This window comes from Idiomarina sp. 29L (genome assembly GCF_004123135.1).
Taxonomy (GTDB): Bacteria; Pseudomonadota; Gammaproteobacteria; order Enterobacterales; family Alteromonadaceae; genus Idiomarina.
Genome location: NZ_SDJS01000001.1, coordinates 172,822 through 403,507, shown reverse-complemented (window position 1 = coordinate 403,507; position 230,686 = coordinate 172,822). Strand labels below are relative to the sequence as shown.

Annotated in this window: 223 protein-coding genes and 12 tRNA genes (2 of these 235 running past the window's edge); 85 read left to right on the top strand and 150 right to left on the bottom strand. The window is 46.9% G+C overall.

The annotated features are described in order from the left end of the window. From EST55_RS01980 to rpoE, 21 genes are all read right to left on the bottom strand, one after another. Positions 1 to 201 carry the 5' portion of a DUF2238 domain-containing protein gene (locus EST55_RS01980; RefSeq protein ID WP_129496322.1) on the bottom strand. It extends 381 nt beyond the left edge of the window, so the window shows 201 of its 582 coding nt (coding positions 1-201); its start codon is at positions 199 to 201; the stop codon falls past the left edge of the window. Between the two features lie 9 nt (positions 202 to 210). Further along, complete coding sequence (locus EST55_RS01975; RefSeq protein ID WP_129496321.1) at positions 211 to 576, bottom strand: DUF488 domain-containing protein; 366 nt, start codon at positions 574 to 576, stop codon at positions 211 to 213. A 7-nt stretch (positions 577 to 583) separates the two neighbouring features. Then, on the bottom strand, positions 584 to 826 hold the full coding sequence (locus EST55_RS01970) for a hypothetical protein (protein ID WP_129496320.1): 243 nt from the start codon (positions 824 to 826) through the stop codon (positions 584 to 586). After that, the gene (locus EST55_RS01965; protein ID WP_129496319.1) at positions 819 to 1,043 is read right to left on the bottom strand and encodes a hypothetical protein; all 225 of its coding nucleotides are present in this window, start codon (positions 1,041 to 1,043) and stop codon (positions 819 to 821) included. The genes EST55_RS01970 and EST55_RS01965 overlap by 8 nt, the downstream gene beginning before the upstream one ends. A gap of 57 nt (positions 1,044 to 1,100) precedes the next feature. Beyond that, positions 1,101 to 1,325 (bottom strand): hypothetical protein, encoded by a 225-nt coding sequence (locus tag EST55_RS01960; RefSeq protein ID WP_129496318.1) that lies wholly within the window; start codon positions 1,323 to 1,325, stop codon positions 1,101 to 1,103. 12 nt (positions 1,326 to 1,337) lie between these two features. Beyond that, positions 1,338 to 1,808 (bottom strand): TonB family protein, encoded by a 471-nt coding sequence (locus tag EST55_RS01955; protein ID WP_129496317.1) that lies wholly within the window; start codon positions 1,806 to 1,808, stop codon positions 1,338 to 1,340. A 121-nt stretch (positions 1,809 to 1,929) separates the two neighbouring features. Next, positions 1,930 to 2,535 (bottom strand): DUF5610 domain-containing protein, encoded by a 606-nt coding sequence (locus tag EST55_RS01950; RefSeq protein ID WP_129496316.1) that lies wholly within the window; start codon positions 2,533 to 2,535, stop codon positions 1,930 to 1,932. A gap of 80 nt (positions 2,536 to 2,615) precedes the next feature. Continuing rightward, entirely contained in the window at positions 2,616 to 3,401 is a 786-nt protein-coding gene (mazG, locus tag EST55_RS01945; protein ID WP_129496315.1) for a nucleoside triphosphate pyrophosphohydrolase, read from the bottom strand. A gap of 17 nt (positions 3,402 to 3,418) precedes the next feature. Next, on the bottom strand, positions 3,419 to 5,596 hold the full coding sequence (gene relA / locus EST55_RS01940; protein ID WP_129496314.1) for a GTP diphosphokinase: 2,178 nt from the start codon (positions 5,594 to 5,596) through the stop codon (positions 3,419 to 3,421). Positions 5,597 to 5,599: 3 nt separating this feature from the next. After that, positions 5,600 to 6,973, bottom strand: a complete 1,374-nt coding sequence (gene rlmD, locus EST55_RS01935; protein ID WP_129496313.1) for a 23S rRNA (uracil(1939)-C(5))-methyltransferase RlmD — start codon at positions 6,971 to 6,973, stop codon at positions 5,600 to 5,602. A 21-nt stretch (positions 6,974 to 6,994) separates the two neighbouring features. Next, on the bottom strand, positions 6,995 to 7,375 hold the full coding sequence (acpS, locus tag EST55_RS01930; protein ID WP_058579302.1) for a holo-ACP synthase: 381 nt from the start codon (positions 7,373 to 7,375) through the stop codon (positions 6,995 to 6,997). Beyond that, a complete protein-coding gene (pdxJ, locus tag EST55_RS01925; protein WP_129496312.1) occupies positions 7,375 to 8,103 on the bottom strand; it encodes a pyridoxine 5'-phosphate synthase in 729 nt (242 codons plus the stop codon). The genes acpS and pdxJ overlap by 1 nt, the downstream gene beginning before the upstream one ends. A 2-nt stretch (positions 8,104 to 8,105) precedes the next feature. Next, a complete protein-coding gene (gene recO / locus EST55_RS01920; RefSeq protein ID WP_129496311.1) occupies positions 8,106 to 8,807 on the bottom strand; it encodes a DNA repair protein RecO in 702 nt (233 codons plus the stop codon). A 3-nt stretch (positions 8,808 to 8,810) separates the two neighbouring features. Further along, complete coding sequence (gene era / locus EST55_RS01915) at positions 8,811 to 9,728, bottom strand: GTPase Era (protein ID WP_088768366.1); 918 nt, start codon at positions 9,726 to 9,728, stop codon at positions 8,811 to 8,813. Next, a complete protein-coding gene (gene rnc / locus EST55_RS01910) occupies positions 9,725 to 10,414 on the bottom strand; it encodes a ribonuclease III (RefSeq protein ID WP_129496310.1) in 690 nt (229 codons plus the stop codon). Before rnc ends, era begins: the two co-directional genes overlap by 4 nt. Next, positions 10,411 to 11,331: a signal peptidase I gene (gene lepB, locus EST55_RS01905; protein ID WP_129496309.1), complete on the bottom strand. Its 921-nt coding sequence runs from the start codon at positions 11,329 to 11,331 to the stop codon at positions 10,411 to 10,413. Before lepB ends, rnc begins: the two co-directional genes overlap by 4 nt. Before the next feature lie 3 nt (positions 11,332 to 11,334). After that, complete coding sequence (lepA, locus tag EST55_RS01900) at positions 11,335 to 13,146, bottom strand: translation elongation factor 4 (RefSeq protein WP_088768369.1); 1,812 nt, start codon at positions 13,144 to 13,146, stop codon at positions 11,335 to 11,337. 119 nt (positions 13,147 to 13,265) lie between these two features. Continuing rightward, a complete protein-coding gene (locus EST55_RS01895) occupies positions 13,266 to 13,691 on the bottom strand; it encodes a SoxR reducing system RseC family protein (protein ID WP_129496308.1) in 426 nt (141 codons plus the stop codon). Further along, on the bottom strand, positions 13,691 to 14,647 hold the full coding sequence (locus tag EST55_RS01890; RefSeq protein ID WP_129496307.1) for a MucB/RseB C-terminal domain-containing protein: 957 nt from the start codon (positions 14,645 to 14,647) through the stop codon (positions 13,691 to 13,693). Before EST55_RS01890 ends, EST55_RS01895 begins: the two co-directional genes overlap by 1 nt. Before the next feature lie 4 nt (positions 14,648 to 14,651). Next, complete coding sequence (locus tag EST55_RS01885; protein ID WP_088768372.1) at positions 14,652 to 15,227, bottom strand: sigma-E factor negative regulatory protein; 576 nt, start codon at positions 15,225 to 15,227, stop codon at positions 14,652 to 14,654. Between the two features lie 15 nt (positions 15,228 to 15,242). Beyond that, positions 15,243 to 15,821, bottom strand: coding sequence for an RNA polymerase sigma factor RpoE (rpoE, locus tag EST55_RS01880; protein WP_088768373.1), 579 nt, complete (start codon positions 15,819 to 15,821; stop codon positions 15,243 to 15,245). Between the two features lie 144 nt (positions 15,822 to 15,965). Here rpoE and nadB point away from each other — a divergent pair, with 144 nt between their 5' ends. After that, positions 15,966 to 17,579, top strand: coding sequence for an L-aspartate oxidase (nadB, locus tag EST55_RS01875; protein WP_129496306.1), 1,614 nt, complete (start codon positions 15,966 to 15,968; stop codon positions 17,577 to 17,579). Between the two features lie 254 nt (positions 17,580 to 17,833). On the opposite strand, the gene EST55_RS01865 is transcribed toward nadB, so the two are convergent. Beyond that, complete coding sequence (locus EST55_RS01865) at positions 17,834 to 18,103, bottom strand: succinate dehydrogenase assembly factor 2 (RefSeq protein WP_088768376.1); 270 nt, start codon at positions 18,101 to 18,103, stop codon at positions 17,834 to 17,836. Between the two features lie 80 nt (positions 18,104 to 18,183). Here EST55_RS01865 and EST55_RS01860 point away from each other — a divergent pair, with 80 nt between their 5' ends. Both EST55_RS01860 and EST55_RS01855 read left to right on the top strand, forming a co-directional pair. Continuing rightward, positions 18,184 to 19,074 carry a folate-binding protein gene (locus tag EST55_RS01860; protein WP_129496305.1) on the top strand — a complete coding sequence of 297 codons (891 nt, stop codon included), beginning with the start codon at positions 18,184 to 18,186 and terminating at the stop codon, positions 19,072 to 19,074. Positions 19,075 to 19,079: 5 nt separating this feature from the next. Beyond that, positions 19,080 to 19,562 carry a peptidylprolyl isomerase gene (locus EST55_RS01855; protein WP_088768378.1) on the top strand — a complete coding sequence of 161 codons (483 nt, stop codon included), beginning with the start codon at positions 19,080 to 19,082 and terminating at the stop codon, positions 19,560 to 19,562. Between the two features lie 52 nt (positions 19,563 to 19,614). Here EST55_RS01855 and EST55_RS01850 read toward each other — a convergent pair whose 3' ends face one another. From EST55_RS01850 to EST55_RS01820, 7 genes are all read right to left on the bottom strand, one after another. Then, positions 19,615 to 20,103, bottom strand: a complete 489-nt coding sequence (locus tag EST55_RS01850) for a methylated-DNA--[protein]-cysteine S-methyltransferase (RefSeq protein ID WP_129496304.1) — start codon at positions 20,101 to 20,103, stop codon at positions 19,615 to 19,617. 76 nt (positions 20,104 to 20,179) lie between these two features. Next, positions 20,180 to 21,691 carry a lysine--tRNA ligase gene (lysS, locus tag EST55_RS01845; protein ID WP_100690319.1) on the bottom strand — a complete coding sequence of 504 codons (1,512 nt, stop codon included), beginning with the start codon at positions 21,689 to 21,691 and terminating at the stop codon, positions 20,180 to 20,182. A gap of 36 nt (positions 21,692 to 21,727) precedes the next feature. Beyond that, positions 21,728 to 22,826 (bottom strand): peptide chain release factor 2 gene (gene prfB, locus EST55_RS01840; RefSeq protein ID WP_100690320.1). Its coding sequence is split into 2 segments (ribosomal slippage): positions 21,728 to 22,750 and positions 22,752 to 22,826, totalling 1,098 coding nucleotides; the frame shifts between segments, so codons are not numbered across the junction. 39 nt (positions 22,827 to 22,865) lie between these two features. After that, positions 22,866 to 24,572 carry a single-stranded-DNA-specific exonuclease RecJ gene (gene recJ / locus EST55_RS01835; RefSeq protein WP_129496303.1) on the bottom strand — a complete coding sequence of 569 codons (1,707 nt, stop codon included), beginning with the start codon at positions 24,570 to 24,572 and terminating at the stop codon, positions 22,866 to 22,868. 13 nt (positions 24,573 to 24,585) lie between these two features. Beyond that, positions 24,586 to 25,296, bottom strand: coding sequence for a thioredoxin fold domain-containing protein (locus EST55_RS01830; RefSeq protein WP_129496302.1), 711 nt, complete (start codon positions 25,294 to 25,296; stop codon positions 24,586 to 24,588). 55 nt (positions 25,297 to 25,351) lie between these two features. Beyond that, entirely contained in the window at positions 25,352 to 26,254 is a 903-nt protein-coding gene (xerD, locus tag EST55_RS01825) for a site-specific tyrosine recombinase XerD (protein WP_129496301.1), read from the bottom strand. Between the two features lie 69 nt (positions 26,255 to 26,323). Further along, positions 26,324 to 26,800, bottom strand: coding sequence for a VC2046/SO_2500 family protein (locus EST55_RS01820; RefSeq protein ID WP_129496300.1), 477 nt, complete (start codon positions 26,798 to 26,800; stop codon positions 26,324 to 26,326). 111 nt (positions 26,801 to 26,911) lie between these two features. Between EST55_RS01820 and EST55_RS01815 the strand changes: the two genes are divergently transcribed. Continuing rightward, positions 26,912 to 26,996: transfer RNA gene (locus tag EST55_RS01815), tRNA-Tyr, on the top strand. An 18-nt stretch (positions 26,997 to 27,014) separates the two neighbouring features. Here the strand turns inward: EST55_RS01815 and EST55_RS01810 are convergent. Then, positions 27,015 to 27,980 (bottom strand): NAD(P)H-quinone oxidoreductase, encoded by a 966-nt coding sequence (locus EST55_RS01810; RefSeq protein ID WP_129496299.1) that lies wholly within the window; start codon positions 27,978 to 27,980, stop codon positions 27,015 to 27,017. 84 nt (positions 27,981 to 28,064) lie between these two features. Between EST55_RS01810 and EST55_RS01805 the strand changes: the two genes are divergently transcribed. After that, the gene (locus tag EST55_RS01805; RefSeq protein ID WP_129496298.1) at positions 28,065 to 29,708 is read left to right on the top strand and encodes a tetratricopeptide repeat-containing response regulator; all 1,644 of its coding nucleotides are present in this window, start codon (positions 28,065 to 28,067) and stop codon (positions 29,706 to 29,708) included. Here EST55_RS01805 and EST55_RS01800 read toward each other — a convergent pair. From EST55_RS01800 to rpsB, 16 genes are all read right to left on the bottom strand, one after another. Continuing rightward, complete coding sequence (locus tag EST55_RS01800) at positions 29,705 to 30,535, bottom strand: pirin family protein (RefSeq protein ID WP_129496297.1); 831 nt, start codon at positions 30,533 to 30,535, stop codon at positions 29,705 to 29,707. The two genes, EST55_RS01805 and EST55_RS01800, sit on opposite strands and share 4 nt — an antisense overlap. Beyond that, positions 30,532 to 31,482, bottom strand: coding sequence for a glutathione S-transferase family protein (locus EST55_RS01795; RefSeq protein ID WP_129496296.1), 951 nt, complete (start codon positions 31,480 to 31,482; stop codon positions 30,532 to 30,534). Before EST55_RS01795 ends, EST55_RS01800 begins: the two co-directional genes overlap by 4 nt. A gap of 86 nt (positions 31,483 to 31,568) precedes the next feature. Then, a complete protein-coding gene (gene lpxB / locus EST55_RS01790; RefSeq protein WP_129496295.1) occupies positions 31,569 to 32,714 on the bottom strand; it encodes a lipid-A-disaccharide synthase in 1,146 nt (381 codons plus the stop codon). 39 nt (positions 32,715 to 32,753) lie between these two features. Then, the gene (lpxA, locus tag EST55_RS01785; RefSeq protein WP_129496294.1) at positions 32,754 to 33,521 is read right to left on the bottom strand and encodes an acyl-ACP--UDP-N-acetylglucosamine O-acyltransferase; all 768 of its coding nucleotides are present in this window, start codon (positions 33,519 to 33,521) and stop codon (positions 32,754 to 32,756) included. Continuing rightward, positions 33,521 to 33,976: a 3-hydroxyacyl-ACP dehydratase FabZ gene (fabZ, locus tag EST55_RS01780; protein WP_100692236.1), complete on the bottom strand. Its 456-nt coding sequence runs from the start codon at positions 33,974 to 33,976 to the stop codon at positions 33,521 to 33,523. The genes lpxA and fabZ overlap by 1 nt, the downstream gene beginning before the upstream one ends. Positions 33,977 to 33,993: 17 nt before the next feature. After that, positions 33,994 to 35,010 carry a UDP-3-O-(3-hydroxymyristoyl)glucosamine N-acyltransferase gene (lpxD, locus tag EST55_RS01775; RefSeq protein WP_129496293.1) on the bottom strand — a complete coding sequence of 339 codons (1,017 nt, stop codon included), beginning with the start codon at positions 35,008 to 35,010 and terminating at the stop codon, positions 33,994 to 33,996. Between the two features lies 1 nt (position 35,011). Further along, entirely contained in the window at positions 35,012 to 35,527 is a 516-nt protein-coding gene (locus tag EST55_RS01770) for an OmpH family outer membrane protein (protein ID WP_088768394.1), read from the bottom strand. Between the two features lie 37 nt (positions 35,528 to 35,564). Continuing rightward, entirely contained in the window at positions 35,565 to 38,051 is a 2,487-nt protein-coding gene (bamA, locus tag EST55_RS01765) for an outer membrane protein assembly factor BamA (protein WP_129496292.1), read from the bottom strand. A 32-nt stretch (positions 38,052 to 38,083) separates the two neighbouring features. Further along, on the bottom strand, positions 38,084 to 39,439 hold the full coding sequence (gene rseP / locus EST55_RS01760; protein WP_129496291.1) for a sigma E protease regulator RseP: 1,356 nt from the start codon (positions 39,437 to 39,439) through the stop codon (positions 38,084 to 38,086). Continuing rightward, on the bottom strand, positions 39,433 to 40,629 hold the full coding sequence (ispC, locus tag EST55_RS01755) for a 1-deoxy-D-xylulose-5-phosphate reductoisomerase (RefSeq protein ID WP_129496290.1): 1,197 nt from the start codon (positions 40,627 to 40,629) through the stop codon (positions 39,433 to 39,435). Before ispC ends, rseP begins: the two co-directional genes overlap by 7 nt. 4 nt (positions 40,630 to 40,633) lie before the next feature. Then, complete coding sequence (locus tag EST55_RS01750; RefSeq protein ID WP_129496289.1) at positions 40,634 to 41,500, bottom strand: phosphatidate cytidylyltransferase; 867 nt, start codon at positions 41,498 to 41,500, stop codon at positions 40,634 to 40,636. 3 nt (positions 41,501 to 41,503) lie between these two features. After that, on the bottom strand, positions 41,504 to 42,277 hold the full coding sequence (uppS, locus tag EST55_RS01745) for a polyprenyl diphosphate synthase (RefSeq protein ID WP_129496288.1): 774 nt from the start codon (positions 42,275 to 42,277) through the stop codon (positions 41,504 to 41,506). Between the two features lie 81 nt (positions 42,278 to 42,358). Beyond that, positions 42,359 to 42,916, bottom strand: coding sequence for a ribosome recycling factor (gene frr, locus EST55_RS01740; RefSeq protein ID WP_088768400.1), 558 nt, complete (start codon positions 42,914 to 42,916; stop codon positions 42,359 to 42,361). A gap of 30 nt (positions 42,917 to 42,946) precedes the next feature. After that, positions 42,947 to 43,681, bottom strand: coding sequence for a UMP kinase (pyrH, locus tag EST55_RS01735; RefSeq protein ID WP_088768401.1), 735 nt, complete (start codon positions 43,679 to 43,681; stop codon positions 42,947 to 42,949). A gap of 98 nt (positions 43,682 to 43,779) precedes the next feature. Beyond that, on the bottom strand, positions 43,780 to 44,658 hold the full coding sequence (tsf, locus tag EST55_RS01730) for a translation elongation factor Ts (RefSeq protein WP_053952692.1): 879 nt from the start codon (positions 44,656 to 44,658) through the stop codon (positions 43,780 to 43,782). A 15-nt stretch (positions 44,659 to 44,673) separates the two neighbouring features. Then, entirely contained in the window at positions 44,674 to 45,402 is a 729-nt protein-coding gene (gene rpsB, locus EST55_RS01725) for a 30S ribosomal protein S2 (RefSeq protein ID WP_053952693.1), read from the bottom strand. Between the two features lie 318 nt (positions 45,403 to 45,720). Between rpsB and map the strand changes: the two genes are divergently transcribed. Genes map through dapD form a run of 3 tightly spaced genes read left to right on the top strand, consistent with a single transcriptional unit; the run spans position 45,721 to position 49,994 of the window. Beyond that, a complete protein-coding gene (gene map / locus EST55_RS01720; RefSeq protein WP_088768402.1) occupies positions 45,721 to 46,512 on the top strand; it encodes a type I methionyl aminopeptidase in 792 nt (263 codons plus the stop codon). Between the two features lie 11 nt (positions 46,513 to 46,523). Further along, complete coding sequence (glnD, locus tag EST55_RS01715; RefSeq protein WP_129496287.1) at positions 46,524 to 49,160, top strand: [protein-PII] uridylyltransferase; 2,637 nt, start codon at positions 46,524 to 46,526, stop codon at positions 49,158 to 49,160. 9 nt (positions 49,161 to 49,169) lie between these two features. After that, positions 49,170 to 49,994: a 2,3,4,5-tetrahydropyridine-2,6-dicarboxylate N-succinyltransferase gene (gene dapD, locus EST55_RS01710; protein ID WP_100690339.1), complete on the top strand. Its 825-nt coding sequence runs from the start codon at positions 49,170 to 49,172 to the stop codon at positions 49,992 to 49,994. Positions 49,995 to 50,005: 11 nt separating this feature from the next. On the opposite strand, the gene truC is transcribed toward dapD, so the two are convergent. Both truC and EST55_RS01700 read right to left on the bottom strand, forming a co-directional pair. Continuing rightward, positions 50,006 to 50,731, bottom strand: a complete 726-nt coding sequence (gene truC, locus EST55_RS01705) for a tRNA pseudouridine(65) synthase TruC (RefSeq protein WP_129496286.1) — start codon at positions 50,729 to 50,731, stop codon at positions 50,006 to 50,008. Continuing rightward, the gene (locus EST55_RS01700; RefSeq protein ID WP_088768406.1) at positions 50,731 to 51,075 is read right to left on the bottom strand and encodes a YqcC family protein; all 345 of its coding nucleotides are present in this window, start codon (positions 51,073 to 51,075) and stop codon (positions 50,731 to 50,733) included. The genes truC and EST55_RS01700 overlap by 1 nt, the downstream gene beginning before the upstream one ends. A 92-nt stretch (positions 51,076 to 51,167) precedes the next feature. On the opposite strand from EST55_RS01700, the gene EST55_RS01695 reads away from it, so the two are divergent. Then, positions 51,168 to 52,193: a DUF3549 family protein gene (locus tag EST55_RS01695; RefSeq protein WP_129496285.1), complete on the top strand. Its 1,026-nt coding sequence runs from the start codon at positions 51,168 to 51,170 to the stop codon at positions 52,191 to 52,193. A 4-nt stretch (positions 52,194 to 52,197) separates the two neighbouring features. Then, positions 52,198 to 52,509 carry a DUF3301 domain-containing protein gene (locus EST55_RS01690; protein WP_129496284.1) on the top strand — a complete coding sequence of 104 codons (312 nt, stop codon included), beginning with the start codon at positions 52,198 to 52,200 and terminating at the stop codon, positions 52,507 to 52,509. On the opposite strand, the gene EST55_RS01685 is transcribed toward EST55_RS01690, so the two are convergent. The 3 genes from EST55_RS01685 to syd form a co-directional block, all read right to left on the bottom strand. Then, positions 52,480 to 52,794 (bottom strand): Mpo1-like protein, encoded by a 315-nt coding sequence (locus EST55_RS01685; protein WP_129496283.1) that lies wholly within the window; start codon positions 52,792 to 52,794, stop codon positions 52,480 to 52,482. The two genes, EST55_RS01690 and EST55_RS01685, sit on opposite strands and share 30 nt — an antisense overlap. Beyond that, a complete protein-coding gene (locus tag EST55_RS01680) occupies positions 52,794 to 53,477 on the bottom strand; it encodes a GNAT family N-acetyltransferase (protein ID WP_129496282.1) in 684 nt (227 codons plus the stop codon). Before EST55_RS01680 ends, EST55_RS01685 begins: the two co-directional genes overlap by 1 nt. Before the next feature lie 65 nt (positions 53,478 to 53,542). After that, positions 53,543 to 54,094, bottom strand: a complete 552-nt coding sequence (gene syd / locus EST55_RS01675) for a SecY-interacting protein (protein ID WP_129496281.1) — start codon at positions 54,092 to 54,094, stop codon at positions 53,543 to 53,545. A 59-nt stretch (positions 54,095 to 54,153) separates the two neighbouring features. On the opposite strand from syd, the gene queF reads away from it, so the two are divergent. Next, positions 54,154 to 54,984 (top strand): NADPH-dependent 7-cyano-7-deazaguanine reductase QueF, encoded by an 831-nt coding sequence (queF, locus tag EST55_RS01670; protein WP_129496280.1) that lies wholly within the window; start codon positions 54,154 to 54,156, stop codon positions 54,982 to 54,984. A 16-nt stretch (positions 54,985 to 55,000) separates the two neighbouring features. On the opposite strand, the gene EST55_RS01665 is transcribed toward queF, so the two are convergent. After that, positions 55,001 to 56,782 (bottom strand): PDZ domain-containing protein, encoded by a 1,782-nt coding sequence (locus EST55_RS01665; RefSeq protein ID WP_129496279.1) that lies wholly within the window; start codon positions 56,780 to 56,782, stop codon positions 55,001 to 55,003. 154 nt (positions 56,783 to 56,936) lie between these two features. Between EST55_RS01665 and EST55_RS01660 the strand changes: the two genes are divergently transcribed. The 5 genes from EST55_RS01660 (at position 56,937) to EST55_RS01640 (ending at position 62,938) form a co-directional block, all read left to right on the top strand. Continuing rightward, positions 56,937 to 58,481, top strand: a complete 1,545-nt coding sequence (locus tag EST55_RS01660; protein ID WP_129496278.1) for a GGDEF domain-containing protein — start codon at positions 56,937 to 56,939, stop codon at positions 58,479 to 58,481. Between the two features lie 62 nt (positions 58,482 to 58,543). Further along, on the top strand, positions 58,544 to 59,899 hold the full coding sequence (gene ppnN / locus EST55_RS01655; RefSeq protein WP_100690349.1) for a nucleotide 5'-monophosphate nucleosidase PpnN: 1,356 nt from the start codon (positions 58,544 to 58,546) through the stop codon (positions 59,897 to 59,899). A gap of 7 nt (positions 59,900 to 59,906) precedes the next feature. Then, on the top strand, positions 59,907 to 60,293 hold the full coding sequence (locus EST55_RS01650; RefSeq protein ID WP_088768416.1) for a DUF3192 domain-containing protein: 387 nt from the start codon (positions 59,907 to 59,909) through the stop codon (positions 60,291 to 60,293). Further along, positions 60,290 to 61,828 (top strand): hypothetical protein, encoded by a 1,539-nt coding sequence (locus tag EST55_RS01645; protein WP_129496277.1) that lies wholly within the window; start codon positions 60,290 to 60,292, stop codon positions 61,826 to 61,828. The genes EST55_RS01650 and EST55_RS01645 overlap by 4 nt, the downstream gene beginning before the upstream one ends. A gap of 105 nt (positions 61,829 to 61,933) precedes the next feature. Then, positions 61,934 to 62,938 (top strand): isocitrate dehydrogenase, encoded by a 1,005-nt coding sequence (locus EST55_RS01640; protein WP_088768418.1) that lies wholly within the window; start codon positions 61,934 to 61,936, stop codon positions 62,936 to 62,938. A gap of 48 nt (positions 62,939 to 62,986) precedes the next feature. On the opposite strand, the gene rlmM is transcribed toward EST55_RS01640, so the two are convergent. The 9 genes from rlmM to EST55_RS01595 all read right to left on the bottom strand — a co-directional run bounded on the left by rlmM (position 62,987) and on the right by EST55_RS01595 (position 71,573). Further along, positions 62,987 to 64,072: a 23S rRNA (cytidine(2498)-2'-O)-methyltransferase RlmM gene (gene rlmM, locus EST55_RS01635; RefSeq protein ID WP_129496276.1), complete on the bottom strand. Its 1,086-nt coding sequence runs from the start codon at positions 64,070 to 64,072 to the stop codon at positions 62,987 to 62,989. Beyond that, entirely contained in the window at positions 64,072 to 64,452 is a 381-nt protein-coding gene (locus EST55_RS01630) for a DUF423 domain-containing protein (protein WP_129496275.1), read from the bottom strand. Before EST55_RS01630 ends, rlmM begins: the two co-directional genes overlap by 1 nt. Further along, a complete protein-coding gene (locus EST55_RS01625) occupies positions 64,449 to 65,075 on the bottom strand; it encodes an alpha/beta fold hydrolase (RefSeq protein WP_240665222.1) in 627 nt (208 codons plus the stop codon). The genes EST55_RS01630 and EST55_RS01625 overlap by 4 nt, the downstream gene beginning before the upstream one ends. Beyond that, complete coding sequence (locus EST55_RS01620) at positions 65,072 to 65,971, bottom strand: transcriptional regulator GcvA (RefSeq protein WP_088768422.1); 900 nt, start codon at positions 65,969 to 65,971, stop codon at positions 65,072 to 65,074. Before EST55_RS01620 ends, EST55_RS01625 begins: the two co-directional genes overlap by 4 nt. A gap of 92 nt (positions 65,972 to 66,063) precedes the next feature. Then, positions 66,064 to 66,828 (bottom strand): SDR family oxidoreductase, encoded by a 765-nt coding sequence (locus tag EST55_RS01615; RefSeq protein ID WP_129496274.1) that lies wholly within the window; start codon positions 66,826 to 66,828, stop codon positions 66,064 to 66,066. A gap of 20 nt (positions 66,829 to 66,848) precedes the next feature. Further along, entirely contained in the window at positions 66,849 to 67,745 is an 897-nt protein-coding gene (gene mmsB, locus EST55_RS01610; RefSeq protein WP_129496273.1) for a 3-hydroxyisobutyrate dehydrogenase, read from the bottom strand. A gap of 27 nt (positions 67,746 to 67,772) precedes the next feature. Continuing rightward, on the bottom strand, positions 67,773 to 68,894 hold the full coding sequence (locus EST55_RS01605; protein WP_129496272.1) for an enoyl-CoA hydratase/isomerase family protein: 1,122 nt from the start codon (positions 68,892 to 68,894) through the stop codon (positions 67,773 to 67,775). A 9-nt stretch (positions 68,895 to 68,903) separates the two neighbouring features. Beyond that, positions 68,904 to 70,061 (bottom strand): acyl-CoA dehydrogenase family protein, encoded by a 1,158-nt coding sequence (locus EST55_RS01600; RefSeq protein WP_100690356.1) that lies wholly within the window; start codon positions 70,059 to 70,061, stop codon positions 68,904 to 68,906. Positions 70,062 to 70,073: 12 nt separating this feature from the next. Then, complete coding sequence (locus EST55_RS01595) at positions 70,074 to 71,573, bottom strand: CoA-acylating methylmalonate-semialdehyde dehydrogenase (protein WP_129496271.1); 1,500 nt, start codon at positions 71,571 to 71,573, stop codon at positions 70,074 to 70,076. Between the two features lie 69 nt (positions 71,574 to 71,642). Between EST55_RS01595 and EST55_RS01590 the strand changes: the two genes are divergently transcribed. After that, the gene (locus EST55_RS01590) at positions 71,643 to 72,521 is read left to right on the top strand and encodes an EamA family transporter (RefSeq protein WP_129496270.1); all 879 of its coding nucleotides are present in this window, start codon (positions 71,643 to 71,645) and stop codon (positions 72,519 to 72,521) included. 19 nt (positions 72,522 to 72,540) lie between these two features. Here EST55_RS01590 and EST55_RS01585 read toward each other — a convergent pair whose 3' ends face one another. Continuing rightward, positions 72,541 to 73,722: an acetyl-CoA C-acyltransferase gene (locus tag EST55_RS01585; protein ID WP_129496269.1), complete on the bottom strand. Its 1,182-nt coding sequence runs from the start codon at positions 73,720 to 73,722 to the stop codon at positions 72,541 to 72,543. A 78-nt stretch (positions 73,723 to 73,800) separates the two neighbouring features. Between EST55_RS01585 and EST55_RS01580 the strand changes: the two genes are divergently transcribed. From EST55_RS01580 to rcsF, 12 genes are all read left to right on the top strand, one after another. Further along, complete coding sequence (locus EST55_RS01580) at positions 73,801 to 74,220, top strand: MerR family DNA-binding transcriptional regulator (protein WP_088768430.1); 420 nt, start codon at positions 73,801 to 73,803, stop codon at positions 74,218 to 74,220. Continuing rightward, entirely contained in the window at positions 74,217 to 75,386 is a 1,170-nt protein-coding gene (locus tag EST55_RS01575) for an isovaleryl-CoA dehydrogenase (protein ID WP_129496268.1), read from the top strand. Before EST55_RS01580 ends, EST55_RS01575 begins: the two co-directional genes overlap by 4 nt. A 14-nt stretch (positions 75,387 to 75,400) precedes the next feature. Further along, a complete protein-coding gene (locus EST55_RS01570) occupies positions 75,401 to 77,008 on the top strand; it encodes a carboxyl transferase domain-containing protein (RefSeq protein WP_129496267.1) in 1,608 nt (535 codons plus the stop codon). 16 nt (positions 77,009 to 77,024) lie between these two features. After that, entirely contained in the window at positions 77,025 to 77,810 is a 786-nt protein-coding gene (locus tag EST55_RS01565; protein WP_129496266.1) for an enoyl-CoA hydratase-related protein, read from the top strand. A 14-nt stretch (positions 77,811 to 77,824) separates the two neighbouring features. Beyond that, positions 77,825 to 79,795, top strand: a complete 1,971-nt coding sequence (locus tag EST55_RS01560; protein WP_129496265.1) for an acetyl/propionyl/methylcrotonyl-CoA carboxylase subunit alpha — start codon at positions 77,825 to 77,827, stop codon at positions 79,793 to 79,795. 2 nt (positions 79,796 to 79,797) lie between these two features. Further along, positions 79,798 to 80,703 (top strand): hydroxymethylglutaryl-CoA lyase, encoded by a 906-nt coding sequence (locus EST55_RS01555; protein WP_129496264.1) that lies wholly within the window; start codon positions 79,798 to 79,800, stop codon positions 80,701 to 80,703. A gap of 1 nt (position 80,704) precedes the next feature. After that, positions 80,705 to 82,648 carry an acetoacetate--CoA ligase gene (locus tag EST55_RS01550; protein ID WP_129496263.1) on the top strand — a complete coding sequence of 648 codons (1,944 nt, stop codon included), beginning with the start codon at positions 80,705 to 80,707 and terminating at the stop codon, positions 82,646 to 82,648. Between the two features lie 3 nt (positions 82,649 to 82,651). After that, positions 82,652 to 84,868 carry an EAL domain-containing protein gene (locus EST55_RS01545; protein ID WP_129496262.1) on the top strand — a complete coding sequence of 739 codons (2,217 nt, stop codon included), beginning with the start codon at positions 82,652 to 82,654 and terminating at the stop codon, positions 84,866 to 84,868. A gap of 17 nt (positions 84,869 to 84,885) precedes the next feature. Next, on the top strand, positions 84,886 to 86,532 hold the full coding sequence (locus tag EST55_RS01540; RefSeq protein ID WP_129496261.1) for an electron transfer flavoprotein-ubiquinone oxidoreductase: 1,647 nt from the start codon (positions 84,886 to 84,888) through the stop codon (positions 86,530 to 86,532). Positions 86,533 to 86,661: 129 nt separating this feature from the next. After that, the gene (locus EST55_RS01535; protein WP_100690368.1) at positions 86,662 to 87,126 is read left to right on the top strand and encodes a hypothetical protein; all 465 of its coding nucleotides are present in this window, start codon (positions 86,662 to 86,664) and stop codon (positions 87,124 to 87,126) included. Between the two features lie 131 nt (positions 87,127 to 87,257). After that, the gene (locus EST55_RS01530) at positions 87,258 to 87,671 is read left to right on the top strand and encodes an H-NS family nucleoid-associated regulatory protein (protein WP_129496260.1); all 414 of its coding nucleotides are present in this window, start codon (positions 87,258 to 87,260) and stop codon (positions 87,669 to 87,671) included. A gap of 151 nt (positions 87,672 to 87,822) precedes the next feature. After that, complete coding sequence (gene rcsF / locus EST55_RS01525) at positions 87,823 to 88,104, top strand: Rcs stress response system protein RcsF (RefSeq protein ID WP_100690370.1); 282 nt, start codon at positions 87,823 to 87,825, stop codon at positions 88,102 to 88,104. A gap of 5 nt (positions 88,105 to 88,109) precedes the next feature. Here the strand turns inward: rcsF and EST55_RS01520 are convergent, their stop codons facing one another. Next, entirely contained in the window at positions 88,110 to 88,748 is a 639-nt protein-coding gene (locus EST55_RS01520; protein WP_088768442.1) for a hypothetical protein, read from the bottom strand. A 198-nt stretch (positions 88,749 to 88,946) separates the two neighbouring features. On the opposite strand from EST55_RS01520, the gene tsaA reads away from it, so the two are divergent. Both tsaA and EST55_RS01510 read left to right on the top strand, forming a co-directional pair. Then, positions 88,947 to 89,651 (top strand): tRNA (N6-threonylcarbamoyladenosine(37)-N6)-methyltransferase TrmO, encoded by a 705-nt coding sequence (gene tsaA / locus EST55_RS01515; protein ID WP_129496259.1) that lies wholly within the window; start codon positions 88,947 to 88,949, stop codon positions 89,649 to 89,651. A 79-nt stretch (positions 89,652 to 89,730) separates the two neighbouring features. Next, positions 89,731 to 91,437 (top strand): proline--tRNA ligase, encoded by a 1,707-nt coding sequence (locus EST55_RS01510; protein ID WP_129496258.1) that lies wholly within the window; start codon positions 89,731 to 89,733, stop codon positions 91,435 to 91,437. Between the two features lie 77 nt (positions 91,438 to 91,514). Here EST55_RS01510 and gpt read toward each other — a convergent pair whose 3' ends face one another. Together gpt and EST55_RS01500 are read right to left on the bottom strand one after the other, a co-directional pair. Beyond that, on the bottom strand, positions 91,515 to 92,000 hold the full coding sequence (gene gpt / locus EST55_RS01505; RefSeq protein ID WP_053952736.1) for a xanthine phosphoribosyltransferase: 486 nt from the start codon (positions 91,998 to 92,000) through the stop codon (positions 91,515 to 91,517). A gap of 7 nt (positions 92,001 to 92,007) precedes the next feature. Then, on the bottom strand, positions 92,008 to 93,300 hold the full coding sequence (locus EST55_RS01500; protein WP_129496257.1) for an NCS2 family permease: 1,293 nt from the start codon (positions 93,298 to 93,300) through the stop codon (positions 92,008 to 92,010). A gap of 108 nt (positions 93,301 to 93,408) precedes the next feature. On the opposite strand from EST55_RS01500, the gene EST55_RS01495 reads away from it, so the two are divergent. Continuing rightward, positions 93,409 to 93,729 (top strand): 2Fe-2S iron-sulfur cluster-binding protein, encoded by a 321-nt coding sequence (locus EST55_RS01495; protein ID WP_129496256.1) that lies wholly within the window; start codon positions 93,409 to 93,411, stop codon positions 93,727 to 93,729. Position 93,730: 1 nt separating this feature from the next. Here EST55_RS01495 and EST55_RS01490 read toward each other — a convergent pair whose 3' ends face one another. The 5 genes from EST55_RS01490 to prmB are packed head-to-tail and all read right to left on the bottom strand — an operon-like array spanning position 93,731 to position 97,613. Next, on the bottom strand, positions 93,731 to 94,882 hold the full coding sequence (locus EST55_RS01490; RefSeq protein ID WP_129496255.1) for an ATP-NAD kinase family protein: 1,152 nt from the start codon (positions 94,880 to 94,882) through the stop codon (positions 93,731 to 93,733). Positions 94,883 to 94,884: 2 nt separating this feature from the next. Continuing rightward, the gene (locus EST55_RS01485; protein WP_100690377.1) at positions 94,885 to 95,013 is read right to left on the bottom strand and encodes an entericidin A/B family lipoprotein; all 129 of its coding nucleotides are present in this window, start codon (positions 95,011 to 95,013) and stop codon (positions 94,885 to 94,887) included. 13 nt (positions 95,014 to 95,026) lie between these two features. Continuing rightward, on the bottom strand, positions 95,027 to 95,563 hold the full coding sequence (locus EST55_RS01480; RefSeq protein WP_129496254.1) for an elongation factor P hydroxylase: 537 nt from the start codon (positions 95,561 to 95,563) through the stop codon (positions 95,027 to 95,029). Positions 95,564 to 95,582: 19 nt separating this feature from the next. After that, positions 95,583 to 96,671, bottom strand: coding sequence for a chorismate synthase (gene aroC / locus EST55_RS01475; RefSeq protein WP_129496253.1), 1,089 nt, complete (start codon positions 96,669 to 96,671; stop codon positions 95,583 to 95,585). A gap of 3 nt (positions 96,672 to 96,674) precedes the next feature. Then, positions 96,675 to 97,613, bottom strand: a complete 939-nt coding sequence (gene prmB / locus EST55_RS01470) for a 50S ribosomal protein L3 N(5)-glutamine methyltransferase (RefSeq protein WP_129496252.1) — start codon at positions 97,611 to 97,613, stop codon at positions 96,675 to 96,677. A gap of 87 nt (positions 97,614 to 97,700) precedes the next feature. Between prmB and smrB the strand changes: the two genes are divergently transcribed. After that, the gene (gene smrB, locus EST55_RS01465) at positions 97,701 to 98,267 is read left to right on the top strand and encodes an endonuclease SmrB (RefSeq protein ID WP_129496251.1); all 567 of its coding nucleotides are present in this window, start codon (positions 97,701 to 97,703) and stop codon (positions 98,265 to 98,267) included. Here smrB and sixA read toward each other — a convergent pair. The 3 genes from sixA to EST55_RS01450 are packed head-to-tail and all read right to left on the bottom strand — an operon-like array spanning position 98,264 to position 99,538. Then, on the bottom strand, positions 98,264 to 98,746 hold the full coding sequence (gene sixA, locus EST55_RS01460) for a phosphohistidine phosphatase SixA (protein ID WP_129496250.1): 483 nt from the start codon (positions 98,744 to 98,746) through the stop codon (positions 98,264 to 98,266). The two genes, smrB and sixA, sit on opposite strands and share 4 nt — an antisense overlap. Then, positions 98,743 to 99,102, bottom strand: coding sequence for an RnfH family protein (locus tag EST55_RS01455; RefSeq protein ID WP_053952744.1), 360 nt, complete (start codon positions 99,100 to 99,102; stop codon positions 98,743 to 98,745). Before EST55_RS01455 ends, sixA begins: the two co-directional genes overlap by 4 nt. Before the next feature lies 1 nt (position 99,103). Continuing rightward, positions 99,104 to 99,538 (bottom strand): type II toxin-antitoxin system RatA family toxin, encoded by a 435-nt coding sequence (locus EST55_RS01450; RefSeq protein ID WP_129496249.1) that lies wholly within the window; start codon positions 99,536 to 99,538, stop codon positions 99,104 to 99,106. A gap of 108 nt (positions 99,539 to 99,646) precedes the next feature. Here EST55_RS01450 and smpB point away from each other — a divergent pair, with 108 nt between their 5' ends. Further along, positions 99,647 to 100,126 carry an SsrA-binding protein SmpB gene (smpB, locus tag EST55_RS01445; protein ID WP_053952746.1) on the top strand — a complete coding sequence of 160 codons (480 nt, stop codon included), beginning with the start codon at positions 99,647 to 99,649 and terminating at the stop codon, positions 100,124 to 100,126. Between the two features lie 16 nt (positions 100,127 to 100,142). Here smpB and EST55_RS01440 read toward each other — a convergent pair whose 3' ends face one another. The 15 genes from EST55_RS01440 to queE all read right to left on the bottom strand — a co-directional run bounded on the left by EST55_RS01440 (position 100,143) and on the right by queE (position 111,892). Further along, positions 100,143 to 101,408 (bottom strand): type II toxin-antitoxin system HipA family toxin, encoded by a 1,266-nt coding sequence (locus tag EST55_RS01440; protein ID WP_129496248.1) that lies wholly within the window; start codon positions 101,406 to 101,408, stop codon positions 100,143 to 100,145. Between the two features lie 6 nt (positions 101,409 to 101,414). Beyond that, entirely contained in the window at positions 101,415 to 101,696 is a 282-nt protein-coding gene (locus EST55_RS01435) for a helix-turn-helix transcriptional regulator (protein ID WP_129496247.1), read from the bottom strand. 86 nt (positions 101,697 to 101,782) lie between these two features. Further along, positions 101,783 to 102,235, bottom strand: a complete 453-nt coding sequence (locus EST55_RS01430; RefSeq protein ID WP_129496246.1) for a hypothetical protein — start codon at positions 102,233 to 102,235, stop codon at positions 101,783 to 101,785. Continuing rightward, positions 102,192 to 102,581, bottom strand: a complete 390-nt coding sequence (locus EST55_RS01425; protein ID WP_126751066.1) for a DUF192 domain-containing protein — start codon at positions 102,579 to 102,581, stop codon at positions 102,192 to 102,194. The genes EST55_RS01430 and EST55_RS01425 overlap by 44 nt, the downstream gene beginning before the upstream one ends. Next, positions 102,578 to 103,369: a type II secretion system F family protein gene (locus tag EST55_RS01420; RefSeq protein ID WP_058579368.1), complete on the bottom strand. Its 792-nt coding sequence runs from the start codon at positions 103,367 to 103,369 to the stop codon at positions 102,578 to 102,580. The genes EST55_RS01425 and EST55_RS01420 overlap by 4 nt, the downstream gene beginning before the upstream one ends. After that, on the bottom strand, positions 103,369 to 104,217 hold the full coding sequence (locus EST55_RS01415) for a type II secretion system F family protein (protein ID WP_053952750.1): 849 nt from the start codon (positions 104,215 to 104,217) through the stop codon (positions 103,369 to 103,371). Before EST55_RS01415 ends, EST55_RS01420 begins: the two co-directional genes overlap by 1 nt. Next, positions 104,199 to 105,422, bottom strand: a complete 1,224-nt coding sequence (locus EST55_RS01410; RefSeq protein ID WP_129496245.1) for a CpaF family protein — start codon at positions 105,420 to 105,422, stop codon at positions 104,199 to 104,201. The genes EST55_RS01415 and EST55_RS01410 overlap by 19 nt, the downstream gene beginning before the upstream one ends. Continuing rightward, complete coding sequence (locus EST55_RS01405; RefSeq protein ID WP_164976519.1) at positions 105,400 to 106,629, bottom strand: pilus assembly protein N-terminal domain-containing protein; 1,230 nt, start codon at positions 106,627 to 106,629, stop codon at positions 105,400 to 105,402. The genes EST55_RS01410 and EST55_RS01405 overlap by 23 nt, the downstream gene beginning before the upstream one ends. Next, positions 106,614 to 107,321 (bottom strand): Flp pilus assembly protein CpaB, encoded by a 708-nt coding sequence (gene cpaB, locus EST55_RS01400; RefSeq protein WP_129496243.1) that lies wholly within the window; start codon positions 107,319 to 107,321, stop codon positions 106,614 to 106,616. Before cpaB ends, EST55_RS01405 begins: the two co-directional genes overlap by 16 nt. 184 nt (positions 107,322 to 107,505) lie before the next feature. Beyond that, positions 107,506 to 108,012 carry a hypothetical protein gene (locus EST55_RS01395; RefSeq protein ID WP_129496242.1) on the bottom strand — a complete coding sequence of 169 codons (507 nt, stop codon included), beginning with the start codon at positions 108,010 to 108,012 and terminating at the stop codon, positions 107,506 to 107,508. Between the two features lie 34 nt (positions 108,013 to 108,046). Continuing rightward, the gene (locus tag EST55_RS01390; RefSeq protein WP_129496241.1) at positions 108,047 to 109,111 is read right to left on the bottom strand and encodes a hypothetical protein; all 1,065 of its coding nucleotides are present in this window, start codon (positions 109,109 to 109,111) and stop codon (positions 108,047 to 108,049) included. A 2-nt stretch (positions 109,112 to 109,113) separates the two neighbouring features. Continuing rightward, positions 109,114 to 109,650: a hypothetical protein gene (locus tag EST55_RS01385; protein WP_129496240.1), complete on the bottom strand. Its 537-nt coding sequence runs from the start codon at positions 109,648 to 109,650 to the stop codon at positions 109,114 to 109,116. Next, the gene (locus EST55_RS01380) at positions 109,637 to 110,851 is read right to left on the bottom strand and encodes a Tad domain-containing protein (protein WP_129496239.1); all 1,215 of its coding nucleotides are present in this window, start codon (positions 110,849 to 110,851) and stop codon (positions 109,637 to 109,639) included. The genes EST55_RS01385 and EST55_RS01380 overlap by 14 nt, the downstream gene beginning before the upstream one ends. 1 nt (position 110,852) lies before the next feature. Next, positions 110,853 to 111,128, bottom strand: a complete 276-nt coding sequence (locus tag EST55_RS01375; RefSeq protein WP_129496238.1) for a pilus assembly protein — start codon at positions 111,126 to 111,128, stop codon at positions 110,853 to 110,855. Positions 111,129 to 111,220: 92 nt separating this feature from the next. Beyond that, positions 111,221 to 111,892, bottom strand: a complete 672-nt coding sequence (gene queE / locus EST55_RS01370) for a 7-carboxy-7-deazaguanine synthase QueE (protein WP_129496237.1) — start codon at positions 111,890 to 111,892, stop codon at positions 111,221 to 111,223. A gap of 63 nt (positions 111,893 to 111,955) precedes the next feature. Here queE and queC point away from each other — a divergent pair, with 63 nt between their 5' ends. Then, positions 111,956 to 112,615: a 7-cyano-7-deazaguanine synthase QueC gene (queC, locus tag EST55_RS01365; RefSeq protein WP_129496236.1), complete on the top strand. Its 660-nt coding sequence runs from the start codon at positions 111,956 to 111,958 to the stop codon at positions 112,613 to 112,615. On the opposite strand, the gene nagZ is transcribed toward queC, so the two are convergent. Further along, positions 112,612 to 113,616 (bottom strand): beta-N-acetylhexosaminidase, encoded by a 1,005-nt coding sequence (nagZ, locus tag EST55_RS01360; RefSeq protein WP_129496235.1) that lies wholly within the window; start codon positions 113,614 to 113,616, stop codon positions 112,612 to 112,614. The genes queC and nagZ overlap by 4 nt on opposite strands. 150 nt (positions 113,617 to 113,766) lie before the next feature. Here nagZ and EST55_RS01355 point away from each other — a divergent pair, with 150 nt between their 5' ends. Next, the gene (locus EST55_RS01355) at positions 113,767 to 115,107 is read left to right on the top strand and encodes a S41 family peptidase (protein WP_129496234.1); all 1,341 of its coding nucleotides are present in this window, start codon (positions 113,767 to 113,769) and stop codon (positions 115,105 to 115,107) included. Positions 115,108 to 115,126: 19 nt separating this feature from the next. Here EST55_RS01355 and EST55_RS01350 read toward each other — a convergent pair whose 3' ends face one another. From EST55_RS01350 to hemA, 10 genes are all read right to left on the bottom strand, one after another. Further along, positions 115,127 to 117,466 carry an acyl-CoA dehydrogenase gene (locus EST55_RS01350; RefSeq protein WP_129496233.1) on the bottom strand — a complete coding sequence of 780 codons (2,340 nt, stop codon included), beginning with the start codon at positions 117,464 to 117,466 and terminating at the stop codon, positions 115,127 to 115,129. A 63-nt stretch (positions 117,467 to 117,529) separates the two neighbouring features. Further along, positions 117,530 to 118,156, bottom strand: coding sequence for a TetR/AcrR family transcriptional regulator (locus EST55_RS01345; RefSeq protein WP_100690403.1), 627 nt, complete (start codon positions 118,154 to 118,156; stop codon positions 117,530 to 117,532). Positions 118,157 to 118,238: 82 nt separating this feature from the next. After that, complete coding sequence (locus tag EST55_RS01340) at positions 118,239 to 119,732, bottom strand: TrkH family potassium uptake protein (protein ID WP_129496232.1); 1,494 nt, start codon at positions 119,730 to 119,732, stop codon at positions 118,239 to 118,241. A gap of 2 nt (positions 119,733 to 119,734) precedes the next feature. After that, positions 119,735 to 120,577: a 3-deoxy-8-phosphooctulonate synthase gene (gene kdsA / locus EST55_RS01335; RefSeq protein WP_088768470.1), complete on the bottom strand. Its 843-nt coding sequence runs from the start codon at positions 120,575 to 120,577 to the stop codon at positions 119,735 to 119,737. A 15-nt stretch (positions 120,578 to 120,592) separates the two neighbouring features. Beyond that, complete coding sequence (locus EST55_RS01330; RefSeq protein WP_088768471.1) at positions 120,593 to 121,864, bottom strand: DUF819 family protein; 1,272 nt, start codon at positions 121,862 to 121,864, stop codon at positions 120,593 to 120,595. A 19-nt stretch (positions 121,865 to 121,883) separates the two neighbouring features. Next, entirely contained in the window at positions 121,884 to 122,258 is a 375-nt protein-coding gene (locus EST55_RS01325) for a SirB2 family protein (RefSeq protein ID WP_129496231.1), read from the bottom strand. A gap of 22 nt (positions 122,259 to 122,280) precedes the next feature. Further along, entirely contained in the window at positions 122,281 to 123,753 is a 1,473-nt protein-coding gene (locus EST55_RS01320) for a DUF3369 domain-containing protein (RefSeq protein ID WP_129496230.1), read from the bottom strand. Next, positions 123,753 to 124,601 (bottom strand): peptide chain release factor N(5)-glutamine methyltransferase, encoded by an 849-nt coding sequence (gene prmC / locus EST55_RS01315; RefSeq protein WP_129496229.1) that lies wholly within the window; start codon positions 124,599 to 124,601, stop codon positions 123,753 to 123,755. Before prmC ends, EST55_RS01320 begins: the two co-directional genes overlap by 1 nt. Continuing rightward, entirely contained in the window at positions 124,598 to 125,689 is a 1,092-nt protein-coding gene (gene prfA / locus EST55_RS01310; RefSeq protein WP_100692238.1) for a peptide chain release factor 1, read from the bottom strand. Before prfA ends, prmC begins: the two co-directional genes overlap by 4 nt. A gap of 21 nt (positions 125,690 to 125,710) precedes the next feature. Beyond that, positions 125,711 to 126,970 (bottom strand): glutamyl-tRNA reductase, encoded by a 1,260-nt coding sequence (hemA, locus tag EST55_RS01305; RefSeq protein WP_129496228.1) that lies wholly within the window; start codon positions 126,968 to 126,970, stop codon positions 125,711 to 125,713. Positions 126,971 to 127,105: 135 nt separating this feature from the next. Here hemA and lolB point away from each other — a divergent pair, with 135 nt between their 5' ends. From lolB to ychF, 6 genes are all read left to right on the top strand, one after another. After that, positions 127,106 to 127,741, top strand: a complete 636-nt coding sequence (gene lolB / locus EST55_RS01300) for a lipoprotein insertase outer membrane protein LolB (protein WP_129496227.1) — start codon at positions 127,106 to 127,108, stop codon at positions 127,739 to 127,741. Further along, entirely contained in the window at positions 127,723 to 128,583 is an 861-nt protein-coding gene (gene ispE, locus EST55_RS01295) for a 4-(cytidine 5'-diphospho)-2-C-methyl-D-erythritol kinase (RefSeq protein ID WP_129496226.1), read from the top strand. The genes lolB and ispE overlap by 19 nt, the downstream gene beginning before the upstream one ends. 15 nt (positions 128,584 to 128,598) lie before the next feature. Then, positions 128,599 to 129,546 (top strand): ribose-phosphate pyrophosphokinase, encoded by a 948-nt coding sequence (locus EST55_RS01290; RefSeq protein WP_129496225.1) that lies wholly within the window; start codon positions 128,599 to 128,601, stop codon positions 129,544 to 129,546. Positions 129,547 to 129,688: 142 nt separating this feature from the next. Beyond that, positions 129,689 to 130,357, top strand: coding sequence for a 50S ribosomal protein L25/general stress protein Ctc (locus tag EST55_RS01285; RefSeq protein ID WP_088768479.1), 669 nt, complete (start codon positions 129,689 to 129,691; stop codon positions 130,355 to 130,357). 15 nt (positions 130,358 to 130,372) lie between these two features. Beyond that, positions 130,373 to 130,969 (top strand): aminoacyl-tRNA hydrolase, encoded by a 597-nt coding sequence (gene pth, locus EST55_RS01280; protein ID WP_088768480.1) that lies wholly within the window; start codon positions 130,373 to 130,375, stop codon positions 130,967 to 130,969. A 6-nt stretch (positions 130,970 to 130,975) separates the two neighbouring features. Then, positions 130,976 to 132,067, top strand: coding sequence for a redox-regulated ATPase YchF (ychF, locus tag EST55_RS01275; protein ID WP_053952779.1), 1,092 nt, complete (start codon positions 130,976 to 130,978; stop codon positions 132,065 to 132,067). Positions 132,068 to 132,113: 46 nt separating this feature from the next. On the opposite strand, the gene EST55_RS01270 is transcribed toward ychF, so the two are convergent. From EST55_RS01270 to EST55_RS01255, 4 genes are read right to left on the bottom strand one after another with little or no spacing between them, the layout of a single operon-like run. Beyond that, positions 132,114 to 132,521 (bottom strand): group 1 truncated hemoglobin, encoded by a 408-nt coding sequence (locus EST55_RS01270; protein WP_129496224.1) that lies wholly within the window; start codon positions 132,519 to 132,521, stop codon positions 132,114 to 132,116. Between the two features lie 11 nt (positions 132,522 to 132,532). Next, positions 132,533 to 133,381 (bottom strand): DUF3034 family protein, encoded by an 849-nt coding sequence (locus tag EST55_RS01265; RefSeq protein WP_346437533.1) that lies wholly within the window; start codon positions 133,379 to 133,381, stop codon positions 132,533 to 132,535. Next, positions 133,374 to 135,635 carry an EAL domain-containing protein gene (locus EST55_RS01260; protein WP_129496222.1) on the bottom strand — a complete coding sequence of 754 codons (2,262 nt, stop codon included), beginning with the start codon at positions 135,633 to 135,635 and terminating at the stop codon, positions 133,374 to 133,376. Before EST55_RS01260 ends, EST55_RS01265 begins: the two co-directional genes overlap by 8 nt. Then, the gene (locus EST55_RS01255) at positions 135,632 to 136,303 is read right to left on the bottom strand and encodes a methylamine utilization protein (protein WP_129496221.1); all 672 of its coding nucleotides are present in this window, start codon (positions 136,301 to 136,303) and stop codon (positions 135,632 to 135,634) included. Before EST55_RS01255 ends, EST55_RS01260 begins: the two co-directional genes overlap by 4 nt. A 162-nt stretch (positions 136,304 to 136,465) precedes the next feature. Between EST55_RS01255 and EST55_RS01250 the strand changes: the two genes are divergently transcribed. The 7 genes from EST55_RS01250 to EST55_RS01220 all read left to right on the top strand — a co-directional run bounded on the left by EST55_RS01250 (position 136,466) and on the right by EST55_RS01220 (position 139,178). After that, the gene (locus tag EST55_RS01250; protein WP_129496220.1) at positions 136,466 to 137,848 is read left to right on the top strand and encodes a class II fumarate hydratase; all 1,383 of its coding nucleotides are present in this window, start codon (positions 136,466 to 136,468) and stop codon (positions 137,846 to 137,848) included. Positions 137,849 to 137,868: 20 nt separating this feature from the next. After that, positions 137,869 to 138,537, top strand: a complete 669-nt coding sequence (locus tag EST55_RS01245; protein WP_129496219.1) for an SDR family oxidoreductase — start codon at positions 137,869 to 137,871, stop codon at positions 138,535 to 138,537. Between the two features lie 144 nt (positions 138,538 to 138,681). Next, positions 138,682 to 138,758 (top strand) — tRNA-Met (locus EST55_RS01240). A gap of 17 nt (positions 138,759 to 138,775) precedes the next feature. Further along, a tRNA-Leu gene (locus EST55_RS01235) sits at positions 138,776 to 138,860 on the top strand. A 24-nt stretch (positions 138,861 to 138,884) separates the two neighbouring features. Next, positions 138,885 to 138,959 (top strand) — tRNA-Gln (locus tag EST55_RS01230). Between the two features lie 43 nt (positions 138,960 to 139,002). Further along, positions 139,003 to 139,077 (top strand) — tRNA-Gln (locus EST55_RS01225). A gap of 14 nt (positions 139,078 to 139,091) precedes the next feature. Further along, positions 139,092 to 139,178 (top strand) — tRNA-Leu (locus EST55_RS01220). 57 nt (positions 139,179 to 139,235) lie between these two features. On the opposite strand, the gene EST55_RS01215 is transcribed toward EST55_RS01220, so the two are convergent. Further along, complete coding sequence (locus EST55_RS01215; protein WP_129496218.1) at positions 139,236 to 140,375, bottom strand: FAD-dependent monooxygenase; 1,140 nt, start codon at positions 140,373 to 140,375, stop codon at positions 139,236 to 139,238. Between the two features lie 116 nt (positions 140,376 to 140,491). Here EST55_RS01215 and EST55_RS01210 point away from each other — a divergent pair, with 116 nt between their 5' ends. The 22 genes from EST55_RS01210 to EST55_RS01105 all read left to right on the top strand — a co-directional run bounded on the left by EST55_RS01210 (position 140,492) and on the right by EST55_RS01105 (position 161,129). After that, positions 140,492 to 141,361 (top strand): DMT family transporter, encoded by an 870-nt coding sequence (locus tag EST55_RS01210; protein WP_088768487.1) that lies wholly within the window; start codon positions 140,492 to 140,494, stop codon positions 141,359 to 141,361. Positions 141,362 to 141,441: 80 nt separating this feature from the next. Next, positions 141,442 to 142,881, top strand: a complete 1,440-nt coding sequence (gene miaB, locus EST55_RS01205; protein WP_129496217.1) for a tRNA (N6-isopentenyl adenosine(37)-C2)-methylthiotransferase MiaB — start codon at positions 141,442 to 141,444, stop codon at positions 142,879 to 142,881. 11 nt (positions 142,882 to 142,892) lie between these two features. Continuing rightward, complete coding sequence (locus EST55_RS01200; RefSeq protein WP_088768489.1) at positions 142,893 to 143,885, top strand: PhoH family protein; 993 nt, start codon at positions 142,893 to 142,895, stop codon at positions 143,883 to 143,885. After that, positions 143,882 to 144,367, top strand: a complete 486-nt coding sequence (ybeY, locus tag EST55_RS01195) for an rRNA maturation RNase YbeY (RefSeq protein ID WP_129496216.1) — start codon at positions 143,882 to 143,884, stop codon at positions 144,365 to 144,367. Before EST55_RS01200 ends, ybeY begins: the two co-directional genes overlap by 4 nt. Continuing rightward, positions 144,367 to 145,248, top strand: a complete 882-nt coding sequence (corC, locus tag EST55_RS01190; RefSeq protein WP_088768491.1) for a CNNM family magnesium/cobalt transport protein CorC — start codon at positions 144,367 to 144,369, stop codon at positions 145,246 to 145,248. The genes ybeY and corC overlap by 1 nt, the downstream gene beginning before the upstream one ends. After that, a complete protein-coding gene (gene lnt, locus EST55_RS01185) occupies positions 145,248 to 146,759 on the top strand; it encodes an apolipoprotein N-acyltransferase (protein ID WP_129496215.1) in 1,512 nt (503 codons plus the stop codon). Before corC ends, lnt begins: the two co-directional genes overlap by 1 nt. Positions 146,760 to 146,861: 102 nt before the next feature. After that, positions 146,862 to 147,059 carry a hypothetical protein gene (locus tag EST55_RS01180; RefSeq protein ID WP_088768493.1) on the top strand — a complete coding sequence of 66 codons (198 nt, stop codon included), beginning with the start codon at positions 146,862 to 146,864 and terminating at the stop codon, positions 147,057 to 147,059. 35 nt (positions 147,060 to 147,094) lie between these two features. Next, complete coding sequence (gene leuS / locus EST55_RS01175) at positions 147,095 to 149,671, top strand: leucine--tRNA ligase (RefSeq protein WP_129496214.1); 2,577 nt, start codon at positions 147,095 to 147,097, stop codon at positions 149,669 to 149,671. Positions 149,672 to 149,676: 5 nt separating this feature from the next. Continuing rightward, a complete protein-coding gene (lptE, locus tag EST55_RS01170; protein ID WP_129496213.1) occupies positions 149,677 to 150,159 on the top strand; it encodes an LPS assembly lipoprotein LptE in 483 nt (160 codons plus the stop codon). Positions 150,160 to 150,170: 11 nt separating this feature from the next. Then, positions 150,171 to 151,250 carry a DNA polymerase III subunit delta gene (holA, locus tag EST55_RS01165; protein ID WP_129496212.1) on the top strand — a complete coding sequence of 360 codons (1,080 nt, stop codon included), beginning with the start codon at positions 150,171 to 150,173 and terminating at the stop codon, positions 151,248 to 151,250. Then, complete coding sequence (nadD, locus tag EST55_RS01160) at positions 151,247 to 151,876, top strand: nicotinate-nucleotide adenylyltransferase (RefSeq protein WP_129496211.1); 630 nt, start codon at positions 151,247 to 151,249, stop codon at positions 151,874 to 151,876. The genes holA and nadD overlap by 4 nt, the downstream gene beginning before the upstream one ends. A 75-nt stretch (positions 151,877 to 151,951) precedes the next feature. Next, the gene (gene rsfS / locus EST55_RS01155; protein ID WP_088768498.1) at positions 151,952 to 152,272 is read left to right on the top strand and encodes a ribosome silencing factor; all 321 of its coding nucleotides are present in this window, start codon (positions 151,952 to 151,954) and stop codon (positions 152,270 to 152,272) included. Then, entirely contained in the window at positions 152,273 to 152,743 is a 471-nt protein-coding gene (rlmH, locus tag EST55_RS01150; RefSeq protein ID WP_129496210.1) for a 23S rRNA (pseudouridine(1915)-N(3))-methyltransferase RlmH, read from the top strand. Positions 152,744 to 152,754: 11 nt separating this feature from the next. Next, the gene (gene mrdA, locus EST55_RS01145; protein ID WP_129496209.1) at positions 152,755 to 154,650 is read left to right on the top strand and encodes a penicillin-binding protein 2; all 1,896 of its coding nucleotides are present in this window, start codon (positions 152,755 to 152,757) and stop codon (positions 154,648 to 154,650) included. Continuing rightward, positions 154,637 to 155,752: a rod shape-determining protein RodA gene (rodA, locus tag EST55_RS01140; RefSeq protein WP_088768501.1), complete on the top strand. Its 1,116-nt coding sequence runs from the start codon at positions 154,637 to 154,639 to the stop codon at positions 155,750 to 155,752. Before mrdA ends, rodA begins: the two co-directional genes overlap by 14 nt. Positions 155,753 to 155,767: 15 nt before the next feature. Continuing rightward, a complete protein-coding gene (mltB, locus tag EST55_RS01135; protein WP_129496208.1) occupies positions 155,768 to 156,733 on the top strand; it encodes a lytic murein transglycosylase B in 966 nt (321 codons plus the stop codon). Beyond that, positions 156,720 to 157,541, top strand: coding sequence for a septal ring lytic transglycosylase RlpA family protein (locus tag EST55_RS01130; RefSeq protein ID WP_129496207.1), 822 nt, complete (start codon positions 156,720 to 156,722; stop codon positions 157,539 to 157,541). The genes mltB and EST55_RS01130 overlap by 14 nt, the downstream gene beginning before the upstream one ends. Before the next feature lie 68 nt (positions 157,542 to 157,609). Further along, positions 157,610 to 158,770, top strand: a complete 1,161-nt coding sequence (locus EST55_RS01125) for a D-alanyl-D-alanine carboxypeptidase family protein (RefSeq protein ID WP_088768504.1) — start codon at positions 157,610 to 157,612, stop codon at positions 158,768 to 158,770. An 11-nt stretch (positions 158,771 to 158,781) separates the two neighbouring features. Then, on the top strand, positions 158,782 to 159,048 hold the full coding sequence (gene ybeD / locus EST55_RS01120) for a DUF493 family protein YbeD (RefSeq protein WP_129496206.1): 267 nt from the start codon (positions 158,782 to 158,784) through the stop codon (positions 159,046 to 159,048). Between the two features lie 44 nt (positions 159,049 to 159,092). Further along, positions 159,093 to 159,758 (top strand): lipoyl(octanoyl) transferase LipB, encoded by a 666-nt coding sequence (lipB, locus tag EST55_RS01115; protein WP_129496205.1) that lies wholly within the window; start codon positions 159,093 to 159,095, stop codon positions 159,756 to 159,758. After that, entirely contained in the window at positions 159,742 to 160,710 is a 969-nt protein-coding gene (gene lipA, locus EST55_RS01110; protein WP_129496204.1) for a lipoyl synthase, read from the top strand. The genes lipB and lipA overlap by 17 nt, the downstream gene beginning before the upstream one ends. A 26-nt stretch (positions 160,711 to 160,736) precedes the next feature. Further along, on the top strand, positions 160,737 to 161,129 hold the full coding sequence (locus EST55_RS01105) for an MAPEG family protein (protein ID WP_129496203.1): 393 nt from the start codon (positions 160,737 to 160,739) through the stop codon (positions 161,127 to 161,129). On the opposite strand, the gene EST55_RS01100 is transcribed toward EST55_RS01105, so the two are convergent. The 17 genes from EST55_RS01100 to rlmE all read right to left on the bottom strand — a co-directional run bounded on the left by EST55_RS01100 (position 161,108) and on the right by rlmE (position 178,436). Further along, positions 161,108 to 162,238 carry a peptidase gene (locus EST55_RS01100; RefSeq protein ID WP_100690439.1) on the bottom strand — a complete coding sequence of 377 codons (1,131 nt, stop codon included), beginning with the start codon at positions 162,236 to 162,238 and terminating at the stop codon, positions 161,108 to 161,110. The two genes, EST55_RS01105 and EST55_RS01100, sit on opposite strands and share 22 nt — an antisense overlap. Then, positions 162,235 to 163,122 carry a lipoprotein NlpI gene (gene nlpI / locus EST55_RS01095; protein ID WP_129496202.1) on the bottom strand — a complete coding sequence of 296 codons (888 nt, stop codon included), beginning with the start codon at positions 163,120 to 163,122 and terminating at the stop codon, positions 162,235 to 162,237. The genes EST55_RS01100 and nlpI overlap by 4 nt, the downstream gene beginning before the upstream one ends. Positions 163,123 to 163,227: 105 nt before the next feature. After that, positions 163,228 to 165,378, bottom strand: a complete 2,151-nt coding sequence (gene pnp, locus EST55_RS01090) for a polyribonucleotide nucleotidyltransferase (protein WP_129496201.1) — start codon at positions 165,376 to 165,378, stop codon at positions 163,228 to 163,230. Between the two features lie 191 nt (positions 165,379 to 165,569). Further along, positions 165,570 to 165,839, bottom strand: a complete 270-nt coding sequence (gene rpsO / locus EST55_RS01085) for a 30S ribosomal protein S15 (protein ID WP_100690441.1) — start codon at positions 165,837 to 165,839, stop codon at positions 165,570 to 165,572. A gap of 95 nt (positions 165,840 to 165,934) precedes the next feature. Further along, positions 165,935 to 166,897 carry a tRNA pseudouridine(55) synthase TruB gene (truB, locus tag EST55_RS01080; protein WP_100690442.1) on the bottom strand — a complete coding sequence of 321 codons (963 nt, stop codon included), beginning with the start codon at positions 166,895 to 166,897 and terminating at the stop codon, positions 165,935 to 165,937. A 3-nt stretch (positions 166,898 to 166,900) separates the two neighbouring features. Next, entirely contained in the window at positions 166,901 to 167,284 is a 384-nt protein-coding gene (rbfA, locus tag EST55_RS01075) for a 30S ribosome-binding factor RbfA (RefSeq protein WP_100690443.1), read from the bottom strand. Positions 167,285 to 167,292: 8 nt separating this feature from the next. Next, on the bottom strand, positions 167,293 to 169,980 hold the full coding sequence (gene infB / locus EST55_RS01070) for a translation initiation factor IF-2 (protein WP_088768512.1): 2,688 nt from the start codon (positions 169,978 to 169,980) through the stop codon (positions 167,293 to 167,295). Between the two features lie 26 nt (positions 169,981 to 170,006). Then, on the bottom strand, positions 170,007 to 171,506 hold the full coding sequence (gene nusA / locus EST55_RS01065; RefSeq protein WP_100690444.1) for a transcription termination factor NusA: 1,500 nt from the start codon (positions 171,504 to 171,506) through the stop codon (positions 170,007 to 170,009). 23 nt (positions 171,507 to 171,529) lie between these two features. Further along, the gene (rimP, locus tag EST55_RS01060; protein ID WP_100690445.1) at positions 171,530 to 171,988 is read right to left on the bottom strand and encodes a ribosome maturation factor RimP; all 459 of its coding nucleotides are present in this window, start codon (positions 171,986 to 171,988) and stop codon (positions 171,530 to 171,532) included. Between the two features lie 171 nt (positions 171,989 to 172,159). Continuing rightward, positions 172,160 to 172,236, bottom strand: a tRNA-Met gene (locus EST55_RS01055). Between the two features lie 76 nt (positions 172,237 to 172,312). After that, positions 172,313 to 172,399, bottom strand: a tRNA-Leu gene (locus EST55_RS01050). 7 nt (positions 172,400 to 172,406) lie between these two features. Further along, complete coding sequence (gene secG, locus EST55_RS01045; RefSeq protein ID WP_129496200.1) at positions 172,407 to 172,748, bottom strand: preprotein translocase subunit SecG; 342 nt, start codon at positions 172,746 to 172,748, stop codon at positions 172,407 to 172,409. A gap of 7 nt (positions 172,749 to 172,755) precedes the next feature. Further along, positions 172,756 to 173,514 carry a triose-phosphate isomerase gene (tpiA, locus tag EST55_RS01040; protein ID WP_129496199.1) on the bottom strand — a complete coding sequence of 253 codons (759 nt, stop codon included), beginning with the start codon at positions 173,512 to 173,514 and terminating at the stop codon, positions 172,756 to 172,758. 86 nt (positions 173,515 to 173,600) lie between these two features. Further along, complete coding sequence (gene glmM, locus EST55_RS01035) at positions 173,601 to 174,941, bottom strand: phosphoglucosamine mutase (RefSeq protein ID WP_129496198.1); 1,341 nt, start codon at positions 174,939 to 174,941, stop codon at positions 173,601 to 173,603. Next, complete coding sequence (gene folP, locus EST55_RS01030) at positions 174,938 to 175,753, bottom strand: dihydropteroate synthase (protein WP_129496197.1); 816 nt, start codon at positions 175,751 to 175,753, stop codon at positions 174,938 to 174,940. Before folP ends, glmM begins: the two co-directional genes overlap by 4 nt. A 70-nt stretch (positions 175,754 to 175,823) precedes the next feature. Next, on the bottom strand, positions 175,824 to 177,770 hold the full coding sequence (ftsH, locus tag EST55_RS01025) for an ATP-dependent zinc metalloprotease FtsH (RefSeq protein ID WP_088768519.1): 1,947 nt from the start codon (positions 177,768 to 177,770) through the stop codon (positions 175,824 to 175,826). Positions 177,771 to 177,809: 39 nt separating this feature from the next. Beyond that, entirely contained in the window at positions 177,810 to 178,436 is a 627-nt protein-coding gene (gene rlmE, locus EST55_RS01020; RefSeq protein WP_088768520.1) for a 23S rRNA (uridine(2552)-2'-O)-methyltransferase RlmE, read from the bottom strand. Positions 178,437 to 178,528: 92 nt separating this feature from the next. On the opposite strand from rlmE, the gene yhbY reads away from it, so the two are divergent. Next, complete coding sequence (yhbY, locus tag EST55_RS01015; protein WP_088768521.1) at positions 178,529 to 178,825, top strand: ribosome assembly RNA-binding protein YhbY; 297 nt, start codon at positions 178,529 to 178,531, stop codon at positions 178,823 to 178,825. A gap of 10 nt (positions 178,826 to 178,835) precedes the next feature. Here yhbY and EST55_RS01010 read toward each other — a convergent pair whose 3' ends face one another. The 10 genes from EST55_RS01010 to grpE all read right to left on the bottom strand — a co-directional run bounded on the left by EST55_RS01010 (position 178,836) and on the right by grpE (position 191,595). Next, a complete protein-coding gene (locus EST55_RS01010) occupies positions 178,836 to 179,360 on the bottom strand; it encodes a hypothetical protein (protein ID WP_129496196.1) in 525 nt (174 codons plus the stop codon). A 157-nt stretch (positions 179,361 to 179,517) separates the two neighbouring features. Beyond that, complete coding sequence (gene greA / locus EST55_RS01005; protein WP_088768523.1) at positions 179,518 to 179,994, bottom strand: transcription elongation factor GreA; 477 nt, start codon at positions 179,992 to 179,994, stop codon at positions 179,518 to 179,520. Continuing rightward, positions 179,991 to 183,215, bottom strand: a complete 3,225-nt coding sequence (carB, locus tag EST55_RS01000) for a carbamoyl-phosphate synthase large subunit (RefSeq protein ID WP_129496195.1) — start codon at positions 183,213 to 183,215, stop codon at positions 179,991 to 179,993. The genes greA and carB overlap by 4 nt, the downstream gene beginning before the upstream one ends. A 52-nt stretch (positions 183,216 to 183,267) precedes the next feature. Then, a complete protein-coding gene (carA, locus tag EST55_RS00995; protein WP_100690454.1) occupies positions 183,268 to 184,413 on the bottom strand; it encodes a glutamine-hydrolyzing carbamoyl-phosphate synthase small subunit in 1,146 nt (381 codons plus the stop codon). A 185-nt stretch (positions 184,414 to 184,598) separates the two neighbouring features. Then, positions 184,599 to 185,399 carry a 4-hydroxy-tetrahydrodipicolinate reductase gene (gene dapB / locus EST55_RS00990; RefSeq protein ID WP_129496194.1) on the bottom strand — a complete coding sequence of 267 codons (801 nt, stop codon included), beginning with the start codon at positions 185,397 to 185,399 and terminating at the stop codon, positions 184,599 to 184,601. 2 nt (positions 185,400 to 185,401) lie between these two features. Beyond that, a complete protein-coding gene (locus EST55_RS00985) occupies positions 185,402 to 186,631 on the bottom strand; it encodes a dicarboxylate/amino acid:cation symporter (protein WP_129496193.1) in 1,230 nt (409 codons plus the stop codon). A gap of 147 nt (positions 186,632 to 186,778) precedes the next feature. Then, the gene (locus EST55_RS00980; protein ID WP_129496192.1) at positions 186,779 to 187,615 is read right to left on the bottom strand and encodes a M48 family metallopeptidase; all 837 of its coding nucleotides are present in this window, start codon (positions 187,613 to 187,615) and stop codon (positions 186,779 to 186,781) included. Between the two features lie 45 nt (positions 187,616 to 187,660). After that, positions 187,661 to 188,812: a molecular chaperone DnaJ gene (gene dnaJ / locus EST55_RS00975; RefSeq protein ID WP_088768529.1), complete on the bottom strand. Its 1,152-nt coding sequence runs from the start codon at positions 188,810 to 188,812 to the stop codon at positions 187,661 to 187,663. A 90-nt stretch (positions 188,813 to 188,902) separates the two neighbouring features. After that, positions 188,903 to 190,831, bottom strand: coding sequence for a molecular chaperone DnaK (dnaK, locus tag EST55_RS00970; protein WP_088768530.1), 1,929 nt, complete (start codon positions 190,829 to 190,831; stop codon positions 188,903 to 188,905). A 104-nt stretch (positions 190,832 to 190,935) separates the two neighbouring features. Further along, a complete protein-coding gene (grpE, locus tag EST55_RS00965; RefSeq protein ID WP_129496191.1) occupies positions 190,936 to 191,595 on the bottom strand; it encodes a nucleotide exchange factor GrpE in 660 nt (219 codons plus the stop codon). A 142-nt stretch (positions 191,596 to 191,737) separates the two neighbouring features. On the opposite strand from grpE, the gene nadK reads away from it, so the two are divergent. The 5 genes from nadK (at position 191,738) to EST55_RS00940 (ending at position 201,534) form a co-directional block, all read left to right on the top strand. Beyond that, positions 191,738 to 192,628 (top strand): NAD(+) kinase, encoded by an 891-nt coding sequence (gene nadK / locus EST55_RS00960; RefSeq protein ID WP_100690459.1) that lies wholly within the window; start codon positions 191,738 to 191,740, stop codon positions 192,626 to 192,628. Positions 192,629 to 192,736: 108 nt separating this feature from the next. After that, the gene (gene recN / locus EST55_RS00955; RefSeq protein ID WP_129496190.1) at positions 192,737 to 194,401 is read left to right on the top strand and encodes a DNA repair protein RecN; all 1,665 of its coding nucleotides are present in this window, start codon (positions 192,737 to 192,739) and stop codon (positions 194,399 to 194,401) included. A gap of 87 nt (positions 194,402 to 194,488) precedes the next feature. Next, positions 194,489 to 194,839 (top strand): outer membrane protein assembly factor BamE, encoded by a 351-nt coding sequence (gene bamE, locus EST55_RS00950; protein WP_100690461.1) that lies wholly within the window; start codon positions 194,489 to 194,491, stop codon positions 194,837 to 194,839. Between the two features lie 28 nt (positions 194,840 to 194,867). Further along, entirely contained in the window at positions 194,868 to 197,591 is a 2,724-nt protein-coding gene (locus tag EST55_RS00945; protein WP_129496189.1) for an insulinase family protein, read from the top strand. 91 nt (positions 197,592 to 197,682) lie between these two features. Beyond that, entirely contained in the window at positions 197,683 to 201,534 is a 3,852-nt protein-coding gene (locus tag EST55_RS00940) for an EAL domain-containing protein (RefSeq protein ID WP_129496188.1), read from the top strand. An 8-nt stretch (positions 201,535 to 201,542) separates the two neighbouring features. Here EST55_RS00940 and fadJ read toward each other — a convergent pair whose 3' ends face one another. Beyond that, positions 201,543 to 203,669, bottom strand: a complete 2,127-nt coding sequence (gene fadJ, locus EST55_RS00935) for a fatty acid oxidation complex subunit alpha FadJ (RefSeq protein WP_129496187.1) — start codon at positions 203,667 to 203,669, stop codon at positions 201,543 to 201,545. After that, entirely contained in the window at positions 203,669 to 204,979 is a 1,311-nt protein-coding gene (fadI, locus tag EST55_RS00930; protein WP_129496186.1) for an acetyl-CoA C-acyltransferase FadI, read from the bottom strand. Before fadI ends, fadJ begins: the two co-directional genes overlap by 1 nt. Before the next feature lie 212 nt (positions 204,980 to 205,191). On the opposite strand from fadI, the gene EST55_RS00925 reads away from it, so the two are divergent. Genes EST55_RS00925 through EST55_RS00900 form a run of 6 tightly spaced genes read left to right on the top strand, consistent with a single transcriptional unit; the run spans position 205,192 to position 212,115 of the window. After that, a complete protein-coding gene (locus EST55_RS00925; protein WP_129496185.1) occupies positions 205,192 to 206,148 on the top strand; it encodes a MoxR family ATPase in 957 nt (318 codons plus the stop codon). Beyond that, positions 206,148 to 207,107, top strand: a complete 960-nt coding sequence (locus EST55_RS00920; RefSeq protein WP_129496184.1) for a DUF58 domain-containing protein — start codon at positions 206,148 to 206,150, stop codon at positions 207,105 to 207,107. The genes EST55_RS00925 and EST55_RS00920 overlap by 1 nt, the downstream gene beginning before the upstream one ends. Beyond that, entirely contained in the window at positions 207,104 to 207,589 is a 486-nt protein-coding gene (locus tag EST55_RS00915; protein WP_129496183.1) for a DUF4381 domain-containing protein, read from the top strand. The genes EST55_RS00920 and EST55_RS00915 overlap by 4 nt, the downstream gene beginning before the upstream one ends. Beyond that, entirely contained in the window at positions 207,582 to 208,562 is a 981-nt protein-coding gene (locus EST55_RS00910) for a VWA domain-containing protein (RefSeq protein WP_129496182.1), read from the top strand. Before EST55_RS00915 ends, EST55_RS00910 begins: the two co-directional genes overlap by 8 nt. Beyond that, entirely contained in the window at positions 208,562 to 210,406 is a 1,845-nt protein-coding gene (locus tag EST55_RS00905; protein WP_129496181.1) for a tetratricopeptide repeat protein, read from the top strand. Before EST55_RS00910 ends, EST55_RS00905 begins: the two co-directional genes overlap by 1 nt. After that, positions 210,400 to 212,115 (top strand): BatD family protein, encoded by a 1,716-nt coding sequence (locus EST55_RS00900; RefSeq protein WP_129496180.1) that lies wholly within the window; start codon positions 210,400 to 210,402, stop codon positions 212,113 to 212,115. The genes EST55_RS00905 and EST55_RS00900 overlap by 7 nt, the downstream gene beginning before the upstream one ends. A gap of 56 nt (positions 212,116 to 212,171) precedes the next feature. Here EST55_RS00900 and EST55_RS00895 read toward each other — a convergent pair whose 3' ends face one another. The 11 genes from EST55_RS00895 to EST55_RS00845 all read right to left on the bottom strand — a co-directional run bounded on the left by EST55_RS00895 (position 212,172) and on the right by EST55_RS00845 (position 221,424). Continuing rightward, the gene (locus EST55_RS00895) at positions 212,172 to 214,040 is read right to left on the bottom strand and encodes a SurA N-terminal domain-containing protein (protein WP_129496179.1); all 1,869 of its coding nucleotides are present in this window, start codon (positions 214,038 to 214,040) and stop codon (positions 212,172 to 212,174) included. A gap of 146 nt (positions 214,041 to 214,186) precedes the next feature. Further along, on the bottom strand, positions 214,187 to 214,459 hold the full coding sequence (gene hupB / locus EST55_RS00890) for a nucleoid-associated protein HU-beta (protein ID WP_011234253.1): 273 nt from the start codon (positions 214,457 to 214,459) through the stop codon (positions 214,187 to 214,189). Positions 214,460 to 214,762: 303 nt separating this feature from the next. Continuing rightward, positions 214,763 to 217,087 carry an endopeptidase La gene (gene lon, locus EST55_RS00885; RefSeq protein ID WP_100690472.1) on the bottom strand — a complete coding sequence of 775 codons (2,325 nt, stop codon included), beginning with the start codon at positions 217,085 to 217,087 and terminating at the stop codon, positions 214,763 to 214,765. Positions 217,088 to 217,208: 121 nt separating this feature from the next. After that, entirely contained in the window at positions 217,209 to 218,486 is a 1,278-nt protein-coding gene (gene clpX / locus EST55_RS00880) for an ATP-dependent protease ATP-binding subunit ClpX (RefSeq protein ID WP_088768546.1), read from the bottom strand. 25 nt (positions 218,487 to 218,511) lie between these two features. Further along, positions 218,512 to 219,132 carry an ATP-dependent Clp endopeptidase proteolytic subunit ClpP gene (clpP, locus tag EST55_RS00875; RefSeq protein ID WP_088768547.1) on the bottom strand — a complete coding sequence of 207 codons (621 nt, stop codon included), beginning with the start codon at positions 219,130 to 219,132 and terminating at the stop codon, positions 218,512 to 218,514. A gap of 96 nt (positions 219,133 to 219,228) precedes the next feature. Beyond that, positions 219,229 to 220,530 carry a trigger factor gene (gene tig, locus EST55_RS00870; RefSeq protein WP_100690474.1) on the bottom strand — a complete coding sequence of 434 codons (1,302 nt, stop codon included), beginning with the start codon at positions 220,528 to 220,530 and terminating at the stop codon, positions 219,229 to 219,231. Positions 220,531 to 220,717: 187 nt separating this feature from the next. Beyond that, positions 220,718 to 220,942, bottom strand: a complete 225-nt coding sequence (locus EST55_RS00865) for a hypothetical protein (protein WP_100690475.1) — start codon at positions 220,940 to 220,942, stop codon at positions 220,718 to 220,720. Positions 220,943 to 221,036: 94 nt separating this feature from the next. After that, a tRNA-Pro gene (locus tag EST55_RS00860) sits at positions 221,037 to 221,113 on the bottom strand. A 24-nt stretch (positions 221,114 to 221,137) separates the two neighbouring features. Further along, positions 221,138 to 221,213 (bottom strand) — tRNA-His (locus EST55_RS00855). Between the two features lie 27 nt (positions 221,214 to 221,240). After that, a tRNA-Arg gene (locus EST55_RS00850) sits at positions 221,241 to 221,317 on the bottom strand. A gap of 30 nt (positions 221,318 to 221,347) precedes the next feature. Beyond that, positions 221,348 to 221,424 (bottom strand) — tRNA-Pro (locus EST55_RS00845). Between the two features lie 237 nt (positions 221,425 to 221,661). Between EST55_RS00845 and folD the strand changes: the two genes are divergently transcribed. Beyond that, positions 221,662 to 222,525, top strand: a complete 864-nt coding sequence (folD, locus tag EST55_RS00840) for a bifunctional methylenetetrahydrofolate dehydrogenase/methenyltetrahydrofolate cyclohydrolase FolD (protein ID WP_129496178.1) — start codon at positions 221,662 to 221,664, stop codon at positions 222,523 to 222,525. Positions 222,526 to 222,533: 8 nt separating this feature from the next. Here the strand turns inward: folD and EST55_RS00835 are convergent, their stop codons facing one another. Beyond that, positions 222,534 to 223,256: a TadE family protein gene (locus tag EST55_RS00835; protein ID WP_100690477.1), complete on the bottom strand. Its 723-nt coding sequence runs from the start codon at positions 223,254 to 223,256 to the stop codon at positions 222,534 to 222,536. 110 nt (positions 223,257 to 223,366) lie between these two features. Then, entirely contained in the window at positions 223,367 to 225,982 is a 2,616-nt protein-coding gene (gene topA / locus EST55_RS00830; protein WP_129496177.1) for a type I DNA topoisomerase, read from the bottom strand. Positions 225,983 to 226,275: 293 nt separating this feature from the next. Here topA and astB point away from each other — a divergent pair, with 293 nt between their 5' ends. After that, positions 226,276 to 227,619, top strand: coding sequence for an N-succinylarginine dihydrolase (gene astB, locus EST55_RS00825; protein WP_129496554.1), 1,344 nt, complete (start codon positions 226,276 to 226,278; stop codon positions 227,617 to 227,619). A 76-nt stretch (positions 227,620 to 227,695) separates the two neighbouring features. On the opposite strand, the gene purF is transcribed toward astB, so the two are convergent. From purF to folC, 4 genes are all read right to left on the bottom strand, one after another. Continuing rightward, a complete protein-coding gene (purF, locus tag EST55_RS00820) occupies positions 227,696 to 229,213 on the bottom strand; it encodes an amidophosphoribosyltransferase (RefSeq protein ID WP_129496176.1) in 1,518 nt (505 codons plus the stop codon). Between the two features lie 14 nt (positions 229,214 to 229,227). Then, on the bottom strand, positions 229,228 to 229,722 hold the full coding sequence (locus EST55_RS00815; protein ID WP_053952856.1) for a CvpA family protein: 495 nt from the start codon (positions 229,720 to 229,722) through the stop codon (positions 229,228 to 229,230). A gap of 90 nt (positions 229,723 to 229,812) precedes the next feature. Next, positions 229,813 to 230,364, bottom strand: a complete 552-nt coding sequence (locus EST55_RS00810) for an SPOR domain-containing protein (protein ID WP_240665221.1) — start codon at positions 230,362 to 230,364, stop codon at positions 229,813 to 229,815. Continuing rightward, a protein-coding gene (folC, locus tag EST55_RS00805; RefSeq protein ID WP_129496174.1) for a bifunctional tetrahydrofolate synthase/dihydrofolate synthase crosses the window boundary here: on the bottom strand, positions 230,361 to 230,686 show its final stretch. It continues 955 nt past the right edge of the window; the window shows 326 of its 1,281 coding nt (coding positions 956-1,281); the start codon falls outside the window, past its right edge; it ends in the stop codon at positions 230,361 to 230,363. The genes EST55_RS00810 and folC overlap by 4 nt, the downstream gene beginning before the upstream one ends.

Here is a 230,686-nt window from a genome sequence, read left to right as displayed (position 1 = left end):
GCCCACCATTAAAACCACACAATGCGCCAGAATGAATACGTACAGCAAAGGTGTTAAACGAAATGAATTATAGGTGAGTGCCAACAGCACAGCCCCAATTACCGCCGGAGCTACTTCAAGCAACCAGGTAAACGGGTCTTTAGGGTTAATACCCGACCAGACTAAAACTATGGTAAAAATCACTACCCAGAGGTATTTAATGGGAGTCTCCTAGTTACATTGCTCAGAGTGCAGCTTATTCAAATACTCTTTCAGCACTACGGCATTGTTGTGTTCAGTATCTTTAGAAGAATACAACAGTGTGACTTTTTCGCTACTAGCCCTGCTGACCAGGTCGCGTAAGCCCTCTTTGTGTTCTTTTAATTCATGCAAATACCGATTGCGAAACTCACCCCACTCCGAGCGGTTACTGTGAAACCATTGACGAAGCTCATCGGAAGGCGCTATGTCTTTTATCCATTCATCAAGTTTAGCTGCGTCTTTTGAAATACCGCGAGGCCAGAGCTTATCCACTAAGACTCGGTAACCGTCGTCAGATGATGCTTCGTCATAGATGCGTTTGAGCTGGATAGTCATATTCTAACTATTCCTTGTTCTTAGTTTTTCTTCGCAACAACTTAAATACTTGCTGATATAGCCATGAGACAGCCACTGCAATTGTCACAAACACGCCTAAATCAATTAGGAAGTTCGCGATATCAAAGTTATCGCTGAGTGGGTTGTATTTTGAACCTAAGCTATACATAAGTGCTTCAGTAAGAATCACAGCGATAATAATAGGTACAATAGTAGACCCAAATGGCCGTCGGGCAGTTGGTTCACCCATGGCTATGCTCCCGAATATCCGTTAGCACGTTCTTCACTAAATTTGCACATGCGCCAACAATAATTATCGGCATCAGAAAAATAAGCAGGTAATTCATATCTCCGGCAAACATCGAAATGATTTGAATAAAAGCGACAGGCACTACCGCTAGAAATACAGCAAACCCTGTGTGTTTTTTAATAATTGAGTTGAGCTCTTTCTGGGTTAAGTTAAACACGGTATTCCCCTGCCTTTATCACCAACAGATATAAACCTGACGTATTCATAATCTCCACTAAGAACTCTCCGCTTCAAGTGCTTTTCGTTTTCGATATGGCTGAATTAAGAGCCTCCAGACCCAATAGCCAGTTGCAATTGCATAAAGCACATTTTTACCTAAAAACATCCAGTCAAAACCGGTATCAGGCCAAAAGAACACGATATCAATTACTGCTACAGTAAAAACAAGCAAACAAATACCCGCAAATAGATTCAAGAGAGGTTGTTTTAACGACGTCATTACTTCCTCCCGTTACTGCACCATCATTCCGCGAGAATAAATAATATCTTCACCCGGGCAAGAGTATTCTGGCTCTATTGTTGAGCAGGACTGGTTAGCTTTATCAAAACAGAAATCGAAGCGCGTTTGTGTTTTTACTGGCTCAGAGGTAACGTTTTTGGGCAGCTCACCCCACTTCCAGTTAGTAACAACGTCTTTGGCTGCAGTAGAGAAGTGTTTGTTCGTCGACTTAACAACCACGATATCTCTGATATTATTCTCAGGCGTTATTACGTATTCAACAGTAGCGCAACCTTCTAGCGAATTAATAACGGCTTGCTGAGGATATCTTGCCGGGAACCGTTCTAATTGCGCCCACTTAGATTTGCCAAGTTCATTATCCACAACCGGTAAGTTGGGATACTCAATGTTAGAGCTAGTCGTTGCACAGCCACTAATTACTAAAATGCTGAATAAAGAAACAATGCTAAAATGTTTAGTCATACCACTTCCTCTGTGCTGTATAAAGTAGCCTCGCTCAGCACAAATAAAGCGCTAAGCGAGTCGTTATAAAAACGTTAACTACGATAATTTCTTTGACTCAGAAAAGCAAATAGGTGACTACCTATCCTTGGTCGTCAGTTTCCCCATCAGAATCGCCTTGTTTCTTCGCTTCTTCAAGTACCCGCTCACCGAAGCTTTCAAGACCTTGCTCTATTAGCTTATAGGTTTCATCAGCGTCGCTTTCCACTTTACCTTCGTAGACCTGTAAGCCTTGAAGAATAGTAACAGCATCTTTAAATCCCTTGTCGATGCCGCCTTTTATGAGCTCCAGAAAGTTATTCAGCGTTTCCTCTGTAGAGTCGCCTTCATTTAACTCTTTATAACGGCTATAAAAATTGGAAGCAAAGGAAACAATGCGATCAGCCGTGGCTTTAGGGGAAGTGTCGACGCCGGATTCGTAAATTTTCTTCGCTGCGTTCTTGCCCATGACAGGCTCAAGCTCGGCATTAATACCTTCGAGGGCGGTCTTGTAAAGTAAGCTTAATGACTCATTATTACTATTTAATGAGACCTTTTCATGCGCCGCTAATATCGCAGCGTTATAGGCTTTTTTCGATTCCGCTTTTGCGTCTTTAACATCGCGGTTATCGGCGTTAGCTTCTGCTCTTACGCTATTAGGATTAGGCTTGCCAGAGCCTGTTACGGAGTTGGTTGGATTAATAGGCATGATGGTGTTCCTGCAAAACCGGCTATCACTGACTTTCAGTATAGTCCGTAACCGTATTATCGGCAGGTTTTGATTAAAATTTACACCTTCTTAGCTTGTAGCCACAGGGCTTCTAACTCATCTAAATTGCAGTCAGTGGGGTGTTTGTGCTGCTCACTGAGACGTTGCTCTATGTTTTGGAAGCGGCTTTTGAACTTTTCGTTGGCGCGTTGTAATGCGGCTTCCGGGTTCACCTGCTTGTGCCGGGCGAGGTTAACAACAGCGAACAGTAAGTCGCCAATTTCTTCTTCAATGTGCTCTTGGTCTGTTGCTTCTTTTACTTCTTGTATTTCTTCTTCAATTTTGTCGTATACCGGTTCAGCTTCTGGCCAGTCGAAACCGACGGAGGCCGCACGCTTTTGCAGTTTGGCGGCTTTTAAAATGCTCGGCAACTGACTGGGTATGTCGTCAAATACAGAGCCACGGGCATTTTTTTCAGTACGCTCTTGCTGCTTTATCTGTTCCCACTGAGCTTTAATTTCGGCATCTGACAAGTTGCGTTCAGCATCACTGCCAAATACATGAGGGTGGCGACTAATCAACTTATTAGCGGTATGCGCGGCGATGTCATCAAACACAAAGTCGCCTTGCTCTTTAGCCAGCTGCGCATAAAACACCACCTGGAACAGCAAGTCACCCAGCTCGTCTTTAATCGCAGCCATGTCACCCGATTGAATCGCGTCAACCACTTCGTAGGTTTCTTCTATGGTGTACGGCAGCAGTGACTCAAAGTTTTGTTTTAAGTCCCAGGGGCAACCGCCCTCGGGGTCGCGCAACCGACGCATGACTTCTGTTAATTCGGCGACACCGTTAAATTCACTTGTCATTAAAAAACCTTTAGGGCTTACACCCGCTGTACCTGTTCAACACCATTAATTTGCCGCAAGCGCTGACTAATACGCTGCAGGCTCTCGTTATCTTTTACAGCCAAAGCCAATACTACTGTGGCGGTTTGAGACTGGCTGTCAGCATCACTGTCCATTTGCATAACAGCAGCTTTCTCATTCGCCAACACGCTGGTAATGTCGTGCAGCAGCCCGCTGCGGTCTAACGCTGAAATGCGGAGCTCCGCTCGATAATCCTGATGCGTTTGACGGGGCCAGCTGACTTCAATGCCCCGCTCCGGATGCTGATTCAGCAAATGCGCTAACTGCTCACAGTCTCGTCTGTGTACCGAAACGCCACGCCCTTGCGTAATAAAGCCTCTTATAGGTTCGCCCGGTAATGGCTCGCAACACTTCGCAAATTGCATCATGAGGTTACCAATACCTTCAATAACCACTTCCGACGTACTACCAACTTTGCGCTTGGTGACTTTTGTGCGCTTCTTGATTTGCTCAACTTTTTCAGCTTCGGTTGTTTCCGGCTTGAGCTGGTTAACAACCTGATGCAAGCGCACATCGCCGGCTCCAATAGCTGCTAATAAGTCGTCTAAGTTGCTGACATTAAAGCGCTCTAAAACGTCTGTGGCTTTATGCAGCGGAATGCCGTACTTCTGTAGCTCGTTTTCCAGCAGCTCTTTGCCCGCGTGTAGGTTTTTATCCCGGTCTTCTTTTTTAAAGTAGGTATGAACCTTGGCTCTTGCCCGTGAGGAATGTAAATACCCCAGCTGCGGGTTTAGCCAGTCGCGGCGTGGTTGTGCGTTTTGCTGAGTCAGAATTTCAACACGATCGCCGTTTTGCAACTGATAGGTAAAGGGCACAATGCGCCCATCAATTTTGGCGCCAATGCACTTATGTCCAACCTGGCTGTGAATGTAATACGCAAAGTCGAGCGGCGTTGAGCCCATAGGTAAGTCCATAACCTCACCTTTCGGCGTAAACACATACACCCGGTCTTCAAAGACTTGCGAGCGAATTTCGTCGACCAAGCCTTCGCTACCGGCCATGTCTTCGTGCCACGCCAGCAGCTTACGCAGCCAGGCAATTTTATCCTCAAAACCGTGACGTTTGCCGGTTGCCGGACCTTCTTTGTACATCCAGTGTGCGGCGACACCCAACTCAGCGTCATCGTGCATATCATGCGAGCGAATTTGAATTTCAACGCTTTTGTCTTCGGGCCCGACCACTACCGTATGAATAGACTGGTAGCCATTCGGTTTGGGCGTAGCTATATAGTCGTCGAACTCAGACGCAATATGCCGCCAACGCGAATGCACGACGCCCAGCGCGGCATAGCAGTCTTTTAAGTTGTGCGTGAGTATACGGACCGCACGTATGTCGAATAGCTGTTCAAATTGCAGATGTTTTTTCTGCATTTTGCGCCAAATAGAGTAAATATGTTTGGGGCGGCCATAAACTTCGGCCTGTATTTGCTGCTCGTCCAACGCGTTTTGCAAGTCAGCAACAAAGTTTTCTATGTATTGCTCTCGGTCTGTACGACGCTCATGCAAGCGCTTGGCAATGGTTTTGTAAGTATTCGGGTGCAAATACCGAAAGGCTATGTCTTCCAGCTCCCATTTAAGCTGACCTATACCCAAACGATTGGCTAAAGGGGCATATATTTCTGAACATTCTTTGGCAGCTAAGACTCGTGTCTCTTCGTCGGCGTTTTTCACTTCGCGCAGGTAGCAAATACGTTCTGCAAGCTTAATGAGCACCGCTCGCACGTCTTCCACCATAGACAGCAACATACGTCGTACGTTGTCTATTTGTGTGCCGTCTGGCTGACCATGCTGAAAATGCTGTAAGTCACCAATGCTTTGCATTTGCTGTACGTTACGCAACAGCACAATGAGCGTTTTCGATTGTTTGCCGGTGAGCTTATCGAGGTCGAGCTTACCGGACTCCAGCAATGGTACGTACAGCGCTGCCAGCAGCGATTCCGCGTCAAGCTTAAGCGGCGCCAGAATCTCGACCATTTCCTGACCTTTTAGCAGTGCGGCTTCTTCTTTTGGAAATTGTTGTTTTAACTGCTCTAAGGTACTTTCCAGTGGCTCAGGATCACTCACAGCGCTCAGCCAATGCTGATCACTGTCTTTGTACTTGGGATCATCCACGTGGGTACTGCGTACATGGACCATGACTTACGACGCTCGCTCCAGACAAACCATGGTTTCAATGTGATGCGTTTGCGGGAACATGTCAACTGTGCAGAGCTTGCTAATACGGTAGTCGGAGGTCTTTTTGTTGCTTTTTATACCAACAATAGCGGCAACGTCTCGCGCGAGTGTGTCCGGCGCGCAGGAAACATAAACAATGCGCTCGGGCCGTTGTTCGGGTTTTAATTTTTTCAACAACGCCATTACGCCTTCTGCGCCGGGCCTTGCCGGGTCTAAACACCATAAGTCAGCCGGTTCGGCTAAGTCAAGCGGCGTAATATCATTAAGATCTGCGGCTAAAGCATCTAAATTAGTAAGCTCGTTAACTTCGGCGTTACTGCGCGTTTGCTTCGCCATGCGATACACACCTTCCACAGCCAGCACTGACTGAGCGCGGCGCGCTAGAGGAACACTGAAATTACCAATACCTGCGAAAAAGTCGTACACGCGTTGCGTTTTTTCCGGCGCAAGCCAGTCTATAGCCTGCTGCACCATACGTTCATTAATACCGCCATTAACCTGTAAAAAATCTCCGGGTTGAAAGTAAAGCTTGTCACCGTCTATGGACGTATCAAAGGGTAAACTTGCGTTGTTCAGAGGTGTTAATTCATTGTCGCTTTGCAGCCAAATATCGATATTCTGCTCTGCCTGCCACTTCTTAAGTGACTGTATAGCGTCCTTTGGCAAGCTGTCCGTTATACGCAGTAAAATAACTGGCTTATTGGTGTGAATGGCTTCTAAATGCCCCAGCTTAGTCGCAATACTTGAGGTGTTTAGCACTGGATACAGCCTATTCACCGCTTGCAATAAGCTTTCCTTAGCCACTAAGCAGTCTTCAACCGCAACAATCTGATGGCTTTGCGCTTCCCGAAAACCAATAAGTAATTTTTGTTCTTTACCGAGCCAGCGGGTGGCCAGGCGGACACGCCGACGATATCGAGTCGGCTTGCTGACTAATGGTGCCTGCCAGGGTAGGCGTTCAGCCGCAGCGTCAAACACACCAAACTTCTGAAACAGCTCTTCCACCACTTGCTGTTTGTGGCGCTGTTGGTAGCTTTCATCGACATGCTGAAAGTCGCAACCACCGCATTGCTCATAATATTTGCAGGGCGCATCACGACGGTTTGCGCTTGGCTCCAGAATGCGTTCAAGCGTACCACTGTGTTTGCCGGTGGTTTTGTACTGAATGACCTCGCCGGGTAAAGCGCCCATAATAAAACGGGTTTGCGGTTTTTTGCCCGTTTCTTTCCCAGAGCCGCGAACCACCGCTCGCGCCTGATGATCAAGCCCAGAGACTTGAGCCTTAAGAGTTTTACTAACGGCTTTACCACGCTTTTGCGGCTTAAAAAATTGCGCCATTTCGGTTGTGTTTAACCTATTTTATTCAGACTCTAAAATAACCGTTGCCACGGCGTAATGTTTTTCATCACTGATGGACAAATGGCTGGCAACAACACCCATTTCCTTAATCCACTCGGCAGCGGTATCGGTAAAGTGCCAGCTGGGCTTTCCATAGTCGTCATGGACAACCTGCATATGCTGAAAAGACAGTCCCGCAGAAATACCGCGCCCAAAGGCTTTAGCACAAGCCTCTTTAGCGGCAAATCGTTTGGCCAAATACGCAGCCTCGTCAACCGATGCACTCATTTCTTCCTGCTCTTTGGGAGTCAGTACGCGCTTAGTTAAACTGTCGCCACGCGCTAACGACTTCTCGATACGGGACACTTCAATAATGTCTGTACCCAGCCCTACTATTGCCATTATCTTGCCTTATCAAGTATTTCCCGCATATCGCGGACAGCTTTATCCAGACCATCTAAAACTGCGCGGGCAATAATAGAGTGACCAATATTCAGTTCGACCATTTGCGGAATTTGGGCGACGTCGAATGTGTTGTGGTAGTGAAGGCCATGACCCGCATTAACCTGCAAACCAATAGAATACGCGTACTCTGCCGCATCCATTAAGCGAGCCAATTCTTCCTTCTGCTCTTCTTCCGTATCGGCTTCAGCGTATTGGCCTGTATGCAATTCAATTATAGGAGCCCCGGCTTCTTTTGCCGCATCAATTTGCGTGCGATCAGCATCAATAAACAAAGACACCTGAATGCCTGCATCCGTTAAACGCTTGGTCGCATTAGCGATATTTTCGACTTGACCAGCAACGTCTAAACCACCTTCTGTCGTTAGCTCTTCGCGCTTCTCAGGTACTAAGCAGCTATACGTTGGTTGTGTTTTTATGGCTATTTCCAGCATCTCATCGGTCACGGCCATTTCTAAGTTCATGGGGACATTTAACGTTTGCTTAAGCATCGCCACATCGCGATCCGTAATGTGACGGCGATCTTCACGCAAGTGAATAGTAATACCGTCAGCGCCGGCTCGCTCAGCTATACCGGCCGCAGCAATCGGGTCTGGATAGAGTACACCGCGTGCATTGCGTAACGTCGCAACGTGATCAATATTTACCCCTAAGCGTAGTGCTCTCATGATTACTTCCTTCTTTGCTGAAACAGTTCGCGGCTGCGCAGTGGCTTATCGCCCAGGTACACGTGAAGTGCTTCGCGCATTATCCACTTTAACTGTTTTAAGCGGTGTTCGTCATTAATATCCCAATTAGCGATACGCTCAATATCGCTGACAGCATAGGCTTTGTCACCTTTGTACCGAGGCGCCGACACTAATCCATGATCAGGCACAAAATAACAGTACTCAAGCTCTTTTAACGGTTGGCCGGTATCTGCGTCGTGATGCCAGTCAAACGCTGCGCCCAAATGTTCAAGTAGCTGCCACTCAAAACGTCGCAGCGCTGGCTCGACATAGCTTGACTCCGCCAATACTGCAATTGCAGACCAGTAGTGTTGAAACAACTCTTGAGCTTCGGCTTCGTTCGGCAGAAGACGCTGTAATAACTCGTTTAAATAGAAACCACTATAGAGCGCGTTACCATTGAGTCTTGTATTAACTAATTGAGTGTCTTGTTCAAGTAACGTTAGTGTTTTTAAGTCGCTACGACCTTTATATTCAATTTTTAAGGGAACAAAAGGCTGAGCCAAGCCTCGCCAGGGGCTTTTAGGGCGCTTTGCCCCTTTAGCAATAAGACGGACGCGCCCGTTTTGTTCTGTGAACACGTCCAGCAGCAGACTGGTTTCCTGAAAGTCCCAGCGATGCAACACTAAGGCTCGCTGAATCACGCCTTAGTCCTCGCGATACCCTAAGCTTTTTAAAGCACGTTCGTCATCAGACCAACCCGATTTCACTTTCACCCAAAGCTTGAGCAGCACTTTGTTGTCAAGCAAGCGCTCTAAGTCACGGCGCGCTTCAGTGCCAATGGTCTTAAGTCGCTCACCGCCTTTACCAATAATCATGCGTTTTTGCGCTTCACGCTCAACCAGAATAAGTGCATGAATATGTGTCGTGCCTTTTTCCGAGTGACCGAACTGTTCAATTTCCACCGTCGTTTCATAAGGCAACTCATCACCGGTAAACCGCATCAGTTTTTCACGCACAATTTCTGCGGTCATGAAGCGTACCGAGCGGTCCGTTACATAGTCTTCCGGGAAGTAATGAAAGCCAGGCTGCAAATGGCCGCGCACAATTTTTCGCAGCTCATCAAGATTGTCGCCGTGGGTGGCTGATATCGGCAATATTTCTGCAAACTTATGTTGTGTGCTTAACCACTGTAAATGCGGCAATAACTTCTCTTTGTTCTTAACCTGATCAACCTTATTGACCAACAATACGACCGGCGCTTTACTGCGCTGTACTTTTTCCAGCACCATTTTGTCGTCTTCCAGCCACTTCAGGCTGTCCACAACAAACAAGACTAAGTCTACGTCTTTCAACGCCGAGGACGCCGTTTGGTTCATGACCCGGTTAATAGCCCGTGGCTCTTCAATGTGCATGCCGGGAGTATCAACGTAGACCGCCTGGCAGTCACCGTCTGTATCAACGCCTAATATACGATGGCGCGTCGTTTGTGGCTTATTCGAGGTAATGCTGATTTTTTGACCGAGTATGCGGTTTATCAGCGTCGACTTACCCACATTCGGGCGTCCAACAATCGCGACAAAGCCGCTGTGTTTGTTGTCGTCGAGTTCTATATCAAGCGTCATTTACGCTCCTGTAAATGTTCTAGTGCTGAAGTCGCGGCGGCTTGTTCTGCCTTCCGACGGCTGGTTCCACTGCCTTTGAAGGGCTCTTCTAAGCCCTCAATAACACAGTGAACCGTAAATTGTTGATTATGTGCCTGTCCTTGCGTCGCGATAACGTCATACTCCGGCAAAGGCTTCTGTCTAGCCTGCAACCATTCCTGTAGACGTGTTTTCGGATCTTTCTGGCTGACGCCTGGCTTTATGTCATTTAACTGTGGCTCAAACCATTTAAGAATAACGGCTCGAATCGTATCCATATCACTGTCTAAATAGATAGCACCAATAATGGCTTCTACCGCATCGGCGAGTATCGATTCCCGACGATAGCCGCCACTTTTTAGTTCTCCCTGACCTAACGACAGGAAGTCCCCCAGACCCATCTTTTTGCCAAGCTTAGCCAAAGAGCGTCCACAAACAATAGCGGCGCGCATACGGCTTAAGTCACCTTCAGCGACTTTCGGAAATTTTTTGAATAAAGCTTCAGCTATTACCAGGCCTAAAATAGAATCGCCCAGAAATTCCAGGCGTTCGTTATGGTTTGATGAGGCACTGCGGTGCGTGAGAGCTTGTTTGAGCACATCTTGTTTTTGAAATTGATGCCCGACAATGCTTTCCAGTTCAGTTAACGGTGGTTTGGGTAAACTCACTCGATACTCCCTAGCCTTTCAAATCGAATACCGGTTGGCACCCACGAAGGCAACCAACTGTCTTGTCCGCGGTCCATTTCAAAACTCATCCAAATAAATACCGCTTTACCCACCAACAAGGTTTCGTCCACGAATCCCCAATAACGACTGTCACGTGAGTTGTCTCGATTATCACCCATGACAAAATACTGCCCTTCCGGCACAACCCATTCATCTCGTTGGGTACCTGGTTGGTCATAGAAAAAGGCTCGACGTGATGCGACTCTAGGATCGACTAAAATGTCATGCTTAACCTCACCTAAGCGTTCTTCGTAGGTTTTAAGTGGTGAAGAGCCGGAAAAGTAAGCACCATCGTCTTTTAATTGCGTTCGAATAACGGTCATTTCAGGACAATCTCGACGACCCTCTTCACACGCAGGTTGAATGTATAAGGTTTTACTCCGGTAAATAATGCGATCACCCGGCAAACCAACAACTCGTTTAATGTAGTCAATGCTTGGTTCTTCAGGATATTTAAATACAGCTATATCACCACGCTCAGGTTCAGTCGTCTCTATGACGGTGTTTTGAAATAGTGGCTCCTTGATACCGTAATCAAATTTTTGCACCAAAATAAAATCGCCACGCAGAAGCGTCGGCATCATGGAGCCTGAGGGAATTTGGAACGGTTCATACAACAGCGTTCTTACCACCAACACCAAGGCTATGACCGGAAATATCGACTGCCCCAGCTCCATTAATTTGGGTTGCGGTGCTAACTGCTCTACTTGCTCTTCTGTCAGCGGACTTGTGGTCTTCTTTTCAACCTCAGCAACTATTGCCTGACGTTTAGGTTTTAAAAACTTCGCATCGTATAGCCAAAGCAGCCCCGATACGATAGTGACTACCGTTAAAATTAATGAAAAATAATTGGCCATTTCCTATTTGCCTACTTTTAAAACCGCAAGGAAGGCTTCCTGAGGTACTTCAACATTACCCAGGTTCTTCATGCGTTTTTTACCTTCTTTTTGTTTTTGTAATAGTTTCTTCTTACGGCTTATGTCACCACCGTAACATTTCGCAGTTACGTTTTTACGCAGCTGTTTTACCGTAGAACGCGCAATAACATGGTTGCCAATGGTTGCCTGAATAGCAATATCAAACATTTGTCGTGGAATAAGCTCGCGCATTTTATCCACCAACAGACGTCCACGCCCCTCTGCGTGATCGCGGTGCGTTATCATTGCCAGTGCATCCACTCGGTCACCATTAATCAATATATCGACCCTAACCATGTCCGCAGGTTCAAATTTTTTGAACTGATAATCGAGAGATGCATAACCACGGCTGCAGGATTTCAAACGGTCGAAAAAGTCCATCACCACTTCCGCCATCGGAATTTCGTAGGTCACAGACACTTGTTTACCGTGATACGTCATGCCGGTTTGAACACCCCGTTTATCAACACAGAGTGTAATAACGTTACCTAAGAACTCCTGTGGTACCAGTATGCTGGCTTCCACAATCGGCTCGTAGATGGTTTCAATATCATTAACAGGAGGTAGGTTTACGGGGTTGTCGACTTTGACAATCGAGCCATCGGTTTTCTCAACTTCATACACAACGGTTGGCGCCGTCGTAATAAGATCGATGTTGTACTCTCGCTCCAGTCGCTCCTGGATAATTTCCATGTGCAACATACCGAGAAAGCCACAACGGAAGCCAAAACCAAGCGCGGCCGAGTTTTCAGGCTCATAGAATAACGATGCGTCATTCAACGCCAACTTACCCAACGCATCGCGGAATGCTTCATAGTCGTCAGAGCTAATTGGGAACATACCGGCGTAGACCTGTGGCTTCACTTTTTGGAAGCCTGGCACAGGCTCTTTGGCTGGCGCTCGAGTGTTCGTCAGAGTATCACCGACCGGTGCGCCTAAAATATCTTTAATACCCGCAATAACGTAGCCTACCTCACCGGTATGTAAAACGCCGGTTTCGTGAGGCTTGGGATCAAAATAACCGACTTTATCAATCTGGAACGACTGACCCGTGGACATCACGGTCATTTTTTCACCCGCTCGAAGTGTGCCGTTACGTACACGAACCAAGGAAACAACCCCTTGGTAATTATCGAACCAAGAATCAATGATAAGTGCCTGTAGCGGCTCTTCTTCACTGCCTTGCGGTGGTGGTATTTGACGCACAATGCGCTCTAAAACGTCATCAATGCCAATGCCGGTTTTCGCGGAACACTGAACCGCATCAACCGCTTCAATGCCGACAATTTCTTCAATTTCCTGCGCCACGGCCATTGGATCGGCCTGCGGCAAGTCAATTTTGTTCAGAACCGGAACCACTTCCAGATCCATCTCAATAGCGGTATAACAGTTCGCTAAGGTTTGTGCCTCAACGCCCTGCGCCGCATCAACGACCAACAGCGCCCCCTCGCAGCCAGCCAATGAGCGAGATACTTCGTAAGAGAAGTCAACGTGCCCGGGGGTATCGATGAAGTTTAACTGATAGGTTTCACCATCCTTTGCCGTGTAATAAAGCGTTACGCTTTGCGCCTTGATAGTAATACCGCGCTCACGCTCTAAGTCCATGGAATCGAGGACCTGCTCCGCCATTTCGCGGTCTGTCAGACCGCCACAATGCTGTATAAGCCGGTCAGATAGTGTGGACTTTCCGTGGTCGATATGAGCGATAATAGAAAAGTTGCGAATATTACTTTGCTTGAACGCCTTATCCGGCATTGATGATACCTCTGTAAAACTTAAATTCTGAGTTTCAAAAATTAGCCCCGATCATACTCATGTTAGGCGCAAGAACAAAGGTTTTTATGGTTTATTTGGTGAGAATTGAAAAAGCCACGTTATACGGTTTTTATTCGTACCAACTGGTTTATTTTAATGTCTCTGCGCCGAAACCAAGCCCGCAAGCCTAAAAACGTTAATGCGAAGCCCGCAAAGGACAATAAAATGGTAATGCCTTCATGAACAGCCCCAGCGCTTTGTAGCGCGATGGCAATAACCAATAAAGTGACAATAGGTAAACCATATAACATGAGTGCGAACTGAGTAACGGCTTGCTCCGGCACATCGAGTTCTACTCGATCACCAACAGCAACATGCTCGTCTGTCACCACATGGAATTGAGCATTTCGGTCAGCAAACACTTTACTAAGGATACCCGCACCGCAAGTCGATACTTGTGCGCAGCCTGAACAAGCGGTTTTTAATTGCGTAGTTACAGTCACCCGATTGCCGTCGATGACAACCACTTCTGCCAGTTCTTTCATTACTTCACTTCTTGCGCTATTCGCTGAGCGATGCTAAGCGGCACCTGCCCGACGACGGTAATTAAATAGTCATTATAACGCATTGTGAACAGAGTTTGTGAGGAAGACAGCGCCACATCCGTTTCCATATCTTCGGTCAGCCTCGCAATATACACAGAGTATTCAGTTAAGCCGTCCGAATACAAATAATGGTCAACCAATGTCGACTCCGAAACAAGATGATGACTTTGTTTATTCACCAGTTCAAAACCTTGCGGTTGCCAACTGGGTTTAACGGAAAAGCCAGGTTTGTTCAATATGCGAATGTCGCTTAGTAACGGCGGCATTTCCAAGTTAGTAATTTCTTTTAAAACGCCAGGCGAATCCTGACGAATAGACAAGCTGGTCAGCTGCATTTGTTCAACAATATCACCACGCTGATCATGCATGATCATTTTTAATAGCATGCCTGACGCTCTGTCGACCCAAAGTGAATAGCTGTAACGTTGGTTGTCCCGACTAATCACTCGCAGATGCTGAGCGTTTCGACCTAATACTCGAGCACCACCACCGATACTTACCTGATAGGTGTCTTTTAAATTCGCAAAAGGCTTAGTGAACGCTTCCGGAAGGATGACAGAAACTGAGTCAGCAATTAATGAGTAATTACTCGCCGAAGTATGAAAATGGGCAACACGATCACCTTGCCTTAAAATACGAAAATCAGGGCCATTCATGCGAATGAGCAGCTCCTGACTTTGCGGCGAATTAGCAGACTGGAACCACTGATAGGGTTCTATCTGATGACCATGAACATGCACTAAAGAGGCTTCAAAATTGAGGGTTGTCAGCGCTTGTGACATACGGTCAAACCAGCCCTCACCGTCAAGTTCCTTTTGCGTTTCCTGAGCACTTGCGACCGACATAAATACAATGGCAGTAGCGGCTATCAGTGACTGGTACAACCGAGTTATCATGGAATTAATTACCTTTGTTGAGCTCCTGCTCTTTTTTCTCATCGCTTTCTTTTTGCTGCAGCATTAATTGCTGCTGATGATCGATTAAATACGACTGCACCTGACGACGACGCTGCTGATCACTGACTTGTGACATTGGTTCAACGTGATTCAGACTAACCGGTTCACGACCACCAATAGGATTAGTCAACAATGCAGGCTCCGCACTGACACCGTCGGCAGTTACTGGCTGTTGATAAACTTGAACTGTCATTACCGCAACAACGGCAACACTAGCCGCAACAGCTACCTTTGCCAACGGCTGGAACCATTTTGATGCTGCTTTACTTTGACTTTTCGATTGACCAAAACCGGGTTTTATAACATTCGAACTTTCGTTTTCAATAGCTGCACTTACACGTTGGCTGATATCCAGCTCCACGCTTGAATCTAATTCATTTTTCAAAGCAGCTCGTGCAACACTATAACGATGCCACGTTTGAGTCGACTGCTCATCATTTAATACATCATCAAGCTCTTTTGCGTCGACGTCCTGACTGTCAAACAAAGCTGATGTAACTTCTGATAGTTTTCGAGACATAAGCCCCTCTTCAATTTACCGTTCCAGCAACGGTCTCAGTTGGTTATCTATGGCCTCTCGGGCACGAAAAATACGAGAACGAACCGTACCTATTGGGCAGTCCATTTCTAACGCGATTTCTTCGTAACCAAGCCCCTCAATTTCTCTTAACGTAATGGCCTGCCTCAAATCATCTGGCAGTCCCTCAATGGTTTTTATCACCACATTTCTGATTTCATCAGTCAGCATATGGCTTTCTGGTGATGCACCGTCTTTCAGCGCTCCGGCGCCTTCGTAGTATTCAGCGTCTTCGGCATCAATGTCTGATGCGGGCGGCTTCCGACCTTGTGAAACTAAATGGTTCTTCGCCGTATTAACCGCTATTCGATACAACCAAGTATAAAATGCGCTGTCCCCACGGAAGTTGGGCAGTGCGCGATACGCTTTAATAAACGCTTCTTGCGCGACATCTGCAACGTCTCCGGGTTGCTTTACGTACCTGGATATCAAACTCATGACTTTGTGCTGATACTTCTTTACCAACAGATCAAAAGCCCGATTATCACCTTGTTGTACTTTTTTGACCAGTTGTTGGTCATTCACCTGTTCGCTCATCCGAGCCTGTTCTCCCTTTACCCAGGAACTGCTGGAACTGGCGGCCCGTCCTGTTTGTACAGACTGTGACCAAGCCGCTTGTAAAAAGTTCGCAAATATTTCAGCAAATGCGTAAAATCATCCAAAATTCTTAATGAGTACTTTATGGAACCTGCAGCAAATTATCAATGCGATGTGCTGGTTGTTGGCTCAGGAGCCGCAGGCTTAACCTCCGCCCTGCTACTTGCCGACACGTTAAAAGTCACAGTATTAAGTAAAAGCGCCCTTACCGAGGGCTCAACATTTTATGCTCAAGGCGGTATTGCTGCTGTATTTGATAAAAACGACAGCGTTGAAAGCCATATTGAGGACACCCTTATAGCGGGTGCCGGTCTTTGTGACCCAGAAGCAGTTAAGTTTACCACAGAAAATGCACGCGCCAGTCTACAATGGCTGATTGATGCTGGCGTGGGCTTCGACAAGGTTAAAAGTAACGGTAAATCGCCGACGTACCACTTGAACCGCGAAGGCGGACACAGTCACCGGCGTATCTTACATGCGGCTGATGCGACCGGTCGCGCTGTGCAAACTACATTGCAAGAGCAGGTTCTTAAACACCCCAACATTACTGTATTAGAGCGCTATAACGCCGTCGATTTAATTACCGGACAGCGTATTGGTGCGGAGCCTGGCTGCTATGGCGCCTATATTTGGAACCGCATGGAAGAGCAGGTAGAAACGATTGCCGCAAATTTTGTGGTTTTAGCGACCGGCGGAGCCAGTAAAGTCTATCAGTACACCAGTAATCCGGATATCGCCAGTGGTGACGGCATTGCGATGGCTTGGCGCGCAGGCTGCAGTGTCGCTAATATGGAATTTAATCAGTTCCATCCTACCTGCTTGTTTCACCCAAATGCGCAAAGCTTTTTGTTAACAGAAGCACTCCGTGGTGAAGGTGCTGTCTTAAAGCGCCCTGACGGCTCCCGCTTTATGCCAGACTTTCATGAACTAGCCGAATTAGCGCCTCGTGACGTTGTTGCACGCGCTATTGACTATGAAATGAAGCGTTTGGGCGCGGACTGTATGTTTCTTGATATTTCGCACAAGCCCAAAGCGTTTATCGAGCAGCACTTTCCCACCATTATGGACAAATGCTTGTCACTAGGCATTGATATGAGTCGTGAGCCGATTCCTGTCGTGCCGGCGGCGCATTACACCTGCGGTGGTGTGCGTACGGACTTAAATGCCAAAACGGATGTGCCCAATTTATATGCCGTTGGAGAGGTGGCTTGTACAGGTTTACATGGCGCTAACCGAATGGCCAGTAACTCGTTGTTGGAGTGTCTTGTGTTTGCCCGAGCTGCAGCGAAGGATATTTTATCTCAGCAGTCGTCAGAGAAACCACAAACGCACCTGCCCAAGTGGGATGAAAGCCAGGTAAGCAACTCAGACGAAGAGGTTGTAATTCAACATAACTGGCACGAACTGCGTCTATTTATGTGGGACTATGTTGGTATTGTGCGTACTACAAAACGTTTGGAGCGTGCTCTGCATAGAATTGAGTTGCTGCAACGAGAAATTCACGAGTATTATGCGAACTTCCGAGTCAGTAATAATTTACTGGAACTGCGAAACTTAGTTCAAGTGGCCGAGCTAATTGTCCGGTGCGCTTTAGAGCGAAAAGAAAGCCGCGGCTTACATTACACGTTAGACTATCCAGACACTCTAGAAAAAGCAGAGCCTACAGTCTTAACACCTAACACGTTAAAAAATCACTAGGTTAGTTGTGACAGTTGCCGTCTGAGCTGTGCTTGTTGCTCAGGCGGCAGTCGAAACCACCAAATCCACACCCACGATTTCACATTAACGCCGGAGTCAGTTAATGACTCTAAGGGCAATAAAACCAATATATTTCCAACGACCAGTGGTTTGCCAAACAATTTGCAGGCAATGCCCTGCCACCACCAATGACGCCCACAGAACGTTCCGGACAGCGGTTCTTGAGGTCGGTTGAGTAAGTAAAAGTCCAGCGCTTAGACCTTTACGCGTGACAACATAAAGTCGACCATCCCTTTTAATTCTTCATCAGGGCATTCTTTGTGCCCCATAAACCAAGCGAATAAATCGGGATCATCACAGGTCACTAAACGGCGGAATACCGCTTTTTGTTCTTCACTGAGCTCGTCGTAAGCTTCTTTCACAAAAGGTTCAAAAAGCACGTCAAGCTCTAGCATGCCCCGGCGGCAGGCCCATATTAAACGACGCTTGTCCTTTAAAACTTCTTCAGACTGTTTCGGGAACATAAAATCTCCGCAGCAATTGCCCTTGTAATTTCAATCAGTGCCCTAATATTAGCATGTAAGCTATCCAATAAGGAGTCATTGTGGTCGAGTTAAAACAAGCTTTAATGGATTCGAATGAGGATTGCCTTTCCGTTGAACTAACGGACTATGGTATCCTGTCGGTTTCTGGCGAAGACACTGACAGCTTTTTACAAGGACAGCTGACATGTGATGTGCGCAAACTCGACCAGGAAGATTGGTTATATGGCGCACACTGCGACCCTACGGGGAAAGCATTCAGTAACTTTTGGTTGCTTCGACATGACGACACTGTATTTTTTGTCATGCACAAAAGCGCTCTTGAGGGCTCTTTAGCGCAATTCAAAAAGTACGGTGTGTTTAGTAAAGTCGACATTGAGGATGTTAGCAACGATTGGCACGTCGCCGGCTTTATAGGCAATAAGGCAAAAGACGCTTTGCCTGCTGACAGTCTGACATTGCAAGTTGGTCAACAACCTGATCAATTTATTGTGCTAAGTCGACAAGCAATATCTACGGACTATCCGCAGCCCTTTTGGGATGCGTTGGAAATTGAACGAGTCCGTCCACAATTGACAGTAGAGAACAGTCAAGCGTTTGTGCCGCAAATGTTGAACATACAAGCGTGGGACGGAGTCAGTTTCGACAAAGGATGTTATATCGGCCAGGAGACTATTGCCCGAATGAAATACTTGGGCAAACAGAAACGGGCACTCTTTCGATTGTCAGGCAAAGTGGCGCAAGCTGTGGAGCCGGGACAACAATTAGAGAAAGCCATTGGTGAAAACTGGCGTCGTGCAGGTACGGTCATTATGGCAGTGGACCGCACCGACACACAAACGGACTTACTAGCGGTTTTACCCAGCGATATTGACGCTGACACCGCTATTCGAGTTCAGGGTGACGACGCAAGTCTACTGGAAATACACTCACTGCCTTATCAATTAGGTTAATTTTTATGAGCGAAACCATTGCACAGAACAAAGTCGTGGCTATCCATTACACTGTGAAAACAGAAGATGGCCAGACCCTAGACCAGTCTAAAGAAGGCAACCCGCTTAGCTTTATTCACGGCCGCGGAATGCTAATTCCTGGTCTTGAAAATGCACTGGAAGGCAAAGCGACTGGCGATAGCTTCACTGCTGAAGTTAAACCAGAAGAAGCGTACGGCGAGCGTCACGACGGTTTAATCCAAACTGTTCCACGTAACTTATTCGGCGACAACGAAGTTCAACCTGGTATGCAGTTCCGCGCAAGCACCGACCAAGGCGAGCAGTCTGTTGTTATCGTTGACGTAAAAGACGACGAAGTGACTGTAGACGGTAACCATCCACTAGCAGGCGTTAACCTGAACTTTGACGTAGAAGTTGTTGAAGTACGCGACGCAACTGAGCAAGAACTTGAGCACGGTCACGTGCACACAGACGGCGAAGACCACTAAGTCGCTGAATCTGTTTTATGAAAGCCCGGCTGAGAAGTCGGGCTTTTTCGTTTTAGGCAGCAGCCCTACTACTACCTTTTTCTCGAACCAGCAATTGTCGCTTACGCTCCAGTCCCGCCGCAAAGCCTCTCAATGAGCCATCCTGTCCAATAATTCGATGACAGGGAATAACGATAATAACCGGGTTTTTTGCAATAGCACTGGCCACCGCTCGGGTTGCCGTAGGTTTACCAAGTCTGTTAGCCACTTGTTGGTAACTTAACGTTTCACCTGCGGGAATTTGTCGAAGCACCTCTAAGACGCTCTTTTGAAACGAGGTAACGTTGGGGTTTAGAGGAAGATCGAACTCGAAACAGGGGTCTGAAAAGTAACGTTGAATCTGCCTCGTTGCAGCTTCTAATAACCACTGCTCTGGTTCGTATTGATATTGACTCATATCCGGGCAGTATTTTTGCCCCTGATAATACAAACCAAGGATATGTTGACTATCGGCAACCGCATACATAGTGCCCAGCGGGGTAGAGAATTCAGAATAGTACATAAAAGCCGCCCATAAAAAAACGCATTAACTGACTATAGCAGCTAATGCGTTTTCTGAGCAATTTCTAAGCGATTGCTTAGTCTGCTTTGGGACGCATGTGTGGGAACAGCAGTACGTCACGAATAGACGCTGAGTCCGTCAACAACATAACTAAGCGATCAATACCGATACCTTCACCGGCCGTTGGCGGCATACCATGCTCTAACGCCGTCACGTAGTCTTCGTCGTAGAACATTGCTTCATCGTCACCTGCTTCTTTTTGCTCAACCTGTTCCCGAAAACGCTGAGCCTGATCTTCTGCGTCATTAAGCTCAGAGAAACCGTTCGCTAATTCACGGCCGCCAGCAAAGAACTCAAAGCGATCGGTCACAAACGGGTCTTCGTCATTTCGGCGCGCCAGTGGTGATACTTCTGCCGGGTAAGCTGTAATAAAGGTTGGCTGAATTAAACGGTGTTCAGCAACCGTTTCGAAAATTTCGATTTGTACCTTACCCAAACCCCATGAAGACTGGACATTCACACCGACTTGCTCAGCAATTTCTACCGCGCTATCCATGTGTTTCAGTTGCTCTTCCTTTACTTCCGGCATGTACTTCAAAATAGCTTCCAGTACGGTCATACGCTCAAACGGCTTACCAAAGTCGTAGTCTACGCCTTGACTGGTAAACTGAGCAGAACCAAGAACCGCTTCGGCTGCACCTCGAAGCATTTGTTCCGTTAAGTCCATAAGATCATGGTAGTCAGCATAACCCCAGTAGAACTCCAGCATTGTGAATTCTGGGTTATGGCGTGTCGACAGTCCTTCATTACGGAAGTTTCGGTTAATTTCAAACACCTTCTCAAAGCCACCAACGACCAAGCGCTTCAAGTAAAGCTCTGGCGCGATACGCAGGAACAGTTCCATATCCAACGCATTATGATGTGTACTGAATGGGCGTGCCGACGCACCACCTGGAATGGCCTGCATCATTGGCGTTTCCACTTCTAGGAACTGGCGTTCACTTAAGAAACGACGAATGTATTCAATCACCTGAGAGCGCACGACAAAAGTATTACGCGACTCATCGTTGGTAATCAGGTCCAAATAACGCTGGCGATAGCGCGTTTCCTGATCTGCCAAACCATGGAACTTATCAGGTAACGGGCGCAAGGCTTTGGTCAGCAAGCGAACGTCATCAACTTGAACACTCAACTCGCCGGTACCAGTAATAAACAGCGTACCTGACGCACCAATAATGTCGCCTAAGTCCCATTTCTTAAATTCGCTGTTATAAAAACCTTCCGCCAAGTTGTCACGCGCAACGTACAATTGAATTTTTCCACTCATGTCCTGAATGGTGGCAAAGCTCGCTTTACCCATGATACGGCGGGTCATCATACGGCCGGCAACCTTAACGCGAATACCCTTCTCTGCCAGTTCTTCTTTACTGACATTATCGTAGTCTGCGTGCAAATCAGCTGCCAGCGAGTCCCGACGGAAATCGTTCGGGAATGCGATGCCCTTATCGCGAAGCGCCGACAGTTTCGCCTTTCGTTGCGCGATCTGTTCGTTTACATCTACTTCGGGTGCTTGCGATTTATCAGTCATTATCGATTTTCCTCTGTCGGGATACTTAAATTAAACTTATAGCCCGCTTTTTAAGCTGGCTTCAATAAATGGGTCTAAAGCGCCGTCTAATACAGCTTGCGTATTGCGGTTTTCAACGCCAGTGCGTAAATCTTTAATACGCGCGTCATCTAATACGTACGAACGGATTTGGCTGCCCCAGCCGATGTCCGCTTTTGAGTCTTCCAGCGCTTGTTTTTCTTCATTCTGCTTCTGTAACTCAAACTCATAAAGCTTCGCTTTTAACTGCTTCATGGCTGAGTCACGGTTTTTGTGCTGCGAACGGTCACTTTGACACTGCACCACAATGCCGGTCGGCTCGTGAGTAATGCGAACCGCAGAATCTGTCCGGTTGACGTGCTGACCACCCGCGCCCGAAGCACGGTAAGTATCCACACGCAAGTCTGAAGGATCAATTTCAATATCGATGTCGTCATCTACTTCTGGATAAACGAATACCGATGCGAACGATGTATGGCGACGGTTCCCCGAGTCAAACGGAGACTTGCGAACTAAACGGTGCACACCGGTTTCGGTACGCAGCCAACCATAAGCATATTCACCCGCAACTCGCACTGTTGCTGATTTTATACCGGCTACATCACCTTCTGACAGCTCGGTAATTTCGGCTTTAAAGTCATGTGCTTCGGCCCAACGCAGATACATCCGCAATAACATATTGGCCCAATCCTGAGCCTCAGTGCCACCAGAGCCTGACTGTATATCCAGATAGCAGTCGGCACTGTCATTGTCTTTTGAGAACATCCGGCGGAATTCCAACGTTTCCAACTGCTTTAACAGGCCAGACAATTCATCCTGGGCTTCGTTGAAAGTGTCTTCGTCTTCGGCCTCTACCGCCAGGTCAACTAGACCTTCTACGTCATCTAGGCCTTGCTGTAACTTATCTAACGTTTCAACGACTTGTTCAAGACTGGCTCGCTCTTTTCCCAGAGCTTGCGCTTTTTGCGGATCATCCCAGACATCGGGCTGCTCCATTTCACGGGTAACTTCTTCCAGACGCTCTACTTTAGCATCATAGTCAAAGATACCCCCTAAGCGCATCACTACGCTCACGCATTTCTTTTATGTTGTTGTAGGTTGCGTTGGTCTCAAACATTCGACTACCTAATTCTTTGAATTTTGAAAGGGGCGTAGTTTAACGTATTGCGCGAATTTGCTCTACCAGCAACTGCACAGAAGTTTTACCACGAAAGTGATTTAATTGCGGCTTGTATAACAACTCAACGCGCTGGACACTATTATTCGGCCATTTGTTGGTATCGACATTAAATGCAATCGCATCTAACACATCGCCCTGGGGGTGCCTAAGCACACATTTTAAGTGCTTCTCACCAACAATACGCTGGTCAACTATTTCAAACTCTCCGTCGAACATAGGCTCCGGGAAATGCTGCCCCCAGGGACCAGCATTTTGCAACATATCAACATTGTTTATCGACAATTCTGATAAAGTGAGTTCTCCATCAGACCAATAAACACGCTGCTTTTGCTCTTCCGTCAGCCACTCCCCGGCAACTTGTTGAGCTAGCTCCGAAAACCGCTCTAAATTGCTTTTCTTTAAGGTTAAACCTGCTGCCATCGCGTGACCACCAAAGCGTTCCATAATATTAGGTTCAAGCGTATGTATGCGCTCAAGCAAATCTCGCATATGCAAACCACTGACAGAACGTGCAGAACCTTTCAATACTTCATCATCTTCATGCGCCAGCGCAATAACCGGACGATTTACCTGCTCTTTCACTCGGCCGGCAACAATACCGATAACGCCAGAATGCCAGTCGGGCTGGTACAAGGTCACTAAGTCAGGAACCTGGCCAGTATCGAACTGCAATTTTGCAACGACAGCCTCAGCGTGCTCCCGCATATCGGATTCAATATTTCTGCGCTGCAGATTAAGCTCGTTCAGCTGCTGCGCCAGCCGCTGTGCGTGCTCCTTTTCTGCCAAGAGACACTCAATCCCCAAGCTTATGTCATCCAGCCGCCCTGCCGCATTAATTCTAGGTGCCAACGCGAAACCCAAATCACTGGCATTAAGCTGCGCGGCATTGCGATTAGATACGTCCAGCAGTGCCTGAATGCCCGGACGGCAAAGACCCTGCTTTATTCGTGCAAGCCCCTGATGGACCAAAATCCGGTTGTTGTAGTCCAGAGGCACAACATCTGCCACGGTCCCTAGCGCCACCAAATCGAGCCAATCTGCTAAATTTGGCGTCGGCTGTTTCTCTCTTAAATGGGCGCGCAACGCCAGCAGTACATAAAAGGCAACGCCAACGCCGGCTAAGTTTTTGCTGGGAAACGAGCAGTCGGGCTGATTTGGATTCACAATAGCGTCTGCATTAGGCAGAGTCTGCGCGGGTAAATGGTGATCGGTAACAATCACTTTCATATTCAGTTCATTGGCCCGTTCAATGGCCTCGTGAGCCGCTATGCCATTATCAACGGTGACAATAACTTTAATGTCTTTAGCGGCGAGTTCTTCCACCATAGATACCGACAACCCATAGCCGTCAGTCATTCGATTGGGAACACGATACCCAACGTGCGCGAAACCAAAAGCAGTTAGGGCCGACACCATAAGCGCTGAACTGGTCGCACCGTCAGCATCAAAGTCGCCGCAAATACAAACAGGTGACTGTTTTTCAAGTGCATCTGCTAAGATATTAACCGCAGAATCAATACCTTTTAAACTTGAAAAGTGCGTGAGCCCGGCAGCTTTAAGAGAAAGTTCTTGTTCGTTACTGACACCGCGGCGTGCATAAATTTGCCGCAGCAATGGCGGCACATTGTGCGGCAGAAACTCGTCACTGACCGTTGAGTAACGGCGTATTGTGTAATCTGTCATTGTAACTGCTGAACTACTTTCTTAATTCAGACAACAGGCGACGGGCGGGCACGGCACCTGGAATTAAACGGCCATCGGGTAAAATAATTGCTGGCGTCCCGGTGACACCAAACGACTTACCCAAAGCATAATGCGCTTCAACCGGGTTATTACATGAGCTATTGCCACGGTAGCTTTCTTCGTCTTTAAAAGCACTTATTGCAGCCTTTTTGTCGTCTGCGCACCAAACCGCTTGCAGTTCCTGACCGCCTTTACTGTCCAAGCCCCCACGAGGAAACGCCAAATATCGAACCGTGATACCCGCGTTTAAGTAACTGTCGAGGTTTTCATGAAGCCTCTGACAGTAGCTACACGTTGTGTCGGTAAATACCGTCACTTTATATTTTTCGTCATCCGCTTCATAGACAATCATGTCGTCGATGAAGTCCTTCAGCCTTTCTTTTCGAATCGACGCCATGCCCTGCTCCGTCAGGTTCTCTGGCTCTGCCTGGGTGATATCGAACACATTACCGCTAAGAAGCCTTTTGCCGTCTTTAGAAATATAGAACATTCCCTGATTGGTTACCGCCCGAACATAACCGTCGATTTCACCCGGCTCGGTCGAAATCACTTCAATACCAATTCTATTTAAATAGCGAGTGTCCAGTTCGTCAGCGAACACTGGTGTTAAAAACAGCGAATAACTGATCGCAAATATTGCCAATAACGACGTCAAGTACTGCATAAATACCTCTTATTATGGATGACCGAACCCTACCCTGTTACCGCTCAAAATGCAATTACCCACGCGGGTGGTGCTGTGCGTGTAAGGCTTGCAGGCGCTCTCTTGCAACTTGCGTGTAGATTTGGGTCGTCGACAAGTCACTGTGTCCTAATAGCAACTGTAAGACCCTTAAGTCGGCGCCATGGTTCAGTAAGTGAGTGGCGAACGCATGACGTAACGTATGTGGCGATAAATGAGCGTATATGCCTGCGGTTTCTGCGTAATGTCGTAACCGATACCAAAACGCTTGACGAGTCAATAATGAGCCTCGCTTAGTCACAAACACCCAGGGGCTTTGCTTGTCTGTCAGTTCGGTGCGACCGTGTTTTAAATAGCGCTCCAGCCATTCCAACGCTTCTTCGCCTAACGGAACCAGTCGCTCTTTATCGCCTTTACCAACCACCCGCACCAAACCTTGCTGTCGGCTTACCTGATCATATTGTAAGCGAACCAATTCAGTGACACGCAAACCGGTTGCATACAACACTTCCAGCATCGTGCGATCGCGAAGACCTATAGCAGTATCAACTTCCGGTGCCTGCAATAAGTTTTCAACGTCTGCCTCGCTTAATGAATGCGGAATACTCTGTGGAAGCTTTGGGCGTTTTAACTTAGCGGTAGGGTTATGCGATACCCATTGCTGCTTTACTGCGAACTGAAAGAATTTCTTTGCCGAGCTTAGAAAACGAGAAGTACTGCGAGGCGATAGTCCCTGAGTGCGGCGCCACAGCAAGTAGTCTTGAAGGGTTAATTCATCAACATCAAGTAGCGTCGTTTTTTTGGGAAGCAGGTACTCACAGAATCGGCGTAAGTCACTACGGTAAGCCGCCTGGGTGTTTTCACTCGCGCCATGATGCAGCCATAAATGCTCAGTAAACGCATCAATACGCTCTTCGTCTTCTGGAGGTAGTTGCTTCATGTGGCTGCAAGACTATTGGTTGCGAAACATCAAAGTCATTATGCCCGAAGTAGAGAAACGATGAAATGCTTAGTGCGTAACGCCCAACTTTTGCAGAACATCGTACAGTCCAGCCGGCCCGCGCTTTCGATAATCGTTCAGCTCTGATTCTTCTTGCTTTGACTTTTTCTTTTCAATGCGCTGTCGCACACGCCAATCTAAATTATGAAGCAACTCAATAGGCAAGCGGTCAGGGCTTGCGTCCGGCACAAGCGGCTGAGGGTGTGTGGCATCCTGAAGCTTAAAGTCAGACAGTTGGCTGACTGACTTATAGATACCGCTGGCTAAAACCGTGTTTTCAGTCGGCTCTAAAGGACGAGCTCGGGCAGCACCAATGGTTCGTTGCCAGTTTGTTTGGTCGTATTGGCTATCCTCAATGACCGGGGCAGCACCCAACACCGACACCCAATAAGCAAACTCGCCGGCGAAGCCGTGATTAACGGCTTCACTCGCGTGTTGCTCAAAAATGTCCGATGCTCTGTGCTGAACCGACTGAACTTGGCTCATACTGACCTTAGAAAATAACCTGAGATATTCTTGTTATCGTCCAAAGTCAGGAAAGTTTAAGTTTTCTCTTTACAGCTCAGCTCTGGCTGTTATTATACGCGCCTCTTAAGTGGAGGGGTTCCCGAGTGGCCAAAGGGATCAGACTGTAAATCTGACGGCTCAGCCTTCGCAGGTTCGAATCCTGCCCCCTCCACCACTTTTCATCTCTCCCGACTTACCGGTCAATTTTCACGACAACTTTTCCTTGTGTTTTATTCGCAGCAACATAATCAAGTGCTTGCTGAATGTCCGTCTGCTCAAACGTTTTATCAATAACTGGCTGTATTGCACCACTCGTAAACTGAGGGCCAAACTGCTGCCACATTTGTGTCAGTATTTCACCTTTGCGCTCTGGCGCTAAGGAACGCAGCGTAGAGCCTATGATGCGTTGCCGCTTCATAAGCATACGCCCAAAATCAACCGTGCCTTCGCGCGCCCCCATCAAACCAATAAGAATGATACGACCGTCTTGGTTTAAATAGTGCTGATCTTTTCCGATGGAGTCGCCTGCTACTGGATTCAGCACCACATCGACACCGCCAATATCCTTCATGGTTTCAATAATGTCCTGCTGGTAACGATTAATAGTGTCCGTGGCGCCAAGTTCTTTACAAAAGATCTCTTTATCAGAACTGCCAACAACAGCTGTTATTGGATTGCCGCTTTCTCTGCATAATTGGATAAGCGACGACCCGACACCACTTGCCCCGGCGTGTGTCATAACCGACTCCTTCGGTTGCAGATTTGCCAGCATAAAGACATTTAAATAGGCCGTAGCGAAGGTTTCCAGCCAACCTGCGGCCATTTCATCCGTCCAGTTACCAGGTACCAAGAGCACTTGTTCAGCTGGCACATTAACGTATTCAGCAAAACCTCCGCCGGCCAACAAAGCAGCAACCCGTTGCCCTTTTTGCAGACTACTCACACTGCTGCCAACCTCTGCGACAATGCCTGAGACCTCTAAACCAGGTATGTCAGATGCCCCCGGAGGCGGTGGATATTTGCCTGCTATCTGCATTAAGTCCGCTCGGTTCACACCGACGCTCGACACTTTGACAGTAACCTCATTACCGGCAGGCTGTGGTAATGGCTGCACTTCAGACCAGTGCACTTTTCCTTCAGACAGTTGTAAAGCTTGCATATATCATCCTGTTGCTGCTTAACATTGTTGTATTTAGACAGTATGCTGTTGCTAAGTGATTAATTAAAGGTGCCTGCCACAAGAATGGATAAAACTCTGGAGCTCAATAACAAGCGTGTGCTACTGATTGATGATCAGAAGCCCTTTCAAGTCATGCTTAAAGGGTCACTGCTCAATTTGGGTGCAAAAGAGGTCCAGGTCAAAAGTACAGGGGAAGCGGGTATTGCCGCTTACGTAAAAAACCCACACGACATTCTGTTAGTCGATTACAACCTTGGCTCGGGTAAAAATGGCCGTCAGGTGTTAGAAGAGTTGCAAGTGCGTGGGCTGATGAAGCCACATACTCTGTTCTTTATCATTACCGGCGACAATTCAAGGCCTATGGTGCTGAGCGCCCTTGAGCTTCAGCCCGATGACTATTTGATGAAACCATTCTCACACCGGGTTCTGCGTTCCCGTCTTACTCGTGCTTATAAGCGTCGCATGTGGTTAAAAGACGTGTTTCAGGCCCTCACCTCTCATAATTACGAAGACTGTATTAAAGCCTGCGAAAAGCACATTGCGATGAACAGCCGCTACAGTAACTACTGCCGCAAACTGCAAATAGAGCTCTACAATAAAACCGGTCAGCTACGCGAAGCAGAAAAGGCCATAAAAGAGCTGTTGGAAGATAACTCTCATAGTTGGGTGTTTTTAAAACTTGCTGAAACTCGGTTGCTACAGAATTCGCCGGAAGAGGCACTGAATATTATTAACCATATTCTTAAACGGATGCCTCACGCGATAGAAGCACAGGATTTAAAAACCGAATGTTATTTACAGCAACAACAGCTTGAGGAAGCACTTAACAGTGCTCGCGATGCCATTACTATGGCGCCATTTTCAATCGACAGACAAACCCGACTGGCCCACATTGCTCGCGATAACGGCGACTTTGACTTAGCCAAACAGGCCATGAATAACGTGTTACAAATAGCGCGCAAATCGGTGTTTCGTAATGCTGAGCATTTATGTAACTACCTACGTAGTATTCTCGATGCGGCCGAAAACAGCGACACACCGCAACAAATCAGCAAGTATCAGACTGAGGCTACGATGGAGCTTCAGCGCGCGCGTTATGATGAACATTTACTGCACGCCGACATTTCCTTTGAAGACTTGGAAGCGATTCTCCTTTCCCGTATTGATTCCTTCAACGGGCGTTTGCGCGAGGCACAGCACCGCTTAAATGAAGTGGTCGGCGAGGATTTGGCTAACAACCGTGAGATTGACCGGAATTTGCTACCCGACGTTATTGCTGTATTACTTGACGTTGGCGAATACGAAAAAGCCAATATGCTAGCCGGCCAACAAGCAGAAAGAGTAAAACTCGATAGTTATACGCTGAAAATTCTCAAATCTCGCATGGCGGCGGCTCAAAAACAGCAAGACGAATTCTTCAAAATACATCGGCAAGGTGCTGAAGCGTATCAAGCCGGTATTTATCAACAAGCGCTGAACGACTTTCGCCAGTCGATGGAGCTGGCACCACTCAATAGCGGTGCTGCGCTGAACTTTATTCAGGCCGCAGTTCGCTTTACGGAAGAAAATCCCAGTGCCAATAAAACCACTCTGAAGAAAGAATGTGAGCACTGCTTTAAAGTTCTTGAAGGGTTGCAGCTCTCCGGCAGTCATACACAACGTTACGAACAGTTGCTTGAAGAAACCGAAGAGCTGGGTCTGCGCTAAAGCTTCTGATTAGCTGCAAACGTTCCGCTTTGATAGTCTTTTATTGCGGTGTCCAACTCGTCAGACGTATTCATAACAAATGGACCGTACTGTGCAATAGGCTCGTTAATAGGTTTTGCAGCCAGCACAATAAGCCCGGCTCCCGAACCACTTTTAAGAGCCAAATCGGTGGTGCTGTCAAGTTGCAATAGCTCACCACGAGACACGGCTTCGCCATTTAATTCCAGCTCACCTTCGTAAACATAGGCCAAGCGCTTTTCCTGCTGCTGGGACTTTAATTCAAATTCGCCATGCAACTTTACATCGGCCATGAAAAAGTCGCGTCCGGGTAAAGATACCGGTCCCACTTCCTGGGCATAGTTGCCTGCAATTAAGCGCAGTGTTGTGCCACCAGTTTGCACTTCCGGAATTTTTGCTGACGGAAAGTCAAACCACTCAGGGTCACTCATTTTCTCTGCCGAAGGCAAATTAACCCACAACTGAAAGCCCCACATAAGGCCTTCGACCTGTTTTGGCATTTCTGCATGAATAATACCTCTAGCCGCCTTCATCCATTGCACACCGCCGGCTTCAACTTCTCCTGAGTTACCCGCCGAGTCTTTGTGCTCCATAGTGCCTGCCAACATGTAGGTTAGCGTACAAAAACCCCGATGCGGATGCGGCGGAAAGCCCGCAATGTAATCGTCTGGGTTGTCTGACCGAAACTCATCCAGCATCAGAAACGGATCCTGATGCCTCAAACCCGGCTGATTAATGACCCGGGTCAGTTTAACGCCAGCACCATCTTGCGCTGGCATACCACGATGTCTGCTTTTAATGACACTCACTTTATTGCCTCCCGATTATGTGGCTGTTCAAAATCGATATCGGGTCCCTTCGGCACCACTTGCGTCGGGTTAATGGTTTTATGGCTGGCATAGTAATGCGTTTTAATATGATCCATGACCACCGTCTCTTTAACGCCCGGATACTGATAAAGTTCTCGCAGGTAATTCCACATTGCCGGGTAATCAACAATACGTTTTTTGTTGGTTTTAAAATGTCCAAAATACACCGCGTCAAAGCGTACTAACGTGGTAAACAATCGCCAGTCGGCTTCGGTAATTTGATTGCCGGCTAAATAGCGTTGTTTCGATAAGATACTTTCTACACGATCGAGCGCCGTGAAAAGCTCATCGAACGCTTCTTCATACGCTTCCTGCGTGGTTGCGAATCCGCTTTTATACACGCCATTATTGATACTGTGATAGACCCACTCGTTGACACTATCAATGTCGCTGCGTAACTGCTGTGGGTAAAAGTCTTCCGTGTTGCCTGTTAACTCGTTAAAGCTCGAGTTAAAGATACGAATGATTTCCGCCGATTCGTTATTTACAATGGTCTGCTTCTTTTTATCCCACAACACCGGCACGGTGACACGACCGCTGTAGTTGCTGTCCGCTTTCAAATACAACTCGTACATGAAGTCGAGACCATACAAAGGCTCATTCAGCGGTGCTTCGCCAAACTCCCAGCCATTTTCCAGCATCAGTGGCTTAACGACGGATACGTCAATATGTGATTCCAGGTCTTTTAGTTTTCTGAAAATGAGCGCTCGGTGCGCCCACGGGCATGCATAAGATACATAAAGGTGATAACGCCCTGATTCAGGCTCAAACTCGCCGCCCTTCTCTATGGTCGAACGAAACTGTGACTCACTACGAACAAAACGACCGCCATGTTTTTTGGTGTCGTACCACTTATCGTGCCACTGACCATCAACTAATAAACCCATAATAAACTCCTTTAAAAGCATTACGCTAATAATAGAAGTTATTACGGCAAAAGAAGAGTTTAGATTATCGGCGCTAAGATTCTAAATTATAGAAAGGACTCAACAACATCCGCCGCCTTTTCACTCGCGGTGACCTTAAGCTGCTGATGTATCTGAGTGAACTGCTCTAACAACTCGTGATTATCGGACTCAATAAGGCTCGATAGTTCTTTTTCAATGTTGTCTTCTGACGCTTGAGCCTGAGCCAGCTCAGGAACAATTTCGCGCCTCGCTAATAGATTAGGCAATGAGAAGAAAGGAGCATGAAAAAGTCGCTTAATAATTTGATAACTCAGCCAGTGAAAGCGATATGCAACAACCATTGGACGCTTTATTAACAACGCTTCCAGCGCAACCGTGCCCGAGGTTAACAGTAAATAATCAGATGCCGCCATGGTTAGACGACTATGACCAATTGGCGTATCTATTGCGAGTTCCGGGGTGTGTTGCTTGACCAGTTCAGTAAACTGCTCTGCACGTTGATTGCTTATCATTGGGGCGACAAACTTAAGCTCGGGATATCGTTGAGCAAGGCTTTTCGCTACATTTAAAAACACAGGAGCCATGCGCTCAATTTCACCAGAACGGCTACCCGGTAAAATAGCTAAGTACTTTCCGTGTGGCTCTATGTTCAGCTCATTTCTTGCGTCGTTTTTGCTCCATTCAAGAGGGATATCATCAGCCAAGGGGTGACCAACAAAGGTGGCCGATAATTGATGCTTATCGTAAAACTCTTTTTCGAATGGTAGCAAACACAATACATGGTTAACCGACTGCTTAATGCCTTTTATACGGTTTTCACGCCAGGCCCATACAGAGGGACTGACGTAATGTATGGTAGGAATACCGGCTTTCTTTAAACGCTTTTCGACCGTAAGGTTAAAGTCTGGTGCGTCTATTCCCACCATGACATCGGGCTGTTCATCAATAAGATACTGAACCAACTGCTTTCGGTGCTTAAGCAGCTTGGGAAGCTGCTTGAGTACTTCGGCAATGCCCATAACGGCAAGGTCATCCATCGGGAAAAACGACTCGAGGCCTTGTTCCTGCATTAACGGTCCGCCCACACCGATAAACTCGATGTTGGTGTGTCGTTGCTTTAACGCTTTGATAAGACCTGAACCAAGTAAGTCGCCGGAATGTTCACCGGCAACCAGCGCTATTTTCAAAGGGCGTGCAGTGCTATCTTTCATTGCAAGATCGCTAATTACCGGTGGATAAACTCGGCTACATTAGCCGCGAATAATGCCACGGCTGCTATGGCGAACAAAGTCAGTAAAGCCATCCAAAGCAGGTTCATTTAAGGCTTCAATGTGCTCTAGCGCTTCTTCGGTCGTGTGTCCAGCCCGATAAAGTAGCTTATAAGCTCGACGGATATTTTGGATTTGCTCTGGCGTATAGCCGCGACGCTTCAGTCCTTCTGCATTTATTGTACGGGGACGTGCATTATGTCCCTGCGCCATCACAAACGGAGGAATGTCTTGTACAACAATGGAGTTCACTGCTGCAAAGGCATGGGAACCAATATGACAAAACTGATGAACGCCTGTCATACCACCAAGAATAACCCAGTCACCAATATGCACATGTCCAGCTAAACTCACTTGGTTAGCAAAAATATTGTTATCGCCAATCATGCAATCGTGTGCCACATGCACATAGGCCATGAACAAATTATTGTCACCAATTTTAGTGATGCTGTTATCCTGAATCGTCCCACGGTGAATGGTGACCGATTCACGAATAACGTTATTATCGCCAATCACCAGTTCAGTAGGTTCACCGGCGTACTTTTTATCCTGACAGTCCTCTCCCACCGAGGCGAATTGGTAAATCGTATTACTCTGCCCGATAGTGGTTGGTCCCTTCAGAACAACATGAGAGCGAATGTCACAGTTATCACCAATAACAACGTCCGGCCCGATAACCGTCCATGGACCAACACTGACGTTCTCGCCAATACGTGCTTTAGGATCGATAATTGCTGTTTCGTGAATCACTACACTTCTCTTCTTGCACAGATAATGTCAGCCGTACACGCGACCTCACCATCGACTTCGGCACGACCACTAAATTTCCAGATACCGCGACGCTCTTTCTCAAACGTCACATAAAAGTCGATTGTATCGCCAGGCACAACCTGGCGTTTGAAACGTGCGTTATCGATACCCGCGAACAAATACAAGTCGTTCGCGTTTTTCTTGCTTTCGGTAATTTTGAATCCCAGTAGACCACAGGCTTGCGCTATTGCTTCTAACAACAAAACGCCCGGGAAAATAGGTTTTTCTGGGAAGTGTCCATTAAACATTGGCTCATTAAAGCTCACATTTTTTATAGCATGTAACGAATCTTTTGAGTTTGTTTCAATAACTCTGTCAATGAGCAAAAATGGATAGCGATGCGGGAGTAACTCAAGTACGCCCTGAATATCAAATCCTGAGTCCTTTATTTTCAAACCATTCACCTTGAAAGTTAATCTGCTTTTTTCTCGAGCTCTTTTACACGTTTGAATAAGTCATCCAGCTGTCTAAAGCGCGCACCGTTGCGCCGCCACTCACGGTGGTTGGCTGCCGGTATGCCCGATGCATAAACACCAGGCTCGGTAATTTCTTTTATCACCATGGCGAAGCCCATAATTTGGACGTCATCACAAATACTGATATGTCCGTTAATCGCTGACGCGCCACCAATCATGCAGCGTTTACCGATATGGCAGCTTCCGGCTAATACCGTACAACCTGCAATGGCGGTGTCTTCATCAATAAAGACATTATGAGCGATTTGGCACTGGTTATCGATAATACAGCCAGAGCTTATGACGGTATCGTCTAACGCTCCGCGATCAATGGTGGTACTTGCGCCAATATCCACGTTGTCTTTGATAACGACTCGACCTAACTGAGGTATTTTAACCCATTTACCATCTTCTGGCGCCCAGCCAAAACCATCAGCTCCGACAACCGCTCCGGAATGGAACAGACAGTTATTACCAATAACGCACTGATGATAAATTTTGACCCCTGACCATAACGTACAGTCAGAACCAATTGTTGTTTCACGCCCAACATAACAGTGTGGCCCAATACAGGTGTTATCACCAACATGAACGCCTTCTTCAATTACTGCATACTCACCAATACTGACATTTTTACCAATGTGCGCCGACTCGGCGATCACTGCGGTTTTTGCGATGCCCTCTGCCGGTTTTGGCGTGGTATCGAGTAATTGAGCTATGTGAGCAAATGCGGCATACGGATTATTAACGATAATCGCGTTATCCACTGTATCGTTATCATCCTTTGGGCTAACTAACACCGCCCCGGCCTGGGTTGTTTCTAACTGTTTTTTATAGCGACTGTTTGCCAAAAATGCGATGGCATCAGAACTCGCTGATTGCAAGGTTGCCACGCGCAAAATGGGGAGCTGCGAGTTCCCTCGCACCTCCCCACCCACATGGTCAGCCAACTGCTGCAATGTGTATTCAGACATATTAATTTCCTGAAGACATTTTCTCGACAACTTCGTCTGACAAGTCGTTGTCGCTTTTCATATACGCTACTGCGTTACTTTCTAAAACAATGTCATAGCCTTCTTCTTCGGCAACATCTGTTATCACGCCCTGAACCTTAGCAAGTAGCTTATTACGCTCCTCGTTCTGGCGACGACGAGTATCTTCTTGTAACGCTTTGCTTTTAAGCTGAGCTTGAGAGATTGTTTGCTCAAGTTCACGAGCCAGCTGAGTCTTTTCGGCTTCTGACATGATCGATGCGTCGCGCTCTTGCTTCTGGCGAAGTTCTTGAACTTTTTGCTCTAGTTGACGCATTTCTTCGAAGCGATCCTGAAATTCATTTTGCAGGCTTTCAGAAATTTGCTCTCGCTGTGGTAGCTGTTGAAAAACGTTCATCATGTCAACAACACCAATTTTCTGCTGCGCCTGAGCGGCACCAGCAAACAATGCGGTTGAAATAGCGACAGCTGCTGCTGTTGATTTCATTAACTTTTTCAAAATATTACTCCTTCAAATTGCCATTTTAGCTTTATTATTAGAATGTCGTGCCAATGTTAAATGAGAACACTTGGGTTTCATCGCCTTCTACTTCTTTAAGCGCTCGACCTAATGAGAAGGTTAACGGCCCCATTGGGGAGATCCACTGCACTGAAACACCAGCAGAAGCTCTAAAGTCTCCCGGTGAGCTATAATCACTTAATTCGTAGCGACTGTTTGGGCTCATCGGCAGGTCCTTATAGGTATCGTAATTGAATTCTGTATCCCAAACCATACCAAAGTCAACAAAGACGCTCGTTCTTACACTATTACGCATACCTTCGTCGATAAACGGTGTCGGTACAATCAATTCCAAACCACCAACAACTTTGGCGTTACCCCCTACTGCGTATCGACTAACGAAAACGCTTTGGTTTGTCGATGGTATTCCATCCGGACTACCATCAACTCCTGGAGGAGAGGTCATACTACCATCCAAACGAACGGCTCTCGGCCCCACGGTGTTCGATTCGAAGCCTCGCAAATCTCCTTGCCCGGCAACACGGAAGTTTTCCCAGAAAGGCAATAGAAACTCATTGCCATCATCGCTTTCTCCATACCCGTTACCATAACCTAAGTTTAGGCGAGTTAAGAAGGTCCATTGCTGATCCCGGGTAATAGGGAAGTAATGGTTATATTCATAATTAAAACGGAAGTATTGTACATCACTCAACGGTGTTGCAACTTCAACACCGAGACGTTGTGATGAACCACTAGTCGGAAAAGTACCTCGGTTAAGGGTTACTCGTGACCACCCTGCGTTCAGCTCATAAATATCGAAACCTACAGCTTCATCGGGTGCTTCAGGATTCAAAAATGGTTGAAAGAAATTACTGATTTGCTCATAGGAATCTGTATTGGCTGCAGCAACCTCTTGGTTTTTATAGCCGACCCCAAAGTTAAGGCGGTTAATTTCGTCGACTGGAAAGCTCAGCCCTGTCGATACGCCGTAAGTCTTTTGGTTATACTGCACTAAGTTCTCAGCACGGCCAGCATCAAATTCACTCATATACACTTGGCCAGAAAGACTCACACCATTAATGGTAAAGTACGGATCGGTGTAAGAAACATTGGCGTTTTTATTAAAGCGACTGGTACTGATATTAAAGCCAACCCGGTTACCCGTTCCTAAAAAGTTATTTTGTTGTATACCAGCGTTCAACTGAAGACCTGAATAGTCACCATAGCCGATACCGGCATTAAATGAGCCAGACGGCTGCTCTTTAACTTTATAAGTAATATCAACTTCGTCTTCACTGCCTTCCACACGCTCTGTTGAGGTTTCAACCGTTTCAAAGAAACCTAAACGTTCCAGACGAACTTTCCCCTGCTCTACGTTACTATCCGAAAGCCATGCCCCTTCCAGCTGACGCATTTCCCGGCGCAGAACGCGATCTTGGGTGGCGCTATTTCCTTCAAATTTAATACGGCGCACATAAACACGCTTACCCGGATTTATGGAAAACGTAATTTTTACCGTTTTCTCTTCTTCATTATGTTCCGGAATGGCTCGTACCTCTGGGTACGCATAGCCATAGCGCCCATAAAAACGGCTTATCATGTCTTCTATGTAAGTGATTTGGGCAGCGTTATAAAGCGTCCCCTCTTCAATCTGAGCGATACGCGTAATCATTTCCTCGTGACCTTTTAGATCACCAATGACATCCGTTTCACTGACATTGTATTTGTCACCTTCATTAACATTCAGAGTGATATACACGCCTTCGCGATTTGGGGTCATAGAAACCTGTACCGACTCAACCCGGAAGCGCAAGTAGCCACGGTCGCGATAAAAGGATTCCAGTGTCTCCAGGTCACCACTCAACTGCTGCTTCTGATAACGCTTTTCGCCGATAATGTTCCACCAAGGCAAATCATCTTTTAACTCAAAGGTGTCAAGAAGCTGAGCATCAGAAAACGCTTTGTTGCCGACAATATTAATTTGCGCAATTTCAGCCGCGTCACCCTCTTCAAAGGTCATTCGCAGTTCAACACGGTTTCGCGGTAAGTCTACGACCTGAACCTCAACTGACGCGTTGTATTTACCGACACTGTGGTAAAAATCCTCAAGGCCTTTTTCGATACCTGCAATTGTCGTTCTGTCGAGCGGCTCCCCGACAACGATGTTGTTGTCAGTTAAGCTTTCTTGTAGCTGCTCATCTTTAATATCGCTGTTACCATCAAAGGTAATGTCGGAAATCGTTGGGCGCTCACTAACGTTAAAAATAAGCGTATTATCATCCCGTCTTGCATCGATATAATCGAAATGAGTCGATGAATACAGAGATCGAATCGCGCTGCGAATTTGCAGTTCGCTGACTTCGTCGCCGACTCGCACTGGAATGTAAGTTAACGCAGCGCCCAAGGCGACACGTTGTAACCCTTTAACTTCGATATCTTCTACAACAAATTCTTCTTGTTGTGCATAAGCCGGAGCGACAGCGCTCGCTATCATTGCACTTACTAACAGCTTTTTAAACGTCATTATCACTAGCTACTTATAGTTTATTTCGTGATTTAGAATGCAAAACGGATGATATCATTTGATATTGCCAACGCCATTAACGCGAATACCAACATCCCGCCTATCCTATAGCAAATATCCTGCACTCTTTCGGATACCGGTTTCCCTTTCAACCACTCAATGCAATAAAACATCAGGTGACCGCCATCGAGAACCGGCAACGGTAATAAATTTATAATCCCCAAATTGACACTCAGCAGGGCTAAAAAGCTCAAGAAGTAAACAAAGCCGTTACTTGCACTAACACCGGCCCCTTCCGCAATGCTTAATGGTCCTGCCAAATTCTTAACTGACACATCACCGGTCAGCAGTTTACCTATCATTTTGACGCTAACAACCATTAACTCCCAAGTTTTTTCAGCGCCTTTTAAGAGCCCGCTAAATACCCCATATTGGTGGTTATACACGTATCCTTCCGGCAGTGCGTCCGTTTTCGGCGCAACGCCAAGATACCCTATGACACCATTTTCAGTATCGCGTTCCCCAATTTTAACTGGAACGGTTGTTTTTTCCCCATCTCGAAGGACTAACACGTCAAGCAAAGCCCCCGGGGATTCAGCAATACGCTGTTGAAGGGAGCGCCAGTCATCAATACTCTGACCATCAATAGCGAGGACATCGTCGCCCTCTTTTAAACCCGCTAAAGCTGCCGGAGAGTCAGCTTCAACACGAGCTAATACGGTATAAACTTCTGGCTGATACACCGAAATTCCTAAACTTCCAAACGTTGATTCAGTTTCCGGATTAAACTGCCAGTTTTCGATACTTAATACACGCGTAACTTCTTCTTGGTCAGTCGTTCGTAACGTTATGGTTGTCTGCTCATTGCCTATCGCTGACATAAGACCCAATTGGACTTGCTGCCAATCATAAGTTTCCACGTCGTCGATATAAAGTATTTCACTGCCTTTTTGAATACCGGCTTCTTCAGCAATAGAGTCCGGCTCAACTTCCCCTACCACGGGCTTAACGGTTGGAACACCAACACCAAACATCAGCCACAGAACAGCCACTGCTAACACAAAATTCGCGATGGGACCTGCCGCAACAATAGCGAAACGTTTATAGACAGACTGTGCATTGAAACTCACGCTCTTTAACGCATCTGGCACGTCGTCAACGCGTTCATCGAGCATGCGGACATACCCGCCAAGCGGTATTATACTGACTTGGTAAACTGTGCCGTCTTTCGCTTCTCTTTGCCAAATAGGACGCCCGAAACCAATAGAGAATGTCAGTACTTTAACCCCACAGCGACGTGCCACCCAGAAGTGACCAAACTCATGAAAAGCAACGAGAATGCCCAGAGTGACAACGAAAGATAAGGCGTACCATAAAATCTCTAACATACCCCGTACTCCTTGATCCACTTAGAGGCCTGCCGACGAGACTGGGCATCGAGTTGTGCCAATACATCAAGATTGTCAGCAACAACCGATTCTGTTTTTTGCAACGAGTAATCACACACTTTTGCGATATCAGTAAACAGGATATGGCCTTCCAAAAAAGCTTGCACCGCGACTTCGTTGGCCGCGTTTAACGTCGTTGTTGCCCATTGACCATCCCAACACGCCTGAATAGCAAGCTTCAAACACGGGTAGCGTGCGTAGTCCGGCTGTTTGAACGTCAGTTCATTCAGCGTACTGAAATCGAGACCTCCAACGCCACTTCGTAACCGCTCTGGGTATCCCAGAGTATGTGCAATTGGGGTGCGCATATCTGGTTGCCCCATTTGCGCTAAAACCGAACCGTCGGTAAATTGCACCATTGAGTGAATGACACTTTGTGGATGAATAACCACTTTCAACTCAGACTCTGAACAATTAAACAGCCAACGCGCTTCAATATACTCAAGCCCTTTATTCAGCATTGTCGCAGAATCCACCGAAATTTTTTGCCCCATTGACCAGTTAGGGTGATTACAGGCTGCTTTCGGGGTTTGTTTATCGAGTTCGTGAACAGGCAAGTCGCGAAACGGACCGCCAGAGCCAGTCAATAGTAAGTAGTCGACACCATGTTCACTCAACTGCATTGAACCAACTTGTTCCTGAGCTTCTTTAGGCAAACACTGAAAAATTGCGTTATGTTCGCTATCAACGGGTAAGATTTTCGCCCCTGAGCGATCGGCATGATCAATAAACAGCTGCCCACTCATGACCAGAGCTTCTTTATTGGCAAGTAGAACCGTTTTGCCCGCATCGATGGCTGCCAGTGTTGGCTTTAAGCCAGCGGAGCCAACAATAGCCGCCATTACTGTATCAACCTCGTTACTTTGACTCACGTCGATTAATGCTTTCTCGCCGTATAAAACCTGAGTTGAAACCTTGCCACTTAGCGCTGACTCTAATTCACCCGCTACTTTCTTAGAACCCATCACTGCGAATTGTGGTTTATAAGTTAGGCACAATTCAGCCATAGCACCTACCTGGCTATTGGCTGTCAGCGCGTACACCGAAAAATCACCAGGGTGTCGTGACACGACGTCCAGCGTATTCTGGCCAATAGAGCCCGTTGCTCCAAGTATGGTTATACTGCGCATAGAATTAATGCAAAAACTCCAGATAAGCCAAAGTAAATACAGGTACTGCCGCGGTAAGACTGTCTATTCGATCCAAAATTCCGCCGTGCCCGGGCAAAATTGAACCACTGTCTTTAACACCGGCACTGCGTTTGAACATACTTTCGTTTAAATCGCCAAACACCGAAGCGACTACAGTAAAGAGTCCTGTCAGGTAATAACCGGTAAATTGATCGGCAGGTACTTTTGTCCAATGCGCAACCACCATCATCACGACAAAAGCCAAGGTAACGCCGCCACAAAGCCCTTCCATGGTTTTACCAGGACTCACTGCGGGCATCATCTTATTGCGACCATAGCGCACGCCAGCAAAATAAGCGCCAACGTCAGCCGCCCACACCAGCAAGAGAATAAACAGAACGACCCAACCACCGAAATAAGGGTTGTCTTCAAAATTAATTGAGCGAACAGTCATTAGTGCTGCCCAAGTGGGGATAAAGATAAGTACCCCAAACACCCCAACGATTGCACGAGTTCGGGACCAGACACGACGACTTGATGGGTAGTTAACGATTAACGCCAACGCCACAACCCACCAAACACCGCCAAATACTATCGTGTAATAAGTCACGCTGTTTAATGCGCCGTCATCTCCCCATAAATCGCCTAAGGGAACCAGCCAAGATAACACACCAATTATGGCTCCTATAAAGGCAACATACGCAATTCTTGCCGATTTACGACGTACCCCCATTAGCGGAGACCATTCCCAGGCGCCCATCATAATGACGGCCTGAATAAACAATGAAAAGCCCCAAAGTGGGAGCAAAAAGACGCAGTAGAGCGCAATTGGAATGAGTAATAATGCCGTTAAAATTCGTTGTTTTAGCAAGTGTTATTCCTCTGTCCGAGTATCTATGTCTTGCATTAGCATAGTTAGCTGTTCGCTGGTCAGTCCAAACCGACGTTCACGCTGTGCAAAGTCGTTAATGGCTTCTGCAAAGGTGGTATCGTCAAAGTCAGGCCATAATACAGGCGTAAAAAACAGCTCTGCATACGCCAGTTGCCATAACAGAAAATTACTGATGCGGTGCTCACCACCAGTACGAATCAGTAAGTCCGGTGTGGCTTGGTCAGACAGCATCAAGTTGTCCGCAAGTGCTTCACCTGTTATCTCATCAGCCGTTAATTCACCACTTTCGACTTTTTGAGCCATGGCTCGACAGGCTTGTGTAATGTCCCACTGACCGCCATAGTTGGCAGCAATATTCAGCGTTAACTGATCGTTGCCTGCGGTTTTTTCTTCCGCCTGTGCAATTTGTTTTTGTAGACGCTTAGAAAAGCGGCTTTTATCACCAATAATTCGCAGCCGAATATTATTTTCGTCGAGTTTCACGACCTCTTTTTTGAGAACCGACATAAACAGCTCCATCAGCAACGAAACTTCTGTTGCTGGTCTGTTCCAATTCTCGCTGCTAAACGCAAAAAGCGTCAACGACTCTATGCCATTACGCCTTGCAAAAGCGACCGCACGACGCACAGCTTCAGCACCGGCCTTATGACCCGATGTCCTTGCTTTGCCTCGTTGCTTCGCCCAGCGTCCGTTACCGTCCATAATAATGGCAACGTGTTTGGGGACTAACTGTTTTATTGACGGTAGTTCTTTCATGTATCAGCCATGAACATTAAAAAACGCCGTGCGAGTATACCTGACACGGCGTCATACACCAATGAAGTCATTGCCTGATGCTTATATTTCCATCAAGTCTTCTTCTTTTGCTTTCAACGCTTCGTCGATTTGCTTGACGTATTTATCGGTCAGCTTTTGAACTTCATCTTCCGCTTGGCGTTCTTCATCTTCAGTGATTTCTTTTTCTTTTAACAACTCTTTAATGTCACCGTTTGCATCACGACGAATGTTACGCACGGCGACACGGCCTTGTTCAGCTTCCGCACGAACAATCTTCACTAAGTCCTTACGACGCTCTTCCGTTAGCGGTGGTAACGGAATACGAATAACAGCACCTGCAGACGCTGGATTCAAACCTAAGTCGGAATCCATAATCGCTTTTTCGACGGCTTGTGATGATGATTTATCAAATACAGTTAAAGCCAGAGTTCTAGAATCTTCAGTCGTGATATTAGCCAACTGCTTAAGCGGCGTATCTGTACCGTAGTAATTCACCATGACACCATCAAGAATGCTTGGGTGAGCACGACCCGTGCGTACTTTTGACATTTGACTGCGCAGTGATTCTACACTCTTTTCCATGCGCGACTTTGCATCTTCAATAATTTCTTTTATCACTGTTTGTACCCTTTAATCTTAGAATCTGTCTTATTCTGCATCGTGACTGATCAGTGTACCTTCTTCTTCACCAAGAATCACTGATCGCAGAGAGCCGGGCTTATTCATATTAAACACCCGAATCGGTAAACCATGATCTCTGGCAAGAGTGAATGCCGCTAGATCCATGACTTTAAGCTGTTTCTCAAGCACATCATTATAGTTTATGTGCTTATAAAGAGTCGCGTCCGGATTGTTAACCGGATCATCTGAATAGACACCATCAACCTTTGTACCTTTCAAAACGGCTTCAGCTTCAATTTCAATACCACGTAAACAAGCTGCAGAATCCGTTGTGAAGAACGGATTACCCGTACCGGCAGAGAAAATAACAACGCGACCAGACTTAAGCAAGCTAATAGCTTCTGCCCAGTTGTAACTGTCGCACACACCAGTCAATTCAATGGCCGACATAAGGCGAGCGTTAACAAAGGCACGGTGCAATGCGTCACGCATAGCCAATCCATTCATGACCGTCGCCAACATACCCATGTGGTCACCCACAACTCGATTCATGCCAGCTTTTGCAAGACCTTCACCGCGGAATAAGTTACCGCCACCAATGACCAAACCGACCTGAACCCCAAGTTCAACCAGTTCTTTAATTTCTTGCGCCATGCGATCTAACACTTTGGCATCGATACCAAATGGCTCATCGCCCATAAGCGCTTCACCACTGAGCTTTAACAATATGCGTCGATAACTGGGTTTAGGATGGGTAGTCATTATTGCCTCTACTCTTATTTAGGTTAAAAAAAACCGCGTCCTGAACGCTCAAGACGCGGTTGTATTTTTATGGTATCAAGTTGGTCGAAACCATTAGATTAACCTTTGTTCGCTGCTGCCACTTGAGCCTGAACTTCAGAAGCAAAATCTTCTTCTTTACGCTCAATGCCTTCGCCCACTTCAAAGCGTACGAAAGTAACAACGTCTGCGCCAGCTTTCTTCAATAATTCACCAACAGTCATTGATGGATCTTTAACGAAAGGCTGGCCAGTCAGGCTGATTTCGCCGGTAAACTTACGCATACGGCCTTCAACCATTTTCTCAGCAATTTCTTTAGGCTTACCGCTTTGCATAGCGATATCAACCTGAATAGAACGCTCTTTTTCAACAACTTCTGCGTCTACGTCTTCAGGCTTAACAAACTGAGGGCTGCTTGCTGCAACGTGCATGCACAGGTCACGAGCTAAATCTTCGTCACCGCCAGTTAATGCAACAGCAACACCGATGCGAGCACCGTGTGTGTAAGTTGCAACAACGTCACCAGCTTCAATCGTTTGAACGCGACGAACATTCATGTTCTCGCCAATTTTAGCGACTAAGTCTTCACGAGTTTTCTCAACTGTTTCGCCACCGATGTCAGTTGCTTTCAGTTTTTCAACGTCGTTTTCTTTGTTAGCGAACGCAGCGTTGATAACTTTCTCACCGAAGCCTAAGAAGTTTTCGTCACGAGCAACGAAGTCAGTTTCACAGTTCAGTTCAACTAATGTTGCCTGGCTGCCTTCAGACTTAACTAAGATAACACCTTCAGCGGCAACACGACCCGCTTTCTTAGCGGCTTTAGCCTGACCACTTTTACGCATCAGTTCAATTGCGGCTTCCATATCGCCGTCGACTTCCTGCAATGCCTTTTTGCAGTCCATCATGCCAGCGCCTGTGCGCTCGCGCAGTTCTTTAACTTGAGCTGCTGTAATTGCCATGATCTCTATCCTCGATTATTCACTTGCTTCGACGAAGTCGTCAGAGTCTTTCGCTTCAACCTGTGCTACGCGCGCTTCTTTAATCGCATCAGCAGCTGAGTTCAGGTATAACTGTACCGCACGGATTGCGTCATCGTTACCTGGAACAATGTAGTCAACGCCGTCTGGATCTGAGTTAGTATCAACAACAGAAACAACAGGAATACCCAGGTTGTTCGCTTCTTTAATTGCAATGTGCTCGTGGTCAGCATCGATAACGAAAAGAACGTCAGGCAAGCCGCCCATGTTCTTAATACCACCTAAACCTTTCTCAAGCTTTTCCATTTCGCGGGTGTTAACCAACGCTTCTTTTTTAGTCAGCTTGTCGAAAGTGCCGTCTTGGCTCATTGTTTCAAGGTCTTTCAAACGCTTGATAGACTGACGTACTGTTTTCCAGTTAGTCAGCATACCGCCTAACCAACGGTGGTTAACGTAGTACTGACCACAGTTGTTAGCTGCTTCTTTAACCGCTTCAGATGCTGCGCGCTTAGTACCAACAAACAGGATTTTACCTTTGTTTGAAGCAACGTGCTGCATGTAGCTCAACGCATCGTTGAACATTGGCACAGTCTTTTCGAGGTTAATGATATGAATCTTGTTACGAGCACCGAAAATGTAAGGTTTCATCTTCGGGTTCCAGAAACGAGTTTGGTGACCGAAGTGGACACCTGCTTTCAGCATGTCACGCATTGACACGTTAGCCATAATATTTTCCTTTTGTAAGGGGTTAAGCCTCCATACACCCCATAAGCCGACTTAGTCGAACTAAGCACCCCGCCTTATGTGCCGGTGTATGTGTGGATTATACAATTGTTTATTAAATTGCTCGTTGCGGTGATCATTTATTAAAGAGAATATCCGACCAACCGAAAAAGCGTGCGTTTTATACCATAAAGCCACTACAACAACAACTAAAAACCACTTAAATCGTGTTTTTAAAAGCCCTTGATGAGTGAACATAGCGAAGTTTTGCTGCGGCTGTTAAACTGTCGTTTTTTAAGAGCGGTATGGACGAATAACAAAATGAGCATCTCTATTAAGACTCCGGAAGAAATTGAAAAGATGCGCGCAGCGGGCAAGCTCGCCGCCAGTGTACTGGAAATGATAGGCGAGCATGTAAAGCCCGGCGTAACCACTGAAGAGCTTGATGATATTTGCCATAAATACATTACCGATCACGGCGCTTACCCTGCGCCGCTGAACTATCACGGTTTTCCTAAGTCGATTTGCACCTCAGTTAACCATTGTGTGTGCCATGGCATTCCGGGGCCAAAGAAACTCAAAGACGGCGATATCATGAATATCGATGTAACTGTAAAGCTTGATGGTTATCACGGTGATACATCAAAAATGTTTGTCGTTGGAAAGCCCTCCATTTTAGCTGAGCGCCTTATTCGCGTTACGCAAGAATCCTTATATAAAGCAATAGAAATGGTGAAGCCCGGTATTCGTCTTGGTGACTTTGCTGAAGTCATTCAAAAGCACGCAGAAGGCCACGGCTACTCAATCGTACGCGAATATTGTGGCCACGGCATTGGCGCGGTATTCCACGAAGATCCTCAAATTCTTCATTATGGCCAAGCAGGTACCGGTGAAGAACTCAAACCAGGCATGTGCTTTACCATTGAACCGATGGTAAATGCCGGCAAACGCCAAACCAAGTTAATGAAAGATGGTTGGACCGTACTAACAAAAGATCGCAGTTTAAGTGCTCAGTGGGAGCATACCTTGCTCGTCACAGAAAACGGCGTAGAAGTACTGACTTTGCGCAATGACGAGCCCGACTTACCGCGGGTTATTGAACACAACGATTAAAGGTCACGCTTATGGTCAATGCTGACAATGACAAAGATTTTCACGGCCATTGGCCAAGCCGCGACAGCACCCCGCAGACAAAGGATTATAAAGAGCTGCTGACCAGTTACCAAAACTGGTCAGCCACACGCTTTGTCACCGCCGACATTGACGAGTTGGTCCATCATCGAGCGACGTTTTTTGATCAGCTGCTCAATCAGTTGTGGGCTCAATTTAAGCTTACCGAAGAGCCCGCCACATTAATTGCCGTCGGTGGTTATGGCCGTGAGACCCTTCATCCGGGATCTGATATTGATTTATTAATACTCATTGATGACACCAGTAATCGGCTTCATACGATTGAAGACAAACTGAGTCGTTTGATTACCTTTCTCTGGGATTTACATCTCGATATCGGCCACTCTGTTCGCTCTATCGATGAATGCTTTCAGCAAGCGGCTGAGGATATTACGGTTGCGACCAACCTGATAGAAAGTCGCTTTCTGACCGGGTCAGACGAATTATTCAACGACTTCCAGCAGCACTTAATCAATGACTTTCCATGGAGCAGCCGGGACTTTTATCAAGCTAAGCTGGACGAGCAACAGCAGCGCCATCAACAATACCACAGCACCTCTTATAACCTCGAACCCAATATTAAGTCGAGTCCCGGTGGGCTACGCGATATCCAGACCATCGGTTGGATAGCTAAACGACACTTTCAGACTCACTCGGACGAAAACCTGGTTGAATACGGTTACATGACCGCTGACGAATTCGTCGAACTGCGAGACTGTATGAATTGGCTTTGGCGCATTCGCTTTGCTCTGCACATTGAAGCGGGAAAACGCGAAGACCGCTTACTGTTCGATTTCCAACCCGGCGTCGCCGTTCGTTTAGGGTACGGTAATGAAGGCAAATCGTCTGTCGAAACGATGATGAAAGACTATTTCAAAGTCGTACTGCGAGTCAGTGAACTTAACCAAATGCTACTGCAGTTTTTTCATCAGGCCATTCTGGGTACACAAGACCTTCAGGATGCCGAGCTCATTGATCGCGACTTTGCTATTTCAAATACGCTATTAACCGCTCGTCACGATGAGGTTTTCGATAACCCAGTTAATCTCATTCGCGCTTTCGTTTGTATTGCCGAGTACCCACAAATAACCGGGATTCATTCGAACACGATAAGACTGATTCGCAACGCCCGCGGGCAGCTTGGCGAGCCACTGAGCCATCACCCCGATTGTCGTGAAAAGTTTAATCAGTTGATTCAGCACGAGCGCGGTTGCGGATTGGCTTTTTCACTCATGCATCACCACAGTGTGCTAGCCAGTTACCTACCACAGTGGCAACAGATAGTCGGACAAATGCAATTCGACTTATTCCACGCATACACAGTAGATGAACACACGTTCCGCTTAGTCCGAAATTTATATCGTTACAGCGACGAAAAATACGCCGATCAATTCCCGCTATGCGAAAAAATCGTCGAGCAAATGGAACGTAAGTACTGTTTGTACCTGGCCGGCATATTCCATGATATCGCGAAAGGTCGTGGTGGCGATCATTCCGAGCTTGGTGAAATGGACGCCCGCAACTTCTGTCATCAGCACGGGTATTCCGAAGATGACGCCGAGTTGGTTGCCTGGTTAGTGCGTCACCACTTAACCATGTCTGTCACCGCCCAAAAGCGTGACATTCATGATCCGGAAGTGATTCAGGAGTTCGCTAACCAAGTACAAACCGTTGAACGGCTGGACTTTCTCTATTGCCTGACGGTTGCTGACATTCGTGCCACCAACCAGTCATTGTGGAATAACTGGAAAGCGACTCTTTTAGAGGAGCTCTACAACGCAACTGCGTATTTGCTGCAACAAGATAGCAGCCAACCCACACTGGATGTCCGTGAAAAAATAAAAGAAAACAAAGCCAGCGCTATGGCACTATTGCTCAGTGCCGGTTTTGATAAAGGTGACATTAACGCCCTTTGGGGGCGCTTTACTGCAGACTACTTTTTCCGTCACACCGCAGAACAAATTAGTTGGCACTCACAACACATTCTTAATTTACCGACGGATCAATTGCCGCTCATCCTCATTGGCGATGAAAACAACTACGGCACCACCGAGCTGTTCATTTATCACCACGAGGAAAGCCATTTATTTGCGTCTGTTGCCGGGGTTTTAGACAGCCAGCAACTGAGTATTTTAGACGCCCAGATACTGGCAACACGCGATGGTTTTGTCATGGACACCTTCATTGTTCTGCAGCGAGACGGCAAGCCGTTAACCGAACCGCAGCGCATTGAAGAGGTCAAACAACAACTGCTCGACGTATTGCACAAACGAGTGCCGGTTCCTAAAACCAATCGCCCGCTTTCACGCCGAATGAAAAACTTTTCAGTGAAAACTGAGGTATCCTTTATTCCCAGCAAACATCAGGGTCGTACCACTTTTGAGCTGGTAACACTAGACAGACCGGGACTTATTGCTAAACTGGCGGCTATTTTACAGCAACAAAACGTGACCCTGCTGGCGGCTAAAATCACCACGATTGGCGAACAGGCTGAAGATTTGTTCATTGTCACGTCAGAAGATAATACGTCACTGGGTGAACAACAAAAACAAGCGCTTAAACAACAGATTATCGAAGACTTGGAGTTTTAAATTAAAACAATGGAACACATTAAACAGTTAATTATTGATGCTTTTGACAAGCGTGACCAGATCAACTCGAATACCGATGACGATGAGCTACGAGAAGCCGTACGCTATGTGATCGATGAGATCGATCGTGGTGAGCTTCGGGTTGCCGAAAAGATATCGGGTGAATGGGTCGTTCATCAATGGCTGAAAAAAGCCGTTTTGTTGTCTTTTCGCCTGAACGACAATGACTTAATTGAAGGCGGTGAAACACGCTTTTGGGACAAGGTACCTGCTAAGTTTGCTGACTACGATAGCGCCCGTTTCCGTGCAGAAGGTATGCGTGTCGTACCGCCCGCCATGGTGCGTAAAGGCGCTTACATTGGGCGTAATGTTGTCGTCATGCCATCTTATGTCAACATTGGTGCCTATGTTAGTGAAGGTAGCATGGTCGATACCTGGGCAACCGTCGGTTCTTGCGCGCAAATCGGTAAAAATGTGCATTTATCCGGTGGTGTCGGTATTGGTGGTGTATTAGAGCCACTGCAGGCAAACCCAACCATCATTGAAGATAACTGCTTTATCGGTGCGCGTTCTGAGATTGTTGAAGGCGTTATTGTTGAAGAAGGTGCCGTTATTTCAATGGGCGTATACATTGGTCAAAGCACCCGTATTTATGACCGTGAAAATGACCGTATTCTGTACGGTCGCGTACCCGCGGGAGCGGTTGTTGTTCCTGGTTCACTACCAGCCGCTGACGGCACTCACAGCTTATATGCGGCTATTATTGTTAAACGCGTTGATGCGAAAACACGTGCCAAAGTGGGAATCAATGCTCTCCTCCGGGGCGCAGAGTAAACACCAGGAACTCAGCCGGCTTCGGCTGGCTGAAAGACTTTAAGAAACTCACCCGGAAGTGGCGCAGTCAGAGACATCATTTCGCCATTTACCGGGTGTTTAAATTCTACTGCCGTTGCCGCTAATAGTAAGCGATGACTGTCAAAATGCTCCCTAAAGAAGCGATTATGCCGACCGTCTCCATGGTTCGTGTCACCAATAATCGGGTGGCGAAGATGCGCCATATGTCGACGCAACTGATGCTTACGCCCGGTTTCAGGAGTTAACTCTACCAGAGAATAACGTGTGGTATCGTGCTTTTTACTGACTTTATACGGTAACTCTATTTTCTCCAGGCAGCGGAAATGCGTGACAGCGTCCTGAGCTTCTTTGTTCTGATCGGCCTGCGCGTCAGCAATTTTATCGAGCTCTTCTTTTAACGGGTAATCGACAGTACCTTCGTCAGGCAAGTAGCCACGAACAACCGCGTGGTATTGTTTACTCACTTGGTTAGTCGCAAAGCTCTCCGACATTTTCGTGGCTACTTCACTGCTTAGCGCAAAAATTAAAAGCCCTGACGTTGGTCTGTCCAGGCGATGAACCGGGTACACATGCTGACCAATTTGGTCGCGCAGCATTTGCATAGCAAACTCTCTGGCCTCGCTCGCTATGCGACTGCGGTGAACCAGTAAACCGCTGGGTTTGTTAATGACGGCTAAATCATTATCCTGATAAACAATATCCAGAGGTGGGCGCATTAGAGATCATCCTGCAAAGGGTCTGTGCCACTTAGCAGAACGTCAAACTCACGAATAAGGCCGATGAGTTGTTCGTATTGTTCCAGTTCATTACGGTAGGTATGAGCCGCCATTGGGCTGATAGAGGTACTTTCAGGGAGCGGCCGTTGCCCGTCTATTAATGACCACATTCTCGGTATCATAATAAATTGCAGCCACTGATGAAATTCCAGAGTGTCGACCGCAAAAGGCTGTTGACTCTCCAATGCCTGAACCGGCGGTTGATGTGACTGCCAAAGACCTAAACTGTTGAGCTCGCGTTCAATCCTGTCTAATAGCCGAGCCGCTTTCTGATACTGCTCCATATCAGACTCCGTTACCACATAAGGTTATAAATCGTTATAATGGCGCAATAGTGGTTTAATACGTTCCAAAATTCAAGTGAAATGGAGTTTTTGTGGCAGAGCAGAGCATTACAACCCTGGGTGATTTTCTAAAAGCCGGCCAAACCGATTACCAAGTCTTTGATATTGGTCGCCGCTTGACCGAGATCTCCCAAGAGCAGTTCGACGCTATAGAACATCAGCAGCAGCCTTACCCATACCCTATTGCTCGCCAGGCACAAATCGCCGTGTTGTTTCAGCATAAAAGCGCCGAACAACCGCCCTATTTATGGTTTCTCCAGTTTCCTTTAGATGAACGTGGACTACTTAACCTGGCAGCAAGAAATCAATACCTTGAGTATGTCATTAACGCTCTGGGCCACGAAATTACCGGCGAGCTTACCGAGGAGCAACAACAGCAGTTGCAGCAAAATCCGTATTTATTGACACCCTCAGAAACACAGAGAGCCGCATTGCACGCTCACGTTCAATGCCAACATAACTTATCGCCCTCCATTCATTTTGAAACAGCAGAAGCCTATCTGCTAAATCCTAACGATAGTCTGGATTGGCAAAATATTGGCCTGCAAGGCCTTCATGATGTTGCTGCACGTTTGATGCAACGCAACGATATCAGTACGGCTATTGCTGAGCATTTTGCGAGCTATCCCGGCGGTGTGCGTTCGCCTCTGGCCGCAGCACTCGAGCATCAGTCCATACCCGCGCACTTACGCAACGCGTTACTGGAGCTCATCAACACAGACGATTCAGAGCCCACAACAGACGCGTTAAGGGCACTGGCAAGCACATCAGATGAGCCAAGAGTGCAGAAACAAATTGCGTCACTGATTGAGAACGCCAGTGCCGACCAACTGGTCGTGATAGCGGCTCGTTTATGGACTGTTCTGGCAGAGCCAACCACCCTAAATAGCTACCTCAACGCTATTGCTAAACTGGATATGAGCTTATTTGATGCGCTTTTCCAGGACATCATCGCACTGCCAACTGTGCGACCTCAGTTACTTTCTCTGATTGCGCAGCAGCAATTATCGGAGCCAGTACAACAAGCGCTAAACCGTTTGAAGTCGCAGGTGCAGTAAGCGCATGAGTTTACTCGATGTCATAATATTTCTGGTTTTACTGCTTGCAGTATGGGTGTTTTGGCAACACCGACAGCAGTCTGAAAGCGCTCAAAAACACGCGGTATATTATTGCAAACAACAAGGCTTACAGTTCTTAGATATTCGGCGTGACAAAACTCGCTGGTCGTTTAAAGGCAGCCAGCCTGGTTGGCGCAGCACCTTTAAACTTGGTTTTTCCAGTGATGGTGAAACTCGCTATGAAGGCGACTTAACTCTGCATAACCAAAAGTTAGTCGGTGTGGAACTACCGCCCTTCCGAATGCCCGGTCAATAGCTTAACCCACGCGTCTTTATACATCACCCAGTCGCCCATCAGGCTGTATAAAGGGTATTTAAACGTGGCGGGCTTGTTTTTCTCGAATATAAAGTGACCCAGCCAGGCAAAGCCATAACCAATAACGGGTACCGCAAGCAACCACCAAAAGTTTTGAGAGAACAACGCATAGATGAGTACAATAAGTACCAGGGTACTACCGATATAATGTAAGGCTCGGCAACGCGTGTCGGAGTGCTCCTGTAAATAGTAAGGGTAAAACTCTTTAAAGCTCGAGTAGCTCATTACTCAGCCTCCCCCCGCGGGTAAAACAATAACTCTCCGGGCAGTGTTTCAAACGCGATTTGCGCTTGCAGGCGGTAGCCACGCTTTTTGAAAAATGCCTGGTAGTCGGCGCGGGTCACAAATACGGCAACACCTTGAGATTCAGGATCTTCCTGAAACGCTGATTTAGCGGCCTCAACCAGTAAATGACCAACGCCCTGTTGTTGATACTGTGGCGCTACGGCAATAAAGGCCAGCATATGATAAGGCACGTCCGGCATAGCCTCCTGAATACGGCGCTCTTTTTCCATGACTTGTTTGGTGCTTAGAAAACCAGCCGTCATCAGCATGCTAATGCGCCAGTGCCAAAAACGTCCAGGGCCAAAGCTTTTCCCGGGCCGGGTCAGACAAGCCACACCCAATAATGTACCACCGTCACGAATACCGATGATTGGCTGTCCACTCTCCCAAAACGACGTCAAATCTTCCCGAATGGCCGCTCTCAAGCGTTTATCGTAATCCGGTTTGTCGGCACGAAATATTTTCTGTAATAACGCATCATCGTAGTACGTTTGAAATAGCAGCGACGCTGCCATTTTCAAATCTTCAGCGACCAAATAGGTTAACTCCCCTTTTATGTCACTACTCGCGTTTTCGCTAGCATGTTGTATTTCCTGCTCTGTAGCCTCTGTCAGCCCCTGCATTACAGACAACCTCTTAATTATTCTTGATAAACGTCAAGCTAACCTTTTTTTAACAGGCTGTCGAGTCACTCAATATCAGAAAGTTCGCTCTTCGGTTGGCAAGTAGCCAGCCACTCCTCCAGTGAGTCTGCAAGACATTCATGCTGCTCTTTGCCGACCCACTCTAAACCAACTTGACCGGTCACGTTATCAATTGACACGAGTAAGTCATCATTTTCAACACCTAAACCAATAAACACCGTCTCCGGTTGCTTTAAGCGGCGCTTCATAAGGATATGACCGGTTAAATTTGCCAATAAGCGTTCACCGTCTTCCGTGCTTTGCACTTGCAGCAGAGTAACCGGATGCCCGTCGTATTCCAACGATAAGTCACCGGCAAACCAACGTCCAAAAATCGCTTTTATGCTGTCATGAAAGGTTATTTCAAGCGCTCTTTCTAATTCATTGAAGGACAATGGAGACGTCTGTTTTACCGGAGCCCACTCGACCGTATCTTCATCTATCACAGAGCCATAAATGGGGCTATCCCATTCGGCAACGTACTCGGTGTAACGAGTTGGCAGCTGCTCAACATAGCGTTCAATAAGGTCATCTAAAGCACTTTCTAAGTTCTGCATCTGGTACTACCTACTCAGACATTTTACAATAGCGTCATTGTACGTATGGAGTGACACAAATGCCAAAAAAGGATGCTCTCGGCCATTTAAACCTTGGTCAGCACACTGAATACCCCAATCAATATGATGCAAATCAGTTGCAGGCGGTTCCACGTTCATTGAATCGAGAACCTATCGGTATTACCGGAAAGCTGCCATTTGACGGTGTTGATCAATGGACCGGGTACGAGCTCTCATGGCTAAATACTAACGGCTTACCACAAGTGGCTATCGGCTACTTTGAAGTGCCCGCTTCAAGCCCTAATTTGGTTGAGTCAAAATCGTTCAAATTGTACTTGAACAGCTTTAATGATAGCCGCTTCGATACTTGGGAAAACGTTCAACATATCATGGAAAACGACTTATCCGCCTGTGCCGGTGCTCCAGTATCCGTTAGACTTACTCCGTTAAGTTACGTTACTAATGAATCAATTGCTGATTTCGAAGGCGAGTGTATCGATTCACAGGATATCCGAGTTGAGCACTACGATTACCGCCCTGAGCTACTGAAGCTTGAAAACAATGCGGAACAGGTTGAAGAGCAGCTTCACAGCCACCTGTTAAAATCCAATTGCCTTATTACAAATCAACCTGACTGGGGCTCAGTCTCTATTCATTATCAAGGGCCAAAAATCGATAGAGCGGCCTTATTAGCCTATTTGGTTTCTTTTCGGGGGCATAACGAGTTTCATGAACAATGCGTCGAGCGAATCTTTCAGGACTTACTCGCTCTGGGGGTTAGTCAACTGAGTGTGTACGCACGTTACACACGACGGGGCGGACTGGACATTAATCCGTTCCGCTCTAACTTTGAGCCAGCGCCGCAAATGCAGCGCATGGCTCGTCAGTAGTCGGTTGCTGGTGAAACTACGCGTTCGGGTGCGGAATTTGTAGCCATTGTAAGAAGCGCGCTTGCTGTTTTGCTGTTGGCCCTTCTAAGGGCTTAATAGACGCATCTGTTGCAGGCGCTTGTTCCAGCTTCAGCGTTTTCTCATGCAACTGATTGCGACGGAAGAACGTAACTTTAACTTCATCGCCTGCTTTATATTCCTGAAGCGCTTCATCAAAGCGGCCATGCATTACCGTATGTCCGTCATAGGCAATAATCACATCGTCCGGCCTAAAACCGGCTTCCCATGCCGGGCTACCACGACTGACCCGAGTCAATTCCATGCCACCATCCACTTTTGACGCACGCCACCCTGTCCAATTCTCAGGCTCTTCGCTTTCTTCATAAACCAATTCTAAGCCCGCATCGTTCAGCATTTTTTCAAATGGGATATCGGTTGCAGGACTTTCCACATTATCTTGCCACCATTGTTGCCAGGAGTTTCCGGTCAAGTCCTTGAGTATGGCTAGCACATCGCTGGCCTTAAAGCCCTGTACCTCAGCGTCGAAGCGCTGATACAGCTCGTCATGCACGTCACGATAACTGACTTCGCCATCCGTGGATTCAAGTAAGGCGCTGTCCAGCATCCAGGAAACTAAAGCACCTTCAGAGTAAATACTCACCGAGTCGTTATGACCTCGATCTCCATACTGATCAATCCAGGCTTCAAACGAAGCTTCTGCAACCGACATCACTTGACTACCGGGCTTGGCTTTGTGCCGATCAATGCTACCCGCTAACCGTTCAAAGAATTCGTCCGGCTCCATAATGCCTGCCTGCAGCAGCAAATGATTTTGGAAATAACTGGTGGAGCCTTCCGCTATCCAAAATAAATCAGTGTAGTTTTCTTTTTGATAATCATAAGGTACCAAGCCGTCGGGGCGATACGCTTTCACATTCCAGGTATGCACGAACTCATGTGATGCCGTTGACATAAACGACAAGTAATCGTCACGGCTCGCGAAGCTATATCGTGGGCGCTGAATAATTGTCGAGTTTTTATGCTCAGTAGCACCACCGGCACCAGAGGTTGCATGAATCATAAACACATAGCGCTCGTAAGGATAGCTGCTCCAAATAGAGTCGCCGGTAGCAACTAACTTTTCCAGATCGGCAACGGTTTGCTCAGTGTCATAGTTACCTTCGCCCCAGAACACCACTTCATAGTCACGGCCGTCCTGTTCAAAGGCAAAGTGCTTATTTATACCGGTTTCTATTGGCGAGTCGACCAGAACATCCCAATTGTCGGCGGAAAAGCGGTGTTCACCTTCTCGCTCCATACCAGAATAGCTGCGCCACTCTTTCGGCACATTCAAAGACACCGTTACTGGCTCGTTGCGCCACTTATCGGCGTACATAAACACTGCAGAAGCATCCAAATACGCGTGACTGTCATCGATGTGGCGACTTCTGCGCCCTAACTGATCCGCGTAAATTTCATAATTAACGGTCACTTCCCCAGCATCTTTTGGTAAATGGATACGCCAGGTACTTTTATCCACCTTTTCCCAGCGCAGGCTTTGCCCGTCGGTTTGAGCCGTGAACTCCCGGACGCCATTGGCTAAATCTAAAATCCGGTAATAGCCCGTGCGCCACGCCGGCATTTTAATATCCAGAAACGGTCCATCACTTTCGGGAAAAGTGATGCTAACGTCCCCTCGCTGGTGCTCCGGTTGAGTGAGATCAATTTTATATTCAGTATCTGCCCACGCCGCAGAAGATGTTAATAGAATCGATAATGCTAATACGCTTATACGCACAGTACGTCCCCGCTATTTTCGACTTTTTTGTTAGGAAATAAATGGCAAGACTACCACAATCTGTGAATAGTATTTAATGCAGAAAACGATAAACTTTGTCATCCTAAGGTTCGTATTAACCTAAGCCATCAGTGTGAACGTAAGAAGGTGAGTAGTGTCGATACCTGAAACACCGCAAGAGCAGGTGCAGCACCTAAGCAAAAAGTTGCAGCAAAGCATTCAGTCCAGAAAACAACTCGAGGACGATTACCGTCGCGACTCAGAACGCTATTCTGAGTTTGTTAATCAGTTGTGTCTGGCGCTTAATGGTGTAGATAGCGATCTCGACACTATTATTCATCAACTTCGCAGTCAAATTCAGCAAAACGCGTCGGCTGCCATACTGGACCCGCTAATTGAAAAACTCAGCGATGCGATTGCTGATTACAATATTCGGTTTCAACAACAAACCCGCCAAACAACAGATACCATTTCACAGACTCTGGCGAAGCTCACCCCCTCAACACGACAGGCCGAAAGAGAGTTTGCGAATATCGCCACGGCGTTTGAAAAGCCGACCACAGCACTGATGCATTACTTGCCATTGGTCAACCGCTTGCTGAACTTATCGCACCAGTGTGCAGTGAATAGCAGCACCGCTAAAGCAGAAACGGCTCCGGTTGAAAACTATCAAGCCCAACTATTTGACCTGTTAAGTGAAGTGGAATTTAGTGGTAACTCGGCAGAGGCGTTGCAGCAGGTTAAAACGGCTCTGCAGAAACCGCAAAGCCTCGACACGCTCATGGGCATTAGCCTTAAAGTCATGCGACTTATTTTTACCAGTATCAACGAAGAGCGTAAGTCGGCACAGAGCTTCTTACAGCAGTTAAACGCGTCGCTGGAGTCTGTTAATAATATTCTTGGCACGACCGTCAGTACATCGGGTTACTTTGCCGAGCAGCGCAGTAAGCTGAACAAACAACTCACGGTTGGGGTGTCCGATATTTCAGACTGCGTGCACGGTGCTTCGGAACTGTTCGAGTTAAAAGAAAATGTAGGCAGCAGACTGGAACAGTTAGGGGCAACTCTAGAACAGCATATTTTGTTGCAAAACCAAGAGCGCGAAAACTTCACGAAAAATAGCACCGAACTAGAAGCTAAGCTGAGAGAGACAGAAGCCGAAGTTGAACGCTACAAACGTGAGTTAGCTCAACAAAAATTCCGTAGCTTACAGGATTCGCTAACGAAACTTCCTAACCGTTCAGCATTTGAAGAGCGACTTAATATGGAGTTTTCTCGTTGGCAGAATGGTCAAACACCGCTAACAATTGCCATTGTCGATGTTGACTTTTTCAAAGACATAAATGACAACTTCGGACACATTGCAGGTGATAAAACGCTTCAGGTCATTGCGGGCACGCTGAACAAAGCATTGAAAAATGATGGCTTTGTATGTCGCTATGGTGGTGAAGAATTTGCTATTATCTTTTGTCTTGATGAGAATCAAGTAAAAGATAAGATGGAATTAGCACGAGAAAAAGTCGCTAATATCCCATTTAAGTTTAAAACTGACGATATTCGCATTACTGTATCGGCAGGTGTGGCGTCGTTTAACAATAATAGCGACACCACCGTTTCCGTTTTTGAACGCGCAGACAAGGCGCTGTATCAGGCAAAAGCAAACGGACGAAATAACGTTAAGTTGGCATCAGGCGGATAGGAACGATGAGGTGCCATATGAAGTGACAAGGGTCACTATTTGTAAAGGAGTATTAAATAATAATGAGAGCAAGTATTTCTCCCAGAGGCACGATGTCTCTGTTGTCACAGTTAGAAATAGAACGATTAAAAAAATCTTCAAACAGCCAACTCTATAAACTTTTCAGAAACTGTTGTCTTGCGGTCCTGAATGCCGGTAGCAACACCGACAGCAGTGCCGAAATTTACGACAAGTATCAAGATTTCTCCGTTAATATCATTCGCAAAGAGCGCGGCATCAAAATTGAACTGATAGAGCCACCAGAAGAAGCGTTTGTGGATGGTGAACTTATTGTCGGTATTCGCGAACTGCTGGAGTCAGTCCTTCGTGACATTCTGTTTACCGGCGAACGCTATTCAGAAGAAGAATTAAAAGGCGCTGACAGCGCCACCCTGACCCATGTGGTTTTCGATATTCTGCGTAACGCCCGTACCGTTCAGGCCATGCAGGAGCCCGACATGGTGGTTTGCTGGGGCGGCCACTCAATCAGCGAAGGCGAATACAAGTACACCAAAGAAGTGGGCTATCAGCTGGGGCTGCGTGGCTTAAATATTTGCACAGGCTGTGGCCCCGGCGCTATGAAAGGCCCAATGAAAGGAGCAACTATAGGCCATGCCAAGCAAAGAATTCGCAGTGGTCGCTACTTAGGTCTAACGGAGCCAGGTATTATCGCCGCAGAGCCACCGAACCCGATTGTCAATGAACTGGTCATTTTACCGGATATTGAAAAGCGACTGGAAGCCTTTATTCGCTGTGCCCACGGTATTGTTATTTTCCCAGGCGGCGCCGGTACGGCCGAAGAGTTACTCTACCTACTGGGTATTCTTATGCACCCTAAAAACCAGCAGCAAAGCCTGCCGGTTATCCTGACGGGTCCGGAAAGCTCGCGTGACTACTTTGAGGCATTGGATGAATTCATTGTTGCAACACTTGGTGAAGACGCGCGTCAGCTGTATCGCATTATTATTGCCGATCCAGCCAATGTTGCCCAACACATGAGCGCTGGTATGGCTTCAGTAAAACAATACCGCCGCGATTCAGGCGATGCTTATTACTTTAACTGGACGCTGTTCATTGACGATAATTTCCAACGTCCTTTTGTGCCCACGCACGATAATGTGGCAGCGCTGAACCTTCATCCTGACCAACCAAAAGAAGAATTAGCCGCCGACTTACGTCGCGCCTTCTCCGCTATTGTTGCCGGTAACGTGAAAGATGACGGTATTCGCCGTATTCGCGATAAAGGTGTGTTCACCATTCACGGCGAAACCCAGTTAATGAAACGACTGGACGTATTATTGCAAGCGTTCGTCGAACAGGGGCGTATGAAATTACCGGGTTCGGTGTATTATCCTTGCTATAAAGTCGTTACCGATTAAGCTCGTTATGAAGAACAAAGTTTTTGTCATTTTAGCCATTGGAGCTATAAGCTACCTGGCAATAGTCGGATTGGTCCTGATGCTTTATCAGGCTGATCCGGCCGATCTTAAATGGCAGGAACGCGAAACTTATAACGCACGTCAAATAGGTCAACTCGATTTAGGCATGTCAAAAGACAGTGTCATTCGCGTGCTTGGCTCCCCTGATATTAACGAAGCCAAGTCGTCTGAAGAAGGTGACATGCAGGTTCTGTTTTATCGAACCCATCATGTCACATCGGATGGCATTACCACCAAAGACGAATGCACACCTCTGGTTTTCAAAAATAATGAGTTAATTGCCTGGGGCAATGACTCATACAGAGACTTCCAAAATACACAGAGGCGGCAATGAACAAGCTTGCTAATTGTTGTGCTAAAGCTTACGGGCTAATGAACAAGCATGACATTCGCCAGCTTTATCAATTTGTGAAATCACTTGACGAAGAGTGTCAGGAGTATCGCTGGCCTGAACTACTGCCATGCTACGCGGAGTCTCGCTTTAACACTGATGCGGTAGATAATAGACCGTTGGTTGAGTTCTTATCGAATGCCGTTAATGCCTTGAAACTCGGTAAGACGTTAGCCCTGCACACGCATTACCGACGAGTATTAGCAGCTGCCTGTCTTAGCGGCTGCATTGAGGAAAGCGTTGACTACTGGCGCGCGAAACAATTGCGACAAGCGTTGTGGTTAGAGGCACTCAAACCGTTGCACTTTAACTCACATGATATTGCGTTCTACCGCCATTGGGTTGGCCTTATGTCGGCAGTACAACAACAGCGTTCAAAGCCCGAAGTTAAGTTCGCCCCCCACCTGAATAGCGTTTTTCGATACAAATTCTGGCCGTTAATGAAGCAAAGCTCCGATTTTTGCCGGTACTTTATTGGTCAACGATTTAAACACATTGAAAAATCACGCTCCGCCATTCTGATGGATTATCAAAAAGATCAGTTTTTGCTGGCATTTCCTCATAAACTCCACACGCCTTTTTATGTAGGAGCTGAGGAACTAGCACATTGGCAGCCAAGTGCCGAGGCGATTGATTCAGAGGTTCTGGAGTCCCTGGTTAAACACCGGGATTTTTTACTGACAGCAAAAGCCCCAGCCCCCGGCTTACAAACACCCAAGCCTTTACTTAAAGCCATCAACCAATATGCCAATGCGTCTGGTTCACTAAATGCGGTCATTCAACAAATTAGGAAAGTCCCCTACTTAAGTCAGTCGGTCCATCAATCCGTTATTGAGAATGAGCGAATTAACAACGATGAAGCGGCGAAAATGGGCGTCAAACAAGCTTATTTATGGCTAGGAGCGAAGCGTGCCTCGGTTATTCTTGCAACTGCGTTCCTGCAGCATCAATTTGCACAGAATAGTATTCCTTTGCACAAAGCACTGATGCAACGCACTAACTTATTGTGCTCTTTACTGGAAACAGTCAGCCAAAGCAGTGGCATTAAGCTGCCGACGCCAGCCCCGTTATTGGCGCTGTTGTCAGCGTCCGATTTATTTCGCCACCCCGAGTTGTTGAAGTCTTCTAAATGGCCAAGAGTCTCAGTCATAGAGCACTTTTACTCGACTAGCTGGGTTGGCTCCGCGTTAGACCCGGCAGACTTTAGACGTAGCCGTCAGCTGACAGCTCGTTGGCAGTTACCCAATAAAACACAAGCGCTGCTTGATCCAGAGCAAACAACCGATAAAAAACTGACGGCATTGTATTACGTTGCCCACTTTCTTACGCTTAAAGTGTATCACCCACAAGCAACGTTAAGTGAACCCGCTCATAAGCTGCTAGACTCTTGTTATGAAGCGTTAACGGCAACCACTAGTGACGCGCAGAAGTTTCAAAAAATAGCGGCGTTTGAGAGTCACTGTCACTCTCCGTTATAGCACCTATTCACTAAGTGAATAATGCTTTTCTAGTCACATAAACCGCAGGGGTGGTAGAATCACTACCTGTATTTAGTTGTAACACGGTTTGAAGGAACTCTTTAAATGAGCAAGACAATCACAGTTATTCCAGGCGACGGTATTGGTCCCGACATTGTAAAATCGGCGACAGCCATTCTTGATAAAGCAGGTTGCGATTTTGAATACGAATATGTAGATGCTGGCTTAACCGCTTTAGAAAAAACTGGTGAGCTTTTGCCTCAGAATACGCTTGATGCCATAGCTCGTAACGGTGTTACTTTAAAAGGTCCCCTTACAACGCCAGTAGGGGAAGGTTTTACCTCTATTAACGTTAGCTTGCGCAAACACTTCGGCCTTTATGCAAATATGCGCCCAGTTTTGTCATTTAAAGGCACCCAAGCTCGCTACGACAACATTGATATCATCACTATTCGTGAAAACACCGAAGGTATGTATTCAGGTCTGGGTCAAAAAGTCTCAGAAGACGGTAACGAAGCCGAAGCCGTCAGCAAAATTACTCGCGAAGGCGCTGAGCGTATCGTACGTTTTGCCTACGAAACCGCACGTCGCGAAGGTCGCAAAAAAGTAACGGCAGTACATAAAGCGAATATATTGAAGTCAACGTCGGGTTTATTCCTGAAAGTGGCTCGCGAAATTGCAGAAGAGTACCCGGATATTGAATCCGCCGAGATGATTGTCGATGCGGCATGTATGCGCCTAGTCATGAACCCGGAAGAGTTCGACGTTATTGTCACGACCAACCTGTTTGGCGACATACTATCCGACCTTTGCGCAGGCTTAGTCGGTGGTTTGGGGATGGCGCCAGGCGCTAACATCGGTAAAGACTGCGCTATTTTTGAAGCCGTACACGGCTCCGCGCCAGATATTGCAGGCAAAAACCTGGCCAACCCAAGCTCTGTTATTCTGGCTTCTATTCAAATGCTGGAGTATTTGGGGATGGCTGACAAAGCTGAGAAAATTACCAAGGCTTTGGCTGATGTTATTGAGTCTGGCGACCGCACCACGCGTGATCTCGGAGGCTCGCACGGTACGACGGACTTTACCCAAGCCGTTATTGATCGCCTTTAATAAGTACACAGCAGGCTTTCTTGGCGAAAGCCTGCTTCCTCTTTTCATTTACTGCTTTGGCAACCAACGTAAGTGTACCGTGACTTCTTCACGGTCGTGATACAGGTGTTTCGCCTGAATTTCGAAAGGCTTCGTGCCTTCTGTTTGTAGCTGATCTTTTATCTGATCCAAATACTCTTTTACGGCAGCGTAGCGCTGACGCATGGGTAGCTTCAGGTTAAAAATCGCTTCCTGACAGTCACCTTCTAACAACCACCTCGTCATCAATTCGCCGACTCTCGCAGGCTTTTCCACCATATCGCAGACAAGCCAGTGAATATTTTTGCGCTTAGGGCGAAACTTAAAGCCATCTTCTTTTATATGCTGAACCTGCCCGGTTTCCATTAACGAGTCAGCCATAGGACCATTATCAACCGCTTGTACCATCATGCCGCGACGCACCAGCTGATAGGTCCAGCCCCCCGGCGCGGCCCCTAAATCAACGGCTTTCATACCGGGCTGGATACGTTTTTCCTGCTCATTTTCGGGCACAAAAACCTGAAAGGCTTCATCAAGCTTCAACGTTGAACGGCTCGGTCCGTCCTTTGGCATTCTTAAACGTAAAATACCACCGTCATAAGGGGTCTGGTTATAGCTATAAGAATAACCAACCAAGGCATGCGCAGAATTAACAAAAAGCACGTGCAGTAAAGGGCGTTTTGCCAAAGGCTTATTGCTTAATAGCTCTTCTTTACGCAACGCCTGACGAAGCGGAACACTAAACTTACGACAAAACTTCGACAGCTGATTGGCTTCATTCGTATCAGGCGTTTCAACCCGCAGCTCACCAGCTAGACCAAAGGTCTCCCGGTGTGGCTCTAGCGCTTTTATGACCTCACTGGCGCGATCTTCAATACCTGCCAGTTTAACCGGACTTAACAACGCAAACATTTCGCGGGCAAACACCAAGTCCTTTAATGGCAGTTTGCGCGCAATGTGCTCCGCTTCTTCAGCCTGACAGTTATAAGTGACATAGGCTTGGTTCGGCTGTGTCTGGCAATAACCGTAAATACCAAGTTCTGTTGCTTTGTCTTGTATTTCTGCTGCACAGTCGCCTTCAAAACCAGCGCGACACAATAAAATAATTCCGCTCATTAACTCACTGCTCCTAACTTTATTGCGCCAATTAGCAGGCTTATCCAGCCCGCTATAAATAATAGACCACCGAGCGGCGTTATTGGCCCGAACCATTTAATACCGGTAATCGCTAACGCGTATAAACTGCCGGAAAACAAAATAACACCAGCAAGCCATAAATAGCCGCTGGCGACCAACCACCCTGACGAGGATTGTTTAAGCCACAAGGCTAATGCCATTAACGCCAACGCGTGATAAAACTGATACGTAACGCCGGTTTCAAACGCATTCAATAAGTTTTCAGTCAACTTGGACTTAAGGCCATGCGCTGCAAACGCGCCTAGTATGACTCCCGTTGCCCCTAGCAGAGCCGCTGCAATTAAAAATAACTGACTCATTGAATAAACTCCTTAATTGCTGTTGCCGCCTGCTGCCAAATTACAGGTGTGTCTGCCGATTTCGCTTTCGTTGCTTCAAAGCTGTGATCAGCCCCTTCCAGCCAATGCAGAGCCCAGTTGTCAGGCAAAGTGACACATTCACCTTGCTCTTTCTTCTTCATTAAAGGCTTGCTAAAGGGATCGCGCGTTCCCTGCAGAATGAGGCCAGGCGCTGTAGTCATTGCTAACTCTTCCAGACGCGAATTTTCAGGCTTTTGTGGCGGATGGAACGGAAAACCTAACGCAATAGCTGCCTTAGCGTTGAACGAATTAGCAACCCGCAACATGACTCGACTGCCCAGCGATTTGCCCATTAACACCAAAGGCTTATTGTCTTGCTGCAAGTCGTTTAATAGCGTTTCCACCGCATCAACTAATATCGGCATTCTGTTTGGCGGTCTGGGCTTTCCTGTTTCCCGCACTTTTTCCCAGTATGGAAAGTCAGGTCGAATAACCTCGGTACCAAGCGCTACACACTGATCCGCAAAGTAATTCATAAACGCTGTATCGGGACCACCGCCGGAGCCATGTAAAAATACAACCCGGATTGTGCCCTGTGGGTTTTGCCGCTGATAACGCATCATTCCTTAAACTCTCGCTCTTCCTGCTGCACAATATCGAGCAACCACTGTCGAAAGGTCGCGATTTTACCGATTTCGGCCTGGTTGTCACGGCAAACCAAATAAAAGGCTTTATTCCGCTGTAAGGCCTGCGGGAATATTCTCACCAAATGACCACTATCAATTTCAGGTTTCACTAATACGTTATTGGCTAATGCAACACCCTGCCCGTGCACCGCCGCTTGTAACGCCAAACTTGAATGACTGAATACTGGGCCGTTATCGCCCTTATACTGAGGCAAGCCAACCAACTGAAACCAATCTTTCCAGGCATTACGCGTTTCATCATGCAGTAGTGTCTGTTTGAATAAATCTGCAGGCTCTTTTATATCAGCTTTATTCAGCAATAACGGTGAACACACCGGCCATAAGTATTCTTCGTGCAGCTGATACGCTTTTACGCCTGGCCAACGTCCGTCCCCATAATAAATAGCAACATCAACGTCATCAGTGAGAGAGCCACTAATTTCATCCACCGCCTTAATACGAATATCCATATCCGGGTGAGCTTCCCGAAAACTGCTTAGCCGTGGAACAAACCATAAAATGGCAAAACTGGGAGGCACCGAGACTGTGAGCGCACCTCGCTCTGATACCAGACGTAGCTTATCCGTAGCTTGCGCCAATTGTTCAAAAATATCACGGAGTTCCAGATAGTACTCCTGCCCTTCTTCAGTCAATAACAACGACCGATTCCGGCGAATAAACAGCTTAAGCTCAAGAAAGTCTTCTAGTGCTTTAACCTGATGACTTACTGCCGCCTGGGTAACGAATAGTTCTTCTGCAGCCTTAGTAAAGCTAAGATGACGCGCGGCCACTTCAAAGGATTTCAGTGCATTTAAGGGAGGTAATTTGCGCATGCCAATAAAAAAGCGTCTCTGTTTTTAATTAATCGCTACTATAACAGAGACGCCCATCATTCGGCTATTTACATTACTTTATCTAATGCGATTTACAGTCGAACGCCGCCATCAATTTCAACGACACGGCCGCTGAAAAAGTCGTTTTCAATGATATAGCGTGCGCTGTGCGCGATTTCATTGGGCTGTCCCCAGCGCTTTAACGGCACCATAGACAACGCGCGTTCAACCGCTTCCGGCTTCATTTGAGCGGTCATTGGCGTTTCAATAAAGCCAGGAGCAATAGCACCACAACGAATACCATAGCGACCCAATTCACGCGCCCAGGTAACGGTCATAGCGACTACGCCCGCCTTCGTTGCAGAGTAATTGGTTTGCCCCATATTACCTGCGCGGGCAACACTAGAAATGTTAATAATGACGCCTTTTTTACCGGCTTTCACCATTTGCGCCGCTGCTTCACGACCGCATAAGAACGTACCTGTTAAGTTCACGTCTAACACGGACTGGAACTGTTGCAGTGGCATTTTCTGCTTGAGTTCGCCATCTTTGTATTTAATCAATAAACCATCACGCAGCAAGCCGGCGTTATTAACTAATACATCAATGCCATGAAACTCTTGCTGAATTTGTTCAAAAACGGTTTCTACCGATTCTTCGTCGGTAATATCAACCTCATAGCCGACAACCTTAGCCGCGCCTAACTTCTCGCAATGCTCCTGAGCATCACCCAGCACGTCGCCGTTAATATCGATAAGCGCTAATTGAGCGCCCTGCTTGGCAAAATCTTCAGCCATAGCAAGTCCCAGCCCCTGAGCGCCACCGGTAATTACAATCACACTGTCTTTAATTTGCATGTGTTTCCTCAATTCTTAAGTTACTTCTGTGACTTAGGTGCCACATAGTTAAAAATACTGGAAAAGTCCTGACGACCATGACCTTGTTCAGACCAGCTGTGGTAAAGGTTACGTGTCAATGATCCCATTGGCGTCGCCGCCCCACTTTCTAACGCGGTTTGCTGTGCTAAGCCTAAGTCTTTCGCCATTAGGTCGACCAGAAAGCCGCCCTGATAGTCATTACTTGACGGTACGTTTTCCATAACGCCCGGACATGGGTTGTACACCTCTAATGTCCAGTTACGACCCGAGCTCGCTAACATAATTTCAGACAGCACTTTCGGGTCAAGCCCGTTCGCCTTGCCTAGTTGCAGTGCTTCTGATGTGCCTACCATTAATACAGATAGCAGCATGTTGTTGCAGATTTTGGCAATTTGCCCTGCACCCACATCGCCCGCGCGAAACACGTTTTTACCCATGTCATTCAACACAGTTCGTGCGCGGTCAACATTTGTCTCTGTACCGCCACAAATAAAGGTTAACGTGCCTGCTTTTGCACCGCCAACGCCACCGGACACCGGCGCATCAATAAAAGCAATTCCCGCTTTTTCAAGCTCTTCACCGACGTACATCGCAGTATCTGAAGAAATAGTGCTGCAGTCGATAACTAACTGATCTTTCGACAGTTTGTTAATAAGTCCATTGTCACCTAAATAAACACCTTTAACGTGGCGGTCTGCCGGTAACATTGAAACCACAAACTCAACACCATCAATAGCTTCTTCAGCGGTTTTCGCTGCCGTTGCGCCATCAGCCACAACGGCTTTTAACGCTTCCTCTGACAAGTCAAACGCTTTAACCTTGTGGCCTGCTTTTGCCAAGTTGCTGGCCATTGGACCACCCATGTTACCCAGACCAATAAATCCTACGGTTGCCATGTTGGCACTCCTTCTTGTTTGTTCGTTTTATTTATCAAGATCAGCCAACGGATGCGCTCTGTCACCCCATGGAGGTAAGAAGAATGCATCAACCTCCTCTGCTGGGACTTCCGCTACCGAGCTATGCTGCCATTGTGGATTCTTATCTTTATCAATCAACAACGCTCGAATGCCCTCCGCAAAGTCCCCACGAACCGCGCAATTACAGGACAGAGTTAACTCTAAACGAAAGCAATCCGCTAATGACAAATCTGAGCCTTGTTGCAACTGATTCCAGACTAAGTGAGAGGTGAACGGACAGCCATTCGCTAAGTTCTTACGCGCTCTCGCTAACCATTTGTCGTCAGTTTCATCATTTACTATACGCTCAACTATATCGCCAATGTCATTGCCTGAGGTTAACTCTGAAATTAACGACTGGTGCGGCTCAACTTGAGGAGCAGGTAATGCGGTCGTGTCACTGCTTGCAATCGAGCTTAATAAGTCAGTCACTTTTTGTTTATTAAGGGCCGCAGTATCGCCCCATTCAGTCTCTTTTAATGCCGTCAAAATAGCTTCTTTGCTGTCGTGCCCAACAAAGTGGTCAGCCAGGTTTAAGTAAAGTGCATCATTAGCATTCATTGTGGCGCCTGTAATTCCTAGAAAGAGGCCGCATCCCTCAGGCATGCGATTCAAGAAATAGGTTGCGCCAACATCAGGGTATAAGCCAATCGTCACTTCCGGCATGGCGAGTAAAGAGCGTTCAGTCACAATGCGGTGGCTGGCACCATTCATTAAGCCCATACCACCACCCATAACAATACCGTCGCCCCAGCAAATGAAAGGCTTAGGGAATGTCTGGATAAAGTAATCTAGCTGATATTCCTGTGTGAAGAAGTTTTCCACTTCCTCCACCAGTTTGCCAGGCTCTGCCTGCATGGCTTTATACATAGCAACAATATCGCCGCCGGCACAAAACGCTTTTTCACCAGCGCCTTGCAGCCAGACACAGGCTACTTCGTCGTTCTCAGCCCATTCTTTCAGTTGCGGCAGTAGCTTTTCAGCCATTGCCAAACTCAGCGCATTGAGCGATTTCTCGGAATTTAATGTAGCAACGCCGATGACTTTGTCACCGGCGTTCAGTTCTTCAAAAAGTACTACGTCTTGCATGGAGTCTCCTTACAAGATTTCTCGGTCGTTATCCGCCAACATACGGCGACCAATGATCATACGCATCACTTCGTTCGTGCCTTCCAGAATCTGGTGAACACGAACATCGCGAACGTGACGCTCAAGCGGGTATTCTTTGATGTAACCATAACCACCGTGCAACTGCAGTGCGTCGTTACACACTTTAAAGCCAACATCGGTTGCAAATTGCTTAGCCATCGCGCAATACGTGGTTTTGTCCGCATCGTTATTGTCGACTTTGCTAGCAGCCAACCGCACCATTTGACGCGCGGCCACCAGTTCAGTAGCCATATCGGCTAACTTAAACTGCAATGCCTGGAATGCCGCCAGAGGCTTACCAAACTGAGTACGTTCCTGCATATAAGCTTTAGCTGTATTCAGCGCTGCTTGAGCGGTACCGACAGAGCAAACGGCAATGTTAATGCGACCACCGTCTAAGCCCATCATGGCAAATTTAAAGCCTTCGCCTTCTTTACCCAGCAGGTTTTCTGCCGGAATACGAACGTCTTCAAACGTCACTAAGCGAGTTGGTTGAGCGTTCCAACCCATTTTGTCTTCCGCTTTACCGTAGACAATGCCTTCAGCATCGGCAGGTACTGCAAACGCCGAGATACCTTTCGGACCGTCTTCACCCGTACGCGCCATAACGACTAATACGTCAGTCTCACCCGCTCCAGAAATGAACATTTTGGAGCCGTTCAAAACATACTCGTCACCATCTTTTTTCGCACTGGTACGTAAGCTCGCTGCATCTGACCCTGAACCTGGCTCCGTCAGGCAGTAAGAACCTAACTTCTCACCCGTCACCAATTCTGGCACCCATTCATCAATTACAGACTGCTTTCCGAATGAGCCAATCATCCAGGTGACCATGTTGTGAATGGTCATCATGGCCGTAGTGGCCGTACAACCACCCGCCAGTTGCTCAAAAATTAAAGCAGAGTCGAGTCGGCTCATACCAAAACCACCCGCATCTTCAGGCGTGTACATGCCCATAAAGCCCATTTCACCGGCTTTACGGAAAACCTCTATTGGGAAATGGTGTTCTTCGTCCCACTTCGCCGCATTAGGCGCCAGCTCTTTTTCAGCAAAGGCCTTTGCTGTATCGACAAAGGCTTGTTGATCTTCTGTCAGTTCAAAGTTCATCGTTATTCCCTACTACCTAAGGTTAATCGACATATTTGGACCGGCGACTTCATCAATGTCGCTCTCGAACCAGCGCGCCGTCACAGTCTTCGTTTCGCTGTAAAAACGCACCGCTTGCTTACCATAAGCGTGGAGATCACCGAAGAATGAACGTTTCCAGCCAGTAAACGAGAAGAATGGCAGAGGTACCGGAATTGGAATGTTAATACCGACCTGACCCACTTCAACTTCGTGTTGATATTTACGAGCAGCCGCACCGCTGGCAGTAAAAATAGACGTACCGTTACCGTATGGGTTGTTATTAACCAGCTCTAAAGCGTCTTCCAGGCTGTCGACTTCAGTCGCACATAACACCGGACCAAAAATTTCCGTTTTATAGACTTCCATATCTGGCGTGACATTAGAAAACACGGTCGGACCAACCCAGTTACCGTTCGGTAAGCCGTCAACTTTACAGTTACGTCCGTCGACTAAAAGCTTCGCGCCTTCCTTTTCACCCTGAGTAATTAAGGCTTCAACACGCTCTTTTGCTTGTGGGCTAATGACGGGGCCATAAGCGGCGTTTTCATCGTTCCAGGCACCCGGGCGAACTTTAGCAATAGCTTCAGCCACTTCCGGAATCCACTCTTTCGCTGCGCCAACAAACACAGCGACAGAAATTGCCATACACCGCTGGCCAGCGGCGCCAACCGACGAACCAACCAAGTTATTGATAACTTGCTGCTTGTTAGCGTCCGGCATAATAACGCAGTGGTTTTTCGCACCGGCAAACGCCTGAACACGTTTACCGTTTTCCGTACCACGGCGGTAAATGTACTCAGCTACCGGTACTGAGCCCACGAATGACAATGCACGAACGTCAGGGTGATCAAGTAAGAAGTCAACTTGCTCTTTATTACCATGTAAGACTTGCAGAACGCCCTTTGGAGCACCCGCTTCTTCAAACAGCTCGACCAAACGCGTTGGTGTTAAAGGATCTTGCTCAGACGGCTTAAGAATAAAGGTATTGCCACAGGCAATTGCCAACGGGAACATCCAAAGCGGAATCATTGCCGGGAAGTTAAACGGTGTAATACCAGCGCAGACACCTAGCGGCTGCGTATAGCTGTATGAGTCAATTTTGCGAGCAACGTTCTCAACCGTTTCGCCCATTAATAACGAAGGGATATTAGCTGCGTGTTCAACCACTTCAATACCGCGCCAGACATCGCCTTTTGCGTCTTCAAATGTCTTACCGGTTTCCTGAGCCAGAATTTCAGCAATTTCTTCCTTATGCTCTTTAAGCAGTGCCTGATAACGCATCATTACGCGAGCACGCTCTGATACAGGTACTTCTTTCCAGGTTTTAAACGCTTCGCGCGCGCTCTCAACCGCTGCCTCCATTTCACTTTGAGTGGCAACGGGCGCTTCGGCGATAACTTCCTGTGTCGCTGGATTGGTGACAGGAATCCACTGTTCCGACTTTGAGGCGACAAATTCGCCATCTATGTACAGAGGCACTTTCTTAGACATAATTCACCTTCTTGTTGTGTTATTTTGTTCACATCATAATGAACGAATTTAGTTAAGTGAGCCTTTAACGTGACCCTCTTAATTCTGATTACTTTGCTTTGGGCCGCCAGTTTTTCTCTCATTGGCGTTTATCTTGCCGGACAAGTTGACGGCTATATTGTCGTTTTTGTGCGCATGATTCTAGCACTGTTAACCGTTTTACCCTTATTCCGTTGGCGGCATTTATCGCCCAAAAGTGGGCAGCTACCTCAACTGGGCAAGCTTGCCATTATTGGAGCCATCCAAATTGGCGCCATGTATTTATTTTTGTACCACGCATTTTTGTATTTGAGCGTTGCTGAAGTACTTTTGTTCACTATTTTTACGCCGCTCTACATTACTCTAATTGACGAGCTGATACTCAACCGCAAACACTTGCCACTGCTATGGTGGTTGGCGGCAGCTGTCTCAGTCGGTGGTGCAGCCATTATTCGATATCAGCCATTGTCCGATGACTTCATCACTGGCTTCTTTTTAATTCAAGCAGCCAATGCGTGCTTTGCCTTAGGTCAAGTTGCTTACAAACGTTTGCCAACAGGTAAGACCCTTGCCCAAACTCAGCAGTTTGCCGCTTTTTTCTTTGGCGCCAGTGTCATTGCCGGCCTTGGCGTGCTGCTTTTTGCTGACTTCAGCCTACTACCCACCACAGAACTCCAGTGGGGTATTTTGCTCTGGTTGGGCATTGTTGCCTCCGGCCTCGGCTACCTTGGCTGGAACCTCGCCAGCAAATGGGTTAACACCGGGCAACTCGCCACCATGAACAATGCGCTCATTCCTGCAGGAATTCTGGTTAACGTCTTATTTTGGGAGCAGTCTTTCGACTATACCCGCTTAACCATTGGCGCTTCCGTTATCGTCCTGGCTGTTTGGTTAGCCGGGCGAGTACAAAACCTAAAACCCGCCCGCTAACCTCTATTACCAACGCCGATTAGAGCATTTCCACAGCCAGAGCAACGGCTTCACCGCCGCCAATACACAGCGAGGTGACGCCGCGTTTCTGGCCTTTTTGTTTCAATGCATGCAGCAACGTCACCAATAAGCGAGCGCCACTTGCGCCAATCGGATGTCCTAACGCACAAGCGCCACCATGCACATTGACTTTGCTCGCATCCAGTTTCATTTCCTGAATTGCCAGCATAGTAACCATCGCAAAGGCCTCGTTAATTTCCCACAAATCAACGTCGTCCTTCGTCCAGTCCAGTTTCTTCAACAACGAGTTCATTGCGCCAATTGGGGCAATTGTAAACTCAGAAGGTGCTTGCGAATGTGTCGCGTGACCCATCACCCGCGCTAACGGCGTAAGACCTTTCGCTTTTGCATCACTCTCACGCATTAAAATAAGTGCCGCTGCACCATCGGATATAGAGCTTGAGTTCGCTGCAGTAATGGTGCCGTCTTTCTTAAACGCAGGACGAAGTTCAGGAATTTTGTCTAAACGCGCTTTGCCTGGTTGCTCGTCGGTATCAACGGTCACGTCGCCTTTACGAGTCGAGTAAGTTACCGGCGTAATTTCCCCCTCAAACAAACCGTCTTTAATAGCCGTTTGAGCTTTAGTCAGTGAATGAATCGCAAATTCATCCATCGCCTCACGGTCAAGACCATAATCATCGGCCGTTCCCTGGGCATAAACACCCATCGCCTTATGCTCGTAGGCATCTTCCAGACCATCCAGCATCATGTGATCAAGCACCTGCCCGTGCCCCATACGGTAGCCGCTGCGGCCTTTTGGCAACATATACGGCGCGTTGGACATGCTTTCCATACCACCAGCAACCACAACATCAGCAGAGCCCGCCTTAATTAAGTCGTGCGCCATCATTGCGGCTTTCAAGCCAGAACCACACACCTTGTTAATGGTGGTCGCGCCTGTAGAGCGAGGTAAATCTGCGTATAGCATCGCCTGGCGAGCCGGCGCCTGACCTAAACCAGCCGGTAGCACATTACCCATAATAACTTCCGAAATATCATCGGCGCTTAAGCCGCTATTACTAAGGGCTGCTTTTATCGCTGCCGCGCCCAAATTGGGTGCAGCTACGTCGCTCAAACTGCCCTGAAAACCGCCCATTGGCGTGCGGTTGGCCGCTACAATCACGATCGAATCGCTTGACATCTTTCCTCCAAATGCACTTTACGTTAACGTAAACTTCCTCTAAGCTTAGATCCCAGAGCAACCAAAAAGCAAGTACCGATGAACAATAAAATTACCTACAGTATTGGTGAACTGGCAAAGCAATTTGACATTACCACTCGTAGCATCCGCTTCTATGAGGACGAAGGCCTGCTTTCACCAAAGCGACAGGGCCAACAGCGCATCTATACCAATAAAGACAGAGTCCGTTTAAAACTCATTTTGCGGGGCAAACGTTTAGGCTTTTCCTTGGCTGAAACGCGTCGCCTGTTTGAGCTTTACGACGCAGATAACAGCAGCGCTGCACAACTACAAAAGGTACTTGAGCTTATTAGTGAGAAAAAAGTCTCACTCAAACAACAAATGGAAGACATTAATGTATTGCTGACGGAACTCAGCGGTCTGGAACAACGGTGCCAGGACGAACTTGAAGTTATTCAGCAGTCAACATCCAAAGTTCACTCTCAGGAGTCGTTATGATTAGTCAATACACCACTTTTAATTTTGGCCTCGGCGAAACGGCCGACATGATCCGTGAGCAAGTTAATGCTTTCGCTCGTGATGAAATTGCACCACGCGCTGCAGACATTGACGAGAAAAATGAATTTCCAAGCGATTTATGGCGTAAGCTTGGCGACATGGGTCTACTTGGCTTAACCGTTGCTGAAGAATACGGTGGTTCGGGTATGGGCTATCTTGAGCACGTTATCGCTATGGAAGAAATTAGCCGTGCTTCAGCGTCAGTAGGTCTGAGTTACGGTGCACATTCAAACCTTTGTGTGAACCAAATTCACCGTAATGGTAACGAAGAGCAGAAGAAAAAATACTTACCAAAGCTGTGTACCGGTGAACATGTTGGTGCTCTTGCTATGAGCGAACCTAACGCCGGCTCGGATGTTGTCAGCATGAAGCTGCGTGCTGAGAAAAAAGGTGACAAATACGTTCTTAATGGCAACAAAATGTGGATCACTAACGGTCCGGATGCCGATGTTTTCGTCATTTACGCAAAAACGGAACCTGAGAAAAACTCTCGGGGTATTACTGCGTTTATCGTCGAAAAAGACACCCCTGGATTCAGCCAGGCGCAAAAGCTCGACAAGCTTGGTATGCGCGGTTCAAATACCTGTGAGCTGGTATTCGAAAACGCTGAAGTTCCTGAAGAGAACATTTTGGGTGAGCTTAACGAAGGTGTCGCTGTACTAATGAGCGGTCTGGACTACGAGCGCGCAGTTCTTTCAGCAGGGCCATTAGGCATTATGCAAGCATGCTTAGACGCTTGCGTCCCTTATATTCACGACCGTAAGCAGTTCGGCAAAAAAATTGGCGAGTTCCAATTAGTCCAGGGTAAAGTTGCTGATATGTACACTCGTACTAATGCAGCTCGCGCTTACGTTTACGCAGTAGCCCAGTCATGCGATCGTGGAGAGACGACTCGCAAAGACGCAGCTGGTGCTATTTTATACGCGGCTGAATTAGCCACTCAATTGGCGCTGGACGCCATTCAATTATTAGGCGGTAACGGCTACATTAATGAGTATCCAACGGGTCGCTTGTTACGTGACGCAAAACTGTACGAAATAGGTGCGGGTACATCAGAAATTCGCCGCATGCTGATAGGTCGTGAAATCTTCAGCGAATCCAAATAACGGGAGGCTGCGCTGTGGCAATTTTATCGAGTAAAGTAAACACTCGTGATGAGCAGTACACTGCAAATTACGAGTCGATGCAGGCTGTGGTTGACGACTTACAAGAAAAAGCAGCACAAATACACCAAGGTGGCGGTCCTAAGTATCAGGAGCGCCACTTATCTCGCGGTAAATTACTGCCTCGTGACCGTATTAATAAATTATTGGACGCTGGCTCGCCATTTTTAGAAGTGGGTCAGTTTGCGGCATGGGACTGCTACGAGGACTACGTACCTTCTGCAGGTGTCGTTGCTGGTATCGGTCAGGTAGAAGGCACTGAGTGCATGATCATCGCCAATGATGCCACCGTGAAAGGCGGCACCTATTACCCGTTGACCGTGAAAAAGCATTTGCGCGCTCAAGAAATTGCCGAGCGTTGTCACTTACCGTGTATTTATTTAGTCGACTCTGGCGGCGCTAACCTGCCCCGCCAGGATGAAGTCTTCCCGGACAAAGAACACTTTGGTCGAATCTTTTTTAACCAGGCCAACATGTCAGCCAAAGGAATTCCTCAAATTGCGGTGGTTATGGGTCTGTGTACTGCTGGCGGTGCGTACGTACCTGCTATGGCGGATGAAAGCGTTATTGTTAAAGAGCAAGGTACTATTTTCTTAGCCGGTCCCCCGCTAGTTAAAGCGGCAACGGGTGAAGAAGTTTCCGCCGAAGAGCTTGGCGGTGCCGATGTGCACACACGCATTTCCGGTGTTGCCGACCATTTTGCTCACAACGATGAACATGCTTTAGCTTTAGCACGTCGCTCGGTAGCACGCCTTAACCGCCGTGAACCAACTCAGTTGGACCGCCAACCATCAAAGCCACCTCGTTATGACGCCAAAGAGCTGTACGGCATTGTCGGTACCGACCTGCGTAAACCTTATGACGTCCACGAAGTCATTGCGCGCATTGTTGATGATTCTGACTTTGACGAATTTAAAGCCAACTACGGTAATACGCTGGTGACGGGTTTTGCCCGCATTGATGGCTACCCCGTTGGTATTGTGGCGAATAACGGCATTTTGTTTTCCGAGTCGGCACAAAAAGGAGCCCACTTTATTGAGCTTTGTGCCCAACGAAAAATTCCACTGGTGTTCCTACAAAACATTACCGGCTTTATGGTCGGTAAAAAGTACGAAGCCGAAGGCATTGCCAAACACGGCGCGAAAATGGTTATGGCCGTTTCCTGTGCGAAAGTGCCTAAGTTTACCGTCTTAATTGGTGGTAGCTATGGCGCCGGTAACTACGGCATGTGTGGTCGCGCTTATGATCCAACCATGATGTTCATGTGGCCAAATGCGCGTATCTCGGTCATGGGTGGTGAGCAAGCTGCAGGCGTTATGGCGCAGGTCACCAAAGATAATTTAGCGCGCAAAGGTGAAAGTTTAAGCGAAGAAAAAGAACAAGCGCTGAAAAAGCCGATTGTTGAGCAGTACGAGAAACAAGGTCACCCGTATTACGCGTCTGCCCGCTTATGGGACGACGGCATTATTGACCCGGCACAAACGCGCGAAGTTCTGGCATTAAGCCTTGCCGCTTCATTAAATGCACCGATTGAAGACAGCCGCTTTGGCGTCTTCCGCATGTAATCGGAGGTTATTTATTATGGCAAAATACACCAATCTTGATATCAGCGATAAGGGTGTTGCGACGCTGACATTAAATCGTCCCGAGGTTCATAACGCCTTTGACGACGTAATGATTTCAGAATTGCTTCAGGCGTTAAAAAACGTCGAAGATAGCGAGCAAGCTCGCGTTCTGGTATTACGCTCTGAGGGCAAAAACTTTTCTGCCGGTGCGGACCTGAACTGGATGCGCTCTATGGCGGATAAAAACTACCAACAAAACGTTGAAGACGCCGGTGAGCTTGGGCTGTTAATGGAGCGTTTAGATTTGCTCAGCAAGCCAAGCATTGCGTTAGTCCAGGGTGCCGCTTTCGGCGGTGCCGTCGGTTTAGCCGCTTGTTGTGACATTGTACTGGCGCAACCACACAGCAGCTTTTGCTTAAGTGAAGTCAAAATTGGACTCATACCAGCGGTTATTAGCCCTTATGTTGTCCGCACTATTGGTGAAAAACAGTCTCGTCGTTACATGCTCACAGCAGAGCGCTTTTTCGCTGACGAAGCACAGAAACTCGGCTTAGTGAATGACGTTGTCGACGACTTTGAAGAGCCACTAAATAATTTACTCGATGCGCTGTTAGCCAACAGTCCTCAAGCCGTAACGGCCTGCAAGGAACTTATTCGCAACGTTGGTTCGCGTCCTATTAATAAAGACGTACGCGATCACACAATAAAAGCCATTGCAGAAATTCGCGTATCGGATGAAGGTCAGGAAGGCTTAAGTGCGTTTTTAGAAAAACGTCCTGCTGCCTGGCTCAATAAGAATTAAAAACAGGTCCCATTATGATCAATACATTACTGATTGCGAACCGTGGTGAAATCGCTTGCCGTATTATTTCAACGGCAAAGAAAATGGGCATTCGCACTGTCGCCGTTTATTCCGATGCCGACCGTAACGCCCGCCACGTTAAGTTAGCTGACAATGCGGTTCACATTGGTCCTGCCGCTAGCACAGAGAGTTACCTGCGCAGCGACAAAATTATTGCTGCAGCCAAACAAACGGGTGCCGAGGCTATCCATCCCGGTTATGGCTTTCTATCAGAGAACGAGGACTTTGCTGACGCGTGTCAGGCCAATGACATCATCTTTGTTGGACCGCCAGTTGCTTCCATCGCAGCAATGGGTTCGAAGAGTGCTGCAAAGGCTATTATGCAGGACGCCGGAGTACCATTGGTTCCGGGCTATCATGGCAGCGAACAAGACACTGACACGTTAAAGGCAGAGGCCGAAAAAGTTGGCTTCCCACTGCTTTTAAAAGCCGCATACGGTGGCGGTGGTAAAGGCATGCGCGTGGTTGAAAATATGGGTGAGTTTGACGAAGCACTCAGCTCCGCCAAACGTGAAGCGAAGTCTTCTTTCGGTAACGACAAAGTGCTGTTGGAGCGATTTATTCGTAATCCTCGCCACGTGGAAATTCAGGTATTTACCGACGAACATGGCAATGCTGTCTATTTGGCCGAGCGTGACTGTTCAGTCCAACGGCGTCATCAAAAAGTACTGGAAGAAGCCCCTGCTCCGGCGCTGACTGAGAAAACCCGAAAAGACATGGGTGAAGCCGCTATTCGAGCAGCTCAAGCCATTGATTATGTTGGTGCTGGTACGGTTGAGTTCCTGTTTGATCAAAGCGGCGAATTCTACTTTATGGAAATGAATACTCGCTTGCAGGTTGAGCACCCGGTGACGGAAATGATCACTGGACAGGACTTAGTTGAATGGCAATTACTGGTTGCTTCAGGTCAACCATTACCGCTTGCTCAAAATGATATTCAAGTTAACGGTCATGCGTTCGAAGCACGTATTTACGCAGAAGATCCAGACAACGACTTCTTACCCTGCACCGGTACCATCAATCATTTACGCACACCAGCTGAAGTAAACGGCGTACGAATTGATACCGGCATTGAAGAAGGCGATGAAATTTCAGCTTTCTACGACCCCATGATCGCCAAGCTCATTGTCTGGGATACCGATCGACGTCGTGCCCTGCTTCGTCTGCAGAAAGCATTGCGTGAATACCGGTTAACGGGGCTGACAACCAATGTCGACTTTCTGCATCGTTTGGCATCGCACCCCGAGTTTGTAAATACCAGTTTAACCACCGAGTTCATTCAACAACACCAAAACGACTTAGCACCTGACAGCTCAGTGAACTATCAGCAAATTGCGACGGAAGCGGCGCTGTTCGATATTATTCAACGCCAACAGCAGCGTGGCAGCTCTCCATGGCAAAGCGGTAATGCCTTTAGAATGAACTCAGCAGCGACGCACAGCATCCCGCTCCAATTCAATGATGACAATTACACCATTTCACTGACAGAAGTTGGAAATGGTGAGTTTACCCAGCGTATCAGTGAAGAAACGATTCATTGGCAGGCTAGCCTAACCGATGACAAGCTGACACTGACCGCAGGTGATATGCGTTACTCTCGTTATGTCAGCGCAGATGACCAGCAAATTACCGTCTTTACCGACAATGGTCCTGTCACTTTCCATCGCCACCGCGTAGCTGATACCCTCTCCGATGATGCAGCGCACGGCGGGCACGTTGCGCCTATGAACGGCACGATTATGGAGGTGCTGGTGACGAAAGGCGATACCGTCGAAAAAGATCAGCCGCTTGTCATTATGGAGGCGATGAAAATGGAGTACACCATACGCGCTGGCCATGACGGCGAAATCACCGATATTTTCTTTGCCGCTGGCGACCTTGTCAGCGACGGCGATGAACTCATTGCGGTTAGCGAAACGGAGTAACTATGGCTATTGCAGAACAGATTAAAATTGTTGAAGTAGGCCCGCGTGACGGTTTGCAGAACGAAACAACTGTGTCTGTTGAAGCTAAGGTCGCTCTTATCGAGGCTTTAGCTGATGCTGGCGTATCTTACATTGAGAGCGCCAGCTTCGTCAGCCCGAAATGGGTGCCGCAAATGGCTGACAGCACGGCTGTCATGGAAAAGGTGAATCGCCGTTCAGATGTTACTTACGCCGGACTCACGCCGAATTTGAAAGGCTTTGAAGCGGCAGTTGCTGCCAATATGGACGAAGTTGCCGTGTTTGGAGCCGCCTCGGAAGCCTTTACACAAAAAAACATAAACTGCAGTATTGATGAGTCACTGGAGCGATTCGAGCCAGTGATTGCCGCCGCAAAAGAGAAAAACATACCCGTTCGGGGTTATGTTTCTTGCGTACTGGGCTGTCCCTACCAAGGTGAAGTGCCACTGGAAAATGTCGTTAAAGTCGCCAAAGCGCTTTATGAAATGGGCTGTTATGAAGTGTCTTTAGGTGACACTATCGGTATCGGCACACCACTTAAAGCTCAGGAAATGCTGGCTGCTGTTGCCGACCAAGTACCGATGGAGAAGCTTGCCTTACATTTCCACAATACCTATGGACAAGCATTGGCCAATATCATGGCGTGCCTACCGTTAGGTGTTGCAACCATTGACTCTGCCGTTGCTGGTCTTGGTGGCTGCCCTTATGCCAAAGGCGCAAGCGGTAATGTTGCTACTGAGGACGTCGTTTACATGCTGAATGGTATGGGTATAAAGACCGGCATCGATTTAAACAGGCTTATAGCCGCAGGTGCTGGTATTTGTAAACAGCTCAACCACGGACCTCGCTCGCAAGTCGCTATTGCAGAATTAGCAAAACAAGGGGAATAAAATGACTTCAGAAGCATTATGGCAACCGTCAGCGGATACCATTGCCGATGCCCGCATGACTGATTTCCTGCAGCAAGTTAATACGGCAAAAGGTCTCGCTTTGGCCAATTATCACGACCTTTACCAATGGTCGGTTGATAATGACGAAAGCTTCTGGTCAATGATATGGGACTACTTTGATGTCATTGGAGAAAAAGGCGCCACCGTTGTCACCGATAAAGATAAAATGCCTGGCGCAAGATGGTTTCCTGAAGCAAAACTGAATTTTGCAGAAAACTTGTTGCGACATAAAGATAATAAAATTGCGTTAATTTTCCGAGGTGAAAATGGCGCTCGACAGCAACTGACTTACGCCGAGCTATATAGCCGTGTTGCTGCGTTTGCCGCCGGGCTTCGTCAGCAAGGTATCACCGCTGGCGACCGTGTTGCTGCCATGATGCCGAACTGCATCGAAACCATTATTGGTATGCTGGCTACCACCAGCTTGGGCGCAATTTGGTCATCGTGCTCGCCTGACTTCGGCGTGCAGGGTGTATTGGATCGGTTTGGTCAAATTGAGCCAAAGGTGCTAATTACCGTAGATGGTTACTTCTACAACGGCAAAAACCTCAATATAAAAGACAAGACGGCCGATATCGTTGAAAAAATCCCGAGCATTGAAAGAACCGTCATTGTTAACTTCAGTGACCAACAAGAAACGTTAATCGGCGATAACGTCGTTTCATGGGACGAATTTTCCGACAGTAGCGCCACTCAAATTGAGTTTATCGAGCGTGACTTTAACGACCCGCTTTATATCATGTTCTCATCCGGTACAACCGGCGTTCCCAAATGCATCGTCCACGGCACGGGAGGAACATTACTACAACACCTGAAAGAACACGGTTTACACACTGATCTCGACACCGAAGACAACCTCTTCTATTTCACCACCTGCGGTTGGATGATGTGGAACTGGCTCGTCAGCGGCTTAGCGGTTGGTGCAACCCTGACCTTATTTGATGGCTCGCCGTTTGCACCAGAGCCGGAGTTCCTATGGGATGTAGCCGACGAAGAAGACATTACTGTTTTTGGAACCAGTGCTAAGTATCTTGCAGCACTTGAAAAAGCGGGTGTAAAACCCAGAGAAAGCCACCAACTGGAAAAACTAAGAAGCATACTGACAACAGGGTCAGTTTTGCCCCCGGAAAGCTTTGATTATGTGTACCGGGACATTAAAAAAGATCTCTGCTTGTCTTCTATTTCAGGGGGCACTGATATCATTTCATGCTTTGCACTGGGCTGCCCTATTCTGCCCGTTTACCGTGGCGAACTTCAGTGTCGTGGTCTCGGCCTGGCAGTTAATATCTATGATGATAATGGCAAGCCCATACGCGGTGAAAAAGGCGAGTTGGTTTGTGAAAAATCATTCCCTTGCATGCCTGTAGGCTTTTGGGGCGATGACAACGGGGAGCGTTACTTTAACGCCTACTTTGCTCGCTTTGACAATACATGGGCGCATGGTGACTTCGCTGAGTTAACGGAGCACAATGGCGTTATAATTCACGGCCGCTCAGACGCTGTACTTAACCCTGGAGGTGTTCGTATCGGCACCGCCGAAATTTATCGCCAAGTGGAAAAAGTAGACCAAGTCCTTGAAAGTATCGCTATCGGCCAACAATACGAAGGCGACGAGCGCGTTGTTCTTTTTGTTAAATTACGCGAAGGTATTGAGCTTACCGACGAGCTCAAGCAAACTATTGCCAAAACCATTCGTGCAAATGCAACGCCGCGGCATGTGCCAGCCGTTATTTTGCAGGTTGACGACATACCCCGTACTATAAGCGGTAAAATTGTCGAATTGGCTGTGCGTAACGTGGTTCATGGCGAGCCCGTTAAAAATACAGACGCATTAGCGAACCCTGAAGCACTCGAACACTTCAGGGACAGAGAGGAGCTACGCTAAGTAATGATGTTTATTCAGGGGTCGCGGCAAGCCGTTATCGCGGCAGTTGTGGGAGTGGCTGTCACTCTCACCGCATTTTTCTATCTGCGATACACTGAAAATGAGCAGGCTCATGAAGCACTTGAGACGGAAGCCTACAGTTTACAGCGAGATATTCGTCAGAGCCTTGTGTCACATCTATTCGTCGCTGAACTACTGGCTCGCGAGTGGGAACGAAGCGAAATAAACTTGAGCTCCCGACGCAGTGCTGACGCAGACATTGTTACGCTTTACTACCCCAACGTGCAGAATGTGGTTTGGCTTGATGACAGCCAGACAATCCAGTTTCTGTATCCAAGAAATGAACAAACCGCATTGGTGGGCTCCGTATTCTCCGGCAGCTCACTCAATGCTCAGCTCAGTCAATCACAAAATAACCGCCACGCGATGATGGGCTATGCCGGGAACTTGGGTCAGTTAAGCAGTGATATCGCCATTTTTGTTCGGGTTCAACGTTCCGACACCCCAGGTTTCTTAGGCTTCATAATAAGCTTGCAGAGCATGTTCAACAACGTCATTCGCACCAATATCAGCGAAGGATTTCAAGTCAGTATTAGTAACGATTCAGGTGTACTCTACGAATTTGCAGGCGATCCGTCGTTGAAAGATGACTGGACACACAGCCGTCGCTTGCAGGTTGTCGGCAATAGCTGGGAACTGTCGGTTTGGCCAACCACTGAACACATGAGCGATCTTCGTGGAGCCGTTTCTGTAGCGGTTTTACTTGCCGGATTGTTTATCACGGCAGCGCTGACCTTTGTACTGTATATCCTGGGGCAAAGTCGTTTTAAAGCACAACAACTAGCGGATGCTAATATTGAGCTTTACAGTGAAATTGATGAGCGTGAGCGTGTTGAAAAACAAATGGCCTACCTGGCGGAGCACGACCCTCTTACCGGTCTGATTAATAGAAATGCACTAAAACGTATTTTGGGCGAATGGTTAGAAAGAACCGACACCCGAACAAACTCGGCATTGTTGTTTATTGATCTCGACCGATTCAAAGAGGTGAATGATGCGCTGGGACATACCGTCGGCGATGAACTGTTAAGACGTGTCGCGCGTCGAATTAATAAGCTGGCTCCAACCGACAGCCAACTCGCCCGTGTTGGCGGTGACGAATTCCTGCTGGCAATTGAGAGCACAGAAAGTCGAGAACAAGTAGTCACATTGGCAGAGCGATTACTCCAGGCTTTGGATGCACACTTCTTTGTCGATGTTTATGAGCTTTTCATCAGCGCCTCTATTGGCATTACCTTTGCTGAAGACGCCGATTTTAATGCCGAGTACTTTATTCGTAATGCCGACACCGCGCTTTATCAAGCTAAAGAACAGGGACGTAATACCTACAAAATTTATGATAAAGCCATTCATAAAGATTTAACTAAAAAACTCGAACTGGTTAAACGCTTACGTCATGCGGTGAATAAACAGCAGTTGACTGTCTATTACCAGCCTAAAGTCGAGCTTAGTAGTCGACGTATTACCGGGTTTGAAGCGTTAGTTCGTTGGGTAGGTGAGGACGGCTCGATCATTCCGCCCGATAAGTTTATTCCGTTAGCCGAAGATACCGGTTTAATCATTCCTATTTCGGAATACGTTATGCGCGAATCGTTTTTACAGCTGAAGCAATGGCATGAGCTTGGCTTCACTGAGCTGAGTATCGCGATTAATATTTCAGGTAAGCAGCTCCACCTGCCAGACTTTGCCGACGATGTTATCGAAAAGGTTAACGAAGCCAAACTGCCCCCAAATAAAGTTGAACTCGAGCTTACCGAGCAAGTTTTTATTGAGAATATACAGTCGCACACCCGTTTTATGCACTCAGTGCGTGAATACGGCATGTCATTAGCCATTGATGATTTCGGTGTGGGTTATTCGTCACTTTCTTATTTGAAGAACTTCCCGGTAACGTCGCTGAAAATTGATCGTTCCTTCGTGAAAGACTTACCGGATAACGAAGATGATGCGACCATTACTCAAACAATTATTAGCTTAGCACGCAACTTAAATATCCAATTGGTTGCAGAAGGCATTGAAACGGAAGAACAAGTTGAGTTCCTGCTGCATAGAGAGTGCGCGACCGGTCAGGGTTACTTATTCAGCAAACCTATTCCCGCTCAACAAGTGACTCAATTATTACAGCAGTACAACGGGCTAATACCAATACAAATAGCCTGAATTAAGTGGAGGTTCACGTGGAACGCGAAAGCATGGAATTTGATGTCGTTATAGTTGGAGCTGGCCCTGCGGGTTTAGCGACGGCATGTCGACTCGGTCAGCTGGCTCAGGAAAACGAGCAAGAGCTGATGATTTGTGTTGTTGAGAAAGGTGCAGACATTGGCGCTCACATTTTATCGGGCGCGGTATTTGAGCCTCGCGCTTTAAACGAACTATTTCCAGACTGGAAAGATCGAGGGGCACCGCTTAACACCGAAGTGACCGGTGACGACATTCTGTTACTAAAAGACGAAGAAAGTTTCAGTCGTTTACCCAACTTTTCGGTGCCTAAAACCTTTCACAATAAAGGTAACTATATTGCCAGTATGGGAAACCTGTGCCGCTGGATGGCTGAACAAGCTGAACAGTTAGGCATTGAAATTTTCCCTGGTTTTTCAGCCGCGGAGCTACTCTACAACGATGACGGCTCTGTCGCCGGTATACAAACTGGTGATATGGGTGTCGCAAAAGACGGTTCTGAAAAAGACGGCTACATGCCGGGTATGGAGCTAAGAGCAAAATACACCGTCTTTGCAGAAGGCTGCCGTGGTCACTTGGGCAAGCAGCTTATTAATCAGTTTGAGCTGGACAAAGACGCCACTCCACAACACTACGGTCTTGGCTTTAAAGAAATATGGGACATTCCTGAAGAGCTGCACGAACCAGGTAAGGTGGTGCACACCGCCGGCTGGCCTTTAGAAGGTCATGCTAACGGTGGCGGCTACCTTTATCACGCTGAAGACGGTCAAGTGTACCTGGGTCTGATTGTCGATTTAAACTATGAAAACCCGTACGTGAACCCTTTTCAGGAATTCCAGCGCTTCAAGACGCATCCGGCTATTAAGCAGATTATCGAAAACGGTAAGCGTGTATCTTATGGCGCCCGGGCTATTGCCAAAGGTGGTTACTATTCATTACCTAAAATGACTTTCCCTGGTGGTTTAATTGTTGGCTGCAACGCAGGCACATTGAACTTCTCTAAAATTAAAGGGAATCATACGGCAATGAAGTCAGGCATGATTGCCGCTGAAACGCTGTTTGATGAATTAAAAGCTGGCAACGCGAATACCGAAGCGGCGCAATACACAGAACGTTTTGAATCATCATGGGTGTACGACGAGTTATATCGTTCACGCAACTTCGGTGGTGCTGTTCATAAACTCGGCACGATGCTAGGTGGCGCTTATAATATGGTCGACCAGAACTGGTTTGGCGGAAAACTTCCGTTTAAATTCAAAGAGTGGACACCCGATTATAAAGCGACCGGTAAGGCTCGCAATTTCAAGCCTATTGACTACCCTAAAGCGGATAATAAATTAACCTTTGATCGCCTGTCTTCTGTGTTTTTATCGAATACGAACCATGCTGAAGACCAACCATGTCATCTAAAACTAAAAGATGACGATATTCCATTAAAAGTTAATTTACCGGAATACGCTGAACCTGCACAACGCTACTGCCCTGCAGGAGTGTATGAAGTTGTGGAGGAAGACGGAAAAGAAGTTTTCCAAATAAACGCCCAAAACTGCATACATTGCAAAACCTGTGACATTAAAGATCCCAGTCAAAATATTACTTGGGTCGTTCCTGAAGGTGGCGGCGGACCAACTTACCCGAATATGTAATTGTTCTGTAAAGGTCACTTATAAAAACACCCAGGCATGCTATATGTCTGGGTGTTTTATTTTTTAGAGCTTGTAGAAATAAACGTTCTGGACTAAACCTAATTAAAACGAAGATATGAGGTGACTATTATGAAACATAGCAATTTAGGAATAACATCACTTTTCGCTGCTTTATTAGTTTTCAGCGGGTCTGCTTTAGCTCAGCAAAAAGCGGAAGAAACTAAAAAAACAGCTGAAATGAAGCAAGACAAACAGGAACTTAAAGCTGATATGGAAGCCATGCGTGAAGAACGCAAAGCGGAGATGGAAGCGATGCATGAAGAGCACAAGGCTGAGATGATGGAGCGTAAGGCGGAACACAAAGCCGAAATGCAAGCAGATAAGGAAGAGCGGAAGTATGAAAAAGAAGAGCGCAAATTAGAAAAAGAGAAAAGAAAGTACGCTAAAGAAGAGAAAAAAGAAAAATGGAAAGCTGAAAAAGAAAAACGCAAACATGAAATGAAAGAGAAGCGTCAGTCACTAAAGGATAAGAAAGACGACTCTGATAATGACTCAGATGACGACGATAATAACGGTGACAATAATATCTCTTAAGCACCACTAATATTAGATAGAAAAAGAGCGCTTATCGCTCTTTTTCTGTTTTAGACCTTATTTTATTGCTGCCTTTTTCATCAGGCGTTATTATTCTAAATAATTAAATAACTAAAACTAGGAAAGTCAGTATGAGTGAGTTTTTAAATATTATCCGTCACGAAAGACGTTTAAAGTCGGCGTTAAAGTCTCTTTCAATTGAAGAGTTAGAAGCAATAAAAGAAAAATTTGATTCCGTCGTCGCAAAACGCAGAGAGGAAGAAGCCCAAAAGCTTCGGGAACAGCAAGAAAAGTCAAAAAAAATAAAAGAATTTAAAGCCGCCATGGCCGATGCTGGTATTGAGCTTTCAGATATTCTTGAACAAGAGCTAGGTGGTGACCCCATTGTAAAAACCACCAAAAAACGCGCACCGAAGCCGCCTAAATATGAATACATTGACGATGAAGGAAACCGTCAAACCTGGACAGGCCAAGGCCGAATGCCAAAACCGATGAAAACGGCCTTAGATAATGGCAAGCCGCTGGCGTCTTTTTTAATTAAGTAGCGCTTTTTGTTGAACAAAGTCTAAAGCTTGATTAGGCTATGAAAAAACAAAAACGCAAGGATACAAGTTGCGCTTTCCATTACTGATAGTTTCAATACCACTAATAACATTAACAGGCTGCTCGATCTTACCGAGCAGCTCTGGTTCGCCTGTGAGTTGGTCACCACATTCCGCTGATATTTATCGGCTCGGAAGTTTGCCCAGTTCAAACTACAAAATGGTCAGTATTGTTAATGGGGAAAGTTGCCAGCGAGAGTATAAAGCTGATCCTGCGTCAGAAAGCGAAGCGCTAAAGGCATTACGAGCAGATGCCGCTCGCTTTAAAGCCGATGCCATTATTGAAACACAGTGTTTTCATTTAAAACCCGACGCGGACTCCATTTGTTATAGTGAAGTCAGTTGCGCCGGGCGTGCTATTCAGTGGGTCGATTAAACGTCTTAGTTATCTAGCTTACTAAGACGTACGTCGCCCACTCCCACTTCGACTTCAACCGTCACTGAGCCAGCGCCTTCATAACTTGATTCAGATGTCACGACCATGCGCTCCTCATTACTGTTAGCAAAGTTATCCAAGCGCGTATCACCGACACCGACCGATGCTTTCACTTCTTTGTAGTCACCAGCACTCAGATCTAAGTCGATATCGCCAACACCCAGCTCGATGTCACTGTTTACAAAAGGCAGAAGCCCGCTAATTTCGCCAACACCTAACTCTAAATCAAGTTGCTTAACGTTCGGTACTCGAACCACCCAATGCTGAACCATATCGTCCGCAGGCGTTGCCGACACCATCAACTTATTACCTTTTCTTTCGCTTTTTATTAATACTGCGTCGATGTCACCACCGCTGGTAAACCAACTGTCACCATCTGACTCAACGCGCAATTCAATTTCTACTGCTTCATTGTCTGACGGCTCAATTTCAACCGTTCCTACAGTAGCGTCTATGTGAAGCTCTGTCTCAGAGTCAACAATATAGCTCTCCGATAATTCTTTTTCCTTCGCAAAGGCTGCTGTACTTAAAGTCACTAAACCAATAAACGCCAGTGTTAACGGCCAAATTTTATGCTTCATCATTTTGCTTTTCCTTTTTTGGTAGCACGTATTCATGATTAGTCAGTAATAACCTCAAATGGTTACTGCTATTCTGCAATCGCTGTGCCAAAAAAATAAACTCATAAAATTCAATCACTTAAATAGCCAGCGATTCTTAAGTTAGGCAAAAGCGCAATAATATGGTCAAATCGACTATTATTGAACAGACAAAACAACTTGATGAAAAGCCAGCAAAAATTGACACCTATTGCGCATATCAGAACGCCCTACCCTGAAAAATTCAGCGTGCCCAGGCAAAGCCGTCTTACACCGAACATTTATTCCACCGTTGAGCTAACCGGCGACTACGATCATGCCCAAGCCGTAAAGGGTATCGAGCAGTTTTCACATTTATGGCTTGTTTTCGAGTTTCATCAACACAGCCATTGGCAAGAGAAGGTGCGACCGCCAAGATTAGGAGGCAACGAATCTGTCGGCGTTTTCGCATCGCGAGCACCTTTTCGTCCCAACCAGTTAGGGCTGTCTGTTGTTGAACTTATTAGCGTAGAAACGAGCCCAAATGTGAAGTTAGCCGTACGCGGAGCTGATATTGTGGACGGCACGCCTATTGTCGATATTAAGCCTTATATTCCATACGTCGACGCTGTACCCAATGCTAAAGGTGGTTTTGCTGACAACACGCCCAATGTCCTTAATGTCCAGCTATTAGATAACGCCAAACATCAATTAGAGCAAACCTCCAAAGCCCCTCAAGCTCTGGAGACGGCTATAATCGAAGTACTTCAACAAGACCCCCGTCCGGCGTATCATAAAGAGAAACGCACCGACAGGCGCTACGGAACGGCGCTTTTTGACTATAATATTCGTTGGTACGTGGAGGAAAATACGGTTTTTGTTGAAGAAATTATACAAAATACCCTGTAAAAGGCTTTTGACCTTCAACAGACACTGCTAAACTTCGCCCTAATTTTTGACCACCCAATTTGCAGAGAATTGCCAGACTATGCGCAGTAGCCAATATTTATTATCAACGCTAAAAGAAACTCCGTCTGACGCTGAAATTGCGAGCCACAAGTTGATGTTAAGAGCCGGTATGATACGAAAAGTCGCTGCCGGCCTTTATAATTGGACTCCAACGGGCTTGCGCGTTCTGCGCAAGGTGGAAGCGGTTGTCCGTGAGGAAATGGAAGCCATTAATGCATTGGAAATACTAATGCCGATGGTTCAGCCGGCTGACCTCTGGCAAGAATCTGGTCGCTGGGACGATTACGGCCCAGAGCTACTGCGCTTAAAGGATCGTAACCAGCGTGACTTTTTACTGGGTCCAACGCATGAAGAGATCATCAGTGAGTTAGTGCGCAAAGAAGTCAGCAGCTATAAACAGTTACCTTTAACTCTGTTCCAAATACAAACCAAATTCCGTGACGAAATTCGCCCTCGTTTTGGTGTGATGCGTGCACGCGAATTTATTATGAAAGACGCCTACTCTTTCCATTTGAGCCAAGAGTCGCTGCAGGAAACCTATGACGCCATGTACAAAGCGTACAGCCGTATATTCGAGCGCTTAGGTTTAGACTTCCGTCCGGTCATTGCCGATACCGGCTCTATTGGTGGTAACAGCTCTCACGAGTTTCATGTATTAGCAAGCTCAGGCGAAGACGCTATCGCCTTCTCTGATGCCTCTGATTACGCAGCAAATGTGGAAATGGCTGAAGCTCTGGCGCCTGCGGGCGAACGCCCTGAGGGCGTTCAAGACATGGCTAAACATGAAGTACACGGTGATGAATTAGCCGCTGTACTTCAACCTTTGTCAGTCGAGAGTCAGCAGGCGGTTAAGTCCGTCATTGTTAAAGCGTCAGACGAGATTGAAGCAGAATACGTTCAACTAGTCCTGCGTGCTGATCACGAACTCAACAGCGTGAAAGCAGAGAAGCTACCTCAAGTCGCTACACCAATAGAAGTACTGACACAAACCGAAAAAGCAACCGATGTTGAAGCTGCGTACATTGGTGTAGTGAACAGTAAACTGCCGTTATTGGTCGACAGAAGCGCTGCGCATTTAGCCGACTTTGCCTGTGGTGCCAACGAAAATGGTCAGTGGTTAACCGGCGTCAACTGGGAACGCGATGTTAACGATTTTGATGTCGTTGATATTCGTAATGTCGTTGAAGGCGACCCCAGCCCGTGTGGTAACGGTAAAGTGAAAATTGCACGCGGTATTGAAGTGGGTCATATTTTCCAGTTAGGCAAAAAATACAGCGACGCGATGAAAGTCGGTGTGCTCTCAGAAACCGGTAAACACGAAACGCTGACCATGGGCTGTTATGGTATTGGTGTCTCCCGAATTGTTGCGGCAGCTATTGAGCAACATAACGACGACCGAGGCATTCGCTGGCCGGACGCATTAGCACCATTCCAGGTCGCTATTGTGCCAATGAACATGCACAAGTCTGCACGCGTTCAAGCTGCTGCTGAGAAGCTGTACGAAGAATTAAAGTCTCAGGGCATTGATGTTCTGTTTGACGACCGTAAAGAACGTCCTGGCGTGATGTTCACCGACATGGAGCTTATTGGTGTCCCTCATCAAATAGTGGTTGGTGAGCGCAACCTTGATGAAAACCAAGTTGAATACCAGTCTAGAGCCGGTGGCGAGAAGCAGAAAGTCGATATTGATCAGTGTGTTGATTTCGTCCTTGGGCAATTTGCTTAATTCGCTCTTAGCCCCAAATTAAAAAGGCCTGATATCGTATCAGGCCTTTTTGTTTATGAAGCACTTAAAATCGTTTCTTACGACTCTTGCCCCGCTAATGGCTCGACATAGTGCAAGTGCATGTCCCACGGGAAGTGAATCCAAGTGTCTTGCTCTAAGTCAGCAACAAAGTCATCAACTAAGTCCATACCCGCCGGTTTTGCATAAACAGTCACAAACTTAGCTTTTGGCAGGCGGTCACGCAGAAATTTCAATGTGTTGCCCGTATCAACCAAATCATCGACGACTAAGAAACCTTCACCATCTCCAGTTGCAGTAACGTCTTTCAACAGCTGCAAGTCATCACGTTGTTCGTCATGGTCATAAGAGCTGACAGCGACACAGTCAACCACACGAATGTTCAATTCACGCGCTACAATAGCGGCAGGTACTAAACCGCCACGGCTTACCGCAATAATGCCTTTATACTGCTCAGCGGGTAACTGCCGACGCGCCAGCTCACGTGTAGCACGGTGTAATTCTTCCCAGGAAACGAAAAATTCGCGATTTGAATGCCATCCCATAATGTTACTACCCTAACCAAATGAATTTTGCGATAAATAAAGCACCTAACAGCACCACACTTGGCGTTAAGTCACTGTATTTGCCACCTAGAAGCTTCACGACCACATAACTAATGAAGCCCAAAGCGATACCGTCCGCTATCGAAAACGTCAACGGTGTCATTAATAAAACCACAGCGACGGGGGCTGCTTCAGTAATGTCGTCCCACTTCACATCTTTTAACGTGAAAAGCATGAGTACGGCGACATAAATAATAGCGCCCGCTGTTGCGTAGGCTGGAATCATTCCAGCCAGTGGCGCAAAGAACATCGCCAATAAGAACAAGATACCAACCACAACAGCCGCTAAGCCTGTTTTGCCGCCAGAGGCCACCCCCGCCGCAGATTCAATGTAGCTAGTGGTGGTCGACGTACCCAGCATTGAACCAGCTACTGTCGCGGTGCTGTCCGCCATCAGCGCTTTGTTCAAACGAGGCATATGGCCGTCGGCTTTCGCTAAACCGGCCTTTTGTGCAACGGCAAGTAAAGTACCCGATGTATCGAATAAATCAACGAACAGAAAGGCAAAAATAACCGACAGCATACCGAGATCGAAAGCAGCGGCTAAATCCATTTGAAGGAAGGTTGGCGCTAAGCTCGGTGGTGTAGATACAAGACCGTTATAGTCAACTAACCCTGTCAGCCAGGCAATGAAAGTTACCGCCAGAATACTAATAAGAGCAGCACCCTGAACTCCGCGTGCAACCAAACCAATAATTAAAAAGAAGCCCGCAGCAGCAAGTAATACCGACGGCTCACCCAGCTCACCTAACGTTACCATAGTCGCGTCATTAGCAACGATGATATTGGCGTTTTGCAAACCAATTAACGCCAAAAACGCGCCAATTCCGGCCGCTATCGCTAAACGAAGCGTTGGTGGAATGGACTTAATAATCCACTCTCTGACGCGAAATGCCGACAATAAAAAGAAAATACAGCCCGAAAAGAACACCGCACCTAACGCCGTCTGCCAGGTGTATCCCATACTGAAAACAACGGTATAGGTGAAAAAGGCATTCAAGCCCATACCAGGCGCCAACGCCACAGGATAGTTTGCCCAAAAACCCATGACTAAACAGCCAATAGCCGCTGCCAAACAAGTCGCAACGAACACCGCACCGTAGTCCATTCCGGTTTCACTTAAAATGGAGGGGTTCACAAAAATAATGTAAGCCATGGTCAGGAAGGTCGTGAAGCCACCAATGACTTCCGACTTTATGGAGCTGCCATTGGCTTTTATCGAAAACAGTTTTTCCAACATGAGAAACCTTGAAGTTTGGCGTTGTGGTTAAAAGGCAGGTATTTTATCCTAATTGGCACAAAATTTGTTGTTCACTTTTTAAATAATTTACAGGAAACCCAATTAACCATGCCTACAGTTTACTTTGTTGATGCCGACGGAAACCAATTTGAAGCCGACGTAGAAGCCGGAACCAACGTCATGGAAGCCGCTGTCGATAATTTTATTGACGGTATTGTTGGCGAGTGTGGTGGGGTTATGTCATGCGCCACCTGCCACTGCTACATTCCCAAAGAATGGCAGGGTAAAATTCCAGAACCATCTGAGCAAGAAGAAGACATGATTGATATGGTTATGGAGCCTCAGGATAACAGCCGCCTAAGTTGCCAAATTGAAGTCACTGACGAACTCGACGGCTTAGTCGTTCATTTACCTAAATCACAGTTTTAAATTAACTGACGGCTGCCACGGGCATAAGCACTTCATCGTGGTAGCCGGTAATAACCCGAATCGTTCCCGACAATTCGTTATCGAGCTCACTGTCGCCCGTATCCACTCGCAGAGGCTGGTTATTTAAGGACTGTAGCTTGGTCTTGGTAGCCACTACCCAAATATTGTCTTTGCCAATGGCACGAATCACCCGCGGGCTTATCTGCTGATTACCGCGCCCAAACAGGTGTCCTTGCCCGCCAATCAGCGTAATCACCAGTTTTACGGCGCCTGATGCACTCGGGCTGGCATTAGAAACAGCCTCAAACAACTCTTTCTCTGTGACGTCATTTTTTAGCAAGGTTTCATCTTGGACAAGATCAACACCCAGCAAGGTATTCTCAATACCCATTTCATTCATGATAGCGGCAACGGTCGAGCCTGAGCCCATGACCAGCAGCTCATCGTCAACACGCTCTATCACTTCCGCAGCAATGTCATCGAGCACCAGTTCGTCGCTTTCTTTGCCACCCATTTTTACTGCCTGAACATATTCAAGTTCAGCCGGTACTGACATCTCGCCAAAACGCCGCGCTTTCACAATGCCTTCTCTAAAAGCGTTCTCGTCAATATCCATCACGTCGGACTCGTGAATACTTGAAAGCTCCCCTTTGAGAATTTTTTCAATGACTCTACCCGCAGCGGTTGGGCTGATTGCATACACACCCGAGTGTATTTTCACGCCGGCGGGAATGCCTAACACTAACTGTTTTTCAGGGACCACAGAGTAAACATCGCGAGCAGTGCCATCACCACCAGCAAACAACAAGATATCGACGCCTTTATCAACAATCGCTTTTACCGCTTGCTTGGTGTCTTCCGGAGACGTTTCTTGAGCATTTGGGGTAAATACCGTTTGATAAGAAAAACCAAGCGACTTCAATACATTTGCGCCCATTTCGCCACCACAAGTGACAAAATTGAGCTGTTCTTGGTAATTTTGAAGAAGTTTCAAGGCCGTTTCAGCACGCTGCATCGCTTTACGCTCTGCTCCCGCGTTAAGTGCCTTTTCACGAACATCGGCGCCATCACTTCCTTTTAAAGCAATGGCGCCGCCTATACCTGCGTACGGATTAACCACCAGGCCAACCGTTAAACGGTTTACTGCTGTCATTGTTACTCTTCGTTTGCTTCGTCCTGAATAGCTTCACCGGCTTTTTCTAAGTCCTTACCTGCACCTTCAATGGTTTCACAAGCGCTCAGTCCTAAAACAGCAACAGTAACTAATAGTGCTCTTAAAAACATAAGTAACTCCTTGTTAATCCTTAATCATTTGGCAGCTTGGCCATTCACAATTAAACGCCCTACACAGCGCTTTTGCAAATGTCTTTGCTCTTGGTGGCAGCGAATCGGTTTCCAAATAACTCATTAATTGCTGAGCAACCTCTTTTCGAAAGGCATATCGGTCTACCTCAACACCGCTTAAGTTATCAACACTGACGTCAAACTTAAAACCGGCACATAGCGAAAACAGCCACTCCAGCGCCTGTGGTTTTCGCTCTACTTGCTCAAACTCACGCTGTTGCTGCTCATTACGTCCATCGGGCTCATACCAGTAGCCGTAATCGAACTGTTGCCGACGCTCTTCACCCGCAATACACCAGTGCGCGGTTTCGTGTAGCGCTGAGGCAAAAAAGCCGTGCGCAAACACCACTTTATGCGGCTCGCCGCCCTTCCCCGGTTCGTAATATGGCTCGTCATCACCCGCCACCAAGACCGTGTCATAACTATTACGAAAACAATCGCTAAATATATCAATTAAATAAGAATAATGATGTGTCGACTCGTTTGGCATACGTCTAAAATGCTATTGATTAACGACTAATATCGGGGGTTTCTGTTTTCACCTGCGCGTTCTGAGCCCGTTGCCGCAACCAGTGATCAACCAATACCAATGAGGTCATGGCTTCAACAATCGGCACCGCCCGAATGCCCACGCAAGGGTCATGACGCCCTTTTGTAACAACGGGTTGGTCATTGCCCCATTTGTCGATGGTTTGTCCGCTTATGGATATGCTGGAAGTCGGCTTCAGTGCAATGTCAGCAATAACTGGCTGACCGCTGGAAATACCGCCCAATACACCACCACTGTGGTTCGACAAAAAGCCCGTCTTGGTCATTTCATCTCTGTGCTCAGAGCCTTTTTGGGTCACCACATCAAAACCGGCACCAATACTGACTGCTTTCACGGCATTAATGCTCATGAGCGCTTTCGCTAAGTCAGCATCTAAGCGGTCAAATACCGGCTCTCCCCAGCCCGGCGGTACCCCAGTTGCCTGAACCCGAATACGCGCACCTATCGAGTCGCCCTCTTTAAGCAGCTGTTTAATAAGCGTTTGCATAGGCTCAATGGCATTAACGTCACCACAAAACAGTTCGTTATTTCTGACTTCCTGCCAGTCTATTTGCTCCGCTTTAATGCTACCCATTTGCGTTAACGCAGCCTGAGTTTTAATGCCCTGCTGCGCTAACAGTTTTTCTGCAATAGCACCGGCCGCCACACGCATTGCCGTTTCACGAGCTGACGAGCGCCCACCACCTCGGTAGTCCCGAATACCGTATTTATGCTCGTAGGTGTAGTCTGCATGCCCCGGACGAAAGATATCTTTAATTTTCGAGTAGTCCTGACTGCGTTGGTCGGTATTTTCAATAAGCAAGCCAATAGGCGTACCTGTGGTTTTGCCTTCAAACACACCGGAAAGAATGCGTACCTCATCGGCTTCGCGACGCGCCGTTGTATAACGACTTTGACCCGGGCGACGTCTGTCCAGCGCCTCCTGCAAGTCCGCTTCAGAGAGCTTAAGACCCGGCGGGCAGCCATCAACCACCGCACCTAATGACGGGCCATGGCTTTCACCAAAGGTGGTGACTTTAAACAGTTGTCCAAACGAATTTCCCGGCATGCGTTAGCCCTGCTTTGAATGGTTTAATTGATACTGCTTATGTTCTTCAAGCTGCTCTTTGGTCAACAAAAAGACGCCGTCGCCACCATTTTGAAATTCTAACCAGGTAAATGGCGTGCGCGGGTACTTTTGTGCCAGCGCCGGCATCGAGTTGCCTACTTCGCAGACAAAAAGTCCATTGTCATTCAGTCGGTCAGCCGCTTCCATGAGCATTTTATCAACCAGAATTAAGCCATCTTCGCCAGCAGCCAGACCCAGCTCAGGCTCATGATGATACTCCTCAGGCAAGTCAGCCATGTCTTCGGCATCCACATAAGGCGGGTTCGTCACAATGAGGTCGTACTTTTCATTTTGCACAGCGGAGAATAAGTCTGACTGAATAGGCGTGACCTGATTCAGTAACCCATGCTGCTCAATATTAAACTCAGCCACTTCCAGCGCTTCTGTCGACAAGTCCAACGCATCCACTTCGGCTTCAGGAAATGCATAAGCGCACGCAATCGCAATACAACCACCGCCCGTACACAAGTCCAGTACTCGCTTAGGTTGCTCAGTTAACCAAGGCTGGAAGCCGTTCTCAATAAGTTCGGCTATGGGTGAGCGTGGTACCAAAACGCGTTCGTCCACGTAAAAAGGTAAACCGGCAAAATACGCTTGATGGGTTAAATACGCAGCCGGCATTTTGTGTTCAATGCGTTGGTTCAACAGTTCAATAAACTCGTGTTTTTCGCTCGTCAGCACACGGCAGTGCCCCATCGCAGCCAACTGCTCTGTGGTCAGCTGTAACGCATAACTCAGAAGCGCCCGAGTCTCGTCAATAGGGTTGTCCGTGCCATGGCCGTAATACACATCGGACTGGTTAAGTTGGCTGACACTCCAGCGTATCAAATCATCGACACTATGAAGCTCTTCAATAGCTTGTTCCCGGTTTCGAACGTGCAAGGGCTGTCTCCTGAACAACGAATGTTTTATACTGACGGTCTTTATTGGTGTTAAAGATACCTTAATTTTACTCGGTTTTCATTATTCATGGTCGCAAAGAAAGGCTCTTCATCCTCGCTCTCAGAAGACGACATCGCGCTTTTTCGCGAGGCGGCTCAGGGCGCGGCTCCTATTGAGCAAGACAAGCGACCACCCGAGCCACCCAAAGTTTCTGAATTAAAGCGACGGAATACACAAAGGCAAGGTAACAGCCCTCAGGACATAGCTGCCGCCAGCCGCGAAGCCAGCCAGTATTTTTCAGACGGTTTTGAAGCACATTTTAGCGAAGGCGCTATGCAATTTACTGCCGACGGTGAGTCAACTTACTTAACCAAGCAGCTAAGGCGTGGCGACTATACACCAGAATTGCTGCTCGACTTACACGGAATGACCTTAGCAACCGCCCGACAGGAGCTCGCCGCGTTGCTTATTGCCTGTGAAAAAGAGCGTATTGGTTGTTGCTGCATTATGCATGGACACGGCAGCGGTAAGTTAAAACAACAGGTGCCACACTGGTTGGTGCAACACCCGCTAGTCAGAGCCTTTCATCAGGCGCCTCGTGAATGGGGTGGCGACGCGTCGTTACTGGTGTTACTTCGCGTTAATGACAATTAACCGGCGCATTTTTCAGCAATCATTAACTGCTGAAACTTACCCGTTAAGGTTTCTGGCGAAAATTCGATAACCGCAATGCCTGCCGTTGGGAAAATAGGTGGTTGTACACTGGCGTCCAGCTCATGCACCAAATAACTGACCAATGGCATGTGAGACACCAGCACCACGCTTTCGTAGCCATGCGTTTCAATTTCTGCCGCTAACCAGCTGACCACCGCTGCGGCGTGGCCGTCGGGTGTAATCGCGTCACAGTCTTCACGATGCTTAGTTTTCAGCTCTGTAAATAATACCGTTGCGGTTTGTTGCGCTCGTAAATACGGGCTCACAAAGACGCAGTCCACTTCACGATGAAGCTCTGTCAGCCATCGTGTGGTAGTGAGTACTTCACGCTCGCCCTCTGGTGTCAGGCGACGTTCTCTGTCTGAATAGCTTCCTTTCGGGTAGTGAGCCTCTCCATGACGCATTATGTACAGCTTCATTCGGGTTTCGACTCCTGCGCTTTGCGCTTAGCATCCGGTCTGCCACCGGTTACTTTGTCAGCTCGTCCAGACTGCTTTGCTTCCTCGGCGCGGCGCTTGCGTACCGCTTTCGGGTCAGCAATGAGCGGGCGATAAATTTCAATGCGATCGCCGTCTCGCGGCGTGGCATCTAATTTTGACGCTTTATTCCAGATACCCACTTTCTGAGTGCTAAGATCAATCTCCGGAAAGTGTTCTTTAATGCCCGACTGTAAAATACACTCTTCTACCGTTGCGCCCTCTTGCGGGTGCACCGTCAGAATGAGTTGCTTCTCGGGTGTGGCGTAGGCCACTTCAATGGTCAGCGTATTCGCCATGTTAGTTTCCGTATACCTGGTCTGCACGCTTCACAAAGGCATCGACCATTCTCGACGTCACTTCGCTAAAAATTTTGCCAAACGCCATGCCTAAAAGCCTGCTGGAAAACTCAAAGTCTAATTTCAACTCCACTTTGCAGGCGTCCTCTGACAACGGTTTGAACACCCAGCCGCCGGTCAGCTTTTTAAATGGCCCGTCAACAAGCTCCATGTCAATACGCTCTGGCTTTACCAACCTATTGCGCGTTGTGAAGGTTTTCTGAATGCCGGCTTTGCTTATTTGCAGTGACGCCACTTTATAGTCGTCATTTTGCTCAACCACGCGCGAGTCCGCGCACCCCGGAACAAACTCCGGGTACGAGTCAATATCGTTAACCAAGTTGAACATTTGCTCTGCACTGTATGAAACTAACGCACTTTTTTCGATACTGGGCATGTTTTTCTCTACCGCTAAAATTTGACTGCGCAATAATAACGCAACCAGATATGCTTTGAAGCCCTTAAAGCAATTTTCTTTTCAGTGTGCATAGGTATAATAGCGCTTATGAGCAAAAAGAAACTAAAACAATCGTCTAATACCATTGCGCTGAACAAAAAAGCCCGCCATGAATATTTCCTCGAAGACAAGTTCGAGGCAGGCATTAGTCTGCAAGGCTGGGAAATTAAAAGTATACGCGCCGGTAAAGCGAACATAAGCGACAGCTACGTCATTATTAAAGACGGCGAAGCCTATTTACTGGGGGCGGAAATACAACCGCTGAACCAGGCCTCTTCACACGTGTACTGCGAACCCGACCGTAGCCGTAAGCTGCTGCTAAAACGTCGAGAGCTCGACAAACTCATTGGCGCCGCCGAGCGCGAAGGCTACTCCATTGTGGCAACTGCCATGTATTGGAAAGGCCCTTGGGCCAAGCTGGAAATACACCTGGCCAAAGGTAAGAAGTCTCACGACAAACGTGACACCGTGAAAGAACGTGACTGGCAACGCCAGAAGTCACGGATACTGAAGCATTCGGTGCGTTAAGGCTTTAGCTAAGGCATCAGCCAATTCGAAAGTCTGAATGCAATTCGCGCCAATGCTCTTTGAGCACCTGTTTACTGGACTCCAGCATAGGTAACTCATTGAGCATTGTTGGCCACAACTCTCTTGCTTGCTCCATAGTTTCACTTAAGTGAACCGCTATAGGTTGCCATGGTACATCCGCTCGCTCAGCCCACTTTTTAAAGGTCTCCATATTGGTTTCATACCAATTTTTAACTTTCGCCATATTGAGCGCTGCCCCGTTTTCACCTTTCACATAAGGCAAGGTGGACACAATATCGTACGCCGGTGATAGCTGAGGCGTTATGCCATCTAGGTATATCAACGACCAGTTCTTAAGATGCGCATCACCATTTGCAAGTAAAATATTTCCCAACAAACGCTTCGCCATTTTCTGGGCATTCTTTAAGCCTTGCGGACTGTGCAGGTAAATAGCGTTAACGATTTGCTCGTAGTTTTTCTTCTCATATTTCTCATGAGAATACAGCTCAAACACCTGAGCAAAGTCTTCGGTATGTATTCGTTTGCCTTTACTGCGATCAAACCGTCGTATCGCATAGGCATATTCTTCATCAGGCAGCCGAATGTCGGGTAGGTTATGCAACTGAGTCAGTTTGACTAACTGTATTTCCGGTATGTCGATCCCCACTGACTCTGCTAACCGCATGGCTGTGTATTCGTTTGCCGGCACTTGCTTATAAACATTAGACGGTACTTTGATAATCCAGCTGTCAGAGTTATCTTCTTCATTGATATTAAAACGCTTGTCAGGGGCTCTTACTGACGAAAACTTCATTTGAATGCCTGCAAGCGACTGCCTGCTTGTCGCTTTGTCGATATTCACCTGTACCGCTTCTACCTTCTCCCTGTGAGCAAGCGCCCAAGCCGGTAGCTCTCCCGCAGCGATGGGAACCGCTTTAAGTGCGCCCGGAAGATTCGCACCTAAGTGAACCATAAGCGGAAACTCATTTTCCGAGTGGACTTTCAGTTCGCGACTTATAAAGTCTCGTAAAGCACCTTCGGGTAGCAAGTTTGAAAGCACTGGTGATAAGCGTTGGGTACTCACCTGAGGGAGCTCAAAATAGTTCTCACGTATTAGTTGAGTGAAACTAACTATTGGACGGTCACATTTATCGAGAACAGCAAAGTCAGGAGAAAAACTAAGAATATTTTTCCCTCCTGTGTAATGCGTCAACACTCCAACTTCTTGATCATTCAGTGTTATTTGAAGCCCTTCGACTTTTTCTACTCTCATGCTCGCCATTGGCGCCTAGTCCTCTAAATGCTTTTGATATTTTTCCCAAGAGTCATACTCGTTATAAACAGCTTCCGGCTCTCTAGCTTCTACTAAATTAGCGTCTTTAAATTCGAGCTCTAACTCTAACCCGGCCAATATGCGCAACAGAGTCGACAGTCGAATATCTTGTCCTGCCTCCACGCGTTGATACTGCTGCTGGGACATACCTATAAGCAGGCGCATGTCTTTTTGAGACAAGTTCCGTTTTTTTCGCTCTTCAACGAGTTTTTCTGAAATGACCTTTAACGTTTTCATTGAGCTGTACCTTTAGCATATTACTTAATCAAAGATACAACTCATTAATTGTTAAATCAATAAAATAAAACTTATATATTTATTAACTATTGAGCTCCTACCTCCTCAATGGGCACCTTTTGTAGAGCTAAAAGATCTTTCAGGAGTCCATCTAATTGCTCACCAGTTTCTTTGAGCTGAACCCGGGCATCCATTAGCGTGTTGGTTGTCTGCCTAAGCTGGTTCAATGCAAGGTTAAACCAGATATCGTTATTTGATGAATCGAACTCAAGTGATTGCAAATAAGCCTGCTCGCTGGCTTCAAAGCGATATTGCCTAAAGTAGATATTTCCTAGTAAAGCCCAACTCTGGGAGCTAGCTAGCCCTTTACTATGAAGCCACTGTAAATGATGCTCAGCTGAATCAAGATCACCAGATAAATACCAGTTTTTAGCGTTCTCAAAGCTTTTTAAACTTTGTTTTTGCTCTGCAACAGTTGCACTGCAACCACTGAGGCTAACAAGTAAGGTTAATACTGCAATCGAAGTGATAATTTTCACGAGGCGCTCCTTGCTTTTTATTGAATATGACAGGCTTTCCTAGCCATGACTCTAACGGCCAGTAACTACTGGCCACCGTTTCTATTAGACTGTGTGCTCCTTTAAACCAATGAACTTCATTAGGACAGATAAAGCGCCGTACCTCCATTATGCATTGCTGTTTATCTAATGCGATAACGTCTATAGGCTCTTTCATTCCCCAGGTATGAATCGATTTACAATAAGGGAACCAGTAAGCCATATCCGACGTTGGCTGGTCCTCTCCTAGCATCCCAATTAATCTCTGGTGAAATTTCGACATTTTTCGAACATCAGTCCATAAAATGACTGGTTGCTCTTTCGTCATGTGAACCCTCCCTGGCTCATTTGTAAAATAATAGGCCCTAAGATGACCAAAAAGTTAACCGGAAAGAAGCAGGTCACTAATGGAAACAAGAGCTTTACCGGTGCTTCCTGAGCCCTCTTTTCAGCGCTATTAAGCAGTTCCTGACGCAGCTGATGGGCAAAAAACCTTAAGGGTTTAGTAAGACTGGCTCCCTGCTGATGCCCTTTAACCAACATTGTTACCCATTCTTTAATCGGTTTAGCATCACAACCATCAGATAAAGCCTTCATTGAGGCATCAAACCCATTGCCGCGACGTAACCTCTGTACAACAGCGTTTATTTCAGAGGCTAAAAGTCTTTCATTGCATGAGTCTGCAACTTTTTCCAACGCAAGAATTAACGGAACTCCAGATGCCATCATCATAGAAATAAGGTCGCAAAAGTCCGGTAATTCCTTCACTAAGGTTTTATTTCGTTTTAGCCATAACGTTCGTCTTTTGTTGAAAACCATCAATAAAACGAGAGCAAAAAACATAAACACCAAAGGCTCTCTATTTATGATAGAAGTAGCTGCACTTATAGTAGCCAGGAGTAACCACACAAAAAATGATAAGTGTGCTTTATTACCTGCAAACTTAAGAACCAAATAACGTTCGACAACGACTTTCAGTTTATCCGGTGCTCTTTGCCATAAGTGGTTTATTTCTCTGTCCAGAACAGAACTTAACTGAAGATAACTCCATAATTTATAAGTACCGAAGAACACCACTGTACTGACAAAAAATATCAATATAAAAAGTAACAACATTAATCATCATCCGGGTTCATTATTTTCTTAACCATCCACCCGCCTAAAATCATCAATAACAAACTGGCAGCGAGCATTCCCATACCAATAAACGACTCAGTAAAAACAGCAGTGTGATTAGGCTTTATCCATCCTAATAAAAAATACAAACCAGCTGGCATTAACACGAGTATCTTCGCCTGCATTCTTGCTTGTGACGTTAATGTCAGTTGCCGCTCTTTTATATGTTGTTGCTGTTGAATATTTTCCGCCAGCCTCAGGAATATATCGGATTGCTGTCCGCCACTTTTCAGCCCCAGCTTTAATGCTTGAGCAACCAGTTTGACGGAAAAGATCGGGACCCGGCGTTGCCAGTCATCAAGACACTCTATGAAAGGCCGCCCAACTTTTTCCTGACGAAGCATTTCATCAACTTCTTGCCCAAGCGGAGGCTGCATACTGCCTTTAAAGCTTTTAAAAGCAGTACTGACACTGGCACCGCTGCGGATTTGGTTGCTCAAGCTAATGAGCATACCGGGTAATTGTTTCTCTAACTTCTCGAACCGTTTCTTTTTAAGAAAGCGATACATGAAAGGCGGTGCAATTAGCGTAAGAACAAAACTACAAATAGCCCACAAAACCGGGGAAGTAAGCCAAACAATAACTGGCAGAATAACTAACAATAGCAAGTAACCACGAACCAGCCAGCTAACCGGAAGATTAAGAAAAAAGTCTTCCAGAGAGCGAACGGTTGATAGCTTTAACTTGTTCTCGAACTCCTGATACTTGTCTGGTGTCGCATGTGAAAATAGCCAAAACCAACAAGATACAGTCAGAGTAATAAGCAGTACTAAAAAGACGATATACATGATTCATCACCCATCAGGGTTTTAAACAGGCTTTCTCGAATATCATCCGACTGCTGCTCTGCAAAGCGACACAACGTTTGATTACTGGTCAGGGAATGTTCTGCGCTTTCCCGACTAAACAACGGCGACATTTGTAAAACGTCGTCATCAATACCCGTGAGCTCATCAATGCTTACAACTAACCGTCGTCCATCGGGTGCTCGGGCAATTTGCACGATAATATCTACAGCACTTGATATTTGTTGCCTCAAAGCGCTGACTGGTAGCTCTATTCCACCCATTAAAACCATAACTTCCAGCCGTCTGAGCGCATCACGGGCACTATTTGCATGAACTGTGGAAAGAGAGCCAGCATGACCGGTATTCATTGCCTGTAACATATCCAAGGCTTCTGCACCTCGACACTCACCTACCACTAATCTATCTGGCCTCATTCGCAAAGCGTTGATCACCAATTCTCGAATACCCACATCGCCGGTGCCTTCCTGGTTCTTAGGGCGAGACTCCAGGCCAATTAAATTGTCATGATTTAACTGTAGCTCCGCAGCATCCTCAATGGTTAAGACGCGCTCCCCTTCAGGAATTTCGTGCGACAGAATATTGAGCAACGTTGTTTTGCCAGTTCCCGTGCCCCCAGACACTATAATGTTTTGCCTGCAACGTACCGCCAGTTTTAAGAAGTCAGCCGCTTGCTGAGTCAAAGAGCCACTGTTTACCAAGTCGTTAATTCCTAATGACTGTTTAGAAAACTTCCGAACAGTAAGACAAGCACCTTTTGTTGCCAGTGGTGATATAACAGCATTAACACGAGAACCATCAGGCAAACGGGCATCGACCATAGGAGAAGCGTCGTCAATATGTCGGCCTAACGGCAAAACGATACGATCAATTGCTCTTCTTAGTGCATCTTCTGAAGTAAATATTTCAGCCGCTTTTTGTAACTTACCGCTACGCTCAACAAAGATTTTATCGTAACGATTGACCATTATTTCACTGACGGAGCCATCGGCTAAAAGCCTTTCTATAGGCCCCAAGCCAATAACTTCAGCAATAGCGTCTTCAATAATGCTGGGCTCGAAGTCAGAGGCTTGTTGTAGAAAACGATGCGCATACTCACGCAGCCCTGTTTCATCCAAAGCTTCAATTTGACTGTCGCGAACATCAAGACGGTTTCGCAGAGTTTCAATGGCTTGTTCTATTTTCATAAACTAGTTCCCTTAGTTGTAACACTGACTCGTCCTTGAACCAGTTATTTCTTTCTTCCCGTTTTTTCTCTTTATCTAAACGTCGTTTGTCAGCCGATGACATTTTTTCAGCAGTAACCATAACCACAAGCTCAGTTGTTTGCTCCCGGTGTTGCTGACTGCCGAATACTCGATTCAACCCCGGTAGCTCTCCGAAGCCCGGCATTTCATCCGACTGGTTAGATTCATCCACGTTTAATAAGCCAGACAAAACCATAGTGTCGCCGTCTTCAGAGAGAAACACAGATTCAGTACGTCTGGTCAAAATACCGGGGACTCCCGCCACAGAAACCGCAGGATCAATATTACTCAGTTCGGCACTTAACTTGGTTTTAATGCGCCCATCCTTTAAAACAACAGGTTCAACTATGAGTCGAATGCCATACTCACGGAAAGTCACATCTTGCATACCCTGGGCAACGACTTGAGGAATGGGAAGCTCACCCCCGGCCAAAAAGCTGGCTTTCTCGCCACTCTGAGTAGAAAGCGTTGGGTTGGCCAAAAGTTTCGCTAGACCATGGCGTTTCATAAACATGAGCTGGGAGGCGATATCAAGCTCCCAGTCAAATAAACCAGAAACTGCGCTTGATACAGATGGCCCCTCTGATGCACCTTGCCAGCGAATACCAATATCTTCCAAAGCCTGTCGCTTTGTTTCGAGTATATTTACTCGCAACGTCAGCATTGGCTCTTCACTCTCTTGCATAGAGGTTAAATTCATTATATTCGAATCCCCCTGAGCTAACGCCTTAATGAGGTTATAGGCCTTGGAAGAAACCGAGCCTGAAAGTACCATAAGACCATTGCGCTCTTCCAAATGAAGCCCATCTTCAACCGCAGACAATGCTTTAATTCGCTCTTTCAGTACCCCTTTACTTGACGGCGCAACAGTTACTAAAACCTTTTTGCTTTTGTCGCTATGCTTAAGCCAGACATCTGTACTGCCTACACTCACCGCTTTAAGAATGATTTGCTCATTACTGAGGAGCTTCGCTTGTACGATATTTTCATCACTAACGAGCACGTTAGTCCCTGACGAAATATTAATTGAAGTCGAGCCACCTAACTCAATAACGTGGTTATCAATATTATTAGCTAGAACATTAAAAGCCGATAAAACTAAAAACAGACAAGTTAGCGCTCGTGTGTACTTTAATATGCCGTCCATGACATCACCTTTGAAGTTAAACTTTCCGTGTTCCAAACATCTTTTCTCGAGCTCGACGAACTTCTTGCCCATACCAGCATTCCACTGCCCATAGCCCGCGTAAATTCATCAACATCGTCTGGCTTGATAAGTAAAGTCAACGCGTAGCTCCCATAGCCATCGTTAAGTCCATGAATATCGAACACCTCAATATTCTCGAACGACTCAGTTGCGATACCGCTTTCAAAGTGTTCACCCACAAATGCAATATCAACAACATCTCCAGGCTTTAATAACGCATTGTGAAGCCCCAGGTTATCGGTGCTAACTGTAATTGCATAATGCCCATCAGGCAGCTGACGCGACAAACCGCTATTTTGCTGGTTTAATAAACCTCGCTTCGATACAGGCTCTCCTTTACCTCCATCTACTCTGAGTTCCTGACCAATAATAAGACCGGCTTCATTCTGTAAGAACCAATTATGATTAATTAGATGACTAGGGTATTGCCGCACCAACAAATCTTTTGCCGATACAATGGTTCCTGCAGTTAAATCGTTAGCGAAAACCACAACAGAGTGAGTATCAGCTGATGCTTGCTCCATCCGGCGCTGAGTTTCCGTGTTGAGGTATTCATTAATCATGAAAACAGTAATTAATGAAATGATTAAACTAAAAATGACTGCAAATATCCCTTTTGCTTTTTTACTCACGATCCCCCTCCTGGAATGAGCACTAAATGACGCCAGATAAAATCGTAAAACTCCCTGACTCTATTCCCTGTTTCTATTAAATAATCAATAACTGACCAGTTTTCTTCTACAACAACCAGCGCTAACATGACGAATATCGAAAGGAGCATCCATTCAACCGATGCCTGGCCGCGTTGGTAAGCCGTCATATCACATGAACCATAACGACATATTCGCCTTGCTGAGAAAATACCAACCGGCCTAAGCCGTCTTTAAACTCCCACAGATCATTTGGCATCTCTATGGAGCGAAACGAACGTATCTTCTGGCTGTACTTAAGCTTTAAAATCTTTTGCACATCACCCAGACTGTAGTGCGATACATAAACCCAAACTTCCTTGCCATTTTGTTCGGTTTGCGACAACACGAAAAATGGGCCAACTAATTTAGCCCCTTCGATATCCGTGGTAATAATTTTACTAAGAACCCATGTGTCATCTGTTCCTTTGAAAAAGGTCCAGTTTTTATTCTCAATTTGGCACAACCAAAAATCGAACTTATTGCGGTCGCAATATGGATAAAAGTCTTTTAAAAGTTCCCAGTCTGGTGTTTTTGGATTTTGTAAAAAATAGGCTTTCGCACCGGTATTATTTGCTACCGGCATTTGCGTCCACTGCCACTGATCAAATCCCGTTGGAATATCAGCAATCATAAGTTCCCTCTTAGTTTGCTCGTTAAGTCCCGCTCTAATTCGGACTTTTTGGAATCGTATGAACTATCACAATACTTTTTCCTTCCTGGGAAAAAGTCAGACGACCCAAGTCTCCTTTAAAGTGCCAAATATCATTATTTGTCTCGACTGACTCAAAGGACTGAATATCCTGATTATGAAAAAATAGAAGCATATCTTTAGTATGCTCAATATCACCCCATACTAGATATGCCCATACCTCCGTTTCAGCGGAATCACCGTAGTAAAGTTTTATTGGTTGCGTTTCCAAAATACCTTCGGGGGCTCCGCTTTCTAACTTGGTTAAAACCCACTGACCATCTTTGCCCTCATAAAACCGCCAGTCAGCCTTTCCAATGCCACAGGCCCAAACCATCGTTTTTCCTCCTGGGCAAAGTGGATACTGAAAGTCTATTCGCTCCCAATCTGGCTCATATGGATCTTCCAAGTAATAACCAACAACATAGTCATTTAATGAACTTATCGGTTTTATACTCCATGACCACTCATTAAAAAGTGGAGGAAGTTCACTTTCATTAGTATTCTCAGGTTTGCCTAGTGTTGAACTTGGTGTCTCGCCTTTTGAAACTTTGTGAGTAATAATCACGCTCTCACTCTGCTGGGAAAATGTAACCCGCCCCATTTCGTTATCCAGCGTCCACACATCATGCTCAGTTTCAATAGATTCCGTAGCTTTAACATTCTGAGCATGCTCAAGTTGCATAGCTGCTTTAGAAGCCCGCATGTTAAGTAGAGAGAAATAACCCCATACTTGCTCGTTATCATTTTCGACGAAGTGAAAGGGCATCATTGGTCCAGTAATTGAAGCTTCCTCTTGCTTTACAGGCACTGATGCTAACACCCATTGTCCATCGCCATTCTGATATAGTGTCAATTCTAACCCGTCGGCTATGCACAACCATACAGATGTGTTATTCCCGAGACATCCAGGATATTCATCATAAACGTCTTCCCACACGGGTTCTGCTGGTGCTTCAAGGTGGTAAGCAACTATATTTTCAAGCGAACTAATTGACTGCTGACTCCACGACCAATCATCAAATACATCTGGTAAATCCATTACTACCTCTCTGTTAATGCATTTTCAGGAACTACGTCAGAGTCAATATGACCAAAAATTAACGAGTCTGACTCTAGTTCTTCTGCTAGGAAAATCCTGCCAAGGCCATCCTGAATTATTTCAGTAACTTCACCTGACAACACACTATTTACGACTAGCGATGCTGGCCTCGAAATTAAATCGCTTTCACTTCTAGCTTCCCAACTATCAGTTAATCTAACCATGTTAAAAGTTGGAATCTTTGTTGGATCAGTTACTCTCAAATTGTCACTTTCCAGATTAACTGGAAGCAAACGATCTATTGGCCCAAACACTCGACCTAAATCATCATTCAAACGATAACTCCCGCTCAACTTAGTGTTCTCTATGTCTCTCAACTTTTCCCATGTAACTTGGCGTGACAACTTTAGATACTTTGTTTGAGTGTTCTCAGCAGGGAGTAAAACGTCTTTAAAAGAGACAGTAACAACAACTAACAAAGTTAAACCTAACAAAAACTCAGCAGCGCCTTGCCCTTTTTCTTTATTAAATAAACTCACGACCTAGTAGCACCAATTTTTCTTCCGAATTTAAAGGCTCCAAAAATGCCTCCCATAAAGCATTAAATAGGTTTTCATTTTCTATTAGCGAATCAGTTCTAGGGAATAGAGAACTTGGTCTAATAAATCGAGTTCTAGCCTTAGCGTAAGCAACTTGCTCGTCTCCCATTACTTTTACAATTACTGAGTCCATACTTAAGCTTAAGGTTCGCCCCAAGATCCGGTAGCTAAAACTATCCTGAGAGACCCTCAAAGATTCCATTTGACCAAGAGCAAGACTTGAAGACATTGAGTTATCTCGGAAGGCCCCACCATAGTTTGAGCGACGAGATCTACGTTCGTCTTGAGCCTTTGCTCCCCAACCAAGAGGGAGAACTTCGCGAAAACCTCCTATAAGCAACCGGCGTTTGTGAAGCGAAACAGAATCAAGAGCATGCCAATCCCAACTGCCATCATTATCACTAGCGAGTTCGGTTCCACCACGTTTCGGTACTTTGAAGCTGTATAAATCGACCCAGTCATAACTACGAGATTTACTAAATGGGTCTAAGCTTTTTACAGTCAAATCTTCAAAAAACTCGGACTCATTAGAGCGTTCTGTTGACTTAGAATGTGTTTTTCTAGCCCAAAGGGCAGGGAAAGGGGCTATTCCTCCTCCTTGATATGAACTCCAGCCTAGTTCCTCTGAATGCTTGGAAACTACGTCATTAATCAATAAAGGTAATTCAACAATAAACCCAGCGTTCAATAACCATTGAGCTTCAGAGATCCCCTGGACTACCAGAGCCTGAAACGCAACCAAAAGGCGCGCCACTTCCGCAAAACTCTCCTCAATGCGCTCGACAATCATCGATATCGCCCGAGTTATTTGAGCTACGTAAGGAATAAAAGAGGTAATGGTTTCAAGGTTTTCTGCGGTGCGATCCAGCATGGCCAAGTAACTTGCTAAGCCAACCCACTGGGCAATTGCAACTTGGTTGCCGATAAGCGCTCGGTTGGTAAGAGCCATGAAGTTCATCTGCCGCGACATGGCTACTGCGGCACTATATGCAGCGTTGTCAGCGACACTTTGCAGATAAAACTGCTGGCGTGCGTGTTTGCCCATGTCGGTCACAGCAAAGAGCAAACTTGTAACTAAGAGCAAAACGCCTGTCATCATGACCAACGTTTGCCCTGTTTGCTTTTTTCGAAAGCCAAACATTTTAGTTATCGCCCTGTTCGGTAGCCTCGTCATAATTACCGAGGGTGACGTCAGTATTGGCTACAGTTCCGGCACGTCGGGACGATTGTCTGGCTCTGTTGAGTTGTTGACTAGAGGACTGCCCTGTCATTTCCTGAGCCAGACCGGCAACTTGGTTTCGTATCGCTTTTCCAAACAGTGAGTAAACGCCAATTGCAGCAACGGCAATAAGCGCAACAATGATGATGTATTCGGTCATGCCCTGACCGCGACTGCGTGAAGTGAATTTCCGTTTCATAAAACCTCCTGTCAAAATTTGCCTGGCTTGGCGAGTTAGGACAGGAAGTATAGATCGACTTTCAGAGGGTCAGGGCACGAGTAGTCAATGTCTTACTCAATATTAAGATATTTATGCATCTGCACCGACAAGCGCCAGTTGCGCTCAATGCAGGTTTGCATGGCAAGCTCAGTGGCGCGTGGCCGCTGACTTATGGGCTGTAGGCAAATAATTGCGTCGGCTTTGGGTGGGCAACGTTTTAGCAGTGAATCTAAAGCGTCTATGTGTTTTTGCATGGCAACCGGGTGTTTTATTTCGTTAGCGCGCGCCATGCAGTCCGGGCGCACCAGGTAGCCGCCCGGCATATCTAACTTAGGCGACACTGTTACCCAGGTGTTGTCGGTCACTTTTAGCTCGAAGGTGCCGCTGGTTTCTATTTGCAGCTGGTAGCCTTTGGCCTCTAAGGCTTCGCCTAACGGCAACAAGTTGAACATAGCGGGCTCGCCGCCGGTTATCACCACGTGTTTGGCGGCGTAACCTTCTTGCTCAAAGCGTTTTACTATGTCTTCCGCGGTCATTTGTGCCCATTTCGATGAGGCTTCGGTTTTTGCCATCATCTTGTCGGTGCTGACTTTATCGCTGTCGTTGGTTTCCCAGGTGTGTTGGGTGTCGCACCACGGACAACCCACTGGGCAGCCTTGCAAGCGCACAAATATAGATGGCACACCGGTAAAGGTGCCCTCGCCCTGTAGGGTCTCGAAAATTTCGTTGATGCGGTAAGACATAGCTTTCGTTAAAATGGCTTCTATTAAGGTGGATAGACCGCAGATTATACGGAGAGTTACAGCATGTCGCAAAAGGTCGTTGTTATTTATTCAGGTGGAATGGACTCGTTTACGGTGTTGCACAAAGCATTGCAGGAAGGCAATGAGGTGTTGGCACTGTCGTTTAACTACGGTCAGCGCCATGTAAAAGAGTTGGAAGTTGCCGCTAACGTCTGCAAACAGCATGGAATTCCGCATAAAGTGGTCGACATTACTGCCATTAACCAGCTGCTGTCCGGCAGTTCATTAACCGACGACATTGATATTCCCGAGGGACACTACGAAGAAGAGTCAATGAAGTCGACGGTGGTGCCCAACCGCAATATGATTTTGCTGTCGTTAGCCATTGGTTATGCAGTGTCTCAGGAAGCCTCTGCGGTATATTACGGCGCTCACTCAGGCGACCACGCTATTTATCCGGACTGTCGCCCGGAGTTTGTGCGTCAAATGGATGTGGTCAGTAAAATGGCCAACTACGAACCGGTAGCTGTTCATGCGCCTTATTTAGACGTCGATAAAAACGCCATTTTAGCCGACGGCCTGAAAATGGGCTTAGACTACAGCCAAACCTGGACGTGCTATAACGGCCGGGACAAGGCCTGTGGTAAGTGCGGCGCTTGCGTAGAGCGGCTAGAGGCCTTCGCTGCTAACGGCGTTGAAGACCCCATTCCTTACGAAGCTTAATTAACCACCGAAAGCCAGCGCTGTGCTTGCTGCCAGCGCTCGGTGCGTTTTAACGCTTCCAAGCCTACCGCTGGTTCGCTCATTAGCATACGCTGCACCCGCTGAGCACTCTCAGGCTCGGTTGCCGGAAGCTCTGCGTCGAGGACCTGTAAGGCCCCTGCTCTGTCATTACACACCAGTATCATATCGCAGCCTGCGTTCAGTGCGGCGAATGCGCGTTGTTGCATGTCACCCGCGACGGTAGCACCTTGCATCGACAAGTCATCACTGAAAATGGTGCCGTTAAATTGTAGTTCGTTGCGCAGTATTTGTTGTAGCCAAAACTCACTAAAGCCAGCGGGCTGTGGGTCAATTTTCGGATAAATAACGTGTGCCGGCATGATGCCATCGAGCTTTTGGCTTAATGACAAAAATGGCTTTAAGTCGTGCGCACGAATTTGCTCTAGTGTGCGGTCGTCTTCTGGAATGGCAATGTGCGAGTCAGCCTGCACCGAGCCATGACCCGGGAAATGCTTGCCCGTAGAAGCCATACCGGCTTCATGCATGCCCTCTATAAACGCTGATGCCAGCTCGGAAATCTCTGACGGGACATCAGAAAAAGCGCGATCACCTATCACTTCGCTGCAGTCATCAACGTCTAATACTGGCGCAAAGCTAATATCGATGCCAACCGCCTGTACTTCTGCTGCCATGAGCCATCCTAAGTCTCGCGCAGCGCGGTGGCGTTCGTCCGCATTCTCAATGCGGCGTAACGATCCCATTGCAGGAATCGCACTAAAGCCCTCGCGAAATCGCTGTACACGCCCGCCCTCGTGGTCAACCGCAATAAGCAATGGTTTAGCGGCCGCCATACGTGCTTCCTGGGTTAACCGAGCCAACTGCTCAAGCGATGCGAAGTTACGTGTAAACAGTATCAACCCATTAACCGAGGGCTGCGCCAATAGCTTTTTGTCTTCTGGCGTTAGCTCTGTGCCCTCAATGTCTATCATGACTTGTGCCATAACGTCGTTGTTCTCCGTCTGTGTTTAACGGTAAATAGTCAGTGTCGGCAGTGTGCCACGATGCAGTAAAAAGCGCCACGCTGGGTGTTCATCTTTTCGTTCTCTGTGCTAAATTGTGAATTAACATTTTTACAACACGCGAGATGCAGTATGACCTTTAAGAAACCTTTGTTGCTACTGAGCATGGCAGCGGCATTATCAGCCTGTGGTGGCTCTGACAGCAGCTCTGACACCGGCGGTACGGGTGGAGGCTCCGGCTACGCCACGTGCTCGGTCGAAGACCAAAACCAGCGGTTTTTCAATTATATGAAAGAGGACTACTTTTGGGCAGACCAACTACAGGACAGTATTGACCCGGAAGCGTTTGACGATGTTTACGCGGTGCTTGAAGAGTTACGCGTGCCGGAAGACCGCTACAGCTACATTTTAACCGAGGAAGAGTACGAACAATTGTTTGTGAACGCCACCTACTTTGGCTTCGGTTTTTCAATGGAGCAGATAAGCGATACTCGCGTGAAAATTCGCTTTGTTTATAACGGTTCTCCAGCCGAGACTGCAGGTATAGAACGTGCTGACGAGCTGATTGCCATTGACGATGTGCCCGTTGCTGAACTGCTTGCCAACGGCGAATTTGATAATGCCTTAGGGCCAAATGAAGAAGGTCTGAGCAAGAAGCTGACCTGGGAAAAACCAGACGGCACCGAACAAACCGATGTGTTAAACAAAGTAGAAGTGGAAACCAACACGGTGATGGGTGCACAAACCACGGCGCTCAATAACGGAGAAACCGCCGGTTACTTTACCCTGGACTCTTTCATTAACCGTACTGGCAGCGACTTAAACGAAGCGTTTGATTTGTTCGCTAACGAAGGCGTTGATCATTTAATTATCGATGTGCGCTACAACGGTGGTGGTCTCATTCGTTACGCCAATCAAACCTCCAGTCAGGCAGCGGGCAATAACGTACTCGGCGAAACCTTTTTGACTTACCGCTTTAATGAGCAAAACAGCGATAAAAACGAAACCCTTCCGTTCCGCTTAGTCGACGGCACGCAGCAGCTCGACTTAGATACGGTCTATGTTCTAACGACTGGCAGCAGCTGCTCTTCTTCGGAAATTATCATTAACTCTTTAAAACCTTACGTGAATGTTGTCACTATTGGTGAGAACACTTGTGGTAAACCTGTCGGCCAACAGCCTGAACAGTTGTGCGACAAAGTGACGTTCGCTATTAACTTTGAAACGGTTAACGCTGAGGGTGAAGGCAAGTATTACAACGGCTTGGCCCCTACCTGTGAGGTTGAAGATGAAATTGTCGCTAAGTGGGGAAGCGAGCAAGATCCGCTAACTGGCGCAGCGTACAGCTATATTGAAACCGGCAGTTGCCCGGCTACAGCCAGTGCCAGCGCAGAAACGAAAAAGAGCGCTCAACAGCGCTCTTTTGTGGACCCAGTGTTCAACTTAAAAGACAAACGTCGAACACTTTATTAAGTTGAAATAAATGCGGTGGTCAGTCTCTGACCGCCGCTTTTCTCAAGTCACCTTTTGCCGTGTAAAACTGATTGTTTTCCAGAATGCCCGGCGCGAAGCTATCAACACCAATAGCAAGCAGTCGCAACTCTTCTGTCTCAGCCAGTTTATCGGCCGTTTCCTTATCCACTAAGCCTTTTTCTAAAGCCGCATCGGCAAGCTCTTGTCCGTTTAAATTAAATGACAATTCACCGCGTTTCTGAGCCTTACGGAGCGTTTTATAAACCGACTTCATTTCCAGCATGGATAAAAACGCTTTTTCCATGTGACCGGTTGGATCGTTCTTGTCGTCTTTCCAGTAACACAGGAACGTATGGCGATCACGCGTGACGCCTGGCTCCATCATGCTTAGGCTAATTTCCTGCAAGGTGTCGTCTTTTGGCTTCTTAAAGTGATTACCCAGCGGGAATATCACTAAACGCATCATCCAGGCGACGGCACGGTTGGGGAAGTTGTCGAAGAAACCATAGAAAGCTTCAGCAATACTATGCAGATGGTGCTGCAACGCGTAATGCACATACGGTAAGTCAGCAACCTGACGACCTTCGTCTTCAAAGCGCTTCAACACCGCAGAGCCCATGTATAAATGACTTAACACATCGCCGAGGCGCGCTGAAATCATTTCTTTACGCTTCAAGTCACCGCCCATCATCAGCATGGAAATGTCTGACGCTAACGCCAACCCACGGCTCATGCGACCCAATTTACGATAATACTGCGCGGTTTCGCCGCTAACCGGAGACTCGCCAAAACGCGCCCCTGTCAGACCCAGCCATAAGCTGCCAAATACGTTGCTGGCGGCAAAGCCAATGTGTTTCATCAGCAAGCCGTCAAACTCGCGCATACCCTCGTCTTCATTGGGGTTTGCGGCCGCTTGCATTTCTTTCAGTACGTACGGATGACAACGCGTCGCCCCCTGACCAAAAATCATCAGGTTACGGGTTAAGATGTTGGCACCTTCTACCGTAATGGAAACGGGGGTTGCCATATAATTGTGACCCAGGTAATTATGCGGCCCCAATTGAATGCCCTTACCAGCATGAATGTCCATTGCGTGTTCAATAACTTCACGCCCCATTTCCGTCATGTGATACTTCGTCATTGCCGTCACAACCGACGGGCTCATGCCCTGGCACAGTGATGAAATTGTTAAGCGACGCATGGATTCAAGAATATAGTTCGTGCCACCAATTTTACCCATTGATGACTGCACGCCCTCAAACATACCAATAGGCAGCCCGAATTGCTGACGCACGTAAGCATACGCACCCGTCATGCGCTGAGTCACGTGGCCCGATGCTGTCGCCAACGCGGGCAGTGAAATACCGCGACCGGCTGACAAGCATTCGACCAGCATACGCCAACCCTTACCGGCATACTCTTCGCCGCCGATAATCCACTTCAGGGGAATAAATACGTCTTTGCCGTACGTTGTACCGTTTAAAAACGCCTGATTTAACGGGAAGTGACGGTCACCAATTTCGACGCCTTTGTGGCTGGTCGGAATAAGTGCGCACGTAATACCAATATCGCGCTTGTCGCCCATTAAGTTTTCAGGGTCGTACAATTTAAACGCCAAACCAAGCACGGTCGCAGACGGCGCCAGAGTAATATAACGCTTTGACCAGTTAAGGCGAATACCAACCACTTCTTCACCTTCATGCTCACCTTTGCAGATAATGCCTTCATCAGGAATAGACCCCGCATCAGACCCAGCTTCAGGACCCGTTAGGGCAAAGCATGGAATATCGGTACCATCCGCTAAACGCGGCAACCAATATTCTTTTTGCTCTTTCGTACCATAGTGCGTCAGCAATTCACCCGGGCCTAATGAGTTAGGCACCATAACCGATACTGCGGCGCTAATTGAACGGCTGGCAATACGCGACACAATGTAAGAGTTTGCCGCCGGAGAGAAGTCGAGACCGCCGTGTTCTTTACCAATAATCATGGCAAAGAAACGTTCCTTTCTCAGAAAGTCCCACACTTGTTTTGGCAGGTCTCTGTCCTGTTGAACAATTTTGAAGTCATCGATCATATCCAGCAAGGTGTTCAGCTGGTTATCAATGAAGTCTTGTTCATCCTGAGTCAGTTTCGGCTGCGGCATGTCCAGCAGTTTTTGCCAGTCAGGACGACCTTTGAACAATTCACCGTCCCACCATACGTCCCCTGCTTCCATAGCTTCACGCTCAGTGTCAGACATAGGCGGCAGAATGCGCTTAAAAATACCAAAAACAGGTTTAGTAATAAGGCTGCGACGGATATCTCCGACTGCAAATACCAGTACCACTAAAACCAACAACAAAATGAGAATTTCCATGGTTATCTCCAGTGCACCATCACAATAAAAGTGTAGTCAAAACTCCGTCTTACGACAGTTTATTTACGAATTTTCGAGTCCGCCCGAAACAAACGGAATAAGTTGATCAATGACATCCTGTGCGCCAATTTGCTGATTAAACTCGGCTTGCGCTATTTCGATAAGTGCCTGACCGGACACCTGAGCGAAAACGACCGAGCCTAATACAAAGTGCAGACGCCAGAACATTTGCTGTTCATCTAAATGTGGGTTTGTGCGCTTAAGCAGCTGCAGCAAATGTTGCAATACGTTGCCGTACTCTTGTTGAGTGTACTTGCGCAAATGCCCCTGAATTTCAGAATAAGCAAAACCCAAGAGCCTTAAAAACGTATCGGGGCCACGCTTGTTGATTTGAGTCAATTTAGCCAGTGGCAGTTTGAAACGCTCAAATAATGCTTGAGTTTTGAGGTCTTTTTCGGCCTCTGCTTCTTTAAGCTGTTCTTCTAGAGCCGGCATAAAAACACTTAAATAGCGGGCAATAACCGCCTGTATCAGCGCTTTTTTTGAGCCAAAATGATAATTAACGGACGCCAGATTCACGCCTGCTTCGTGGGTGATCTGCCGTAAAGAGGTCTGTTCAAAACCATCTCGCGCAAACAGCGCTTCAGCGGCGTTGAGTATTTTCTGTTGAGTCGTAATGCGTGCTGCCATGATATAAATAAACGCATGATTTAAACATGCGTTTAATTTAATTCATGTCGTTTCAGCGTGCAAGTGTTCGCTGAAATTTATTTTAGTGCTTCCAGTAATGTCTATGAAATAAGATCAGTACCGTCATTATCTCCAAACGCCCTGCTAGCATGGCAAATATCAGCAGTAATTTGGCACCACCGTCCAGGCTGGAAAAGTTACCTGCGGGTCCAATAATTTCACCAAGACCAGGGCCAACGTTACCCACAGCGGATGCCGCTCCGGAAATAGCGGTTAGAAAATCGAGCTCAAACAATGACAAGCCAAGTGCAATAACCGCTATCAGTAAAAAATACATGAAGCAAAAGGCAACCATTGAACCCAGCAGTGAATCGTTAACTCGTCGTTCTTGGTACGTCTCAACCCGAACCAAATTTGGGTGAATGAGTTGGCTAAACTGTTTTTTAAGCAGTAACTGTGAAAGCTGGAAACGGAATATTTTCATACCACCGGCGGTTGACCCGGTACAGCCACCAATAAACATGAGATAGAAGAAAACCATCAGGGACCAGCTACCCCAGTTGCCGTAATCTTCCGTCGCATACCCTGTCGTGGTCACCACAGATACAACATTAAATGCGGTATGCATGAGAGCGTCACCGACCTCGCGCCCTTTCACCACTTGCACCAAAGTAATAAGCACAATGGCGATCATTAAAAAGGTGACAAAAGCACGTACCTGGGTGTCCTTCCAAAGTGGTTCATAATCTCCTTTTAGTACTCGAATGTAGAGTACAAAAGGTAGTGCCCCCGCCACCATGAACAGTGTACCGGTTATAACCAAAAACGGTGTATCGGAAAAGTGACCGAAAGAAGCGTCATAATTTGAGAAACCGGCGGTCCCTATGGTTGTCATACCATGAACCAAGGCATCAAAGCTTGTCATGCCACCCAAAAGATACAACGCAACAACAGCAACCGTTAGTATCAGGTAGACTCGACCAATGGCTAAAACCATGTGACTGGAGCGAGGCATAAATTTACCCGACATATCGGACGATTCAGCCTGGAACAGTCGCATACCGCCAACCTGCAAAAACGGTAATATCGCCATGGCCATAACGATGATCCCGATACCGCCTAACCACTGCAGCATCGCCCGCCATAGCAAAACACTGGATGGCAGATCATCAAGCCCGGAAATAACAGTGGCTCCGGTGGTGGTAATAGCCGACATAGCCTCAAACCACGCACTGGAAAAATCGAGATAAGGCTGAGCGAAAATAAACGGTAACGTCGCAAAAAGGCTAGCTGATACCCAACATAAGGTGGTTAACAAAAAGACCTGGCGTGCTCTCAGTTTGGCGTCACCCACAGGCTGTAGAAAAAGTGCAACACCAACGACAAAACCAATAATAGCCAATGTTAAATACGTCCACTGCTCCTTTTCCGCATTAATAACGGCCATAACAAATGGTGCTAATAACGCCAGAGAAAGCAGCGCCAGCAAACCACCGACCGCTTTTAATAAGAGCTTCACCGCCTGGCGTTTATCAAGCGGTGTTTGCTTAAGTGAGCTGCCGGCCTGAAGCGACATGGTTAATTAGACGTGTCCAATGCGCTGAATGACTTCACTAAGTCATCCACAGCTTTCATCTGCTCTAGATAGCCTTCTAATGCGCGTAACGGCAACGCGCACGGCCCGTCACACTTGGCTTCATCTGGGTTAGGGTGTGCCTCAATAAACAAACCGGCAATACCTAACGCCATACCAGAGCGAGCAAGTTGTGCAGCTTGTGCACGGCGACCATCGGCAGAGTCAGTGCGGCCCCCCGGACGCTGTAACGCATGAGTTGCATCGAAGATGACCGGCGCCATGGTCTTCATTTCATCCATGCCCAGCATATCAACCACTAAGTTGTTATAACCAAAGCAAGAACCGCGCTCGCACAACATTATGTTCTGGTTACCGGCTTCCGCGAACTTGCTAATAATGTGCTTCATTTCATGCGGTGCTAAAAACTGAGGCTTCTTGACATTAATCATGGCACCGGTTTCAGCCATAGCAACGACCAAGTCAGTTTGGCGAGCTAAAAACGCCGGAAGCTGGAGAATATCGACAACTTCCGATACCGGCTTAGCCTGATGGGGCTCGTGTACGTCGGTAATTAGCGGGACATTGAACTGCTGTTTCACGTCTTCGAAAATTCGCAGGCCTTCTTCGAGGCCCGGTCCACGAAATGAGTGCACCGACGAGCGATTGGCTTTGTCGAAAGACGCTTTAAAAACATAAGGAATGCCTAACTTATCCGTCACTTCAACGTAATGTTCGGCAATACGAAGCGCTAAATCACGCGACTCCAGTACGTTCATCCCGCCAAAAAGAACAAACGGACGGTCGTTAGCTATTTCAATATCGTTTAAATGTAACTTCGAAATCATGCTCATTCCTTTTGATCAACTGCCAACCACACGCAACACCTGGCCTGAGAAGTACGCCATATAAGTCCCCAGCGCATAACCCATAACAGCCAACAGAACACCCACTGGTGCCAGTGACGGGTGAAACGCCGATGCGACTACCGGAGCTGATGCGGCCCCGCCGACGTTGGCCTGACTGCCCACCGCCATGTAAAAAACAGGGGCACGTAAAATTTTAGCAACAAGCAGCATTAACGACGCATGAATAATCATCCAGATAGCGCCAATTAGGAAGTATTTTGGTGCTTCAACAATTTTTGTCACGTCCATGTGCAAGCCGATGCTTGCCACCAAAACATAGACAAAAACAGAGCCAATTTTAGAAGCGCCAGCCGCTTCCAGCGAGCGAGCGCGGGTAAAAGACAACGCAATACCGCCCGCAGTCGCAAGAACAATAACCCAGAAGAACAAACTGTCTAAGCTGAACTTACTCAGAGCCGGGTAGTTCGTGCCAATGGCCGGTGCTATCCAGTCAGCCAGTAAATGAGCTACGCCTGCCACACCGAAGCCAACGGCTAAAATAAGCATTAAGTCTCTCAAGCTTGGATTACGAACGTGCTCGGCTTCGTACTTTTCAACTTTATGACGAATGGCGTCAATAGCTGACGTATCTGCGCCAGTGCGTGCATCAATTTGCTTAGCGTTCGCTGCCATATAAAGCAACACAGCCATCCATAAGTTAGCGACAATAATATCGACCGTTACCATCGCTGAGAAAATATCACCACCGACTTCATACACTTCTTTCATAGCCGCCTGGTTAGCTCCACCACCGATCCAGCTACCGGCGATGGTCGTCATACCACGCCAAACCGCATCAGGGCCTGCTCCGCCGAGCATTTCAGGAAAGATGAAAGAAACCAGCAATAGTGCAATGGGACCACCGATAACAATACCGAAGGTACCAGTTAAAAACAGTATCAATGCTTTGGATCCCAGACCCAAAATTGCTTTTAAGTCCAAACTCAGCGTCAGTAACACCATACAGGCCGGTAGCAGATAATCCATAGTGATATCTGTTACGGCTGTCGCATTGCCATCGACAATACCGAAAGTGTTCAACAACGACGGCAGGAAATAGCAAAGCAATAACGCGGGTACGAAGCGATAAAATTTCTTAAACGCCGGATGGTCACTATTATTGGTATAGAAAACAAAACCCAAAATGGCCATTAATAAGCCAATGATAACGCCATCGTTAGTAATTAGCGCACTCGTTTCTGTTACGGCGGTTTCCGGTGCTAACATACAACAAAATCCTTTTTAACTAGCCAGCAATTAGTGCTGTTTTTGACATAGCCACGTGCAATAAGAAAGCTATCCAGCCGCACGCACCGAGAAAGCCTACCCAGCGAGTCACAGCAGACTGACCTTTCATGGCGAAAATACCAAAAATAATGTAACCAATAACACCGATAACTTTATCCGTCAGCCAAGGCACTTCTATCGGATACATACCAACCGTCACCATAATGCCAATGGCACTCGCCAATAAAAGCGTGTCATTGATATGTGGTACCACTTTCAGCCACTTCTTTTGTAACGCTGGAGAATCCAGCAACCGCAAAACGAAGCGGAATAGAAATAAAGTAATAGAAATAAAAACAAATAGAACATGCAGGTGTTTAAAAACAACGTACACAGTAAAACCCCTTTATAATAAATTAAATATTTCTTAGTTCGGGCAGTAGCTTCAATCCTTGCTCAAGGAAGTCAGGCGAATAATAGCGACCTTTTTCGTCATCAAGTCGTGTTTTGATATCCGCGTCACTTGTGTCTCCTTCAAACCAGTCCACTAGCTGTTCAGTTAACAACAATACTTGCGTACTCAGTGCAATATCACCGCCTTGTTTTCCTTCTGGAAGGCCTAAACCATCCCAGCGCTCCAAGCGTTCCATCAACGCACGATGCGCTTTTTGGGTGGCTTCGTGCTCACCATGCGTTAACGCTCTTAGTGAACGAGCAACACGTTGTTGGCAAGTTGTTTCGTTGGCGGCAACAGGTGTCGACGCACAGTCCAACAGCGGACGAGCTTGTGCAAACAGCGACCAGGCTAAAGCCGTCGCTTCCGCTTCGTCGGCATTAACGGCCTGAGCCAGGCGATAAGCAATACGCCCTTCTTTGCTGCCATCCAGCACGTTATTGAAATGATTGGCATGATGCAGCATCAGCTGATCCGCCAGGCGTGCCAGGAAGTGATCAGAGTCCTCCAGGCACACAACGTTGTCCTGAGCCAACTGCACATTTTCAGCAAATAATTGCAAGACATGGTGGTCATCAGCGGTTAACGTGCGGGAAAGCCCACCAATAAATAAAACCGAGCCATGCGCACGACAATGGCTGCGGCAATACAACAGCACAAAGTCTTCTCCGTAGAACGAACCATGATTTGCAATGACGTTCTCCAGCTCAGCTAATGCCTTTGAAGGAATGACCGAACGCAGCGTTTGACCGACACTAACCTGTGAATCTTCACCGTGCGCGGCTAATACTTTATAAGAGGTGCCGTCTTCATTTGCTGTTGCGTAAAGCGTTTGCTTAGCACCACCGATAACCCAGCTCAACTGCTGAACCAAACCATCAACAAAACTATTCATCGGTTGTAGCGCATACAAATTTGTCGACGCTGAAATGATTTTTTCCAAACCATGGCGGCTTTGGTCAATGGACATAATGTCGCGGTATGAACGCAATGACGACATAACAGCCGTAAATAGCTTCTGCGCGGTCAACTCGGTTTTCGATTTATAGTCGTTAATATCGTAATTGACGATAACGGTACGTTCAGGCGCCTGCCCCGGCTGTCCTGTTCGCAAAATGATACGAGTAAAGTGGTTGTCGGCTTTCTCTCGAATATAGCGAGCGACCTGGAGACCTGCGTCATCCGTTTCCATCACAACATCAAGTAAAAGAATGGCCGCATCGGGATGTTCATCAATGAGCTTTCTGGCTTCTTCACCAGAAAATGCACTATAAAACTTGAGACCGCGTCCCAGAAAGTTAAAGTCGTTCAATGCCAGTTTTGTGACCGCATGCACTTCTGGCTCGTCATCGACAATTAAAATTTTCCAGTATTCTGTTGGTAATTTTGTATTTTGCTGGCTGGCTTCATCAGCAAACATGAACTGGTTGCTCATTACTTGTCTCTCTCCGCCGTGACGTATTGTCCACCTGATACTCGTTCTACACTAGCATAATCCTGCCAACGGTTAACCTTTTTATAACCACTTTTTGTGAGTAGCTCAATGACACTGTCAGCCTGCTGCCACCCCTGTTCAAGTAGTAACCAACCACCGTCCGCCAAGTATGACGTTGATCGAGTAATTATGTTCTTTATATCGTCTAAACCGTCGCCCGTTGCCACCAAAGCAGTTAACGGCTCAAATCGAACATCCCCCTGGCGTAAATGGGGATCGGCTTCTTCGATGTATGGCGGATTAGAAACAATCAGGTCAAAAGGCTTGCCGACAGGCACATGAGAAAACCAGTCGCTTTGGAAAAACTCAACATCCAGGTTGTTACGTGTGGCATTACGGGCAGCCAAAGCAACCGCGTCACCGTTCTTATCGCACCCACTCACCTGCCAGTCCGGCTTCTCTGACTTTAACGCCAGCGCAATCGCACCGGTTCCGGTACCTAAATCCAGTACTCGAGCATTATCGGGCAAATCCAGACTCAATGCTGTCTCTATCAGGGTTTCTGTGTCCCCTCTGGGTATGAGAGTGCTTTCGTTCGTCTCCAACTCTAGCGACCAAAACTCTTTACGTCCGGTAATGTAAGCTATCGGCTTCCCGTTAACCCTCTCATGAACCACGACCTCAAAGCGTTCCAACTGTTCGTCGGTTAATGCTCTTTCCGGCCAGGTCATTAGGTAGGTTTTATTTTTGTCCAGCACAAAGCTCAGCAGCGCAAAAACATCGGCCCTAACATCTTCATTGTGCGCCAGCTGCTGCCGCGCCCACTGCAGAGCTTCTTCTATGGTCATTCTTGTCCTTCAGACAATGCCGCCAATTGATCCGCCTGATGTTCGGTAATAATTGGATCCATAATCAAGTCCAAATCCCCCTGCAAAACCTCATCCAGCCGATATAAAGTTAAATTAATACGGTGATCCGTGACACGACTTTGCGGATAATTATAGGTTCGAATACGCTCTGAGCGGTCACCGCTGCCGACCAAGTTGCGACGTGTACTGGCTTCTTCCTGTTGACGCTTTTCGTCTTCGATTTTCTGTAATCGTGCCTGTAATACTGACATCGCTTTTGCGCGGTTTTTGTGTTGTGAACGCTCTTCCTGACACTCAACGACCACACCCGAAGGCAAATGCGTAATACGAATGGCCGAGTCAGTCCGGTTAACGTGCTGACCACCGGCACCGGAAGCTCGAAAAGTATCGACTCGTAAATCAGCAGGGTTAATCTCTATCGCTTCCGCTTCCGGAATTTCCGGTAAAATAGCCACCGTACAAGCTGATGTATGAATTCGACCTTGTGACTCGGTTTCAGGTACGCGCTGCACGCGATGTCCGCCCGACTCAAACTTCATACGACCATAAGCGCCGTCACCATTCATCTGTGCAATCACTTCTTTATAACCACCATGATCACCTTCGTTGGCACTCACTACAGAGATATTCCACCCGTGCTTTTCCGCATAACGGCTGTACATCCGAAATAAGTCGCCAGCAAATATTGACGCTTCATCACCACCGGCTCCGGCCCGGATTTCCAAATAGCAGTTGCGGTCATCGTTTGGGTCTTTTGGCAATAATAAAATTTGCAATTGTTGCTCAAGCTCAGTTTCGTTTTCCTTGGCTTGTTTTAATTCTTCCTGAGCCATTTCCCGCATTTCAGGATCATCTTCCTCCGCCATATCTTTAGCGGCGATCTGGTCTTCCTGGTTCTGCTTATATTTTTCAAAGCAGTCGACCACTTCCTCAAGTTGCGAGTATTCCTTCGACAACGCACGAAAACGGTTCTGATCAGAAATAACGTCTGGTTCACCGAGCAGCGCCTGAACTTCCTGGTAACGCTCAAGCAGACCTTCAAGTTTTCGTTCAATGGATGGATTCAACATAGATTTTTATTTGCCTTCTTAGGAGTCAGAATTCTCGTCTGACCATAATTGCTGTAACACTGCCAGGGTGTACTGGTCGTTATTTTCACCGGCAGATTTTAACAAATTGGTGGGTTGATGGGTCAGTTGCTGCACCAACCTATGACTAAATTGTTTAAGCACCTCTTCCGCAGCTTTACCTTGCTGCAGCTGAGTCAACGCCCGCTCCAAATGCGTGTCAGCAACGGCCTTAGTGTGCTGTCTGTATGCTCGAACTAGCTCGACACTATTGAGCGACTGTAACCAGTCGGTAAATTCCTGCGCCTGCTGACGAATAATTACCTGCGCTTCCTTTGCTGCCTGTTCACGGTTTCTTATGTTTTCGCTAATAATGCTTTGTAAGTCGTCGACAGTATACAAATAAGCGTCATCCAGCTCATTGACTTGTTCTTCGATGTCTCTGGGAACGGCTAAATCGATAAGCAGCATTGGTTTATGACGACGTTTTTTAAGCGCCTTTTCAACCGTACCTTTACCAACTATCGGCAACGTACTTGCTGTTGAACTCACCACGATATCCGCATCAGGAAGTAGTTCTGCAAGCTCTGACAAGCTGTGTGCTGCACCGTCGACTTTTTCAGCCAATTCTCGGGCTCGTTGCAACGTTCGGTTCACTACGGTTATGTCGGTTACGCCCTGCTGCTTTAGATGCTGAGCAACTAATTCAGAGGTGTCCCCGGCGCCTATCAGCAAGACTTTTGACTTCGCTAAATTAGAAAAGATATGACGCGCCATAGACACAGCGGCATAGGCTACCGACACAGCGTTTTGTCCAACCGCCGTCTCATTGCGTACGGTTTTTGCGACACGAAATGTTTGCTGAAACAGGCGCTCTAAAATACCGCCAACAGCCGCTTGTCGCTTAGCAATTTGATAGGCCTGCTTTACTTGACCGAGTATCTGGGGTTCGCCCAGCACTAACGAATCTAAGCCACTGGCAACCGACATTAAGTGGCTAATTGCCTGGTCGTTCTTAAACAGGTAGTGATGATTTTGCAGAGCATCGGGCGGTAAACTATGAAAGCCTGTGAACCAACCTAACAATAGGTCATCGGATACATCACCGCGACAATACAGCTCAGTACGATTACACGTAGACACAATGACCGCTTCCTGTACACCTTGCAAACCACGAACCGCCTGCAACGCAGCATCCAGTTGCTCGGCGTTAAAAGCAACTTGCTCACGTAAATCAACGGGGGCTGTTTTGTGGTTTATTCCCAGAGCTGAAATGGTCATCGGATTGTGTAACTCGTTATCTCAACGCGGTCATCATATTTAAGTGGCAGTGATTGTACGTGAAAGCCCCAGTCATTGAAAGTCACAGCGCTTTCTGGTCAACTAACGACTCACCGATTACGCCAATAGAAAAATATGATTCAACACCTTACTAAATTAGCCGTTTTGCTGACTGTATTGCTTGTCACGGGCTGTTCAATACCAACGCCGTCACATCAGGACAGCAGCCGCCAGGTCAATATCGACTTAGTTAACAGCCACCAAAATAAATTAAGCGCCTTTAATAACTGGTCAATGTCCGGACGTATGGCATTAATACAAAAAGAGCTCGACGAACGCGACTCGTTTTATGTCAATTGGCGATACCAGCCGACGTATCAAGAGCTTCGTTTTTCGCATCCACTGAAAGGTCAGCTCGCGAAACTAACAGTGAGCAAGCGCCAGGCAACGCTAGTAGACTCTAATGGCGCCACTCGCTCTGCAGTGACTGCGCCGGTGTTGTTGGCAGATGTGTTACAGGTTTATATTCCATTTGAACAGCTGCGCCAATGGTTAATCGGCCAGAAAACCGCTCGACTGAACAACCTGACCTATTATAACAACGGTACATTAGCCAGCGCCTCGGTCGTTCAAAATAATGAGCAATGGCGCATTCGATGGTTTTATGATTCACAAACAAACGCTGAGCTTCCTCTTCCAGAACAAGTCCATATTGACAGCCCGACACTAAAAATAAAGGTACAAATGCAAGAATGGCAGACCCACAATTGAAACTACCTGCGCCAGCCAAACTGAATCTTTTTTTGCATATAATCGGACGTCGCCAAGACGGCTATCATGAGCTGCAAACCGTATTCCAGTTCCTCGACTTTGGCGACTGGTTACACTTCCATTCCGCGCCAGAAAACCAATTCGAACTGATCGATCATGGCTCTAATGTGGCGAAGCAAGACAACCTGATTTGGAAAGCGCTCCAACAACTCCAACGTGCTTACTTAAAAAAGGACATTAGCAACTTACCCGGGGTTACAATTGAGTTGAAAAAGTACCTTCCTCAAGGTGCGGGATTGGGTGGCGGCTCCTCAGACGCCGCCACGACTATAGTTGGTCTTAACTACTTGTGGGGGCAAAAGCTATCGAATGAAGAGCTCCAGGCGATAGGACTGGAGCTAGGTGCCGATGTACCCGTATTTATTCACGGCAGCACTTGCTTCGCAGAAGGTATTGGTGAGCAATTTACCGATGTTTCACCAGACACTCCCTGGTATTTAATCGTTAAACCGAACGTACATATATCCACTGCTGAACTGTTTAATCACCCTGACCTAAAGCGACACAGTAACCCCCTTGTACCTGCTTCCTGGGAACTAAGCCAGCACGAAAACGTGTTCGAACCAGTGGTCTGTGCTCTGCATCCTGAAGTTGCTAAATTACGTGATGCCTTGCTAGAATACGCACCGACTCGGCTCACTGGCAGTGGAGCATGTCTATTTTCGACATTCGAGAGCAGGCAAGCGGCAGAGGAAGCTCAAAAACACGTTCCCAGAGAACTGTTTTCATTTATCGCTCAAGGCCAGAACCGTTCACCACTTTTCCAAACATTAACCCAATAAAAGTCGAGGTATGTTGTGCCTGACATGAAACTTTTCGCTGGCAACGCTACCCCCGAGCTAGCTCAGAAAATCGCCGATCGTTTATACATTAAGCTGGGTGAAGCGTCTGTTGGACGTTTCAGTGATGGCGAAATCAGTGTCGCTATTAATGAGAATGTCCGCGGCTCCGATGTCTTTATTTTGCAGTCTACTTGCGCCCCGACAAACGATAATCTAATGGAGCTTATCGTTATGGTTGACGCCCTGCGTCGCGCCTCTGCAGGTCGTATTACTGCGGTAATGCCTTATTTCGGTTACGCCCGCCAGGATCGCCGTGTTCGCTCTGCTCGTGTACCTATTACGGCGAAAGTCGTTGCTGATTTCTTATCAAGTGTTGGTGTTGACCGCGTTCTCACCGTTGACTTACATGCCGAGCAAATTCAGGGCTTCTTCGATGTTCCGGTTGATAACGTATTCGGCACCCCAGTGTTACTTGAACACATGCGTCAACAACAATTCGACAACCCGGTGGTTGTTTCTCCGGATATCGGCGGTGTTGTTCGTGCTCGCGCATTTGCCAAATTAATGGATGACACTGACTTGGCGATTATCGATAAACGTCGCCCTTCTGCTAACGTTTCTCAGGTCATGCACATTATTGGGGATGTTAAAGGGCGTGACTGTATTATCGTCGATGACATGATTGATACTGGTGGTACGCTTTGTAAAGCCGCAGAAGCGCTTAAGAGCCATGGCGCGAAACGCGTTTTCGCCTATGCAACACACCCAGTATTTTCAGGCAAAGCAGTCCAGAATATTCAAGACTCTGCTATCGACGAGCTAATTGTCACTGACAGCATTCCATTAAGCGAAGAAATGAAAGCAACAGGTAAAGTCAGTCAGCTGACACTGTCCGGCATGTTGTCTGAAGCACTTCGTCGAGTCAGTAACGAAGAGTCTATCTCCGCAATGTTCGAGTACTGATACAGTTGTTTTTTTAAGACTTCAGTGCTAGTATTGCGCGCCCTTGGAAACCGGCCTCGTCGTCGGTTTCTGAGTATTTGGGTCAGCAGCTTGGTCGCGAGTGCTGACAAATTAAAACATTTAACAATGAGAGCCCAATATCATGGCTGAATTAGATTTCACAATTAAAGCAAGTGTCCGCGCGGACAAGGGGAAAGGTGCGAGCCGCCGCCTGCGTCATGCGGATAAAGTACCTGCCATCCTATACGGTGGTAAAGGTGAGCCAGTAGCGTTAGAAATGGATCACAACAAAGTGAATAACATGGCTGATTACGAAGCCTTCTATTCACACATTCTGACCTTAGACATCGACGGCAAGAAAGAGCAGTGCATTTTGAAAGACATGCAGCGTCACCCTTTCAAGCCTAAGCTGACTCACTTAGACTTCCAACGTGTTGAGAAAGGTCAGAAGCTGCACACTCACGTCCCTCTTCACTTCTTGAATGAAACGACGGCGAAAGGCGTTAAAGAAGAAGGCGGTGTTGTTGTTCACCACGTCAATGACGTTGAAATTTTAGTTCTTCCAAAAGACTTACCAGAGTATCTGGAAGTGGACATTGCAGAACTGAACGTTGGTGACACGATTCACCTGACTGACCTGAACCTTCCTAAAGGTGTTGAGCTGGTTGAGCTGACTAAAGGCGAAGACCACGACCAGGCAGTTGTTTCTATCTCTGCTCCACGTGTAGAGAAAGAAGAAGACGAAGAAGAAACAGTAGCTCCTGATGAAGTTCCTGCAGAGAAGAGCAAAGACGACGCTGACGAAGAGTAAGCATTAGTCCTAGCTATGGGAACAAGCATTAAGCTATTAGTGGGCCTGGGAAATCCAGGCCCCGAATACGAAAAAACCCGCCATAACGCGGGTTTTTGGTTAGTTGACGACTTTTGCAGGCGACACGGTGTTACATTATCGGTCGACGCTAAATCAAAAGCATTAATTGGCCGTTATCAACAAGGCGCTCACGATGTGCGCATTGTAATGCCTCAGAATTATATGAACCGCAGCGGCTTTTCTGTCGCACATATCGCCAACTTCTATAAAATTCCGCCTGAATCGATTCTCGTCGCGTACGACGAATTAGATTTACCGCCCGGTGTAGCGAAGTTTAAAAAAGGCGGTGGTGCTGGCGGTCATAACGGCATTAAAGATATTATCGCCCAAATTGGCAGTCAGGATTTCCTCAGATTGCGAATTGGCATTGGACACCCGGGTCACAAATCGAAAGTGACCGGTTTTGTGCTCGGCAAGGCGCCAGCAACTGAACAGCGACTCATTGATGATTGTATCGATGAAGCCAGTCGCAGTATTGACACATTAATGGAACAAGGCTGGACGGACGCGCTTCAACGCCTCCACAGCTACCGTCCTCAACAGAAAGGTTAACTCATCATGGGATTTCGGTGTGGTATTGTTGGTTTACCCAACGTCGGTAAATCCACGTTATTCAATGCCCTGACCAAAGCGGGTATTGAAGCAGCAAACTTTCCTTTTTGTACGATTGAGCCTAACACCGGCGTTGTTCCGGTTCCGGATACACGCCTGGACAAGCTTGCTTCAATTGTTAAACCAGAGAAGGTTCTGCCAACGACCATGGAGTTCGTTGACATCGCAGGCCTCGTAAAAGGTGCTTCAAAAGGCGAAGGTTTAGGTAACCAATTCCTGGCTAATATTCGCGAAACTGACGCGATTGGGCACGTTGTCCGCTGCTTCGAAGACGATAACATTGTACACGTCAGTGGCGGCATTAACCCTGCTGATGACATTGACACAATTAATACCGAATTGGCATTAGCCGATTTAGACTCTGTCGAAAAGGCGCTACACCGGTTAGGTAAGAAAGCCAAAGGTGGCGACGCGCAGGCCAAGGCTGAAATTGCCGTTTTGGAAAAGCTAAAGCCAGCTCTTGATGAGGGGCACATGGCTCGCTCAGTAGAGTTAACGAAAGAAGACCGGGCGACTATTCGCTCATACAACTTGCTGACTTTGAAGCCAACTATGTACATTGCCAACGTCAATGAAGATGGCTTTGAAAATAACCCGCACTTAGATACTGTTCGCGAAATTGCTGCGGCTGAAAATGCGGTAGTGGTTCCTGTTTGTGCCGCCATTGAGTCAGAAATCGCTGAACTGGATGATGCCGATAAAGAAGAGTTTCTATCGGAAATTGGTCAGGACGAACCGGGTCTTAACCGTGTCATTCGTTCTGGTTACGAGCTTTTGAACCTGCAAACTTATTTTACTGCAGGCCCTAAAGAAGTTCGCGCGTGGACGGTTAAAGTCGGTTCTACAGCACCACAAGCGGCGGGCCGTATTCACACGGACTTTGAAAAAGGCTTTATCCGTGCCGAAGTCGTTGGCTATGACGACTTCATCGAAAACAACGGCGAGCAAGGCGCAAAAGACGCCGGTAAGTGGCGCCTGGAAGGTAAGGAATACATCGTTAAAGACGGTGATGTCATTCACTTCCGCTTTAACGTCTGAGAATACATGAATTCTACTTCAAAGCCGCTCCCGTTGAGCGGCTTTTTTATTGTTCCACAATATCCCCGTACATAGGGGCGAGTTTTGCCAATAACTGGTTTTGAGTAGAGACAGGAATATTGTGCTTTTCCATTGCAATAATCAAATGCTCTACCAACGCATTAAAATCGGCGTGCATTACTCCCATCCCTTCATGAGATACTCTCATTGTCTCACCACTGTATTCACAGGGTCCACCGACCACATCGCAAACTTGCTCAGTAATAAGTTTATGAACACGCACAATATCTACTCCGTCGAAGTGATGCACAATGCGTTCATCACCACCGACGCGATACAACATCTCCTCAACTATTGAAGAAATTCCTTCTTTTTCTCCTAATTGCTGATAAAGGCTTTGTCCCATCACCATTGGCGATAACAGGAGCAAAAACACAATACTTAGTCGTCTCATAGTTATTTCCTTTAAAACGCCGCTTGCAACGATAGGTACCAACCGCTTTGATCATCTAAGCCCGCAATAGAGCCAAGCTCAGTATATGCACCGACAAGAGAGACATGCTTTGAGGGAAAGTAAGCAACAAAAATATCTTTCCAGGCCTCTTCCCTAGCGAAGCTTAAATTGTCAGGCTTATCACGAAATTCCACACCAACAGCCCAGTACCGGTTTAAAAAAGCAGCCACCGATGCCTCAGCAACCCATTTTGAGTCCGCCTCTTTATCGCCACCAAATCCTAATAAACCAAGTTGGTTTGAACGTGTTCGTCGCATCGTTACATTAGCCACCCAGGTTCGGTGAAATGGTCCATCTAGCCAAGCTTTGGCGGCACTGACATACCAATCCGTGTCACTGTCATCTAACGCCCCAACTGCACTAGGTAGAGTGAATGTTTTATTTTTCTTATGCTGAGCGCCGACACTCAGTTGAGGCCAGTCACCGTACACCAGATTTCCAAACAGGCGGACTTTGGCACCCACTATGTTTTGCTCCAGCTCTCCTCCAATCGTCGACAAATCAAACGTTTGCTGAGCATAAGACAATTCGACACGATTGTTCCAGGAAACACTGGCGCCCTGGACGCTGAGTCGAAAGTCATCAACGGCAACTTCGCTCACATTAACCGTTGCCCCCCACTCTCCAGTATCAGCGTAGGAGCTCAACGTCGCCCATGGAACAATGCCACCGCCACCGGATCCTTCAATCGTCGACGCGCCGCCGGTCGCCAGTAGCTTTGACCCAGCATCTGCAAACGTTGTTAGCGGTAATACTGCAAGTACAAAAACGGCACTTTTCAATAGTCGTAGGTTAGTCACGAGACTCTCCCTGTAACCTGTCATTAAAATCATCAAACGGAATCGGCTTGCTAAAATAGAACCCCTGTAACACATCGCAACTCTGATTTTTTAGCCAGTTCCAGCTTTCAACGTCTTCCACACCTTCAGCTACAACCCTCAAGCCCAGTTCGTGAGCCAGCTGAATCGTTGAACGAACGATGGATTGATCCGTTGCACTGCTTACCAAAGGCTGGACAAAAGCTCTGTCTATTTTTAATTCAGTGACCGGCAAGCGTCTCATTTGCTCTAGCGAAGAATAACCGGTACCGTAATCATCAATAGATACCTGATAACCTTTTTCTCTTAACCAGTTTAACCGTTCAATTGCAGCATCCGGATCACTCACAATCGCACTTTCCGTCACTTCAAGAATCAAATGTTTATTGAGTTCCGGCACTTCCCTCTCCAGCTCACCTATAACAGAGAGAATTTCATCACTTAACAAATCAATAGCAGAGAGGTTAATACTCAAACTAAAATGACCTGCAACATTGATACGCTTTAAGTAAGATACTGACTGTTTAAACACCCATTCTGTCAGCTTTTTTATCAAACCTGACTGTTCAGCCAATGGAATAAATTCATCAGGCCCCACAAAGCCAAGCTTTTCGTTGTGCCACCTTAATAAAGCTTCTGCACCTATCGTTTTTCCGGTTTGTGTCTCTATTTTTGGCTGAAGAAGCAAGGTCAGCTCCTTCTCGTCAGCGGCGTACTTCAAATGCTCCAGAATATTGAGCTTACGCAAGTACTGTTCATCAAGCCCCTCGCTGTATAAGAACACGAAATCTTGCCGGCGCTTGGCTTCTTGCGCACTCACCTGTGCCCGGCGCAACAAGGTATCAAAGGCTTTACCTTGTCGGGGAAATTCAACGGCTCCCGTATTAAACAGTATCGGGTAATCACTTTCTCCGACTTTTACCGGCTTCTCTATAAATGAGCGAAGGCTTTTAATAAGGTCGTGGTTAGCGGATAGCTTGTCCTCAACGACCAAGGCAAATTCATCCCCCCCAATACGGGCAGAGAGACTTTGTTCGCCAAAGTCCGTCAGTCGCTGCGCAATTTGTTTTAGCACAAAATCACCCACCTCCTGTCCGAGTGTGTCATTGAGTGTTCTGAATTTGCGGATATTGATGAGCAATAACGTTCCTGCACAACCTTTATTCAATAGTCGCTCTAAGTCCGCCGCAAACTGAGCCCTGTTCGGTAATCCGGTCAGTTGGTCATGCGTCGCTTGAAAAGATATGCGTCTCTCACGCTCAGACACCGCCCCTTTCATTGACTCAAAGGTTATAGCTAATTCACCAAATTCATCGGCTCGTTTTTCCAAATTCAGGTTGCCATAGTCACCCTTTTGCAATTGTTTAGCGGCTTTCGTTAGTCTCGATAGCGGTCTTGAAACACTGCGAGCCATTAGTAACGCAGCAGCGCCTGCAATCAGTACAGCCACCACGCCAATCAACAACATTTGCCACTGAACCCGGTGAACATCGGCCATTGCCTCTTCGAGTGACGAGGACAACAGCACATGTACCTGATCGCCTTGAGAGGCTTCAAGCAATGTTTCTTTGCCCACTAATGCTTGTTCGTCAAGCCAGTCAGCCAGCGAGCTTTTACGCGTAAGTGCGTTTTGCAAATTAGCCTGAAGCTCCGGCTCAAGACTGGACGCTATTACTTTTTTTGAGGACTCCTGCCAGAGGCTGATATCAGCATTCGCTAAATTTTGTAATTCAGTTGCTAAATTAGAGTCAATTTGAAAACCCAAAGTTGCCCAAGCGATTAGTTGTGGCGCCTTTACTGGCACCGTTATCAACTGAAACAGCTCACCATCAACAATAGCTAATTGCTGACCACGTGAATCTTTAGTTACTTCATTACCGATAGAGTGAGTTGCGGCTATCTCTTCACCTGCTGGCGTTTGAAGCACCATCAACTCAGTGTTAATTCGCTCCCCGTGATTCACCAATACTGAAACGATAGTGTCTTTATCGCCGGTAGCCACTGCCCGCTTAAAGCCAAAATCATCGGTTAATACTGCTGCTGCCTGCAGCAACAGTTCACTGCGGCTATTCAAAAGCTCACGGAAAACTCGTTCACTCACATTCAGCTCTTGAGCAATAGAGCGCTCGGCCTGTTGCTCTACACTGAAGTTCATTGCGGTCAGTGATATTGCTATAGAGCCTGACACGAGCAGTAGGAGAATAACTATCAGTCTGGTGCGAAAGCGCCGAATCATAAATTCCCCGTTCGGTTAAAGCGCTGCTCTAAGCGAGACTTAGGCTCCTTATCTGCTTGTTCCTTCACCACATCTAACATCAGCGGTTTGCCCTTTACGTTATCTAAAATGACGTCTTTCGCCGTCATTAAGTCAGCCCCCATCAATGGGTGCCACACACGAGCACTTGCCGAAGACTCAACGGTTGTATTTATGTTTAAAACCGTTTTGCCGTCTTCGCCAGTTATCCAGGCGGTTTCGTCCTCGGTAATAACAATGTGAGCAATCATTTGATCATGAATATTACAGCCCAGTGTGACTACGCCAGGCTTATTGAAACTCAGTGTCGGCTTTTCTTCATTTGCGTACAACTTGAGCTCAAAAGGCTTCGGCTTAGAAAAAGAGTAAACGTGGTGGCGAATATTATCACTATTTGGAAAAGTCACTTCACTTCCCGCTTTTATAACCGTCATGAATGGTGTGAACTGGCGATCAACCTGATCAATGATCTTTTTCTCGACCTTAAGCTTTGCTCTATCAGGAACATGAGCGTTATCAACAATGACCACAGCATTTGGTAAGGGGTTTCCCATTGCATCGACGATAGTCAGAGTCAATTCGTCAGCGTTAACCACCATAACCGGCAGCAAACACACTAAAGTGACCAACAGACGTTTAAGTGCTCTCAAATGACACTCCATTTTAGATTGATAGTTCTAGATTACCCCACATCACAAATTCCGCAACTTTCGCGTCTTCAACAACGTGATCTTCATCTCAGCCGATTCGTAATGTGTTATACCTATTAAAATTACATTAAACACAAATCTTTGCCGCAGGAGGTTTTCTTTATGAGTCAAGAATATCGCACCGAGAGCGACAGTATGGGTGAAGTTCAGGTTCCGGAAGAGGCACTTTACGCGGCACAGACACAGCGGGCCGTAGACAACTTCGCGATAAGCGGGCTGACAATGCCTGATGATATGATTCAAGCGATTGCCCGCGTAAAAGCCGCCGCCGCCAAAGCGAATGCAAAGGTCGGTAGTTTAGAGGAAAAGCAACGAGACGCTATTGTTCAGGCGGCCGAGCAAATTATTAACGGCGAGCATAAAGAGCACTTCCCTATTGATATTTTTCAGACCGGCTCTGGCACAAGCTCGAATATGAACGTCAATGAAGTTATCTCGAACTTGTGTAAACGAAACGGCGTTAACGTTCATCCAAATGACCACGTCAACCAAAGCCAGTCGAGTAACGACGTCATACCCACATCCATTCAAGTGGCCAGCGTATTAGCCATTGAGAAACGCTTACAGCCTGCCATTAAGCATTTAATGGAGGTTATTCGTAGTAAAGCTGTCGAGCTTCGGGACGTAGTAAAAACCGGGCGCACCCATTTGATGGATGCGATGCCTATGACGCTAGCACAGGAGTTAGAGACGTGGGCGGGCCAGCTCAGCCACACCGCTGAGCAACTGCCACAGCTGCTCCAGCACAGCCGTATTCTTCCTCAGGGTGGCACCGCAATAGGCACCGGCATTAATGCACCAGAGGGGTTCGCAGAAACCTTCGCAAAAGAACTCAGCGGCTTCACCGGCACTGAATTTAAAGCATCCCCAAACCCATTTACAGGCATTGCGGGACAAGAATTGAACCTGCAGTTGCACGGCCAATTGAACACCCTGGCAACGACGCTGTTAAAAATAAGCAATGACTTACGCTGGATGAATAGCGGTCCCCTAGCCGGCCTGGGTGAAATTCAGTTAACAGCACTTCAACCCGGCAGCAGCATCATGCCTGGTAAGGTGAATCCGGTAATACCAGAGGCAGTGGCGATGGTGGCCGCACAAGTTAACGGCAACCACACCACGATTACGACAGCAGCTCAGCAAGGAAACTTTCAGCTGAACGTTATGTTACCGATTGTAGCCTATAATTTACTGCAGTCGATAGAGCTTCTGACAAACAGCTGTCATGCTTTAGCTGATAAAGCCATTAAGGACTTTGAGGTCAACGAAGAGCGCCTTAATGAGGCCTTGGCTAAAAACCCTATTTTAGTGACCGCACTCAACCCTGTTATTGGTTACAGTAAAGCGGCTGAGATAGCGAAGAAGGCTTACCAAAACGGTCGCCCTATTATCGATGTTGCAGACGAAATGACCGATTTAAGCCGTGAGCGCTTAGAGCAATTATTAGATCCGAAAAAATTAACCGAGGGCGGTGTAAGCCAATAACTGTCTTAGAGGAGTAAATCATGAGTCAACCCCATGTCGTTATAACAGGCGCAAACAGAGGCATCGGCTTTGAGTTTGCTAAACAATATGCCGAAAAAGGTTACAAAGTCACAGCCGTTTGCCGCAATAACTCTAAGCAGCTGACCGAACTGGATGTCGACATCATAGAAGGTGTTGATGTAACTAAAGCCTCAGACTTATTGCGTTTAAAAGAAACATTGGGCAATGCGAAAGTAGATATTTTGGTTAATAACGCTGGTCTACTACACAAAGATGTCTTAGGTGAGCTGGACGCCGGCACCATTCGAGCACAATTTGAGGTCAATGCACTGGCTCCTTTGCGAGTAACCGAAGCATTACTCGATAATTTATCTAAAGGCAGTAAAATTGCGTTGATTACCAGCCGGATGGGTTCAATTGCCGACAACGGCTCTGGCAGCCGCTACGGTTATAGAATGTCAAAAGCCGCATTAAACGCGGCTGGCAAGTCCCTGTCTATAGATTTAAAAGACAAAGGCATTGCCGTTGCAGTACTGCATCCGGGATTTGTACAAACCGACATGGTTAACCATGCGGGTGATATTTCAGCTGCAACCGCTGCCGAGAGGCTCAGACAACGCATTGAGGAACTTTCAATGGAGTCGACGGGTGAGTTTTATCATAGCAACGGCGACCCTTTGCCATGGTAATTTGACGCCTTTTTAATCAAATGACTGTTTTTTTGCACAAACGCGCTGCTTTATCGTATTTTTTCTCAAAAATAGGTTGACGGGTTGCGGAGCGATTTGCATAATACGCGCCGCACTCACAGAGAGCGGAAAGTTAAAAAAGTTGGCTACGTAGCTCAGCTGGTTAGAGCACAGCACTCATAATGCTGGGGTCGCAAGTTCGAATCTCGCCGTAGCCACCAACTTAACTGAGAAATGTGCGGACGTGGTGGAATTGGTAGACACGCTGGATTTAGGTTCCAGTGCCTCACGGCGTGAGAGTTCAAGTCTCTCCGTCCGCACCAACTCTCTCTCAGGGTAGCTAAAATTGGGGCATAGCCAAGCGGTAAGGCAGCGGGTTTTGATCCCGCGATTCCCAGGTTCGATCCCTGGTGCCCCAGCCATTAGCTTCTTTAATTTATTTTGTGATTGCTGTCCTTAGTTGGATGGGGCATAGCCAAGCGGTAAGGCAGCGGGTTTTGATCCCGCGATTCCCAGGTTCGATCCCTGGTGCCCCAGCCATACTAACTACTGTTGCGGTGGTGGCGGAATTGGTAGACGCGCTAGCTTCAGGTGCTAGTGTCCGAAAGGACGTGAGGGTTCAAGTCCCTCCCTCCGCACCACAACAGACAATGGCCACCTTAGGGTGGTTTTTTTGTGCCTGTTTCCCCTTAATTACTCTATTCCCCAATAGCCTGCTTTATTAAGAAGTGCTTCAGTATCGGAGCTCTGGCGGCATTCAAAGAGACGTCAGCCAATAGACGAGCTATCGGATTACTGCTGCGCCAGCTTATTTGAAGTGCATCCATTAAACGCATCATTTTAGCGTTTTCAAATTTTCGTTGTTTTTCGTATCCGTTAAGCGCCTGAGTCACTGGCTTGTTAGATAATTCGTTGAGCAAGCACTGAATATCGGCGAACCCCAGGTTAACGCCCTGCCCCGCCATAGGATGAATACTATGAGCAGAGTCTCCGAGTAACGCAACGCAGCCGTATGAACAATAGTTTAATGCATGCTTACGCTGCAACGGAAAGCTCGCGGCTTTTATCAACTGAAATGCTCCTACATGTGGCTCAAACAATTGTACCAAATGGGTTTGCAGTGCGGTTTTATCATGCTGAAGCGAACGAATATCGGCTCTTTTATCATAGTCAATAAGGCAGGCTTTAGTGTCAGACAGTGGCAGTAATGCGTAAGGTCCCTGTGGTCTGAAAACCTCCCAAGTCTCGGAAGCGACAGGCTGTTCAAGCTCAACATTAGCCAGCAAACAACGTTGATCATAATCCCAGCCACGATACGCAGTGTGGATCAACTGAGCGATAATGGAGTTCGCACCGTCACATCCCAGCAATACGTCGAAGCTACTCCGCTCACCGTTAGTGAGCTCGACGGTTCTGTCATGAGGATTCAAGGAATTAATACGCTGCTCTGTCACGAGTTCGACACTTTCGTAGTCTCGCAAACACTGCCAAAGCGCTGCCTGCAAAGCGTTATTTTCTACCATCACTCCCAGTGACGCCTGGTCGACTTCATTGGCATCAAATGTCAGGCTTTTTCCTGACTGAGTAGTTACCGTTAACCGCTGGTAGTCTCTTACTTTGCTGTGAGCGATGACCTCATGAACCCCCAGTGAGCGTAACCACTGCCAGTTGGCTAAGTTTACGGACGAAATTCTGAGATCCCAATCATAGGTTTGCCCCTCGAGCTTTGGTGGATGACTTTCAAATAATTTGACGTAAGCCCCGGCTTTAGCAAGTGCCAGCGCCGACGCAGCACCGACCATTCCACCGCCATTTATGACAACCGTTAAATCTCGCATAGAACCTGAATTGTCTGTAAGTATAAGTTCTCTATAAATAACACATTTCCGGTCTCATTTCCGTTATCATAGTCATATTCATCAGTGTAAATGCCACATTTTTTAAGAGCACCTCAATGGCAACGACAGACACCTCACAAAAAGCCGTTATTCTCGCCTCATTTTTAATTTTAAGCGCAGAGGCGAGCTTTGCCGGTGTCAGTGCTTTGGTAAAATTCATCAGCCAAGACCAGCCTTTTGAACAACTGGTGTTTTTTAGAAACCTAACCGCATTTTTAGTATTGCTGCCCTGGCTATGGCGAAAAGGACCTGGGTCGCTAAAAACAACCCGTTTAGGTTTGCATCTCATTCGCGCCGCTGCCGGCATTACCGCCATGTACTTGTTTTTCTTTGCCATAGCCAGTATCCCGCTGGCTCAGGCAACACTGGTGCTGCTTTTATCGCCCTTTTTAATACCAATCATTGGCTGGCTTTGGTTAAAAGACTACGTCGCCCGCCAAACCTGGTTGGCTATTGCCCTTGGTTTTGTCGGCGTATTTATTTTCCTCGACCCGATGAACAGTGAACTCTCTCCGGTTATTGCCGTTGCGTTTTTGGCGGCTGCCTTGGCCGCTTTTACCAAAACAGTGATACGGCGTATGTCGAGCACCGAGTCTACCAGTAAAATTGTTTTCTACTTCAGTACGTTAGCAACTATTGCCTCTGGTGTGCCATTGCTTTGGTTATGGGAACCCATTCCCAGTCATCATTGGCTTGGCGTTTTCGCACTTGGCCTACTTGCCGTTTACGGTCAACTAGCGATGACAAAAGCGTTTTCTATAGCGCCCCCCGCAAAAGTCGGTGTTTTCACTTACAGTTCGGTTATTTTTGCCGCCTTGCTGGGCTTTTGGTTATTTGATGAAGCGCTTGCATGGCATATGCTCTGGGGCGCACTGATTATATTTGTGGCGGGCTATTTTGCGATACGCTCACGTCGTAAGAGCTAACAAATTCGTGTTTGGCAATTTGCCCCAATAAACGATAAAATATCCGGTCTTAATTAGAACCTATCAACCATCGAGTAGTCATGAGCAAGAAGTTATATATCAAAACATGGGGTTGTCAGATGAACGAGTACGATTCAGCGAAAATGGCTGATCTACTTAAATCGACACACGGGTACGACGTTGCAGAAGATGCTGAAGACGCTGATCTGATCCTGTTGAACACCTGCTCCATTCGCGAAAAGGCTCAGGAAAAGGTTTTCCACCAGTTAGGTCGCTGGAAAAATCTGAAGCAGAAAAAACCTGACTTGCTCATTGGCGTTGGCGGCTGTGTGGCCTCTCAGGAAGGCGACGAAATTCGCTCTCGCGCCCCCTTTGTCGATATTATATTTGGGCCGCAGACGTTGCACCGCCTACCAGAGATGGTCAACCAAGTCAGCGAAACCCATGCGCCAATGGTTGATGTGTCGTTCCCTGAAATTGAAAAGTTTGACCGTTTGCCAGAGCCTAAGGCTGACGGTGCCAGTGCTTTCGTTTCGATTATGGAAGGCTGCAGCAAGTACTGTTCTTTCTGCGTTGTCCCTTACACGCGCGGCGAAGAAGTCAGCCGCCCTGTTGACGATGTCATCTATGAAATTGCTCAGCTGGCAGATCAAGGCGTACGCGAAGTGAATTTGCTCGGTCAAAACGTAAATGCCTACTTAGGTGAACACTTTGATGGCACTCAGTGTCGCTTTGCCGAGTTACTTCACCTGGTTGCTGCCATTGATGGCATTGACCGTATTCGTTATACCACATCGCACCCAGTCGAGTTTACCGACGATATTATTGAAGCCTACACAACGATTCCAGAGTTGGTGAGTCATCTGCACTTACCGGTACAGAGCGGCTCTGATCGCGTACTGACAATGATGAAGCGCGGTCATACAGCGCTTGAATACAAGTCAAAAATGCGTGCTTTAAAGAAAGCACGTCCGGACATTGCTCTGTCATCTGACTTCATTATCGGCTTCCCGGGGGAGTCCGATGCTGATTTTCAAGCAACTATGGATTTGATCCAAAGCGTTGATTTTGACATGAGTTTCAGCTTTATTTATAGCGCACGTCCGGGAACTCCGGCCGCCGACTTGCCTGATGACGTTTCAGAGGAAACCAAAAAGCAACGCTTACAAATTTTACAGCAATGCTTAAATCAGCAATCTATGGCGCATGCGCGACGCATGCTGGATACTGAGCAAAGAATATTAGTGACAGGACCTTCGAAAAAGAACCCAATGGAACTGTCTGGAAGAACAGAAAATAACCGGGTTGTAAATTTTGTCGGACAACCCCATATGATAGGTCAGTTCGTTGATGTTCGTATTACAGAAGTGTTACCGAACAGTCTTCGCGGCGATCTTATCCGTGAAGAGAAAGACATGGGGCTACGTGTCGACACCGCCCCAGAAACGATTTTACAAAGAGGCAAAGTCAACGAACCTGACGAGTTGGGTGTTGTAAAAATGCCTCCACAAGCGAGTTAAAGAGGAATCGATTGAGTCCACAAACGCAAACGCTAGATTTTGAATTGGAGCCGACGGATTCTCGTCGGCTTTCTAACCTCTGCGGGCCTTTAGACGAGAACCTGCAGCATATTGAGCGCCGCCTTGGTGTTGAGATAACCCACCGCGGTCATCAGTTTCGTTTAATAGGCAACGCTAAAACGGTTTCGGCTGTGCAAAAGTTGCTGCTTGATTTATATGTCGATACGGCACCAATGAAAGGTCGTGACGGTCAAATTGAGCCAGAGCAGGTACATTTAGCCATTCAACAGGCCAAAGTCCTTGAACAGGACCGCGACAAAGGCGATCCAGCCGCAGAAAAAATGACACACATTAAGACCAAACGCGGTCTTATTAAGCCACGCAACCATAATCAGGCTGAGTACGTTCGGGCTATTTTGGCTCACGACGTGAATTTCGGCATTGGTCCTGCAGGTACGGGTAAAACCTACTTAGCCGTCGCTTGTGCCGTTGACGCATTAGAGCGCCAGGAAGTCCGCCGTATTTTACTGACCCGTCCGGCTGTGGAAGCAGGCGAAAAACTGGGTTTTTTACCCGGTGATTTGGCTCAAAAAGTCGATCCTTACTTAAGGCCTCTTTATGATGCGCTATTCGAGATGCTTGGCTTTGAAAAGGTCGAGAAGCTTATTGAAAGAAACGTCATTGAAGTTGCCCCACTGGCTTATATGCGTGGTCGTACTTTGAACGATGCCTTTATCATCCTGGATGAAAGTCAAAACACAACCTGTGAACAAATGAAAATGTTCCTGACACGTATCGGCTTTAACTCGCGTGCGGTCATTACCGGAGATATTACACAGGTCGACTTACCACGCGGCCAACGCTCGGGCTTACGTCACGCCATTGAGGTTTTAAATAAAGTATCAGATGTCAGCTTTACCTTTTTCCAGGCAGGAGATGTTGTAAGGCACCCAGTGGTTCAACGTATTGTCCAAGCATACGATGAGTTCGATAAGCGCTCATGAGTAAGATCACGCTTGATTACCAAACTGCCGAGGGTATTAAAGACGCACCGGAAGAAAGCACCATTGCTCTTGCGGCCAACGCTGTTATTAAGCACCTTGGTATCGATAAGCCTGTGGAGCTAACGGTTCGAGTTGTAAAAGATAACGAAGCCGCTGAACTCAACCACCAGTTCAGAAGCAAAAATTACCCAACAAACGTGCTGTCTTTTCCTTTTGAAAGTCCCGTTGAATTACCCATCCAGTTATTGGGTGATTTAGTCATCTGTCAAAGCGTCGTTGAGCGCGAAGCAAAAGAGCAAAATAAGTCCGTTATCGCCCACTGGACGCACATGGTGATACACGGTACTCTGCACCTTTTGGGTTACGACCATATACAAGAAGAAGATGCCGTCGAAATGGAGTCGATAGAAAAACGAATTATGGCTTCTCTTGATTATCCAGACCCATATGAAACAACAAGCAACACGGAGCATACACTTTAATGAGCGACGACAACCCCCACTCAGCCAACGGCTCGTCGGGTAAATCTTGGGCAGCCAAGTTATTACAAATATTCACCGGTGAGCCGAAAAGCAGAGAAGAACTCGTCGATTTAATTCAGGACGCTGAAGAGCGTGATCTGATTGATAACGATACCAAAGAAATGATTGAAGGCGTGCTCGATGTCGCGGAGCTTAAAGTTCGCGATATCATGATTCCGCGCTCGCAAATGGTCACTATTGATGTGCACCAAAGCGTCGAAGAGTTTTTACCTATCGTTATCGACTCTCAACACAGTCGCTATCCGGTAGTGACGGATAATAAAGATCAGGTTGAGGGTATTCTACTCGCGAAAGACTTGCTCAGTTATGGCTTTAACTCAAACGAAGAAGACTTTTCGTTAGAAAAGGTCATGCGACCGGCTGTCATTGTTCCCGAAAGCAAGCGGGTTGACGTGTTACTAAAAGACTTCCGCTCTAATCGTTATCACATGGCTATTGTGGTTGACGAGTACGGTGGTGTTTCAGGCCTCGTAACGATTGAAGATATTCTCGAAGAAATTGTTGGTGAAATTGAGGATGAAACCGATATCAATGAAAACGATGACAAGCAAAACATTCGTCGCTTAAGTCCGACCCGTTATTCAGTGAAAGCACTAACCACTATCGAAGACTTTAACGACTACTTTAAGTCTGAGTTCAGTGATGAAGAACACGACACTGTTGGTGGTTTAGTCGCTCACGGGTTTGGTCACCTTCCACAAGCCGGAGAAGAAATTACGTTGGGTAACTTCACTTTTCGCATCACCAACGCCGATAAGCGAAGGATTCAACAGCTTCAGGTCAGCATTCAGGAAGTCGAGACGTCGGAGAGTACTGAATAATGACAAAACGCTGGGGGAGTAAGTTAAGCTCTCTGCTACTATTATTGTCAGGAGCATCGCTCACGCTGGCATACTCCCCTTTCAACTGGCACTGGTTGCCGTTTATTGTCTTACCCGTTGTTATAAAAATCATTTGGCCAATGGCTCCGAAGCGAGCCTTTTATGCGGGCCTAACCTTTGGGCTGGGTTGGTTTTCAACAGGCCTTAGCTGGATTTACGTCAGTATCGACCAGTACGGTGGCTTGCCCGTCTACGCCACTATATTAATCCTGTTGCTGCTGTTTCTTTATCTGTCCTTATTCCCGGCAATGGCCTTTGGATTGTGGCAGAAACTCGCACACAGAAAACCTCAGTGGCGCTTTTCATTACCGCTCATTTGGCTGGGTTTCGAGCTTCTTCGCGGTTGGCTATTTACTGGCTTCCCGTGGTTAAGCCTTGGCTATACACAAACTGACGGCATTTATGCCAATTTAGCGCCACTTATCGGTGAATCAGGTATTACGGTCGCCCTTTGGATGACTGCACTGTGCATCTTTATGGCGATTAAGCACCACCGCCCACTACTATTCATTGTGCCGCTTATTTTAATGACGGTGTCGTCAGTCAGTCACAAATTACAACCAACCTGGAGAAGCACGGAGTCAACCAGCATCCTACTAGTACAGGGAAACATTCAGCAGTCACTAAAATGGCAAGCGGAACAGCAGTGGCCTAATATTTTACGATACCTCGACTTAACCCGACCTAAATTCAATCACGACATTGTGATTTGGCCAGAGTCCGCAGTCACCGCGCTAGAGCCGTATGCTCAAGACGTTTTAACGACTATGGAACAATCGGCATCGGTGAACGGCTCGGCTCTGATTACCGGTATCATCGATTACGACAGACTCAATGACGCCTTTTATAACAGTGTGATTGTGCTTGATGATGACACCTATGAATACAGTGGCAAGAATCGTTATCAGAAACACCATTTATTGCCTATTGGGGAGTTCGTCCCTTTTGAGGACATTCTCCGCCCAATAGCCCCGCTATTTAATTTGCCGATGTCTTCTTTTAGCCGCGGCCACTACCAACAGCCTAATTTAGAAGCGAATAACAGAAAGCTCTCGATGGCCATTTGCTACGAAATTGCGTTTCCGCAGCAAGTTCGGGACAACACCTTTGAAGACACAGACTTTCTGGTGACCATAAGCAATGATACCTGGTTTGGTGACTCTCACGGACCGTGGCAGCACATGCAAATTTCCCGAATGCGGGCTCTCGAATTACAACGTCCTCTTTTACGGGCAACGAATAACGGCGTCACCGCGATAGTGGATGAGTTCGGACAATTTATTGATAAAGCTCCGCAGTTTAAGGCGACCACCGTTTCTGCGGAGCTGTATCCGGTGAACGGCAATACCTGGTTTAAACAATTTGGTCTTTGGGGTGCGTTAATACTTGCACTTCTCGGCCTGGTGCCGGCCAGCTTAACGAAAGCCCGCAATAAGCGAACTCAAGCGTAGTCATAACGCGTTAAAATCAGTACACTATTAAGCTGTATATTCAGTGTGTCAGCAGAGCCTTTATCTGCCGTTATTATTTATACTTTCTACAGGAATATCATTATGGAAAATATCTTCGATGCTATTTTGTTTGCCGTTCTGGTTGCCGCTGGCGGTTTAGGTCTAAGCAGCTGGTTGATGTTATTAGGTATCGATAAGTCAGCCCCTGCAGAAGTCAAACAACGCTCTGTGTTTGAGTATGGCTTTTTTGGCTTAGCTGGCATCGTTGTCATGCTGGTCATGTGGTACGCCATTAGTTAATTCACTTTATTGCACCAACGGAAGTAAGCAGGACTATGCAAGAACAATATAACCCCAGCAAAATTGAAGCTGCCATGCAAAAGCGCTGGCAGGAACAAGACGTTTTTACCGCTAAAGAAGAGCCTGGCAAAGACAAATTCTATTGCCTATCAATGTTCCCTTACCCTAGCGGTAAGTTACATATGGGGCATGTTCGCAACTATACGTTAGGCGATGTTATCAGTCGTCATCAACGCATGTTGGGTAAAAATGTTTTACAGCCAATGGGCTGGGATGCGTTCGGTTTGCCTGCTGAAAACGCCGCAATACAGAATAAGACTGCGCCGGCGAAATGGACCTATCAAAATATCGACTACATGCGCGACCAGTTAAAAAGTTTAGGTTTTGGTTACGACTGGAATCGCGAGGTTGCGACCTGCTCTCCTGACTATTACCGCTGGGAACAATGGTTTTTCACTAAGCTTTATGAAAAGGGTCTGGTTTATAAAAAGAACGCAACAGTTAACTGGGACCCGGTCGACCAAACCGTTTTAGCCAACGAGCAAGTGATCGATGGTAAAGGATGGCGCTCGGGGGCAACCGTAGAACAAAAGGAAATTCCACAGTGGTTTATAAAAATCACTGACTATGCCGAAGAGCTTCTGGACGACCTTGACCAACTTGACGGCTGGCCGGAACAGGTTAAAGCCATGCAGCGCAACTGGATTGGCCGTTCTGAAGGGGTTGAAGTCGACTTTTCAGTCAATGGCTATGATCAGCCCCTAACAGTCTACACCACGCGCCCTGACACTATTTATGGCGTGACTTATATGGGGGTTGCAGCTGGCCACCCGCTGGCTAAAGAGGCGGCAAAAAACAATACTGCCCTGGCCGAATTCATCGAAGACTGCAAAAACAACAAGGTTGCAGAAGCCGATATCGCCACCATGGAAAAGCTGGGTATGGATACCGGCTTCAAGGCCGTTCACCCAATGACCGGTGAAGAAATTCCGGTATGGGTCGCCAACTTTGTGCTAATGGACTACGGCTCAGGCGCCGTTATGGCCGTACCGGCGCACGATCAGCGTGACTGGGAGTTTGCCACCAAATACAAACTTCCGATTCAGCCCGTTATTGAACCACTTTCAGGCGACAGTGACATTAGCCAGGCGGCGATTACGGAAAAAGGAACCGTTATCAATTCAGACCGTTTCAACGGGCTGAGCTCGGCAGACGCGTTTGATGCTATCGCCAAAGAATTAAGCGAAAAAGGCATCGGTGAGAAGAAAGTCAACTACCGTTTACGCGACTGGGGCGTTTCTCGTCAGCGTTATTGGGGCACCCCCATTCCGATGCTCAACCTCGAAAATGGCGAGTCCGTGCCGGTTCCAGAAGAACAACTGCCCGTTAAATTGCCGGAAGACGTCGTCATGGATGGTGTTAACTCACCTATCAAGTCCGATCCTCAATGGCGTAAAACGGAATACAACGGCATAGCGGCCGAGCACGAAACAGATACCTTTGACACCTTTATGGAATCGTCATGGTACTACGCTCGCTACTGCAGTGCTCAAACCCACGACGCAATGTTAGATCCTGAGAAAGCGAATTACTGGCTTCCTGTCGACCAGTACATTGGTGGCATTGAGCACGCGATACTGCACTTACTGTACGCACGCTTCTTTCACAAACTGCTTCGTGACACCGGCTTAGTAGAGTCTGACGAACCGTTTAAGCGCTTACTATGCCAAGGCATGGTGTTAGCAGACAGCTATTACCGCGACACCGAAAAAGGCGGTAAAGAATGGTTCTCTCCATTAGATGTCGATATTCAACGTGACGATAAAGGCGCCATTTCCGGCGCTACGTTAAAAGCCGACGGCAAACCGGTAGAAGTTGGTGGCATGAGTAAAATGTCAAAATCGAAAAATAACGGTATTGACCCGCAAACCATGGTCGAACGTTACGGTGCCGACACCGTTCGCCTGTTTATGATGTTTGCTGCGCCACCAGAAATGACGCTTGAGTGGTCTGACTCCGGAGTAGAAGGTGCTCAACGTTTTCTGCGTCGTTTATGGAAACTGACTTTCGACTTCATTAATGCCGGAGGCTATGCATCCGGTGAAACACTGAATTCACAGCAAAAGACTCTGCGCCGTGAGTTGCACAAAGCGATAGCCAAAGTCACCGACGACATGGGCAGACGCCAGCACTTTAATACGGCTATTGCCGCAATAATGGAGTTACTAAACCACCTCCAGAAAGCGCCAATGGAGACGAACGCTGATCGCCAGGTGTTGGGTGAAGCTATTGACGCAATGGTTCGAATGTTAGCGCCAATTACCCCTCATGTGTGCGAGCAGTTATGGGTAGAACTTGGCCACGAAGAACCATTGTCATTCGCAAAGTGGCCAAACGTTGACGAAAGCGCCCTAGTAGAAGACGAAAAGCTGATTGTTGTTCAAATCAACGGCAAGGTTCGGGCTAAGTTGACCGTGTCTGCTGATGCGTCAGCTGAGCAAGTTGAACAGCAAGCCTTTGACGACGAGTCGGTACAAAAACACGTTGAAGGAAAAGAGATTCGTAAGAAAATCTACGTTCCCGGAAAAATTCTCAACATTGTTGTTGGTTAACCTCGATGAGAACAGTCACACAGGTACTCTTGAGTTTTTCGTTGATAGCCATACTCTCCGGGTGTGGCTTTCAGCTCCGTGGCGATTATCAGTTACCGGAAAGTCTGGAGTCAATTCGATTACAGTCAAATGTATCAAAAGAGCTTGCTTATCAAATGGAGCAACGACTGGTTCACTCCGGTATTAACGTTTCCAAAAACAGTAGTTACCAATTAGCGCTGCTTTCTGACAAGCTAGAGAGACGCACCCTGTCACTTTTCGAGAGTGGTCAGGTTGCCGAATACGAGCTGTTGTATCAGGTCAGCTACCAACTGTTGAAAGACAATCAAGTCATCGTTGAGAGAACAGCAGAAGTAGCCAGAGACTATCAGGATGATCCAAACTTTGCGCTGGCAAAAACGCGTGAGCGAGAAATGCTGGTGAATGAAATGCGTGCTGAAGCATCACGAATTATCCTTCAGCAGATAGTTTCTGAACTCTCTCAATAACGGAGCGTTAAGTGCAGACATTGTTCCCAGAACAATTAAGTCAATACATTGAGCGTTCAGGCGTTCCCCCTGTGTTATTGCTGTTTGGCGATGACTTGTTATTGCGGATGGATGCCATAGACGTTATCCGGCAACATTTCGGCCACGACGCAGAAAAATATCATTGGATACAGTCAAAGGACTTTGAATGGAAGCAACTGAGTGAACTCGAACAATCAATGAGTTTATTCGGAAGCGACACACTTATTGAACTCGAGCTTCCGGAAAACAAACCCGGAAAAGAAGGTTCAAACGCTTTACACAGTTACGCAAATCAACTGCCTGAAAACCATACACTGGTTGTCATTGGAAGCTACTTAAAAAAGGAGCACCAGAATAGCCGTTGGTTTAAGTCGCTAGCTGAACACGGCCCTCTTATTCGAACCCAAAGTCCCGATAAGGCTCGTTTGCCGGTGTTTATTCATAAGCGTGCCCAAAAGTACCAACTGACGCTAGCCGAAGGCGTACCTGAATTACTGTCTGACTGGTTTGAAGGCAACTTGTTAGCGCTTGATCAAGAACTGCGTAAATGGCAATTACTCAGTGATTCCGGCGTCATTACACATGAGTTCCTAACCGATGCGAGCAGTGACTCAAGCCGCTTTAATGTATTCGCGCTGCAAGAAAGTATTCAGGCTGGTAACTATAAAGACGCTCTGCACAAACTGACTCGTTTACTCGATGAGGAAAACGATTTTCATCGCTTTGTCTGGATCTTACAACGGGAAGTTCAATTGCTGACAACGCTGAAAAGTCACGCTGGCAACACAGACGTTTCAGCTCTTTTTCGTCGTAATATGATTTGGTCAAATCAACAACCAGGTTATATTAAACGAGCTGAGTCTTTATCAGTAGAAGCACTGCACCAATTGCACTACCTCATTGAGCGTTTAGAAATGGCATTAAAACAGGACAGTGGTGAGTCGCCATTAGTGCTTACTGTTCACTTGCTTGGACTGCTGTGTCAGAAGGAAAGCAGCTTAACGGCTGCCCATAGTTTGCAGCCGTTCTCTCACCCGTTCCAGCTTGAAAATACTTTTATTTCATTATGATCAGAGCAGTCTTTGGCGGCACGTTTGACCCGATCCATCATGGTCATTTAGAGACATCCAACGCACTAATGAAAGAGCTCGGAATTGACCGCCTTGCGTTCATGCCAAGCGCCATTCCTCCGCATCGTGCACAACCGGAAGCTTCAGCTAAACAGCGTCTCGATATGGTCAGGCTTGCCTGCAAGGACTATCCGGGGTTTGAGGCTGAGGACTGGGAGCTGAAGCAAACACGTCCGTCTTACACAGCATCGACACTCGCTGAACTTTCTGAGCATTATCCAGGCGACACACTCATTTTTGTGATGGGTATGGACTCGCTAATGAGCTTAAATCAGTGGTATCAGTGGCAAGACATTATAAAGCATGCGCATATCGTCGTTATGCCAAGAAGCGGTGTTCCTTTTGAGCCGCAGGACAGTGAACTGAAGCGTTTCATTGAACAACACCGAGTTTATCAGCCCGGTATCCTCACAAATAGTCCTGACGGTAAACTTTATATAGCGCAAACACCACTTATTGATATTTCAGCAACAGAGCTTCGAAGTCAATTACACGAGCGCCCCGCTTCACCGCCTATCCCAACCTCGGTTTACGAGTATATTAAAACAAACAAACTGTATTTGTAGCTGAACAGCCCTGCGATATTCTGTTAAACTTACCGGTTGAAGCAAAACCTTTTTAAATCAAATGGAGACCCTCCTTTGCAGGCAGAAGAATTACGCGATTTTGTCATCGACAAAATTGAAGATATAAAAGCCCGTGACATTCAAGTTTTAGATGTTCACGATAAAACAGACGTTGCTGACTTTATGGTCATTTGTTCGGGCAGTTCAAAAACGCACGTTAAAAGCATTGCCGAGTATCTGGCAACTGAAGCGAAACACGCAGGCTTTCCGCCTATCGGTATTGAAGGCGGCGAGCAGTCAGAGTGGGTTTTAGTCGACTTGGGTGATGTGGTTTTGCATGTTATGCAAGAAGCTATCCGCGACTTTTATCAGCTTGAAAAGCTCTGGGGCCAGTAAGTGCAAATCCAGTTACTTGCGGTTGGCACTAAGATGCCAACCTGGGTAAAAGAAGGCTTTGAGCAATACCAAAAGCGTTTCCCTAACGACTGCAAATTTGTATTAACCGAAATTGCGGCTCAAAAGCGTACAAAGAAAGCCGATGTGAACCGAATCGTGCAGGAAGAAGGCAAGGCGCTCATTCAAGCTATCCCCAAAGGCAACAAAGTCATTACACTGGAAGTAAACGGTAAAGCGTGGGATACACCGAAGCTGGCCCAACAGCTTGCCGCCTGGCAAATGGATGGGCGCGATGTTACGTTGCTGGTTGGTGGCCCTGAAGGACTATCGAGTGAGTGTCTGGCGCTTGCGGAGCAACGTTGGTCGTTATCAAAGCTGACGCTGCCACACCCAATGGTTCGGTTAATTGTTGCTGAAAGTCTTTACCGAGCATGGAGTTTGAATAATAATCACCCTTATCACAGAGAATAATAACGATAATAATGCGTCAGCGCACAACCATACGTGATCACGAAGCCGAATCAGCTATTTTTGCCCGCCGTGCGATGGTCGCTATCGTTATTGTTGTGGCGGTATTCGTATTGCTGGCATCCAATATGTTCCACTTACAAGTAAGTGAACATAACGAACTGCAAACCCGTTCAAACGACAACCGAATTAAGCTTGTTCCTTTAGCCCCTAACCGAGGACTGATTTACGATCGTAACGGCGTTTTATTAGCTGAAAACAAGCCTATTTACAGTATTGACGTTACCCCGGAAGAAGTACCTGACTTAGACGCAACCCTGACATCCCTCCAGAGTTTGCTGGGGTTCCCCGATGAGACTCTTGAGCAATTTAAACAAAACTTAAAAAGCCAACGACGCTTTAACAATGTTCCATTACTCGACAATGTGAATGAAAAAGAACTTGCTACATTCGCAGCACATCAACATAAATTTCCTGGGGTGAGCCTTGAAGCACGCCTTATCCGCAGTTATCCCTATGCGGATTTACTAACCCACGCTGTCGGCTACGTTGCCAAAATTAACCAACAGGACGTCAATCGCCTTAAAGAACAAGGCGGACTTGCTAATTACGCAGCCAGTCGCACCATCGGTAAACTAGGCATTGAAAAGTATTACGAAAAGCAACTTCACGGCACTGTCGGTTATCAAAGTGTTGAGGTGAATAACCGGGGACGTGCCGTTCGCACGCTAAGTATTGAAGCGCCTGAACCTGGAGTGGACGTGATTCTCGAGCTTGATATTGAACTCCAGAAAAAGGCCGTTGAGCTGCTTGGAGAAAGCCGGGGATCAATTATTCTTATGGATAACGATACGGGTGCTATTCTTGCCATGGCAAGTACCCCAAGCTATAACCCGAACTGGTTTGTAAACGGTATCTCAGTCAAGCAGTATCGCTCCTTATTGAATTCTAAAGACAGCCCCCTGCTCAACCGGGCAACTCAGGGCGCTTACCCGCCCGCTTCAACCGTTAAGCCGCAGATTGCACTCCTCGGCCTTGAAGACGGCACCATTACTAAAGACACCCGCATTTGGGACCCTGGCTGGTTCGAAATTAAAGGCGTAGACAGACGTTACCGCGATTGGCTTGCCTGGGGGCATGGATGGGTCGATGTGACCAGTGCGATAACCGAAAGCTGTGACACATTTTACTACGACATGTCGCTCAAGCTCGGTATCGATAAAATATCTGACTTTATGACAAAGTTTGGGTTTGGTGAAATCACAGGCATCGATATACACGAAGAAGTCCCCGCACTCATGCCGTCCCGAGGTTGGAAACGGGCCCGATTTGGCCAACCTTGGTACGCTGGTGAGACGTTATCGGTAGGTATTGGACAAAGTTATTGGACAGCGACCCCCATTCAACTAACCGTGGCGACTTCCATTGTGGCGAATGAAGGAAAGCATGTTATTCCTCGGCTACTTCGGGGCACTTTAGATGGAGGGCAAGTGTCAGAAGCATTAATTACTCACAACCGTCCGGTAGAAGTAAAAAAAACAGCACACTGGGACGTTATTAAAGACGCACTGAAGAAAGTGAACATGAGTGACACCGGCACAGCACGTTCAGCATTTAGAGATGCCGAATACAGTTCAGCCGGTAAAACAGGTACGGCGCAAGTTCGAAGCCTGGGCGAGGACGAAGAGTACAATGCGGAAGAGATTGCAGAACGCTACCGCGACAATGCTATGTACGTTGGTTATGCACCGGCAACTGACCCTAAAGTCACTATCGTTGTTGCTATTGAGAACTCACTCGGCGGTGGTGGCAGCGTGGCAGCTCCTGTTGCTCGCAAAATGCTTGATGCATGGCATTCTCGTTACATGATTAAGGATAACCAGCAGGTGAAAGACGATGCTGACAACTGAAGAACGACAGCGAAACCCGCTACTAAAAAAAATTCATATTGACGGACCTTTATTTTTGGCCCTTATTACGCTTTCTGTTGTCAGTTTATTCGTGGTTTTTAGCGCATCGGGTCAAGATATAGCGATGATGCAGCGTCAGTCAGTTCGAATTTTAGCGTCCTTTGTCGTGCTGTTTATTCTTGCACAAGTTCCACCACGGGCATTGAGCCGACTTGCCGTTCCGCTATTTCTTATGGCAGTGCTACTGCTGGTGGCCGTTCTTGCTTTTGGCGAAATGGGTAAAGGCGCACAACGCTGGCTCGATATTGGTCCGATAACGATACAGCCATCTGAAATAATGAAGCTTGCTATGCCACTCATGTTGGCTTGGTATATGGACAGACGACAAATTCCTCCCACATTAACTCACCTTTTTGGCGGCCTGCTTCTTGTGTTGATACCCACATTACTAATAGCGAAGCAGCCCGATTTAGGAACTTCATTGATTGTTGCCAGTGCCGGATTGTTTGTTATTTTTCTGGCAGGTCTCAGTTGGCGACTGGTCATGACCGCCGCTGTAGCGGCCGCCGCCTTTGCCCCCGTACTTTGGTTTTATCTCATGCACGACTATCAACGAGAGCGTGTACTGACCTTTTTAAACCCAGAGAGAGACCCACTTGGTAGCGGCTACCACATTATTCAATCACAAATAGCCATAGGCTCGGGTGGTATTGATGGCAAAGGCTGGTTGCAGGGAACTCAGTCACAACTTGAGTTTCTGCCTGAACGGCACACCGATTTTATCTTTTCGGTATTTAGCGAGGAATTCGGTCTTACCGGTGTTGTGTTGCTTCTGGCTTTATACGGTTTTGTGATTTTGCGCGGCCTTATTCTTGCCATGCGAGCTCAGGACATTTTCAGTAAGTTGCTCGCCGGCTCTATAACGCTGACCTTCTTTGTGTATGTTTTTGTAAATATTGGTATGGTTTCAGGACTCTTACCTGTTGTTGGGGTACCATTACCCTTAATAAGTTACGGTGGCACCTCAATGGTGACGCTTATGGCGGGTTTTGGCATATTAATGTCGATAGCGACTCACCACAGGCTCATTATAAACAATTAAAACAAGAGGCTGGTTATGCGTTTATTAGCAGGCATTACACTATCTATTTTCAGTTTTGGTCTGGCGGCACAGGATAATGTACCAAGTGTTGATGAGTTTATTGAGCAGCAAGTTCAGCAACATAACCTTGACAGAGAACAACTGAATAAGTGGTTAAGCAAGGCCAAGGTTAACAACGAAGTACTTGAAGCGATACAGCGTCCTTGGGAAGCCAAACCCTGGTATCAGTACTATCCAATCTTTTTAACTGAGAAACGCCTAAAAGCCGGTTTAAAGTTTTGGGAAGAGCACGAAGCCACACTCGAAAAAGCAGAGCAAGAGTACGGTGTTCCGGCTCAGATCATTGTCGCAATTATTGGAGTAGAAACCTTTTATGGTAACTATATGGGAAAATATTCCATATTGGATTCACTTTATACTTTAGGTTTCCATTACCCCCCCCGCGCTAAATTCTTTCGTTCTGAGCTTTCAGAGTTCTTTCAGTTAGCTTCTGAAGAGGATTGGGATATTAATTCAGCGAAAGGCTCCTATGCAGGAGCTATGGGTTACGGACAGTTCATTTCATCCAGTTATCGTCATTATGCCGTCGATTTTGACGGTGACGGCGAGCGCAACCTGCTAACCAACCCTGTCGATGCTATTGGCAGTGTCGCCAATTACTTCGCAAAGCATAACTGGCAAGCAGGACAGCCTATAGCACAACCGCTAAACCATAGTGAGAACTGGTCAAAAGTGCTTAGCGACGGCATGAAACCCAATACCACGCGCAAGGCACTGAAAAAACAAGGATTTGATTTACCCAATAACGAAACCGTGACACCGGACACCAAGGTTCGGGTCTTTGAATTTGAAACTGAAAATGCCGCAGAATACTGGTTGGGCTACAATAACTTTTACGTGATTACGCGCTATAACCATAGTCCACTCTACGCCATGGCGGTTTACCAATTCAGTGAGCAATTGAAAAATGCGCGCCGCTAGCCTGCTCTATTACTCGTTAATCACTGTTCTGGTTGTTGGTTGCAGTTCTGATCCCTCAGGAAGGTACAGCCAACATCACGATAGCGCGCCGACTCGCTTACCAACTCAGGCAGAGTTAAGAAATGCGGTTCCGGTTCCCGAGCCGCATAGTCCTCAGGGCAACCGCGACTATGAAGTTTTTGGTAAACAATATGAGGTTATGGAGCAAGCCGACGGTTATGTCGAAGAGGGCTATGCCTCATGGTACGGCAATAAATTTCATGGCCATCTTACCTCGAATGGCGAGTACTATGACATGTACAGTATGACAGCTGCTCATACTCGACTGCCCTTACCCACTTATGTAAAAGTCACTAACCTAAGCAATGAACGAAGCGTTATCGTAAGAGTCAATGACCGCGGCCCCTTCCACCCCGAACGCATTATTGATCTTTCTTTTGCCGCCGCTTATAAGCTTGATATGCTGGATTCTGGAACCGCTCATGTCCGGGTCGAAGCGATAAACCTGAAAACACCGTTAGCCAGTGCCGGTGAGCAACCAGCAACGAGTTCTTACCATATTCAATTAGTGGCATCGTCCGATAAGCAACGTTTGTCGCAAATAAAAGACCAATTACCGACAACGCTTAAAGAAATTGCAACTACCGAGCAAAATGATGGTCTATACAAACTAGTATTAGGGCCTGTTCCGGAACACGAAAGTCACAACCTACTCGAACAAGTAAGAGCCAGTGGTTACCCTAAAGCCTTTCGTGTAAAAGCAACGCAAAACACTACGGCTGCGCCTGACGGGACAGCGCAGAACTGATATAATTCGGCGCTAAATTAAAACTCGCGTTTTACATGTTGTTTCACCTGACTAAAAAGATAATTCCAATGAAAAAAATCTGTCGTTTTTTTGCCATCGTTGCCATTACCTTTAGTACTGCAAGCGTAGCAGCAGCTCAATCTCTGGTGCCTAGCGCACCATCCGTTAATGCGAAAGCTTACATCTTGATTGACCACACAACCGGTAAAGTGCTGGCTCAAGAAAATGCAGACGAAAGCTTACCACCTGCAAGTCTGACTAAAATGATGACAAGTTACATTATTGGAAAAGAAATTCTTGCCGGCCGAATTTCACCAAGTGATCAAGTCACCATTAGTGAGAATGCCTGGGCTAAGAACTTTCCTGAGTCATCAAAGATGTTTATCGAAGTTGGCAAACAAGTGCCTGTCGAAAAGCTGAACAAAGGTATTATCATCTCCTCAGGTAACGACGCCTGTGTGGCCATGGCTGAACATATCGCCGGTAGTGAGGACGCCTTCGCTGACCTCATGAACAACTACGCGCAACAACTTGGGATGTCAAGCAGCCACTTTGCAAACAGCCATGGGCTGCCAGATCCAGAGCAGTACGTATCGGCACGTGATATGGCAACTTTGGCCAGCGCGTTGATTAATGAAACGCCAGAAGAGTACGAGTTATACGCGCAAAAATCCTTTACCTATAACAACATTAAGCAGTACAACCGCAACTCGTTGTTGTGGGACAGAAGTTTAAATGTCGACGGCATTAAAACTGGGCATACAAATGAAGCCGGTTACAGCCTGGTTTCTTCTGCTGTAGAAGACGGCACTCGTCTCATTGCGGTCGTTATGGGAACGAACAGCGAACAAGCGCGAAAAGTAGAAAGTAAAAAGCTACTTAACTACGGTTTCCGTTACTACGAAACAGTAAAAGCCTATGAAGCCGGTGAAAGTTTTGTGGCGCACCGCATTTGGGGTGGCGACATCGACGAAGTAGCGTTAGGTATCAGCGAGGATGTCGTTGTCACTTTGCCTCGCGGTCAAAAAGATGATTTAAACGCAAATTTCGAATTAGACCAGAAGCTACAAGCACCACTTAGTAAGGGCCAAAAGGTTGGAACTGTCTATTTGCAGCTAAATGGTGAAGATGTTGCATCTTTTCCACTAGTCACCTTACAAGCTGTTGAGGAAGGCGGCTTTTTCAAAAAAATTATGGACTATATTAAGCAACAATTTAGTGAAGAATAAAGGTTCAACTCATGCAAAAAACGCGCTTTGATAAATTGGTGGACTTCCCGACGCGTTTCACGTTTAAAGTGATGGGCGTCGCGACTGAAAGTTTACCTGATCAAGTAGTAGCCGTACTCCAAGAGCATGCTCCTGGGGATTATACACCGTCCGTTAAGCCCAGTAGCAAAGGAAACTATCATTCAGTGTCTGTATCCGTTCGAGTGGAAAGTCAGGAGCACATAGAAATATTGTACCGCTCGCTTTCCGATATTGATGACGTTCGTTACGTACTTTGATGTAACGACTAGCCGTAGGGCTTTACAAACGTTATAATTGCGGCATGAATGACACTCTTATCATACGCACACTTGGCAGGCAGCCATACGAACCTGTATGGCACGCCATGCAGGCGTTTACGGACCAACGTGACGAAGCCACCGCTGATGAACTCTGGGTGGTTGAGCACGATCCTGTCTTTACCCAAGGACAAGCCGGTAAAGAAGAACACCTTCTTGCCCCGGGAGACATTCCCGTAATACAAGTCGATCGCGGTGGTCAGGTCACGTATCACGGCCCTGGTCAGGTCGTTATATACTTTCTTCTGGATATTCGACGTTTAAAATATGGCGTCAGACAACTGGTCAATCGCATCGAGCAAACCATTGTCGATATGCTCGCTGACTATAATATAGAGGCAGCAGCGAGACGCGATGCACCTGGCGTTTATGTCAGCGGTGATAAGGTGTGTTCATTAGGACTACGCATTCGCAAAGGCTGTTCATTCCATGGTCTCGCACTCAACGTCAATATGGATATGGAACCTTTTGCCCGCATAAACCCATGTGGCTTAACCGGTATACAAATGGTCCAAACGAAAGATATGAATGGACCACAAAGTTTTGATGAAGCCGCAAATGCGGTTATCAAGCATTTCACAGATGCGCTGTCATACAGCAACATTCTTCAACAAACAGGACTCGCTCAAGATTATGTCAAAGCCAGTTAGAGTTGAACCTGGCGTCAAAATGCGCGACGCCGACAAAATGGCCCTCATACCCGTGCAGGTTATTCCAACCGAGCGCGACGAAATGCTGCGCAAACCATCATGGTTGAAAGTGAAGCTTCCCTCTTCAACCGAGCGAATTGACGAAATTAAGCAGGCAATGCGCAGTCACGGATTACATTCTGTTTGTGAGGAAGCGTCGTGCCCTAATCTCCCGGAATGCTTTAATCACGGCACGGCCAGCTTCATGATCCTAGGCGACATATGCACACGTCGATGCCCTTTCTGTGATGTTGCGCACGGCCGTCCATTACCTCCGGACTCCGAAGAGCCAGAAAAATTAGGTAAAACCATTCGCGACATGAAAGTGAAATACGTCGTTATCACTTCAGTTGACCGTGATGACTTACGCGATGGTGGAGCTCAACACTTCGCTGACTGCATTCGCGAAATTCGCCACCACTGTAATGGCGACATTCAGGTGGAAGTGTTGGTACCTGACTTTCGCGGTCGTATGCAGGTTGCCTTAGACATTTTAAAAGACGAAGCACCTGATGTGTTCAACCATAATCTGGAAACTGTGCCTCGCTTATATAAAGCAGCACGCCCGGGTGCGAATTATCAGTGGTCACTTGATTTACTGAAAAAGTATAAAGAAGCACGCCCTGACATTCGAACCAAATCAGGGCTCATGGTTGGTCTTGGAGAAACCAAAGAAGAAATTCTTGAAGTGATGCGAGACTTACGAGCGCACGATGTTGATATGCTGACGATTGGACAGTATCTTCAACCAAGCCGGCATCATCTTCCGGTAGCGCGTTACGTGCACCCTGACGAGTTTGAAGAACTGCGCATAGCTGGCGAAGAAATGGGCTTTTCACACATCGCCAGTGGCCCGTTGGTCCGCTCGTCTTACCATGCCGATCTGCAAGCGGCTGGTGAAACCGTTCGTTAAAACATTAAAAACAACAGGAGCGCTTTGTGAGCTTACTTATATGGTGTTTACTCATTGCCGGGCTGCTACCTATTTTAGCCAAGGCGCCTGTTGTTTACTTCCAAAACCGCGACAATGGTTACGACAATAAGCATCCAAGAGCTCAGCAACAACGACTTATCGGTCGCGGTGCACGTGCTGTTGCTGGTCATTATAATGCGTATGAAGCTTTCCCTTTATACGCAGTTGCGTTGTTAGCGGCCATAGCAACAAACACTGTAACAGAGCGCATTGAGTTTCTGGCTATCGCCTTTATCGTATTACGAGTGCTCTACCACGTTGCTTATTTAGCGAACTATGACAAACTGCGTTCTTTACTGTGGTTTATGGCGACTTTCTGTCCGGTGATCATACTAGCTCAATTAGCCGTTTTGCTTTGAGCTTCTATTAGCTTCAGATACACCTTTGGCCAATATTCGGTTGCATGCTGTTCCATAGCGGTAGTTTCTTTAACTGGCTTCCAGGCTTGAAAGCCCTCTTCAGTATTACATGTATCCGCTTTAAATAGCCCCACTTTATGCTTGTTTGCATCAGAGCCCAACACCCAGTATTGACCCGTATGCTGAGCAATGTCTTTCCAGGAACTTAGGCTATTTTGCCAGGGAAGACGTTCATATAGGGCTTTGATATCGCTTTCCGAAACACCTTGTGCGTTCGCACCGGTTACTACGACATTAAGGCTTTTATGTCGATACAGCCCCTGGCAAAAGCTTTTCGCCAAAGTGTCTGACATGGGATACTCGTCAGCTAATCCTAACCAATGAGCAACCTCATGCTGAATGACAGCTGGCGAGCTATGCTCCGTTAATACTATTTGACGGCTGGAAGCACTGGCAATCCCGGAGTCAGCAAGAATTATCTGATAATCGGCTTGCTCACCCGATTTACAATCTGCACGGTCCCTTTCCCCCTTAAGCGTACATTCAAGCGCCACGTCGACCACCCAACGAGAACACCAATTAAGCTCAAATTCACTGCTGTTCAATGCGCTCAAAACTCTGAGGTACTCTGATTTTTGTGCGTGACTGTGACCAATGACAGCCAAAGTGGCATCACACTGTCGGCGACTTTCAAAAGCGTTCAGCAGGCTCCGTTGCTTATCAAGCCAAGTCGTTTGCTTCTGTTCCCAACGAGTCAACCAGCTCCTCAAAGAGAACCTTGCACTGTTAAGCTCGCGCTTTGCGACTGCATTTATCGCTGATGGTATTTCTGCTTTTGCGGCTAACGACAGCCATTCATCCGTCTGTTGAGGAAAGTGTGCCATTAACTGGTTAATGGATTTTACACTCCCCTTCTGAGCGGCCTTTCCCCACCAGTAATAAGCGTTTGTTTTTTTACCTTGCTGCCAATATGCATTGGCTAGTATATGTTGTGCGTGAGCGTTACCGCTGACCGCATTTCTATAGCGCTCTTGACTCTCACTAAGATACTGGTGATTGATATAACCAAACACCAAAAGCACAATAACGGCGAGCGAATTTTTTATCATCGACTGATAAGTGACTGTCGAATCCGATCTAACTCTACTGATGCGTACCGGTGCTCGACGAACTCATACACATTAGTTGAAAGTGCCAGCTTAAAGTAATTCATCGCATCAAGCGGCTTATTTTCAAGTTGCATGTACTTACCAAGGTAGAAATAAGCCTCGCACAGGCGCTCCGTCAGTTGCTCATCTTCACCAAGCTGTTGGGTCATCTTTTCGAGGAACTCATCAACATGCAGGTTACCGAGGAATAGCTGCGCTATCTGGTAACCCCAGTCAGATTTATTCAGCTTATTAATATTCTGGCGAAGCGTACTTTTTGCGTCTTCGGCATTAATATCCACGCTAGTCAAATATAGCCAAATGACTCGGTATGGATCAGAAGGCTCTCGCTCCAGATGATACTCCAGATCCTCTTTCGATAACTCATAGCGCGAGTCATAATATTCCGCTATACCGCGATTTAAGTAAGCATAGTTATGTTTAGGCTCTAACTCTATCGCTGAGTCAAAGGCTTCATATGCGTAGTCAAACTCTTGTAACTGAGTGTACTGAATACCAAGAAAATTATAAGCATCGGCAAGCCGTGGGTTATATTCAAGAGCACGCGTAAAGTCCATTCTGGCCAGCGTACTAAGACCAACCGCATCATATAAAGCACCACGACGGTAATACAGTTCAGCACGTTGCTCGGGGGTTAAATCTTCCGTTAAAACTTGATCAAGTCGCGCCAATTCTATTTCATAACGAAACTCGGCTCGTTCTGGCTCAGCTAGAACGAGTTGACTTATCGCCGACGGCTGTTGCCCCACCAGCGAGGCGCAACCGGATAGAAACATCGAAACAATAGCTAAGCCAACAACGGCATGGACACGGACCAACTGCATAATAATACCTTTCATTTATCAATAGCCCACATTACAGCACATTCAGCGCCTTTCAGGCAAAAAAAAGCCCCGCTAAAATAGCGGGGCTTCTTAATCAGTTGAGAGTTACTCTTCTGTTGAGTTCTCTTCTGAAGTATTGCTCTCAGCACTTGCTGTGTTGTTAGCGTCTTCTTTTTTCTCAACCGCTTCTTTCATGCTCAGACGAACACGACCCTGACGGTCAATTTCCAGTACTTTAACCGGAACAACATCACCAACTTTCAGGTATTCGTTTACGTCGTTCACACGTTCTTCTGCAATTTGAGAAATATGCACAAGACCATCTTTACCCGGCAGCACAGTAACGAAGGCACCGAAGTCTACGATACGTGCGACTTTACCTTGATAAATTTTGCCAACTTCAACATTCGCCGTCAGCTGCTTGATTTTCTCAATAGCCGCATCGGCATCAGCTTGGTCACTCGCTGCTACTTTAATCGTGCCATCATCACCAATTTCGATGTTGGTATTAGTCGACTCAGTTAGCTCGCGAATAACAGCACCGCCTTTACCAATCACGTCTTTGATCTTGTCCTGATCAATCTTGATTGTGGTAAAGCGTGGGGCGTAAGCGGACAGCTCCTGACGATGTCCGCCAATCGCTTCGTCCATCACTTTCAGAATGTGTAAACGAGCTGATTTCGCCTGTGCCAGTGCACTTTCCATAATATCGCGAGTGATACCGTCGATTTTAATGTCCATTTGCAGCGCAGTAATACCGTCGTTGTTACCCGCTACTTTAAAGTCCATATCGCCCAAGTGATCTTCGTCACCCAGAATATCTGAAAGAACGACATGCTTGTCGCCTTCTTTTACCAGACCCATCGCGATACCTGCGACAGACGACTTGATGGGAACACCTGCGTCCATTAATGCTAGTGACGAGCCACACACTGATGCCATAGAGCTTGAACCATTTGATTCCGTAATTTCCGAAACCACACGAATGGTGTATGGGAATTCATCATGGCTCGGCATTACTGCCTGAATACCACGCTTCGCTAAACGACCATGACCAATTTCACGACGCTTAGGAGAGCCCATCATGCCAGTTTCACCCACACAGTATGGAGGGAAGTTGTAATGCAGCATGAAGCGGCTGGTATTTGTGCCTGTTAGCTCGTCAATCATTTGAGCGTCACGGTCTGTACCTAATGTTGCGGTAACCAAAGCCTGAGTTTCACCACGAGTAAACAATGAAGAGCCGTGAGTGCGCGGTAAAACACCGGTCGCTGCGCTAATAGCACGAACCATATCCGGGTCACGACCATCGATACGCTTTTCACCAGCAATGATACGACTGCGAACAATTTCGCTTTCAAGATCGTGGAAAATGTCACCAGCTTCTTCTAAGTCAACATTTTCGTCTTCAGCCGTCAGCTTTTCAGTCATCTGCTGTTTAACTTCGTCAAGCTTACCTTTACGCTCGGCTTTGTCAGTAATGCGGTAAGCTTCTCCAATACCTTGCTCTGCTAACTCACGAACTTTTTGTTGCAGAGTTTCGTTTTTCTCTGGCGCTTTCCAGTCCCACTTTTCTTTACCTGCTTCTGCGGTAAATTCTTCAATGGCTTTGATAACGTCCTGCATGGCTTCATGGCCGTACATGACAGCGCCCAGCATTTGGTCTTCTGACAGCAGTTCAGCTTCAGACTCAACCATTAATACCGCATTCTCTGTACCTGCAACCACGAGATCCAGCTTAGACTGTTCCAGCTCATCCATGGTTGGGTTCAATACATATTCGTCGTTTACCACACCGACACGCGCAGCACCGATTGGGCCTGCGAATGGTACACCTGAAATTGACAGCGCCGCTGACGCACCTATTAGTGCAACAATATCAGGGTTAATTTGTGGATTAACTGAAACAACCGTAGCAACCACCTGAACTTCGTTCATGAAGCCTTCAGGGAATAAAGGACGGATTGGACGGTCGATAAGACGCGATGTCAGCGTCTCGTTTTCACTTGGACGGCCTTCACGTTTGAAGAAGCCACCCGGAATTTTACCTGCTGCGTATGTTTTTTCTTGATAGTTAACTGTCAGCGGGAAAAAGTTTTGCCCTTCACGGACGTCTTTTTTTGCAACAACAGTTACCAGAACTGTTGTGTCATCCATACTGACCAATACGGAGCCAGTGGCCTGACGTGCAATAACGCCAGTTTCTAGAGTGACTGTATGCTGACCGTATTGAAATTGTTTCGTAATTGGATTCACGTTGTCTTTCCTTTACCTAATAAATATAGAACATCCGGATTGATGTTCGTCTTCTCTCTTTATTTGTCTCGCCGCATAGTATAAGGGAATTGTGACAAAATTAAGACCCATAAGACTAAAAAGAAGACAAAAAAAGGGCTGAATTTTACAATTCAGCCCTTTCTTACAGAATTTTTGCTTTGTTCAGTGTCTTAGCGACGGATGCCTAGACGCTCAACAACTGATAAATAACGCTTTTCGTCTTTACGCTTAAGGTAGTCAAGCAATTTACGGCGACGGCTAACCATGCGTAACAGTCCACGACGTGAGTGGTGGTCTTTTTTGTGCGCTTTAAAGTGGTCTTGAAGCTCAGCCAGGTTTTTAGTCAACAAAGCGATTTGTACTTCTGGAGAACCTGTGTCGTTCTCACCTTGACCAAACTCTTTTACGATTTCAGCTTTCTGTTCAACAGTTAGTGACATAATAACTCCTAATTGTGTGAAATATCCGCCTCCGATCACTAATTCAGGGGCGGGAGAAGCGCGTATTATATAGAGCCAACGCCCAAAATCAATGATTATTTCAAATCATCGAGAGAGAACTCACAGAATTCAAGCGCCAAGACTCTTTTGGGCCAAAAACGATTATCATCCCTCAGAGCTCCGACACCAATAAACTCCTTTCCACCATCATGGCGCTCACACCACATACGACATTGATCGCCAACAGCAACCTCACGGTCTAAGCAATTATCTACCGGCTGCCCATGAAGTAAATCTCGTGCTTCAGAACGAGTGACTTTTTGCTCGGGTAAGGCATGTAGCAGACAGTCAACCGAATGCAGCTGCGCGTCCAGATCGCCCGCTTCAGCTAATTGCTCCAGCTGTTCTATAGTCAACATATTATCCGCGTTTAAGTCCGCCACACCATTTCTATGAAGTAACGAAACATGCGCTCCACACCCTAATGCCTGACCCAGGTCATCGATTAATGTGCGTATATAAGTCCCTTTGCTGCAGCTGACCTGTAACTCAAGAACCTCACCAACTAACTGAATAAACTCAATGGAGTGGATGGTTATCTCACGCACTTTTTGTGGGACGTCAATACCGCGGCGAGCGTAATAATACAATGGTCGACCTTCGTGCTTAAGCGCGGAATAGATAGACGGAGTTTGTTGTTGCGGCCCAATAAACCGCGGCAGTTTTCTCCGAATATCGTCTTCGGTAATATTGACTGCCTTACGCTCTACTTCCTCGCCCTCTGCGTCACTCGTCGTTGTACGCACACCCAAAGTGGCTTCAACCCGATAACTTTTATCCGCATCAAGCAGGTATTGAGAAAATTTAGTGGCCTCCCCTAAACACACGGGCAATAAGCCGGTTGCTAAAGGATCCAGAGCGCCGGTATGACCGGCTTTTTGAGCGTTGTATAGGCGTTTAACACGTTGAAGGGCATGATTGGAACTCATGCCCTTCGGTTTATCCAGAAAGACTACGCCACAGACAGGACGCCCTTTGCGGGGACGAGCTTTGCCCATTGCTTAGTCCTCTGAATCAGTCTTATTTTTGTTGTCACGTGCGCGTGCTTCTGCCACCAGCTTACTCATACGAATACCTTCATTTAACGAGGTGTCGTGATGAAATTTCAGCTCAGGCACAATGCGCGCTTTAATCCGCTTACCTAAAAGTGAACGAATGAAACCAGCCGCTTGATTTAAAATTCTAAGTGCTGTTTTCGTCTCTGCTTCGTCATCATTAAAAAAGGTAACGAATACTTTGGCGTACGCTAAATCTCTTGATACTTCTACATCGGAAACCGTCACCATGCTAACGCGAGGGTCTTTCACCTCGCGCTGTATGATAAGTGCGATTTCACGTTGTAACTGATGCCGCACCCTTTCGGTGCGGCTAAAGTCTTGTGGCATACCTTTCCTTAAAGCTTACGTTCAACTTGAACCGTTTCGAAGACTTCGATTTGGTCGCCTTCTTTAACGTCATTGTAGTTCTTAACACCGATACCACATTCCATACCGTTACGAACTTCCTGAACGTCATCTTTAAAGCGACGCAGTGATTCAAGCTCACCTTCGTAAATAACTACGTTGTCACGCAAGACTCGAATTGGCGCTGAACGCTTTACAATACCTTCAGTGACCATACAGCCGGCGATAGCACCAAGCTTAGGCGACTTAAAGACATCACGAACTTCAGCAAGACCAATGATTTCCTGCTTGAACTCAGGCTGGAGCATACCGCTCATCGCCGCTTTTACTTCGTCAATCAAGTCATAAATAACACTGTAATAACGGAGATCGACGTTTTCCTGTTCTACCAGTTTTCTAGCCGCTGCTTCCGCACGAACGTTGAAACCAACGACGATAGCGTTAGAAGCGCTTGCCAGAGAAATATCAGTTTCGGTGATACCACCGACACCGCTACCAATAATATTCACTTTCACTTCATCGGTAGACAGTTTGGTCAATGCATCAGAAATTGCTTCAAGTGAACCTTGAACGTCTGACTTAAGAACAATATTCAACTCGGAAACATCGCCTTCTTCCATGTTCGCAAACATATTTTCCAGCTTCGCTTTCTGCTGCTTAGCCAGCTTCACTTCACGGTATTTACCTTGACGGTAATTTGCCACTTCACGGGCCTTACGCTCGTCTTTTACAACGGTCGCTTCATCACCTGCTTGTGGGACACCGGATAGACCCAATATTTCCACTGGAATTGATGGGCCGGCTTCTTTAATTTCTTGACCATTTTCGTCACGCATCGCGCGAATTTTTCCGTACTCAAGACCACAAAGAACCACATCACCTTGTTTCAGCAAACCACGCTGAACAAGAATTGTTGCTACTGGTCCACGACCACGGTCAAGACGTGATTCAACCACGATACCTGACGCCATTCCGGTTTTTTCCGCTTTAAGGTCAAGGACTTCAGACTGCAGCAGCACGCCTTCTAGCAGTTCATCAATTCCCAATCCACTGTGTGCGGACACTGGAATAAACATGGTATCACCGCCCCAGTCCTCAGGAATAACATCCAACTGAGACAGCTCGTTTTTCACACGGTCTGGGTCAGCTTCTTCTTTATCCATTTTGTTGATAGCAACAATTAATGGAACGCCAGCTGCTTTCGCGTGTTGAACGGCTTCTTTAGTTTGCGGCATAACGCCGTCATCAGCCGCCACTACGAGAATAACCACGTCCGTCGCACCTGCACCTCGAGCACGCATTGACGTAAACGCAGCGTGTCCCGGAGTATCCAGGAAAGTGACCATGCCTTGATCGGTTTCTACGTGATACGCACCAATGTGCTGTGTAATGCCGCCAGCTTCGCCGGAAGCCACTTTCGCTTTACGAATGTAATCCAGCAGTGACGTTTTACCGTGGTCAACGTGACCCATAACGGTGACAACAGGTGCGCGCGGCGCTTCTTCACCACCTTCATGGCGATCAGATAGCACTTCTTCTTCCAGCGCATTATCTTTAACCAATGCGGGTTTATGACCAAGCTCTTCAACAACCAGAGCGGCTGTATCCTGATCCAGAATTTGGTTGATAGTGACCATTTCGCCCATTTTCATCATGGTTTTTATGAGGTCACCTGCTTTAACCGCCATGCGGTTTGCCAGTTCACCCACCGTAATGGTTTCACCGATTTTTACTTCTCGCTCAACAGGTTGAGCGGGTTTATTAAAGCCTTGTTGCAAAGAAGCTCCTCTACGAGCGCCCTTACGACGCTTCTCGCGACGCGGTGCGTCTTCATTTTCTTCATCTTTACGACGACGTTTTTTATTACGACGGCGACTTTTGCGTTCTTCATCGAAGTCCTGAGCGTCTTCTGCTTCCTGAGCTGTAGAAGACGTTGTAAAGTGCACATCTTCCTGCTCTTGCTGCTTACGTTTTTGCTCTTCTTCTTCCCAGCGTTTTGCGTTTTCTTCTGCCAGTTTACGAGCTTCTTCCGCTTGCGCTTCCGCTTCTTTTTCCGCCTTTTTACGGGCTTCTTCTTCTTGCTGACGTTTCAGTTTTTCAGCTTCTTCTTTCGCTTTATCAGCAGCTTCACGTTCTTCTGGCGTCATCGCAGCGCGCTTTTCAGCTTCTGCTTTTTGGCGTGCTTTTTCTTTCTCTTTTCGAGCCTTTTCTTTCTCAGCCTTTTCCTTCTCGGCTTTCTCGCGCTCCGCTTTGGCTTTTGCCTCTGCTTCTTTGCGCTGCTCTTCTTCACGCTTTTGCTCTTCTTCGCGGCGTTTCGCTTCCGCCGCCTCTTGCTCTTTCGCTACACGTTCTTGTTCTTCACGCTCTGCTTCTTCTGCAGCTGAGCGTTTAACGTAAGTCCGCTTTTTACGAACTTCAACTTGTACCGATTTAGAATCACGACCACCGCCAACACTCAGCGTGCTCTTGGTTTTTCGTTTCAGTGTCATTTTGCTGGGTTCAGAGCTGCCACCACCGCCATGTTGGCGATTTAGGTGAGCCAGCAACTTTTGTTTCTCTTCTTCATTAACTGAGTCGCCAGCTTTTTTGTTCATGCCCGCTTCAGCGAACTGCTGAACCAGACGATCAACTGTTGTACCGACATCTTTGGCCAGCTTTTCGAGCGTTACTTCTTCCATAGTCTGTTGTACCTCCGCTGATCGTTTTACTGTTCTTCACTGAACCAGCAAATATTGCGGGCTTTCATTATTAAATCGCCAGCCTGCTGTTCATCAAGTTCTTCAATATCGGCTAAGTCATCAATGCCCTGCTCTGCTAATTCTTCCAGAGTGGTCACGCCTTTACTTGCTAATACGTAAGCAAGGTGGCGATCCATTCCTTCTAAGTTTAACAAGGTTTCATCAGGTTCAGCCGATTCTAAAGACTCTTCGTTAGCCAATGCTTTCGTCGTTAAGTAAGCGCGAGCACGACCACGAAGCTCTTCTACAATATCTTCATCCATTCCTTCAATTTCAAGGAACTCTGCAACTGGCACATAAGCGACTTCTTCAAGCGATGAGAAGCCTTCTTCTACCAATACAGTTGCGAAATCTTCGTCAATATCCAAGCTTGAAATAAACAAGTTTAACAAGCGTTGCGTTTCCGCTTCGTTTTTCTCATTAAACTCATCTTCTGTCATGACGTTTAACGTCCAGCCTGTTAACTGGCTTGCCAAGCGAACATTCTGACCACCTTTACCAATAGCCTGTGCCAGATTATCTTCTGCTACGGCAATATCCATGGTATGGGCATCTTCATCAACAACAATAGACGCCACTTCTGCCGGTGCCATTGCATTGATAACAAATTGTGCCGGGTTGTCGTCCCAAAGGACAATATCGACTCGTTCGCCGCCCAGCTCGCCCGATACGGCTTGAACACGGGCGCCCCGCATACCAACACACGCGCCAACAGGGTCTATTCGCTTATCATTGCTCTTAACAGCAATTTTAGCACGTGAGCCTGGGTCGCGTGCAGCACCGCGAAGCTCTATCATTTCTTCGCCAATCTCTGGGACTTCAATGCGGAATAGCTCTAACAGAAACTCAGGATGCGTTCGGCTAACAAACAGTTGAGCACCGCGCGCTTCTGGCTTCACGTCATAAAGCAAACCACGGATACGGTCGCCAGGACGAACCGATTCACGCGGCAGCATTTCGTCACGATAAATAATAGCTTCGGCATTGTTACCTAAATCTAAAATCACGTGCTCTCGGTTAGCGCGCTTTACAATACCACTAACCATTTCACCGACTTGGTCACGATATTCATCAACCACTTGTGCACGTTCAGCTTCACGAACCTTTTGCACAATAACTTGCTTTGCCGTTTGCGTGGTGATGCGGTCAAACTGAATGGAATCAATTTGCTCTTCAACATAGTCACCTAAATTCAGTGACGGATCTTCATACTGCGCTGCTGATAAACTTATTTCGCGGTACGGATGTTCCAAGCCTTCATCAGAATCTTCAACCACCAACCAACGGCGGTAGGTATCGAACTCACCGGTCTGACGATCAATATCAATACGTACATCAATATCGCCTTCGTACTTCTTTTTAGTCGCGTGCGCCAAAGCTGACTCTAACGCTTCAAAAATCTTTTCTCTTGGGACGGCTTTTTCGTTTGAAACCGCTTCTGCGACTAACAGTATTTCTTTACTCATGAGTGCTGCCTCGCCAACGCAATCTAATCAAATCTTGGAACCAGGTGAATGCTTTTTACATCGCGCATTTTCACCTGAAGCGTATCGTCATCGACAGTTAAAGTCAGTGTGTCGTCTTCAACTGCGTCCAGTAATGCCTGAAATTTTCTTTTGTTTTTCTGGGCGGCTACCAACTGCACTGCAACAGTTTCATTGATATAGGGCACCATTTGCTCGGTATTAAAAAATGGCCTTTCCATACCGGGAGAAGAAACTTCCAGGTTATATTCAGCATTTATCGGGTCTTCAACATCTAACAAAGAACTAACCTGATAACTAACATCTGCGCAATCATCTACACTGATACCATTTGGGTGATCAATATATACGCGCAATGTCGAAAATTTACCTGCGCGAACAAACTCAACGCCCCACAGCTCGTACTCCAGAGCTTCAACCGCGGGTCGAATAATGTCTGTTAGCCGTTCCTGCAAATTTGCCAATTACTGCCTCCTAAAAACAAAAAAAGGGCGCAAGCGCCCAGTGTTCTGGCTATCTTAAGATAGCTAAGGTCACATAGCAAAAAGCCCCGAGCTGCTGCGGGGCTTTTTAAACACTGGACCCTTTGTCAGTTATTCAACGAAGTCTATTACCATGTCCTACTTCATTGAATTTGGTTGCGGGGGCAGGATTTGAACCTACGACCTTCGGGTTATGAGCCCGACGAGCTACCAGACTGCTCCACCCCGCGTCCGAAACTTGTTGCACATTATACGTTTTTTTCTTTTATTTTCAAGCTCTGAAGCAACAATCAGAGAGAAATTAATTGGTGCAGAAGGCGGGACTTGAACCCGCACGCCCGTTAGAGCACTACCCCCTCAAGATAGCGTGTCTACCAATTCCACCACTTCTGCGAATACTTTAGTTAACCGGCGGTACGTCCGACGACTCGTCTTCTTTGCTTTCAGCTGGCGGCAGCTGCTCTTCTTGTTCCGGAACCGATAAATCAGAGAAGTCGTCAGTCGATTCACCGGTTGACGTTGATAAATTACCTAGCGCCAAACTCAAAACAAAAAACACAACGGCCAAGATCGCTGTCGTTCTACTCAGGAAGTTACCCGAACCTGACGATCCAAATACAGTATTTGATGCACCCGCACCAAACGATGCGCCCATGTCTGCACCTTTACCCTGTTGAATCATGATAAATCCAATCAAAATAATGGCCACGACCAAAAATGCGATCATTAAAAATTCATACATAATTAAATTACCCTTGTGCTGCCTGGCAGATACTTAGGAAGTCGTTAGTTTTTAAACTTGCACCGCCTATCAGGCCACCATCAATGTCTTTTTGTGAAAACAATTCTTTTGCGTTATCAGGCTTGACTGAACCACCGTATAACAATGGCAATTTATTGCCAATTTCACCGAACAAGTCGACAACCAGTGCTCTTAAATTTTCATGCACTTCCTGAGCTTGTTCAGGTGTTGCTGTATCACCTGTTCCTATTGCCCAAACAGGTTCATAAGCAACAATAATTTTTCCTGCGTTGTCAGTGGCGACGTCCTGCAATGCACTTTTCACTTGCTGCGATACCACATTCCAGGTTTCGCCTGCGTCTCTTTGTGACTTATTTTCGCCAACACAAAGAACCACTTGTAAATCCGCGCTCAATGCTGATTTAATTTTCCGGTTAATTTGCTCATCATTTTCAGCAAACAACTGACGTCGCTCTGAATGACCAATTAACACATAACCAACACCGGCTTCTTTTAACTGGGACGTTGATACTTCACCAGTGTAAGCACCGCTTTCATGCTCAGATACATTTTGCGCACCAACGGCTATATCGTCGTAGTAACATTCACGCGTTAAATCAGAAATAAGCGTAAAAGGAGGACAAACGACAACGTCAACAGCATTAAATTGCTCTTTGTTATCTCTTAAAAACGCCGTCATTTCTTTGACCAACGCTTTATTTCCATTCATTTTCCAGTTTGCAATCACTAACGATGCATTTGGCATAATTTGTCCTCTACTTCAGAGCGCGGGAATAGTAGCGAAACCCGCTCAAAGATACAAGCAACATTTTTAGCAAAGCCGCTAAGTGTTTAATTTGTAGCCGCTTCAACTTCGCTGGCGATTTGTTGAGCATAAGCGCGCACATTGCCTTCATCCTCTCCTTCTACCATGACTCGGATAAGCGGCTCAGTGCCTGACTTACGTAACAGTACTCGGCCTTTGTCACCAAGAGCTGACTCAACTTCTTTAACGACACTTTTCACGGCCGATGACTCAAGTGGCTGTTGCCCCTTTTCAAAACGAACATTCACCAGTACCTGAGGCATTTTCTTAAAGTCACAGCTCAACTGCTCTAATGACTTTCCTTCCTGATACATAGCCGCTAACACTTGCAGACCGGCGATAATACCGTCGCCTGTCGTATGGTGTTGGCGATTGATTAGGTGTCCGGAGTTCTCGCCGCCTAAATACCAGTCGCGTTTAACCAGTTCTTCTATCACATAGCGGTCGCCTACTTTTGCTCTCACGAAAGGTATATTGCGCTTGTTCAGCTCGCGTTCAAGAGCGAAATTAGTCATTAAGGTGCCGACAATGCCACCTTGCAGTTGCCCTTGCTGTTGCGCAGTGACTGCTAACATGTACAGAATTTCATCACCATCAATCGCACGTCCATTTTCGGTGACCATCATAATGCGATCGCCATCACCATCTAAGGCTATGCCTAAATCGGCTTTCTCTTTAATCACCGTTTTTTGCAGCGCATCGAGGTGTGTCGCACCGCATTCATGATTGATATTTAAACCGTTCGGCTCTGTACCAATTTCAGTCACTTTTGCGCCTAACTCACGAAATACATTAGGGGCGATGTGATAAGTTGCGCCGTTGGCACAGTCGACAACAATATGCATACCTTCGAGGGTCATCTCATTAGGGAACACGCTTTTACAAAACTCAATGTAACGACCTGCTGCATCATTAATTCTACGAGCACGACCAAGCTCTTCCGAAATAACACAGTCCATCGGCTCATCAATAAGACGTTCTATTTCAAGCTCCGTAGCATCAGGCAGTTTATGACCATTGTCGGCAAAGAATTTTATACCGTTGTCATAATAAGGATTATGTGAAGCACTAATCACAATACCAGCCGCCGCTCTAAAGGTTCGGGTCAAGTAAGCAATTCCGGGGGTCGGCATAGGCCCTAGAAAATCAACGCCAACACCCGCAGCAGCCAAGCCCGCTTCAAGCGCTGACTCCAGCATATAGCCTGACACGCGAGTATCTTTACCGACCAATACTCGACTTGCGCCTTTCGCTGCTAAGGCTCGACCTGCGGCCCAACCTAATTTCACCGCAAAGTCAGGGGTTATGGGGTAGTCTCCAACTCGCCCACGGACACCGTCGGTGCCGAAATACTTACGCTCGCTCAAATGTGCTCTCCTTCTAATGTTGCCGCGACGACTTTCATCGCATCAACCGTTTCCTTTACATCGTGAACGCGAATTATACGTGCTCCTTTCATCGCTGCAATGGTTGCACCGGCTAAACTGCCTGCCAATCTGTCACTCACGTCTCGTCCGGTCACATGACCAATCATACTTTTCCGTGACAAACCAATGAGCAATGGCAGTTGCAATTCATGAAACGCCTGCAGTCGTTGTAATAGCTGATAGTTGTGGCGGGGGGTTTTGCCAAAACCGAACCCGGGGTCGAGCCAAATTTTTTCTCTTGCTATGCCCGCCGCCGTGCAAACATCGATTCTCTCTTGAAAAAAGCGTTTAACGTCACAGACAACATCGTCGTAATGTGGCTGCTCTTGCATGGTGCGCGGCTCGCCCTGCATGTGCATCAGGCACACTTCTGCACCAGAACGAGCCGCCGCCTCAACTGCCCCAGCTTCTCTTAACGCGTTCACATCGTTTATCAAGCTTGCACCGGCATTAACACTTTCAGTCATCACCGCCGCTTTGGTTGTATCGATAGAAACCGGTATCTCAAAGCGCTGCTTTATTGCTTCTATAACAGGAATAACTCTCTCCAGCTCTTCAGCCTCACTAACCGCATCTGAACCGGGGCGGGTCGACTCTCCGCCAATATCAAGAATATCGGCACCATGCTCTATGAGTTCACTTGCTCGACTGATGGCTACGTCTAATTGATTGTAGCGACCGCCATCCGAAAACGAGTCGGGCGTCACATTCAAAATACCCATTACTTGCAGAGGCTTTGGATTCTTAGGCATAGCAGCTCCCGATTTGCTTCCCTATTACAAAAAAGCCACCTTGCGGTGGCTTTTTAAATTAACCTACTTCTTACGAGGTTGCGTCACCAGGCTTATCGACATTGATAGGTCTGTTTGGACGCTCTTCGGTATCATCTGCTTTAGCAGCGCCACCGTTAGTGCCGTCACCGTCGTTATTGTTATCTGTCCAGCCTTTAGGTTGGCGAACTTCACGACGATTCATTAAGTCATCGATTTGGTCTGCATCGATAGTTTCATATTTTACCAACGCATCTTTCATTGCATGAAGAATATCGACATTTTCTTCAAGAATCTGTTTTGCGCGCAGGTAATTCTTATCGATAACAGATTTCACTTCTTCATCGATAGCCCGCGCTGTGTCATCAGACATATTCTTATGCTGTGTCACCTGACGACCAAGGAACACCTCGTTCTCGTCTTCAGCATAAAGCAGTGGCCCCATTTTTTCCGATAAGCCCCACTGAGTCACCATTTTACGAGCAATTTCTGTTGCTCTCTCAATATCGTTAGAAGCGCCTGTCGTGACTTTTTCATCGCCATAAATAATGGCTTCGGCTAGACGACCACCAAACAAGCTCGAAATCATACTTTCTAAGTGCTGCTTGCTGTGACTAACCCGGTCTTGCTCGGGCAAGTACATTGTCACACCCAACGCACGACCGCGTGGAATGATAGATACTTTATAGACAGGATCGTGCTCTGGTACTAAACGACCAACAATCGCGTGACCCGCTTCATGATACGCGGTCATCGCTTTCTCATCATCGGTCATGACCATCGAGCGGCGCTCTGCGCCCATCATGATCTTGTCTTTTGCCTTATCGAATTCTTCCATTGCAACGACACGCTTATTACCACGTGCAGCAAACAAGGCAGCTTCATTCACTAAGTTCGCTAAATCTGCGCCGGAGAAGCCTGGTGTACCACGAGCGATCAGCTCTGGTTTAACATCATCACCTAAAGGTACTTTGCGCATATGTACTTTCAGAATTTGTTCACGACCGCGAACGTCAGGTAGCCCCACCACAACCTGACGATCAAAACGTCCAGGTCTGAGTAATGCAGGGTCAAGTACGTCTGGACGGTTAGTAGCGGCAATGACAATAATACCTTCGTTGCCCTCAAAGCCGTCCATTTCAACCAGCATTTGGTTCAGTGTTTGCTCGCGCTCGTCATGACCGCCGCCCAGGCCTGCGCCACGTTGACGGCCTACCGCATCTATCTCATCAATAAAGATGATGCATGGTGCTGACTTTTTCGCTTGCTCGAACATATCGCGAACACGCGAGGCGCCAACACCGACAAACATTTCAACGAAGTCAGAACCCGAAATACTAAAGAATGGTACTTTGGCTTCGCCTGAAATTGCCTTCGCCAGCAAGGTTTTACCAGTACCAGGAGGACCAACCATTAGCACGCCTTTCGGGATTTTACCGCCCAGGCGTTGGAACTTCGATGGATCTTTTAAGTAGTCAACCAACTCGGTTACTTCTTCTTTGGCTTCGTCGCAACCAGCCACGTCCTTGAACGTTGTTTTTATTTGCTCGTCGCTCATTAAACGGGCTTTACTCTTACCGAACGACATGGCGCCTTTGCCACCACCGCCTTGCATTTGACGCATGAAGAATATCCATACACCAATAAGCAACAGCATTGGGAACCATGAAATGAAAATAGACGCAAGAATACTTTGTTCCTCAGGAGGAGTACCTTGTGTTTGAACGTCGTTCGCCAATAAATCGTCCAGGATTTTTGGATCGTACTGGGTTGGAACAACCGTTTTATAAGATTGTCCGTTTCGAGTTACCCCTGAAATCGTGCGTCCGTCATCACCAAATTCAGCCTTGCGAATGTTGCCATTGTTAACCTGACTTACAAACTCGTTGTACGCCATGGTTGAAGACGACGATTCGCTTGGACTGAAGCTCTGAAAAACGCTCATCAGCACAACGGCTATTACCAGCCACAAGATGAGATTCTTTGCCATATCGCTCAAAGCCTATTACCTCTATTAAAATCACTACCCAACAGGGTACTACAGTTTATAATCTGTCGCTACCAAGTAGACTTCTCTGGAACGAGCCCGAGAAGAATCTGGTTTACGTGTTTTGACCGTTTTAAAAGCGGCTCTTGCATCTTTCAGGAACTCTTCGAACCCTTGCCCCTGAAATACTTTGACGACAAAATGGCCGCCAGGTTTCAATACTTGGTGACACATATCTAAAGCAAGCTCGACTAAGTACATAGAGCGAGCTTGATCAACCGTGCCATTACCACTCATATTGGGCGCCATATCCGACAATATAACATCGACATTCTTGCCACCAATTCTGTCGGTTAACGCCTCCAGTACAGATTCTTCACGAAAATCGCCCTGAAGGAAATCGACACCAGCGATTGGGTCCATCGGTAAAATGTCGCAGGCGATAATTTGCCCGTCACCATTGAAATAGTCAGCCACGTATTGTGACCAACCGCCGGGAGCAGCCCCTAGATCAACGACAGTTTGGCCTTTTTTGATCAACTTATCTTTTTGCTGAATTTCTTCCAGTTTGAAAACCGCCCGAGAACGCAGGCCTTTTTTTTGCGCTTTTTGCACAAAATGGTCATCAAAATGCTCTTTCAGCCAACGCTGACTACTGACACTGCGCTTTTTTCCCATGATTTACCGAAGTTTCCTCAATTAACTGGCTAGAACACCTTATCTGGCGTTACAATACCAAAAATTCAAGTCGTAAACCGGAATATTAGCAAATGTCATTAACAAATAAACAAAAGCAGTTTTTGAAAGGACTGGCTCACCCGTTAAAGCCTGTTGTGTTATTAGGCGCAAACGGATTAACCGAAGGTGTTATTGCCGAAATAGAGCAAGCACTTGAACACCATGAGCTCATAAAAGTAAAAGTGCCGGAAGAAGACAAAGAGTTACGCCAGCAAATTATGGCAACTATTGTTCAGCATACCGACGCTGAGCAAGTGCAAATTATTGGTAAAACTCAAATTCTGTATAAGCAAGCTGAAGAGCCACAAATAAAACTACCGCGTCGTTAATCTATTCGCTTTATTCTGAAGGTATCGGCGGCTGCATTGCTAAGGCTCTCGCAATAAGCTCAACAGCTTGTTCTTTGTTCAGGAAGTTGTCTTTTGACAATAAGTAACAGTCCAGCAGAAAGGCCTCCGCTTTTCTGCTGCCTTCTAGCCCATATTTTTTCATCAAAGGTACAACTCGACGGTGAGCATTGAGAAAGTTTAACCGCTGCCACTGCTCATGCTCTCTAACACTTGCTTTGGTATAGTCACCAATACTGTAGCTGTATTGAGGTTTACTCAACTGCTGGCCGGGAGCGCAAAACCAATCTAATGAAATACCCTCTTTCAATAATGCCCGAATGATATCAGGCCATGGCAATTTGCCCGTTCGTCTCCAATTATTATACTCAGCCTGGGTTTTACCAAGCCATATTGCGATATCCTTGTAAGTTGTTTTATTCGTCACGAGCTTAAGTCGTTCAAAACATTCTTTGACGGTCAAATCATCAATTTGAGTATAAGAGAGAGGATCGAACTTAGGGGCTTCCGTGTCCATTGTTTAGCTTCTTTGTTTCTTTAATGTTAATAGCCAGTATTAGATGCGGAAATATACAACAATCTGTCGAAAAAACCACCTCTCGTGATCCCAAAAACCAAAAAGGGCTGGTAAACCTAAGTTTCCAGCCCTTAAAAACTTTAAGAAATTTAGTGTGTTACTTGTACTCTACCTTAACGACTTCGTACTCAACTTCACCATTTGGCGTAGTAACAGTAGCAACATCATCAATTTCTTTACCAATTAACGCACGAGAAATAGGTGAATTAACAGAAATAAGATTCGATTTTATGTCCGCTTCGTCATCACCGACAATTTTGTATGTCACCTCTTCGTCGGTCTTAGTATTGTACACAGTGACTGTCGCACCAAAAATGACTTTGCCATTGTTCGGTACTTTCGTCACATCAATAATTTGAGCGTTAGAAAGCTTCGATTCAATTTCTTGAATTCGGCCTTCACAAAAACCTTGTTGTTCACGTGCTGCATGGTACTCCGCATTTTCTTTTAAATCGCCATGCTCCCGTGCGTCGGCAATCGCCTCAACAATGCGAGGTCGCTCTACCGTTTTTAAGCGCTTCAGCTCATCTCTTAACAGCTGAGCGCCCCGTTCCGTCATTGGAATCTGGTTCATACTAACGATACCCTTTTATGTAATTCTTGCACTGAGCTTACTCTAGCTCTGTCGTCCGCCGTGTTTGCTTTTACCGTCGCGAACGCTGCATTTAATGTGGTGGTGTAAATCACTTTATTCAATAGAGCTTCACGGCGAATGTAAACAGAGTCTTCTATCGCCTGACGACCTTCTACTGTATTAATGATATAACTGTACTCGCCATTTTTTATGGCATCAACAATATTTGGCCGACCTTCCTGAAGCTTGTTGACGATAGAGCAATCAATGCCCTCTTCTGCCAGCATTTTAGCGGTACCGCGGGTGGCCTCTAAGCTGAAACCTAAAGCTAACAAGCCACGCGCAAGATCCATAAGGCGCTGTTTATCGCTGTCTTTCACAGAAATAAGCGCTTTACCTTTTTTCGCTAACGCTTCACCGGCACCAAGGTTCGCTTTTGCGTAGGCTTCTTCGAAGCTTTCGCCAACGCCCATAACCTCACCCGTTGAGCGCATTTCAGGACCTCGAATTGGATCGACCCCCTGGAACTTCGCAAACGGAATGACCACTTCTTTAACCGAGTAATACGGTGGAATAATTTCTTTTACGTAACCTTGTTCTTCCAGGCTACGTCCCACCATAACCCGCGCAGCTACTTTCGCCAACGGCACACCTGTCGCCTTTGAAACAAAAGGTACGGTACGAGCGGCGCGAGGGTTCACCTCAATTAGATAAATTTCATCGTCTTTTACAGCAAATTGCGCATTCATTAAGCCGTTTACGTTCAATTCAAACGCCAATTTACGCATCTGTTCGCGCAATTGCGCTTGAATGATGTCACTCAGAGAATAAGGCGGCAACGAACATGCCGAGTCACCTGAGTGAACACCGGCTTCTTCAATGTGCTGCATGATGCCGCCAATCAACACATCTTTACCGTCGCAAATGGCGTCGACATCAACTTCAATTGCGTTATCCAAGAATTTATCCAACAGCACAGGCGCATCATTTGACACTTTTACAGCATCGGTTAAATAACGCTGCAAGTCGGTCTCGTCATACACTATTTCCATAGCGCGACCACCAAGAACATACGATGGGCGAACGACCAACGGATAGCCAATGCGCTTCGCTTCGGTCAGAGCCTCGTTAAAACCTGTGACTGTTGCGTTTTCAGGCTGCTTCAAGCCCAAACGACGAACCGCTGTTTGGAAACGTTCGCGGTCTTCTGAGCGGTCGATAGCATCTGGCGAGGTGCCAATAATAGGTACACCATTGGCTTCTAACTCACGCGCAAGTTTCAACGGAGTCTGGCCACCGTACTGAACAATAACGCCTTTCGGCTTCTCAATACGAACAATTTCCAGTACATCTTCTAAGGTAATCGGTTCGAAGTACAGACGGTCGGACGTATCGTAATCGGTTGAAACAGTTTCCGGGTTACAGTTCACCATAATGGTTTCATAACCGTCTTCACGAAGCGCCAGCGCCGCGTGAACACAGCAATAATCGAACTCAATACCTTGTCCGATACGGTTAGGTCCGCCGCCAATAACCATGATTTTTTCTTTATCAGACGGTTCGGCTTCGCATTCTTCGTCGTAACTTGAATACATGTATGCAGTGCTTGACGCGAACTCTGCTGCACAGGTATCTACGCGCTTATAAACCGGGTGTATTTTGAACTGTTGACGTTTCTTACGCACTTCGGCTTCGCTGACGTGAAGTACATCGGCTATTCTGGCATCCGCAAATCCACGACGTTTCAGAACGGTCATGACCTCTTTTGAAAGTCCAGCCAAGCCTAGCTCATCAACTTCTTTTTCAAGGTTGATAAGCTCTTCAATTTGAATCAGGTACCACTCGTCTATGCGTGTCAGCTCAAATACTTCGCGAACCGTCATACCTAAACGGAAGGCGTCCGCAATGTACCAAATACGCTCGGCACCCGGTTCTTTCAATTCGCGAATCACCTTTGAGCGAGCGTCTTCTGCCTGTAAGTCAACAACCGGGTCAAAACCAGCTGCCCCCAACTCCAGGCCACGCAGAGCTTTTTGCATGGACTCCTGGAAGTTACGACCAATGGCCATCACCTCACCGACTGATTTCATCTGGGTCGTCAAACGGTCGTTGCAATTCGCAAACTTCTCAAAGTTGAAACGAGGAATTTTAGTGACAACGTAGTCTAACGCAGGCTCGAACGACGCAGGTGTGACACCACCGGTAATTTCGTTTTCAAGTTCATCCAGCGTATAACCAACAGCTAATTTTGCCGCCACTTTTGCAATTGGGAAGCCCGTTGCTTTCGACGCCAACGCCGACGAACGAGAAACTCGTGGGTTCATCTCAATAATGACCATGCGTCCAGTATCAGGGTTAACGCCAAACTGAACGTTAGAGCCACCGGTTTCCACACCAATTTCACGCAGTACAGCCATCGCCGCATCACGCATTATTTGAAATTCTTTATCGGTCAGCGTTTGCGCTGGAGCAACCGTAATAGAGTCACCAGTGTGAATACCCATGGCATCGAAGTTTTCGATGGTACATACGATAATGCAGTTATCGCTTTTATCGCGCACCACTTCCATTTCGTATTCTTTCCAGCCAAGCAATGACTCGTCAATGAGAAGCTCATTCGTTGGGGACAAGTCCAGTCCGCGACGACAAATTTCTTCAAACTCTTCGCGGTTATAAGCAATACCGCCACCGCTTCCGCCCATTGTAAACGACGGACGAATAATGCAAGGAAAGCCTAAGCGGTCAAGGACATCGAATGCTTCTTCCATGCTGTGCGCCATTTCTGCATTGGGCGTTTCCAGACCAATGGCCTTCATGGCTTTGTCAAAACGATCTCGGTTCTCCGCTTTATCAATCGCGTCGGCGTTGGCACCAATCATTTCTACTTTATAGCGCTCCAACACTCCATGACGATCCAAATCTAATGCACAGTTCAGTGCGGTTTGCCCGCCCATCGTCGGTAAAATAGCATCCGGACGCTCACGCTCAATGATTTTCTCAAGCACTTCCCAGTGAATTGGCTCAATGTAGGTCGCATCGGCCATTTCCGGATCGGTCATAATAGTTGCCGGGTTCGAGTTTACCAATATCACTCGGTACCCTTCTTCGCGTAGCGCTTTACAGGCCTGGGCTCCAGAGTAATCAAACTCGCACGCCTGACCGATAACAATCGGACCTGCGCCTAAAATCAAAATGCTTTTAATGTCGGTACGTTTTGGCATAAGTCGCTCTGTCTATCCTCTCGCTATACGTAATTGCTTATTGAACAACGAATTACGCATTAGCCTGCATTAATTCAATAAAATGGTCGAAAAGCTCACTGGCGTCATGCGGACCAGGACTTGCTTCCGGGTGTCCCTGGAAGCTAAAGGCCGGTTTATCGTTACGGTGAACGCCTTGTAAGGTTCCATCGAACAATGAGCGATGCGTGACATCGAGGCACGCCGGCAGATTTTCTTCATCAACCGCAAAGCCGTGGTTCTGACTGGTTATCATAACCTGCTTCGTTTTAAGATCTTGAACCGGGTGGTTCGCACCATGGTGACCAAACTTCATTTTGACGGACTGCGCACCACTGGCAATTGAGAGCAGCTGGTGACCTAAGCAGATACCAAAAATTGGGATGTCTTTTTCCAGAAAGGTTTTAATGGCTTTTATTGCATAATCACATGGCTCTGGGTCGCCCGGTCCATTCGATAAGAAGATGCCATCCGGGTTCATTGCCAGAACGTCTTCTGCAGTCGTTTGCGCGGGTACCACGGTTAGTTTACAGTTTCGGTCAGCCAATAGCCTTAGGATATTTTGTTTGCAGCCGTAGTCGTATGCAACAACATGATATTTAGACTGCTCTGGCTGGGTGAAGCCTTCGCCCAATTGCCAACTTCCACCCTTCCATTCATAAGGCTGGTCACAGCAGACTTCTTTTGCTAGATCCATGCCTTTTAACCCTGGGAACTCTTGCGCTAACTTCAGCGCTTTCTGCTCGTCAAGCTCACCGACAATAATACAGCCATTCTGAGCGCCCTTTTCTCGTAGTATTCGAGTCAAACGACGCGTATCAATATCAGCAATACCCACCACATTATGGCGCTGCAAATAGGCACTGAGTGTTTCTTCTTTTCGAAAGTTACTGGCTTTCATGGCCATATCACGAATAATAAGACCTTTCGCCCAGACGTTATCAGACTCTTGATCTTCTGAGTTAGTGCCTGTATTGCCAATGTGGGGGTAAGTGAGGGTAACAATTTGTTCGGTATAAGATGGGTCGGTAAGAATTTCCTGATAGCCTGTCATTGCCGTATTAAAGACAACTTCACCGACGGCGGAGCCTTCCGCTCCTATTGCGGTTCCGCGAAAAACGGACCCGTCGGCAAGCACCAGAATCGCTCGTTTAGCGGATTGACTCGCTAGAATACTCAAGGGCAACCTCCGTACATAAAAAAACGGGTGAATCAAATAATTTGACTTCGCCCGCCTTGCGTCCTGAACCGCGCATTTTGCCTGTTACATCCAAAAGCACGTTAACTGACTGAATTAACTGCCCGAATTGACTTAGGCAAATTGCACTTATTCTACGAAATTTTACCCAAATCGTCCAGTTATATTTATTGCTTGAGTAACTGATTAAACACCTTATTGAGCTTCAGTATGTCCTGCATACTATAGTAGCCGGGCTTCTGGTCTTGTAACCATAAAGCCGCATTGACGGCACCTTGTGCAAAGGTATTTCTATTGCTGACTTTATGGCTCAGTTCTATGCGTTCACCTTCTGTGGCAAGAGTCACCTGATGTTCACCAATAATATCGCCGGCTCGCATGACCGAGAAGCCGATACTGTCGTCTTGCCTGACGCCATCACCACGTACTCCGCCATTCACGGTAGTCCATTCTTGCTGTCTGCCTACTGCGGCGGCTTCTCCAAGCGCAATAGCCGTGCCGGATGGCGCGTCCTTCTTGTGTTTATGATGAGCTTCAAATATCTCAATATCAGCCGTTGATAAAGCAGCACTCGCCAAAGCAACTAACTGCTCTAATAACGCAATACCGACGCTGGTGTTGCGAGCGTATAGAACCGGAATATCTTCAGAGACTTTCATTAACTGTTGCTGCTGATTATCGTCCAAACCTGTCGTGCAAACGACAATTGGAATACCGTTCTGGCAAGCAAACGAGAGATTGTCGTCAAGAGCTTCGGGTAACGAAAAGTCAATGAGTACGTCGATATTCTGAGCGTTAGTGTCTTGCAGCGACGTATACTGAAGTCCATCTTTCAGCTCTTTCCCATAGGAGCTACTGACTGCTCGTACAACTGCCGCGGTTAATTTCGCGTTCTCACTTTGGCTAAGCGCACTAACAACCGTTTGTCCCATACGTCCGGATGCACCCAAAACCCCAACTTTCAACATTATTACGACTCCATTTTAGCTGTGCTGTCATCCTGCAACAGGTTTTCGCTTCGTGCAACTACTCGTGACACCATCATATCACCGGTGACATTTGTCAGCGTTCGCGCCATATCGATGATGCGGTCAATAGCAGCAATAAAAGCAATGCCTTCGAGTGGCAAACCAATAACATTCAATGTCACCGTCAGCATAACTAAAGCTGTGCCCGGCACGCCGGCTGTCCCAACAGAAGCGAGCGTCGCGGTTAACATGATAAGCCCGTAGTCCATCCATTCTAATGGGATACCATACAACTGTGCGATAAATATTGACGCAACAGCGGGATAAATACCACCACAGCCATCCATATTAATGGTCGCACCTAACGGCAATACGAAACTTGCGTAGTCTTTTGATACTTTCAGGCGTTCCGTTACTGCTCTGTGAGCGGCCGGTAACGAGCCGAATGAGCTGCACGTGGTAAACGCAACAACTTGTGCGTCAAACACGGCTTTAAAGAACTGCCAGGCGCTCATACCGCCGGCAGTGCGAACCAAACCACCATAAACAACCACAATATGAATAAGGCATGCCAAGTAAATAACACCAACAAACTTAGCCAGCGGCAGCAACGTTGAAAAACCATATTCACCAATAACCCAAGCCATCAGACCAAAGACACCAACAGGCGTTAACTGCAAAACCATGCGGGTAATTTCATACATAACTTCGGCGCCCGACTTGATCGTTTTACGCAACGGCTCTGCCTTTTGACTTAACCGTTGGATCGCAATACCAACCAGCGCCGCAAAAACCACTATTTGCAAAACATTACCTTCTGTCAGCGCCGCAAATGGGTTATCAGGAACAAAGTTGAGAAAAACGTCTGACACACTCGGAATGTTTTTTTCATTTTGTTCAGTTGGGGTCAAAACTGTTTCGGGGGTAATGTCGATAACGGTCGCCAGTGTCAAACCTATTGCACTGGCAATAACCGCTGTGAACATGAATAAACCAATGGTTTTTACACCCAGTCGTCCTAATTTTTTGCCATCGTTTAGGTCAGTAATGGCGCTGACAATGGCGCAAAAAATTAACGGCGCCACCAGCATCTTTATGGCTTTTATGAACAGATCGCCAAGTGGCTTAAGCGCTATACCGACGTCTGGCGCCAATCCTCCAATCAGCATACCCCCAACAAACGCGCCTAAAACACGCTGCCAAAATGGAATTGCAAACCACACTTTTAACATACTACTGCCCGTTAGTCGGATAAATGGGCGATAGATTAGTGACTCACTGTTTAAAGGGAAAGAACCGGTTGATATACCTTATAACCGTTTAAACAAAAAAGCGCGGCTAAAACAAGCCGCGCTTTATATACTGAATAAAAGAAGAATTTACTTGGAGACTTTATCAAGCGATGCAGGTCGTTGACAGTTAGGTGTATTTCCTGCAGCAACCGCTTGCTGATACCGGCTTTGAAGCGAGGGTATTTGCGCTTCTAAGTCCCGAATACGAGTATCCGGATTCGGGTGAGTAGACAATAATTCTGGTGGTGCAGAACCGCCTGAAGCGGCTTTCATATTGCGCCATAATTCAGGGGCCTGGTCGAGCTGAAACCCCGCATCAGCCATATATTCAAGACCCAGCTCGTCAGACTCAGATTCATGCGTTCTCGAATACGGTAAAAGAACCCCCACTTGCGCGCCAATACCCAGTGCCGCCATGAGCAAACCCGCTTCTTTGCTATCAAGCTGGCTGTTTGCAATAACGCCGCCAATCTGCAGACCAAGGCCGACCAGCATATTACTGGAAATACGTTCATTACTGTGCTCAGCAATAACGTGACCGATTTCATGGCCAATCACTGCGGCTAACTGATGTTGATTTTCGGCCGTTTCCAAAAGGCCGTTGTATACACCGATATAACCGCCGGGCAAAGCGAAAGCATTAACCGTAGGCTCATCAAATACCGTCACTTCCCACTCTTTCTCAGAGTACTCGTTAGGTAAAGTATCAACCAACGCATCTGTTACACAACGTACATATGCGTTGATCTGCTCATCCTTATTGATCTTCCCTTCTTTTCGCATTTCTTCATAGGAGGCAGCGCCCATTTTGTTCAGCTCACTGCTCGAATATAACTGCAATTGTGAGCGGCCAGTTGGTGATTGCGCGCAACTGGCCAAAGTCACTGCTGCGGTAATGCCTAACAAAGCTGTTTTTAACTGCATTTGCTGCCTCCGTTCATTAACTAACACCTTATAGTGATAGCTAATTTATCCACGTAAGTCATCAAAAAATTGCTTTACGCCGTCAAAAAAACCTTTTTCCTTAGGTCTGAACTTTGCCGCTTCATCACCGGTTCCCATAGACTCTTCCAGCTCTTCGAGCATTTCACGCTGTTTCGAAGACAAGTTCACTGGTGTTTCAATCACCACCTTACAGATAAGGTCACCGACAGCCCCTGTTCGAACTGACTTAACGCCCTTGCCACGCATACGGAAATGTTTACCGGTTTGCGTTTCTTTAGGCACCTTCAGCTTCACTTTACCGTCCAGGGTCGGCACTTCTATTTCTCCGCCTAACGCAGCTTTGGTAAAGCTGACCGGTACTTCGCAGTAAAGGTTGTTACCGTCGCGAGAGAAAATTGGATGTTCGCGGACATGCACTTGAACATATAAATCCCCTGCCGGCGCGCCGTGCTCACCCGCTTCACCTTCATTGGCTAAGCGAATACGGTCGCCAGTATCCACACCTGCTGGAATTTTCACTGACAAGGTCTTAGTTTCTTCTTTGCGACCCTGTCCATGACAAGTACGGCATGGGTCACTAATAATTTTACCTGTGCCCCGACATTGCGGGCAGGTTTGTTGAACCGCAAAAAAGCCCTGGCGCATTTGGATCTGACCAGCACCATGACAGTGACCACAGGTTTGAGGCTTGCTGCCTTTCTTGGCACCGCTACCGTCACAGTCTTCGCATTCCACCAAGGTAGGAATTTTCAGCTCTACGGTTTTACCTCGCACCGCTTCTTCCAACGACATATCCAGGTTGTAGCGTAAATCCGCACCACGTTGTGCACGTGCTTGTTGGCGTCTACCACCACCAAAAATATCACCGAATACATCACCAAAAATATCAGCAAAATCGGCACCACCGCCAAATCCGCCGGCGCCCGGGCCGCCACCGCCCTGACGTGCCTGTTCGAAGGCTTCGTGCCCATATTGGTCATACATCTGGCGCTTCTGCGGGTCAGATAAGACCTCGTAGGCTTGTTTTATCTCTTTAAATTTTAATTCAAGGTCTTTATCGCCTTTCGTGCGATCCGGGTGATACTTCATCGCCATACGTTTGTATGCCTTCTTAATATCACGGTCGCTGGCGTCTTTTGAGACCCCAAGAATTTGATAGAAATCTTGTGTCGCCATAATGTTACGTCTTCTGTCCTACTCTGATACGAATACACGGGTATTACCTTGCGGCAACACCCGTGTTGATTAGCGAAGTTGCCTTACTGCTTACTTCTTGTCGTCGTCTTTGACTTCTTCAAATTCAGCATCAACAACGTCATCATCCGCTTTTGACGAAGACTGTTCGCCGCCAGCTGCACCTTCAGCGCCTTGCTGAGCTTGCTGTTGTTGAGCAGCTTCCATCAGTTTTTGAGACGCTTCCATCAACGCTTGAGACTTCGCATCAATGGCTTCTTTATCGCCATCTTTAGCTGCCTGCTCAAGCTCTTCACACGCTTTCTCGATAGCATCCTTGTCTTCCTGAGACAGGGCGTCACCCACTTCTTTCAGCTGGTTACGAGTTGCATGAACTAAGCCGTCAGCTTGGTTACGCGCCTGCACCATCTCTTCAAACTTCTTGTCTTCTTCAGCGTGAGCTTCTGCGTCTTTCACCATTTTTTCGACTTCAGACTCATCCAGACCAGAAGACGCTTTAATGGTGATCTTCTGCTCTTTACCAGTGTCTTTGTCTTTCGCCGATACGTGCAGGATACCATCCGCATCAATGTCAAACGTCACTTCGATTTGCGGTACACCACGCGCTGCCGGGCGGATACCTTCCAAGTTAAACTGACCCAATGACTTGTTATCGGCTGAGCGCTTACGTTCACCCTGAATAACATGGATAGTTACCGCAGACTGATTGTCTTCCGCCGTTGAGAAGGTTTGCGATTCTTTCGTCGGAATCGTGGTGTTCTTCTCAATCAGCTTAGTCATTACGCCGCCCATGGTTTCAATCCCAAGTGACAGCGGACATACGTCCAGTAACAGTACGTCTTTCACATCACCAGAAAGAACGCCGCCTTGAACTGCAGCACCCATCGCTACCGCTTCATCTGGGTTCACGTCACGACGTGGCTCTTTACCAAAGAAGTCAGTCACTGCCGCACTCACTTTAGGCATACGCGTTTGGCCACCGACCATAATAATGTCGTTGATATCGCTTACTGACAGGTCAGCATCAGCCAGTGCCTGCTTAACCGGCTCAAGCGACTTCTTAATTAAGTCTTCAACCAGCGACTCAAGTTTCGCACGAGTCACTTTAATAGCCATATGTTTAGGACCAGTGTTATCTGCCGTGATGTAAGGCAGGTTCACTTCAGTCTGCTGCGCAGATGACAGTTCGATTTTCGCTTTCTCTGCCGCTTCTTTTAAGCGCTGCATCGCTAAAGGATCTTTACGCAGGTCGATGCCTTGGTCTTTTTCAAACTGCTCAACCAAGTAGTTGATTAAGCGATTATCAAAGTCCTCACCACCTAAGTGCGTATCACCATTAGTCGCTAATACTTCGAACGTGTGCTCGCCTTCAACTTCATCAATTTCAATGATAGAGATATCGAAGGTACCACCACCTAAGTCATAGACAGCAATAACATTGTCGCCAGACTTCTTATCCATACCGTAAGCTAAGGCAGCAGCGGTTGGTTCGTTAATGATACGTTTAACTTCCAAGCCGGCGATTTTACCCGCGTCTTTAGTTGCCTGACGCTGAGCATCGTTAAAGTATGCAGGAACAGTAATAACTGCGTCTGTTACTTTCTCGCCCAGGAACTCTTCTGCAGTTTTCTTCATTTTCTTCAGAACTTCTGCAGAAATTTGTGGTGGTGCCTTTTTATCGCCATCCACTTCTACCCAAGCGTCGCCATTGTCAGCTTTTACAATTTTGTAAGGCATAATGCCAATGTCACGCTGTACTTCATCGTCTTGGAAACGACGACCAATCAAACGTTTAATTGCGAACAAGGTTTTGTTCGGGTTAGTGACAGCCTGACGTTTCGCCGGTGAACCCACCAAAATTTCGCCATCGTCAGTGAATGCAACCACTGACGGGGTTGTGCGGTCGCCTTCGCCGTTTTCAATAACGCGTGCTTTACCGCCGTCCAGTACAGCAACACAAGAGTTTGTTGTACCTAAGTCAATACCAATTGTTTTGCCCATGATTCGTCTCCAACTCCAGATTCATGAAATTTGTTTCGTTACCCCTTATTTGGGGGCTCTCTATTTCGATTTCAACACCCTGTGACAGGATATTTGATTAATCTTTATGCTTTCGTATCAACACCTGAGTCTGAATTACGCGCAACCATAACCATTGCCGGACGTAGCAAGCGGCCATTTAACTCATAGCCTTTTTGCATCACTGCCATAATGGTGTTATTTGAATGCTCGCTTGACTCTTGCATCGACATTGCCTGATGTAAATCAGGGTTAAAGGCTTCGCCCTCTTCACCCACTGCTTTTACACCGAACTTTTCTAATGTTGAGGTAAGGCTTTTATAAGTCAGCTCAATCCCTTCAATAAAGTTGCGGCTTGATTCGTCATGCTGATCAGCCAGTTGCAGCGCTCTCTCTAAGTTGTCCACCGAAGTAAGCAACTCATTAGCGAATTTTTCCAAAGCAAACTTATGAGCTTTTTCAACGTCCTGACTGGCACGGCGTCTTACATTTTCCATTTCCGCCTGTGTACGAAGCACTGAGTCGCGCTGCTCTTTTACCTGAGCTTCAGCTTTACTCAGAGCGAGCTCAAGCTCTGCAATTTTGTCAGTTTGATCGGCTGATGTGCCTGCTGTTTCAGCTTCAGCTGCAGCAGCATCCTGTTGCAACGCGTCTTCTGCCGCTTGCGCAGCCTGCTGCTCTGCTTGCTGTTGCTCAACCGTCTGGTCAACATTCTGTTCAGTCTGTTGGTCTTTCTTATCCGCCATATTTGACTCTCTTCAGTCGGGTTTAAATTGAGGTTGCCAAGTTAATGGGGGCAAGTTTTTTACTTTCAAGGGGCTTTCTATGACTTGATAAATTTTCCACCTGATATTAGCGTTAACAGCCTAAACCACAGGAACTGTCATTATGAGCGCATTTCAAAGAATTGGCTTACTAGGTAAGGTCAATGACCGCGGCACACAACTCACTTTAGAAACGGTGACGACGGCATTAAACGAACGTGGCTATGACATAGCACTTGAATCCCGCACCGCTGAACAGTTACCTCAGAAGCTGCTCGAGTCCGGTAAAATAAAAACCATGGGCCTTTCTGAATTAGGTGAATGGGCGGATATTGCGGTTGTCGTCGGCGGCGACGGTAATATGTTAGGAGCAGCCAGAGCCCTGTGCGAATACGACATAGGAGTTATTGGTGTGAACCGGGGCAATTTAGGCTTTCTGACTGACCTAGACCCTGACGAAGTAATGACCCACTTGCTTAACGTTTTAGAAGGCGAATACCATGTTGAGAAACGTTTTCTACTTTCCGCTGAAGTGATTAGCAACGGGTCTCCGGCTGGTGCAGGGCGTGCCATTAACGAAATTGTTCTGCACTCTGACAAAGTCGCACACATGATAGAGTTTGAGCTGTATATTGACGACCACTTTGTCTTTAGTCAGCGTTCCGACGGGTTAATTTGCGCCACCCCTACAGGTTCCACGGCCTACTCACTGTCCGGTGGCGGCCCTATTCTGCACCCGAACCTCAACGCAATGACGTTGGTGCCTATGTTTCCGCATACATTGAGTAGCCGCCCTATTGTTGTCGACGGAGAGAGTCATATACGGCTGCGTGCGGCCTACGACAATGATTTATTGCAAATTAGCTGCGATGGCCACGTACGGATGGCAGTGCATCCAGGCGATGATATTGTTCTTAAAAAACATGATCATGCGTTAAAAATGATTCACCCCGTCGACCATAACTATTACCACGTACTGCGTAACAAACTCGGCTGGGGCAGCCGACTATTTTAGTCGTGATAAGCAAACTGAGCTTGCAATAAAAAAATAGTACTGTATAAATACTGTATAAACTGTACAAATCAACAGTACTCTGAACGTACACGTCTATAAGGTGCATTTATGTTAGCTCAGTTACACATCCGCAATTTTGCTGTCGTAAAGTCTTTAGATATCGATTTCGCAAAAGGCATGACTGCCATCACGGGCGAAACCGGGGCTGGTAAATCCATTGCCTTAGATGCTTTAAGCTTATGTTTAGGTGCCAGAGCTGACGCTAACTGGGTCCGGCCAGGTCAGGACAAAGCAGAAATTAGCGCAGTTTTTACGGTTGATTCAAACAGTCCTGCCGCCCAGTGGCTTAATCAAAATGACTTCGATTCGGAAGAAGAGTGTATTTTACGACGTGTCATTCAGCGCGATGGTCGCTCAAAAGCCTGGATAAACGGTACCCCGGTTGCGCTAAACCAACAAAAACTGCTGGCTCCCCTATTAGTTAATATCCACGGGCAGCATGAACACCAATTATTATTAAAAGAAGACCATCAATTAGAGCTGCTCGATAACTACGCAAGACACACTGATTTGCTGTCAGCGGTTGCAGCGCAGTACCGCCAATGGTTCGAGCTTGAAAAGGAGTACAAGCATTATATTCAGCAACAAGATGAACTGGAGGCGCAACGACAATTACTTGAATATCAGGTGGAAGAACTGAATGACTTTGCGATTACTGAAGGCGAATTTGAAGAACTGGAACTACGCCATAAAAAGTTAAGTCACAGTAAATACTTAATGGAAGCCAGTGCCTTTTCACTCAGTGCGCTTTACGAGGGCGAGCATAACAATGCAACAGGGCTGGTTTCTTCAGCGAATCAACGATTGGAAGAAGCAGCGGATATCGATGAGCACCTAAAGCCGGTTTGCCAGTTATTGGAACAGGCCAAAGTACATATTGAGGAAGCCGCACTCGAACTGAGACATTATCAGGATGAACTAGAGCTCGATCCTGCTGAGCTGGACATTGTTGAAGAGCGCCTCAGTAAAGCCATTAGCTTAGCCAAAAAGCATCAGGTTGCCGCTGCTGATTTGTGGCAACATCACCAAAAACTGAATGCCGAACTCGATAACATTGTTAATGCTGATAAAAACCTTGAACAGCTTGATGCCGATCGCCAGCAAGCTGAAACTGATTACCGTGCATTGGCGCAGAAACTTTCTTCCAGTCGTCAAAAAGCAGCTGATGAGTTGAGCCAGAAAATTACACAGTCAATGCATGAGCTCAACATGCCTCACGGTCGATTCATTATTGATGTCGAGCATGACTCGGCTAAAAAGGCATCCCGTCTGGGTACTGATGATATTCAATTTGAAGTGACAACCAACCCAGGCCAGCCACTGCAGTCTCTCAGTAAAGTTGCATCGGGCGGTGAACTTTCGCGTATTAGTCTTGCCATACAGGTCATGACAGCAACCCAGAAGTCAGTGCCAACTATGATGTTCGATGAAGTTGATGTTGGTGTAAGCGGCCCAACTGCGGCTATTGTTGGCAAGATGCTACGTGAGCTTGGAAAAACCGCTCAAGTTATTTGCGTCACTCACTTACCACAGGTTGCTGCAAAAGCTGATAATCAGTTCCAGGTCAGTAAATACAGTGACAATGATGAAACAGAAACGACGGTAACTGCTCTCAGTCATAACGAGCGGGTGACAGAGCTTGCTCGCTTATTAGGCGGAGATAGCGTTACCGATATGGCAAAAGCAAACGCAAAAGAACTTTTAGCAAGTTAGTCGCTGACTGTGCTGGTGTTCAGGGGCTGCTTTGTTTATCATCGTCAAAAGTCGAATACAGTGACAATAAAGAACAATAGGTACTTCATGACCAAATTTGCAGTTTGTATCGCCGCACTCCTGAGCTTAGGCGGCTGCTCCATGCTTGATAGTATGGTTTACAGAATCGATATTCCTCAAGGCAATTACCTTGAGCAGGACGATGTTGATAAACTTCGTGTCGGCATGACCGAAGAGCAGGTTATTTATGTGTTGGGTAAGCCGGTTGCTGAAAACAGTTTTGACTCAGACCGTTGGGTTTACCTCTACAACATGAATCCGAACGAAGGCAAAATATACCGTAAAGAACTCATATTAACTTTTAATAACGAGCGGCTAAGTGATTTAAGCGGTGATTTTGCAAAGTCAGAACAGTTTGATCAGCCTCTTGATCAGTAATAAGCCCTAACATGAACTAAGGAGCATTATGGCGAACTCCTCAACGCCTGATGAGCTCGTCCGTGTTGTCCGAAGTCCCAGTGACAAACGTGACTATCAGCACTTGGTTTTAGAAAACCAACTTAAAGTGCTGCTAGTCCATTGTCCTGACAGTTCCAAGGCTGCTGCATCAATGGCCGTAAACGCAGGCCACTTTGATGATCCACCTCATACTCAAGGCCTCGCTCATTTTTTAGAACACATGTTTTTTATGGGCAGCCAGTCTTACCCAGAACCAAGTTCATTCAATGACTTTCTTAGTGCACATGGCGGCCAGCATAACGCCTGGACAGGTACAGAGTTCACGAATTTTCATTTTGACTGCAACGCCAACGCTCTGGAAACCGCTTTAGAACGCTTCGCATCAATATTAAAAGAGCCTTTATTTTCTAATGAGTGGGTGCAAAAAGAAAAACAATCAATCGAGTCAGAGTTTCGGTTAAAGCAAAAAGATGAACTACGTCGGCTTTACCAGGTTCATAAAGTCACGGCGAATCAAGACCATCCTTTTTCCCAATTCTCTGTCGGAAACCTGAACACATTAAAAGATGATAAACACGGCACCTTACAACAAAAGTTAATTCAGTTTTATCAAGACCACTATAGTGCCAATCAAATGCAATTGGTGGTTGCCGGACCGCAATCATTAACTAAGCTAGCGGATATCATTCAAACGCTTTTTGCTGACATACAAAACCACAAAAAGCCCAAACTATCGATTAAAGCTCCGCTTTATACCGCCGAGCAAAAAGGACTGTTTTTGCAGGTGAGACCGTTAAAAAAAGCCTACCGCCTAATTCTCACCTTTCCATTGCCGGGCATAGATCAAGACTACCGAAATAAGACCACCAGCTTTATCGCCCATATAGTTGGGTACGAGGGGCCCGGCAGTTTATTTAACTGCTTACGTGACAAAGGCTGGATAAACTCTTTGTCAGCCGGCGGCGGTATTAGCGGCAGTAACTTTAAAGACTTTAATGTTAATATTCAGCTAACGGAGTCGGGTCGCAAAAATATAACGACGATACTCCAGTGGGTTTTCGCCTACTTAGGCAAAATCAATACCGACGGAATTGAGGACTGGCGTTATCAAGAGAGGAAAGTCACATCAGAGCTGAGCTTTTTGTATCAGGAGCCAACTCCTGTTGGTGAATTAGTTAGTCAGTTAAGTATTAACGCCTTCCACTACAGCAAAGCCGATATCATTTACGGTGATTACCGAATGGATGGGCTCGATCATGATTACGCAGCGAAGCTTTTAGCCCTCATGACGCCAGCGCATAGCCGCATTACCTTAATCTCGCCAGATGTCGAAACGAACCAAAAGGCTCCCATTTACGATACCGAATACAGCGTAACAAAGCTCACCGAGTCTCAGTTAGACCTTTTCACTCGGTTCCCCTGTGACTTCAACGCCATGTTGCCTAAACGTAACCGCTTTATAAACGACCGGCTACACCCTCAACCCCTGGAATCAGAAAATGCGTTGCCCACGTGCCTTTCAAGTTCAGACTTAATGGAGCTTTGGCACCTACAAGATAACGAATTTAGAGTGCCAAAAGGTCATATTTACTTGGCCCTTAAGCTACCAGCTGTCACTAGCTCAGCCTATTATTTTGCTATAGCAAGGCTTTGGTCAGAGCTTATCATTGATGCGCTAAACGATGACCTCTACGACGCGGAAGTTGCCGGGTTGCATTTTAATATCTACCCCACTCAACAGGGTATTGTCATTCATACTACCGGGCTATCCGAAGGGCAACTGCCTTTAATGTCACATTTAATGAAACGGGCATTGCTATTAAAGTTCGCTCATCGTCGCTTCCGGGATATCAAACACACTTTGGTCGCCAATTGGCAGTCGGCTCATCAAAATCAACCCTTAAACAAACTCTTTGCAGAGCTAAACCAACAATTACAGCCGGGACTATTTAGACTACCTGAGCTGGCCAATCAGCTACTGTCTTTGTCATTTCGTGAGTTTACTCAGGCATTAGAAAAGATGTTTGAACCTGTCTATGTACAGGCCTTTATGCACGGAGACTGGCAGAGCCAACAGGCTGATAGACTCGCAACACTTATTCGTGAAAACTTACCCACACAGCAACCGGCCGCAAAAGACAGAGAGACGGTAAAAAGGGTTGGCGATTTTCTGAGCAAAACGCTGGAGGTGCCCTGCTCTCACTCGGATAACGCCGTGTTGTTTTACCAACAGGGTAATAATGACAGTGAACAAGAGCAGGTGTGCTACATGCTGCTGCAACAACTGGTGCATCAACCCTTCTTTCACGATATCCGCACCAAGAAACAGCTTGGCTACGCAGCAGGAAGTCAATATTTTCCGATACAACGACTACCAGGCATTCTCTTCTTTATTCAGTCAAACACAGCTTCAACCGACAGACTAACGACTGAAATTTTAAACAGTCTGGAGCAACTCTTTGTCCAACTGGACTCAACAACCCTGAAAGCCTGGCATCACAGTAAATCCGTGCTGGAGCAACAAATTCGCACCCGAGACCGAAGTTTACGGGTTAAAAGTCAGCGCTTATGGGGCGCAATACAACTCGGCGACACCTCATTTAATCGGCAATTAAGACTCCTTGACGCATTGGGTAAATATCAATTGGCTGACTGGCTGTCTGACATAAAACAAAAATTGTCACAAAATTCAGGATGGTTAAGGCTTCAAACTACCTCGCAAGGCAAGTAAAATAGGCTTTGACAATAAAATGTCGAACCATTAGATTAACATTTAACTAACAAAAAGAGCCGTTAAAACGGCCATCGGATCTCTTGTGATAATGACTTTGCCAACAAAGGTGTGGAAGTGCACCTACGCATGCTTTTTACTTTTGTTTACCGGCTTAGCCTATTCCGAGACCGATGTCCCACCTCTCCTTCAGGTACAGAATGGGCATTTCATTACGACGGCTGACGGGTTACCCAGTAACTATGTGGACGATGTAACGATCGGTCCTCAAGGCTTCCTTTGGGTATCAACAGCGAAAGAACTTGTTCGATACGATGGCAAGAAGTTTACTTCAGCTAACGATATTAATTCCATAGAAAAGCCTTCCTCAGCGCGTTTGTTGGGCACTAAAGATCGACTATGGGCGGCAGACAAAGAACGCTTGTGGATACTATCATCCGATCGCTCATGGGCCTCATTCGCCTTGCCCAACCACAACCAGAGGACGGTACAGCTAAACCATATTAGTTCAGCTAAGAACAACCGACTGCTTTTAGCAACAACGGAAAACCTGATTATTTTCGACGCGCAAACTCACTCCTTCAAAGAGCAGCCACTCAGATACAGCGGTCAACCCATTACAGATATCCGTTTTATCCATTTTCATAACGATTGGTTTTGGTTAAGCACGGTGGCAGGCGGGATCTACGTTTGGGATGGCTCATCCGAAAATGTATTTTCAATTACAAAGAGCAACCCGATTACAGACAAACTCGACGCAACGAATCTATACGCCTTGACGTCTTTTAACGATAACCTTTGGCTTGCGACAGATAATGGCATCAAAGTACTCAATGATGAACTACGAAAAATGCCTACGCCTAAAGCCATAGAAAAGCTCAACGAAGTTATTGTTGATATAAAGGTTCACGATAAGCAGTTATTTATTGCAACCGAAAAAGCCATTTACACGTTGAATTCCGGAGCACTAGAGCAGCTGACGACTGGCGGCATTACGGGCAAGTTAACCTTCAATGTTAACGGCGATTTATACATTGCAACCGCGTCTAACGGACTTTATGAAATTCCGACAAACTATGCGCCGGCCATCCTGAAAAGTTTTACGAGGCCCAATAAACTGAGCGGAAATACTAAATCTTACTTACCCGGCTCGCTCAAACAAGCAAGCACTTTCAGTCGAGTGAACAATCACAATTATTGGGTCGAATCCGACTTAGGCATTGTCCATTATGATTTCGACAAAGAAGAAATCATCGAAATCGTAAATCCCCCAAACCAAGAACAAATAAAAGACATAGAAGCCTACTCAGACAATGTTTATTTAATCACATTAAGTCATCAACTGTATCGGTATAACACGGTCACCCAGACCTGGCTGCAAATGTCCCTAAATTATTCTCCAACGGATGATTTTTGGCTTACACGTCTAGGCGATACACTTTGGCTTCATTCTGACAAAGCAGCGTTCCCAATAAATGACTTTTCAGAAATTGGCTCAAAACAAACAATAAATAATGCACCATCATTGTTTTATTCATCGCTCGCTATTGATACAAAACAAATGAATAAGGCGCTCAACACCTGGTTTTCCATTCCATTCTTTAGTCCAGTGGAAGAACTCATTTATCGCTACAGACTCGACAGTGACTCCGACAAATGGGCTTATCTGACTCATTCTGAGCTACCGCTGCGTCTTGAACAATCAATACCCGGCACCTATCAGTTAACCGTTCAGGCCTCTATGGATGGCGAAAATTGGTCTGCTGAAAGCCAAACGCGTTATCGCATTTCTCATTCATTCTGGAGTACGCCGTACGCTTATATTAGTTACCTAGCCATTAGTTTTTTGCTAATGGTCATAGTGATAGCCCTGTACCGCCATAAATTGAAACGTATCAATACCGTTATTGCCTCTCTCGACGGACAGGCAAAAGCGTTACGGTTTAGCCGCAGTCAATATTGGCAATGGGATTTATCGACCGGTGAACTTTTAAGGCAGCATATCTGGCCACAGTGCCCAGCATTTCCTGTCGACGGCCGCCGCTTGAAGTCCCCACAAAGTACCGCATCAAACATTCATCCCGGCGATGTTCTTCGCATGCAGTCCGCACTGGACAAGCATTTGAACGGCGACTCTGAGTATTATGAGTGTTCTTACCGTATCAACAACAATGGCAACTGGCTTTGGGTGCTTGATCAAGGCTGTCTCGAGCGTACCAATGGCTCTGCAGTGATGCACGGTACATTGAGTGACGTAAGTAGTCTCGTTAGCTCACAAGACCGAATTGATATGCTGGCAGCGTCCATCACCAATATTTCTGACGGTATTTGTATTTTCGATCGCTTCTTCAAGAAAGTAGAGGTCAACAAAGCCTTTGAGCGCATACTGGGGTACCCGCGGGAACAGGTTTTGAGTAAAAGTTTTCACCTCGACTTATACTCTGAAGAATTTACCAACCAGATTAAGCGTACAGTCATCAAAGAAGGTACCTGGCGTGGTGAGTTAAGCGACCTAAAAGCTGACGGCAGTGAGTTTTTAATGGAGTTAACCTTAGACGCGGTCCATGATGATGAAGGCGACTTATCTTTCATCGTTGCCAGCTTCTCTGATGTTACTGAGCGCCAGCGCACGGAAAGCGAGCTTCGCCGCTTATCAAATACTGACACCTTAACCGGTTTGCCTAACCGCTCATACTTTCAGGTAAGTCACTCGAACTTAGTGCGTAAAAAAGTCTCTCACACCCTGCTGTTGTTTGACTTAGATGACTTTAAAAAGATAAACGACTCGCTGGGGCATGAAGTTGGTGATGATTTGCTCTGCCTGGTTGCTGAGCGGCTTATGGATATTAGTCGACGGCAGGATACACTTTACCGACTGGGTGGTGATGAGTTCGGGTTATTGATCGAAGACAGTACTGACTTGCATCTTATCGGTGACTTAGCGCACAAAATTAACCGTACCATTGCAGAGCCCTATTCTGTTAACAATCACGACATTGTTATTGGCAGTTCCATTGGTATTGTCCTGTTTCCACATGACGGCATTACCTCACAAGAACTTCTGCAAAAAGCCGATATGGCGATGTATCACGCCAAACAGCGCGGCGGAAATTGCTATCAGTTTTTCAGCCAGTCGATGAATGAGAACGCCGTGCAGCGACTGAAGCTGGAGAACCAACTGCGCGTCGCTTTGAAAAATAATGGCGTTGAAGTTTACTATCAACCAAAGATTGAGGTTCATACTGGACACATAGCCGGTATAGAAGCGCTGGCAAGAATAAAAAGTGAGGACGGCTCTCAGATAAGCCCGGCTGACTTCATTCCTTTGGCGGAGGAAACAGGCCTGATTATTGAACTTGGAGAGCGAGTTTTACGTCAATCATGCCAAGCGATGAAAACCTTCATGCAGTACTCTGGGTCGCCAAAAACCATTGCAATTAACCTGTCGGCTCGTCAGTTTATGCAATCTGGTCTGGCATTGCAGATAGATAGTATATTGCGTGAAGAGTCCCTACAGCCGCGCCATGTTGAGTTTGAAATAACCGAAGGCATGGTCATGAGCGACCCTGAACGCGCGATTATTATGATGGAGAACCTGTCTGATATGGGCGTTAAGCTGGCCCTTGATGATTTTGGAACGGGCTATTCGTCACTTGCTTACCTTAAGCGGTTCCCGATGGACAGCTTAAAGATAGACAAAGCCTTTATTGATGACATAACCACCAGCCCGAAAGACCGCAGCATGGTAGCCTCAATTATTGGTATGGCTCATAATCTCGGTCTGAAAGTGATTGCCGAAGGAGTTGAATCTGAAGCTCAGCTGGAGCAATTAAAAAGCCTTGAATGCGAATACATCCAAGGCTTTTATTATGCGAAACCAATGCCTGCTGACGACTTTATTGAGTTTATCAAACAGCACACAGCAGACGTGATTGACGTTTAACCGCTCACTTAAGAGTAGAAACGCTCGCCGTTTTTCGCCATTTCTTTTAGCAGTGGCGCCGGCGTGTAACGTTCACCTCGCTCGCCAGCTAACGCTTCCAGCTTAGCAACGATGCTACCAATCCCCTGACTGTCCATATAACGGAACGGTCCACCTAAGAACGGCGGGAAGCCAATACCGAAAATGGCGCCTATGTCGCCGTCACGCGGACTACGAATAATGCCTTCCTGCAAGCAATAAACGGCTTCATTCAGCATCGGTAGCAAACAAATATCAACGATATCTTCGGCTGATTTGCTTTCGTTCGGATCAACGCTCAGTAACGAATAAACTGACGTGTCCACCGGCTTACCTTTCACGCCTTTACCGTATTTATAAAAGCCTTTCTGGTTCTTTTTACCTTTACGGTCGTCATCAATCAGTTTTTCAAACGCCTGTGGCGCCTCGAACCTATCACCCAATTCGTTGACCAAAATAGGCGCCACTTTCGCCGCGACATCAATACCCACTTCGTCCAGTAAAGTCATAGGGCCAACCGGAAAGCCAAACTTAACTAACGTCTTATCCAGCTTCTCAATAGGTTCACCGGCAAGCATCAAGCGTGCGGCTTCGTTCATGTAAGGCGCCAGGATACGGTTTACGTAAAAGCCCGCACCATCCTTAACCACGATAGGTGTCTTACCCTGCTTTTTAGCTAATGCCACGGTGGTCGCAATGGTTTTATCTGAGGTACCTTCATGCGTAATGATTTCCGCCAGCGGCATTTTGTCGACCGGAGAGAAGTAATGCAAACCAATAACCTGTTCCGGGCGCTTCGCCTTAGCGGCAATCTGTGTAATAGGCAGTGAACTGGTGTTGGTAGCAAAAATTGTCGACTCACTGGCATGCGCTTCAATATCCGCAACCATTTTCTGTTTTAGCTCAAGATCTTCAAAAACCGCTTCAATGACCACATCTGTGCGCTCAAAGCCGCTGTAATCAAGCGTCCCGCTTAACATCAGCATGGTCTTTTCATACTCTGCACGGCGCATGTGCTTGCGCTTCACTTTCTTAATTAAACGCTCGTAGCTGTAATGCAGGGCATGGCGCACACCGTCTTCAGAAATGTCTTTAATGCGTGCAGGAATATTTGCTTTAGCCGCGGTTACATAGGCAATACCACCGCCCATCAAGCCACCGCCTAGAACGCCAACGCGTTTTATCGGATCAGGCTCGACGCCATCAGCGCCGGTTTCTTTCTTCATTTCGGTGGTTGCAAAGAAAATCTGACGCAGTTGATACGACTCAGGGGTCATGGCTAACTCGCCAAAACTGCGCGCTTCTTTATCAAGTCCTGCTTCCTGACCTCTCTCAATACCCTCACGTACAGTCTGTATGATCTTATCAATGGCCGGGTAGTTACCTTGTGCTTTCTTCTGCGCCTGTTCACCCGCCTTTTTGAAAATAATATCGCGACCGAATTTAGTGGCTTCCAGCAATTTACTAAAGCCTTTTAATGGCGGCTTACTTGCTTTGGGTTTGCGTTTCAGTGCATGCTCAACCGCCACATCCAGTAAAATACTTTGCGGCACAACTTCTGTTACTAAGCCCGCTTTCTTCGCTTGTTTAGCGCGCAATTGCTTGCCGGTTAGCATCATCGTTAAGCCCTGCTGAATACCCACCAGACGCGGCAAACGCTGCGTGCCACCACTGCCTGGCAGAAGACCTAACTGCACTTCCGGTAAACCAAGCACAGTCTTTGAGTTATCCGTACAAACACGGACATGACACGCCATAGCAAGCTCAAGTCCACCACCAAGGCATGCACCATTAATAGCGGCCACGACCGGCACATCCAACTGCTCAATACGGTCAAACATGGCTTGCCCCTTACGAGCCAGGCTTTCTGTATCCGCAGCGGTTTCGCAGTCGTTTATCATATTAATATCAGCGCCGGCAATGAACGAACCGGGTTTACCACTGATAAAAACAACGCCCTTAATTGAGCTGTCGCTTTCCAGCTTGTTCAGCAGCGAACCAACTTCATCCGCAAATGAGTCTTTTAAGGTATTCATCGACTCACCCGGAACATCAATTGTGACAACAGCTACGCCGTCGTCGCGTATATCCATCGTGAATGCTTTATCCTGACTCATTATTCTGTCTCCACAATCATTGCAGCACCTAATCCACCCGCAGCACAGGCTGTTGTCAAACCGACACCACCGCCGCGTCGACGTAATTCATTCAACGTTTGCGTAATCATACGCGTACCGGTTGCTGCAAACGGGTGCCCATAGGCAATTGAGCCGCCCAGTACGTTAAATTTGTCCATATCAATGTCGCCAATGGCTTTGTCACGTCCTAGCTTTTCCTTCGCAAATTTGTCACTAGCAAACATTTTCATATTGGCTAATGTTTGTGCTGCAAAAGCTTCATGCATATCAATTAAATCAAGATCGTTTAGCGTCATACCCGCTCTGTCGAGCGCAACTGGCGTAGAATAAGACGGCCCCATCAGCATATCTTCTTCGACCTGCAGCGCCGCAAAGGCGTAGCTGCGTAAATATCCCAGCACAGGTAGCCCTAACTCTTTTGCCCGACTTTCTGTCATCATCAATACCGCAGAAGCACCATCGGTTAACGGCGTACTATTGGCTGCTGTAACCGAGCCGTGCTTGCGGTCAAACACTGGCTTCAGCTTTGAGAGTTTGTCGACCTGGCTGTCACCTCGAATATTGTTATCGCGGCTTAAGTGCTTTTTATAGGGTTCCGGATAGGCCGTCATAACTTCGCCATCCAACCATCCTGCTTCCCAGGCAGCGTGTGCCTTTTGATGCGAACGCACCGTCAGTTCGTCTTGGTCAGCACGACTAATACTGTGGGTTTTAGCCATTTGCTCTGCAGTCTGTCCCATGCTCAAACCGGTTGAGTACTCAGCCACAGCTGGCGGCACTGGCAGTAAATCTTTAAACTTAAGACGTTTTAAAATCGATAAGCGCTGACCCAGTGTCTTGGCTTTATTCAGATCAACCAACGCGCGAGCTAAGCGTTTACTCACACCTATAGGCAATACCGACGAAGAATCAGCACCGCCGGCAATACCACCGCGAATATGTCCGGCAATCATTGCTTCTGCAATATTAACCGCAGACTGAAAGCTCGTTGCACACGCACGTGACACACTGTAGGCATCGGTGTTCACCGGCAAGCTGGTTCCTAACACTATTTCGCGGGCAATATTCGGCGCTTCCGGCATTTGAACGACTTGCCCGAATACCAGTTGTTCAACCCACTCAACTTCGATACCGGTTTTATTGACCAGCTCCTGAACAACCATTTTTCCCAAGTCAACCGCCGGCACGCCATGAAATTCTGTTGCCTGCTTAGCAAACGGCGTTCGTAACCCCGCCACAAAGGCGATACGTTCACCGTTAACGGTACGCACTTGCTGTGCTTCTGACATAACTTTTCCTCGCTTCATCAACCATTACTGGTCTGACCACAAAATATGTTACAAATTCTAGCGCTTAATAGAGCAGATTAAAACCTTCGTTTTCGGTACAGTATGGCAATACAATTGAAAATTCGGAACAAAGACTACATTGTTACTGTCATTGCATAAACGGTACTGACAGCATAGTCACTTTTCACCGGATTCGACAGCCTGGAGTCAAGATGTCATCGACAGCATTTCAACAATTACAAGACTACCTGAACCAGCAAGTTCTGGGACAGCCCGACTTTACCCGTAATTTATTAATCGCGGTATTAGCCGATGGACACTTATTGGTGGAAGGACCACCAGGTCTTGCCAAAACTCGCGCAGTGCAGAGCTTAGCGAATGGCATTGAGGGCGATTTTCACCGTATTCAGTTTACTCCCGACTTGCTGCCGGCTGACTTGACCGGTACGGATATTTACCGTCCCGAGACCGGGACTTTTGAGTTCCAACAAGGCCCTTTGTTCCATAACTTGATTTTAGCGGATGAGATAAACCGGGCTCCTGCCAAAGTTCAGTCAGCGTTGCTGGAGGCTATGGCCGAACGCCAAATTACCGTGGGGCAACGCAGTTATCCGCTGTCTGACTTATTTATGGTGCTGGCAACACAAAACCCGTTAGAGCAGGAAGGTACCTATCCGCTTCCTGAGGCACAGTTAGACCGCTTCTTAATGCATTTAAAGCTGGACTACCCTGACGCAGAAACCGAACAAAAAATTCTCAGGTTGACCCGAGGAGAAGCGCTAAACGAGCAAATGCCAGCTCCAAAACCGCTAACGCAGACAGACTTATTCAATGCTCGTAAAGAAGTGCTGGAAGTGTATCTGGACGACGCAGTAGAAAATTACTTAGTTCAGTTAATTATTGCCACCCGGCAACCTGAGCACTATGACGCCGCTCTGGCGTCATGGATTGGCTATGGCGCCAGCCCGCGTGCCACTATTTCATTAGAGCGCTGCGCACGTGCTCAAGCTTGGCTGGCAGGTCGCGACTTTGTCACTCCGGACGATGTTATGTCCATTTGCCATAACGTATTACGCCATCGAATCATACTGAGCTACCAGGCTGAAGCTGACGGCGTCACACACGATCAAGTTATCAACACAATACTGAAACTGGTGCCAGCGCCGTAATGCCTCAACTGGACGTTTCACAATGGCTAAAACAACTGCATACCGATGGCATTTCGCTGGGTATGCAGGAGCTTATGTATTATCGCAGTAAAATTGCCGCTTTTGCTAAGCACAAAAAAACGCTGCCGCGAACAACGATATCGGGCCCTTTACTCAGTAAAGTCCGGGGGCGCGGTATGGAGTTTGACGAAGTGAGGCATTATCAGGCTGGCGACGACATTCGTGCTATTGACTGGCGCGTAACAGCAAGAACCGGTAAAGCCCATACCAAGCTTTACCGGGAAGAAAAAGAAAAGCCTGTGTTCATTTGGGTCGATTTGTCGTTGTCTCAGTTATTTGGCAGTGAGTTTGTATTTAAGTCGGTTCAGGCTGCGCACCTTGCTGCAGCCATTGCCTGGCAGGCGCAGCACAAAGGTGACCGTGTCGGCGGACTCATTAGCAACGGCTGGCTTCATAATGAATTTAAACCGGCCGCGCGCCAACAAGGCGTCTTACGGCTATTGCACGGCCTTGTTGACGTGAGTAAGGACAGCTTAGCGCGCTGGCAGAAAAAGGTATCGACTCCAGCAGAGCCTATGTCCGAATCGTTAAAGCGGTTACGTCAACTGGTTAAGCCCGGCAGTATTATTCATGTTATTAGTGATTTTCATAATGCCGACAAAAACATTGTTGATGGGCTGCAAGTGTTATCGAAACATAACATGGTGCGTTGCTACGGTATTTATGATCCTATGGAAAAAGCGCTTCCTCAAGGACATTCCATTCAGCCTTTAGCTGTGTCTAATGGTCAACAACAAGTCGATATCGACTTAACCAATAAACGTCAGACAGACACATACGAAAAAGCGGCCCAGAGCCACTGGCAGGCGCTTGAAAAGAGTTTTGCAAACCGGCAGCTGCTGTTTACACCGGTGAGCAGTGCGCAACCGATTGAAGTACAGTGGAGCGATATTTCATGATACAACAAGCATCGCTCAGTCAGCTCAATGACATTGTCCCGCCAGCTGATGCCAGTTGGTGGCCACCGACATGGTGGAGCCTTGGTGCCGCCTTACTATTCATCGCAATTGTAGCGTCGATTAGCTATTGGCTGGTTCAACGGCGATTAAGGGCGCGGGCTCGCCGTGAAGCCTACAAACAGTTACAAGCATTAACGCCAGCCACCACTGAGCAAATCACCCGATTACTTAAGCGCGTAGCGCTTGCCTATTATCCTCAGCAAACGGTTTCTAACTTACACGGACAACAGTGGATCGCGTTTTTACTCTCAGGTATGAGTGAAAAATCGCAGCAACATTTTAATGCGGAACTGCAGCAGTACGACATTAATAGCCAGTTATACGGACAAGCAAGTAATACATTCTGCGAACTATACAAAGCAGCTGGCTGCCAATGGTTGCAGTTAGAGCTGAGTAAAATGCCGGGAGAGCGCAATGTTTGAGTTTGCCTGGCCCTGGATGTTTCTTTTATTACCACTACCGGCATTGGTCTGGTGGTTAATACCCACTCGAAAGAACACCCGTTCGGCTATTCGGCTGCCCAACTTATATGGGCTGTCCAGTGAGCAGCAAACTTTAAAGAGCCAGTGGCTTTTCTTAACGGTACTAGCCATTGCCTGGGTGTCGCTCGTTTCATCGACTGCTCGTCCACAATGGTTAGGTGAGCCGGTTGCAACCCGCTCTGAAGGCAGGGAGATGATGTTAGCAGTAGACTTGTCGGGCAGCATGGAAATTGCCGATATGGAAATTAACGGCCAGTCGGTCGACCGGTTGTCGATGGTCAAACATGTGCTTAGCGACTTTATTACGCGTCGCGAAGGCGATCGTCTGGGGCTTATCTTATTTGGCGACACCGCCTATTTACAGGCGCCCATGACGTATGACCGACAGACTATTGCACAAATGTTGAATGAATCGGTACTTGGGCTGGTTGGTGAAAGAACAGCCATTGGCGATGCGATAGCCCTCGCGGTTAAACGCTTTCAGCAAGATGAGCAAAGCAATCGCGTGCTCATTTTGCTCACTGATGGACAAAACACCGCAGGTAATTTAACTCCGGAGCAAGCTTTAGAGCTGGCCAAAAGCTATGACGTCACTATTTATCCAATTGCCGTTGGCGCGGAAGAAGTGGTCGTTGACAGCTTTTTCGGACAGCGCCGGGTTAACCCAAGCCGCGATTTAGACATACCCTTAATGCAAAAATTAGCCAGCGAGACCGGCGGCGAATATTTCCGCGCCAGAAGTACCGAAGAGCTCGAAAATATTTATACGTTACTGGATGAATTGGAACCCGTGGACGATGACCCTCAGCAGCTTCGCCCCAGAGCCAGCTTATTCCATTGGCCACTCTCACTGTGCTTCATTGCCTTAGTCACTCTGGCCCTGAGTCGTTACAAGCCATGGAGGGTGTCATAATGAGCGACTTTCACTTCATTCGCCCCTGGTGGCTTGTTGCTCTGCTTCCTGTTGTCGTTATGTACTGGCGACTACTCAGGCAGAATAAACATGAAGCTGGCTGGAATCAGTTTCTTCCTGGTCATTTAGCGAAGGTGCTGGTTAACTCGGGAGGCAAAGCATCCAGCTGGCCGATTCACCGGCTCGCATTAATGCTAATTATTGCTAGTACGGCTCTTGCCGGACCCACTTGGGAAAAGTTGCCACAGCCTGTTTATCAGTTAGAGTCCGGTCAGGTGGTTATTATGGACATGTCACCGTCATTGTTAGCGGAAGATATAACACCCAACCGTCTGACTCAACTACGCTTTAAAGCGATAGACTTAGTTCGCTCTGGCCTTGACGGCGACACCGGTTTAATTGCCTATGCTGACGATGCGTTTACTATTAGCCCGTTAACCGCGGACAACCGAAACTTAATTAACTTAATACCCTCATTGTCGCCGGAAATAATGCCCCTTGAAGGGAGTGAGCCTTTACGCGCCCTGAAACTTGCTAACGAACTTCTGGCAAACGCCGGATACCCTCAGGGCGATATTTACTGGCTAACAGATGGTATCAGCAGCCGCGACTTACAGCCTTTAACGGACTACTTGCGCGATATTGAACACAGAGTCTCAATTTTAGGCGTGGGTACAGAAGACGGAGCTCCCGTTCGAAACGCAAATGGCAGTTTAGTCAAAGAAAATGGTCGAGTCGTCATAGCGAAACTGTTTCCGGATCGGTTAAGTGACTTAGCACAAATAACCAACGGTGTTTTTGTTCAGGCGACGTCAACTAACGACGACATCGAAGCGCTCACCGCATTGCCACCACTCAGCCGTGAAGGTAAAGACAACGAGCAGCAACAGCGGGGAGACGCTTGGAAAGATATGGGTCCTTATCTCGCCCTTTTCATTCTGCCTTTATTACTGGCGAGCTGGCGTCGAGGTGCCCTTTTGACGCCACTCATACTGACATTCATCATACCAATGTCGTTATCCACCCCGAAGGCCTATGCTCAGGAGGCTGAGCCGAACACTCCTGAGAGCGTGCTCAGTTCGCTGTTTTTAAACAACGAGCAGCGTGCCCAACAGCTTTACCAGAATAAGCAGTTCGAGCGAGCATCCGAGCTAAGTTCTGACCCACTTCGCAAAGGTGCGGCACTCTACAAACAAGGCAAGTATGCCGAAGCGGCTGATTCTTTTGCCCAAAGCAACTCGGCCGAAGCTCATTATAACCGGGGTAATGCGCTGGCGCAGCAGCAGCAATTCGAGCAGGCGTCAGAAGCTTACCAACAAGCTTTAGAGCAACGCCCGGACTGGCAACAAGCCAAAGAAAATTTGGATGTAGTGAAAAAGCTACAAGAAAAGCAGCAGCAAGAGCAGTCTGGTGAATCTGGCGATGAAAACTCAGAGTCCGATAAAAGTTCTGAGCAGTCGAATGATAAACAGGGTAATAACCAAAACAACAACCAAGGCCAAAACCAGCAAGGCGACAGCTCAGATTCCCAATCTCAGCCCCAAAATAGAGACGCTCAACAACAGCAGGGGCAAAACCCGAAAGAACAAGAGCCGCAGGACGACGCTGAGCGCAAAAAAGCGAATGAGCAAAGAGAAGACAGTGCTGATGGTCAAGCAGAGCAGCAAAATGCTCAGTTTAAAGAAGGTGAGATTGATCCTGAAAAAGCACGTCAACTAGAGCAATGGATGAACCGTGTACCGGATGATCCCAGCATACTGCTAAGAAATAAGATGTTATTGGAAAGCCAGCGCCGCAACCAGCGTAGAGCTTCTCAGCCACAAGGAGAGAAGAAAAAATGGTAAGAGCCGTAAACTTGCTCGTTGTTTTACTCATGTTAATCAGTGGCCTCGCAAACGCTGATGTAACCGAGGTAACAGCAACGGTCGACAGAAACCCAGTGACTGCAAACGAGTCTTTTGTGCTGACAGTCACGGTTAACGATGACGTATCGAATAACACATTTGAGGCGTCAAAACTGCTCGAGGACTTTGTTGTCGGCCGCACTTCTGTCAGCCGCCAGACCTCTATGGTAAATGGCAACCTAAGCAAGCAAACACGCTTTACCACGGTACTGATTCCACAGTCTCCCGGCGAGTACACCATTCCGGAAATTACTATTAAAGGAGTGTCGTCTAAACCAATTAATTTGCGTGTGCTTGAACAGGGAAGCGACAGCAACACTGAGCAGAGAATTGCCTTTATTGAAGCGCAAATTGATTCAACCAATGTCTATTTTCAACAGCCAATTACCTATGTTGCCCGCCTGTTTCTGGCAGCCGACTTAAATAAAGGGAATCTGGTGCCACCTCAGGTCGACAATGCCGATGTGCAACAGATAGGCCGTGACGAAGAAAGCACACAAATGGTCAACGGTCGCCGTTATAAGGTTTACCAACGCGTTTACCAAATAACGCCTAACAAATCAGGTTCTATCACCATACCCGGCGCTCGTTTTGACGGTGAGGTTTTCACACAGGGGCAGCGCTCAATCTTTTCCTCTTTTTCAAACACCCAACCAGTGAGCGCAATAGCCGAAGGCATTGACGTTAATGTGCAACCGGTGCCGGACTCATGGACCGGACACTGGTTACCCAGCGAGTTGGTCAGCTTATCAGCATCAATAAGCCCAGAGCAGGAGGAGTACAAAGCTGGAGAGCCTATTACCTTGTCTTATATGCTGACGGCAGTGGGAGTGAAACCTGAGCAACTACCAGAAATAGCACCGGATTTTCCGAGCAGCTTCAGAGTCTACCCAGACAACGATGAAACCGACAGTTTCACTCGAAATGGTGTGGTGATTTCTCAAAAAACCGTCAGTTTTGCGCTTGTACCAGAGCAAGCAGGTAATTTAACAATTCCTGAGTTTGAGCTGCCTTGGTTTAATACCAAAACCGAGCAACGAACCTTGGCTAAAACGGAGAGTATGACCTTGCCCGTGATCATGCCTGTGGGCATGACGCAAAGTGATATCACTGAGGCTGCACCGACTGACAGTAGGCCAGACTCTGAAAGTATTGAAACGACGAACACCTCTGAGAGATCGAACAGCAATACGGTTGCGCCTAAACCGTTGGTCCCGATTTGGGTCATCGGGGCCTTAGCGGTCGGATTAGCCATTTCGTTGCTGCTTAACCTGTACCTGCTGATTAAGCGCAATAGTGTTAAACACCAAGAGAAAACCGTTAAGCCTGAAAGTGCAGATAATTTAAACCGCAGTAAATCATGGCAAGACTTTCAGAAAGCCTGCAAAAACAACGATGCTAAAGCCGCACAAGAGAGCCTTATTAATTGGGCTCATACGCATTTGGACGGTTCTTTTAAGAGCCTTGCGGACATTGCTAAACATCTGAATATTGAGGACGAAATAACGCCACTGCAGGCATCCTTATACAGTGTTGGTGGCTCTCAATGGACAGAAGGTAAAGTGCTTTATCAGAAAGTCAGAAAGCAAGTAGACAATTTGAACGTAAAAAGACAACACTCAAACTTGCCACAACTCTACCCATCTTAAGAACTAAAAAAGCCCGGCTAAGCCGGGCTCTTAACTTTCAACTACTCTGTAGTGACTTACTGAAGACGCATTCTGCGAATTTCGGCATCCGCTTTTAGCGTATCAATAAATGACTGAAGCATTACCTGAGCCTTACGGTTTTGTAATTGCTCTTTTAAACCATCCATTTGAGCTTCATCTGGGTTACCGGCTGTTACTGATGTTAATGCAACGATTGCAGCATCCCCGTTAGGTAATGTTACGGCTTCATAAGTAGGCTCGCCATTTGCGTTAGGTGTCAGCCTAAACAGCTCCTGCACTAAAGTACTTGAGTACTCACGGCTATTACGCTGGATGCTATCCACTAAAGTGACCTCTTCACCCGGCTCTGTACCCGCTCGCCATTGTTCAGCTATTTCCTGTGCCTGTTGCAAAGCAAGCTGCTGAGCCTTTTCTACGCGCAATTGCTCGACAATTTGATCACGAACTTCAGCCATATCTTTCACACGCTCTGGCTGGTGCTCAGTCACGCGGACAACCAATGAACGATCATCCGTTGTTTCTATAATTTCACTGTTCAATTTCTCATCAATGAGCTGTTCAGAGAAAATGTTGTTCAGCACGACATCGTCACTCAGCGTTGTCGGAGCACGGTTTCGTGTAAATAAGTCTGTGCGCTTCACTTCAACACCCAGCTCTTCAGCGGCAGGTTCTAGCGTGTCTGGCTGCTCGAACGAAATTTCTGCCAGCTTTTGCTGCAGCTCGAAATAACGATCTTCCGCTTGTTGAGCCAATAACTGCTGTTTCACTTCGTCTTTGACTTCATCGAAAGGCGTCACAGAACCAGGTCGTAAGTCTGTCAGCTTAATAATGTGATAACCGAAGCTGGTCTCAACAACACCAGAAGTATCTCCTACGTTCTCAAGCGCAAAGGCTGCATCGTCAAAGTCTTCATCCATTACGCCTTTCTCTATCCAGTCAAGGTCACCGCCTTGTTCAGCAGAGAACGTATCATCTGAATAGGACTGAGCAACGTCAGCAAAATCAGCACCATTTTGTAGTTCCTGAAGCGCCTCTTCCGCTTTCTGCTGCGCATTTTCAGTGTCATGCTCAATCAAAATGTGAGAAACACGGCGTTCTTCTTCTGTCGTATACTGTTGTTGGCGCTGTTCATAATATTCGAGCACTTCTTCTTCAGTAATATCCACCGACTGCTCAATGTCGGCTAGCGACAGTTCAACATAAGCAACACTAAGCTGTTCTTCGGTGCGGAACATATCCTGATTTTGCTGATAGAAAGTGTCGACATCGGCGTCAGTAATTTCCACTGCATCAGCAAAGTCTTCGTTGTTAAGTACCAGAAAGCCACCTGAGCGTGTTTGGCTTTGCAAACGCATAAACGCCAAAGATTCCGGCGTTAGGACGAATTCGCTGCCGGCAAGCCCGCGCAATAACTGATTGCGAGTCATGTCCTGTTGCATTAGGTTGGCAAAAGATTCCGGCGTATACCCCGCATTTCGCAGTGACATTAAATAAATGTCATTATCGAACTGTCCGGCTGTACGAAACTGAGGAATATCGCGAATAGCTGCTTTGACCTGGTCTGGACCAGCACGCATTCCCTGAGACTCTGCATATTGTCTCAGTAGTTCCTGATCAATGAGTTGTTCCAACACACCACTTCTTACGTTTTTCATGTAATTGGGGTCTGATGTGATGGCAGAAAACATATCGCCGAACTGCTCTTGTAAGCGGCTACGCTCGTTTTCATACGCTCTGTCATAAGCACTTTGAGGAATTTCTTCCCCATTAACTTCTGCTACAGCGTCTTCTGTGCCGCTGGTGATATAGCCACCAACACCTGCTAGAGCAAAAGTTAGAATGATTAATACCAGAATGGCTTTAGCAGTAAAGCTCTGCGAACCTTCCCGAATCCTCTCTAACATAATAAGGCTTTCCTAATTTACCGGTAAAACGACGAGACATTATAAGTAGATTCGTCGCAAAACTCACCCTTCAGATAAAAAATAACCCGAGGTTTTAAACCCCGGGTTACTATTTAATTCAATAAAAAAGCGCTAACGCGCCTTTCTTAGTTTACTGCGTCTTTCAGTGCTTTACCTGCTTTGAAAGAAGGTACTTTAGCTGCAGCGATCTGAATGGTCTCACCAGTTTGTGGGTTACGACCAGTGCGAGCAGAACGCTCACGTACACTAAATGTACCGAAGCCAACTAATGCGACTTGGTCATCTTTTTTCAGAGCATCAGTTACTGCATCGATCATTGAGTCCAGAGCACGACCAGCAGCAGCCTTAGAAATATCTGCACCTGCCGCGATTTTGTCAATAAGCTGAGACTTGTTCACAGTATCATCCCCTTAGATTGTTATTATCAAGTTTCCGTGGTTCCATTCGGTTTTAAATGGGCCGACAACGTTTATATCAAGGTTGATATTATTGTTCAAGCACGTTTATTACCGAACGTATTTCTTTCCCAGCTCCTCTGAGAGTCCCCTCAGAAGTAGCTATGAACCTTAGGCTACCACAGTCTTACAGATTGAAAACCCTTTTTACGCACTTTTTAACGAAAAAATGCGGGCTGAGGGCTAAATTCGCACCTGCAGACCGCATTCTACCGTCCAAATATGACTTTAGTATTACCGCTAAAGTTAATCCTTCACCAACGCCACATCAAGCACTTCGTCTATCCACTTCACCGGCTGGATAACCAAGTCTTCCTTGACGTTGTCGGCGATTTCTTTTAAATCACGCTCGTTATCTTTTGGTATCAACACGTGTTTAATACCGCCACGGTGCGCTGCCAGGAGTTTTTCTTTTAAGCCCCCAATAGCCAGCACTTCACCGCGCAAGGTAATTTCACCGGTCATAGCCACATCAGAACGCACTGGCTTACCTGTAAGCGACGACACCATAGCGGTGACCATCGCAATACCGGCGCTAGGTCCATCTTTCGGCGTTGCCCCTTCAGGTACATGAACGTGAATATCGCGCTTCTCATGGAAGTCTTCGGCAATACCCAGCTTATCTGCACGGCTACGAACAACCGTCAAAGCTGTTTGAATGGACTCTTGCATGACATCGCCCAATGAGCCGGTGCTGGTAGTTTTTCCTTTACCGGCGACATTCGTTGCCTCTATAGTCAGCAGGTCGCCACCCACTTCCGTCCAGGCGAGTCCTGTGACTTGACCCACTTGGTTAGCTTCTTCTGCTTTACCATAGTCAAACCGTTGCACACCTAAGTAATCACTTAGATTGTCGCCATTAATTTCGACGTGCGTTATCGATTTATCGAGCAGAATTGTTTTTACCGCTTTACGGCAAAGACGTGACAATTCACGTTCAAGGTTACGAACACCCGCTTCACGCGTGTAATAACGGATGATGCCAATAATCGCGCTATCATCAACGGTAATTTCTTTTTTCTTAAGGCCGTTACGCTCAATTTGCTTCGGCAGTAAATGGCGCTTGGCAATGTTCAGCTTTTCGTCTTCGGTATAGCCTGATAAGCGAATGACTTCCATACGATCCAGTAACGGCGCAGGAATGTTCATACTGTTTGACGTGGCAACAAACATAACGTCTGAAAGATCGTAATCAACTTCCAGATAATGGTCGTTAAAGTTCACGTTTTGCTCTGGATCCAGCACTTCCAATAACGCAGAAGCCGGATCACCACGCATATCCGCCGACATTTTATCAATTTCATCCAGTAGAAATAGCGGGTTGCGAACCCCTACTTTCGACATTTTCTGAATCAGCTTACCAGGCATTGAACCTATGTAAGTACGACGGTGACCACGAATTTCGGCTTCATCGCGAACGCCACCTAAGGCCATGCGAACGTACTGACGACCTGTCGCTTTCGCTATCGATTGACCCAGCGAGGTTTTACCCACGCCCGGCGGACCGACTAAGCACAATATCGCCCCCTTAACTTTGGTCGTGCGCTGTTGCACCGCGAGGTATTCAATGATGCGCTCTTTTACCTTCTCTAAACCGTAGTGATCGGCGTCGAGAATTTTTTCAGCATTGGCCAAGTCTTTCTTAATGCGTGAACGCTTTTTCCATGGTACTGCCACCATCCAGTCAATATAGCCCCGCACAACCGTGGCTTCAGCCGACATAGGTGACATCATTTTCAGCTTCTGCAGCTCGGCTTCGGTTTTCTTTTTCGCCTCAGCCGGCATTTGCGCGTCGTCTATTTTTTTCTGCAGCTGCTCAAATTCATCAACGCCGTCTTCGCTCTCACCTAGCTCTTTTTGAATGGCTTTCATTTGCTCATTCAAATAATACTCGCGCTGACTCTTCTCCATCTGCTTTTTCACACGACTGCGAATGCGCTTTTCAACCTGGAGAATATCAATTTCGCCTTCCATCAGCGCCATCAGGTGCTCAATGCGTTCACGCACGTCCGTAATTTCAAGCACGGCTTGCTTTTCTGCCAGCTTCAGCGGCATATGCGCAGCCATGGTATCTGCCAGACGATCCAAATCTTCAATGCCGGACAACGAGGTCAGCACTTCCGGTGGAATTTTCTTGTTGAGTTTGACGTATCCTTCAAACTGATTAAGTGCAGAACGAATCAGCACCTCTTCTTCTTTCTCGGACAAAGCTTCAGCGGCGAGGTAATGAATATTCGCTTCAAAATACTCTTCGCTGTCTTTTAATTCATCTAACTGAGCGCGTTGTTTACCTTCGACCAGTACCTTTACAGTACCGTCAGGCAGCTTCAACAGCTGCAAAATCGTTGCAACCGTGCCAACTTGGTAAATATCGTCTTTTTCCGGCTCATCTATTGATGCGTCTTTTTGCGCAGCCAAAAAAACCTGCTTGTCTGCATCCATGGCAGCTTGTAAACAGCGAATTGACTTTTCCCTGCCTACAAACAGTGGAATTACCATATGCGGGTAAACCACTACATCGCGCAACGGCAGAACTGGCATCGTTAATTGTTCGGTGCGTTCTTCGCTCATTAATCTTTTCTCCCGACCTTGGTTTACTCTGTTATATGCGGTCTTTCGGCTAAAGTTCAATCCTTAACAGAAAAAAAGGGCCAAATGGCCCTTTTGTTGATTACTTTTAATGCAATTTAAGCTACTCGCCCGAGGCTTGCTTATCCTTCTTCTGATTCGCGTAAATCAGAATAGGGTCAGATTCACCGGCAATAACCGACTCATCGACAACCACTTTGACAACACCTTCAATCGACGGCAACTCGTACATAGTGCTTAGTAAAACGCTTTCAACAATTGAGCGCAAACCACGCGCACCGGTTTTGCGTGCCATCGCCTTCTTGGCAATCGCTCTTAGTGCGTCGTCACGGAATTCTAACTCAACGTCTTCCATGTCGAACAAGGCAGCGTATTGTTTCGTTAATGCATTTTTAGGCTCTTTAAGTATTTCAACCAACGCGGCTTCATCCAGCTCATCAAGCGTAGCAACGACAGGCAAACGACCAATAAATTCAGGAATTAAGCCATAGCGAACCAAGTCTTCCGGCTCAACTTGCGCAATAATCTCGCCTTCTTTGCTCTGTTCTTTGCTTTTTACTTCAGCACCAAAACCTATCCCAGTTCCGGTCGACAAGCGTTGCTCAATCACTTTATTTAAGCCCGCAAACGCACCACCACAAATGAACAGAATTTTAGAGGTATCGACCTGCAGAAACTCCTGCTGCGGATGTTTGCGCCCACCTTGAGGTGGCACTGATGCGACGGTCCCCTCAATTAGTTTAAGCAGCGCCTGCTGCACGCCCTCGCCACTGACATCACGAGTAATGGATGGGTTTTCAGACTTGCGTGAAATTTTGTCAATTTCATCGATGTAAACAATACCGCGCTCAGCTTTTTCAACATCGTAATCACATTTTTGAAGCAGCTTCTGAATAATGTTTTCAACATCTTCACCGACATACCCCGCTTCTGTCAGCGTGGTTGCATCGGCCATGGTAAATGGCACGTCCAAATAACGCGCTAAGGTTTCCGCCAGGAAAGTTTTACCTGAGCCCGTTGGACCTATCAGCAAAATATTACTCTTACCTAACTCAACCTGGTCTTTACCTTTACCCGAATTGCGTAAGCGCTTGTAGTGATTGTACACAGCAACCGACAAGACTTTTTTGGCACGGTCCTGACCAATTACGTAATCGTCCAAATGCTTTCTTATCGCTTTCGGTACCGGTAACTCTTCTTGGTCGGGTACCGGAGCAAGCTGATGAATTTCTTCTTTGAGAATATCGTTACAAAGTTCTACGCATTCATCACAAATAAACACAGACGGCCCAGCAATCAGTTTTTTCACTTCATGCTGACTTTTACCGCAGAATGTGCAGTATAGCGGTTTGTCGTCGTCGCCTTTGGACTTATCCGTCATTCTACTCTCCTACCACAAATACAACTTAGGCTTCTTCGCCGCGTTGACTTAAAATACCGTCAACCAGGCCGTAATCAACCGCTTCTTCGGCTGCCAGGAAGTGGTCACGATCCGTATCTCTTGCCACTTTATCGTAATCTTGCCCGGTGTTCTCAGATAACATACGGTTCAGGCGTTCTTTCAGATCCAAAATTTGCTTCGCATGAATTTCAAAGTCTGATGCTTGCCCCTGGAAACCACCTAATGGTTGGTGAATCATAACGCGAGAATTTGGCAAACAATAACGCTTACCTTTTGCGCCACCGGCAAGCAAAAACGCGCCCATGCTAGCCGCTTGTCCCATGCAAACGGTACTCACATCAGGCTTAATAAAGCGCATGGTGTCGTAAATCGCCATACCTGCTGTCACAACACCACCGGGTGAATTGATATAAAGATAAATATCTTTGTCAGGGTTGTCAGATTCTAAAAATAAAAGCTGAGCCACAATGAGATTAGCCATGTGGTCTTCCACCTGACCACAACAAAAAATAACGCGTTCTTTTAATAAGCGCGAATAAATATCATAAGAGCGCTCCCCTTTTGATGTCTGTTCGACAACCATAGGGACTAGCTGTGCCATCGGATCCTGAATATCGCTCGACATGTTTTATAAAGCTCCTGAAATAAAAATGGCTCGTATGAGGTCATACGAGCCATTAAACCAAGCTGTGGCGTGCCCCGTCAAGGACTCACGCTGACATTATTGTTGTTTTGGATTCATAATGTCGTCAAAGCTTGCTTTTTTATCTTTGACTGACGCTTTTTCCAAAACCAAATCGATTGCTTGTTCTTCTAACGCCAAGTTACGAACTTGCTGCATCATGTCGTTATTAGACTTGTAGTACTCAACAACTTCTTGCGGATCTTCATACGCAGACGCCGCAGTCGCAATAATTTCGTCTACTTTTTCGTCATCAGCTTTAAGTTCGTTTGAACGAATAACTTCACCTAGCAGTAAGCCAACTTTGACACGTTCTTTCGCTTGTTCTTCAAACAGTTCTGCCGGAAGTTCAGGCATTTGGTCTGCGTTACCGCCAAAGCGCTGTGCAGCCTGCTTGCGCAGTTGATCAATTTCCTGATCAATCATTGCTTTTGGCATTTCAACGTCGTTAGTTTCAACAAGACCTTTCAACACTTGCTCTTTCACCTTCGACTTCACTGCATTTTTCAGTTCGCGTTCCATGTTTTTACGAACTTCATCTTTCAGTGCGTCTACACCGCCTTCTTTCACACCGAACATAGCAACGAATTCGTCGTTCAGTTCAGGCAGCTCACGCTCTTCAACTTTCTTAGCAGTAACAACGAACTGAGCGTCTTTACCTTTCAAGTTTTCGGCGTGATAGTCCTCAGGGAAAGTGACTTCAATGGTCTTCTCTTCACCTGCCTTTATGCCTTTAATTTGGTCCTCAAAGCCAGGAATCATACGGCCTTCGCCTAACTCTAAAGCGAAGTCGTCAGCTTTACCGCCTTCAAATTCTTCACCGTCGATAGAGCCGACAAAGTCCATAGTGACGCGATCACCTTTCTTAGACTTACGCTTAACTTCTTTCCAGCTTGCATGTTGTTTTTGCAAGGTTTCAAGCATGTTATCAACGTCTTTGTCAGTAACTTCAACCGCAGGCTTCTCAACTTTCACTTTGTCTAAATCTTTCACTTCAACTTCTGGATACACTTCAAAAGTCGCCGTGAATTCAAGATCTTTACCTGGCTCATTAACTTTAGGTTCAATTGCAGGTGCGCCAGCAGGGTTCAATTTTTCCTGCATTACCGCTTCAAAATACTTGCTCTGCATAACGCTTGAAGCTGCGCGTGAGCGCGCTTCGCGACCAAACATTTTTTGTAAAACATTTGGTGGGATTTTGCCCTTACGGAAACCGTTCACGCGGCGGTGACGGTATTCTTCTTTCAATAAGCGTTTTACTTCGCTATCAATTGCATCTGCCGGGACAGTGATTGTCACGCGGCGTTCTAAACCTTGAGTTGTCTCTACAGAAACCTGCATTGCTTCATTACCTCGGTTTCAATCAATGAATGTCGCTCGCATCTGTTTATCATTATAAAAATGAGATACGGCAACGGCGTTGACCTTTAAAAATGACGCAGCATTATAGCGAGGTGATAGCTAAGAGTCGAGAGGGTTTTAGTAAAAAACGGGGAGAACGCACGCAGCAGCGCGCGTTCTTATGTAATTACTCTTCTAGTTGCAGAATTAAGTTATTAATTTCGCCCAGTTTATCCGGCTTGTCAGCGCCCATATTTTCCTGGTCCGCCACTTCCGTTTCATATTCGTCGTAACGCCACTGCTTTAATATCTTAAGTTTCTGCTCTTTACTAAAATCAGTGCGGTTCATCACATCTTCTGGCTCGTGAAAAGAACCCGCTGGATTGCGCATACAGGTTTCAAAATCTGCCATGATCATGCCCTCCAATTGATAGCAACGATACTAATAAGCTTAGCCTTATTGGCGCATTACGCAACTATTGAAGTATTTGATCATGAAGAAATGATGGTCGGCGAGACTGGATTCGAACCAGCGACCCCTTGGACCCAAACCAAGTGCGCTACCAAACTGCGCTACTCGCCGAACTAATAATGGGAAATAAAGAAATGGGGTGGATGATGGGACTTGAACCCACGACAACCGGAATCACAATCCGGGGCTCTACCAACTGAGCTACACCCACCACTGAGTGATTTTCTTTGGCGCGTTCTGGCGCACCCGGCAGGATTCGAACCTGCGACCGACGGCTTAGAAGGCCGTTGCTCTATCCAGCTGAGCTACGGGCGCACTTCGAACCTTACGCTGCCGTCAAGAGAATGGTCGGCGAGACTGGATTCGAACCAGCGACCCCTTGGACCCAAACCAAGTGCGCTACCAAACTGCGCTACTCGCCGAACTCTCTGAAAGCCCTGTCACAACCAGCGTCTAAATCGTTATTGCTGGCTGACAACGGGGGCGAATATTACCTGCTGATTATGCCAGCGTCAAACTTTTTTTCCGGAATAGCGCTCGACTGGCTACTTTTAAAACAACCTGCTGAGTTATCCAACAATCGGTGACATTAACGGTGAAATAACGTTACAATAAACAGCCTATATCGTCTTGAATTCTCTCAGGTTTGGAATCTCGTTATGTCAGCTCAAATTATTGATGGTAAAGCTATCGCCAGTGCCGTACGTCAGTCGGTCAAGCAGCAAGTTCAGGAAAGGCTTGAATCCGGCCTAAGAGCACCCGGTCTGGCCGTTGTGCTTGTTGGTGCAGATCCCGCTTCGGAGGTTTACGTAGGCAACAAACGACGCGCGTGTGAAGAAGTCGGCTTTCGCTCCTTTGCCTACGACTTGCCGGCGACAGCGAGTCAAGAGAAACTTGAAGCATTAATTGACCAACTGAATAACGACGACGAAGTCGACGGCATTTTGGTTCAGTTGCCTCTACCCGCCGGTCTTGACGCAACCCCTATTTTAGAGAGAATTCGCCCTGATAAAGACGTCGACGGTTTCCACCCTTTCAATGTAGGACGTCTGTCGCAACGTATTCCGGCGCTACGTCCATGCACACCCAAAGGTATTATCACCTTGCTTGAGCATACCCAAGTTGATTTGCATGGGCTCAACGCTGTCGTTGTAGGCGCTTCCAACATCGTCGGGCGTCCTATGAGCCTGGAGCTGCTGCTGGCTGGTGCAACTACGACAGTTTGTCACCGCTTCACCAATGACTTATCGGAGCACGTTAAGCGCGCGGATATTTTGGTTGTTGCCGTAGGTAAGCCTGAGTTTATTCCGGGAGAATGGGTCAAGCCCGGCGCTATTGTGATTGATGTTGGCATGAACCGATTGCCTGATGGACGCCTAACCGGCGACGTCGAATTTGAGACCGCAGCGGAACGCGCCGGCTGGATTACGCCGGTACCTGGCGGTGTCGGCCCTATGACAGTTGCTTCGCTAATTGAAAATACCCTGCAAGCCTGTGTCGATTATCACGACAAGCGAAAGTAATTCAGTCATTATCTTCGGAAGCCGCTCTGCAAAGAGTGCTGAGCGGTATCTGTTAATGCCCATAATGGATACTCACTCATACCCTCCCTGAGTTTGCAGTAACGAACTGCACTGGAGCCACTTAAAAATTGTTGCGCAGAACTCAACATTTCAGCGACAAGTGGAATTTTTAGCGGCAGACACCAGTCTGTTTTTATCCTTAACACTCTGGCCTCGTGCCATTCTATCGGCGTATTTTCGTCATACCGAGCATGATAATGATCCACCGCTATTTCGGTAATATCTCGTTCTAAATCATAATCCCAGCGTTCCTCGGCATACTCACGAAAGTCTTGTGGTGTCGGAGACAAAATGTCGAGTTGCGCAAAGCGCGTGAAGTGCAGACGTTGTTTCGCCATAGCTAACGTAGCGGCGTATGCCAGGTTGTCCTGATCAAGCTGAGGCTCTAAACCCGCCATCCCAGTTATAAGCGTCGTTACCATGGTCTGGTAATGACCGTGATTAATAGCTCCGGCCCGAACCGTGTATTGATTAGCGACCATCAGTGTTTGTTGAGACCACCAAATAATAAGCGCCTGAACAATCAAAAAAACAAAACTCACTAGTATCGGCCAAACAACAATGAGCTCAATACTTGCCTGACCGCGAGAGTATTTTTTTAGGGTAAAAAAAGAAAAACCCGCTGCTGAGGAAGCAGCGGGAAGTGCTATGTCTAACTTAGACGATAACATGGGACCTCCGTGTCCAACGTGCGGTGTCTTACCTTTGACACCCGCGCATTATACGGAGCACGTTTACGCCAGGCTATAAGCCAACTGAGTATTGGCTCGTGAGCCTTTTACTACTTAGCGTCAACAGTCCATTTACCGTCACGGTAAAAGGCTTTCCAACCCGTTTGTTTTTTATTCACTTCTGTTACCACGTACTGCTCTTTGTTTTTCCGCGAGAATCGAACAATAGCGTCGTTACCGTCGTCGTCTTCCTGCGGAGCGTCAGCCAGGTACAGAAACTTTTTCGGTAGACGATCTTTAAAACGGGCCAACTCTTTTACCGTAACCGCTCGCGTTTCTCGAGATTTCGGAAAAGTATTTGCTGATAAAAAGATACCAGAAGCGCCGTCACGCAGCACAAAGTAGGCGTCCGAATCCTCACACGGTAATTCCGGTAACGGTACTGGATCCTCTTTTGGTGGCGCAGGCTCACCATTTCGAAGCAACTTACGAGTATTCTTACACTCACTATTGGTACAACCGAAGTACTTACCAAAACGCCCGTTTTTCAACTGCATTTCCGAACCGCACTTGTCACACTCAATTGTCGGGCCGTCATAGCCTTTAATTCTGAACTTACCCTGCTCAAGCAACTGGCCATCACACGTTGGGTTGTTACCGCATACATGCAACTTACGTTTTTCGTCAATTAAATAGCTGTCCATTGCTGTACCGCATTTTGGACAGCGTTTCTTGGCGCGTAAGGCTTCAGTTTCGCGCTCCTCTTCGTCGGTAACTTCTATCGCTTCTTCGCCGGGTGTCAGGTTTATTGTCTTAGTACAGCGTTCTTTCGGCGGCAGGTTATAACCGGAGCAGCCAAGGAAAACACCGGTTGATGCCGTACGAATGCCCATTTTGCGGCCGCACTCCGGACAGTCAATATCGGTCATGACAACGCTATTTTCACGCATACCACCTTCAGCTGGATCCAGCTCCGCTTTTTCAAGGCGCTGTTTGAAGTCCTCATAGAAGCTGTCCAGCGTCTCTTTCCATTGGCGTTTTCCGGCTGCAATGTCATCAAGCGCCTGTTCCATTTCAGCCGTAAAGTTGTAATTCATTAACTCGGTGAAATTTTCAATCAGCCGATCATTGACGATTTCTCCCATCTTCTCGGCAAAGAAACGACGGCTTTCAACACGCACATAGCCACGATCCTGAATGGTTGAAATAATTGACGCATACGTCGATGGTCGACCAATACCGCGCTTCTCTAGTTCTTTAACCAGGGAAGCTTCACTGTATCGAGCCGGAGGCTTAGTAAAATGCTGCTCAGGCTCTAACTGTTCGAGTGACAGTGAGTCGCCTTTCTTCAAGTCTGGTAAGTTAGTATCTCCGTCTTTTTTCGACGACGGAGGCATGACTTTCGTCCAACCCGGAAAACGCATTACTCGACCGCGCGCCTTTAATTCAAAGTCGCCGGCAGTCGCGATTAAAGTCGTGCTATCGTATTTCGCCGGTGTCATTTGACACGCAACGAATTGACGCCAAATGAGCTCGTACAGACGCTGTGCGTCCCTATCCATTGACGACAGTGAGGACGCCTTTATTTTTACATCGGACGGACGTATCGCCTCGTGCGCTTCCTGAGCATTACTTTTTGCGCCATAACGATTCGCTGACTCTGGTAAGTACTTTTTACCGAATTCATTTTCAATGAGATCACGACAGGCGCTAACCGCTTCTGAACTCAAATTCGTTGAGTCGGTACGCATATAAGTGATGTGTCCAGCCTCATAAAGACGCTGTGCAAGCATCATCGTTTTCTTAACACCAAAACCTAAGCGAGTACTCGCCGCCTGTTGCAGGGTCGACGTAATAAAAGGCGCACCAGGTTTGCTGGAAGTCGGTTTATCTTCACGAGAAGTTATCTCGTAGTCTGCGCCTTTCAATAAATTTAAGGCTTTATTGGTTTCTTTTTCATTGACCGGGCGGAAGTTCTTACCTGACTCTTTCACCACCTGCATGCGAAACTTGTCGTTCGCCGTGCTGGCCAAGTCGGCATAAACATCCCAGTATTCTTCCGGTACAAAAGCTTTAATTTCGCGCTCGCGCTCGACTACCAAGCGTACAGCGACTGACTGTACTCGTCCGGCAGACAAACCTCTTGCAACCTTTTTCCACAAGAGCGGCGACACCATGAAACCTACCACACGATCTAAAAAGCGTCGCGTTTGCTGAGCATTAACACGGTCCGTGTTTAATTGTGCCGGGTGTTTAAATGCTTCCTGAATGGCATTTTTGGTAATTTCGTTAAATACCACACGCTTAAAGCGGTCGTCCTCGCCACCAATTAATTCCCGCAAGTGCCAGGCTATTGCCTCCCCTTCGCGGTCCAAATCCGTTGCGAGAATAATTTCATCTGACTTTTTCGCCAGCTGTTTGAGTTCTTTAACGACTTTCTCTTTTCCCTGAAGTACTTCGTAATGGGCTTCCCAGTTGTTTTCAGGATCAATCCCCATACGAGCGATTAAGCGTTTATAGTCACGCTCCTTTTGATACTTCGCTTTAGCTTCAGGCGACATTTTGCGAACTTCTGCTGCCGGCTTACTTTTTACCGTTTCAGTCGCACGTGTTGGCAGATCACGCACGTGACCAACACTGGACTTAACCACAAAGTCCTTACCTAAGTACTTATTAATGGTTTTGGCTTTTGCCGGAGACTCGACAATGACGAGCGATTTAGCCATAGAATAATCGTTCTCTTGTTATAGATGACCGTGTATATACGTGCTAAAGATATAAATTACAAGGGCAATTGTTCTTCAGCGGCCTTTTTTAGGTATATCGGTTATCGTTACGAGAAACAACCATGATTCGTTCTTTTTGATAAAAATTCGCACAAATTAAATAAACAGTCAAAACACGCAGGCTTTCAGAAAAGGCTTTAAAATAAAGGCTTTCAAGGGCATTTTAAAACAGTATAATGTGTACAAATTCAATGAGCAGGTGCACATAATGTGCAGGAGTAATCCTAGTGAGCATGGAACACTTTGAAGTCAACTACGACGGTTTAGTCGGCCCAACCCATAATTACGCCGGGCTGTCTTTTGGCAATGTCGCCTCGTTAGCAAATGCTAAAGCGTCATCCAGTCCTAAAGATGCGGCACTGCAAGGCTTAAGAAAAATGAAAGCGTTGCACGATATGGGAATGAAACAAGGTGTGCTTGCGCCACAGGAACGCCCTGATACACACGCATTGCGTCGTTTAGGCTTTACCGGTACAGACGCAGAAGTGCTTTATAAAGCCGCTTCCGAAGCACCCGCTATTTTCCAGGCTGTTTGTTCAGCCTCAAGCATGTGGACAGCCAACGCAGCAACGGTATCCCCCAGCGCCGATACCGCTAACGGTAAGGTTCACTTTACTCCAGCTAACCTAACCAATAAGTATCACCGTTCACTCGAGCCTGAAACCAGCGGTCGTATACTGCAGGCTATGTTCGAAAACGCCCGTTACTTCGAGCATCATAAACATTTACCGGACAACGAGCACTTTGGTGATGAAGGTGCCGCTAACCACACTCGTTTATGTAACGAGTACGGCCATGCGGGTGTCGAGCTTTTTGTTTATGGTCGCCATGCATTTGACAGCTCTAAACCAGCACCCAAACGTTACCCAGCACGACAAACTTTGGAAGCGTCTCAAGCAATCGCTCGTTTACACGGTTTAAGTGAAGACAACACCGTATTTATGCAACAAAATCCCGACGTTATTGACCAAGGCGTATTCCATAACGACGTTATTGCAGTCGGTAACCAGAATGTCCTTTTCTACCACGAACAAGCGTTCGCAGACACCGACACTAAACTGGCTGAAATTCAGAAAAAATTCGGCAACGAAGGCGAGCTACACTTTATTAAAGTCGCAACGGACGATGTGAGTGTGGAAGACGCAGTAAGCACTTACCTGTTTAACACTCAGCTCATCACTCCACCTAACGGTGAAATGACAATTATTGCGCCAACCGAATGTGAAGAAAACCCTCGGGTTAAACGTTATTTGGATGGTCTTGTTAGCCAGGGTGGTCCAATCAAGCACGTGAAATTTTTCGACGTAAAACAAAGTATGCGTAATGGCGGCGGCCCTGCTTGTTTGCGCCTTCGTGTTGCCATGAATGACGAAGAAATCTCAGCAGCTAACCAGAACTGCTTAATGTCAGACGCCTTGTTTGATCGGCTAAACCAGTGGGTTAACAAGCACTACCGCGATGAGTTAGCCGTTGATGATTTGAAAGATCCCGCTTTATTAGAAGAGTCTCGTGCCGCTTTGGATGAGTTAACTCAAATATTGAAATTAGGTTCAGTCTACGCATTCCAACGAGACTAATTCATTTAAAACACCTCAATAAAAAAGGCGCTGGGGATATTCCTCAGCGCCCTTTCTTTTAACCGCAACGAAGCCATTAATCGTTGTCGTTATGCAGCTCCAAGTTCGCGTCTTCAGAGCCTTCTCTTTCTGCTCTTGCGGTATCATTACGAGCCGCGTGCAGCTTATCCAGATACTCTTGGTTTACATCGCCAGTCACATATTCACCGCTAAACACTGAGGTTTCAAAACGTTTAATTGACGTGTTCTCTTCACCTACGGCTGCGACTAAGTCATCAAGGTCTTGATAAATCAAGCCGTCGGCCTTAATCATGTCGCGAATTTCGATAGCTTCACGACCATGGCCAATTAACTCGTTTGCGCTCGGCATATCAATACCATAAACATTCGGGAAGCGAATTTCCGGCGCTGCTGAAGCAAAGTAAACCTTCTTAGCACCGGCTTCACGAGCCATCTCAATAATCTGCTCAGAGGTTGTGCCACGAACGATAGAGTCATCCACTAACAGAACATTTTTGCCTTTAAACTCGGCGCTAATGGCGTTGAGCTTACGACGTACAGACTTACGACGCTGTGTCTGCCCCGGCATAATGAACGTACGACCAATATAACGGTTTTTTACAAAGCCCTGACGATACGGTAAGTCGAGCACACTCGCTATTTCCAGAGCAATATCACAGCTCGTCTCAGGAATAGGAATGACGACATCAATCTCCAAGTCGGCGTAGTCTCGCTTAAGTTTCTCGCCCAGTTTACGTCCCATGTTCACACGGCTGGCGTAGACCGATATGCCGTCAATGAACGAATCTGGACGGGCAAAATAAACGTACTCAAAAATACATGGACAGTGCATCGGCTTGTCTGCACATTGACGGGAATACAGCTTGCCGTCATTGGTAATAAAAATGGCTTCGCCCGGTTCAACATCACGTACGTACTTGAATCCGGTGCCGTCGATAGCAACACTTTCAGACGCAACAATGTATTCCTCACCGTCTTCGGTGTCACGCTTACCAAGCGCCAGAGGTCGAATGCCCCAAGGGTCACGAAACGCGACTAAACCATGTCCAATGATCATTGCAACCACTGCATAAGCGCCGCGAACTTTACGGTGGACAGCCGTTACCGTTCTGAAGATGTCATCATCGTTCAGCGTTAAACTGTCATTTTTATCCAATTCGTTAGCAAAGACGTTCAGTAAAATCTCTGAGTCTGAGGTGGTATTAATATGACGGCGGGCGGTTTTAAACAAATGCTCATGCACATCTGCCGCATTTGTCAGGTTGCCGTTATGTGCCATTGCAATACCAAATGGCGAATTCACATAAAATGGCTGTGCCTCTGCGGAGCTTGAGCTGCCAGCTGTTGGGTAGCGAACGTGGCCAATACCCACGGTACCGGATAAGCGGTGCATATGACGGGTATGGAAAACATCCCGAACTAAACCGTTTGCCTTACGCAAACGCAGCGTATTGTGCTCATCAACGGTCATAATGCCTGCGGCATCCTGCCCCCGATGCTGAAGCATGGTTAAGCCGTCATAAAGCGCTTGGTTAACCGGTTGCTTACCAACAATACCAACAATACCACACATGTCTTTTCACCATTCTATACAGGTTGAGGGACTAAAAAACTCGAGCTGTTCTCCAGATAACTGAAGAACCATTGAATAAAGAGTCCGAAATGAGGAATGAGTAACGAATTTTGCCACCACTCGCTGGAAGAGAGCGGCGTGAATGAGTCAATAAAGAACAGCAGCGCGCTGACAATAAGCAGGCCTCTGAGCGCACCAAAAACCAGCCCAAGCACCCTGTCTGTTCCAGATAGCCCGGTATGTTGAACCAGTTTTGAGATAATGTAGTTAAGAATTGCGCCAATAATAAGCGTCGCAACGAACAAAGCGGCTATGGCAGCGGCGTTTCTGAGCATGGGTTGCTCAATACCAGTGAAGTAAACAGCTAAGTCTTGGTAAAAGTAACTGGCAATGAAAAATGCAGATATCCAAATTGCCAGAGACACGGCTTCTTTGACAAAGCCTCGAACTAAGCTAATTACTGAGGACAGGCCAATAACAATGATAATGGCATAGTCAATCCAGACCATAAGCACTCACAGTTGCTGCGCAAAAGACGGCGTGGATTTTAACAGAACAGGTGCATAATTGTGAGTTTTTTACACACATATTGCATTTTTTTATGGCTTGTACGTCATGATTTTGCCATTGAGTCCTGTCAGCTCCTTGAGCGGCGCCAGTTGCTTCTCAAGCTCAGCTTCAGAGGTATCCGGCCCAATAAGTAAGCGCGTTATGTTGCCGCTAGCTGACTTTTCTGAGTAAGCCGCGTAACCTCTACCTCTGAGTTGCTCGACGAGCTTTTTGACGCTCTCTTCTTTACTAAACGCCCCCAGTTGAATAATCCAGGCTTTACCATCAATTTCTGCTTCGACCGGTTCTCTTGGTGGTGCTTTAAGCCCCTTATTCTCAGCAATAGGCTCTGCAGCCTCTGCTGTCACCTCAGTCTCTTCTTGGGGTTGCTCTTCTTCTACTGGCTCAGCAACCAATTCATCTGACAAGGCATTAGGTTGTTGTAATGCCTCTTCAGATTCTGGTTTCAGGGGAATAGTTTCAATAGGATCAACTGGCTGCTCTTTTTTTCCATCCAATACTTCAGGAATAATAATGACCGCTAAAGCGACAAGTATTAAAGTACCCACAAGACGGTTTTGTAGAGGACTGGCCAAGGTCATGCTCCCACTGTTATTTGATTAACGCTGGACACAGTGTAAAACGAGCCGAACACGAAAACCAGAGGCTTGTCATCACATTCTTTTGCTTTTGCTATTGCGCCCTCAAAAGCCGCATTCACATCGTCAAACACTTGGTAATTATCCGTCAGCTTCATGTTTTTTACTAATTGCCCGGCTTGTTCACCACGATGTTCGTTGAGTGTACCAACAAACCACTCAGAAATGTTCTGCTCTAATGCCGCTTTAACTCCAGCATGATCCTTATCTGAGAGCATCCCAATAACGGCGTAGACTCGCTGCCCCTTATAATTAGAAGCTATGT

Coding starts and splice junctions, on each gene's coding strand:
- EST55_RS01975 (WP_129496321.1), bottom strand. CDS start 576: ATGACTATCCAGCTCAAACGCATCTATGACGAAGCATCATCTGACGAC.
- EST55_RS01970 (WP_129496320.1), bottom strand. CDS start 826: ATGGGTGAACCAACTGCCCGACGGCCATTTGGGTCTACTATTGTACCT.
- EST55_RS01960 (WP_129496318.1), bottom strand. CDS start 1,325: ATGACGTCGTTAAAACAACCTCTCTTGAATCTATTTGCGGGTATTTGT.
- EST55_RS01955 (WP_129496317.1), bottom strand. CDS start 1,808: ATGACTAAACATTTTAGCATTGTTTCTTTATTCAGCATTTTAGTAATT.
- EST55_RS01950 (WP_129496316.1), bottom strand. CDS start 2,535: ATGCCTATTAATCCAACCAACTCCGTAACAGGCTCTGGCAAGCCTAAT.
- mazG (WP_129496315.1), bottom strand. CDS start 3,401: ATGACAAGTGAATTTAACGGTGTCGCCGAATTAACAGAAGTCATGCGT.
- relA (WP_129496314.1), bottom strand. CDS start 5,596: ATGGTCCATGTACGCAGTACCCACGTGGATGATCCCAAGTACAAAGAC.
- rlmD (WP_129496313.1), bottom strand. CDS start 6,973: ATGGCGCAATTTTTTAAGCCGCAAAAGCGTGGTAAAGCCGTTAGTAAA.
- acpS (WP_058579302.1), bottom strand. CDS start 7,375: ATGGCAATAGTAGGGCTGGGTACAGACATTATTGAAGTGTCCCGTATC.
- pdxJ (WP_129496312.1), bottom strand. CDS start 8,103: ATGAGAGCACTACGCTTAGGGGTAAATATTGATCACGTTGCGACGTTA.
- era (WP_088768366.1), bottom strand. CDS start 9,728: ATGACGCTTGATATAGAACTCGACGACAACAAACACAGCGGCTTTGTC.
- lepB (WP_129496309.1), bottom strand. CDS start 11,331: ATGGCCAATTATTTTTCATTAATTTTAACGGTAGTCACTATCGTATCG.
- lepA (WP_088768369.1), bottom strand. CDS start 13,146: ATGCCGGATAAGGCGTTCAAGCAAAGTAATATTCGCAACTTTTCTATT.
- EST55_RS01895 (WP_129496308.1), bottom strand. CDS start 13,691: ATGAAAGAACTGGCAGAAGTGGTTGTCATCGACGGCAATCGGGTGACT.
- EST55_RS01890 (WP_129496307.1), bottom strand. CDS start 14,647: ATGATAACTCGGTTGTACCAGTCACTGATAGCCGCTACTGCCATTGTA.
- EST55_RS01885 (WP_088768372.1), bottom strand. CDS start 15,227: ATGTCTCGAAAACTATCAGAAGTTACATCAGCTTTGTTTGACAGTCAG.
- rpoE (WP_088768373.1), bottom strand. CDS start 15,821: ATGAGCGAACAGGTGAATGACCAACAACTGGTCAAAAAAGTACAACAA.
- nadB (WP_129496306.1), top strand. CDS start 15,966: ATGGAACCTGCAGCAAATTATCAATGCGATGTGCTGGTTGTTGGCTCA.
- EST55_RS01865 (WP_088768376.1), bottom strand. CDS start 18,103: ATGTTCCCGAAACAGTCTGAAGAAGTTTTAAAGGACAAGCGTCGTTTA.
- EST55_RS01855 (WP_088768378.1), top strand. CDS start 19,080: ATGAGCGAAACCATTGCACAGAACAAAGTCGTGGCTATCCATTACACT.
- EST55_RS01850 (WP_129496304.1), bottom strand. CDS start 20,103: ATGTACTATTCTGAATTCTCTACCCCGCTGGGCACTATGTATGCGGTT.
- lysS (WP_100690319.1), bottom strand. CDS start 21,691: ATGACTGATAAATCGCAAGCACCCGAAGTAGATGTAAACGAACAGATC.
- recJ (WP_129496303.1), bottom strand. CDS start 24,572: ATGACAGATTACACAATACGCCGTTACTCAACGGTCAGTGACGAGTTT.
- EST55_RS01830 (WP_129496302.1), bottom strand. CDS start 25,296: ATGCAGTACTTGACGTCGTTATTGGCAATATTTGCGATCAGTTATTCG.
- xerD (WP_129496301.1), bottom strand. CDS start 26,254: ATGAAGCAACTACCTCCAGAAGACGAAGAGCGTATTGATGCGTTTACT.
- EST55_RS01820 (WP_129496300.1), bottom strand. CDS start 26,800: ATGAGCCAAGTTCAGTCGGTTCAGCACAGAGCATCGGACATTTTTGAG.
- EST55_RS01810 (WP_129496299.1), bottom strand. CDS start 27,980: ATGCAAGCTTTACAACTGTCTGAAGGAAAAGTGCACTGGTCTGAAGTG.
- EST55_RS01805 (WP_129496298.1), top strand. CDS start 28,065: ATGGATAAAACTCTGGAGCTCAATAACAAGCGTGTGCTACTGATTGAT.
- EST55_RS01795 (WP_129496296.1), bottom strand. CDS start 31,482: ATGGGTTTATTAGTTGATGGTCAGTGGCACGATAAGTGGTACGACACC.
- lpxB (WP_129496295.1), bottom strand. CDS start 32,714: ATGAAAGATAGCACTGCACGCCCTTTGAAAATAGCGCTGGTTGCCGGT.
- lpxD (WP_129496293.1), bottom strand. CDS start 35,010: ATGTCTGAATACACATTGCAGCAGTTGGCTGACCATGTGGGTGGGGAG.
- bamA (WP_129496292.1), bottom strand. CDS start 38,051: ATGACGTTTAAAAAGCTGTTAGTAAGTGCAATGATAGCGAGCGCTGTC.
- rseP (WP_129496291.1), bottom strand. CDS start 39,439: ATGTTAGAGATTTTATGGTACGCCTTATCTTTCGTTGTCACTCTGGGC.
- ispC (WP_129496290.1), bottom strand. CDS start 40,629: ATGCGCAGTATAACCATACTTGGAGCAACGGGCTCTATTGGCCAGAAT.
- uppS (WP_129496288.1), bottom strand. CDS start 42,277: ATGAAAGAACTACCGTCAATAAAACAGTTAGTCCCCAAACACGTTGCC.
- pyrH (WP_088768401.1), bottom strand. CDS start 43,681: ATGACTACCCATCCTAAACCCAGTTATCGACGCATATTGTTAAAGCTC.
- tsf (WP_053952692.1), bottom strand. CDS start 44,658: ATGGCAATTACAGCAGCTCAAGTTAAAGAACTGCGCGAGCGCACAGGC.
- rpsB (WP_053952693.1), bottom strand. CDS start 45,402: ATGGCTAACGTGTCAATGCGTGACATGCTGAAAGCAGGTGTCCACTTC.
- map (WP_088768402.1), top strand. CDS start 45,721: ATGAGCATCTCTATTAAGACTCCGGAAGAAATTGAAAAGATGCGCGCA.
- glnD (WP_129496287.1), top strand. CDS start 46,524: ATGGTCAATGCTGACAATGACAAAGATTTTCACGGCCATTGGCCAAGC.
- dapD (WP_100690339.1), top strand. CDS start 49,170: ATGGAACACATTAAACAGTTAATTATTGATGCTTTTGACAAGCGTGAC.
- truC (WP_129496286.1), bottom strand. CDS start 50,731: ATGCGCCCACCTCTGGATATTGTTTATCAGGATAATGATTTAGCCGTC.
- EST55_RS01700 (WP_088768406.1), bottom strand. CDS start 51,075: ATGGAGCAGTATCAGAAAGCGGCTCGGCTATTAGACAGGATTGAACGC.
- EST55_RS01690 (WP_129496284.1), top strand. CDS start 52,198: ATGAGTTTACTCGATGTCATAATATTTCTGGTTTTACTGCTTGCAGTA.
- EST55_RS01685 (WP_129496283.1), bottom strand. CDS start 52,794: ATGAGCTACTCGAGCTTTAAAGAGTTTTACCCTTACTATTTACAGGAG.
- EST55_RS01680 (WP_129496282.1), bottom strand. CDS start 53,477: ATGCAGGGGCTGACAGAGGCTACAGAGCAGGAAATACAACATGCTAGC.
- syd (WP_129496281.1), bottom strand. CDS start 54,094: ATGCAGAACTTAGAAAGTGCTTTAGATGACCTTATTGAACGCTATGTT.
- queF (WP_129496280.1), top strand. CDS start 54,154: ATGCCAAAAAAGGATGCTCTCGGCCATTTAAACCTTGGTCAGCACACT.
- ppnN (WP_100690349.1), top strand. CDS start 58,544: ATGAGAGCAAGTATTTCTCCCAGAGGCACGATGTCTCTGTTGTCACAG.
- EST55_RS01650 (WP_088768416.1), top strand. CDS start 59,907: ATGAAGAACAAAGTTTTTGTCATTTTAGCCATTGGAGCTATAAGCTAC.
- EST55_RS01645 (WP_129496277.1), top strand. CDS start 60,290: ATGAACAAGCTTGCTAATTGTTGTGCTAAAGCTTACGGGCTAATGAAC.
- EST55_RS01640 (WP_088768418.1), top strand. CDS start 61,934: ATGAGCAAGACAATCACAGTTATTCCAGGCGACGGTATTGGTCCCGAC.
- rlmM (WP_129496276.1), bottom strand. CDS start 64,072: ATGAGCGGAATTATTTTATTGTGTCGCGCTGGTTTTGAAGGCGACTGT.
- EST55_RS01630 (WP_129496275.1), bottom strand. CDS start 64,452: ATGAGTCAGTTATTTTTAATTGCAGCGGCTCTGCTAGGGGCAACGGGA.
- EST55_RS01625 (WP_240665222.1), bottom strand. CDS start 65,075: ATGATGCGTTATCAGCGGCAAAACCCACAGGGCACAATCCGGGTTGTA.
- EST55_RS01620 (WP_088768422.1), bottom strand. CDS start 65,971: ATGCGCAAATTACCTCCCTTAAATGCACTGAAATCCTTTGAAGTGGCC.
- EST55_RS01615 (WP_129496274.1), bottom strand. CDS start 66,828: ATGCAAATTAAAGACAGTGTGATTGTAATTACCGGTGGCGCTCAGGGG.
- mmsB (WP_129496273.1), bottom strand. CDS start 67,745: ATGGCAACCGTAGGATTTATTGGTCTGGGTAACATGGGTGGTCCAATG.
- EST55_RS01605 (WP_129496272.1), bottom strand. CDS start 68,894: ATGCAAGACGTAGTACTTTTTGAAGAACTGAACGCCGGTGACAAAGTC.
- EST55_RS01600 (WP_100690356.1), bottom strand. CDS start 70,061: ATGAACTTTGAACTGACAGAAGATCAACAAGCCTTTGTCGATACAGCA.
- EST55_RS01595 (WP_129496271.1), bottom strand. CDS start 71,573: ATGTCTAAGAAAGTGCCTCTGTACATAGATGGCGAATTTGTCGCCTCA.
- EST55_RS01585 (WP_129496269.1), bottom strand. CDS start 73,722: ATGTCAAGCGATTCGATCGTGATTGTAGCGGCCAACCGCACGCCAATG.
- EST55_RS01580 (WP_088768430.1), top strand. CDS start 73,801: ATGAACAATAAAATTACCTACAGTATTGGTGAACTGGCAAAGCAATTT.
- EST55_RS01575 (WP_129496268.1), top strand. CDS start 74,217: ATGATTAGTCAATACACCACTTTTAATTTTGGCCTCGGCGAAACGGCC.
- EST55_RS01565 (WP_129496266.1), top strand. CDS start 77,025: ATGGCAAAATACACCAATCTTGATATCAGCGATAAGGGTGTTGCGACG.
- EST55_RS01560 (WP_129496265.1), top strand. CDS start 77,825: ATGATCAATACATTACTGATTGCGAACCGTGGTGAAATCGCTTGCCGT.
- EST55_RS01555 (WP_129496264.1), top strand. CDS start 79,798: ATGGCTATTGCAGAACAGATTAAAATTGTTGAAGTAGGCCCGCGTGAC.
- EST55_RS01550 (WP_129496263.1), top strand. CDS start 80,705: ATGACTTCAGAAGCATTATGGCAACCGTCAGCGGATACCATTGCCGAT.
- EST55_RS01545 (WP_129496262.1), top strand. CDS start 82,652: ATGATGTTTATTCAGGGGTCGCGGCAAGCCGTTATCGCGGCAGTTGTG.
- EST55_RS01535 (WP_100690368.1), top strand. CDS start 86,662: ATGAAACATAGCAATTTAGGAATAACATCACTTTTCGCTGCTTTATTA.
- EST55_RS01530 (WP_129496260.1), top strand. CDS start 87,258: ATGAGTGAGTTTTTAAATATTATCCGTCACGAAAGACGTTTAAAGTCG.
- EST55_RS01520 (WP_088768442.1), bottom strand. CDS start 88,748: ATGATGAAGCATAAAATTTGGCCGTTAACACTGGCGTTTATTGGTTTA.
- tsaA (WP_129496259.1), top strand. CDS start 88,947: ATGAAAAGCCAGCAAAAATTGACACCTATTGCGCATATCAGAACGCCC.
- EST55_RS01510 (WP_129496258.1), top strand. CDS start 89,731: ATGCGCAGTAGCCAATATTTATTATCAACGCTAAAAGAAACTCCGTCT.
- gpt (WP_053952736.1), bottom strand. CDS start 92,000: ATGGGATGGCATTCAAATCGCGAATTTTTCGTTTCCTGGGAAGAATTA.
- EST55_RS01500 (WP_129496257.1), bottom strand. CDS start 93,300: ATGTTGGAAAAACTGTTTTCGATAAAAGCCAATGGCAGCTCCATAAAG.
- EST55_RS01495 (WP_129496256.1), top strand. CDS start 93,409: ATGCCTACAGTTTACTTTGTTGATGCCGACGGAAACCAATTTGAAGCC.
- EST55_RS01490 (WP_129496255.1), bottom strand. CDS start 94,882: ATGACAGCAGTAAACCGTTTAACGGTTGGCCTGGTGGTTAATCCGTAC.
- EST55_RS01485 (WP_100690377.1), bottom strand. CDS start 95,013: ATGTTTTTAAGAGCACTATTAGTTACTGTTGCTGTTTTAGGACTGAGC.
- EST55_RS01480 (WP_129496254.1), bottom strand. CDS start 95,563: ATGCCAAACGAGTCGACACATCATTATTCTTATTTAATTGATATATTT.
- aroC (WP_129496253.1), bottom strand. CDS start 96,671: ATGCCGGGAAATTCGTTTGGACAACTGTTTAAAGTCACCACCTTTGGT.
- smrB (WP_129496251.1), top strand. CDS start 97,701: ATGGTCGCAAAGAAAGGCTCTTCATCCTCGCTCTCAGAAGACGACATC.
- sixA (WP_129496250.1), bottom strand. CDS start 98,746: ATGAAGCTGTACATAATGCGTCATGGAGAGGCTCACTACCCGAAAGGA.
- EST55_RS01455 (WP_053952744.1), bottom strand. CDS start 99,102: ATGGCGAATACGCTGACCATTGAAGTGGCCTACGCCACACCCGAGAAG.
- EST55_RS01450 (WP_129496249.1), bottom strand. CDS start 99,538: ATGCCCAGTATCGAAAAAAGTGCGTTAGTTTCATACAGTGCAGAGCAA.
- smpB (WP_053952746.1), top strand. CDS start 99,647: ATGAGCAAAAAGAAACTAAAACAATCGTCTAATACCATTGCGCTGAAC.
- EST55_RS01440 (WP_129496248.1), bottom strand. CDS start 101,408: ATGGCGAGCATGAGAGTAGAAAAAGTCGAAGGGCTTCAAATAACACTG.
- EST55_RS01435 (WP_129496247.1), bottom strand. CDS start 101,696: ATGAAAACGTTAAAGGTCATTTCAGAAAAACTCGTTGAAGAGCGAAAA.
- EST55_RS01425 (WP_126751066.1), bottom strand. CDS start 102,581: ATGACGAAAGAGCAACCAGTCATTTTATGGACTGATGTTCGAAAAATG.
- EST55_RS01420 (WP_058579368.1), bottom strand. CDS start 103,369: ATGTTGTTACTTTTTATATTGATATTTTTTGTCAGTACAGTGGTGTTC.
- EST55_RS01415 (WP_053952750.1), bottom strand. CDS start 104,217: ATGTATATCGTCTTTTTAGTACTGCTTATTACTCTGACTGTATCTTGT.
- EST55_RS01410 (WP_129496245.1), bottom strand. CDS start 105,422: ATGAAAATAGAACAAGCCATTGAAACTCTGCGAAACCGTCTTGATGTT.
- EST55_RS01405 (WP_164976519.1), bottom strand. CDS start 106,629: ATGGACGGCATATTAAAGTACACACGAGCGCTAACTTGTCTGTTTTTA.
- EST55_RS01395 (WP_129496242.1), bottom strand. CDS start 108,012: ATGATTGCTGATATTCCAACGGGATTTGATCAGTGGCAGTGGACGCAA.
- EST55_RS01390 (WP_129496241.1), bottom strand. CDS start 109,111: ATGGATTTACCAGATGTATTTGATGATTGGTCGTGGAGTCAGCAGTCA.
- EST55_RS01380 (WP_129496239.1), bottom strand. CDS start 110,851: ATGTTTGGCTTTCGAAAAAAGCAAACAGGGCAAACGTTGGTCATGATG.
- EST55_RS01375 (WP_129496238.1), bottom strand. CDS start 111,128: ATGAAACGGAAATTCACTTCACGCAGTCGCGGTCAGGGCATGACCGAA.
- queE (WP_129496237.1), bottom strand. CDS start 111,892: ATGTCTTACCGCATCAACGAAATTTTCGAGACCCTACAGGGCGAGGGC.
- queC (WP_129496236.1), top strand. CDS start 111,956: ATGTCGCAAAAGGTCGTTGTTATTTATTCAGGTGGAATGGACTCGTTT.
- nagZ (WP_129496235.1), bottom strand. CDS start 113,616: ATGGCACAAGTCATGATAGACATTGAGGGCACAGAGCTAACGCCAGAA.
- EST55_RS01355 (WP_129496234.1), top strand. CDS start 113,767: ATGACCTTTAAGAAACCTTTGTTGCTACTGAGCATGGCAGCGGCATTA.
- EST55_RS01350 (WP_129496233.1), bottom strand. CDS start 117,466: ATGGAAATTCTCATTTTGTTGTTGGTTTTAGTGGTACTGGTATTTGCA.
- EST55_RS01345 (WP_100690403.1), bottom strand. CDS start 118,156: ATGGCAGCACGCATTACGACTCAACAGAAAATACTCAACGCCGCTGAA.
- EST55_RS01340 (WP_129496232.1), bottom strand. CDS start 119,732: ATGTCGCTTCAGGCCGGCAGCTCACTTAAGCAAACACCGCTTGATAAA.
- kdsA (WP_088768470.1), bottom strand. CDS start 120,577: ATGATTTCGAAGTTACATTTAAACGATATTGAAATAGCTAACGACCGT.
- EST55_RS01330 (WP_088768471.1), bottom strand. CDS start 121,864: ATGTTAGCACCGGAAACCGCCGTAACAGAAACGAGTGCGCTAATTACT.
- EST55_RS01320 (WP_129496230.1), bottom strand. CDS start 123,753: ATGAGCAACCAGTTCATGTTTGCTGATGAAGCCAGCCAGCAAAATACA.
- prmC (WP_129496229.1), bottom strand. CDS start 124,601: ATGACCATAGAAGAAGCTCTGCAGTGGGCGCGGCAGCAGCTGGCGCAC.
- hemA (WP_129496228.1), bottom strand. CDS start 126,970: ATGACCATTTCAGCTCTGGGAATAAACCACAAAACAGCCCCCGTTGAT.
- lolB (WP_129496227.1), top strand. CDS start 127,106: ATGATTCAACACCTTACTAAATTAGCCGTTTTGCTGACTGTATTGCTT.
- ispE (WP_129496226.1), top strand. CDS start 127,723: ATGGCAGACCCACAATTGAAACTACCTGCGCCAGCCAAACTGAATCTT.
- EST55_RS01285 (WP_088768479.1), top strand. CDS start 129,689: ATGGCTGAATTAGATTTCACAATTAAAGCAAGTGTCCGCGCGGACAAG.
- pth (WP_088768480.1), top strand. CDS start 130,373: ATGGGAACAAGCATTAAGCTATTAGTGGGCCTGGGAAATCCAGGCCCC.
- ychF (WP_053952779.1), top strand. CDS start 130,976: ATGGGATTTCGGTGTGGTATTGTTGGTTTACCCAACGTCGGTAAATCC.
- EST55_RS01270 (WP_129496224.1), bottom strand. CDS start 132,521: ATGAGACGACTAAGTATTGTGTTTTTGCTCCTGTTATCGCCAATGGTG.
- EST55_RS01260 (WP_129496222.1), bottom strand. CDS start 135,635: ATGATTCGGCGCTTTCGCACCAGACTGATAGTTATTCTCCTACTGCTC.
- EST55_RS01250 (WP_129496220.1), top strand. CDS start 136,466: ATGAGTCAAGAATATCGCACCGAGAGCGACAGTATGGGTGAAGTTCAG.
- EST55_RS01245 (WP_129496219.1), top strand. CDS start 137,869: ATGAGTCAACCCCATGTCGTTATAACAGGCGCAAACAGAGGCATCGGC.
- EST55_RS01215 (WP_129496218.1), bottom strand. CDS start 140,375: ATGCGAGATTTAACGGTTGTCATAAATGGCGGTGGAATGGTCGGTGCT.
- EST55_RS01210 (WP_088768487.1), top strand. CDS start 140,492: ATGGCAACGACAGACACCTCACAAAAAGCCGTTATTCTCGCCTCATTT.
- miaB (WP_129496217.1), top strand. CDS start 141,442: ATGAGCAAGAAGTTATATATCAAAACATGGGGTTGTCAGATGAACGAG.
- ybeY (WP_129496216.1), top strand. CDS start 143,882: ATGAGTAAGATCACGCTTGATTACCAAACTGCCGAGGGTATTAAAGAC.
- corC (WP_088768491.1), top strand. CDS start 144,367: ATGAGCGACGACAACCCCCACTCAGCCAACGGCTCGTCGGGTAAATCT.
- lnt (WP_129496215.1), top strand. CDS start 145,248: ATGACAAAACGCTGGGGGAGTAAGTTAAGCTCTCTGCTACTATTATTG.
- EST55_RS01180 (WP_088768493.1), top strand. CDS start 146,862: ATGGAAAATATCTTCGATGCTATTTTGTTTGCCGTTCTGGTTGCCGCT.
- leuS (WP_129496214.1), top strand. CDS start 147,095: ATGCAAGAACAATATAACCCCAGCAAAATTGAAGCTGCCATGCAAAAG.
- lptE (WP_129496213.1), top strand. CDS start 149,677: ATGAGAACAGTCACACAGGTACTCTTGAGTTTTTCGTTGATAGCCATA.
- nadD (WP_129496211.1), top strand. CDS start 151,247: ATGATCAGAGCAGTCTTTGGCGGCACGTTTGACCCGATCCATCATGGT.
- mrdA (WP_129496209.1), top strand. CDS start 152,755: ATGCGTCAGCGCACAACCATACGTGATCACGAAGCCGAATCAGCTATT.
- rodA (WP_088768501.1), top strand. CDS start 154,637: ATGCTGACAACTGAAGAACGACAGCGAAACCCGCTACTAAAAAAAATT.
- mltB (WP_129496208.1), top strand. CDS start 155,768: ATGCGTTTATTAGCAGGCATTACACTATCTATTTTCAGTTTTGGTCTG.
- EST55_RS01130 (WP_129496207.1), top strand. CDS start 156,720: ATGCGCGCCGCTAGCCTGCTCTATTACTCGTTAATCACTGTTCTGGTT.
- EST55_RS01125 (WP_088768504.1), top strand. CDS start 157,610: ATGAAAAAAATCTGTCGTTTTTTTGCCATCGTTGCCATTACCTTTAGT.
- ybeD (WP_129496206.1), top strand. CDS start 158,782: ATGCAAAAAACGCGCTTTGATAAATTGGTGGACTTCCCGACGCGTTTC.
- lipB (WP_129496205.1), top strand. CDS start 159,093: ATGAATGACACTCTTATCATACGCACACTTGGCAGGCAGCCATACGAA.
- lipA (WP_129496204.1), top strand. CDS start 159,742: ATGTCAAAGCCAGTTAGAGTTGAACCTGGCGTCAAAATGCGCGACGCC.
- EST55_RS01100 (WP_100690439.1), bottom strand. CDS start 162,238: ATGATAAAAAATTCGCTCGCCGTTATTGTGCTTTTGGTGTTTGGTTAT.
- nlpI (WP_129496202.1), bottom strand. CDS start 163,122: ATGCAGTTGGTCCGTGTCCATGCCGTTGTTGGCTTAGCTATTGTTTCG.
- rpsO (WP_100690441.1), bottom strand. CDS start 165,839: ATGTCACTAACTGTTGAACAGAAAGCTGAAATCGTAAAAGAGTTTGGT.
- truB (WP_100690442.1), bottom strand. CDS start 166,897: ATGGGCAAAGCTCGTCCCCGCAAAGGGCGTCCTGTCTGTGGCGTAGTC.
- rbfA (WP_100690443.1), bottom strand. CDS start 167,284: ATGCCACAAGACTTTAGCCGCACCGAAAGGGTGCGGCATCAGTTACAA.
- infB (WP_088768512.1), bottom strand. CDS start 169,980: ATGGAAGAAGTAACGCTCGAAAAGCTGGCCAAAGATGTCGGTACAACA.
- nusA (WP_100690444.1), bottom strand. CDS start 171,506: ATGAGTAAAGAAATACTGTTAGTCGCAGAAGCGGTTTCAAACGAAAAA.
- secG (WP_129496200.1), bottom strand. CDS start 172,748: ATGTATGAATTTTTAATGATCGCATTTTTGGTCGTGGCCATTATTTTG.
- tpiA (WP_129496199.1), bottom strand. CDS start 173,514: ATGCCAAATGCATCGTTAGTGATTGCAAACTGGAAAATGAATGGAAAT.
- folP (WP_129496197.1), bottom strand. CDS start 175,753: ATGCCTAAGAATCCAAAGCCTCTGCAAGTAATGGGTATTTTGAATGTG.
- rlmE (WP_088768520.1), bottom strand. CDS start 178,436: ATGGGAAAAAAGCGCAGTGTCAGTAGTCAGCGTTGGCTGAAAGAGCAT.
- yhbY (WP_088768521.1), top strand. CDS start 178,529: ATGTCATTAACAAATAAACAAAAGCAGTTTTTGAAAGGACTGGCTCAC.
- EST55_RS01010 (WP_129496196.1), bottom strand. CDS start 179,360: ATGGACACGGAAGCCCCTAAGTTCGATCCTCTCTCTTATACTCAAATT.
- greA (WP_088768523.1), bottom strand. CDS start 179,994: ATGAACCAGATTCCAATGACGGAACGGGGCGCTCAGCTGTTAAGAGAT.
- carB (WP_129496195.1), bottom strand. CDS start 183,215: ATGCCAAAACGTACCGACATTAAAAGCATTTTGATTTTAGGCGCAGGT.
- dapB (WP_129496194.1), bottom strand. CDS start 185,399: ATGTTGAAAGTTGGGGTTTTGGGTGCATCCGGACGTATGGGACAAACG.
- EST55_RS00985 (WP_129496193.1), bottom strand. CDS start 186,631: ATGTTAAAAGTGTGGTTTGCAATTCCATTTTGGCAGCGTGTTTTAGGC.
- EST55_RS00980 (WP_129496192.1), bottom strand. CDS start 187,615: ATGCAGTTAAAAACAGCTTTGTTAGGCATTACCGCAGCAGTGACTTTG.
- dnaJ (WP_088768529.1), bottom strand. CDS start 188,812: ATGGCGACACAAGATTTCTATCAAATTCTTGGGGTCTCAAAAGACGCC.
- dnaK (WP_088768530.1), bottom strand. CDS start 190,831: ATGGGCAAAACAATTGGTATTGACTTAGGTACAACAAACTCTTGTGTT.
- grpE (WP_129496191.1), bottom strand. CDS start 191,595: ATGGCGGATAAGAAAGACCAACAGACTGAACAGAATGTTGACCAGACG.
- nadK (WP_100690459.1), top strand. CDS start 191,738: ATGAGCGCATTTCAAAGAATTGGCTTACTAGGTAAGGTCAATGACCGC.
- recN (WP_129496190.1), top strand. CDS start 192,737: ATGTTAGCTCAGTTACACATCCGCAATTTTGCTGTCGTAAAGTCTTTA.
- bamE (WP_100690461.1), top strand. CDS start 194,489: ATGACCAAATTTGCAGTTTGTATCGCCGCACTCCTGAGCTTAGGCGGC.
- EST55_RS00945 (WP_129496189.1), top strand. CDS start 194,868: ATGGCGAACTCCTCAACGCCTGATGAGCTCGTCCGTGTTGTCCGAAGT.
- EST55_RS00940 (WP_129496188.1), top strand. CDS start 197,683: ATGACTTTGCCAACAAAGGTGTGGAAGTGCACCTACGCATGCTTTTTA.
- fadJ (WP_129496187.1), bottom strand. CDS start 203,669: ATGAGTCAGGATAAAGCATTCACGATGGATATACGCGACGACGGCGTA.
- fadI (WP_129496186.1), bottom strand. CDS start 204,979: ATGTCAGAAGCACAGCAAGTGCGTACCGTTAACGGTGAACGTATCGCC.
- EST55_RS00925 (WP_129496185.1), top strand. CDS start 205,192: ATGTCATCGACAGCATTTCAACAATTACAAGACTACCTGAACCAGCAA.
- EST55_RS00920 (WP_129496184.1), top strand. CDS start 206,148: ATGCCTCAACTGGACGTTTCACAATGGCTAAAACAACTGCATACCGAT.
- EST55_RS00915 (WP_129496183.1), top strand. CDS start 207,104: ATGATACAACAAGCATCGCTCAGTCAGCTCAATGACATTGTCCCGCCA.
- EST55_RS00910 (WP_129496182.1), top strand. CDS start 207,582: ATGTTTGAGTTTGCCTGGCCCTGGATGTTTCTTTTATTACCACTACCG.
- EST55_RS00905 (WP_129496181.1), top strand. CDS start 208,562: ATGAGCGACTTTCACTTCATTCGCCCCTGGTGGCTTGTTGCTCTGCTT.
- EST55_RS00900 (WP_129496180.1), top strand. CDS start 210,400: ATGGTAAGAGCCGTAAACTTGCTCGTTGTTTTACTCATGTTAATCAGT.
- EST55_RS00895 (WP_129496179.1), bottom strand. CDS start 214,040: ATGTTAGAGAGGATTCGGGAAGGTTCGCAGAGCTTTACTGCTAAAGCC.
- lon (WP_100690472.1), bottom strand. CDS start 217,087: ATGAGCGAAGAACGCACCGAACAATTAACGATGCCAGTTCTGCCGTTG.
- clpX (WP_088768546.1), bottom strand. CDS start 218,486: ATGACGGATAAGTCCAAAGGCGACGACGACAAACCGCTATACTGCACA.
- clpP (WP_088768547.1), bottom strand. CDS start 219,132: ATGTCGAGCGATATTCAGGATCCGATGGCACAGCTAGTCCCTATGGTT.
- tig (WP_100690474.1), bottom strand. CDS start 220,530: ATGCAGGTTTCTGTAGAGACAACTCAAGGTTTAGAACGCCGCGTGACA.
- EST55_RS00865 (WP_100690475.1), bottom strand. CDS start 220,942: ATGGCAGATTTTGAAACCTGTATGCGCAATCCAGCGGGTTCTTTTCAC.
- folD (WP_129496178.1), top strand. CDS start 221,662: ATGTCAGCTCAAATTATTGATGGTAAAGCTATCGCCAGTGCCGTACGT.
- EST55_RS00835 (WP_100690477.1), bottom strand. CDS start 223,256: ATGTTATCGTCTAAGTTAGACATAGCACTTCCCGCTGCTTCCTCAGCA.
- topA (WP_129496177.1), bottom strand. CDS start 225,982: ATGGCTAAATCGCTCGTCATTGTCGAGTCTCCGGCAAAAGCCAAAACC.
- astB (WP_129496554.1), top strand. CDS start 226,276: ATGGAACACTTTGAAGTCAACTACGACGGTTTAGTCGGCCCAACCCAT.
- purF (WP_129496176.1), bottom strand. CDS start 229,213: ATGTGTGGTATTGTTGGTATTGTTGGTAAGCAACCGGTTAACCAAGCG.
- EST55_RS00815 (WP_053952856.1), bottom strand. CDS start 229,722: ATGGTCTGGATTGACTATGCCATTATCATTGTTATTGGCCTGTCCTCA.
- EST55_RS00810 (WP_240665221.1), bottom strand. CDS start 230,364: ATGACCTTGGCCAGTCCTCTACAAAACCGTCTTGTGGGTACTTTAATA.